Annotated in this window: 156 protein-coding genes; 71 read left to right on the top strand and 85 right to left on the bottom strand. The window is 38.6% G+C overall.

Features of this window, described 5'->3' with window-relative positions; all coding sequences use genetic code 11:
• Positions 1–126: 126 nt before the first annotated feature.
• The 3 genes from purU to C4F49_RS11550 form a co-directional block, all read right to left on the bottom strand.
• Entirely contained in the window at positions 127–969 is an 843-nt protein-coding gene (gene purU / locus C4F49_RS11540) for a formyltetrahydrofolate deformylase (RefSeq protein ID WP_196935989.1), read from the bottom strand.
• 5 nt (positions 970–974) lie between these two features.
• Entirely contained in the window at positions 975–2,828 is a 1,854-nt protein-coding gene (locus C4F49_RS11545) for a DNA topoisomerase IV subunit B (RefSeq protein WP_196935990.1), read from the bottom strand.
• A 115-nt stretch (positions 2,829–2,943) separates the two neighbouring features.
• Complete coding sequence (locus tag C4F49_RS11550; RefSeq protein ID WP_196935991.1) at positions 2,944–3,444, bottom strand: cupin domain-containing protein; 501 nt, start codon at positions 3,442–3,444, stop codon at positions 2,944–2,946.
• A gap of 153 nt (positions 3,445–3,597) precedes the next feature.
• On the opposite strand from C4F49_RS11550, the gene C4F49_RS11555 reads away from it, so the two are divergent.
• From C4F49_RS11555 to C4F49_RS11595, 9 genes are all read left to right on the top strand, one after another.
• Positions 3,598–5,817, top strand: coding sequence for a helix-turn-helix domain-containing protein (locus tag C4F49_RS11555; RefSeq protein ID WP_196935992.1), 2,220 nt, complete (start codon positions 3,598–3,600; stop codon positions 5,815–5,817).
• 468 nt (positions 5,818–6,285) lie between these two features.
• Positions 6,286–7,458, top strand: a complete 1,173-nt coding sequence (atpB, locus tag C4F49_RS11560) for a F0F1 ATP synthase subunit A (RefSeq protein WP_196935993.1) — start codon at positions 6,286–6,288, stop codon at positions 7,456–7,458.
• Between the two features lie 35 nt (positions 7,459–7,493).
• Positions 7,494–7,697 (top strand): ATP synthase F0 subunit C, encoded by a 204-nt coding sequence (gene atpE / locus C4F49_RS11565; protein WP_196935994.1) that lies wholly within the window; start codon positions 7,494–7,496, stop codon positions 7,695–7,697.
• A 115-nt stretch (positions 7,698–7,812) separates the two neighbouring features.
• On the top strand, positions 7,813–8,307 hold the full coding sequence (locus tag C4F49_RS11570) for a F0F1 ATP synthase subunit B (protein ID WP_196935995.1): 495 nt from the start codon (positions 7,813–7,815) through the stop codon (positions 8,305–8,307).
• A 24-nt stretch (positions 8,308–8,331) separates the two neighbouring features.
• Positions 8,332–8,877 carry a F0F1 ATP synthase subunit delta gene (locus tag C4F49_RS11575; protein WP_196935996.1) on the top strand — a complete coding sequence of 182 codons (546 nt, stop codon included), beginning with the start codon at positions 8,332–8,334 and terminating at the stop codon, positions 8,875–8,877.
• Between the two features lie 46 nt (positions 8,878–8,923).
• On the top strand, positions 8,924–10,498 hold the full coding sequence (atpA, locus tag C4F49_RS11580) for a F0F1 ATP synthase subunit alpha (protein WP_196935997.1): 1,575 nt from the start codon (positions 8,924–8,926) through the stop codon (positions 10,496–10,498).
• 208 nt (positions 10,499–10,706) lie between these two features.
• Complete coding sequence (atpG, locus tag C4F49_RS11585) at positions 10,707–11,591, top strand: ATP synthase F1 subunit gamma (protein WP_196935998.1); 885 nt, start codon at positions 10,707–10,709, stop codon at positions 11,589–11,591.
• 153 nt (positions 11,592–11,744) lie between these two features.
• Positions 11,745–12,422 carry a sterol desaturase family protein gene (locus tag C4F49_RS11590; protein WP_231388287.1) on the top strand — a complete coding sequence of 226 codons (678 nt, stop codon included), beginning with the start codon at positions 11,745–11,747 and terminating at the stop codon, positions 12,420–12,422.
• A gap of 229 nt (positions 12,423–12,651) precedes the next feature.
• Complete coding sequence (locus C4F49_RS11595; RefSeq protein WP_196935999.1) at positions 12,652–12,879, top strand: DUF1456 family protein; 228 nt, start codon at positions 12,652–12,654, stop codon at positions 12,877–12,879.
• Positions 12,880–13,276: 397 nt separating this feature from the next.
• On the opposite strand, the gene C4F49_RS11600 is transcribed toward C4F49_RS11595, so the two are convergent.
• Positions 13,277–14,323, bottom strand: coding sequence for a 3-oxoacyl-ACP synthase III family protein (locus tag C4F49_RS11600; RefSeq protein WP_196936000.1), 1,047 nt, complete (start codon positions 14,321–14,323; stop codon positions 13,277–13,279).
• Positions 14,324–14,401: 78 nt separating this feature from the next.
• On the opposite strand from C4F49_RS11600, the gene C4F49_RS11605 reads away from it, so the two are divergent.
• From C4F49_RS11605 to C4F49_RS11615, 3 genes are all read left to right on the top strand, one after another.
• Entirely contained in the window at positions 14,402–14,683 is a 282-nt protein-coding gene (locus tag C4F49_RS11605) for an ATP-dependent Clp protease adaptor ClpS (RefSeq protein WP_196936001.1), read from the top strand.
• A gap of 80 nt (positions 14,684–14,763) precedes the next feature.
• Positions 14,764–17,253: a TonB-dependent receptor gene (locus C4F49_RS11610; protein ID WP_196936002.1), complete on the top strand. Its 2,490-nt coding sequence runs from the start codon at positions 14,764–14,766 to the stop codon at positions 17,251–17,253.
• Between the two features lie 99 nt (positions 17,254–17,352).
• Entirely contained in the window at positions 17,353–18,174 is an 822-nt protein-coding gene (locus C4F49_RS11615) for a 3-keto-disaccharide hydrolase (protein ID WP_196936003.1), read from the top strand.
• Between the two features lie 68 nt (positions 18,175–18,242).
• Here C4F49_RS11615 and C4F49_RS11620 read toward each other — a convergent pair whose 3' ends face one another.
• Together C4F49_RS11620 and C4F49_RS11625 are read right to left on the bottom strand one after the other, a co-directional pair.
• Positions 18,243–19,622, bottom strand: a complete 1,380-nt coding sequence (locus tag C4F49_RS11620) for a RagB/SusD family nutrient uptake outer membrane protein (protein ID WP_196936004.1) — start codon at positions 19,620–19,622, stop codon at positions 18,243–18,245.
• Positions 19,623–19,640: 18 nt separating this feature from the next.
• On the bottom strand, positions 19,641–23,126 hold the full coding sequence (locus tag C4F49_RS11625; protein ID WP_196936005.1) for a SusC/RagA family TonB-linked outer membrane protein: 3,486 nt from the start codon (positions 23,124–23,126) through the stop codon (positions 19,641–19,643).
• Between the two features lie 557 nt (positions 23,127–23,683).
• On the opposite strand from C4F49_RS11625, the gene C4F49_RS11630 reads away from it, so the two are divergent.
• Positions 23,684–23,971: a hypothetical protein gene (locus C4F49_RS11630; protein ID WP_196936006.1), complete on the top strand. Its 288-nt coding sequence runs from the start codon at positions 23,684–23,686 to the stop codon at positions 23,969–23,971.
• Position 23,972: 1 nt separating this feature from the next.
• A complete protein-coding gene (locus C4F49_RS11635) occupies positions 23,973–26,711 on the top strand; it encodes a DEAD/DEAH box helicase family protein (protein ID WP_196936007.1) in 2,739 nt (912 codons plus the stop codon).
• 1 nt (position 26,712) lies between these two features.
• Here the strand turns inward: C4F49_RS11635 and C4F49_RS11640 are convergent, their stop codons facing one another.
• Complete coding sequence (locus C4F49_RS11640) at positions 26,713–31,098, bottom strand: translocation/assembly module TamB domain-containing protein (protein ID WP_472908833.1); 4,386 nt, start codon at positions 31,096–31,098, stop codon at positions 26,713–26,715.
• Positions 31,099–31,116: 18 nt separating this feature from the next.
• Here C4F49_RS11640 and tsaD point away from each other — a divergent pair, with 18 nt between their 5' ends.
• Complete coding sequence (tsaD, locus tag C4F49_RS11645) at positions 31,117–32,118, top strand: tRNA (adenosine(37)-N6)-threonylcarbamoyltransferase complex transferase subunit TsaD (RefSeq protein WP_196936009.1); 1,002 nt, start codon at positions 31,117–31,119, stop codon at positions 32,116–32,118.
• A gap of 136 nt (positions 32,119–32,254) precedes the next feature.
• Here the strand turns inward: tsaD and C4F49_RS11650 are convergent, their stop codons facing one another.
• Genes C4F49_RS11650 through C4F49_RS11665 form a run of 3 tightly spaced genes read right to left on the bottom strand, consistent with a single transcriptional unit; the run spans position 32,255 to position 34,862 of the window.
• The gene (locus C4F49_RS11650) at positions 32,255–32,734 is read right to left on the bottom strand and encodes a hypothetical protein (protein WP_196936010.1); all 480 of its coding nucleotides are present in this window, start codon (positions 32,732–32,734) and stop codon (positions 32,255–32,257) included.
• Position 32,735: 1 nt separating this feature from the next.
• Positions 32,736–34,217 (bottom strand): ABC transporter permease, encoded by a 1,482-nt coding sequence (locus C4F49_RS17965; protein ID WP_231388288.1) that lies wholly within the window; start codon positions 34,215–34,217, stop codon positions 32,736–32,738.
• Between the two features lie 12 nt (positions 34,218–34,229).
• Entirely contained in the window at positions 34,230–34,862 is a 633-nt protein-coding gene (locus C4F49_RS11665) for an ABC transporter ATP-binding protein (RefSeq protein WP_196936011.1), read from the bottom strand.
• 207 nt (positions 34,863–35,069) lie between these two features.
• Between C4F49_RS11665 and C4F49_RS11670 the strand changes: the two genes are divergently transcribed.
• Together C4F49_RS11670 and C4F49_RS11675 are read left to right on the top strand one after the other, a co-directional pair.
• Complete coding sequence (locus tag C4F49_RS11670; RefSeq protein WP_196936012.1) at positions 35,070–37,808, top strand: TonB-dependent receptor; 2,739 nt, start codon at positions 35,070–35,072, stop codon at positions 37,806–37,808.
• A 51-nt stretch (positions 37,809–37,859) separates the two neighbouring features.
• Positions 37,860–39,047 (top strand): hypothetical protein, encoded by a 1,188-nt coding sequence (locus C4F49_RS11675; RefSeq protein WP_196936013.1) that lies wholly within the window; start codon positions 37,860–37,862, stop codon positions 39,045–39,047.
• Between the two features lie 225 nt (positions 39,048–39,272).
• Here C4F49_RS11675 and C4F49_RS11680 read toward each other — a convergent pair whose 3' ends face one another.
• The 6 genes from C4F49_RS11680 to C4F49_RS11695 form a co-directional block, all read right to left on the bottom strand.
• A complete protein-coding gene (locus tag C4F49_RS11680) occupies positions 39,273–40,760 on the bottom strand; it encodes a RagB/SusD family nutrient uptake outer membrane protein (RefSeq protein WP_231388289.1) in 1,488 nt (495 codons plus the stop codon).
• A 16-nt stretch (positions 40,761–40,776) separates the two neighbouring features.
• Entirely contained in the window at positions 40,777–41,415 is a 639-nt protein-coding gene (locus C4F49_RS17970; protein ID WP_231388290.1) for a SusC/RagA family TonB-linked outer membrane protein, read from the bottom strand.
• A complete protein-coding gene (locus C4F49_RS17975; RefSeq protein WP_231388291.1) occupies positions 41,364–41,510 on the bottom strand; it encodes a hypothetical protein in 147 nt (48 codons plus the stop codon). Before C4F49_RS17975 ends, C4F49_RS17970 begins: the two co-directional genes overlap by 52 nt.
• A gap of 91 nt (positions 41,511–41,601) precedes the next feature.
• Positions 41,602–43,974 carry a SusC/RagA family TonB-linked outer membrane protein gene (locus tag C4F49_RS11685; protein WP_231388292.1) on the bottom strand — a complete coding sequence of 791 codons (2,373 nt, stop codon included), beginning with the start codon at positions 43,972–43,974 and terminating at the stop codon, positions 41,602–41,604.
• Positions 43,975–44,014: 40 nt separating this feature from the next.
• On the bottom strand, positions 44,015–45,061 hold the full coding sequence (locus C4F49_RS11690) for a dipeptide epimerase (protein ID WP_196936015.1): 1,047 nt from the start codon (positions 45,059–45,061) through the stop codon (positions 44,015–44,017).
• A 9-nt stretch (positions 45,062–45,070) separates the two neighbouring features.
• A complete protein-coding gene (locus tag C4F49_RS11695; RefSeq protein WP_196936016.1) occupies positions 45,071–46,291 on the bottom strand; it encodes a C40 family peptidase in 1,221 nt (406 codons plus the stop codon).
• A 127-nt stretch (positions 46,292–46,418) separates the two neighbouring features.
• Between C4F49_RS11695 and C4F49_RS11700 the strand changes: the two genes are divergently transcribed.
• Together C4F49_RS11700 and msrA are read left to right on the top strand one after the other, a co-directional pair.
• Entirely contained in the window at positions 46,419–47,450 is a 1,032-nt protein-coding gene (locus C4F49_RS11700; RefSeq protein WP_196936017.1) for a glycosylasparaginase, read from the top strand.
• Between the two features lie 60 nt (positions 47,451–47,510).
• Positions 47,511–48,026, top strand: a complete 516-nt coding sequence (gene msrA, locus C4F49_RS11705; RefSeq protein ID WP_196936018.1) for a peptide-methionine (S)-S-oxide reductase MsrA — start codon at positions 47,511–47,513, stop codon at positions 48,024–48,026.
• 245 nt (positions 48,027–48,271) lie between these two features.
• Here msrA and bla read toward each other — a convergent pair whose 3' ends face one another.
• Together bla and C4F49_RS11715 are read right to left on the bottom strand one after the other, a co-directional pair.
• Positions 48,272–49,150 (bottom strand): class A beta-lactamase, subclass A2, encoded by an 879-nt coding sequence (gene bla / locus C4F49_RS11710; RefSeq protein ID WP_196936019.1) that lies wholly within the window; start codon positions 49,148–49,150, stop codon positions 48,272–48,274.
• Between the two features lie 13 nt (positions 49,151–49,163).
• The gene (locus C4F49_RS11715) at positions 49,164–51,905 is read right to left on the bottom strand and encodes a DNA gyrase/topoisomerase IV subunit A (RefSeq protein WP_196936020.1); all 2,742 of its coding nucleotides are present in this window, start codon (positions 51,903–51,905) and stop codon (positions 49,164–49,166) included.
• Positions 51,906–52,107: 202 nt separating this feature from the next.
• On the opposite strand from C4F49_RS11715, the gene C4F49_RS11720 reads away from it, so the two are divergent.
• The 3 genes from C4F49_RS11720 to C4F49_RS11730 all read left to right on the top strand — a co-directional run bounded on the left by C4F49_RS11720 (position 52,108) and on the right by C4F49_RS11730 (position 54,036).
• Positions 52,108–52,533, top strand: a complete 426-nt coding sequence (locus C4F49_RS11720) for a hypothetical protein (protein WP_196936021.1) — start codon at positions 52,108–52,110, stop codon at positions 52,531–52,533.
• A 230-nt stretch (positions 52,534–52,763) separates the two neighbouring features.
• Positions 52,764–53,576: an alpha/beta hydrolase gene (locus tag C4F49_RS11725; protein WP_196936022.1), complete on the top strand. Its 813-nt coding sequence runs from the start codon at positions 52,764–52,766 to the stop codon at positions 53,574–53,576.
• A gap of 79 nt (positions 53,577–53,655) precedes the next feature.
• On the top strand, positions 53,656–54,036 hold the full coding sequence (locus C4F49_RS11730) for a hypothetical protein (protein WP_196936023.1): 381 nt from the start codon (positions 53,656–53,658) through the stop codon (positions 54,034–54,036).
• Positions 54,037–54,129: 93 nt separating this feature from the next.
• On the opposite strand, the gene C4F49_RS11735 is transcribed toward C4F49_RS11730, so the two are convergent.
• From C4F49_RS11735 to C4F49_RS11750, 4 genes are all read right to left on the bottom strand, one after another.
• Entirely contained in the window at positions 54,130–55,377 is a 1,248-nt protein-coding gene (locus C4F49_RS11735; protein WP_196936024.1) for a nucleoside permease, read from the bottom strand.
• A 21-nt stretch (positions 55,378–55,398) separates the two neighbouring features.
• Positions 55,399–56,028 (bottom strand): bifunctional nuclease family protein, encoded by a 630-nt coding sequence (locus C4F49_RS11740; RefSeq protein ID WP_196936025.1) that lies wholly within the window; start codon positions 56,026–56,028, stop codon positions 55,399–55,401.
• Positions 56,029–56,143: 115 nt separating this feature from the next.
• Positions 56,144–57,118: an electron transfer flavoprotein subunit alpha/FixB family protein gene (locus tag C4F49_RS11745; RefSeq protein ID WP_196936026.1), complete on the bottom strand. Its 975-nt coding sequence runs from the start codon at positions 57,116–57,118 to the stop codon at positions 56,144–56,146.
• A gap of 18 nt (positions 57,119–57,136) precedes the next feature.
• Complete coding sequence (locus tag C4F49_RS11750; protein WP_196936027.1) at positions 57,137–57,874, bottom strand: electron transfer flavoprotein subunit beta/FixA family protein; 738 nt, start codon at positions 57,872–57,874, stop codon at positions 57,137–57,139.
• 309 nt (positions 57,875–58,183) lie between these two features.
• On the opposite strand from C4F49_RS11750, the gene C4F49_RS11755 reads away from it, so the two are divergent.
• Together C4F49_RS11755 and C4F49_RS11760 are read left to right on the top strand one after the other, a co-directional pair.
• Complete coding sequence (locus tag C4F49_RS11755; RefSeq protein ID WP_231388293.1) at positions 58,184–58,516, top strand: tetratricopeptide repeat protein; 333 nt, start codon at positions 58,184–58,186, stop codon at positions 58,514–58,516.
• A 68-nt stretch (positions 58,517–58,584) separates the two neighbouring features.
• Positions 58,585–58,992 (top strand): copper resistance protein NlpE, encoded by a 408-nt coding sequence (locus tag C4F49_RS11760; RefSeq protein WP_196936028.1) that lies wholly within the window; start codon positions 58,585–58,587, stop codon positions 58,990–58,992.
• 45 nt (positions 58,993–59,037) lie between these two features.
• On the opposite strand, the gene C4F49_RS11765 is transcribed toward C4F49_RS11760, so the two are convergent.
• The 9 genes from C4F49_RS11765 to tnpA all read right to left on the bottom strand — a co-directional run bounded on the left by C4F49_RS11765 (position 59,038) and on the right by tnpA (position 66,831).
• Positions 59,038–60,168 carry a cysteine desulfurase family protein gene (locus C4F49_RS11765; protein WP_196936029.1) on the bottom strand — a complete coding sequence of 377 codons (1,131 nt, stop codon included), beginning with the start codon at positions 60,166–60,168 and terminating at the stop codon, positions 59,038–59,040.
• Positions 60,169–60,200: 32 nt separating this feature from the next.
• Positions 60,201–61,814 carry an apolipoprotein N-acyltransferase gene (gene lnt / locus C4F49_RS11770; RefSeq protein WP_196936030.1) on the bottom strand — a complete coding sequence of 538 codons (1,614 nt, stop codon included), beginning with the start codon at positions 61,812–61,814 and terminating at the stop codon, positions 60,201–60,203.
• A 5-nt stretch (positions 61,815–61,819) separates the two neighbouring features.
• Positions 61,820–62,605, bottom strand: a complete 786-nt coding sequence (locus C4F49_RS11775; protein ID WP_196936031.1) for a PH domain-containing protein — start codon at positions 62,603–62,605, stop codon at positions 61,820–61,822.
• Positions 62,606–62,679: 74 nt separating this feature from the next.
• Entirely contained in the window at positions 62,680–62,982 is a 303-nt protein-coding gene (locus tag C4F49_RS11780; protein ID WP_196936032.1) for a helix-turn-helix domain-containing protein, read from the bottom strand.
• Positions 62,966–63,328, bottom strand: a complete 363-nt coding sequence (locus C4F49_RS11785) for a type II toxin-antitoxin system RelE/ParE family toxin (RefSeq protein ID WP_196936033.1) — start codon at positions 63,326–63,328, stop codon at positions 62,966–62,968. Before C4F49_RS11785 ends, C4F49_RS11780 begins: the two co-directional genes overlap by 17 nt.
• A 55-nt stretch (positions 63,329–63,383) precedes the next feature.
• Complete coding sequence (rsmI, locus tag C4F49_RS11790; protein ID WP_196936034.1) at positions 63,384–64,049, bottom strand: 16S rRNA (cytidine(1402)-2'-O)-methyltransferase; 666 nt, start codon at positions 64,047–64,049, stop codon at positions 63,384–63,386.
• A 24-nt stretch (positions 64,050–64,073) separates the two neighbouring features.
• On the bottom strand, positions 64,074–64,514 hold the full coding sequence (locus tag C4F49_RS11795; RefSeq protein WP_196936035.1) for an acyl-CoA thioesterase: 441 nt from the start codon (positions 64,512–64,514) through the stop codon (positions 64,074–64,076).
• A 1-nt stretch (position 64,515) separates the two neighbouring features.
• A complete protein-coding gene (locus C4F49_RS11800; protein ID WP_196936036.1) occupies positions 64,516–65,502 on the bottom strand; it encodes an aldo/keto reductase in 987 nt (328 codons plus the stop codon).
• A gap of 861 nt (positions 65,503–66,363) precedes the next feature.
• Entirely contained in the window at positions 66,364–66,831 is a 468-nt protein-coding gene (tnpA, locus tag C4F49_RS11805; protein WP_196936037.1) for an IS200/IS605 family transposase, read from the bottom strand.
• 1,795 nt (positions 66,832–68,626) lie between these two features.
• Here tnpA and C4F49_RS11810 point away from each other — a divergent pair.
• From C4F49_RS11810 to C4F49_RS11825, 4 genes are all read left to right on the top strand, one after another.
• Positions 68,627–68,938: a hypothetical protein gene (locus C4F49_RS11810; protein WP_196936038.1), complete on the top strand. Its 312-nt coding sequence runs from the start codon at positions 68,627–68,629 to the stop codon at positions 68,936–68,938.
• A 57-nt stretch (positions 68,939–68,995) separates the two neighbouring features.
• Complete coding sequence (locus C4F49_RS11815; RefSeq protein ID WP_196936039.1) at positions 68,996–70,519, top strand: DUF4394 domain-containing protein; 1,524 nt, start codon at positions 68,996–68,998, stop codon at positions 70,517–70,519.
• A 532-nt stretch (positions 70,520–71,051) separates the two neighbouring features.
• Positions 71,052–73,847: a TonB-dependent receptor gene (locus tag C4F49_RS11820; protein WP_196936040.1), complete on the top strand. Its 2,796-nt coding sequence runs from the start codon at positions 71,052–71,054 to the stop codon at positions 73,845–73,847.
• A 9-nt stretch (positions 73,848–73,856) separates the two neighbouring features.
• Positions 73,857–74,930, top strand: a complete 1,074-nt coding sequence (locus tag C4F49_RS11825) for a phytase (protein WP_196936041.1) — start codon at positions 73,857–73,859, stop codon at positions 74,928–74,930.
• A gap of 110 nt (positions 74,931–75,040) precedes the next feature.
• On the opposite strand, the gene C4F49_RS11830 is transcribed toward C4F49_RS11825, so the two are convergent.
• Positions 75,041–75,883 (bottom strand): hypothetical protein, encoded by an 843-nt coding sequence (locus C4F49_RS11830; protein WP_196936042.1) that lies wholly within the window; start codon positions 75,881–75,883, stop codon positions 75,041–75,043.
• 56 nt (positions 75,884–75,939) lie between these two features.
• Between C4F49_RS11830 and C4F49_RS11835 the strand changes: the two genes are divergently transcribed.
• Complete coding sequence (locus tag C4F49_RS11835; RefSeq protein ID WP_231388294.1) at positions 75,940–76,851, top strand: energy transducer TonB; 912 nt, start codon at positions 75,940–75,942, stop codon at positions 76,849–76,851.
• Between the two features lie 617 nt (positions 76,852–77,468).
• On the opposite strand, the gene C4F49_RS11840 is transcribed toward C4F49_RS11835, so the two are convergent.
• The 8 genes from C4F49_RS11840 to C4F49_RS11875 form a co-directional block, all read right to left on the bottom strand.
• Entirely contained in the window at positions 77,469–78,074 is a 606-nt protein-coding gene (locus C4F49_RS11840) for a hypothetical protein (protein ID WP_196936043.1), read from the bottom strand.
• A 61-nt stretch (positions 78,075–78,135) separates the two neighbouring features.
• Positions 78,136–80,139, bottom strand: a complete 2,004-nt coding sequence (locus tag C4F49_RS11845; RefSeq protein WP_196936044.1) for a heavy metal translocating P-type ATPase — start codon at positions 80,137–80,139, stop codon at positions 78,136–78,138.
• Between the two features lie 25 nt (positions 80,140–80,164).
• On the bottom strand, positions 80,165–80,728 hold the full coding sequence (locus tag C4F49_RS11850) for a helix-turn-helix domain-containing protein (protein ID WP_196936045.1): 564 nt from the start codon (positions 80,726–80,728) through the stop codon (positions 80,165–80,167).
• 54 nt (positions 80,729–80,782) lie between these two features.
• Complete coding sequence (locus C4F49_RS11855) at positions 80,783–81,460, bottom strand: ATP-binding cassette domain-containing protein (RefSeq protein WP_196936046.1); 678 nt, start codon at positions 81,458–81,460, stop codon at positions 80,783–80,785.
• Positions 81,457–82,371: a Sec62 family protein translocation protein gene (locus tag C4F49_RS11860; protein WP_196936047.1), complete on the bottom strand. Its 915-nt coding sequence runs from the start codon at positions 82,369–82,371 to the stop codon at positions 81,457–81,459. The genes C4F49_RS11855 and C4F49_RS11860 overlap by 4 nt, the downstream gene beginning before the upstream one ends.
• A gap of 47 nt (positions 82,372–82,418) precedes the next feature.
• The gene (locus C4F49_RS11865) at positions 82,419–83,678 is read right to left on the bottom strand and encodes an AI-2E family transporter (protein WP_196936048.1); all 1,260 of its coding nucleotides are present in this window, start codon (positions 83,676–83,678) and stop codon (positions 82,419–82,421) included.
• A 27-nt stretch (positions 83,679–83,705) separates the two neighbouring features.
• On the bottom strand, positions 83,706–84,881 hold the full coding sequence (locus tag C4F49_RS11870) for an MFS transporter (protein WP_196936049.1): 1,176 nt from the start codon (positions 84,879–84,881) through the stop codon (positions 83,706–83,708).
• Between the two features lie 67 nt (positions 84,882–84,948).
• Positions 84,949–85,704, bottom strand: a complete 756-nt coding sequence (locus C4F49_RS11875; protein WP_196936050.1) for a TrmH family RNA methyltransferase — start codon at positions 85,702–85,704, stop codon at positions 84,949–84,951.
• A 51-nt stretch (positions 85,705–85,755) separates the two neighbouring features.
• Here C4F49_RS11875 and tamL point away from each other — a divergent pair, with 51 nt between their 5' ends.
• Positions 85,756–88,059 (top strand): translocation and assembly module lipoprotein TamL, encoded by a 2,304-nt coding sequence (gene tamL / locus C4F49_RS11880; protein ID WP_231388295.1) that lies wholly within the window; start codon positions 85,756–85,758, stop codon positions 88,057–88,059.
• Here the strand turns inward: tamL and C4F49_RS11885 are convergent.
• The gene (locus C4F49_RS11885; protein WP_196936052.1) at positions 88,056–88,583 is read right to left on the bottom strand and encodes a hypothetical protein; all 528 of its coding nucleotides are present in this window, start codon (positions 88,581–88,583) and stop codon (positions 88,056–88,058) included. The genes tamL and C4F49_RS11885 overlap by 4 nt on opposite strands.
• Positions 88,584–88,690: 107 nt before the next feature.
• On the opposite strand from C4F49_RS11885, the gene serS reads away from it, so the two are divergent.
• The gene (gene serS / locus C4F49_RS11890) at positions 88,691–89,962 is read left to right on the top strand and encodes a serine--tRNA ligase (RefSeq protein ID WP_196936053.1); all 1,272 of its coding nucleotides are present in this window, start codon (positions 88,691–88,693) and stop codon (positions 89,960–89,962) included.
• 161 nt (positions 89,963–90,123) lie between these two features.
• On the opposite strand, the gene C4F49_RS11895 is transcribed toward serS, so the two are convergent.
• The 3 genes from C4F49_RS11895 to C4F49_RS11905 all read right to left on the bottom strand — a co-directional run bounded on the left by C4F49_RS11895 (position 90,124) and on the right by C4F49_RS11905 (position 93,624).
• The gene (locus tag C4F49_RS11895) at positions 90,124–90,828 is read right to left on the bottom strand and encodes a class I SAM-dependent methyltransferase (protein ID WP_196936054.1); all 705 of its coding nucleotides are present in this window, start codon (positions 90,826–90,828) and stop codon (positions 90,124–90,126) included.
• On the bottom strand, positions 90,829–91,998 hold the full coding sequence (gene pncB, locus C4F49_RS11900) for a nicotinate phosphoribosyltransferase (protein ID WP_196936055.1): 1,170 nt from the start codon (positions 91,996–91,998) through the stop codon (positions 90,829–90,831).
• Between the two features lie 123 nt (positions 91,999–92,121).
• Positions 92,122–93,624 (bottom strand): DUF6600 domain-containing protein, encoded by a 1,503-nt coding sequence (locus C4F49_RS11905; protein WP_196936056.1) that lies wholly within the window; start codon positions 93,622–93,624, stop codon positions 92,122–92,124.
• 234 nt (positions 93,625–93,858) lie between these two features.
• Between C4F49_RS11905 and C4F49_RS11910 the strand changes: the two genes are divergently transcribed.
• The 6 genes from C4F49_RS11910 (at position 93,859) to C4F49_RS11935 (ending at position 97,942) form a co-directional block, all read left to right on the top strand.
• A complete protein-coding gene (locus tag C4F49_RS11910) occupies positions 93,859–94,617 on the top strand; it encodes an MlaE family ABC transporter permease (RefSeq protein WP_196936057.1) in 759 nt (252 codons plus the stop codon).
• A 1-nt stretch (position 94,618) separates the two neighbouring features.
• The gene (locus tag C4F49_RS11915) at positions 94,619–95,392 is read left to right on the top strand and encodes an ABC transporter ATP-binding protein (protein ID WP_196936058.1); all 774 of its coding nucleotides are present in this window, start codon (positions 94,619–94,621) and stop codon (positions 95,390–95,392) included.
• Between the two features lie 8 nt (positions 95,393–95,400).
• The gene (locus tag C4F49_RS11920; protein WP_196936059.1) at positions 95,401–96,402 is read left to right on the top strand and encodes an MlaD family protein; all 1,002 of its coding nucleotides are present in this window, start codon (positions 95,401–95,403) and stop codon (positions 96,400–96,402) included.
• A gap of 52 nt (positions 96,403–96,454) precedes the next feature.
• The gene (locus tag C4F49_RS11925) at positions 96,455–97,150 is read left to right on the top strand and encodes an RluA family pseudouridine synthase (RefSeq protein WP_196936060.1); all 696 of its coding nucleotides are present in this window, start codon (positions 96,455–96,457) and stop codon (positions 97,148–97,150) included.
• 91 nt (positions 97,151–97,241) lie between these two features.
• Positions 97,242–97,505, top strand: coding sequence for a hypothetical protein (locus C4F49_RS11930; protein ID WP_196936061.1), 264 nt, complete (start codon positions 97,242–97,244; stop codon positions 97,503–97,505).
• Positions 97,506–97,528: 23 nt separating this feature from the next.
• The gene (locus C4F49_RS11935) at positions 97,529–97,942 is read left to right on the top strand and encodes a DUF983 domain-containing protein (RefSeq protein ID WP_196936062.1); all 414 of its coding nucleotides are present in this window, start codon (positions 97,529–97,531) and stop codon (positions 97,940–97,942) included.
• On the opposite strand, the gene C4F49_RS11940 is transcribed toward C4F49_RS11935, so the two are convergent.
• Entirely contained in the window at positions 97,932–98,225 is a 294-nt protein-coding gene (locus C4F49_RS11940) for a DUF4286 family protein (RefSeq protein ID WP_196936063.1), read from the bottom strand. The two genes, C4F49_RS11935 and C4F49_RS11940, sit on opposite strands and share 11 nt — an antisense overlap.
• A 115-nt stretch (positions 98,226–98,340) precedes the next feature.
• Between C4F49_RS11940 and C4F49_RS11945 the strand changes: the two genes are divergently transcribed.
• The 9 genes from C4F49_RS11945 (at position 98,341) to C4F49_RS11985 (ending at position 107,279) form a co-directional block, all read left to right on the top strand.
• Positions 98,341–100,257 (top strand): S9 family peptidase, encoded by a 1,917-nt coding sequence (locus tag C4F49_RS11945; RefSeq protein WP_231388296.1) that lies wholly within the window; start codon positions 98,341–98,343, stop codon positions 100,255–100,257.
• A gap of 7 nt (positions 100,258–100,264) precedes the next feature.
• A complete protein-coding gene (locus C4F49_RS11950) occupies positions 100,265–101,923 on the top strand; it encodes a sensor histidine kinase (protein WP_196936064.1) in 1,659 nt (552 codons plus the stop codon).
• A 13-nt stretch (positions 101,924–101,936) separates the two neighbouring features.
• Positions 101,937–102,650, top strand: coding sequence for a response regulator (locus tag C4F49_RS11955; RefSeq protein ID WP_196936065.1), 714 nt, complete (start codon positions 101,937–101,939; stop codon positions 102,648–102,650).
• A 122-nt stretch (positions 102,651–102,772) separates the two neighbouring features.
• On the top strand, positions 102,773–103,246 hold the full coding sequence (greA, locus tag C4F49_RS11960; protein ID WP_196936066.1) for a transcription elongation factor GreA: 474 nt from the start codon (positions 102,773–102,775) through the stop codon (positions 103,244–103,246).
• 231 nt (positions 103,247–103,477) lie between these two features.
• Positions 103,478–103,888, top strand: coding sequence for an HIT family protein (locus tag C4F49_RS11965; protein ID WP_196936067.1), 411 nt, complete (start codon positions 103,478–103,480; stop codon positions 103,886–103,888).
• A gap of 129 nt (positions 103,889–104,017) precedes the next feature.
• A complete protein-coding gene (locus tag C4F49_RS11970) occupies positions 104,018–104,674 on the top strand; it encodes a DedA family protein (RefSeq protein ID WP_196936068.1) in 657 nt (218 codons plus the stop codon).
• A gap of 6 nt (positions 104,675–104,680) precedes the next feature.
• Positions 104,681–105,229 carry an inorganic diphosphatase gene (locus C4F49_RS11975; protein ID WP_196936069.1) on the top strand — a complete coding sequence of 183 codons (549 nt, stop codon included), beginning with the start codon at positions 104,681–104,683 and terminating at the stop codon, positions 105,227–105,229.
• A 3-nt stretch (positions 105,230–105,232) separates the two neighbouring features.
• The gene (locus C4F49_RS11980; RefSeq protein WP_196936070.1) at positions 105,233–106,549 is read left to right on the top strand and encodes a hemolysin family protein; all 1,317 of its coding nucleotides are present in this window, start codon (positions 105,233–105,235) and stop codon (positions 106,547–106,549) included.
• A 16-nt stretch (positions 106,550–106,565) separates the two neighbouring features.
• Positions 106,566–107,279, top strand: coding sequence for a 16S rRNA (uracil(1498)-N(3))-methyltransferase (locus C4F49_RS11985; RefSeq protein WP_196936071.1), 714 nt, complete (start codon positions 106,566–106,568; stop codon positions 107,277–107,279).
• A 234-nt stretch (positions 107,280–107,513) separates the two neighbouring features.
• Here C4F49_RS11985 and C4F49_RS11990 read toward each other — a convergent pair whose 3' ends face one another.
• The 5 genes from C4F49_RS11990 to C4F49_RS12010 form a co-directional block, all read right to left on the bottom strand.
• Positions 107,514–107,963 (bottom strand): hypothetical protein, encoded by a 450-nt coding sequence (locus C4F49_RS11990; RefSeq protein ID WP_196936072.1) that lies wholly within the window; start codon positions 107,961–107,963, stop codon positions 107,514–107,516.
• Positions 107,964–108,008: 45 nt separating this feature from the next.
• On the bottom strand, positions 108,009–109,466 hold the full coding sequence (locus C4F49_RS11995) for a bifunctional 2-methylcitrate dehydratase/aconitate hydratase (RefSeq protein ID WP_196936073.1): 1,458 nt from the start codon (positions 109,464–109,466) through the stop codon (positions 108,009–108,011).
• Positions 109,467–109,628: 162 nt separating this feature from the next.
• Complete coding sequence (gene prpC / locus C4F49_RS12000) at positions 109,629–110,780, bottom strand: bifunctional 2-methylcitrate synthase/citrate synthase (RefSeq protein WP_196936074.1); 1,152 nt, start codon at positions 110,778–110,780, stop codon at positions 109,629–109,631.
• A gap of 1 nt (position 110,781) precedes the next feature.
• Positions 110,782–111,660 (bottom strand): methylisocitrate lyase, encoded by an 879-nt coding sequence (prpB, locus tag C4F49_RS12005; protein WP_196936075.1) that lies wholly within the window; start codon positions 111,658–111,660, stop codon positions 110,782–110,784.
• A gap of 195 nt (positions 111,661–111,855) precedes the next feature.
• Positions 111,856–112,674, bottom strand: coding sequence for a glycoside hydrolase family 16 protein (locus C4F49_RS12010; RefSeq protein ID WP_196936076.1), 819 nt, complete (start codon positions 112,672–112,674; stop codon positions 111,856–111,858).
• 274 nt (positions 112,675–112,948) lie between these two features.
• Between C4F49_RS12010 and C4F49_RS12015 the strand changes: the two genes are divergently transcribed.
• Both C4F49_RS12015 and C4F49_RS12020 read left to right on the top strand, forming a co-directional pair.
• Positions 112,949–113,830 (top strand): glycerophosphodiester phosphodiesterase family protein, encoded by an 882-nt coding sequence (locus tag C4F49_RS12015; RefSeq protein WP_196936077.1) that lies wholly within the window; start codon positions 112,949–112,951, stop codon positions 113,828–113,830.
• Between the two features lie 134 nt (positions 113,831–113,964).
• Entirely contained in the window at positions 113,965–116,601 is a 2,637-nt protein-coding gene (locus C4F49_RS12020) for a DUF3857 domain-containing protein (RefSeq protein ID WP_196936078.1), read from the top strand.
• Positions 116,602–116,664: 63 nt separating this feature from the next.
• Here C4F49_RS12020 and rimK read toward each other — a convergent pair whose 3' ends face one another.
• From rimK to C4F49_RS12040, 4 genes are all read right to left on the bottom strand, one after another.
• A complete protein-coding gene (rimK, locus tag C4F49_RS12025; RefSeq protein ID WP_231388297.1) occupies positions 116,665–117,600 on the bottom strand; it encodes a 30S ribosomal protein S6--L-glutamate ligase in 936 nt (311 codons plus the stop codon).
• Positions 117,601–117,645: 45 nt separating this feature from the next.
• Complete coding sequence (locus C4F49_RS12030) at positions 117,646–118,077, bottom strand: ATP-dependent zinc protease family protein (RefSeq protein ID WP_196936079.1); 432 nt, start codon at positions 118,075–118,077, stop codon at positions 117,646–117,648.
• Between the two features lie 9 nt (positions 118,078–118,086).
• Positions 118,087–119,265 carry an AIR synthase related protein gene (locus C4F49_RS12035; protein ID WP_196936080.1) on the bottom strand — a complete coding sequence of 393 codons (1,179 nt, stop codon included), beginning with the start codon at positions 119,263–119,265 and terminating at the stop codon, positions 118,087–118,089.
• A gap of 233 nt (positions 119,266–119,498) precedes the next feature.
• Complete coding sequence (locus tag C4F49_RS12040) at positions 119,499–119,780, bottom strand: hypothetical protein (protein WP_196936081.1); 282 nt, start codon at positions 119,778–119,780, stop codon at positions 119,499–119,501.
• Between the two features lie 308 nt (positions 119,781–120,088).
• On the opposite strand from C4F49_RS12040, the gene C4F49_RS12045 reads away from it, so the two are divergent.
• A complete protein-coding gene (locus tag C4F49_RS12045; protein ID WP_196936082.1) occupies positions 120,089–120,292 on the top strand; it encodes a hypothetical protein in 204 nt (67 codons plus the stop codon).
• A gap of 21 nt (positions 120,293–120,313) precedes the next feature.
• Complete coding sequence (locus C4F49_RS12050) at positions 120,314–120,727, top strand: hypothetical protein (RefSeq protein ID WP_196936083.1); 414 nt, start codon at positions 120,314–120,316, stop codon at positions 120,725–120,727.
• A 192-nt stretch (positions 120,728–120,919) separates the two neighbouring features.
• Here the strand turns inward: C4F49_RS12050 and C4F49_RS12055 are convergent, their stop codons facing one another.
• Both C4F49_RS12055 and purH read right to left on the bottom strand, forming a co-directional pair.
• Positions 120,920–121,393: a DNA-deoxyinosine glycosylase gene (locus C4F49_RS12055; RefSeq protein ID WP_196936084.1), complete on the bottom strand. Its 474-nt coding sequence runs from the start codon at positions 121,391–121,393 to the stop codon at positions 120,920–120,922.
• A 95-nt stretch (positions 121,394–121,488) separates the two neighbouring features.
• On the bottom strand, positions 121,489–123,015 hold the full coding sequence (purH, locus tag C4F49_RS12060; protein WP_196936085.1) for a bifunctional phosphoribosylaminoimidazolecarboxamide formyltransferase/IMP cyclohydrolase: 1,527 nt from the start codon (positions 123,013–123,015) through the stop codon (positions 121,489–121,491).
• A 178-nt stretch (positions 123,016–123,193) separates the two neighbouring features.
• Here purH and C4F49_RS12065 point away from each other — a divergent pair, with 178 nt between their 5' ends.
• Positions 123,194–124,351: an esterase gene (locus C4F49_RS12065; RefSeq protein WP_196936086.1), complete on the top strand. Its 1,158-nt coding sequence runs from the start codon at positions 123,194–123,196 to the stop codon at positions 124,349–124,351.
• A gap of 20 nt (positions 124,352–124,371) precedes the next feature.
• On the opposite strand, the gene purN is transcribed toward C4F49_RS12065, so the two are convergent.
• Positions 124,372–124,947: a phosphoribosylglycinamide formyltransferase gene (purN, locus tag C4F49_RS12070; RefSeq protein WP_196936087.1), complete on the bottom strand. Its 576-nt coding sequence runs from the start codon at positions 124,945–124,947 to the stop codon at positions 124,372–124,374.
• 140 nt (positions 124,948–125,087) lie between these two features.
• Between purN and C4F49_RS12075 the strand changes: the two genes are divergently transcribed.
• Entirely contained in the window at positions 125,088–125,588 is a 501-nt protein-coding gene (locus C4F49_RS12075) for a peroxiredoxin family protein (RefSeq protein WP_231388298.1), read from the top strand.
• 1 nt (position 125,589) lies between these two features.
• Here the strand turns inward: C4F49_RS12075 and C4F49_RS12080 are convergent, their stop codons facing one another.
• Genes C4F49_RS12080 through C4F49_RS12095 form a run of 4 tightly spaced genes read right to left on the bottom strand, consistent with a single transcriptional unit; the run spans position 125,590 to position 129,728 of the window.
• A complete protein-coding gene (locus tag C4F49_RS12080; protein WP_196936088.1) occupies positions 125,590–127,023 on the bottom strand; it encodes a serine hydrolase domain-containing protein in 1,434 nt (477 codons plus the stop codon).
• 23 nt (positions 127,024–127,046) lie between these two features.
• Positions 127,047–127,787 (bottom strand): LytR/AlgR family response regulator transcription factor, encoded by a 741-nt coding sequence (locus C4F49_RS12085; protein WP_196936089.1) that lies wholly within the window; start codon positions 127,785–127,787, stop codon positions 127,047–127,049.
• Positions 127,765–128,826, bottom strand: coding sequence for a sensor histidine kinase (locus C4F49_RS12090; protein WP_196936090.1), 1,062 nt, complete (start codon positions 128,824–128,826; stop codon positions 127,765–127,767). The genes C4F49_RS12085 and C4F49_RS12090 overlap by 23 nt, the downstream gene beginning before the upstream one ends.
• 8 nt (positions 128,827–128,834) lie before the next feature.
• A complete protein-coding gene (locus C4F49_RS12095) occupies positions 128,835–129,728 on the bottom strand; it encodes a LiaF transmembrane domain-containing protein (RefSeq protein ID WP_196936091.1) in 894 nt (297 codons plus the stop codon).
• A gap of 228 nt (positions 129,729–129,956) precedes the next feature.
• On the opposite strand from C4F49_RS12095, the gene C4F49_RS12100 reads away from it, so the two are divergent.
• The 9 genes from C4F49_RS12100 to C4F49_RS12140 all read left to right on the top strand — a co-directional run bounded on the left by C4F49_RS12100 (position 129,957) and on the right by C4F49_RS12140 (position 139,418).
• Positions 129,957–130,295 carry a DUF3276 family protein gene (locus tag C4F49_RS12100; RefSeq protein ID WP_196936092.1) on the top strand — a complete coding sequence of 113 codons (339 nt, stop codon included), beginning with the start codon at positions 129,957–129,959 and terminating at the stop codon, positions 130,293–130,295.
• Between the two features lie 114 nt (positions 130,296–130,409).
• Positions 130,410–132,536, top strand: coding sequence for a S9 family peptidase (locus C4F49_RS12105; RefSeq protein ID WP_196936093.1), 2,127 nt, complete (start codon positions 130,410–130,412; stop codon positions 132,534–132,536).
• A gap of 121 nt (positions 132,537–132,657) precedes the next feature.
• Complete coding sequence (locus C4F49_RS12110; protein ID WP_196936094.1) at positions 132,658–133,449, top strand: beta-carotene 15,15'-monooxygenase; 792 nt, start codon at positions 132,658–132,660, stop codon at positions 133,447–133,449.
• A gap of 8 nt (positions 133,450–133,457) precedes the next feature.
• Positions 133,458–134,636 (top strand): 1-deoxy-D-xylulose-5-phosphate reductoisomerase, encoded by a 1,179-nt coding sequence (locus tag C4F49_RS12115; protein WP_196936095.1) that lies wholly within the window; start codon positions 133,458–133,460, stop codon positions 134,634–134,636.
• Entirely contained in the window at positions 134,637–135,968 is a 1,332-nt protein-coding gene (gene rseP / locus C4F49_RS12120; RefSeq protein WP_196936096.1) for an RIP metalloprotease RseP, read from the top strand.
• 8 nt (positions 135,969–135,976) lie between these two features.
• Positions 135,977–136,180, top strand: a complete 204-nt coding sequence (locus tag C4F49_RS12125; RefSeq protein ID WP_196936097.1) for a YwbE family protein — start codon at positions 135,977–135,979, stop codon at positions 136,178–136,180.
• A gap of 192 nt (positions 136,181–136,372) precedes the next feature.
• Positions 136,373–137,473, top strand: a complete 1,101-nt coding sequence (gene carA / locus C4F49_RS12130; protein ID WP_196936098.1) for a glutamine-hydrolyzing carbamoyl-phosphate synthase small subunit — start codon at positions 136,373–136,375, stop codon at positions 137,471–137,473.
• Between the two features lie 207 nt (positions 137,474–137,680).
• On the top strand, positions 137,681–138,982 hold the full coding sequence (gene eno, locus C4F49_RS12135) for a phosphopyruvate hydratase (protein WP_196936099.1): 1,302 nt from the start codon (positions 137,681–137,683) through the stop codon (positions 138,980–138,982).
• Between the two features lie 133 nt (positions 138,983–139,115).
• Positions 139,116–139,418, top strand: coding sequence for an FtsB family cell division protein (locus C4F49_RS12140; RefSeq protein ID WP_196936100.1), 303 nt, complete (start codon positions 139,116–139,118; stop codon positions 139,416–139,418).
• Between the two features lie 65 nt (positions 139,419–139,483).
• Here C4F49_RS12140 and C4F49_RS12145 read toward each other — a convergent pair whose 3' ends face one another.
• The 5 genes from C4F49_RS12145 to C4F49_RS12165 are packed head-to-tail and all read right to left on the bottom strand — an operon-like array spanning position 139,484 to position 144,194.
• Positions 139,484–140,848, bottom strand: a complete 1,365-nt coding sequence (locus tag C4F49_RS12145) for a pyridoxal-phosphate dependent enzyme (protein WP_196936101.1) — start codon at positions 140,846–140,848, stop codon at positions 139,484–139,486.
• Positions 140,849–140,886: 38 nt separating this feature from the next.
• The gene (locus C4F49_RS12150) at positions 140,887–141,702 is read right to left on the bottom strand and encodes an AMP nucleosidase (protein ID WP_196936102.1); all 816 of its coding nucleotides are present in this window, start codon (positions 141,700–141,702) and stop codon (positions 140,887–140,889) included.
• A 49-nt stretch (positions 141,703–141,751) separates the two neighbouring features.
• On the bottom strand, positions 141,752–143,002 hold the full coding sequence (gene clpX, locus C4F49_RS12155; protein ID WP_196936103.1) for an ATP-dependent Clp protease ATP-binding subunit ClpX: 1,251 nt from the start codon (positions 143,000–143,002) through the stop codon (positions 141,752–141,754).
• Positions 143,003–143,005: 3 nt separating this feature from the next.
• Complete coding sequence (gene clpP / locus C4F49_RS12160; RefSeq protein ID WP_196936104.1) at positions 143,006–143,704, bottom strand: ATP-dependent Clp endopeptidase proteolytic subunit ClpP; 699 nt, start codon at positions 143,702–143,704, stop codon at positions 143,006–143,008.
• 31 nt (positions 143,705–143,735) lie between these two features.
• Positions 143,736–144,194, bottom strand: coding sequence for a type I restriction enzyme HsdR N-terminal domain-containing protein (locus tag C4F49_RS12165; protein WP_196936105.1), 459 nt, complete (start codon positions 144,192–144,194; stop codon positions 143,736–143,738).
• A 72-nt stretch (positions 144,195–144,266) separates the two neighbouring features.
• Here C4F49_RS12165 and holA point away from each other — a divergent pair, with 72 nt between their 5' ends.
• The gene (gene holA, locus C4F49_RS12170) at positions 144,267–145,277 is read left to right on the top strand and encodes a DNA polymerase III subunit delta (RefSeq protein WP_196936106.1); all 1,011 of its coding nucleotides are present in this window, start codon (positions 144,267–144,269) and stop codon (positions 145,275–145,277) included.
• A 330-nt stretch (positions 145,278–145,607) separates the two neighbouring features.
• Entirely contained in the window at positions 145,608–146,240 is a 633-nt protein-coding gene (locus tag C4F49_RS12175) for an HdeD family acid-resistance protein (RefSeq protein WP_196936107.1), read from the top strand.
• A gap of 11 nt (positions 146,241–146,251) precedes the next feature.
• Here the strand turns inward: C4F49_RS12175 and C4F49_RS12180 are convergent, their stop codons facing one another.
• From C4F49_RS12180 to C4F49_RS12235, 12 genes are all read right to left on the bottom strand, one after another.
• Positions 146,252–146,710: a GNAT family N-acetyltransferase gene (locus C4F49_RS12180; protein ID WP_196936108.1), complete on the bottom strand. Its 459-nt coding sequence runs from the start codon at positions 146,708–146,710 to the stop codon at positions 146,252–146,254.
• A 75-nt stretch (positions 146,711–146,785) separates the two neighbouring features.
• Entirely contained in the window at positions 146,786–149,956 is a 3,171-nt protein-coding gene (locus tag C4F49_RS12185; RefSeq protein WP_196936109.1) for an efflux RND transporter permease subunit, read from the bottom strand.
• Between the two features lie 30 nt (positions 149,957–149,986).
• Positions 149,987–151,096, bottom strand: a complete 1,110-nt coding sequence (locus C4F49_RS12190) for an efflux RND transporter periplasmic adaptor subunit (RefSeq protein ID WP_196936110.1) — start codon at positions 151,094–151,096, stop codon at positions 149,987–149,989.
• Positions 151,097–151,114: 18 nt separating this feature from the next.
• The gene (locus tag C4F49_RS12195) at positions 151,115–152,446 is read right to left on the bottom strand and encodes a TolC family protein (RefSeq protein WP_196936111.1); all 1,332 of its coding nucleotides are present in this window, start codon (positions 152,444–152,446) and stop codon (positions 151,115–151,117) included.
• A gap of 10 nt (positions 152,447–152,456) precedes the next feature.
• Complete coding sequence (locus tag C4F49_RS12200) at positions 152,457–153,035, bottom strand: TetR/AcrR family transcriptional regulator (RefSeq protein WP_196936112.1); 579 nt, start codon at positions 153,033–153,035, stop codon at positions 152,457–152,459.
• A 260-nt stretch (positions 153,036–153,295) separates the two neighbouring features.
• Positions 153,296–153,724 (bottom strand): c-type cytochrome, encoded by a 429-nt coding sequence (locus C4F49_RS12205; RefSeq protein ID WP_196936113.1) that lies wholly within the window; start codon positions 153,722–153,724, stop codon positions 153,296–153,298.
• Positions 153,724–154,362, bottom strand: coding sequence for an SCO family protein (locus tag C4F49_RS12210; protein ID WP_196936114.1), 639 nt, complete (start codon positions 154,360–154,362; stop codon positions 153,724–153,726). Before C4F49_RS12210 ends, C4F49_RS12205 begins: the two co-directional genes overlap by 1 nt.
• Positions 154,359–154,784: a transposase gene (locus C4F49_RS12215; protein ID WP_196936115.1), complete on the bottom strand. Its 426-nt coding sequence runs from the start codon at positions 154,782–154,784 to the stop codon at positions 154,359–154,361. The genes C4F49_RS12210 and C4F49_RS12215 overlap by 4 nt, the downstream gene beginning before the upstream one ends.
• Before the next feature lie 32 nt (positions 154,785–154,816).
• The gene (locus tag C4F49_RS12220) at positions 154,817–155,305 is read right to left on the bottom strand and encodes a DUF4442 domain-containing protein (RefSeq protein ID WP_196936116.1); all 489 of its coding nucleotides are present in this window, start codon (positions 155,303–155,305) and stop codon (positions 154,817–154,819) included.
• A 331-nt stretch (positions 155,306–155,636) separates the two neighbouring features.
• Positions 155,637–156,266: a uridine kinase family protein gene (locus tag C4F49_RS12225; RefSeq protein WP_196936117.1), complete on the bottom strand. Its 630-nt coding sequence runs from the start codon at positions 156,264–156,266 to the stop codon at positions 155,637–155,639.
• Position 156,267: 1 nt separating this feature from the next.
• Positions 156,268–157,182 (bottom strand): DPBB and LysM peptidoglycan-binding domain-containing protein, encoded by a 915-nt coding sequence (locus C4F49_RS12230; protein WP_196936118.1) that lies wholly within the window; start codon positions 157,180–157,182, stop codon positions 156,268–156,270.
• A gap of 12 nt (positions 157,183–157,194) precedes the next feature.
• The gene (locus tag C4F49_RS12235) at positions 157,195–157,950 is read right to left on the bottom strand and encodes a hypothetical protein (protein ID WP_196936119.1); all 756 of its coding nucleotides are present in this window, start codon (positions 157,948–157,950) and stop codon (positions 157,195–157,197) included.
• Between the two features lie 37 nt (positions 157,951–157,987).
• Here C4F49_RS12235 and C4F49_RS12240 point away from each other — a divergent pair, with 37 nt between their 5' ends.
• Positions 157,988–159,337 (top strand): NfeD family protein, encoded by a 1,350-nt coding sequence (locus C4F49_RS12240; RefSeq protein WP_196936120.1) that lies wholly within the window; start codon positions 157,988–157,990, stop codon positions 159,335–159,337.
• Positions 159,338–159,555: 218 nt separating this feature from the next.
• Here C4F49_RS12240 and C4F49_RS12245 read toward each other — a convergent pair whose 3' ends face one another.
• Positions 159,556–161,130, bottom strand: coding sequence for an OmpP1/FadL family transporter (locus C4F49_RS12245; RefSeq protein ID WP_196936121.1), 1,575 nt, complete (start codon positions 161,128–161,130; stop codon positions 159,556–159,558).
• A 69-nt stretch (positions 161,131–161,199) separates the two neighbouring features.
• Entirely contained in the window at positions 161,200–162,411 is a 1,212-nt protein-coding gene (locus C4F49_RS12250) for a hypothetical protein (protein ID WP_231388299.1), read from the bottom strand.
• A gap of 178 nt (positions 162,412–162,589) precedes the next feature.
• Between C4F49_RS12250 and proS the strand changes: the two genes are divergently transcribed.
• The 4 genes from proS (at position 162,590) to C4F49_RS12270 (ending at position 166,380) form a co-directional block, all read left to right on the top strand.
• Complete coding sequence (gene proS / locus C4F49_RS12255; RefSeq protein ID WP_196936123.1) at positions 162,590–164,062, top strand: proline--tRNA ligase; 1,473 nt, start codon at positions 162,590–162,592, stop codon at positions 164,060–164,062.
• Between the two features lie 6 nt (positions 164,063–164,068).
• Positions 164,069–164,857 (top strand): Rossmann-fold NAD(P)-binding domain-containing protein, encoded by a 789-nt coding sequence (locus C4F49_RS12260; protein WP_196936124.1) that lies wholly within the window; start codon positions 164,069–164,071, stop codon positions 164,855–164,857.
• Between the two features lie 36 nt (positions 164,858–164,893).
• Positions 164,894–166,039: a cystathionine gamma-synthase gene (locus C4F49_RS12265; RefSeq protein WP_196936125.1), complete on the top strand. Its 1,146-nt coding sequence runs from the start codon at positions 164,894–164,896 to the stop codon at positions 166,037–166,039.
• A gap of 86 nt (positions 166,040–166,125) precedes the next feature.
• Positions 166,126–166,380, top strand: a complete 255-nt coding sequence (locus tag C4F49_RS12270; RefSeq protein WP_196936126.1) for a hypothetical protein — start codon at positions 166,126–166,128, stop codon at positions 166,378–166,380.
• Between the two features lie 299 nt (positions 166,381–166,679).
• Here C4F49_RS12270 and C4F49_RS12275 read toward each other — a convergent pair whose 3' ends face one another.
• Genes C4F49_RS12275 through C4F49_RS12285 form a run of 3 tightly spaced genes read right to left on the bottom strand, consistent with a single transcriptional unit; the run spans position 166,680 to position 169,440 of the window.
• Positions 166,680–167,096: a hypothetical protein gene (locus tag C4F49_RS12275; RefSeq protein WP_196936127.1), complete on the bottom strand. Its 417-nt coding sequence runs from the start codon at positions 167,094–167,096 to the stop codon at positions 166,680–166,682.
• A gap of 47 nt (positions 167,097–167,143) precedes the next feature.
• Entirely contained in the window at positions 167,144–168,802 is a 1,659-nt protein-coding gene (locus C4F49_RS12280) for a M28 family metallopeptidase (protein WP_196936128.1), read from the bottom strand.
• 11 nt (positions 168,803–168,813) lie between these two features.
• A complete protein-coding gene (locus tag C4F49_RS12285) occupies positions 168,814–169,440 on the bottom strand; it encodes a SprT-like domain-containing protein (protein WP_196936129.1) in 627 nt (208 codons plus the stop codon).
• A 107-nt stretch (positions 169,441–169,547) separates the two neighbouring features.
• Between C4F49_RS12285 and porD the strand changes: the two genes are divergently transcribed.
• Together porD and recN are read left to right on the top strand one after the other, a co-directional pair.
• A complete protein-coding gene (gene porD, locus C4F49_RS12290) occupies positions 169,548–170,447 on the top strand; it encodes a type IX secretion system protein PorD (RefSeq protein WP_231388300.1) in 900 nt (299 codons plus the stop codon).
• A 3-nt stretch (positions 170,448–170,450) separates the two neighbouring features.
• Positions 170,451–172,106 (top strand): DNA repair protein RecN, encoded by a 1,656-nt coding sequence (gene recN / locus C4F49_RS12295; protein WP_196936130.1) that lies wholly within the window; start codon positions 170,451–170,453, stop codon positions 172,104–172,106.
• Positions 172,107–172,150: 44 nt separating this feature from the next.
• Here the strand turns inward: recN and C4F49_RS12300 are convergent, their stop codons facing one another.
• A complete protein-coding gene (locus tag C4F49_RS12300) occupies positions 172,151–172,564 on the bottom strand; it encodes a hypothetical protein (protein ID WP_196936131.1) in 414 nt (137 codons plus the stop codon).
• A gap of 241 nt (positions 172,565–172,805) precedes the next feature.
• Complete coding sequence (locus C4F49_RS12305; RefSeq protein WP_196936132.1) at positions 172,806–175,361, bottom strand: ATP-dependent Clp protease ATP-binding subunit; 2,556 nt, start codon at positions 175,359–175,361, stop codon at positions 172,806–172,808.
• Positions 175,362–175,539: 178 nt separating this feature from the next.
• On the opposite strand from C4F49_RS12305, the gene ettA reads away from it, so the two are divergent.
• Positions 175,540–177,222, top strand: coding sequence for an energy-dependent translational throttle protein EttA (ettA, locus tag C4F49_RS12310; protein WP_196936133.1), 1,683 nt, complete (start codon positions 175,540–175,542; stop codon positions 177,220–177,222).
• Positions 177,223–177,873: the final 651 nt, after the last annotated feature.

Consider the following 177,873-nt stretch of genomic DNA (forward strand, 5'->3'; position numbering starts at 1 on the left):
CCTCTGTGGAACTTTGCGGTTAGCTTTAAAAAACGAAGACCGCAGAAGAAACATAAGGTTGTTAGTTATAAAAGAAAAAATTGTCTTTCAACAATGCTTCCCCCTTTGAGGGTTAGGGGATTTTATCTACTCAAAAATTACCGTCTTATTCCCATTCAGCATGACCCTGTCTTCGGTCAACAATTTTAATGCATGGCTTAAAACAGCTTTTTCAATTTCTTTTCCTGCGGTTACCATTTCGGTCAAATCATATCCATGATGAATAGATTTTGTGCGTTGCACAATAATTGGACCTTCGTCCAAATCATTCGTCACAAAATGTGCTGTCGCGCCAATGATTTTGACGCCTCGGTTTTGCGCTTGGCGATACGGATTCGCACCAATAAAAGCAGGGAGAAAGGAATGGTGGATATTTATCACTTTATCCTTAAATTTCCCAACAAACTCCGGCGAAAGAATACGCATGAATTTGGCAAGAATGATAAAGTCAGCATCATAATGCGTTAACAGGTCTGAAATTCCATGTTCAAAATCACTTTTCGATTTTTCTTCATGCGACACATAATGAAAAGGAATTTCAAATTTTTCCGTAAAAGTCCCTAGAGATTCATAATTGCCGATGACCGCCAAAACATCCGCATGCAGGGTATCAAAATAATTTCTAACCAGAATGTCAGCTAAACAATGATGTTCTTTGGTAACCAATAAAACTATTTTTTTGCGATTCGCGGGGTTGATTTTTACGCTTGCATTGTAGGGCAAAGTCTTCGTCAATTCCTGTTGCAGGATATCCGCATGTTCAGGAATTCCAGAACAGACTACACGCACGAAAAACTTGTTGTTCGCTTCGTCGACATATTCGCGCATGGTCACAATATTCAATTTTTGCTGTGCTAAAACATTCGAAATTCTCGCGACAAGGCCCACCTCATCTGCACATTGAATCAATACTAAAGTCTGTTGCTGCATGAATCTTAAACCGCTTCTTTTGCTAATTGTTCCTCTAAATCCACTTCGTAACGCAGGTTGTTGACGATATGTTTCTGTCGATCCGGTGTGTTTTTGCCCATATAATATTCCAAAAGTTGCGGTAATTTATTGTCTTTTGAGAGAATAACGGGGTCTAAGCGAATGTCTTTTCCAATAAACAATCCGAATTCTGAAGGCGAAATTTCGCCCAAACCTTTGAATCGTGTGATTTCAGGTTTAGCGCCTAATTTTGCAATTGCACGCTGTCTTTCTTCGTCGGAATAGCAATAAATTGTTTCTTTCTTATTTCGTACCCGAAATAATGGCGTTTGCAAAATGGATACGTGGCCAGATTTCACCAAATCAGGGAAATATTGCAGAAAAAATGTCAATAGGAGCAAACGAATGTGCATGCCATCGACATCGGCATCGGTCGCGACGACGATGTTGTTGTAACGCAAACCATCCAAGCCGTCTTCGATATTTAATGCATGTTGCAATAAATTGAATTCTTCGTTCTCATAAACCACTTTTTTAGACATGCCATACGAATTCAATGGCTTTCCTTTCAAACTAAAAACCGCCTGTGTTTGGACGTCTCGTGATTTGGTAATTGAACCGCTGGCAGAATCACCTTCGGTAATAAATAAGGTCGTTTCTAAGTTACGCTCGTTCTTGTCGCTAAAATGGATTTTGCAATCTCTTAATTTGCGGTTGTGGACAGATGCTTTTTTCGCACGTTCATTCGCTAATTTTTTGATTCCAGCGATGTCTTTACGTTCGCGTTCCGACTGCAGAATTCTTTTTTGCAAAGCATCCGCCGTTTCAGGGTTTTTATGCAAATAATCATCCAATGCTTTCTTTACAAAATCATTGATAAAGGTTCTGACGGTTGGTCCATCCGGACCAACGCTTTGAGAACCTAGTTTTGTTTTCGTTTGCGATTCAAAAACAGGTTCTTGCACTTTGATTGCGATTGCTCCGATAATCGACGAGCGCACATCTGAAGCATCAAAATCCTTTTTATAATATTCCCGAATGGTTTTTACCACCGCTTCGCGGAATGCTGCCTGATGCGTTCCTCCTTGGGTCGTATGCTGTCCATTCACGAATGAATAATATTCTTCCCCATATTGTTGGCCGTGCGTGATCGCCATTTCAATATCTTCACCACGGAGATGAATAATGGGATAGCGCATGGCTTCTGTATCAATATTACGTTCTAATAGGTCTTTTAGGCCATTTTCAGAAATAAATTTCTGGCCGTTGAAATTGACCGTTAATCCAGCATTCAAGAAAACATAATTCCAGATCATGTTTTCTACAAATTCCATCCGATATTTATAATGGCTAAAAATCGTATTGTCGGGGTAAAACGTAACGCTTGTTCCGTTTCGCTGCGTGGTTTCTTTCTGTTCGTCATTGACCAATTCGCCTTTGTTGAACAAAGCAATCCGAGTGACGCCCTGACGGTAAGATTGTACGGTAAATTGTTCGGAAAGTGCATTTACAGCTTTTGTACCCACACCATTTAAACCAACAGATTTCTGGAATGCTTTACTGTCGTACTTTCCGCCGGTATTGATTTTAGAAACAACATCTACAACCGACCCGATAGGGATCCCGCGTCCGTAATCCCGTACAGACACTTTATTTTCATTGACCGTAATGTCAATGGTTTTTCCAGCGCCCATAACGAATTCATCGATACAATTATCAACGACCTCTTTCAATAAAACATATATTCCATCGTCATAAGCCGAACCGTCGCCCAGTTTTCCAATGTACATGCCAGGTCTCAGACGGATATGTTCTTTCCAATCGAGGGATCGTATGCTGTCTTCGTTATATGTTGTCATAAAGTTCTTGTAATGCTAACAAAAATAGTAAAATGAAAGGGAATTCACATGAAAACCAGTGTAAAACTAAAAAGTCGACAGAATTGCCGACTTTTTAGTTTTTTGTGAACGATGATTATCTGCCGAAATCATCTTGTACACGTACAATATCATCTTCATCAGAAGGATTTGAACCATCAGTATGTTGCCAGATTTCAGCAACGACACCATAATTTGTCAATCCAACTAAACGGTGACGCTGTCCTTGGCTCAAACGAATGGTTTCGCCCTCTTTTAAAATCTTTAATTCATGTTCTTCGTCAGTTGGGCTTGTAACTACGCCAACTTCTCCTTGAATCACGCGCCAGATTTCCGCTCTGCGGTGATGGTACTGCCATGATAATCTTTTGTTCGGTCCAACAATTAAAATCTTAGGGCTTAATTTTCCGGAAATTTTTAGATCTTGAACATCCAATCCCTCGAAATATGCATTCGCAAATTCTTGAGCTTGATCTTCATTGATTACAAAAAAACCGCCCCAAGGTCTTGTCTGATCGATGTTGTCAATCCCAAAACCTTTTTCTTTTAATTTTACTTCAACTTGGCTGAAAAGCTCGCTTTTATCAATGTATGTCATGGTTAGAAAAATTGCATTTATTTGTGTGAAGATAAAATTTTTCCATAAATAAACCTAAAAATATTAAAATACTTTCTTTCGATTTCCGTTTCGCCCATCAGTTCAATCCTAATAATATCGTATCTTTGTATTTTTAATTTCAAACAAAAATACATGAGCAGTTTACCTATTGATTTACAAAATAAGGCCTTTATGCAGGCCGTATCGTTTGTAAATCAAACCAATCAGCATTTATTTCTAACAGGTAAAGCTGGTACTGGGAAAACTACATTCTTAAAATACATCCGCGAGAAATCCTATAAAAAAATGGCGATTGCCGCACCGACAGGTGTTGCGGCGATGAATGCGGGCGGAACGACTTTGCATGCCTTATTTTGGTTGCCTTTCGGTGTGTTTATCGAAAATTATGAATTGAAATGGAACGAGCAGGACAGCCATATCTACAACAAAAGCCGTCTGTTTTCGACCATTAAATTGACCAAACAACGCCGTGCATTATTGCAAGAACTGGAGTTGCTAGTCATCGACGAAGTGTCAATGGTGCGAGCCGATACCTTGGACGCAATCGACGTCATCCTAAAATCTGTTCGTCGCGATATGCGTCCGTTCGGTGGATTGCAAGTTTTATTTATCGGTGATCTTTATCAATTGCCTCCAGTCGTTCGTGAGCATGAATGGCAAATCCTGAAAGACGAATACAGCAGCATGTTTTTTTTCGATGCAAAAGTATTGAGAAACAATCCTCCAGTATTATTGGAATTAGCGAAAATATACCGCCAGAAAGATGTTGATTTTATCCATCTGCTGAATGCGATTCGCAATAACAACTGCAGCGTTGGAGATTTGGAATCTCTGAATAGTCATTACAATCCAGATTTTGATCCAAAAGAAGATGAACAGTTTATTACCTTAACTTCTCATAATCGTTTGGCTGACGAAATCAATCAAGAAAAACTCCAAAAACTACCTGGAAACTTACAGCAGTTGAAAGCTGTGGTCAAAGATGATTTTCAACGAGGGTCTTTCCCTGCGGACGAAAATCTAGCCTTAAAAATCGGCGCTCAGGTCATGTTTATCAAAAATGATGTCGGCGAGGACCGTAAATATTTCAATGGAAAGATAGGTGTAGTAAAAGAATTGCTTCTGGACAAGCACCAGATTGTTGTTTCGTTTCCGAATGGCTCGGAAGATGTCGTCGTCAAACGGGAGACTTGGGAAAACATCAAATATTCGTACGATAAAGGCGAAGATAAAATCGATTCTGAAGTGATGGGGACTTTCTCGCAATTTCCTTTGCGTTTGGCTTGGGCGATTACGATTCATAAAAGTCAGGGTCTGACATTTGAAAAAGCAATTATTGATGCCGGAACTTCCTTTGCTCCAGGACAGGTCTACGTCGCTTTAAGTAGAATGACCGGCTTAGAAGGCTTGGTTTTGAAATCCAGAATCCCTAGCCATTCCATTCGCACGGACTTTCAAGTTGTCGAATTTATGCAACGCACGCAGGATGAAGAACAATTAAATTCTTTACTGGAAGAAAGCCAGCGAAATTATTTAGCTCAGATTTTAATAAATAGTTTTAAATGGCATCAGTTAGTGCAAGAAGCAAGTGATTTAAAAGTCGCATTAGCCGATCGGAATATTGATCATAAGCAAGTGGCCATTGAATTTTTCGATCAATTATGTACTGATTTGGAAAATCAAGAATTGGTGGCGAATAAGTTTATTACCCAATTGCATAAAATGCTTCAAAATAAATCCGCCATTGATTACACATCGATTTGTGATCGCACAACTTCTGCAGTTTCTTGGTTTTTGCCAAAATTAGATCAGGAAATTATTGATAAAACAAGCAAGCATATACACGAATTTGAGCTTAAAAAGCGGACAAAAAAATACATAACCGAACTCAAATCGCTATTGTTGACTTTTAAAAGAAAGCAAGAGCAAATCAAGCATTGTGAAACAATTGCCAAAACATTGACCAAAAAAGATGACTTGGCCATTGCTGCTGAAAATTTATTGAAAGCCGAAAAGACAATCGATAAAACGTTGGTGGCATCCTCTGAGCTGGATAAAAAAGATACCAAAACAATGACATTGGAATTGTTTCATGACGGTTTGACCATTGAAGAAATAGCGAAAAAGCGGGATATGGTTGTCGGAACAATCTATGGGCACCTTATTCACTTTGTGGGAACGGAAGTTGAAGCTGCGGATTTAATTGATGCAGCGAAGCTGAATGAATTGACAAAAGTAATCCGTGAGAACCCAAATAAATCTTCATCCGAATTGAAAATGATATTAGGGCCGAAGTTTGATTATCCTGACATCAAGCTAGGTCAGCGTGTCGTGGAATTGGAAAATGCCTAAATTCCTATAATTTTCTTGTCTATATTATTGATTTACTTATCTTTGCATTCATTTGAAACTTCAGCATTCTATATCTAGATTTTTAATCTACTTTGCGATTTACAGCCTTGCATTAGCAGGCATCGCCTATTTATTGGCAAAATGGCTCGCTCCGGCGCAGCTATTAAGCCCAAATTTTTGGTTGATGTTTGTGTTTATCTTTTTTCTGACCGTTATTGCTTACGTTTTATCGGTTTTTGGCCTGAGCAAAAACCCAGAAGTGGGCACAATGACCATTCTCGGAGGCATGCTAATTAAGATGTTGTTCGCTTTGAGTTTGTTCATTTTTATACGTTTTAAATCGGATGAAAATCTGCTCGTTTTGGGCCTGAATTTTTTTTCTATATATTTATTGTTCACAGTCTTTGAAGTTATATCTTTGTTGCGTATCTTGCGCCACCAAATAAAAAGGTAAAAAACATAGCATACATGGAATTTAGCCACATTTTGACATCAGTAAGAATTAGAATAGTTGCCTTAATCGCTGTTTTATTCACTTGTTTTTCCGCTGTTGCCCAAAATTCGGAGCACAATCACCCTTCAAATGTGGAGGATATTGAGGCTTCATCTGACGCACATCACGCCGAAGAAAAGAAGGGATTTGACATCACAACATTTATTTTTCACCACATCGGCGACTCACACGAGTTTACTTTTTGGGGCGGTGATGCCGAAGGAAAATCAAATTGGGTGGGTATTTATCTTCCTGTTATTTTATTTACCGATAATGGTCTTGTTACATTCTCTTCAAGTGAATTTGAAAGAAATGATGCAGGAACAAAAATCGTTGAGAAAAAAGGTCAGAACTTTGTGAAGTACCATGGTAAAATTTATTATGCTACAGCAGATGCAAATGACCACGGTGCGTACATTGCTTATGATGAAGAACACCACGCTACCAATAAACGTCCTTTAGATTTTTCAATCACTAAAAACGTATTCAGTCTTTTATTAGGATTCGTTATCTTAATTGTTGTTTTCTTTTCTGTTGCAAAAGGATACAAGAAAAATGAAGGTAAAGCACCAAGAGGAATTCAATCTTTCTTTGAGCCGATCATCATTTTTGTAAGAGACGAAATTGCAATCCCTAACTTGGGTCACAAATACGAACGTTACATGCCTTACTTATTAACTGTATTCTTTTTTATATGGTTTATGAATATGTTGGGCTTGATTCCGTTTTTCCCAGGATCGGCAAACGTAACGGGTAATATTGCGATTACTGCGGTACTAGCGGTGATTACTTTATTGATTACGTTGTTTAGCGGAAATAAGTATTACTGGGGACACATTTTCAATCCTCCAGTGCCTTGGTGGTTAAAACCTTTGTTAATCCCTGTAGAGATTGTAGGTGTTTTTACAAAACCAATCGCATTAGCTATTCGTTTGTTTGCAAACATTACGGCAGGACACATTTTAATTTTATCATTATTATGTTTGCCATTTATTTTCAATGCGCATTCAGTTGCTGCTGGATCGGTAGTTTTTACCTTATTCATCAGTTTGATTGAATTATTGGTGGCATTTATACAAGCATTTATTTTTACGATACTTTCAGCGCTATTTATTGGAATGGCGGTCGAAGAGCATCACGATCATTAATTAAGAACAATTTTGTTAACTAAATATATATTAAAATGACAGGTACATTAGCTGCAATTGGCGCAGGTTTAGCTGCGATTGGTGCTGGAATTGGTATTGGTAAAATCGGTGGTTCTGCAATGGAATCTATCGCACGTCAACCAGAAGCTGCATCAAAAATTCAAACTGCTATGTTAATCGCTGCTGCTTTTATCGAGGCGGTTGCATTATTCGCAGTAGTTGTTTCTTTAATCGCGTAATTAAACGTAATTAAGAACAAAGAATTATAAAGAATCTATACTCGGGTTTGCCGTTTGTAGATTCTTTATTAACTATTTAGTTTCAAAGAACAAAGATTTTAAATTAATATAGAGTATGGATTTATTAATTCCTGAAATTGGCCTGGTATTTTGGCACACGGTAACCTTCTTGATTTTGTTGTTTTTATTGACAAAATTTGCTTGGAAACCTATTATGAAAGGCATCAAAGATCGTGAGACAACGATTGAAAATGCATTAGAAGCTGCGGAAAAAGCTAAATTAGAAATGCTTCGTTTAACGAACGAGAATGAGCAATTGTTAAAAGAAGCTCGTGCGGAACGTGACGAAATTTTAAAAGAAGCAAAGAAATTAAAAGATACTATCGTTTCTGATGCGAAAGTTGAAGCACAGGAAACTGGCAAGAAAATGATCGAGCAAGCTCGCAAAGAAATTGACGATCAAAAAATCAAAGCTTTAGTTGAAGTGAAAAATCAAGTTTCTGCATTATCTTTGGAAATTGCTCGCAAAGTATTAACGAAAGAGTTTGAAGATCAGAATGCACAAGAAGAGCTAGTTTCTGACTTGTTGAAGGATGTGAAGTTAAACTAATTGATTACGATTTAAAAAAGAACTATGTCTGTATTTACAGTTGCTTCCCGTTATGCAAAGTCATTAATTGATCTATCTATTGAAAGAGATAATCTTGATGTAGTCAAAACAGATGTGGAGCAATTTTTGGGCGTACTAAACGAGAATCCTGAATTGTGCGCGGTACTTAGAAATCCAATCATTAAATTGGATAAAAAGAGAAATATCTTAGCAGCTATTTTCAAGGATAAAATAGATCCTGCCATATCTTCTTTCTTTAATATCTTAATTAATAAAGGCAGAGCAGGCATTTTAGAAGATATCGCAAAAGAATTCTTGCGCGAATACAATGAGGTAAAAGGCATTGTGAAAGCTAGAGTTATTTCTGCATCCGCGTTAACGGAAGAGCATCTTGCTGAGTTGAAATCAATTATTTCAAAAGAAATCAATGCTGATGTGATCTTGACAAACGTTGTCGATCCTTCGATTATTGGTGGATTTGTGATCAATGTTGGTGACAAGCAGATTGATGCGAGTATTGCAGGAAAATTAAATAAATTAGAAAAGTATTTTACAAGTCAAGGCGTATAACCTTGATCGAAAATAGTAGATTCAAAAACCCCTTATAAAAATTACAATGATAGAGGTAAGACCAGATGAAGTTTCGGCAATTTTAAGAGAACAATTGTCAGGCTTTAAATCAGAAGCCGAACTAGAAGAAGTAGGTACTGTACTCCAAGTGGGTGACGGTATTGCTCGTATTTACGGCTTAACGAAAGTACAGTCCGGTGAGTTGGTTGAGTTTGAAAGCGGATTGCAAGGTATCGTATTGAACTTAGAAGAGGACAATGTGGGTGTGGTACTTTTAGGATCTTCTGACGAAATTAAAGAAGGTGACACAATCAAACGCACAAACAGAATTGCTTCTATTAAAGTAGGAGAAGGTATGTTGGGTCGTGTGGTTAACACATTAGGCCAACCAATCGATGGTAAAGGACCAATTGTTGGTGAGACGTACGAAATGCCTATTGAGCGTAAAGCGCCAGGAGTTATTTTCCGTCAGCCCGTAACTGAGCCTTTGCAAACAGGTATAAAAGCAATTGATGCGATGATTCCAGTAGGTCGTGGACAACGTGAGTTGGTAATCGGTGACCGTCAGACAGGTAAAACTGCGGTTTGTATCGATACGATTTTAAATCAAAAAGAATTTTATGATGCAGGCGAGCCTGTATTCTGTATTTATGTTGCGGTAGGTCAAAAGAACTCTACAGTAGCGAATATCGTTAAAACATTAGAAGATCGCGGTGCAATGGCTTATACTGTTGTTGTTGCGGCTTCTGCAGCTGATCCAGCGCCAATGCAGTTTTATGCACCAATGGCAGGAGCAGCAATCGGCGAGTTTTTCCGTGACACAGGTCGTCCGGCATTGATCGTTTATGATGATTTATCAAAACAAGCTGTAGCTTACCGTGAGGTGTCGTTATTATTACGTCGTCCTCCTGGTCGTGAGGCTTACCCTGGAGACGTTTTCTACTTGCACAGCCGTTTGTTAGAAAGAGCTGCGAAAATCAATTCATCTGATAAAATTGCGCAAGGAATGAATGATTTACCAGAATCAATCAAGCATTTGGTAAAAGGTGGCGGTTCGTTAACGGCATTGCCGATTATTGAAACTCAAGCTGGTGACGTTTCTGCTTATATTCCAACAAACGTAATTTCGATTACGGATGGTCAGATTTTTTTGGAGTCTAACTTATTCAACGCAGGTATCCGTCCAGCGATCAACGTTGGTATTTCGGTATCGCGTGTAGGAGGTAATGCACAGATCAAGTCGATGAAGAAAGTTGCTGGTACATTGAAATTGGATCAAGCTCAGTTCCGCGAGTTAGAGGCTTTCTCTAAATTCGGTTCTGACTTAGATGCAGCTACGAAAGCAGTTTTGGATAAAGGTATCCGTAACGTGGAAATCTTGAAACAAGGACAATATTCTCCAGTTTCTGTTGAAAAACAAGTTGCGATCATTTATGCAGGTACAAAAGGTTTGTTCCGTACAGTTCCTGTAAATAAAGTTCAAGCATTCGAAGACGAATATTTAACACAATTGGAGCAACGTCATCCGGAAGTTTTAGCAGCGCTTAAAGCTGGTAAATTCACTGATGAATTGACAGGCGTGTTAGAAACTGTAGCTAAAGAATTAGTAGGAAAATATTAGATTAGATTTGAGAGCATAGATATGAGACTATAGATATGAGAGCATAGATTCGAGATTAAGCGTAATGAAATCTCAAATCTTCAGTCTCATATCTCCAATCTCATGTCTCATATCTCATATCTTAAAACAGATTCAGAGAATAGATTATAAGATTGAATGACGTCAAGGTCTCAAATCTGACATCTCAAATCTCACATCTAACAAAAACATGGCAAATTTAAAAGAAGTAAGAAATAGAATAGTATCTGTAAGCTCTACGCAACAGATTACAAAAGCCATGAAAATGGTTTCTGCAGCAAAATTGAAGCGTGCTACAAATGCTATTGTACAATTACGTCCATATGCGAATAAATTAAGGGACATCCTAGCGCAGGTTTCTGCATCTGTTGAAGGAAGTGAATCGCCTTTTACAGAAGATCGTATCCCTACGAAAGTGTTGATTATTGTTGTCTCTTCAAATAGAGGATTGGCGGGCGCATTTAATGCTAATGCAATCAAAGCGACAAATAATTTAATTGCCAACAAATATGCTGATCAATTTGCACGTGGTGACGTTAGTTTGATCGCTATCGGTAAAAAAGGACAAGATTTCTTTGAACGCCGCAATTTCAATGTTATTGGAAATAATACCGAATTATTTGCTAACCTTAATTTTGAGAATGTTTCTAAAATTACAGAATATGTAATGGAGGAGTTTAAAGAAGGAAACATTGATCGTGTGGAAGTTGTTTACAACCAATTCAGAAATGCAGCGATTCAGATCTTAACCACAGAGCAGATTCTTCCATTATTACCAGAAGAGAAGCCTGAAGATGCAAAAGTTTCTGAAACTGACTACATCATCGAGCCTTCGAAAGAAAAGATCATTGAAGAATTGATTCCTAAAGCAATCAAAACGCAGTTATACAAAGCAGTTTTGGACTCACATGCTTCTGAGCATGGTGCTCGGATGACGGCGATGGATAAAGCAACTGAAAATGCTGGTGATTTATTGAAAGCATTGAAATTGTCTTACAACCAAGCGCGTCAAGCAGCGATTACAACCGAATTAACGGAAATCGTTTCGGGTGCAGCAGCGTTGTCCAACGGATAATTAAGAACATTAAGATAGTGAGGAGGCTTTTAAAGCCTCCTTTTTTTTGTTCAAAATATTAATTTTTGACATTTTTTTAACGGAAGCAACATTGTGGCATATTAAAAATCTAGTTAATTTTAAATCAAGTTTTAATATTTTATCACATATCGTATGGCAAAGAAATTATTCGTTTCGAATTCGGAAGAATCTTCGCGTATGTTTAAAAATGATTTTCTAGAATCATTGACAAAAATTCATTATGCAGTTCCATTGGTGTTCTGGATTCCTGTAATCATCTATTTTATTTGGAAAGCGTTAGTACCTGGCGAACTTTCTGGAGGCAAAGTATTTCTTTATTTTGTGTATGGTTTGGCATTCTGGACCTTGGCAGAATATGTATTGCATCGCTGGGTATTTCATTTTGAGCCGAAGTCAAAGTTTGGACAGCGTGTGCATTTTATCTTTCATGGAGTGCATCACGATTTTCCCAAAGACCGTTTGCGTTTAGTTATGCCTTTGTCGGCAAGCATTCCAATGGCGGCGATTATTTATTTTATCTTCTATTTGTTTTTTCAAGAGTATACGCTTGCTGCATTTTTTGCGGGATTTTTAGGAGGCTATCTGATTTATGATGAGTCGCATTACGCCATGCATCATGCAAATTTTAAATCCGGACTGTTCAAAAAAATAAAAGATCACCACATGTTGCATCATTATCAAGATCCAGAACATGGTTTTGGAGTCAGTTCTTACCTCTGGGATGTTATTTTCAATTCTGGTTTTGCGAAGAATAAGACAAGAAAGGACTCAAATAAGCTGAAGAATGTAGAAAATGGAGAAACGAATTAGTCTCTCCATTTTTTATTGCAATAACTTCGACGCAAAGCTGTACCGAATGTCGTCGGAAACAAGTTGCCTTCTTTAATTTTCCCACGCTTTGTATAATGCAATCTAGACTGAAGCTGGTTGGTGACTTATTCGAAAAAGCGCGATCAATATCGCCTTACTAAGCTCGATTTAAATATAGTCAAACAGACACCAAATTTTTTTTGCCTATTATTTTCAGTAAATTTACTGCATGAGCAACAATGATATCATGAAAAAACTCCGTGTCGCTATGAAATTTACTGACGAAGATATCGTTGGTGTGTTGGCGTTAGTGGATTTTAAAGTTTCGAAAACAGAACTTAGTGCGATATTTCGGAAAGAAGATCATCCTAATTTTAAACCATGTGGTGACCAATTGCTCCGCAATTTTCTTAATGGATTGATTATTTACAAGCGAGGACCAAGAAATAATAAATAAGGAGTACTATCTAATTATTTACATTATTGATTTAACGGGCTATCATTCGTTTCAATGATTTGAATTCTTGCCGTTTGATATCTTTCAAAGGGGGGGATGTCAACGTTTGAAAGATTGAGAATTGTAGCCCAAATAGCTAGACTGTAGCGGATTACAAATCCGCTTTTATCATTAATTCAGGATACCCCTTCGGAACATCCTGAATAGCATAAATTCTTGTTGCTAGATATCTTCCGAAATAAGATGTCAACGTTTGAATGATTGAGAATTGTATCCCCAATGGCTAGACTATAGCGGATTACAAATCCGCTTTTATCATTAATTCAGGATGCCCTTTCGGAACATCCTGAATAGCGTAGTACCTTATTCCTTACTCTTTATTCCTTAATCCCTACCGCTACCATCGAATCAATGCCGATCCCCAAGTAAATCCCGCACCAAATGCAGCCAGACAGACTAAGTCGCCGTCTTTGATTTTGCCTTGTTCCCAAGCTTCGCATAAAGCAATCGGAACAGAAGCAGCCGTCGTATTTCCGTATTTTTGAATGTTATTAAATACCTTGTCATCCGACAGGCCCAATGTTTTTTGGATAAACTGCGAGATTCGTAGGTTAGCCTGGTGTGGAATTAACATATCGATATCTTCGGTTTTTAAGTCATTTTTTGATAAAGCTTCACCGATCACTTCAGGAAATTTGACAACCGCTTTTTTAAATACAGCTTGTCCATCCATTACTGGAAATGCAGTTCCGTCTTCTAGCATTTCGGGAGTCATTAACATGCCACCTAACTCCTGATTAGGCCATGTCGGTGGATTTTCGGTCCATATTCCTCCAGACGCTCCGGGATAATACATCGCTAATTTTTCTGCATCAGCACCATCTGAATGCAAATGTGTGCTTAAGATGCCTTTTCCAGCTTCAGTGGTTGGCTGTAAGACAATAGCTCCAGCGCCATCACCGAAAATGACCGACACTGCTCTTCCACGTGTAGAAAAATCCAGCGCAAAAGAGTGTTTTTCCGAACCTACAACCAAAATATTCTTATACATGCCTGTTTTGATAAACTGATCGGCAACCGATAATGCGTAAACAAATCCAGAACATTGATTTCGGATATCCAACGCACCGATCTCCTTCATACCCATCTCTCTTTGTAACAATACGCCACAGCCCGGAAAATAATAATCTGGGGACAAAGTCGCGAACACAACAAAGTCTATTTCTTCAGCAGTAGTATTTGCACGCTCAATAGCAATTTTGGCAGCCTCTACGGCCATGGTGGTCGTAGTTTCGCCTATACGGTCGGCATAACGTCTTTCTTTAATTCCGGTACGCTCTTGAATCCATTCGTCACTTGTTTCCATAAAACGGGTTAAGTCATTGTTCGTGTAGACATTTTTTGGAACATAATATCCTAAACCCGCAATTTTAGATTGAAACATAATTTTTAGTTTTGATTAAAAAATATTGTATTTAAAGCAATATTACGCTTTTTTTGAAAAATAAACTATTTTTGTCTAATGAGTGTAGAGACGGAACAAGAAACCTTCACGTTAGAGGAAATATTGGCTTCAGTAAAAGAATCCAACAGGTTGATTTTGTGGAATGATGACATCAATACGTTTGACCATGTGATTTATTGCATGATGCATTATTTGCAATATTCTGAATCCGAAGCAGAACGCATCGCCTGGCGTGTTCACAACGAAGGGAAATGTGCGATTTTAGAAGGCTCTTACACCGAAATGGAAATCTATCGAAAAATCTTAAAAACCGAAGGCCTAACAGTTTCTGTCGAATAATTTAAGGTAATAATGCAGTTACGATACATCATATAAGCTTTAATTTATTCACTTTTGCATGTAATCATTTATATTTTCACATGCTAAACAGAAATTTTCTTAGCTTATTCCTATTCCTTCTTCCATTTTTTGCATTAGCTCAAAAGGCTCAAATCCGTGGGTTGGTCGTTGTTGATTCATCCAAACAACCTATTGCGGGGGCTACCGTGGCGTTGTTGACGCAAAACACGCAAGCGTACATTCGTGGACAACAAACAAATGAGAAAGGCGAGTTCGTATTTGACGAAGTAGACGCTTCGACTTATACCTTGAGAATTTCCTATACTGGATTAGAAAATTACCTGAAAGAAAATCTAGTGATTACTGCGGGAAATAATGTCAACTTGGGAACTCTGGAATTAACAGAAGCCAGTCAGACGATTTCTGAAGTTGTAGTTGAAGGGAGAATGCCTGATATGCAACTGGATATTGATAAGAAAGTTTTTGATGTAAGCCAAAGTTTGGTCAGCGTTGGAGGAACAGCTTCCGATGTTTTGGCGAATGTGCCTACGATCCAAGTGGATTCTGATGGTTCTGTATCCTTGAGAGGTTCGAGCAATGTGCGTATTTTGATTGATGGAAAAGAATCAGCAATGGCTGGATCGGACATCAATAGTTTTCTGCAATCCATGCCTGCCAATTCAATTTCTAAAGTAGAGGTAATCACAAATCCTTCTTCAAAATACGATGCTGAAGGACAATCCGGAATTATTAATATTGTACTTAAGAAAGATGCAAGAATCGGACTAAATGGTTCTGTGACTGCTTCTGCAGCGACTTACAATAACTACATGGCCGGCGTAAATCTAAACTACCGCGACAATAAATTCAATTATTTCGGAGGATATAATTTTAACCGTAGAAATAATGTCGGCAGCAGCCGAAATGATAATGTTGTCCTAATCGATGGACAAATTTCTGACGATAGTCAGCGTACAATAAGCAATTCGGAGAATACACGATTAAACCATAGCCATACGTTTAGATTTGGTGCAGATTTTTATGCAACTGAAAAAACGACCTTGAGTTTAGGGTCAAATATTAGTATCCGTAAAAACGATCGCCTTTCCGATATAGATTTTGACTATTTCAATATTCCTGAATTCGGAAGCAATTCATCGAGAACTTCTCAGCAATATGAAGACGATTTAGGATATGACATTACTTTTGATTTTAAAAGAGAATTAAAAAAAGAAGGTGAGGAATTAACAGCAAACGTAACTTTTGGGTCGGATACTGAAGATGGAACCAATGAGTTCTCACAAACTTACGCGAGCACCCGCAAAGATTTAAACCGAAACAATACCACCACAGAAAATGGTAAAAATTGGAATCTGCAATTGGATTATGTGTTGCCATTAGGAGAGAATCACAAGTTCGAAACTGGTTATCGCTCCATTATCCGCAATACCGAAGATACTCAGTTTTCTTTACTTCAAGATACCATCACAGGAGTTTTCAATCCTGATTACCGCGTGAGCAATGATTTTGATTTAAAAAGCAGCGTACATGCGGTGTATGCGAATTACCAAAGACAATTAAGCGATCGAATCGGTATGCAAATTGGATTGAGGGCTGAACAGGCTTACTTAAATTCTATCTACTATAGCAAGAATCCAGACGCAGCACCTGGAACAGCAGAAATTAGAGCAGAACAAGACTATTTCCGAATTTATCCAACTGCATTTTTGACCTACAGAGTTGGCGAAAAAACGGATAAAATTCAATTGAGTTATTCCCGCCGTGTGCAAAGACCGAGAGGATGGCAGGTTAATCCATTTTTAGATTTATCCGACGAAACGAATTACCGTCAAGGTAATCCAAATTTATTGCCTGAAGATATTCATTCCTTTGAGTTGAGTTTTGCTAAATTCTACGAGAAATGGAATTTCATTAGCTCTGCTTACTACCGCAAGGTTTTTGATATGGTTCAGCCTTTTCAATACGATATTGATTTAATTGAAGACATCATCGGAACACCAGTAGGAAACGAAACCTATATGAAATGGGAGAATGTAGGAAAGCAAGATGCGATGGGTTTTGAGTTAATCTCTAAAGTGAATTTATTTAAGTGGTGGGATGTTACTGCCAATGCAAATTTATTTTACAACAACACGCAACCATACGATCAGTTTCCTACGAACAGTGCGGAAAACTTTAGCTGGAACGGTAACTTAAGTACCAATATCAAATTTACAAAAACTACTTCTGCTCAAGTTAGAGGAGATTACCGCGCACCGCAAAATTCATTGCAAGGCAAAATGTATGCAATGAGCGGCTTGGATATCGCATTGCGCCAAGATGTATTGAAAGGTAAAGGAAGCATTATGTTTAATGTACGCGATGTATTCAATACACGTATGTTCAAATTTGAGAGCAATCTGCCAACTCGCTATACAATTTCTGAAAACCGCTGGATGCCTCGCATGTTCACGCTTTCATTTTCTTACCGATTTGGTATTCAAGATTTATCAAAAAATCGCAAAGAGAATAATGCGATGCCTGAAGATATGGGCGGCGAGCAATTCTAAATTGTCGCGGTTCGAATAAATGATTAATTTTTGATATTCAATTTTAAAATTGCTAATTTCACTAAATAGAAACTTAAACAACCTTAATAAACAGTTAACATGAAAAAACAATTTATAGGTGCTATAGTTGGATTTGCTGTGCTAAGCACAGTAGCTTGCAGCACGCAATCACCTAAAAACGCTTCAGCAGATGCTTCTGTACCCGCTTATGAGCTTTTGGATTTACCGAAAGTTAATTTGAAATCTTTTAGAAAAAATGCTGTAGGAGCTTATGTCATTTTTGATGGAACTTCTTTAGAAGGATGGCGTGGATACAACAAAGATCATATTCCTAGCAAATGGGCGATTGACAATGGTACATTGAAATTCTCTAAAAAACCTGCTGGCGTACAAAATGCAGAAGGTGGTGATTTGATTTTTGCTCACGATTTCAAAAATTTTGAGTTAGAATTCGAATGGAAGATTTCAGAAGTTGGAAATTCAGGTGTTTTCTTTTTAGCGAAAGAAGTGAAAGACCAGGCAATCTACGTTTCTAGTCCTGAGTATCAGTTGTTAGATAACGAAAGACATCCTGACGCAAAACAAGGTGTTGATGGAAACAGAAAATCTGGATCTTTATACGATATGATTCCTGCGAAGCCTCAAAATGCATTTCCGGCAGGAGAGTGGAACCGTGCGAAAATTGTTGTAAACAAAGGAAAAGTTACACATTATCAAAATGATGAGAAAGTTGTTGAATACACGTTGTGGACTCCAGAATGGACTCAACTATTGGACGCAAGTAAATTTAGCAAAGAAAAATGGCCTTTAGCTTATGAGTTATTGAACAACGTAGGTGGTAAGTCTAAATCTGGTGTGATTGGTTTCCAAGATCACGGTGATGATATCTGGTTAAGAAACGTTACTGTAAAGGTATTGTAATTCTCAATTCCAGCAAAAGCAAAAGCCCCAAATTCAATTAAGAATTTGGGGCTTTTTATTGTGATTAATTAGTAACCTGGATTCTGCTCTAAGCTTGGATTGATAGCAATCTGAGATGGAGGAATTGGGTATAGAAATTGATTTTCATTGCTCACCCAAGGCAACACTTCTAAAGCCAATCCTGTCCGGCAGAAATCAAACCATGTCTCTCCTTCAAACAAAAGTTCAAGCTCTTTTTCCAATTGAACTTTCTTTACAAAATCATTCACGCTCGTAAACGAACCAATTGCATCAGGCGTTAATCCCGCACGTTCTTGAACAGCTTTCAATGAATTGTAAGCTTCAGTGGATACGCTGTTGCTTACACGAGCTGCAGCTTCTGCATGGATTAAGTAGATTTCAGAAAGACGGATCAAAGGCAAGTTTTGGATTGCTGGATTGAAGTTTGGAAATTTGCCCATAATGATTCTATCTGTCGAATTGACCGTAGCCTGAACCAGTGTCGCATCTTTTCTCTTATCTTCATCTGCATACAATGTATTGATTCTGTTTTCTGGTTTTACATAGAACAATAAACTCGCATTGGCATTACTCACTGCCGCTAATGGATTTGTTGCTTGATTATCAAATTGTAATTCAAAAATAGATTCTGTTGTGTTTTCTGCTGACCATATTGACCCATAATCACCAACTAAAGAATAATCTGTAAGGGCTAAAATTTCTTCAGAATATTCCAAAGCTTTACTATAATCATTGGTAATCGATGCATGATAAAGATGTACTTTCGCCAGCAAAGCCTTAGCGGTATTTACGTGTGCGCGACCTTTTGTCGTAGGAACATCTGCATAGCTAGCGGGCAAAGTTTCTTCGGCTTCCGTTAAATCTTTGATGATTTGATCATAGATAACAGCAGGAGCTGCTTGATCGACAACAGGGTTTTCTGTTTCTTCAGTAGGCTCTAATTTTAATGGAACATTTCCGAAAGCACGGACCAAGTAAAAATAACTCAGCGCGCGTACGAATTTGGCTTCACCAACAAATTCGTTTCCTTTTTGCTCGGAAATCAAGCTTGCATCCATCTCTGGAACATGTTTGATAATGTTGTTCGCCGAATTGATGGTCGCATAGATTCCTTGCCACGAATTGGTAGTCCATGCATTGGCAGCTACTAGCGAATCAGTTGCGAATAATTCATACTCTGGGAAACTTCCGGTATGCGAAACGTGACCGGCAGAAAATTCAGGAATAATGACCATTGTCTGCCCATAGGTAAACGAACTTAATAACGTTCTGTACATACCGTTCACTGCCGCCGTAGCATTGGTCTCAGAATTAAAAAAATCATCTGCTCCAACCTGACTTAATGGATCGCGATCTAAAAATTTCTCACAAGAAAAACAAGTGAAGAGCAGCAATGATGCGAAAAATATATTTAGTTTTTTGTTCATTTTATTTCAATTTTTAGGTTAGAAAGAAAGATTGACTCCAGCTGTGAAAATTCGTGGCTGCGGATAACTTCCGTAATCATATCCGTAAATTAAACCTGTATTAGCTCCTCCATGACTCGAACTTACTTCTGGGTCATATCCTTTATATTTGGTGAATACAAACGCATTTTGTACCGTTGCATACACTCTTAGCTTGCTTACTTTAATATTTTGAGTGAATGCTTCTGGGAACGTGTATCCTAAGGTAATGTTACGAAGGCGGAAGAATGATCCATCTTGTACGAATCGATCTGAAATTGCGCCATTGTCAAAACTTCCTGGAGTTGGTCTAGGCATGCTAGTAATGTCTCCTGGTTGACGCCATCTATCCACCCAATCCACTAAACCGTTGTTGGACGGGCTGTAGCCTTCTAATCCTGTAGCAAGGTTGTAATTGAAAACATCATTTCCATAAGTGAATTGTCCCATAATGCTCAAATCGACATTTTTGTATTCAAACGTATTGGTAATTCCACCGAAGAAATCTGGATTCGGGTCACCGATAACTTGACGATCAGCCTGATCGGTAGGTGCAGTCGGGTTTCCATTCGCATCTTCAAAATCGATCAATCCAGTTTGAGGATTCACGCCGATCATTTTCCACCCGTAGAATGTTCCTAAAGGCAATCCAACTTCTGCAATGTTCAATTCGCCTACACCGCCAAGTATGCGTTGGTTATTTGGCAGAGCCAATACCTTGTTGCGGTTGAAAGTCATGTTCAAGGATGTTGACCATTTGAATTCGCCAACAAAATTTCTTGTGGTCAATTCAAATTCAAAACCTTTATTTTCAATATCTCCAGAATTGGTAAATTGATTCACAAAACCCGTTGAAGTTTCGATAGGAACTGCTAACAATAAATCAGATGTTTTCTTGTAATAGTAATCGGCTAAAATGGAGATTCTGTTGTTGAACAAACCCAAATCCAATCCGATATTAGACTGATTCGTTGTTTCCCATTTCAAATCTTTATTTCCTAAAGTCGCTGGAATAAAGCCTGGTTGTCCAATGTAATTTTGACCACTTGAATACAGTGTGCTTCTCGCATAGTTACCAATACTTTGATTTCCGGTGATACCCCAACTTGCACGGATTTTTAAGTCCGAAATAATAGAATTATCTGTCAGAAAATCTTCTTCCGAAACTCTCCATGCCGCCGCAAAAGATGGGAATGATGCCCAACGGTTATTTTCACCAAAGCGAGATGAACCATCAGTCCGATAATTCGCTGTTAATATGTATTTGCTTTTATAGTTGTAATTGATTCGAGCAAATGCGGAGGCAATTGCCCATTCTTCAGGAAATGAATTTGCTCCCGTAATGACACCACCTGCAGAAATGTACTCAATATCATTGGATGAAAAGTTAGATCGAGCAGCATCTACAAATTCCAAACGTGATCCTTGAACAGAAACGCCTCCTAATGCGTTAAAGTAGTGGTCGCCGAATGTATTGTCATAGGTTAATGTTGTTTCATTGATCCATAATTGGTCGCGTGTATTGCGTCGCAAACCAATACCGCCCGAACTTGCAAACGAACGGATGCCATTTGGAGGCATAAAAAATGTTTCATCGATAAAGCTCACATCCGCTCCAAAGCTTGTTTTCAATGCTAGTGTCGGAATGAATTTATATTCTGCACTCACATTTGCCAACGCTCTGAATGTTTCCGCATTGTTTGTTGGAAGTTCCAACATAGCCACAGGATTTTCCTTTGTCAAACTGACCATGTCATAAGAATAATTTCCTGAAGCATCGTACACAGGAATATTTGGCGCCATAAAAATCCCTCCTTTTGTAGGGCCTTCTTTGGAGTTTTCTTCCTGCACGCGATCATTTACTGCTCGTGTTAAATTGATTGAGGTATTAAATTTAAGTTTTTCACTGTGTTGGTGATCCAAGTTGATGCGTGCGCTAATCCGGTTGAAGTTCGAATTTAGCAAGACACCGCCTTGTTGCATATAACCGATGGATGTATAATATTGCGTTTTTTCACTTCCGCCACTTGCTGACAATTCGTAGCTGCGCGTCGGCGCGGTTCTGAAAATAGCATCTTGCCAATCCGTATTCACATTCGGATTGGAGAAAATTTGTTCAGGAACAACGCCTGCAGGATTGCTTTCTGACCAATACTTGTAATAATCTTGCATGTAACTTTGGTATTGTTCCGTATTCATCATATCATAATAACGCTCTTTGGGAACTTGAGAAAAACCTTCATACATGTTGAAATTGAACGAGCTTGTTCCAGCTTGTCCTTTTCGAGTGGCAATCAAGACAACTCCATTCGCTGCTCTCGATCCATAAATAGAAGAAGAGGCTGCATCTTTTAAGATTTCGACTGACTGGACATCTGCTGGATTGATCGAAGCCAAAACGTTAATTCCTTGTGTTCCTCCACCGAAATTAAAATTAGAACCACCCGTGAAATTTGTCGTGCTATTCACTGGAATTCCATCCACAACATACAATGGATCCGAACTTGCATTGATTGATGTCGTACCGCGCACCCGAATATTCAATCCACCACCTGGTGATCCAGATTTTTGAGTTACCTGAACACCACCTGCTTTTCCTTGAATCGCTTGCGTAATACTTGGAAGAACTTCATTTTCTATTTCGTCCGAGCCGATGCTCGATACCGAACTAGCTAAAGTCGCCCGGCTCATTGTTCCATATCCGACAGCCACAACATCCACTGAAGAAATTGTGTTTGTCGCCTGAACCATCGTTACGTTAATGCTTTTTCGTTCGCCGACCGATTCTTCAACATTGCTATAGCCAACAGAGCTGAAAACCAAAACTGCTGATGGGGATGCTTTGATAGCAAATTTACCTTGCTCATCCGTACTGATAACTTGGTTGGTTCCTTGAACAGTCACCGTAACCCCAGGAATCGGGCCCGTATCATCAACCACCAAACCCGTAATGCTTCCAGCATTCGCTGTGTCTATTTGACCAGTCACGACTCGCGTTGAATCTGTTCCAACTGTAGCCACTTGCGTGGAATCCGTAGTTGTCGCCGCATTGGTAGAATCTACTTGAGCAACTTCGACTTTCGGTGCTTCGCCGACTTTGAATAAGGTCAGATTAAATGTTGAAAGTCCAGCAAATGGAAATTCGCGAGTTTCGTAGCCTTCCAAAGAAAACACGATCGTCTGATCAGAAAGGCCGGCTATTGCGTAATAACCTGAAGAATCCGTTTTAAGTGTTTCCGTACTTCCTTTGATCTGAACGGTTACATTCTGCAATGCAACTTTTGTTGTATCCAAAACATGACCAACGACTTTAATGGTGTCTTGGTAAATATTTTTTGTAGCAAAAGTTGGTTTAAGTGTGTTGTGAACGGAGTGTGTCATCGTCTTCGAAAGAAGAGCTGAACTTTTAGATGCGGCATATGTGTAAGTAGAGACACAGAGGGAGAACAGCGCAATAAAAGTGAGTAAGAAATTGATTTTTTTCATCCTTATTTTTTGAGATTTTATTAATTAAATTATCATTGGATTTGTATTCGTCTTCTAATCGAAGTAAAAAAAATACTGTATCTTTTGGAAGTGATTTAAATATGCCATGTCGTTCTTCGTAAATAGTTTTAGCTAAGGAGCTACCTATTTAACATATAGTTTACCAATATGTTTTAAACGTTTAAAAACTTTGTAATATTATTAATACAATCAACTTATTTTCTGCAAGTTGCTTTAAAAAATATTTTTTTTATTTGATTCAATAACTTTTGGAGAAGCCGATTTTGTCTTTTTTATCAGCCTAAGGATATTTTAAGCCAATTTTTGAAGAAATGCATTTGCCTGCAAGTTTTTATGGTTTCGTTAAGTAAATTCCAGATTATTTATTTGCAATTTCAAAGAATGTTAGGTTTTTCGATGAAATAGTGTTTGATTTTTTTTGAAAATAAGTATATTTTATTCCTAAAATAGATTCAGCTCTTGCAGAAAGAAAAGACAGCAACGGTATGATTTCTAAATAAATTTTCCTACTTTTTACGCTATCAAATAAAAACGCAGTGACTTTACAAGACTTTAAAAATACGCTGGGGGACAGCGCTCCCAAACCAGAACTATCCATCCTGCTTCAATCCTTGTGGTTTGACGCGAATAACGATTGGCGTACCGCACATGACTTGGTGGATTCATTGGGAGGAAAAGATGCCGCTCATGTACATGCCTACCTTCATCGCGTTGAGGGAGATTTGTTCAATGCACGTTATTGGTATGGGCAAGCCCAAGAACCGGTTTGTACATCGGATCTGAGTGAAGAATGGGAGAGTTTGGTCAACAAGTTTATAAAATAAGTTGAAGCAATTTCCGGCAGAAGCCAAATTCATTTATCCTTGGCGCAGCTACCAAAAGCGTGTGCTAGATGAGTTGTCTACACACCTAAGCGATGAGCATTTACACGTTATAGCGCCTCCGGGTTCCGGCAAAACGGTGCTTGGTTTGGAAGTTATGCTTCGCATCAATAAGCCTACGCTTATTCTATCACCTACCTTAGCAATTCGGGATCAATGGATACAGAGGTTATGTCAGCTTTTTCTGCAAACGGATCATCCGCCAGAATGGATTTCCACGGATATTCGAAATCCAAAATTGCTAACGATTGTTACTTACCAAGGCCTTCATGCAGCCTGCAACAGCCAGCGGCATAAACTTGAAGTTGCTTACGATGATGAAACTGATGTAAAAATTAGATCGAAATCTAATTTTTTAAATCTGGATAACATTGCCAAAAAGCTCAAAGACCAAGGCGTTGAAACATTCATTGCGGACGAAGCACATCATTTGAAAAACGAATGGTGGAAGACATTGATTCATCTTAAAAATACATTAAAACCTCATGTAGTTGGGTTGACGGCCACGCCGCCATATGATGTCAGTGAAAAAGAATGGTTTCGCTACATGGAACTCAATGGCACGATCGATGCAGAAATTACCGTCCCAGAACTTATCTTGGAAGGTGATTTGTGCGCGCATCAGGATTTTGTTTATTTTTCCGAACCTACAGACGAAGAGGCTGTTTCGATAAAAAAATGGAGAGAAAAGGGTACGCGGCTTTTTAACGTGCTAAAGAATGATCCGCATTTAGTTGAAGCTTTTTGCTCGCACCCGCTTTGGGTAGATCCACAAGATCAGCTCGTGTGGATCAGCAACAACCTGTCGGTCTACTTAGCCAGTTTGGTTTTTCTAAAGGAGAATGGATTTGAAATAGAAGTTAAACATGTTGCTTTTGTAGGCGCTAAAGCTCAAAAGTCTGAGGATGATTTCCCGGCATTATCGATTGAGCTGTTTGAACAAGTTTTGCTATTCTATTTGTTCGATCCTAACTGCTATTTTCAGGATAAATATCCCGATAAGCATGAGGAATACCGCAATAAGCTACAGCACGCTGGAGTTTTGGATAAGAAAAAAGTAAGCTTTGATTTTTCCTCCTCGATCTCAAAAGTATTGGGCTTTAGTTTGGGGAAATTAGAGTCCATCCAGCAACTTGTTGCATTTGAAAACAAACAATTGGGTTCAGACTTGCGGATGGTTATTCTAAGTGATTATGTTCGAAAGGAATTTCTAGTCAAATCTTCTGAAAATGATTTGGAAATAAATAAAATGGGCGTTCTCCCCATTTTTGAAAAATTGAGGAGAGCACATGGAAGTTCCATTAAACTAGCTGTATTGACAGGCTCTATCGTGATAATTCCTTTGGATGCGTATCAACTATTTTTAGCTAGATTTCCAACGAATACGAACGAAAACACCTCTGTTCAGTCCCTTCTTTACGATTCCGGTTATGTGCTGGTTTCGCAGAGCGAACATTTATCGCATGGGTTAGTTCATGCAATTACTGATTTATTTCAAGAAGGATTGATCGAAGTACTGATTGGAACAAAATCACTGCTAGGAGAGGGCTGGGATGCACCTGCTATAAACAGTTTGATTCTGGCTAGTTTTGTCGGGTCTTACGTCTCTTCCAACCAAATGCGAGGCAGAGCAATTCGTTCATTGATCAGTAATTCAAAAAAGACGAGCTCGATTTGGCACCTGGCTTCTTTTGATGGAACCGATGCAATGGGCGGTGATGATGTGAGCTTGTTGCAGCGAAGGTTTAAAAGCTATGTTGGGATTTCAGAGCGACATCCTGGAAATATAGAGAATGGACTTTCGAGACTTAATTTGCCGTTAGAAAATTTGACTCACGAAGAAATTTTATTTCAGAACCAACAAACACTTGAAACTGCTTCGCAACGTGATTTGCTTATTGATAAGTGGAACGCTGCTATCCCTAACGGAATACAATTGGTCGAAGAATTGAAGGTTCCCTATTTTGAAAAAGGGAAATATGAACTAAAAAAATCTGCCCAACTGAGAAAAAGTGTGGAGTATACGCTGGTGACTTTGCTATCAAGCATTCTGTTTTTTCTAGAATCTTCCGCACAGGTAGTCAGCAATGCCTTGCGGTTTGTAAGTCCGAATCAGCATTCAGCAATTTACATGGGTTTATTTATCGTCGGCATGTCCTTTTTTGGATGGCGTTCTTTCAAAGCCATTCGATTGTACATTTCCTACCGTGATTTGACGAAGGATATTTTTGAAATTGCGAATGCATTATTGGCAACGGTTTGCAAAGTGAATATTTTTGCAACTCCAAAAAGCCAATTAAACGTATTGACCTATGCTAACAATGAAGGATCGGTCTATTGCCATTTGGAAGGAGGAACAACCTACGAGAAAAACCTGTTCATCCAACTGATTCAAGAGATTATCGATCCCATAGATAATCCTCGATACATCATCATCCGAAAGAGCTCTTTATTTTCTCTTGTCAAGCAATATGATTTTCATGCCGTTCCAGAACTGCTTGGACGCAAAAAAGCGTTGGCAGAAGAATTCGCTAAAAACTGGAATGATATGGTTGGAGATTGTTACCTGATTTACGGCAAGTCTGATGAAGGCGTCAAATTGGTTTTAAAGGCTAAAGTGAAAAGTTTATCCGCTCAATTTTCTGAGGAAATGGCGATTCAGCACGTCAATATTTGGCGATAAATTAGTTTGTTTTATTTTCCTTTTCTTTGCTATTCCACAACCAGAGTTTGCGCCAAAATTCGCCAAATGTATTAAATTCCTGACGATACACCAAACCAACTGCACTTATGTAATCATCATAAGGATTTAAAAAATTCCGCGTATTTAATCGATTATATGCCCTAAAACGCAAACTTCCATCCCGGCGGATATTGTAAGTCAGTTCAGCGTCGGTCGCTACACGATCGGAAAAAATGCTTAAATCGTTCAACTGCAAATTGCTTCGGTCAGTGATTCCTCCGGTGAAGATCAGTCGGTCGTTAAAGAAACGAAAGGAGGCCGAGGCATCGTTCAATGAGCGAATATTCAAGTCGAAGAAATTCATATTCAGCGACTGTGAAATAATGGAATTCAATTGGTTAAATGCGATTTCGGTTCCTGCAGATAAAAGCGTGTTGTTGACTTCACGTCCAATTTCGCTCGTTGAGCTAGGTGTGAAGCTTCGTCTCAAAATCAAGCTCAAAGCCTGTTGATTGACATTGTTTGCATCGCTCAAAAAACCTTGCAACTCATCAACAATGTAGGGGTCTTGAGGGAAATTCAATCCAAACGTTACATCGGGCTGCGATATCGTTCCTTTGATAATCATGTCGGCTTGCGCCAAAACACGTTGGTCATTTCCAGTTCTACCAGCAGCATTGTACAGCGGTGAAATGGAGGTTCGTTGCTGATACATGGCAATCATGTTGATAACAGCTTCGCTTGGATTTCCTGCCCAGCGGATGGTACCTCCTTGTTTGATGTCGAAATATTTATTGATAAAATCTTGCGCTGTGAAATGGAATTTTCCTGAATTGATGCTGTAATCCCCAAACATTTCAAAATCTCCCAAGCTGGAAATCTTTAGTGATATTTCACCAGTTCCATTCCCTTTCAAAGACCCGAGATTAGTAGCTAGATTGACTTCTGCTTCAGGCGTCAGTTCCAAATCCATATTCATCGTTAATCCTCGAAATGCAAATTTCTTTTCGTTCAGTTTACGCCGGCTTTCATTTGGATTGATGAAATAAATAAAATCATTGTCGGCAATGGTCATCGCAGAATTGAAAGGAATATTCAGCACCGTATGTTCATTCGATTTAGCATCGATGTCAATATTAATAGCTGAAGTCGGCCCTACAAAAGCAAATTGACCAGTCGCAAACGCGGTTCCGTAATATAAGTTATTGTCTTTAAAACTTGTATTCATAATCTGGAAATTGTTTGCCTGTAAGTTGACGTCAATGTAGGGGTCGGATAATTTCTGGAGATTCACAATTCCATTGGCTTGCGCTTCGCTTCTGTTGATGTCTCTGATTTTTAAATTGGTCAACAAAATCGAATTGTTGTCCAGCAAGGTATTTTGATTCTCAATGCTGTATCGAGTCCTCAAATAATTTATGATGAATGAAGCATTTGGAATGGAAGCAGAACCGCTAAATCTCGGATTATTGTAATTTCCGCGAATGGTTAGATCTGCATTTGCCTTTCCTTGGATTTCTGAAACTAAAGCTTTTAAAAATGGCTGAAACAAGACCAAATCAATCTCTTTTAATTTAGCTTTTAAATTAATGGCATCTTGCTTAGCGTTTAAGTTATACGTTCCCGAAACATTCAACCCTCGTTGCAAGTCGTCTAACAAGTCCAGTTTTAGCGTCGCAATATTCGTCTGCGGTTCAAAATCCGCTACTAGATTTAATTTGCCTACCGGAATTTGGTTATAAATAATCGTTGATGTTTGAAGGTTGGACGAGAAAAACGGGTTTTTGAAGACTGAATTGATGGTTAGATTACCATTCATTTCGCCTTGCAGATGGATGCCCAATGGATTGGTCAAGCCATTCAGTGCAGATAATCCAAATCGGTTAAAATCAATGCTGAGCTGGTCGTCATCATTCGACAGCACACCATTAATTTTGACTTGCTGATCTAAATGGCTCAACACTAAATTATTTAAATAAAATTTTCCTTTGGAAACACGCAATTCGGAATCTTCATTGAGTTGCCAGAATTCATGGTTGATTTTGATGGACGATTCCTTGAAATGAATGTATGCAGGCTTGTTGTGCGCAAAATGAATATCGCCATTTAATTTCAACTGATTGGAAAGGCTGTCTTCAGAAAGCTGAATTGCAAATTGTAGGCTGTCATTTGCCAAAATAGTGGAAATCTCGATGTTGTTGATGTAGGTGCTGTCGGTATATTTGATTTGATCCGCCAACACAGCTATCGATAAGGCCGTATCATCTGCATTTTCATCGATGCTTAGATTTTTGACGGAAATACCTTTGTAAGTTACAGAAGGACTGAAAGCAGAAAATTGCGCTTTGTACGATTGCGTCGAAAAATTTGCCTTTAGGGTAGCACCATCTTCTAAACTCAATGATGGATCAAAAAACGCAGAAATCGGTTTAAACGATTTTATGGAAAGATTTAAATTGAAATTTTGCTGATTGTAAGGCTTCAGTTCAAGGCCGATTGCAGGTGCGTAACGCATCGCCAGCGATTCAAAATAAGGTCTGATGGTATTCAAATCAATGTTTCCTAAAATTTCAATCGTGGCAACGTCCGAATTTAAACTCAACAAACGGCTATTCTCATTTCCTTCGGCTTTCAGGTCCACGAAATCGATATCAAATTCTCCTCGTGACGATTGCAGATGAATATTTTTAGCTGAAAAATTACCCTGTAAATCGTTCAAATTGGACCCTGTGATGTCTGTTTTGAAACTGGTGTTTTTCAGAATGATGCTGTCTTTTTGAAATAAATTTAAGGCATGCAGATTAGCGAAATTTAAGTCCGCATCTAGGTTGTAACGAGCTTCCGGAGCTGACCAGTCAATATCAGTCGCATAGGTTACGTTCAAATTTTGGTCCTGAATCGAACCATTTAATTCAAGCTGTTGCTCGATCAGACTGCCATTAAATTGTATGCTGTCGTAGCTGTAATTCTTGAAATTGGTTTGCGTCAATAAAGCATCAGCCGTGAGGTTCATTTTTTCAAGATCTAAATCTGTTCCGTCGAAATTTATTGCCAAACCCGTGGTCGAAAGGTCGGAAAGATTAATTAGTTTTCCGGCATCGAATGATTCAGACGAAACCGTCCCTTTGTACTTTAGTTGCTCGCCTATTTCCAAATTTGAACTTAAGCGAATATCTCCAAGATCCGATTCGAGAAATCCATCCAACACAAAATTGGAGTACAGACCCTTGAATGTTCCTACATAATTCACCTGTCCAAATTTTTGGATCTGCTCAGGCAATTTGAATGATTTTAAATTCCCTAACTCAGGAACGATTTTTTCTATTTCTTCAATCGTCGATTGTAAGGAACCGATAGAAACGTCAAACTGCGTTTTGTTAATATCGGGTAAGCCTTTGATCGTGAAATCTGCTAAAATTTTTGTTGATTTTAACATGCTCAATGAAACGTCTCTTGCCAGAATATTGGAAACAGTTCCAGATAAATTGGCGGAAATTACATCCGTCCTAAAACGAACAAGTTTCATGTCTGGCGCAAAAAATTCGATGTCTCGAGAATCTACGGTAGAATTTTCTAATGTAGAATTCATTTTGACTTTGTCAATGAAATCTTCGAAATCTTTAAAACTATGGTATTGCATGCGCACATAGCGACTTAGCTTAGAATAATTCGTTTGCAACAGCATGGCGTCCAATTCAATTTCTCGATTAGAAATGGAAGATTGAGCCGTAAGTTCCTTTAAATGAAATCCTGATTTTTCTTTAAAATGCAATTTTTCCGCAGAAAAATTAACCCCTGAGCTATCCATCTTGATATCATCCAGAACTCCAGAAAATTCGGTCAATTCGATGTCCGAGAAATTGATGCCACGAGTTTTATACTCAGATTGATGATTGACAAATTTAAAATGGTTGTTTTTGAATTCGATGCGGTCTAGATTGATTTCCAGTTTTTTCTTTTCGGGTTTTTCTTCCTTTTCGCTTGACGTGAAATAATCGATTAAAAATTTAAAATTTGAACTGTCTTTATAGAGTTGATAATCAATGAATGCATCCGTCAGCTTGAGTTCTTCTACGCTGATTTTATTGTTGAAAAACTGAGTAAATACCAAGTTAGCTTCTACATTTTCTGTGTAAAGAATGCGATTTCCATGTTTATCTTTTATGGAGAACTTGTTTAGTTCCAGAGAAGTGAATGGTTTGAAATATACATTCTCCAGGCTGATATCTGCGTCTAACTGCTGGCTTAAATAGGCGGAAACTTTTTTGGCTAAAAACGTCTGTACGGAGGCAAATTGAAGAGAAAATAACGCAATTGCGATTAGCAAAAGGATGCTAAGCAATGTAATGGACGCTATTTTTAGTATTTTTTTGATACTTTTGTTTATAACTTTTTAAATTCTGAAATGGCAATTATTCTTGGTATCGAATCCTCCTGTGACGAAACTTCTGCTTCTATATGCATAGATGGAGAGATTAAGTCGAATATTATTGCAGGTCAAGCTGTACATGCAAAATATGGTGGTGTCGTACCTGAATTAGCCTCGCGTGCACATCAGCAGAATATAATTCCTACGGTTGATCAAGCCATTCAAGCAGCAAAAATACACAAAAATGCGATAGATGCGGTGGCTTTTACGCGCGGACCGGGACTTCTTGGTGCATTATTGGTCGGAACATCGTTTGCGAAATCATTTGCTTTGGCTAGAAATATTCCATTAATCGAGGTCAATCACATGCAGGCACATATTTTGGCGCACTTTATCGATGACCCTAAACCCGCTTTTCCTTTTCTATGTTTGACAGTTTCTGGTGGACATACGCAAATCGTGTTGGTTAAGGATTATTTTGAAATGGAGCTTTTGGGAGAGACTTTGGATGATGCAGCAGGGGAGGCCTTCGATAAAACCGCGAAGATTTTGAATCTTCCATACCCCGGAGGGCCATTGATTGATAAATATGCTCAGTTGGGAGACCCAAATAAATTTAAGCTTCCCGAACCACAGATTGCTGATTTAAATTTTAGTTTTTCAGGACTGAAAACAGCGATTTTGTATTTAATTCAAGACGAAGTAAGGAAAAACCCTGATTTCTTGGAAGAAAACCTGAACGATGTTTGCGCATCTGTACAACAACGGATTGTGACGATTCTCTTGAATAAATTAAAAAAGGCCGCTCAGCAAACAGGCGTTTCAAACTTAGCTATCGCCGGTGGCGTTTCTGCGAATTCAGGATTACGCAGCGGTTTGCAAGCATTGGGAGAAAGACAGGGCTGGAATGTATTTATCCCAAAATTTGAATATTGTACGGATAATGCAGCGATGATTGCCATTGCCGGTTATCAGAAATACCTTGTCAACGATTTTGTGGGTCAAGACATTACACCTCTTGCAAGAATGCATGTGTAGTTACGGTCTCCCTAAGCCCCGAAGGGGAAAATAGCTTTCAATAAAAAATGGCTAGTCTGCAATCACGCATACTAGCCATCGTATAAACTCAGAAAGGCTTTTTACTTTTGAATTTTGAATTTTTACTTTGAAAACCCTAAATTATTTCCGCATCAATAATCTGAATCTCCGCATTCCCTTTTAAAGGCTCGGTATTGAATTTCATTTTGCCTTTCAGTTTGATGGGTTCTTCGGTGAACTTAATTGTCCCTTTTTTCATAAAGATCTCCACCATTGGCGGGATTCCATTTGTACCACAAAATTGACATTGCATTACAGGCAATACGGATAACATAAATGTGCTATGGTTTCTTCCGCTATTCAGCGGAACAATGTATCCAGGAAGTTCTACAGTTTTGTTTTCTAACGCTTTCAAAGGCGCTGGAAAAGTCGGCGTATAAATCTTTTTATTTCCTTGCGTAGTCACTTTATACATCAATTTATCAATTGCTTCCCAAGTGCTGTTCATCATCGGTGTGTGATCGGGAACATTCATTTCCGGGTATTGACCGATTTGCGCCTTGCTTACGCCGATTGTTGTGCAGCCAAAAAATAAAAATAAGATTATATATTTCATTTTATTTATCATTTAATATAGTTGAAATGTTCGTGTTGTATGCTTTAAACGCTGGAATTACGGATGCAATAAGTCCCACTAAGATAGCAAAAAGGATCAATATCCACTCTTTTGGCAGGATATTGAATACTTCAATAAAATCAGCGCTTTGGCTGGTTTGTTGCGTAATAAAATACAAAGCCAAATGCCCTAGAAGTAAACCCAAAATACCGCCGATCAACGTAATCACTAATCCTTCGACAATAACAAGTGTGAAAAGTTTATTTTTGCTTGCGCCCATCGAACGCATAATTGCCAAATCATATTTGCGTTGTTTTAGCGCGTTGTATAGACTGATGAAAATACTTAAGCCAGCGATAAACATGATTACGTAGGCTAAGATCTCTAATGAATCAATTCCGACACCAATCAATGAGAACAAGCGAGTTGTTTCAATTGCAGGAGAAGCGGCCTGCATATTTGTAGTCTGATTGACCAATTTTGGAATGACGCTGATCGCTGCAGGAGAACGATAACGCACCAAAAGAGCGGTGATTTCTAAGCCTTGATCTTTTACCATGTCTTGACCGATCGATTTGATAAAAACATCATTTCTGCCAGCTATGGCTTCTTCTCTCGAAACAACTTCTTCCTCATGAGCATGACCTTCATGATTTTCGTTTGTTGTTGCAAGCGTGTCTTTAGTTGCGCTCTCATGACTGTGGTCATGATCAGTATGCTCATCGTGATCATGAGATTCAGTTTCATGATTATGGACGCTGTCCGAATGGTTATGTCCATGATGTTCATCAGTCTGCTGAGAACCATGGTCGTGTTCATGGTCGTGTGCGTGGTCAGCATGTTCTTCATGATCATGTTCTTCATGATGAATCCCATGTACATCCCAAACACTTTCCAGATTGCAGAGGATTAAGTTGTCTACGATTGAATTAGATTTCTCTAAAATGCCAACAACCACAAAAGGGTGATCATCGTGAACATGTCCTTCGGCAGATAATCCATGAGCGCCGTGAATTTCATCGCCGATTTTTAGCTGATGTTTGCTAGCAGTTTCGCTACCAACGATCGCTTGGAAGCTTTTGTTCCAAATTTTTCCTTCACGAATCGTTAAACCATACAATTCTAAATAACTGCTATCTGTTCCGATAATGCGGTGTCCCTTATAATTATCTCCCAAGGAAATAGGAACAGCCAATTCGATCAAAGGGTTATTTGCAATCTCTAGGGCTTCTGTTAAAGGGATATTCCCAGTTGGATTGTCTACATGATATAAAGAAGACAGAATCAATTGCAACGGGCTTCCTTTTGCACCGATGACTAAATCAATATCCTTGCTGTTATTATCCAATTGCTTTTCGATGGAATCACTGCTCACATACAGCACCGTCAAAATCGCGATTCCGAAAGCAGTAAGCAGTATGCTTAAAAAGGTATTTCCTTTTTGTTGGGATAAGTTTTTCCAGACTAATTGTAAACTGTTCATTTTTTGCTGATTTTACAATTGATAGGTATGAGAGAAATGATCTTTGATTCGTTTATCATGCGTTGCAATGAGCAAGGTCGATTGGTATGAATTTGCAATAGCAAATAACAAATCCAATACCCGCTGGGTGTTGCTGTCATCCAATGCGGCTGTCGGTTCGTCTGCAATCAATAAAGCAGGTTTGTTGATAATCGCTCTAGCAATCGCAGCGCGCTGTAATTGGCCACGGCTGATTTCGTTTGGATAACTGTTGGCTTTCTCGTCCATTTCCAGCATCGCTAATAATTCATGAATGGCTGGCACATCAACTTTGTTATTTGCTAAACTTTGCGCCAATTTGATATTTTCCAGAATAGTGAAATTACGAAGCAAATGAGCTTCTTGAAAAATAAAGCCAATATGTTTTGCACGGTAGCTATCAAGTGCACTACCACTCAACTTGTACAAATCTTGTCCATTCAAGAAAACAGTTCCGGAACTCGGTTTAGAGAATCCGGCTAATAAATTTAATAAGGTTGTTTTTCCTTTTCCTGAATCTCCAAGCAACAGCGTATGCTGCAATTGCTCCATGTGAAGATTCTGAAATCGCATAGGTGTGCTGTTTGGATATTGGAATACTAGTTCGTGTGTGGATAATACGTCCATTTCGGAGTTGTTTCTAATAAAGTTGCAAAATAAAACATATTATTCTCTTAAACTAATGTATACATATGGATAAATTTTTTTTAACAAAAAAAATACATCAGGCCATCTGTTAACAATTCGGTAACACTATACTAATGCATTGATAATCCTTTGGTAACATTCACCTAATACTACCCTCATAATTTTGCAACATACATTTAACATAGTATGATTCAATTTTACAAATCATTTATTCTTTGTCTCGTGTTATTTACCGCGAGCATCAATTTAGTTTTTTCACAAAGTGTTATTATAAAAGGAAAAGTTTTAGATATAGATACCTATCAACCTATTGCTGGAGCAACAATCAAATTAGCCAATTCGGCTCTCGCAACGACGACTGATACCAATGGAGAATTTGACTTAAAAATCCAAGAAGTTGGAGAAGAATTCGGAATCGTTGCATCATATGTTGGCTATAAAGCAGAATCTACTTTAGTCAAAACTACCGGAGGCGGAACAAAGCAAGTAAGCATCCTATTAATCAACGAAAATTCGACAATCGATGAAGTAGTTGTTACAAGACGCAGAGTGCAAGCTAGCGAATTAGCTTTATTGGAAGAACGCCGATTAGCGACATTAACCGTAGAGAAAATCGGAGCACAGGAATTATCGAGAAAAGGCGTGGGCGATGTTGCTACCGCGGTAACCAAAATGTCTGGAATTTCAAAAGAAGACGGAAGCAGCCAAGTATTTGTAAGAGGATTGGGCGACCGATACAATTCTACTGCGTTAAATGGATTGCCGATTCCTTCAAACGATCCTGAAAAGAAAAACATTGATTTAGACTTATTTTCTACAGATATCGTCGAATATATTTCCGTAGATAAAGTCTATAATGCGTCGATGGCAGGAGATTTCGCTGGGGGTAATGTGGATATTTATTCAAAGAATTACAGCGGAGACGGATTATTTTCTGTTCAAATTGGGACGAGTATAAATACGAACTCAATCAACCAGTTTGATAACTTTTACTTAAATCAAGGGCATAATTTATTTGGGTTTTCTCCCTATCAAGTTCCTGCAAATGCATTGACCTCATATGATTTTCAGAACAGTTTAAATCCTAAAAAAGTTTCTCCTTTAGCGGGAAACTTAGGTCTGCAAGTGGGCAAATCCTATACATTTAACGATGACAGCCGATTAAATCTTTTTGCGACAGGTAATTTTTCTAGCGGGTATGAATACCAAGAAGGGATAAATAAGGAGATTGATGCGCAGGGAGATAATGTTAACGATTTGACCTATAGACGATCTACTTACAAAACGAATACAACAGGTTTGTTCAACGCAAATTATACATTAAAGCCTAATCAGACGATTGCTTACAATTTTATGTTTGTCAATAGTTCTTATCAAGCTAGGAATGTCTTTGAAGGAAAGAAACGTGATCAAGCGGATGACTACAATGGCTTACTTCAGCGTGGAACGTATGTCCAGAATAAGTTGTTCGTTAATCAGTTATTAGGAAATCACAAAATTAATGATCGAATTGATTTGAATTGGGGAGCTTCCTTTGACGTTGTTCAAAGCGATATGCCAGATCGGACTTGGTTCAACTTAAAATATGACCCAAATGTAGACGGGTATACAGTTATCGGAAACGCAAGTAACCACCGCTATTATCAAAGTTTGATAGAGGATGAAATTGCAGTCAATTTAGCAGCGAAATATAAAATTGGGGATGTTGATAAACCAAAAGGCTTATTTACTCTTGGATATAGTGGAAAATTCAAAAAAAGAAACTTTGAAGCTATCCAATTCAATTTTACAATTAACGGAAATAATTTTTCTACAGTTGTTGATCCAAATAACTTAGACGGTTTCTTCAATCAACCGAATTACGAATCTGATTTTTTCAACATTTCTGCATTTTCTCAAAATACGCCTCAAACATACAATGGCGATCAAAAAATACACTCCGTTTTTGGGAATTTAGAATATAATTTGTCAGAAAAATTAACTTCAGTATTGGGAATCCGCTACGATAAGCTTTCTCAGATGGTAAGCTGGAGAACTCAATTGGACGGAAACGGTGGGACGAATACGTTTAGCAGAAACGAATTTTTACCTAGTTTAAATTTAAAATATGCGGTCAACGAAAAGCAAAACTTACGCTTAGGAGCCAGTAAAACATATACATTACCACAATTTAAAGAACGCGCACCTTTCTTATTTGAGGATGATGATTTGATTGTGAAATACGGTAATCAATACTTGTACCCTTCGCAAGACTATAATTTGGATTTAAAATGGGAGTTCTTTCCAAAAGCATCTGAACTGGTTTCAGTTACATTGTTTGGGAAGTACATTGTCGATCCAATTAATGAAACTTTCGTCGCTTCCTCTTCCAATGATATTTCTTATGTAAACATCGGTGATCATGGAACTGTCTATGGAGTTGAGTTTGAACTAAAGAAGGACTTATTGAAGTTCAATAATGATAATGATGTCCTATCTGGAGGTTTAAACTTCGCCTACATGAGAACTAATCAAGAATTAGATTCAGAAAAGGTAGCGAGAGAAACGAATTTTACAATTAACCTAACAGATAATACTTCTAGTTTCACTGGCGCTTCTGATTTACTGATTAACGGCGATTTAAGTTATTCAAAAAACTGGGAGAGTGGTGCAAACGTAATGGCGACAGCTGTATACTCTTACTATTCTGATAAGATTTATGCGCTTGGATCGTATGGAAAAGGAAATTTGATTGACAAAGGTGTGGGTATGTTAGACATCGTGTTACGAAGCAAAATCACAAAAAAATTCGGCATCAATTTTACCGCGAAAAATATTTTAAATCCAGAATTCAAAAGAATTCAAGCAAACGAAAATGGAGATTTTCCAGTGTTGACCTACAAAAGAGGTGCATTTTTTAATCTTGGCTTGAACTATAATTTTTAAAACAAGAAGAAGACTTTATTTCAATCATCAAAATAATCTAATAAAAACAAAATGAAAAATTCAATTAAAAAAACTTTGGGAATGGCTGTGTTATCAATGGCTGTTTTGGCATCATCTTGTACGGATTCGGGTACAGATCCAATCATCGAAGAGCCTACATCTACGTTTGTTTTAAATCCTTCTGATTTAAAAGGTAACATCAATGACGGAGAAGTTGTTTTGGAACCAGGAACTTATAAATTAACGGGTAAACTTCAAGTAAATAACGGAGCTAAATTGCGCATCAAAGCGGGTGCTAAGATTGAAGCAACTGCAGTAGCAGGAGCGACGGGAGAATCAATTCGTTATATTGCTGTTTCACAAGGTGCACAGATTTTTGTAGAAGGAACGTCTACAAATCCTGTGATTATGACTGCTGATGTAAAAGCTCCTGAATCTTGGGGTGGTTTAGTAATTTGTGGAAAGGCTCCAATCAACAAAGGTACTACAGGAGTTGCAGAGGTGTCTGATCTTACTTATGGTGGAACAGTTGCTGATGATAACTCTGGTTCGATTAAATACTTGCGTATTGAGTATTCTGGTTACAGATATAGTTCTACAAAGGAATTTAACGGTTTGTCATTATTTGGTGTAGGTAATGGAACTACAATTGAATATGTTCAAGCTTATGAAGGTTCTGATGATGGATTTGAATGGTTTGGTGGAACTGTAAATGCTAAATATTTAGTAGTTAACAATGCTGCTTCTGCGGTAGGTGATGATATGTTTGACTGGACTGAAGGCTGGGTTGGAACTGGCGAATATTGGTACGGTGTTAAGAAAAATGCAGGAAATAGAGGTATTGAAGCGGATAACAATTCAGATAATCAAACAGCGGCTCCATACTCTAATCCAACAATTAGAAACATCACATTAATCGGTAATTTGGATACAGATCCAGAGCCTCAAGGGATTAAGCTTAGAGTTGGTACAAAAGGTATCTTAGATAACGTTGTATTAAGCAAATGGAAAGTTGGTATTGATGTTGAAAATGATGTTACATTAGTGAATGTTGCTGCTGGAAGTTTAAAAGTAACGAACGTAAGATTTGATCAAGTAACAACAAAAGCAACAGGTAAAACTTCTGCTGGTGTTACTACAGATTTAGCTGCTGTATACACGGAAAATGCTTCAGCAACAGGTGCAGGTAATGGAGCTGGTGTTCCAACTTGGACTGCTGGTTGGACTGTAGGTTTGTAATTTTAAAAAAAATATATACTGTGAAAGCCGCTCTGCAAAGAGCGGCTTTTTTTTTGTTTCAAATATTTCTGCAAAATCGTGATGGTTATGATTCTACTAATCAAATCTGATTTAAGTCTTGATAACAAACCCTGCCCGAAAATTTGCCGATAGGCACAAGTTAAGTTATCGTTTTGGGCGATATAAGAAAGCAGAGACTGATTTTTTCAGCCTCTGCTTAGCTTTTTAATATCCAGTATTTTGTTGATTTCCAATTTCAGGATTAGCATTTATTTCTGCTAAAGGAATTGGAAGGATTGTTTTAAAGAAGGTTCTATCGATTGTTTTTTCGCGATGGATTGTTGAAATATCTCCGAACTCATCATTGAATTCAATTGTTTTATTCCATCTGATCATATCAAAATAGCGATGTCCTTCAGTAAATAATTCTTTGCTTCTTTCATTCGCAATCATATCCAAGCTAACGGTAGCGGTTGTTGCAGGAGCTAAAGAAACTGCTCTTTTTCTGATGGCATTAAGATAGGTGACCGTTTTTGTTAAGTCAACGCTTGGTTGCCTGAACGCCGCTTCCGCTGCAATTAAATAGATTTCTGAAAGCCGGACTACTTTAATATTCACGGCTGTACTATTGGTCGTTTTTTTGTCTCCGGCCAAAGCTGTACTTCCGCTGTATTTATAGCTTGCTCCCAGACGAGTTGAAGAGGTTTCATCAGCGGCCATAACGCCCATGCGCACATCAACTGAAACTTCATTTAATCGAGCAAGATAGTAATCGCTTGCCGTGAAATTTCCTAAAAAACTTGAACTTCCATGCGCTCTGCGTCGATAATATGCACCTAAAGAAGTCGTGTTTAAATCACCCTCATTGGCATAAATGCCTAACTCAAAGATTGATTCTGTTCCAAATTCAGATGCCCAAGATGAAACCCAATTATCATTGCTGTACAGCGTGTATAGATTCGAATTGATTACTTCTTCAGCAGCTGATAGGGCACTTGGAAAATCTTCCATGTATAAGTAGACCCTAGCTTGGATGGCCTTATTGGCATAATAGTTTAGAAATCCTCTTGACGAAGTCAATGTGGCCGCGTTCGTTGGTTTAACGATTAACGTTTCTGCATCTTTTAAGTCTTTCAGAATTTGAGTGTAATTTTCCTCAACGGTATTGCGAAGCAAATTATCTTCAGCATTTAGCAAACTCAATGTAATGGGTACACCGTAAGAAGATTTGTTTTCATTATATGGCTCGCCATAAAGTCGAACTAAATCAAAATAAATTAAAGCTCTGGCGGTAAGCGCTTGCCCGACGAAATTGTCAAAGTTTTCTGTACTTCCGGCTGCCTTGATTTTTTCAATTGAAGCTAATAAATTATTGATATCGGCTAGACAGTGGTATCCCTGCGACCAAATAGAAGAATAGCTATTCGATGATTCGCTATGGTTAAACACGTAAAGATAATCATATCCTCTACCTTGAGCAATGATGGTGATATCGCCACCTTTCGTATCTCCGTATAATGGAAAATTTCGTCCATAATAATCTCCGCTGCTCATTTTTCTCATGATGCCTCGCATAATCACCTGTGCATCCGCAGCAGTCTGTATAGCAGTTTCCGCATCACCTGAATTCGTTGGTGGATAATCTAAAAAATCCTTGCATGATGTAAAACAAAATGCAATGAATATGCATGACGTATATAGTATATTTTTCATCATTTTATATTTTAAATTAAAAACTAAAGTCAATTCCGAACGTGTAGGTTTTAGCAATAGGAATTTCCCATCCTCTAGTGCTGTATTGATTTACTTCCGGGTCAGCTATTTTATATTTGCTGAAAGTCAATAAATTGCTTCCGTTAAAGAAAATGGAAGCGTTGCTAATCCTTATTCTGTTTAATATCTCGTTAGGAATTCGATACGTTAATGACACGTTTTTTAATCTCAAGAAACTTGCATCGTACAAATGCCTGCTGCTTATTTGATTCACATCTTCTAAATCACGTCCAGAAACGACAGGTAATGTGCCTGTTGGATTTGAAGGTGACCATGATTCATCAATGAAATATTGTGAATGAATTCTTTCCCAATAATAACCGTCATCCGCCACATCCTTGATTGCTGCATCGTATAGCTTTCCTCCAATTTTGTAGTTGAAATTTAAGGCTAGCGAAAAGCTTTTGTAATCTAGATTGGAATTAATACCACCATAAAAATTTGGAATCCCGTCGCCGATTATTTTGCGCTGCGCTTTGGTATAATCATATGTAGCCCCTCTGCCATTAAATTCAAAATCTCCTCCTGGACTATTGCTGTCATTTACATACCAGACGTTCCTACCATTTGTTTGGTCAGTTCCTGCCCATTCCAAACCGTAAAAAGCCAATGTTGATTCCCCTTCTCTGTAAATAAATCGCGTTCTAGCGTCGCCTCCTGTTGGGTCGTTCCAAATAATATCTTCGCCATCATTTAATGAGATGACTTTCGACCTTATGGTTGAACCATTGATGCTTAAAGTCCATTTTAAATTTTCATTTTTGATGATGTCAGAACCTAATTAAAGTTCAATGCCTTTGTTGTTTATCGATCCAACATTTTTAACTGAAGTGCTGAAACCTGTTATCATAGATTGAGGTACATTCTGGATTAAATCTTTGGATGTCCGGTTGTAAAACTCCACAGTACCGAATAATTTGTTGTCAAACAATCCAAATTCTAAAGCCAAGTTTGTTGTGTAATTCAACTCCCATTTTAAATTTGGATTAGGTGAATTGGATAATCCTCCGCCGGCTTGTTCCATGTATTTGTTGGAATAGGTAACCAAAGGTCGCCATGCGAAATTATCTGTTGGCAATGTTCCGTTCACACCGTAAGAAGCTCTAAGCCGCAATGCGTTTATTTCGGGAACTTGTTGTATAAACGATTCGTTGGCTAGATTCCAAGCTCCGGCCAATGACCAGAAATTGCCCCATCGCACGTCCGGCCCTAGTTTTGAAGAACCATCTCTTCTGAAAGATGCTGATGCGAAATATTTTTCATCGAAATTATATTCTGCTCTTGATAAAACTGACAGCATACTATTTCCCCAGCTGTAGGCAGTTGCATCTAATTTTCCAGCCGTAGCAACGGTATGAAGGCCTGAGCTAGGTAAATCTGTTCCCGAAGATCTCATGTAGTCGATGGTGTTTTTCTCAGCTTCGAAACCGGCTAAAAGGTTCAAATTATGCAAACCAAATGTTTTAGCAAAGTTTGCCGTTGTGGATGAAACATACCGCTCATAATTGGTCGACATCTCGTTGACCGAGCCATTCGTAGTTGCTCCCGTATAATGTTTGGCGCTGTAATAGAGATGGTCTCTTGTTTCTGTATTGTCGTATGAGAAAATCGTTTTCACGTTTAACTCTGGGAGGATATTGATTTTTAGTGAAGGAACCGCTTGTATTCTTCGCGTTTTCGAAGAGTTTTCCCATTCATTGTTGTAATAGACTTGGTTTTGTGCGAAACTTCCGTATCGGGCAGTCCACACCTCTCCAGTTTTGTAATCTGTTGGCCAATAGAGCGGCCAGAACAAATTGCGGCTTTGGTATAAATAACTTGTGCTCGTGTTTCGTGTATCGTTTAGTCCATTTAAGCCCGTTTGCGCTAAATTGACGTTTGCATTAAATTCGGCGATAGTTCCTATCCTTTGCGTAAAGTTAATTCGCCCATTGATACGGTCATAATCGTTTAAAACAGCCCTGCTTTTATCTTTGGTATACCCTATGGAGCTGAAATAATTTGAATTTTCTGTCGCGCCGCTAAGTGAAATGTCATTGTTGTTAAAAATTCCAGTCCTGAACAACACTTTATCCCAATCGTAGTATCTTCCATCCCGGTTTTCGACCCCATCAGTTTTTCCGGTAATCGTTACGTTTTCCCACATCGACGTGCCTGTCGTAGAAAATTCGTAGCCATGTATTCCAAAACCATAGGATGTGGTAGGTGCGCCGGTGCTCCAATTGAGTGAGTTCAATCTTCGCAAAGTATTTTGGTTGGCCAATTCTGGAGTTTGACCAGCTGCAATTCTAGAATCGTATAAAATGCTGTAGAGCATATTTACTTGTTCTTGAACAGATCCTTTTTCATAATTATCCGTTGCCCAGTCAGGACTGATTGCGAGAGAACTTTTGAAATTGATTTTTGGACTTCCTGATTTTCCCTTCTTCGTCGTGATGATAACGACTCCATTTGCCGCACGTGAACCGTACAAAGAAGATGCTGCGGCATCTTTTAATACCGTAATCGATTCGATGTCATTTGGGTTTAATGTACTCATTACATTGTTGCTATTTGCTAGATAGCCAGATAATTGAGATACATCCCCCGATACTACAGGGACTCCATCGATAACATACAAAGGTTCATTTGAAGCATTCATTGACCCAATTCCTCGAATCCTTATGGATGGAGTTGCTCCAGCTTGCCCCGAGGTAGTCGAAACCTGCAATCCAGGAATGCGGCCGGCCAAAGCCTTTTCAAAAGAGGTAATCGGTTGCTTCTCCAGGTCCTCTGCCTTTACCGTCGAAGCCGAACCAGTAAATGTACCTTTGGTCGAGGTACCATAGGCGACAACAATAACTTCATCAATAGATGCATCGTCCGCTAATAAAGTTACATTAATTGTTTTCCGCTGGCTAACAGCAATTTCTTGGGATTGATAGCCAATTGCGGAAATCAAAAGAGTCGCATTTTGATCAGCGTTTAATGTAAATAAGCCGCTCTGATTTGTTGTTCCGCCAGAATTTGACCCCTTTACTCGGATGGATATTCCCGGCAGGGCATTTCCATTCGAATCGGTGATTTTGCCGGCTATCGAAATTTGTTGCGCGTTGACGACTTGAAAAGTACTGCAAGCCATCACACATAAAGTTGTGATTAATTGATGTTTCATACTTTGGTGGTTAATAAAAAAAGTTTTGTATAAGGTTAATTTATAATTCTTGTATTCCTATTCCAGCTTTTTCAGAAAGAACGCATTCCCCATTTTTCACGGTCATTCCTGTATAAATATCATTTCCAATCAATAAAGCTCCATCCAAATCTGCCCAATCGACCAAAGGCGCCAATTGAGCTGCGGCAGAAATTGCACATGAGGTTTCGGTCATGCAACCCAGCATCACTTTCATGTCCAGCGAGCGCGCTAACTCAGCCATCTGTTTCGCCTCGCGCATACCTGTGCATTTCATCAGTTTAATATTAATTCCGGTATAAACTCCCCTCAGAGCTGGAACATCCTTCAATCGCTGACAAGCTTCGTCTGCGATTGTCGGAATCGGAGAATGTGCGGTCAGCCAAGCATTATCGTCAACTTGTTCTTTCGGCATCGGCTGTTCTAAGAAAACAACATTTTTTTCTGCCAGCCAGTGTGCCATCTCCAGCGCTTGTTCTTTATTTTTCCAACCTTGGTTGATGTCTGCACATAAAGGAACATCTGTTTCCGAACGGATGGTTTCAATAATCATTTTATCTGTATCCAATCCTAATTTGACTTTCAGGATTTTAAATTCGTTTGCTTCTTTTACCTTTTTGCGAATCATTTCTTCCGAATCGATACCAATCGTGAAGGAAGTAGGAGGGATGCCTTTCGGATTTAATCCCCAGATTTTGTAGAATGGCTGTTGCATGATTTTTCCTAATAAATCATGAAGAGCAATGTCAACGGCGGCTTTTGCTGCGGTATTTTTATCGGCTAAGCCGTCGATGTAGTGCAACAAGTCTGCTGTTTCAAAAGGAGAATTAAAATTCGATAAGTCGATTAGATTTAAGAAATTGATAACACTTTCTTGCGACTCTCCTAGATAGGGGGGCATGCTGGCTTCGCCATAGCCAGTGATTCCTTCAAATTCTAGCTTTGTTAAAATAACCGGCGTCGTTGTACGGCTGAAGGAGGCGACCGTAAAAACATGGCGCATTTCTAAGGTATAAGGGCGATAGCTTAATTTAAATTTTCCGAAACTTCTGGTTACCCAATTATTCATGTTCTGTTCTTAGTTTGTGTAGTAGTTGCTTTTAGCGATTTCTTGGATTTGCGAGTCACCAGAACCCAAATATCTTCTGGCTGCCACGACTGTTCTGGTCTGGAAATCGTCATAGTTTTTTGCGTCTCTGAGCATGCTGTTGATTCTGACCGTTCCTGCGGCGTGGATAAATTCTCCATTTCCAAGATAGAGCGCGACGTGGGTGACTCTTGGGTTTTCTCTTGTGCCTTTGCTCATCGCAAAGAATAAAAGGTCAGCAGGTTTGAGATTTTTCAATGCTTTTGCTGAATCAAAATCTCCATTCTCATCCAGAATATCAATTTTTTCTCCGGCTAATACTTGCTGTGAGGCATCTCTAGGAATAATGTAGCCGTTCATAAAATAGGATGTTTTGGTAAAACCGCTGCAATCCACTCCTTTGACCGAAGTTCCTCCCCACAAATAAGGAAGACCCATCATGGTTTTTGCACTTGCCAGAATGTTATCCGCAGTTGGGTTTCTCGAGGACAGCCATTCGTCAAAAGGTTCTACTTCAGAAGCTGGAATATAGGCCTTGCGGTTGTCTGGGTAAGAAACCTGCACATAATCGCCAGCTCTTTTGTCAAGAGCCAGGATATCGCCATACACTAAATCCGTAACTCGTAAGCTATTTACTGCCGCTTGGGAAAGCGACTTTCCAAACTCTTCGGTATAAATTACTTTTTCTCTTTTGTTCCATAATTCAAAATCTTGCTGATTCATCGGGCTGATAGATGAAGTCGGAACCCAAGCGATGTATCCTTCTGGAGTTCGGACACGAAAATCACCGCCAGATTTCTGTAAAATATCTACTCGAGTGCCCAATAAAACTTGCGTAGCCATTTCTGCTGAATGGCTTGGCTGTGTTCTCAAATTAGCGACCGACAAATTCACGACACCTATTTTTGTATCTCCGACGGTTTCATCCGGCAATTGAATAAATTCCACCTCGATTCCTTGTTGCTTAAACTCTTTTTGCAGGTATTCCGTGGCAATTGATTCTGTGGTTTGTATGCTATATTTTTTTTGGATAATATCTGCGTGTTTTAGCTCAATTAACTTCGTTCTTTTATCGGGAGCATAGATTTTTCTTGCACTTTCAATAGACTGAACAATCTTTCTGTATGTCGAGGAATCCTGTTGGGAATAACAGCTGTGGTTTATGGTCAAAAAAAGCACAACAACGGGCAGAATTTTTTTGTAAAGGGTCATTTTGATTAAATATTTATTCTAATTTAACATTAATGAGTCAAATTCGCAATTTATTTTACATGTTCTTAATACAAACGTGAAAAAAAACGCATATCAAGATTTCATGGTAATTTTGTATACTTGTTTTATGAATACGGATAACACAAATTCCAGGAGGAATTTTATTAAGCAAAGTATACTTGGAGCGACAGCGATTGGTTCTATTTCGGCGATGACCGCTTCCAAGCCGGCGGCTGTGAAGGGAAAGCCTATTGTAATTTCGACATGGGATTTCGGTATAGCTGCCAACAAAGAAGCTTGGAAAGTTTTAAGTGCGAATGGACGTGCGCTGGATGCGGTAGAGCAAGGCGTTAAAGTTGCAGAAGCCGATTTAAATAATCCGACGGTTGGCAAAGGCGGTTATCCTGACAGAGATGGATTTGTGACCTTGGACGCTTGTATTATGGACGAGTTTGGAAATTGTGGCTCTGTCGCTTTTCTGCAAAATATCGCACATCCGATTTCAGTAGCTAGAATGGTTATGGAAAAAACACCACATGTGATGCTGGTCGGTGATGGTGCTTTGCAATTTGCTTTGCAAAATGGTTTTTCGGAAGATAATTTATTGATTCCATCATCCGAAAAAGCATGGAAAGAATGGTTAAAGGAGAAGAATTATAAACCTGTCATGAATATTGAAAACAAATCGTTTTCTACAGAGCGCTTGCCGGGAAATCAATACAATCATGATACCATTGGCATGCTTGCCTTAGATGCTGCAGGAAATCTTTCTGGTGCGTGTACGACAAGCGGAATGGCGTTTAAAATGCACGGTCGCGTCGGGGATAGCCCGATTATTGGAGCCGGACTGTATGTGGATAACGAAATCGGCGGTGCGACTTCGACAGGAGTGGGAGAGGAAGTAATTCGCACGGTTGGAAGTTTTCTTGTGGTTGAATTAATGCGTCAGGGCTATTCGCCAGAAGCGGCTTGTAAAGAGGCTGTGAATAGGATTATCAAAAAGAAGCCGGAGACGGCAAAGGAAATTCAAGTCGGATTTTTGGCTCTGAATAAAAACGGCGAATACGGTTCATACGCATTGCAAAAGGGATTTAGTTATGCGCTTTGCAATTCTGAAAAACAAGATTTATTAGTAAAGGGAAAACATATTTACCAATAATTATTTAAAATATGACAATTACGAGTTAGTTTTGAAGTTTTATCTACTTAAATTTAAACTATGAAAGCAACATTTGGAGGTGGGTGCTTCTGGTGTACAGAAGTAATTTTTCAGCAAGTAGAAGGTGTAACTTCTGTTTTGCCGGGATACATGGGCGGAACAAGAGAAAATCCTACATACGAACAGGTTTGTTCGGGAGCTACCGGGCATGTAGAGGTGATTGATATTGAGTACGATGAAGAGAAAGTAAGTTTTCGAGAATTGCTTTCGATATTCTTCAAGACGCATAATCCAACAACTTTAAATCGACAGGGAGCTGACGTTGGAACGCAATATCGTTCTGTTATTTTTTACCATAATGAGGAACAGCGTTTGTTAGCCGATGAGTTTATTACAATGTTGGAAGAGGCTGAAATTTATGAAGAGAATATCGTAACGGCTGTGGAACCTGCCGATAAATTTTGGGAAGCTGAAGATTATCACGTCAACTATTTCAATCGAAATCCCCAAAATCAATATTGTGCAGCTGTTGTTGCTCCGAAACTGAATAAGTTTTTAAAGGATTATAAGAAATAAAAATATACTTGTAACTTTATTTAAACCTCATGAAATTTTCTTGAGGTTTTTTTGTTCTTTTACTTTCGGTTAGGTAGGATATAAGAATTCAAAAATGAAGAACTAGAAAACTTTCTTTCTCAATTTCATTTTGATTTTAATGCCACGAATACACGAAGGATTTTTACAACTATTTGTGTTTTTCGTGGTTTTTTAACACAGAAAGTCTTTCCACAATTTTTTAATTTTTACTTTTTAATTTTAACTTATTTTGTCAAAAAATAATCGAAAGCCGCTTTGCTGATTTCAGCAATGATTTTGTCATTCGTCTCTTCGTTTTCCAATGAATTATTCACAAAAATGCTGATTGCTAAGTGTTTTTTGTTCGGAAGCTCAATGATTCCCACATCGTTTAAAGCTCCAGCCAATCCATATGAAGTTACCGCAGAAGTTCCGGTTTTATGATAAACAACAGTGTTTTTTGGCAACAAACCTTTGATGCGGTTAAGTCCTGTGCTCGTTTCTTTCATGATTTTCCAAAGAAACGATTGGTAGTCATTTGCCAATAAAGGTTGCGTAAAAGATTTTTGAAGTAAATTATTCATGTCATTAGGGGATGAATAATTCAAATATTGAATGTTCCAATCTGAACCCATAGTTTCTTCGTCGGCTACAATTTTAAGATTTTCAATCCCTAAATTTTCAAAATATTGCTCCGCAACGTCAGGACCACCGATCCATCGCAACAAAATATCGCATGCGTTGTTGTCACTCCGCGAAACCATGACGCTCAGCAGCTCGTCCATTGTCACCGCACTATTTCCGTTAGGATATTTATCGCGTAAAGGGCTCCATGTATTTTCTAGCAAATCGGCTTTTGTCACCAATAATGTATGGTTTAAAGGGATATTTTCCTTCTGCATTTTGTCCAAAACAACCAATGCAATCGGATATTTAAAAACGCTTTGCATCGCGTAAAATTTGTCGCCATGGTGGTTGATTTTTTCGCCGCTTTCAAGATGGAAAATCGAAACCCCCACTTGCGCTTTTTTATCACGAAGTATGTTTTCTATGCTTGTTTCTAAGTTTTGAGAAAATGATTTTCCAAAGAATAAAACGAGGATAATGGCTACAATGTATTTCATGTTTTTTTAAATTTTAAAATAATCCCAATTGACCGTTGTCATCAATCTGAACATCATCAGGATTGGTGATTTCCAGTTTGATATCATCTTTTTTAGGCTCAGATTCAGTCTTTTTATCTTCAGCCTTTTCTTCTGCGATAGTTTTCGTTTCCTTTTCGTCTACCGGCGCTGGCTCTTGGATTTCTTCAACTGCCGGAACAGGATTTTTACTTGCCACAGAAGCTAAATCCTTGTCTTCTGAAATTAATTTAACCTTACTAACCGTGTGAAGGGAAAGGCGATTGCCTTGTGCTTTCATGCCTTTCACATCGATAAGCTCGTTTAAATTTTGGTCGACATTTTCTTTTGTTTGCGATTTGCCTTTCAGCAAATCAATGTTTACGATCGGCTCATCCGCATTCGTAATAACCAGCAATTTGGAACCTTCTTCCTCATTGATAAAATTCACGCGCTTTCCTATCGGCTGATCGTCAAACTTAAAACGTTTCACATAATATGTGCCTGATTTTCCGTCTTGATGGATTACGCTATAAATCTGCTCTGGATAATATTTTTCTAAACGAATCATTTTTTCATCAAAATGATTGTTTAAGTCAAAAGATGAAAGTTCGTAGGTTCCATCTTTCAATACGATTAATAACTTATCGTCTCCATCAAACTCTCCAAGAAATTTGCCACGCTCGTCAACGTTTAAGCGTTTCAGGATATCATCATACCATATTTTCCTGCCGGAAAGTGTAGACACGCCCGCGCTTTTAAATGTGACTTTTTTGATCGGATATTTTGTCACGATATTTCCTTGAGAACCTCGGCCTTTAATTGCGATTTCTGCAAAATCTTGGTCAAAAGCGAGCTTGCGGAGTTTCGCATGAGGTTTCAGCTGAATATTAACGATTTCCGCTTCGCCATTCGGATTCGCTGTAAAATAAATGACTTTAGATCCTTTGCCGCCTTTCGTCAAATCATATTCTTTGTCGCGGGTAATTCCCGTCACCGCGAATCGTTTGATGTAGGCAGTTCCAGAAGCACCATCTTTGTAAATGGCATTATATACAGTTCGCTCGTCACCTTTTTTGAATACCGCAACATGAATAATGTCTTTTCCAACAAACACCTTATCCTGAATCTTGACAACGGTAAATTTACCATCGCTTCTGAAAGCAATGATATCATCGATATCCGAACAATCTGAAACAAATTCATCTTTCTTGATTCCAGTTCCGATAAATCCGTCCACGCGGTTCACATATAATTTGGCATTTGCTAAAGCAACCTGGGTAGCTTCGACTTTGTCGAATAATCGCAATTCTGTCTTACGTTCGCGGCCTTTCGCATATTTTCCGCGTAAATATTCAAACCATTCGATCGTATATTCGGTTAGCTGACGAAGATTTTTCTTAACAACTTTAATCTCGTCTTCCAAGGCTTTCATTTGTTCATCCGCTTTCTTTACGTCGAATCGCGTGATGCTGCTCATTGGTTTGTCAATCAATCGTTTGTAATCTTCCGGCAAGATCGGACGATAAAACTGTTCGAAAAAAGGTTCGAACAAATGATTTAGGACTACAACAACAGTTTCAAAATCACCTGCATTTTCATAATCTTCATGTTTGTACATGCCTTCTTGAATGAAAATCTTAAGCAAAGAACTAAAGAAAATCTTCTCTTGCAATTCATGCAATCGAATTTCTAATTCTTGTTTAAGCAACGCTTTGGTGAATTTGGTGTTTTCGATCAGAATATCATTGACCGACATAAAGTACGGCTTGTTATTCTTGATGACACAGGTATTCGGTGAAATGGACGATTCACAAGCCGTGAATGCATATAAAGCGTCAATCGTCACATCCGGAGAAATTCCTGGCGCGAGATGCACCATAATCTCTACGTGTTCCGCGGTATTATCTTCTATTTTTTTGATTTTGATTTTGCCCTTGTCGTTTGCTGCGACGACAGAGTCGATTAAACCGCCAGTAGTTGTACCAAAAGGAATTTCGGTGATGGCTAAGGTTTTCTTATCGCGCTCTTCGATTTTTGCGCGAACGCGAATTTTTCCGCCTCGCTGTCCTTCATTATAATTCGACACATCGGCCATGCCGCCTGTCGGAAAATCAGGCAATAGGTTTGGACGTTCGCCTTTCAGAACCTGAATTGAACCCTCAATGAGTTCAATAAAATTATGGGGCATAATTTTAGTCGCTAGACCCACGGCAATTCCTTCAGCGCCTTGCGCAAGCAATAGGGGGAATTTAACGGGCAACGTAACAGGTTCTTTGTTCCGACCATCATAACTTAATTGCCATTCCGTTGTGTCCGCATTGAAAACAACATCTAAAGCGAATTTTGATAAACGCCCTTCGATGTAACGAGGAGCTGCCGCAGAATCACCAGTAATTGGGTCTCCCCAGTTTCCTTGGCAATCGATCAGCAAATCTTTCTGACCGATCTGAACCATGGCGTCGCCGATTGAAGCATCGCCATGCGGATGATATTTCATCGTATTACCAATGACATTCGCCGCTTTGTTGTAGCGTCCGTCATCCATTTCCTTCAGCGAATGAAGAATACGGCGTTGAACAGGCTTAAATCCATCATTGATATGGGGAACGGCGCGATCTAGAATTACGTAGGAAGCGTAATCCAGAAACCAGTTTTCGTACAATCCCGATAGTGGAATGGTATTGCTGGTTTGTTCGTTCTCTTGTGGTATTAAATTATTTTGGTTGTCGTCAGTGTAATTCGTTTCGTCGCTCATTTACTGCAAGGCTGTATTAATTTACCTAAAAAAGGGTTGATCGCTCAACCCTTGTAAATTTACAAAAAGCATTTTGAATTTGAGGAATGCAAGAGCTATGTTAAGCTAAAAGTCTTCTATAGAAATTTGACTGAATTTTATGTGCAATATATTCACATGTCAGTTATTTTTTTATAACTTTAAGTTAATTAATGTATTTACGATGAAAATTATTGTTGTTATTCTAGGTTTATTGTTTTCCCCTTCTTTTCAAGAAAGCGACGAAACATTAGTACGAAATTTCCTGATTAGTATTGAAAAAGGAAGTAATGAAGAAGTCGTCGACAAGTATTTGATTTTAACTGAAACCAGTGATTCACTGCAGATAGCAGATAGGAAAGAGTATTTAAATTTAGTCCTTGACGATCTAAGAGATACTTTGAAAATTAAACCAATTGAACATATAAAAATAACTCGAGTAACTGATTATTTCGATTATGATATTGATACTGATGAGTCAGGTTTTGATCATTTAATGATTGTTTCTTACAAGAACGAAAAATTATTGAGCGTACTCACTCACAATAATAAAATTAAGTCTTTCACGGGGATGCGAAAGGGTGAAACGGAAACCTTCTTTTTTTATTAAAATCTTAGTCGTTGAATTTTCGAAAATTAACTTTCAGTCAAGAAAGGTCATTTGAGTTCTGTAAGATTTTTGATATTCGACAATCAAAATCTTCTAAGAGGTAATTTGATATTTATTTGATCAACAGTTTTTTTTGCATAAAGCATGGGTTAAGATTTTTTTATTGATAGGTTAAGTCTTTAGTTTTTGTATCTTTAAAATTCAACGATTTGAACTTATTCCAACGATTTATGAAAGTTTTTAGACCCTTTATCTCTTGTTTGTTTTTCCTTGTTTCCTTCACGGCTGTAGCTCAGCAGATTACTTACAAGGAAGTTAAAGATATTCCTTACTATCCCAATTCATCCGATTCGTATATCAATGAAAAATGTAAACTGGATATTTATTACCCAGAGAATAAAAAATCAAAAGCTACAGTCATTTGGTTCCATGGGGGAGGCTTAACAGGAGGGGCGAAGGAACTTCCAGAATATCTGAAAAATAAGGAGCTCACCATTATTGGAGTTGGCTACCGTTTCTCGCCGAAAGTCAAAGTTGCGACCATTGTCGAAGATGCTGCGCAAGCGATTGCTTGGGCTTTCCAAAATATTGAGAACTACGCTGGTAGCAAAGACAAAATCATTTTAAGCGGGCATTCTGCTGGAGCTTATTTGGTCAATATGGTAGGTTTAAATCCAGCATATTTACAGAAGCACCAGATTTCGAACCAAGATGCTTTGGGGATTATTTCGTTAAGCAGTCAGGCAATTACGCATTTTACTGCCCGCAATGAAGTTGGGCTGAAAGAAACCCAACCGACGATAGATTCGTTAGCTCCGCTGTATTGGGTTACGAAAGATGCATCGCCAATCCTGCTGATTACTGGTGATCGGGAATTGGAAATGGTTGGGCGTTATGAAGAAAATGCGTATCTCGCACGCATGTTGAAATTAGTTGGCCATACAGATGTGACTTTGCTGGAATTGGACGGTTATGGACATAATATGACTTATCCTGCTTTTCCTTTATTGGTTAAGGAGATTGATAGGCTTTTGGCGAAATAAATGAGCTTTGGTTGCACTAACTTGACTTATTAACAAATTGCGCTATAAGAACCAGTAAATTTAACTTGAAAAGCAAGCAATGCTCAAATACGCAATCATCCTATTTCTTGTATTCAACGTAGCTCTTAAAGGTATTGGTCAGACTGTTTATACTACACCTTCTGGCAAGAAATACCATACCGCTACTTGCCATCATATAAAGAATGTCTCGCATAAAAGGACATTAGTAGATGCAGAAAAATTGGGGTTCACACCATGTTCCCAATGCAACCCTAAACAGCAAGAACAAGCAGGATTTGTATCGACGCCTAGCAGTGGCGGGCTCGGAATTAAACGAGGGGAAGCAAGGGGAATAAAGTCAATTGCTACCCAATGCAAAGCGATTGCAAAGTCAACAGGTAAGCGATGCAAGCACATGACCAAAAATGTGAATGGCTATTGTGCACAACACGAACAATAATGTCACTGTAAGACTTCCATAACGTTTGCAACGCATTTGACAAAAAAATCCCCCTAGATTTGCTAGAGGGATAGATAATTATTTGTTTTAAAATTATGTAATCTCGTCTGTACGCGTATGCTTATGCTTGAATAAGAATGAGAATAAGAACGCGATAATTAAGGAGTAGAAAGCAAAGCAAAGCCAAATTTCAGTCCACATCATGTTTCCATTTGGATCGGTTAAGAAATGTTCAATGGCATAACCAGAAGCATAACTTCCCAATATCGCACCAAAACCATTGGTCATCATCATAAACATTCCCTGAGCGGATGAGCGGATAGCAGGGGAGGTATTTGTTTCTACGAATAAAGAACCTGAAATATTAAAGAAGTCGAAAGCCATTCCGTAAATAATACACGACATAATAATCATCCATAATCCTCCTGCAGGATCGGAATAAGCCAATAATCCGAAGCGCAACACCCAAGCCAGCATGCTGATCAGCATCACTTGTTTAATGCCGAATTTCTTTAAAAAGAATGGGATGGCTAAGATAAATAAGGTCTCAGAAATCTGTGATATCGACATCACGATGGTTGAATTCTTAACGATCAATGAGTCTGCATATTCTGGGTACTCTCCAAAATGCGATAGAAAAGTGTCGCCATACATGTTCGTTAATTGCAGCGCAGCACCTAAAAACATGGAGAATACAAAGAAAAGCGCCATTTTGTAATCAGAAAAAAGCTTGAACGCTTTCAGTCCGATCGCTTCCGAGAAGCTTTTGCTCTTATCGCTGATCCGCATTGGCGGACTTGCGGGCAAGGTTAAAGCATAAGCGCCTAATGCAAATGCACCAATGGCCGCAATGTAAAATTGACCTTCCGTCGCTTTATTTCCGGATAGATTTGTAATCCACATCGCTGCAATAAAACCTACCGTTCCCCAAACACGTATCGGAGGATAATATTTTACGACATCTAAATTGTTTTTCTGCAAGACAGAATATGCAATGGCGTTGGATAGCGCAATGGTTGGCATATAGCAAAACATGGCGGCTAGCATAATCCAGAAAAACAGATTAGGATCCGTCACTTGGGTAAGATAAACTAATGCAACCCCATATAACAAATGAAGCAAGGCGTACAGACGCTCGGCATTAATCCATTTATCGGCAATAATTCCCGACAACGTCGGCATCACTAACGACGCCAATCCCATCGTCGAAAAAATAGCTCCAAATTCGGTAGCAGTACCAATTTTATTTTCAAACCAATAAACACCAATGGTAATGAGCCATGCACCCCAAACAAAAAATTGCAAGAAGCTCATGATGGTCAGACGTAGCTGTATAGACATAAAGTATGTTAGGTAATAATATTATAATTTGCGTCTTTCGATTTCATCGCGGATTTTGGCAGCGGCTTCATATTGCTCGTTTTCCAATGCCTTGTCCAATGTTTTTTCAAGTTGGTCGTTCGTAAGTGATGTATAAGCAGACGTTTCTTTTTGCTTTTCTACCGGTTTTTCTTTTTGCGGTTCGTCCTGAATATTTTTTAATTCAATATTCTCAATGTTTTCCAAGAAGGCAAAATCATTGCTCTCGATTACAATGCCTGCGGCATCCATAATAAAGTCATAGGTGTAAATCGGGCAACCAAATCGGATGCCTAAAGCAACGGCATCAGATGTTCTTGCGTCGATTTCTGTCGTTTTCTCCGTTGTTTTGCACAACAATTTCGCGAAGAAAATTCCGTCCACTAAATTGTAAATCAATACTTCTTCCAGACGAATGCTAAATTCATCAGCAAAAGATTTAAACAAATCGTGGGTGAGCGGGCGGCTAGTACTTACTTTTTCTATCTCAATAGCAATGGCTTGCGCTTCAAAACCACCGATGATAATTGGCAATCTTCTATTTCCATCCACTTCTCCTAGAACCAGGGCATAAGCGCCCGACTGTGTTTGGCTGTAGGATATTCCAACGATATTTAGCTTAATTTTCTTCATTCTTAACGACCTTAAGATAGTACAAATATGTAAATATTAAAGCCAAAAAAAAAGTGGCCTACCATTTTTTTAAAAATTAAGGCCACTTCTGGATTCACTGTTTAGTTTAATTCTTTTAACTATTCTTAAATTTCTTTAAAGCTTCTGTTAATTTTGGAACCACCTCAAATGCGTCACCTACGATTCCATAATCTGCCACTTTGAAGAACGGCGCTTCTGGGTCTTTGTTGATGACAACAATCGTTTTCGATGAACTTACACCCGCTAAATGCTGGATTGCGCCAGAAATACCGATTGCAATGTATAAGTTAGGGCTGACCACGATGCCGGTTTGGCCTACGTGTTCAGAATGTGGCCTCCAATCAGCATCGGATACGGGTTTTGAACAAGCTGTAGCAGCGCCCAAAACCTCCGCTAATTCCTCAATAATTCCCCAGTTTTCCGGACCCTTTAATCCGCGACCAGCAGAAACTACGATTTCAGCCTCCGGCAAAGAAATTTTATCAGTAGCACGAACAATCTCTTTGACAATCACCGAAAAATCATCCTGATTTAAACTAGGCGTAAACGATTCAATCGTTGCTGAACCGCCAGTTTCTTTAACCTCATACGAATTCGGATTCACAGCAATGACTTTCACCGCTGTGGTTAATTCTTCGGTGGCGAACGCTTTGCTCGAGAAAGCAGATTTTTTTAGCTTAAATGTATCGCCCGAAATTTCAGGTAACTCAATCGCGCCATCTGCTAAAGCTGCATTCAATTTTGTTGCGATGCGTGGTGCCAATCCTTTTCCGCTAAAGGAATTGGATAAGACAACAACTTTTGCTTGTTCTGATTTTGCAGCTTCCGCTAGGATAGAACCGTATGCTTTATTAACAAAGTTTTTTAACTGTTCGTTCTGAACATTCAACACTTTGGATGCTCCATAGTTGCCTAATTTGGACAAATTCTCATCAGCGACTTGACCGATTGAAATTGCAGTTAGCGAATCACCCGTCTGGTCGGCGATTGCTTTTGCATAAGAAACTACTTCGAAGGCTGATTTTTTGAAATCACCTTCAATATTTTCGACATATACTAGAATTGACATATTTCTTGCTGATTATAATTAAATAACTTTTGCCTTGCTGTGTAATAAATTGACCAATTCGTCTACATTGCCAGCATCGACTAATGTAACTGCTCCGCGCGGAGTCGGTGATTCGTAACCTGTGATTTTAGATAAAACTGTAACGTCTATCGGCTCGATTACATTCAATGGTTTTGTTCTCGCGCTCATAATCCCTCTCATGTTCGGAATCTTTGGCTCTGCCACACCTTCGGCAGTTCCTACAACAACTGGAAGTGAAGTGCTCACGACTTCTTTTCCGCCTTCTATTTCTCTTTCAATCGTCGCCTCGTTATTATTTATTGTTAATTTTTTAGCAATAGAAACCGAAGGAAGATTTAATAATTCTGCAACAATCGCAGTAACTTGAGTACCGTTGTAATCAATGGACTCTCGGCCTGTCAAAATCAAATCGACAGGATTTTCTTTCACGTAGTTTGCAATTTGATTGGCTACGAACCAAGCATCTCTCGGCGCAGCATTAATTCGTACGGCTTCATCAGCACCAACTGCCAAAGCTTTTCTTATAGTTGGTTCTGTACTTTGGTCGCCTACGTTAATCACCGTTACAGATGCGTTTCCGCCTTCAGCTAGTTCCACAGCTTTTGCCAATGCAATTTCGTCATATGGATTAATAATGTACTGAATTCCATTCGAATTGAATGCGGTGTTGTTATCTGTAAACGTTATTTTAGAAGTAGTGTCTGGGACATTACTTATACATACAAGTATTTTCATAATTATTAGCGTTTTAAACAAACCTACTATTTTTAAAATTTATTTCAAAAAAAATTACCTTAAACAAACCAATCAAGCCTATTGATTTATTTTTGCCGAATTTTTAATAAATAGTGTTGTCTGTTTTTGTTTTGATAAATAAACGTTATTAATGCGCTCTTGTTTTAAATTATTTTCAAATATCGTCGCTTGTGCAAATTGGTCAACACACTGTCATTTTCTATGCTAGCATAGTAAATTGGTTGTTTTGGAATATTTTCTTTCGTGGCTGATGGTTTAAACTTATTTTTGAAGCTAAATAGATTATTGATGAATAGGATTGAAGAAATACATAAGTTTTTAGAAGAAACACCCAATGACCCGTTTTTACATTACGCACTGACGATGGAATACGTTAAGCTTGAAGAATTGGATACAGCAAGAGATTTGTTTCAAAAACTAGTGGATGAATATGGAGATTATGTAGGCACGTATTATCATTTTGGAAAGTTGCTCGAGAAAGTAAATGAAAAGGATTATGCCTTAACTATTTATCAAAAAGGAATAGAAATAGCTCGCAGCAAGCGGAATTTTCATGCGCTGAATGAATTGCAAGGCGCTTACAATTTAGCCTCTGGATTGGATGAAGATGATGACTATTAATCGCTAATCCTGCACTGTAAGGTCAATCGTGGTATCTTTTTTGTATCCTTAGTGTATATCATTTTATAATGCGCATACAACTAATAGTCATATCCCTTCTTTTATTTACGTTCACTGGATGTTTAAATAACAAGTCTAATGTCAACCAAAAGGATGCATATGAGGATAATGCGTTTAAAACTGTAAATCTTATCGGCACTTATGAAGGAAGCCTTCCCTGTGCTGATTGCGATGCGATAACAACATTATTGACCTTAAACCAAGATAAAACATACATAATGACTTATGTTTATTCTGGGAAAAGTGCCGAAACGTTTGAGAAAAAGGGCAATTGGAAGGTGGATAAAGGAATCTTGATTTTGGATGGAGAAGATTATTTCTATAAAATTGGTAATAATTTCATTACACAACTAGATTTGTCGGGGAAAGAAATTTCTGGGCCATTAGCAGAAAAATACCAGCTAAAGAAACTATAGAAAAAAAGAGAAGTTGCCTTCTCTTTTTTTCGTTATATGCTATATCTATTTAGAACAAAGTTCTTTTAATTTCTGAACAACAAAATCAATCTCTTCTTTTGTATTGTTCTTGCTGAAGGAGAAACGAACCGATGGACGTTTTGGGTCAGCCCCGATACCCGATAACACATGTGAACCGATATCTGAACCCGAACTGCAAGCGCTTCCGCCTGAAGCCGAAATTCCATTGATATCTAGATTGAACAGCAGCATATCTGAAATATTTGTACAAGGAAGGGAAACGTTCAAAACGGTATATAACGATTTGCTAGCTTCTGTTACACCATTAAATCGAACATCAGGAATCTCATTTAGCAAAGATTCTTTCATATAGTCTTTTAAACTTTGAATGTAATTTTGGTGCTCTTCCATTTCTTCGTAAGAAATTTCTAAGGCTTTCGCCAGACCAACGATTCCGTACACATTTTCAGTTCCTCCGCGCATATTTCGTTCCTGAGCACCTCCATAAATCATCGGTTTGATTTTATTTTTGCCATTCACATATAAAAATCCGACACCTTTTGGCCCGTGAAATTTATGGCCTGCACCAGTGATGAAATCTATTTTTAGAGTGGATAAATCATGCGGATAATGTCCCATTGTTTGCACCGTGTCCGAATGAAATATGGCATTGTATTGTTGACAAAGTTCAGATACTTTCTGCAAATCCGTGATGTTCCCCAGCTCATTATTTGCATGCATAATGGAAACCAATGTTCTTGGGTTTTTAGCAAGTAATTCTTCCAAATGCACCAAATCAATATTTCCTTCGGCATCTACATTCAGAATATCCAAATGGATTTTCCCCAATTTTTCCATTTCCTCTAAAGTATGCAAAACAGCGTGATGCTCAATCGGAGAAGTGATGGCATGAGAAAGTTTAAAATCCTCAATCGAACGGACAATTGCCATGTTGTCGGCTTCTGTTCCTCCAGATGTGAAGAATATCTCTGAAGGCGACGCATGCAATAAATTAGCAATTGTTTTACGCGCTCGCTCGACGATAGATTTAACTTGTCTACCGTGACCGTGGATGGAGGAAGGGTTTCCGAAATTATTCTGTAAAGCGTCTACCATGACCTCGATGACACGTGGGTCAATAGGGGTAGTCGCTGCATTGTCTAAATATACTTGCATGGCTACAAAATTAAAGAAAGATTATGATAATATTATCTTCGAATTATTTTTTGTCGAATTATCAATCCTGCTGATAATAAAGAGATTATGGTAAAAATATAGACTATTAAATCACCCGATTTTGTATAAAATGTCAAATTTTCATTCAGATTGATTTCGTGGGCAAGTGCTGTTGGAACCCACCATTGTGTTTTCGCCACAACATCGCCTCGCTGATTAATAAAAGCTGAAATTCCGGTGTTTGCAGAACGGACGACCCATCTGCGATTTTCTATCGCTCTAAGTTTTGCATACTGCAAATGCTGGTCTTTTCCAGACGTGTTTCCCCACCAGCCGTCATTCGTGACAACAGCGATAAACTGCGCGCCTTTTTTGACATACTGCGCAACATAATCACCCCAAATGGATTCGTAGCAAATCACTGGCGCTACGCCGATTCCGCTTTGCGCATAAAATACTGAAGGTTCATCCTGACTTCCATAACCACCTGTCGTTCCGCCAAAGTGTTTGAATAAAGGTTTTAGGAAAGACAAGGCTTCGCCGAATGGCATCTGCTCCACACCTGGAACAAGTTTGGATTTATGGTAAAACTGCAGTTTCGTAGAGTTATCAATTAAAACCGCCGCATTAAAATTATCAACGAAGACATCCCCATAAGGTCTGGCTGTTTTCGTTTGTGGATTATCATAAATCTGTATGCTTTCTATTCCGGATAATACGCTGCCATTGCGAAAGCTATCCAAAAAATTAACGACCTTGTTGTATGAAGGATGGCTTCTGAAATCTTCTTCATTAATCCAGCTTGAGGAAGAAATTGCAGTTTCAGGCCATAAGAAGAATTCGGTATTTGGTTTCGCAACTGATTTCGACAATTGAATCAACAAATCCAATTGTTCTTCAGCTGGCATGGAAGTGAATTTTTCTGTCGGGTCAATATTGGGTTGCACCGTCACCACTTCCGATGGATTGATGTGTTCTTCATAGGTTGAATATTGAAGAATAGAAATAAATGCCGGAAGAACAACAGCCGATGCAAAAGCAATTGTCAATTTCGTATTGCTAATAGCCGACACTTTGTTTTTCTTCTGCCAATACAGTAAAAATCCTAACACGTTACAAGTCCAAATCCAAAGCGTTCCACCATACACACCTGTATACTCATACCATTGAACTAATTGATGCGTATTCGCAAATCCATTGCCTAACGTCATCCATGGAAAAGCTAAATCCCAAGATTGGTGCAAACATTCATACGCAACCCAAAAGGCAACTAAGCCAACAAAACTAAGTGCAATGCCTTGGCTTTTGCGAAGCTGATAATATAATCGAAATGCAGTAGCCATCAATAAAGGAGCTAGGGCATAAGGAATCAACGAAATCAACAAGGATGGAATTGTTGGAAGAAAAGCATTCATGGAATTAAAGACCCAATAAATGCTCGCGGTATTCCAAACCAATCCAGCTACGAACGTGACTAAAAATATTTTAGCACCTTTTTTATTATAATTTCCACGAATGATATTTTCGACGGAAACCAACAAAGGGACAAAAGCGATTAACAATAAAATCCCTGTAAAAGGCATCGGTGGCCATGCTAACCAAAGTAAAAAGGCACTTAAAAGTGCCAATAAATAATTTGTTCTCACTAATCCTATAATTGGTCTAATAAATCCGATTTCTTGTTTTCATATTCCGCCTGAGTAATGAGCTGTTTGTCATACAATGTTTTTAGCTTTTTCAGCTTCACGGTAATCTCATCGTCTTCCTCTTTAACAGGAGCAGGAGCTGGCGCAGGAGGAATTATTGCCGGCGCGGGCGGAGTTGAAGAATAGCTCGGTGTCGAAGCCTGGAAACTTTCTTCCGACTTGTTCGCTAAGCGTTCGTTCAAAGTTTCTGGTCTTTTTGTTTCTTCATCAAAAAAACTAACACGCTTGATTTGCTCAGGTTCAGTCGCTGGAACAACCGGAGTTGGGGTAGTAGGAGCAGGAGGAGTTGGAGTTGCCTGAAAAGCTGGCTTTTCGGGAGCTTTGATGCCTTCCTTCGCATTGGTTTCTTTTTTCTCCAATGACTCTTTAATCAATTGATATAATTTACGCGCCTGAACTTTAGGAATGTAGTCGATGGTCAAATTTTCCCCCGTAAATGGAATGACCGTAACTTTCGACCCAAAGATTTCTTCTTTAAATGCAATGTCTTTAATATCCGTCCAAGAAAAAATCTCAAAGTTCGTGGCTAAACCCAACTTGGTAAATTCGCACAAAAAGATGCGTTTATTGCTGACCGTGATGCTATCTGGAAGAATAGTCACAGCTGGTTTCTTTTGCAGAGCAATGTAATTGAGCGACTCGCCCGATGTTAGCATGTCAACAATCTTCGCGTAAATCTTTTCGACTACTTTGGAATCTTGTCCATCCTGAATAAATTTATCTATACTCATTTTATGTGTCTTAAAAATGTGTTTCTATTTGTAAATATAGTAATAGTTAACGATGATGTGGAAAAGGATAAAGATTATCCGAATGATAGATTCACACGTTTACCAAGTCCAAATTCGAATATTCTATATAAAGTGGAAAGTTGTATATCGCACTGACCATTTTCTATTCTTGAAATATAACTTTTTTTAGTTCCGATTTTTTCTGCTAATTCTTGTTGAGTCATGTTTGCTTCTTTACGCGCCTCTTTTAGTAGCTCACTTATTATAAAATATTGTGACTTTTCTTCAAACTCGTCTCGTTTTGCTTCGCCAATTTTTCCGTATTTGATGTCTAATAGCTCGTCAAAGTTTCTCGCATCTTTAATCTTGTCTTTCATATCCTGTATTTTTAGATTTGAAGTAGTCTTGTTTCAATTTTATGGCAATTTCAATTTCAGACTTAGGCGTTTTCTGGGTCTTTTTCTGAAATCCATTAAATAGAATAACTAAGTTTCCTTTATCAAAACAGCAAAATATTCTATAAATATTGCTCTCAAATTCAATTCTTATTTCATAAATTCCATCTGTGCCAGTTAAGTGCTTGAGGAATTTTTTTGGAACCACCTGAACCGTTCTGATTATTTTAAAAACATATTCTATTTTTTCCTGCACTTTACTAGACTGTTCTAGGTAAAAGTCTAGAAAAAAATGTTCATAGAATATGATTTTTCTTTCAGGATTCATTGCATAAAGTTAACTTAAAAGTTATCAAATTGCAAAAAACATAATCACTTATTTATCATTCCAAACCTGCTACGCAAAATACAAATTCGCCTTTTAACGTGTTAGATTCAAAATGTTGCTTTAATTCGACCAATGTTCCCCGCACATTTTCTTCGAAGAGCTTACTTAATTCTCTGGAAATCGAAGCTTGGCGGTCTTCACCAAAGTAAGTGATAAATTCCTCCAACGTTTTAAGAACGCGATGCGGTGACTCGTAGAATATCATTGTCCGCTTTTCTTCAGCCAATAGTTTCATTCGCGTTTGTCTTCCTTTTTTAACAGGAAGAAATCCTTCGAAACAAAATCGGTCATTCGGCAAGCCGGAATTTACCAATGCCGGAACAAATGCTGTAGCTCCGGGCAAACATTGCACTTCGTAACCCGCTTTTATTGCTTCGCGAACCAATAAAAAGCCAGGGTCAGAAATTGCAGGCGTGCCTGCATCTGAAATTAACGCAACTTGTTTTCCTTCGCCCAGAAATTTAATAATTTCTGTAACTGCTTTGTGTTCATTGTGCTGATGGTGAGCGAAAACTTTTTTGTCAATGCCAAAATGTTTTAACAATGGCGCACTAGTGCGTGTGTCTTCAGCCAAGATGACATCCGACTCCTTCAACACTCTTATCGCGCGAAAAGTCATGTCTTCTAAATTACCGATTGGCGTAGGGACTAAATAAAGCATGCACAAAGGTAGGAGAATTAACGATTATTCTGAAACCTCCTCATAATCTTCTGCCTTTGGGATTGCCTCCACATAAGCATGCCAGTTTTCTGGGATTGTAACCAACTTTCGTTTTTCAATATCCAGCCAAGCGCCATCGACAGTGACCACAGCAGATTTTACGCCATCTTCCTTGTAAATGATGTGACGGAATGAAAACCGAGAATTTGTGCGATTATACTTTGTTATTTCTACTGTGACGGTAATGAATTCGTCAAGTTTTATTTCTCTAAAGTAAATCAGCTCTTCTCGGAAGAGGATTGGGCCAATGTTATTCAAAGCAAACTCTTCTAGGGATAAACCTGTTTTCTTTAACATATTGCTTCGCGCCTGCGCGCAAAAATCAGCGTAAGCCGAATGCCTTAAATGTCTATTCGCATCAATTTGAGCCCAAAGTACTTGGCCTTCATAAAAAACATTTTCCATATTATAGTTCGGATTGTATCAATCTGTTAATCTGTTCGATTTGTTCTGTACTCAATTTTACATCAGATGCGTGTGCATTAGAAATCGCCTGTTCAGCATTTCTTGCGCCAGCCAATGCGATTGTAATTCCAGGATGGTCAATCGTCCATCGCAAAACCAATTGTGATAAGGTAATTCCATGCTCATCCGCAATCGGTTTTATTTTTTTCAAAAATGCATTTGTTCTTTCAATGCTTTCAGGTTTAAAATATTTATACGTAGCGCGATGGTCGCCTTCAGCGAATTGCTGACCATTTTTAATTTTACCTGTTAGCAGTCCGCGTTCCATCGGACTATAAGCCAAGACGCCAATATTATTTGCTTGACAAAATGGAATGTTTTCCAAATCATTATCTCGATTGACCATCGAAAAAGGAATTTGGTTCGAAATAATCGGACAAACTCTTTCTGCTTCAACCAACTGACCTGCGGTATAGTTACAAACGCCTGCGTATCGGATTTTACCGTCTTTAACTAATTGTGCAACAGCTTCAAAACTTTCCTCAATCGGCGTAGTCGTATCTGGCCAATGAATCTGATACAAATCGATGTAGTCTGTTTTCAATCGTTTCAATGATTGCTCGCATTCATAAATAATGGATTCTTTGGAAGCTAGACGATACAAAGTGATGTCTTTACCACTATTGTCTTTGCTTGGTCCCACCAATTCGCCTTGATTCACATCCCAGCGCATTCCAAATTTAGTTAAGATTTGTATTTTATCTCTCGAATGCCCTGCTATCGCTTCAGCAACAATTTCCTCACTAGTGCCTTGTCCATAAACTGGAGCAGTATCTATCGAACTTACTCCCAAATCCAAACTGGCTTGTATGGCTTGAATGGCCTCATTCCGGTCTGTGCTTCCCCACATCCAGCCCCCAGCGGCCCATGCTCCAAATGTAATTGCAGAAACCTTAAGTTCTGAATTACCTAAATATCGATATTCCATACCTTCTTGTTTTTTTATATAAATGTATTAAAAGTTATTTTCGGATTGGTAATAATTAAATCAAAATGTAAAATGGATAAGATTTTAGCTAATCTTATTATAGATGTATAATTTTTCAAAGGGTCGTCCCGCTGGGACTTTAATGACTATATTTCTAGTTTTTACCAAAAGTAAGTCCCTCTGGGACTTATTGCTTATAATTAATCTGTTGCGCTATTTTTGACATTTTTATCTAACAAATCATTAAGGAATTGCCTCTGATAGAAGTTCGTCTCGGACGTTTAGAGTTCGATTAACCTTCTGTTCTATTGTTGAAATTTTCCTCAACAAATCCCGTAGGGATTGCCTTTTGGTAAAAATTGGTAAAATCAACAGAAGTCCTGTAAGGACGACCCTATTTAAAATCATAAAATTCAAAAAGATAATCAGAATTGCATTGAATTTAATAGATGAACAATAATTCAAAATATCCGCCAGAATGCAATTTCTCCGATTGCATTATTATATGTATATCTTAATAATTTCTATTTGACAAAATTTTTAACAAAAGAACTTCTAAATTAAAATGGATAAAGGATACAAATTCTATAAAAATAAATTTATGTATAATTTTTCAGAGGGTCGTCCCTCTGGGACTTCAATGCCAATATTTTCAATTTTTACCAAAAGTTAGTCCCGCTGGGACTTATTGCTTACAATTAATCTGTTGTTCGGGATGCAGTTTGTTAGAATTTCGATGGGAACTTAATGCTTAAAACTAATCTTCCTATCTAATTTCGACATTTTTTCTAAAAAATCCCGTAGGGATTGCCTTTTGGTAGAAAATTGGTAAAATCAATAGAAGTCCAGTAGGGACGACCCTTATTTAAAATCATAAAATTCAAAAAGATAATCAGAATTGTAATCTATTTTATAGTTGAGCATCAATTCAAAATATTCGTCTTTAAATGAACGCTTGCGATGATGAGTTTCCTGATTTAGAATGTATTTAATGACCCTATCCCGTTGAGAGCGCGAATTAGAAAATGCACCATATCCTTCTTGCCATCGAAATCTTCCTTTTATAAATCGATTATCATTTATCCATTTAGAGGATGTTGATTTTAGATCGCGTACAATATCTGATATCCTTTTGGAACGAGGAAGTTCAAAAAACACATGAACATGGTCAAGCCATCCCCCAATTGCCATCACATAGATATCATCGTTCTTTAAAATCCCATACATATATTTAAATAATTGATCTCGGAAATGATCTAGAATAATATTCTCTCGACCCTTTACAGCAAAAACGCAGTGAATGTTTATTTGCGAATATGTGTTTGACATTGGTGTTATTTATCATTGAGATGCTTTCTTAAAATTAATAAAGATTTCATAAAATTGAAAGTTTATTCAAAATGCAATACCTCCGATTGCATTATTATATCATAAGTAGATTTTACTAATTTCTATTTGACAAAATTTTTAACAATTGTACTTTTAAATTAAAATGTAAAGGATACAAATTCTATAAAAATAAATTTATGTGTAATTTTTCAGAGGGTCGTCCCGCTGGGACTTTAATGCCTATATTTTTAGTTTTTACCAAAAGTTAGTCCCGCTGGGACTTATTGCCTACAATAAATCTGTTGTTCTATTTTTGACATTTTTTTCTAACAAATGATGTTCGGGATACCGTTTGTTAGAATTTCGATGGGAACATATTGTTTATAATTAATCTGTTGTTCTATTTTTGATATTTTTGTCTAACAAATCATGTTCGGGATGCCGTTTGTTAGAATTTTCGATGGGAACATATTGCTTATAATTAATCTTCTGTTCTATTTTTGATATTTTGTTCAAGTAAATCCTTTTGAAATTGTTGTTTGGTATAAATTCCTCTCTGAAACTTTATTGCTTATCATTTTCCTAAATCTTGCTCAACAAATCCCGTAGGGATTGCCTTTTGGTAAAAATTGGTAAAATCAACAGAAGTCCTGTAAGGACGACCCTATTTAAAATCATAAAATTCAAAAAGATAATCAGAATTGCATTGAATTTAAAAGATGAACAATAATTCAAAATATCCGCCAGAATGCAATTTCTCCGATTGCATTATTCTATCATAAGTAGATTTTACTAATTTCTATTTGACAAAATTTTTAACAATTGTACTTTTAAATTAAAATGTAAAGGATACAGATTCGATAATAATAAATTTATTTGTAATTTTTCAAAGGGTCGTCCCGCTGGGACTTTAATGCCTATATTTTTAGTTTTTAACAAAAGTTAGTCCCGCTGGGACTTATTGCTTACAATAAATCTGTTGCGCTATTTTTGACATTTTTATCTAACAAATCATGTTCGGGATACAGTTTGTTAGAATTTCGATTGGAACTTATTGCTTATAATTAATCTTCTGTTCTATTTTTGATATTTTGTTCAATAAATCCTTTTGAAATTGTTGTTTGGTATAAATTCCTCTCTGAAACTTTATTGCTTATAATTTTCCTGCATCTTGCTCAACAAATCCCGTAGGGATTGCCTTTTGGTAAAAATTGGTAAAATCGATAGAAGTCCCGTAGGGACGACCCTATTTAAAATCATAAAATTTAAAAAGATAATCAGAATTGCATTGAATTTGATAGATGAACAATAATTCAAAATATCCGCCAGAATGTAATTCTCCAACTGTATTATTATATCATATGTAGATCTTTCTAATTTCTATTTGACAAAATTTTTAACAAAAGAACTTCTAAATTAAAATGGATAAAGGATACAAATTCTATAAAAATAAATTTATGTATAATTTTTCAGAGGGTCGTCCCTATGGGACTTTAATGCCTATATTTTTAGTTTTTACCAAAAGTTCGTCCCGCTTGGACTAAATATGATATGGTGTTAATGTTTCTAACATTATGTTGTAGCCTTACGAATTTCCCTTAATAATCACTTAATGATATCATAATCAGTTTATTATTTCCTGCATCAAAAATTTATTGCCAACTCAAAAAACGGGTCAAATTGGGTTTGACTTTTTAACTAGCCTATTCTATTCAAATAAAATTCTTCGAGTGAAATCCAGGCGCAATCTTTTTACGTATATCATTTGAAAAGACCGAAAAATTTAGTTCAAAGCATGGCATTTTTTTACAGAAGGTTTTTACTCCTATTCGTTCTCCTCCTAGCGCTTGCAGGAAGGGTTTCAACCTACGCTATGCCTTTTCAGAAAATATCCCAAGAATTTTTCCATGTTGATATAGAACAGAATTCAGAATCTTCAGAGAATCCAAATCCATCGGAGGAAAAAAGCAAGATGTCTGATTTTTTATTTGCGGACTTATACAACTTTGGTTTTGTCGATGACAATGGCAATAAGAGCCATTTTTTATCCCCAAATTTCAATTTAATGCATTCCTATCTGCAAACTCCTGAACAGCCACCTAAATAAAAACGGCTTTCTATTCTTTAAAAAAACACCATTTCTTACATAATTAAAAATAAAACTATGATTAAATTTAAACACCTTATGATGGCGACGCTTTGCGCTATTGTAATCCCATTATTATTCTCGGCCTGCAAAAAAGACAAGGAAAATGACCTAGAAATGTTAACTCCGGGTCCTGATTTAAACTTTTACGCGCTTACTGCCGATAACAAGCTTTTATTGATTAACGCGAAAAATCCTTCCTCCGCCATGGAAACTGCATCCATTTTTGGCTTGCAAACTGGCGAGAATATCTTAGGAATTGATTTTCGCCCAGCGACAGGACAGCTCTACGGAGTCGGAAGCAGTAGCCGCATCTATGTGATTGACCCTAAATCCGGAGCAGCAAGGTCCATTTCGGCAGCAGCATTCACGCCTGAATTAAGTGGAACGTCTGTAGGATTTGATTTTAACCCAACGGTCGATCGGATCCGTTTGGTAAGCGATGCAGGTCAAAATTTGCGGTTAAACCCAGAAACCGGAACTGTTGCTGCTACAGACTTGAACATTAATGGCGTTACCAATGCCAAAGTAACTTCCGTTGCTTATACCCAAAATAAGGCTGGCGCTACAGCTACCGTTTTGTATGACATTGATGCAACGACTGACAAACTTTACAAACAAGACCCACCGAATGATGGTAAACTGGTTGAAGTTGGAAGTTTGGGCCACGATGTCGAAGAAGCTGGTGGTTTTGATATCAATCCGGATGGAACTGCTGCGCTTGCAGCTTTAAGCGTTGCAGGTAAGCAAGCTTTGTACGCCATAGATATCAACTCAGGTAAAGCGGCAAAAATCGGAAATTTGCCGGCAAATGTAACTGGCTTGGCTATTCCAACGGAACCCGTTGCTTATGCTGTTTCGACTACGAATGAATTATTGATCTTTAACCCGATGGCTGCTACGCCGATGATTAGCGTTAAAGCCATTTCAGGAATTCAAACTGGCGAAAGTATTTTAGGAATAGATTTCCGTCCGCTAAATGGACAACTTTATGCTTTAGGCAGCACAAGTCGTATTTATACAATTAATGCTTCTTCTGGTGTGGCTGCTGCTGTTGGAACTGCTCCGCTTGCGACATTGTTGAACGGTACACAATTTGGCTTCGATTTTAATCCAACGGTCGATCGCATTCGAATTGTTAGCAATTTGGGTCAAAACCTTAGAGTAAATCCAGCTGATGGAACGTTAACCGTTGATGGCAATATAACACTGGCGACTGCAAACGTAAGTGGCGCAGCTTACACCAATAATTTTGCTGGTGCAACCACTACAGTTTTATACGATATAGATTCAGCTGGCGATAGATTATATAAACAAGATCCACCAAATAACGGAACCTTAGTTGATGTTGGCGCATTAGGCATCAATGTAGAATCAAACAACGGGTTTGATATCGGTGGTACAAGTGGCTTAGCTTATGGCTTATTTACTGTAGGCGGAGTACAAAAAATATATAGTGTAAACTTAACAACTGGCGCTGCTACTGCTGGTCCAACTGTTGCTAATCCAGCAAGAGGTTTTGCCTTGGGATTGGGCTTTTAAGAAACACGCAAAAAAAAATTGAGGCTGTTTATTGGTAGATTTTCCATTAAACTTGTCGAATCGAGCTTGTCGAAACGCAATAGAATCAATTGATAAAAGCTTTCGACAGGCTTAGTATAACGATGATTTCTAGAGCTTTTCTTTCTATCGTAAAAGACCTCATAGCGTTTTTGTAGTCATCACCCAATTCAAGAGGCTGTATCAAAAGTAAAATTGAAGTTGGCTTTACAAAATAAAATTTGGCCATCAGATTAAGGTGACTGTTTACAAAGAAAAAACGGGCAATTTTCACATCGAAAATTGCCCGTTTTACTAACTTTAATCATTTGCTCAAAACTTAATTTGGCAAAAGATGTTCAAAATTGATTTATGATACAGCCTCATTGTTTATAAGCATTGGCTTTAGTCAATTCATCTGCTTTTATGCGCAAGGTGATAAATAAACCTTCCTTAACATTTAAATAACATTCCAGTAATCTTTAGCTAAAGTTCAGTTAATAGGTTTGCATAAATTATTAAGCAAATTCTAAAAATGAAACATTACCTGTTGATTCTACTATTGCTTATAAGCAGCAGCTTATTTGCACAGAACACCATTTTAAAAGGCAAAATTCTCGACGGTTCGGATAAATTTTCGCTTCCAGGGGCGACGTTGAAAATCGACGAAGGTAATCGCTATACGATTTCAGACGCAACTGGTAATTTCGAATTCTTAAATATTCCAGAAGGAACATATACGTTGCATGTGGATTATTTAGGTTATTCACACTATACACAAAAAGTAACGGTAAGCAGAAGCAACAACAGACCTGTTGAAATTATCTTATCTCCAGCGAGCAATGACCTAGAAGAAGTTCAGGTTATTGGCGATATCGCTAAAGGTCAGGCTAAAGCGTTGAACCAACAACGCAATAACAGCAACATCAGCAACATTATTTCTTCAGACCAAGTAGGCCGTTTTCCGGACCAGAATATTGGCGATGCATTAAAGCGCGTTCCCGGCATTACGATGCAGAATGACCAAGGTGAGGCGCGTAACATTATTATTCGAGGACTTTCTCCGGAATTGAATTCGGTTTCCCTAAACGGCGACCGCATTCCATCTGCCGAAGGCGACAACAGAAATGTACAGATGGATTTGATTCCTTCAGAAATGATTTCTTCTATCGAAGTCAATAAAACATTAACTCCAGATATGGATGCGGATGCGATTGGTGGTTCGGTTAATTTAGTAACACGGGCAACTCCGAACCAACAACGTATCTCAGCTACTTTGAGCGGTGGCTATGCGCCGATTCGTGGCAAAGGGCTTTACAACGGCGCCTTTATTTATGGAAATCGCTTTGCTGAAAACAAAATCGGTTTGGTGTTGAGCGGTACAATTCAATCACAAAACTTTGGTTCGGATAATATTGAAGCCGTTTGGAAACGAAATGATGATGGTTCAGCTTTTGTTGAAGAAATGGATATTCGCAAATACGACGTGCAACGTATACGTCGCAGTTTTTCATTATCTACGGATTATGAAATCAATTTAAGAAACCGCTTAGAATTCAACGCTATCTACAACTGGCGCGATGACCGCGAGAACAGATACCGTTTGCGCTACACGGATTTGGAATGGGATGATGCAGAAAACGGGTATGTTGGAAGTATCCGCAGACAAACGAAAGGCGGTATCGATAACAGCACAAATAACAATACGCGTCTGGAAAGACAAGAGGTCTACAATTTCTCACTAAAAGGGGAGCACCTATTGTCATCAAAATTTGATATGGATTGGGCAGCGAGCTATTCTAAAGCTTCCGAGAAACGTCCGAATGAGCGCTACATCGAGTATGAACAAGAAGATGTTGTTTTAGGCCAGAATTTGAGCAACACCCACCTTCCGCTTATTTTGGATAACTATACAAATTATGCTGACTTCGAATTGAGAGAGATTTCTGAGAACAATGATTATACTTCGGAAGACGAATTTGGTTTCAAATTAAATTTCCGCTTTCCATTATCTGTTATTGATGGGCAGAAAGGACGCTTCCGTTTTGGTACTCGTTTCAGAGCGAAGCAAAAGGAGCGCAATAACATGTGGTACGAATATTCTCCAGTAGGTGATTTTGGTAATTTGGCTTCAGTTCCTAACGTGACTTGGCCAAATAATTTCAGCCAAGGGTCGCAATACAACCCAGGAGCTTTTGTCGATAAGGCATATTTGGGTGGATTGGATTTGACAAACACATCACAATTTGAAAGCGAAGCAATTCCTTCAGAATACTTGACGCTTAATTACAAAGCGAAAGAATACATTACAGCAGGATATGTTCGCTGGGACCAAAACTTTTCAGAGAAAACTTCCATGATTTTGGGTGCGCGTGTGGAACATACTAAAATCGACTACACTGGAAATTACATCGAAGATGAAGATGATTTAGTTGGTGAGGTGAATAATAAAAATGATTACATCAATATCTTGCCTAGTATCAGTTTCAAACATGATGTAACTAAAAACTTTATCTTAAGAGCTGCGGTTACGACTTCATTAGCACGTCCAAATTATTATGCATTGGCTCCGTTTGTAAGCTCGATGCCTAGTGACCAAGCTTTGTCGGCTGGTAATCCAAACTTAAAAGCAACGTATGCAACAAATGTTGATTTTATGCTGGAAAATTATTTCCAAAATGTTGGTTTATTCTCCGCAGGAGTGTTCTATAAAAACCTGCAGAATTTTATTTACAAATACAGTGACATCAATTACAATGCGGAGAAGTTTGCGAATGACTTTCCAGACATCAACAATCCTATTCCGACAGGAGACGTTTGGGAATTCGACCAGTTCCGTAATGGGGACAAAGTAGATGTGTACGGATTGGAAGTTGCTTTCCAACGTCAGCTGGATTTCTTGCCAGGAAAATTCCTGAAAGGTTTTGGTATTTACACAAACTATACCTTCACTGCTTCTAAAGCGAAAGGAATTACGAATGATGATGGTGAAGAACGCGATGGTTTAGGTTTGCCTCGTACGGCTCCACACATGTTCAACGGGTCTATTTCTTGGGAGAACAACAAATTTTCGGCACGTATCTCTGGTAACTTTACTTCTGCATACTTGGATGAAATCGGAGCGGATGATTTTACAGACAGCTACTACGACAAACAATTTTTCTTGGACGCAAATGCCTCTTATAAAATCACGAAACAGTTGCGCATATTTGCTGAAGCAAATAATTTGACGAATCAACCGTTACGTTATTATCAAGGCGATGTGAATCGCATGATGCAACTGGAATATTACCAACCTCGTTATACATTAGGACTTAAATTTGATTTATAATACATAACCATGAATTACTCACTCACTAAAAATTCAGCATCCGTACTTGTCGCAGGCTTAATTGTTGCGCTAGGTTTGCAAGGATGCGATAGCAAATTGGCTCCGGTAGCCAAAGATGCACTGCCTCCAACCATCGTGACGGAAGCTTTGCCCAATGATACCGATGACCCTGCGATTTGGATTAATCCAAATGATTCAACAGAAGTATTGATTGTCGGAACAGACAAGCATGAAAAAACTGGTGGATTGTATGTCTTTAATTTAGAAGGAAAGATTGTCAACAAGGTAACACCTTTGGACCGCCCCAACAATGTGGATATTGCTTATGGCTTACTGATTGACGGCGTTAAGACGGATATTGCGGTAACGACCGAACGAGGAACCAATAAAATCAGGATTTACGCATTGCCATCCATGAAAGAAATTGATAATGGTGGCATTGAAGTATTTGTTGGCGAAACTGAACGTCAGCCAATGGGGATTTCCTTGTACACGCAAAAAGATAGTTTAGGAAATAAAATTTATGCAATCGTTGGCCGTAAGAATGGCCCGGTTGATGGCTATTTATTTCAATATGAATTGACAGGAAATCAAGGCGCTGTGGAAGCGAAATTGGTTCGTCAATTTGGAAAATACAGCCAAAAGAAAGAAATCGAAGCCATCGCTGTTGATAATGAATTGGGCTTTGTGTATTACTCTGACGAGAATGTCGGCATGCGCAAATATTATGCTGACCCAGCCAAAGGCAATGAAGAATTGGCTTTCTTTGGACAGAAAGATTTTAAATCGGATAATGAAGGGATTGCTATTTATAAATCAACGGATTCTACAGGGTATATTTTTGTTTCCAACCAACAAGATAACTCGGTGAATGTGTATCCTCGCGAAGGCGATGCAGAAAACCCGAACTCGTACACGTTAATTAAACGCATCCCGATTTCAACGATTGAATGTGATGGAATGGATGCGACTTCCGCTAACCTTGGTCCTAAATTTCCGAAGGGAATGTTAGTTGCGATGAGCAACGGTATGGTTTTCCATTATTATGATTTTAGAGAGCTGGAAGAGCTGATTAAAAAGTAACAAGCGGTAGGCGGTAGGCTTTAAGCTTTAGGCTGATAGAAAAAAGTAAAATGCGTGATGCCGATAAGGCTCACGCATTTTACTTTTTATGTGTTTGCGTTTAACCTGAATTAATTTGGAGCAGAATACCCGTAAGCTCTTTTAATCTCGTCAAACGTTCCGCCACTTTCACGTAGAAAAGTCAGGTTATAGCCTTCAGCACCGAATTCGGAAATCACTAATTCTATCCGGTCTCCGTTTGCCAATATGCTTTCGATTTGGAAATAATCCATGCCAAATTCTCCGCCATCATCTACGCTCCAGGTACTTATCTCATCGTATAATGCTGGGAATTCTTTAATCAATATTTTATCTGGAGAACTATAGACTAGAATCGCTAGGGCAGAATCTTGCTCCACTTCAAATTCAATTAGTTTAATCAAGGTATTATTTGGTAGAAAGGCAATGGTCTTTTGATTTTTAACTTTACGCTGATATTTTGCGGGCAAGTTCAATTCTTCTTTTTGAGTGTTTTTATTTTCTAAATCAAAAGGAATTATCGAGCGTTTTGATAAAAAGGATGGATTGACAAGCAAAGCAAAATCACTTTGGGAGCTATTTTTTTCCAATGAAAAATAATGTCCTGCGACATAATCAAAATTAGCTTCGGTTTGCCTTCCGTTATCGAGCACTTCATTTTGCTTTTGAAAATGAGCGTACTTCGCTTTTACTAACTGATTGGCAATGATTGCTTCGGTTAAATATGCTGGATGTTGAATCGAATCATCCGTGTCCAAAAGAATCACAGCGTTTTTGGCTTCATTTAAGAATCCAAATTCTAGAAGTTCTTCTCTAGAATTTGCAAGCGTATCTGGCTTAGTCAGTTCATTCTCCACAGATTTGTTTTTAGTTTGTTGCTGACAAGAAATCAGCAAAACCATTAGTCCGCCAAACAGATAATTCAACTTATTCATAGACCAAAAATACAATTTTGAATTTCTTTTTATGGATTTTGAATAAATAGTTCATCATGATAGAAAGCGCTAGTTTATACACCTTAAATATCATTATCATGAGTTCAAAATTGAATATTTTCGAGAAAGAATGGCTGGATGTCGTTTTTGAATCTAGAAACAAAGAGTATGGCGCATACGAATTGCGCAAAATGAGTTCGACGGCCACAAACAAAGCTATGGTCACTGTTTTTTTTGTTGTTTTGCTGTCCGTAGTTGGAAAATTCGCTTATGACCAGCGACCGAAAGAGGCTTTTCAAAGCACCATAGTTGATTTGACGCCCGTTACGCCTGAAAATTTGATTGAAAAAGAGGAGATAGAGGAAATCATTGAGCCTTTGCCTGTTGAGAAACAAGCACCACAGCAAATCGCTCAAGACCCACCGGCGATGGAATTAGTCCGTTTTCCGGATGTGGATATCGTAGATAAGAATAAGGTGACTGAAGAACTTGTTACGCAAGATGACCTGAAAGGGGATAAAACACCGGCTCGCATCACTTTAAAATCTGTAAAAGGCGGAGCGTACGTCGCTCAGGGAGAATTTGGTCCTACCAAAAAGCTGGGAGAAATTACCGGAACAGCAAATGGTGATATTAACGGGACAAAAGGAGACGAAATTTTCTCTAGCGTCGAAATTATGCCACAACCAGTAGGAGGTATGCCGGCTTTTATTCAGTGGGTTTCTAGAAACTATCAGTATCCGCAATCAGCTATCGATAACGGTGTGAAAGGTGTTGTTCAGGTTAGTTTTGTTGTCGAGAAGGACGGCACGTTGACAGATATCCAAGTGAAAAGTGATATCGGCTACGGAAGCGGAGAAGAGGCTGTCAAGTTGCTGAAAAAAGCCAAAAAGTGGAAGCATGGTATCCAAAACGGAGTTCCCGTTCGGGTTTCTTATACGATGCCGATTCGATTGAGTACGATATAAGGCATCTTGCTAGATAAGAGAATTAAATGCCTGCCGTAGCTACAAGCCAAATATTTTATATTGTTTTAAAATAAATTGTTGCGTACCTACGGCACGCTGATTTTACTGCACATTCTTCTCCTACAAACATTTTGGCTACAAATATTTTGGCTACCAATATTTTGCTCCTACGGAGCAATCTCATCTCTAATAGTTATTTCATGTGCCGTAGGCACAACCGCTTTATAGAGAAAATTCCAGCATAATTTGTTGTGCCGTAAGTACTACCCATTTCTGATAGGGTGCGTACCTACGGCACGCAATTATCAATGAAATTACAAGACTACAAAGCGGTAACTCCTACGGAGCAATAGCTATTTCATTTAGCCAATATGAAAATCTCTCTATGCTAGAATGTTAAATTCTGCACCCAAAACTTTGGAAAGTCAGTGACAGCAAAGAGCTGATTGCTCCGTAGAAAAAAGAAGTAAAGCGAAGATTATAGCCTCGTTAGAGGCTAAATGTTTGTAGAAATAATTAAGGGAATTAGATGCGTGCCGTAGGTACGCAACCAAATCATAAAGATTTTAAACGGTTTTAAAATAAATCTTTGCTTACTGCTTTTTGCTGAATTGAACTTATTCCTGCTGTAACCAATTAAATTTTTCGTCTTTCCAAAAGATAAATCCACCGCCACAAGATTCCGGAGCATGTACGAAAATCGCATTGTAGGTCAGATATACTTTCTCTTCTTCGGGAACATCTTCAAGACTTCGAAAATCATCTTCATAATTTGACCATAACACTTCGCCAGCTTTTACCTTCTCAAAGTCGCCAATCCAGCTATAATCGGATTCAAATTCACCATCTTCGCCAAGGATATGGACATTCTTTCCATTTTTAGAGAAGTCGATGAGACTTAATTTAACGGAATCTTGTCGCTGAATCAAAATCGCTACGTCTTGAATCCCATCTCCAAAAAAGTCTCCTTCCAAATAATAAGGCTTATGTTTGCTGTACACCTGGAAATCTCTTAATTCAGGAAACTCATGGACTAATGTTTTAAATTCATCAAGTTTTTGAATCGCTAGTTGATTCGAATCGACATCAGCAAGAATGGGTTCTTCTTGCTTCGCAATGGAATCAGCAAGAACAACAGATTTATTCGCGTCTACTTCTTTAGAGCTGGTCGTACAGCTCATTATTCCCAAACTCGCAATTAGTAGTATACCTATTTTAATCATTGATAAAGAATTTACAAAACCTAACCAACGTGGACAGATTTTTTAATTTATAATACAGACGCTAAAACTTCATGTTCTGAATTCGGATAGCGTTTAAGATGGCTAATAAAGCAACACCAACATCTGCAAAAACTGCTTCCCACATATTGGCAATTCCGCCAGCGCCCAAAATTAACACAATCACTTTAACTATAAAAGCCAAAGAAATATTTTGAATCACAATCTTTTTAGTCTCTTTTCCAATCCGAATCGCCATCGGTATTTTCAATGGATTGTCATCTTGAATCACCACATCCGCCACTTCAATCGTCGCATCCGAACCCAAACCACCCATCGCAATGCCGACATCGCTCAGCGCAACAACCGGTGCATCATTGACACCGTCACCAACAAATGCGACAGAGCCATTCTGCAATTTGATTTCTTTGACTTTGCTGACTTTATCTTCTGGCAACAAATCGCCATAGGCATTATCCAAGCTTAATTGCCGAGCGACTTCATTGACCACCGTTGATTTATCACCGCTCAACATCGTACATTTCACGCCCAATTGATGCAATTCTTCAATCGCAGAATTAGAGCTTTCTTTGATGCGGTCGGCAATGCTCATGTAACCCGCAAATTTTCCGTCATAAGCAATCGCAATGACCGTATTGACCAGCTTATTGATGTCAACAGAATAGGAAATTGCAAAAGAGTCCATTAGTTTAAAATTCCCAACTAACAGTTCTTTTCCATTGATTTGCGCTTTTAATCCATTGCCTGGAATTTCTTCTACCTGTTCTAAATGAATAGCGGAGTCCACTTCACCGACATAGTGATGTATAGCTGTCGCAATGGGATGCGTGCTTTTGCTTTCCAATGCATTGACATAGCTTAAGATTTCTTTCTGATTCACATCAGACTCAAATAGAACTTCTTGGACTTCAAAAACGCCTTCGGTCAACGTGCCGGTTTTGTCCATCACGACATTCTTAATCTTCGCCAAAATGTCTAGAAAATTACTTCCTTTGACTAGGATTCCATGTTTACTGCCGGCTCCGATTCCGCCAAAATAACCTAAAGGAATGCTAATCACCAACGCACAAGGACATGAAATTACTAAAAATACCAAAGCACGATATAGCCATTCGCTAAACAGGTAATCAGAAACAAAAAAGTAGGGAAGGAGGCAGATTAAGATAGCCAGCAAAACGACTATCGGTGTATAGACTTTTGCAAATTTGCGGATAAATAATTCCGTAGGCGCTTTTTGAGCGGTCGCTTCTTGCACCAATTCCAATATGCGCGAGAGCTTGCTGTCTTTGTAGGCAGTTGTCACAATGACGTCGGACACGGAATTCAGATTTATCATTCCCGCCAAAACTTTTTCGCCTTTGATTTTTGTGTCCGGCTTGCTTTCTCCCGTCAAAGCTGATGTATTAAAACTGCCTTTATCGGAAACTAATTCTCCATCCAAAGCCAGCTTTTCTCCAGGTTTTAATTGGATAACCTCGCCGATACCCACTTGTTCGGCTTTGACCGTTTGAGTCGCATTGTTTTTCAGTATCGTCACTTGGTCTGGACGCTGGTCAAGCAATGACTTGATGTTGCTCTTTGCGCGTTTTACTGCTAGGGTTTGGAACAGTTCGCCAATTGAATAAAACAGCATGACGGCGACTGCTTCGGGATATTCGCCGATGGCGAATGCACCAATCGTGGCGATGCCCATCAAGAAAAATTCAGAAAAAACTTCGCCTTTTCGGATGCTATGCCAAGCTTCTTTTAAAACCGGAAATCCTACCGGAATGTAAGCGATAATATAAAATCCAATTCGTAACCAACCTGTAAACCAATTTTGAGGAACCCAATTGTCGAGACTGATGGCTATCATCAATAATACAAATGACAGAATAGAAGGAACAAATAATTGAAATGTGCTTTTGCCCGAGACGTCATGCGTATGCTCATCATTCGAATGCGAATGGTCTGAAGAACAGCAAGAATCCGAAGATGTGCTTAGCTGTTGGATAGGTTTATCTCTCGTGTAGGTTTGATTTACAATTTCATTAGGTTCCTCTGCCATAATGCGCGATGATGTGAAAATCCAGCTAAATTTGGTCGATGGGTTTTCTTTTGTCTGATTTTATCTGTTTGAAATAACTTGGTGTCAGTCCGGTCACTTTTTTAAATTGATTGCTCAAATGCGCCACGCTCGAATAGCGCAACAAATTAGCAATTTCGCTTAACGTCAATTCATTATACACAATCAATTCTTTCACCCGTTCAATCTTCTGAGCAATAAAGAATTTCTCGATTGATTTGCCTTCAACTTCTGAAAATAAATTGGATAAATAGGAATAATCATGCTGTAGCTTGTCGCTCAGGTAATCCGAAATATTGATGTTTAAATCCAATTTATCTTCATAAATCAACGCAATCAACAGGGATTTTATCTGTTCGATGGTCACGCTTCGCTTATCATCCATCAACTCAAAACCAACGGCAGATAAACTTTCTCTCAAGCTTTCGCGCTGTGGCAAGGTGAGTTCATTGTCCATCTCAACTTCTCCCAAACGGATTGTTGTATAGGCAATTTTTTCCTTTTTTAGGATTTCTTCAACCACCAAAATACAGCGGTTGCATACCATGTTTTTAATATACACATTGGACATACATAAAGGTAGCTAAAATTCAGATAGCATGTGGATGCCTTATATCATCCGATTTTAATAATTCAAAAAGTCGAAATTATGAGAAAGAATATCTTCTTTTAGTTTGATTTCCAATCGGTCGAAGTCTTCTTTTCGAACAACTTCCAAGAAATTTCCTTTGCTTAACAGAATGATTTCGTCGCAGGTGTCTTTCAGCGTGGAAAAAATATGCGAAGCAATCAAAATGGTTTTTGATTTCGCTTTCAACTGCAAAATAAGGTCTGTTAGCACAATGTTGCTCTGCAAATCCAATCCATTAAAAGGTTCGTCCAAAATAAACCAATCGTTATTTTGCGCAAGCACAGCAGTCAAAGCCAATTTCTTTTTCATTCCGGTAGAATATTGGCTGGCAAATTCTTTTAACGGGAGCTGAAACAGATTGAATTTTTCGGCAGAATCGATTTTCCATTTTCGGGCTTCCGCAAGTAACAAAACGTATTCTTCTCCTGTGACTTTTGGCAAGAAAAAAGGTTCGGAAGCTAAATATCCTAAATAGTTTTTCAGCGGAGCTGGATGTTCTTCTATCGCGCCCGAATAATTCTCCAAACCCGCAATGCATCGGAACAAACTCGTTTTGCCAGCGCCATTTTCCCCAACAATTCCATACACTTTACCGTCTTCAAACTGAAAGTTTAAGCTATGCAAGACTTGCTTCGCACCAAATGAAAGAGAAAGGTTTTTTAATTCAATCATAGTATTGATTTCAGATTTTGACTTGCTTTATTGAAATAATAAGGAAATAAGAAAAAGGCCAACGGCAACAACACAATTCCGATACAGAATAAGAGGTATTCAGGAATTTGAATCGCTCGTGGAAAAACGGCGTATTTAACCGTGATAAAAAACGAGATGGCGATACAGCAAATCAGCAAAACGCATAGGCTGAAAATACCATAGCTCGGATAACGGATAATCAGCGCCAATAACATCGGAAAAACAATAGCGGATAATTGAATGCAGGCTCTTTTTAATTTAAACAATAAAAAGTCTTTTGGTTTCATGCTGTAATTCCAGACATAAAATTCCGATTCTGTCAAATCGTAATTTCGAATCTGAGAAAGGCCCGCTAAGGCCATGCACACTAAGCCAAGGTTAAAATTATCAAAAGACAAACCGATGCTGAAGAGGATATACAAAATAAGTAAGGTCGCCCAGTTATTCCTAAATCCGATAATAAATTCAAAAGGTTTCTTCTTAAAAGGAGTGGGAATGGCCTTTTGATTAAATGCCTTTATCTTCAGAAACAGCATCAAAACCGACAAGATTAGAAAACCCGTAGCAACCAAAAACTCAGCATGAATCACTAATAAAATCAGAAACGGACTAGCAAAAAGCAGGTTTTCAATCGCTCGGATTTTATAGTATTCCTTAGTGGGGAATGCGGTTTTTAAAAATTCATTTCGATTATGATTGCTTAAGAAACCCATTATCTGCAAACCAATCAGCGCAACAGCGTAAGGTGCATAAATTGGATAAACAGTAAACAAATAATTCAAGAGAATCAACAACCCAAGTAGGATTAGTCCTGCAAAAAACACAGGAACTCCAGTCTCCTGAATCTGTCGCGACCATAATTGAAATTGTAAGTTTAAATAATATTTCATCGGGTATGAAAGTAACAAATAAGGCGCAAAAAAATTGCGCCTTATTGTTATTTATTTTCTGAAGAATCATCTTGTTTTGGAGGTTGTTCTTGTTCCAAATCTTTGTGCGGATTTGCTTCTTCCACAATGATGACGACCTCTTTTTCCTTTTCTTCTTCTGTATCTTCTTTCTTCTTTGGTTTAGGTTTTGGAGGCCTAACAATTCCCCATTTCATCAACAATTCCTGCGTTGCGTTGCGTTTCAAGTGCTGTTTTTCAGGTTCTCCAATCAAGAATCCAAAAGCTTCCATGCTTGGAATAGAATCAAAAATTACTTTTATTGTCGCTGTTAATGGCAATGCCAAAATCAAACCGGACAAGCCGAATAGCATACCACCCAACAAAATGGAAATAATAGCCATCAATGGATTGATGCTCACTTTGCTTCCGACAATGTTTGGCGTAATAATATTTCCTTCCAAAAATTGAACCACTTGAAACCAGGCGACAACACCCAAAGCATACCATGCGCTATCTTTAACAGCGAGTGCAAATAAGGCCGGCAATATTGAACCAATGGCAATTCCTATATAAGGCAGAAGCATCAGCAACGAAGCTAATGTTCCAAAAAACCAAGCATAATCGATTCCCAAAGCCATTAAACCAGCAGTGTTTAAAACGGCAACGATACCCATTACGGTTACGAGTCCCAATAAATAACTTTGAACGACTTCGTAAATGCGATTTAATGTGCTATCAACTTTGGATTGTGGAGAGGATTTAAATGCCTTAAAGAAAAATTCTCTGAAGAAATCTCGGTAATACAATAGAAAGAAAGCAAATAAGGGAACTAATACAACTCCAGCTAATGTACTTCCGATCGAACCAAATGTGGTCGATACAACCGAACCTGCATTTTCCAAAGCCTTATTGCTCTGCTCGCGCATTTTGTCCATCATCTCCGTCCGCTCAATACCAAACTGCGTTTGCAGCCAAGTTTGTAGTCCTTCAAAAACAGAAAGTACTTTCTCCTTGATCGAAACCGCATCTTTGCCGATAATTATACTCTGATGAACGATAAACCACATAATTGCAGAAATAATTGCAATGGCAATCAACACACAAAGGATAGCAGAAAAAGCGCGTCCAAACCGTAACCTCTCAAAAAAACGAGCTAAAGGGTACAACATTATCGAAATTAAAATTGCGAATAATAATGGAACAAGTACGCTTTGTGTAGCATACATGAGCAACAGAATCAAGACTAAAGCTAACAGGCTAGAAGCTAGGTCGATAGCGTAAGGTTTTTTAATAGGTTTTATTTCCATCTATTGATTAAATTTAATGCTTAACAGTTATTTTGCTGTTTTGTTTTTGGCTTGCCAATAAAACATATATAGTAATGCCATGGCAATGATTATAGAACTTCCATACATAATCATTGGAATCCGAGTGATAACATCATGATAAATATAGCCAGAAAAAAGCGCTCCTAAACCAATTCCTGCTTCCAATGCAATATAAACGGTCGCAACAGCCTTGCCCCTGAATTGTGGCAAGCTCAAATCGATTGTCCAAGCGTTTAGCGCCGGCGATAAAATACCTGTCCCGATTCCATAAACCGATGCGCCAATCAACAATCCATTGACGCTCTCCTGATACCCGACAATAAAAATAGCAAATGCGGTAATCACGATGCCGACGGCAATGACTTTGATGCGCCCATATTTGTCGGATACTTTTCCAGAGAAAAATCGAATCGCGATGGATGAAATGGTGTACGCTGTAAAAAACAATCCTTTGTTTTGAATGCCTAAATGTTCGCTCCAATCGGGAATCAACGTTAGGATAACCCCATAACCCACATAGGTCAAAAAGGTCACAATGGCTGAAGGAATCGCTCGGAAATCAATAATGTCGTAACGCGATATTTTCAGCATGCGTTTGTTGAATTTCTGTTTGGTCGGCAAGGTTTCTTTCATGTTGAGCACAATCACTATCGACAACAAAGCCAGAAACGATGAACTGTAAAACATAGTATTGATGTCCGCGAGTTGCACAATGGTACTTCCTAATGCTGGGCCTAAAGCTCCGCCAATGCTAAAACACAAACCATGCATGCCCAGGGCTTCTCCCCAACGCTCTCTCGGTATGATATCTGCGACATAGGCTGATGTTGCCGTTGGTTTAAATCCAGTTGAAAATCCATGAATCAATCGCAATAGAAAAAATCCGGATACGCTGGTTAGAATCGGATATAGCAAGCCACAGATGACACAGACCAGCGACCCGACCGCCATGACTGGCACGCGTCCCCAATTGTCTGTCAGTTTTCCGCTGAATGGCCTTGAAATTCCTGCCGTAAGCGTGAATAAGGCAATGATTAATCCTTTGTGTTCGGCTCCGCCTAATGAAGTTAAGTAGTTCGGGAGCTCGGGAATCATCATATTAAAACTCGACGAGAATAATAGTGAACTTAAGCAGAGCAATGCGAATTGCAATGTATATATGGAGGGTTTTTTCTCTGACATGATTATACCGGCCAAAGGTAAACTAATTTAAAGACTATTTAAATTTTGCGTTGATAAAGCCGTTTTACTATTTTTTACTGAGCTGTTGTCTAGCGATTTCCGAACAAAAAACGGTCGTGGCGACTGCAACATTTAGCGATTCTGCATTTCCCATTCGGGGAATGGTCACTGCCTCGTCGAGCAAAGCCTGAATCGACTCGCTGATTCCGTTTCCTTCGTTTCCTAGGATAATCAATCCTGAATTGCCGAAATCTGTTTCGTAAATATTTTTGCCATTCAACAAAGCGCCAAACTTTTTGCCTTGATACTGTTGAAGAAAGATATCGATTTCGGTATACTGAATCTGAACGCGAGCCAGACTGCCCATCGTCGCCTGAACGACTTTTGGGTTATAGGCATCTACCGTGTCGGATGAGCAAATGATTGTATGGATGCCAAACCATTCGGCCGTGCGGATTATCGTTCCCAAGTTTCCCGGGTCTTGAATGTTGTCTAAGACAATAACATGTTCATGGGTGCTTTCATTTAGAACTTGCAGGTTTTCTTCTGGAATTTTGACCAGCGCAAGCACGCCTTGAGGATTGGTCAATTGGGTGATTTTTGCAAATTCTGCCGAACTGATTTGTTCGGATTTTATATTTTGGGGTATTTTACCCAATTTTGCCGAAGCGTCTTCGGTCATGTAAAGTTGCTGGATGAGATAGGTAGAATCTAAAAATTCCTGAACCGACTTAATGCCTTCGACAATGAACAAATTATGTTCTTTACGAAATTTTTTGTTTTTTAATGAATTTATAAGACTAATTTGTGCTTTTGACAACATTTTTGAATGATTAATCGCCGTTTACTATTTTCTTTTGCCAAGATAACGCTTTTGTGTTTATTTTTCATTTCCTGCCGTTCGGCAAAATATGTAGACGACCAACAAGCTTTGGTTACCAAAATTGAACTCGACGGCATTTCTCCTGAATTGAAAGAAAGTGCTTCGGCTTATATTTCGAACGAAATTCGTCCGAATTCTCCCTTGAACTTAACGATTTACAACCTATTTAATACAAAAGACGGGGCTTACAAAACAACGAATCTACGAAGCGTGGGCGAAGCGCCAAGGTTACTTGATTCGGCTCTTGTGGATTTATCTGCGACGCAAATTCAAGCGTATTTAAAAACTAAAGGTTATTTTGAAGCTGAAGTCACTCCTCAAATTCAGGTTAGGCGCAAAAAGGCGCGCATTAATTTTGTCACGGATTTAAAAACACCTTATATCTTGAGGAATGTGTCGTACGACATTGAAGACCCTGCCGTTCGAAATATTTATGAGCAACAGGTTTTGCCTACGACGCAAGTTAAATCTTCTCAGAAATACGATGCTACGAATCTATACTTAGAGCGTGAAAATGTATACAATGCGTTGCGAAATAGAGGGTATTATCAGTATGTGCGTCAATTTATGACTGTCGCGGTCGATACAAATCAATTAGACCATCAAGCAGATTTAGCTTTGCAGATTCAAAATCGCGAAGATTCTTCTGCACATCGAGTGTACACAATCGATAGTGTGTACGTTAAAATTGTAAGTCCAAATGAAGAGCTAAAGAAACCATCGTCGGCGCAATTGGATAGTGCGAGGTCGATTGTTTATGAGGATGAAACACAGAAATTTCGTCTGCGCTCCATTTCAAGGTACATGTTTGTGCGTTCGGACGACTTATACAATCAGCGGGATGAAAATCTTTCGTATGACCGCTTGTATGAAATGAATACCTTTCGTTCAATTAAAATCTCCTACACGCCAGTCGACAGCAACAAATTAAATGTGCAGTATGAATTGACACCGAGGTCGGTCATGAGCAATCAGATTGAAGGAGAGTTTACCTTTTCGTCAGGCATGAGCGGTTTTAATATCGGCGATACCTATTCGCACCGCAATATTTTTGGCGGAGCCGAATTATTGGAAGTCAAGATGCGCTATGGGGTATTGTTCGACCCTCGTTTGCCGGGCAATCTTTCTCAAAAAATATTTAACAATGATTTTCAAGTTGGTGTGAATTTGGTCGTTCCTCGGTTGATGGTTCCTTTTGGAGTTCGGAGCGTAGGCCGATATGGTCTTCCACGGACGACGTTTTCGTCCAGCTTGCAGATTTTTGACCAAGATAATACCTATTCCAACCGCTACTTAATCAATTCCTTAAATTATTTCTGGTATCAATCCGAAAATATCACCCATAGTTATACACCCATTTTATTGGAGTATCGATTGGGAAGGCTGAATCCAACTTTTGCTCAGAATCTAATTGATGAGGGTTATTTGTTGTATGTGGAAAGCAACAATCGGGAATATTTCGGTTTGGGTTCACAATACGCTTATACCTTAAATGCGCCTAAATTATTAAAGAAGGAAGATTTTAATTATTTGCGCTTGGGGGTTGATGTGAGCGGGAATATTTTGGGCTTATTGAGCTCAACTTTTGATTTCAAAAAAAATGAAGCCGGCGAACGCTTGCTATTTAATGTACCTTATTTGCAATACATCAAAGGGGAAGTCGATTATCGTTGGTACAAACACTTCGGTGGCAACAAGCAATTGGTTTTGCGATTTAATACCGGTGTTGCGGTTCCTTATGGCAATAATTCGAGCCTCTTGATTTTTGAGAAAAGTTTTTTCGCTGGAGGGATGAATGGAATCCGTGCTTGGCAAGCCAGAACGTTGGGACCAGGTGGCTACAATAGGGAAGGCTTGTCCGAAAGCTTGCGCTTAAATTTGCGTAACCTCGACCAGTTGGGCGAAGTGAAGATTGAGGGAAATGCAGAATATCGTTTCCGTTTGTTAAATAACTTTCTGGGAGCAAAGCTGAATGGAGCAACTTTCGTGGACATGGGGAATATTTGGCGTTTGCGCCCGAATGAACTTAACCCTGATGGAGAATTTAAAGCTGACCGATTCTTGTCGCAAATTGCGATAGGTACGGGTTTTGGTTTGCGGATTGATATGGATTATTTTGTTATTCGCTTGGATGCGGGATTGAAAGTCAAAGACCCACAATTTACAGGTTCTGACCAATGGGTAATCCGTCATCTATTTAATTCGAAATCGTTTAGAGACGATTATTACCTGACGCACAAACCTGACCGTTACAATTTCTTTCAATATAATTTTGGAGTCGGCTTGCCTTTCTAAAAGAAATTCTTGAACCCGATAAACAAGCTTTCCAGCAATTGGGAAATATTCAATCCTTTTGAATAATGAAAGTATCCATACACAATCACTAAGACAACGATGGTGGTCAAGAAACGCTTGAACATATAAGCAATCAATAAAATAACTGCGGGAATCAGAATTAAAGCCAATGCCGAAATCTTGTAAGGGGTCAAACCTTTGTCGGTTTTTCGAACAAAATAGTAGCGCGCGATTTCCTTATCTTGATTTTTGTGTTTAAGCAAAACAAATGTCGACGACTCGACCGAATGGTTGTATACCGAAACCCCATCTTCAAACTGCAAATCTTGCTGGAATCCATTGATTATAAACCTGAAATTTCCATGGATGACGTTGTCAACTTTTTCGGTTGAATCAACTGCAATAATGGCGAGTTTTCCATTCTGCGACAGATTCTCTTTTACCAAAAAATCCTTAATCTGCTGATGCTGTGCACTAGTAAATAAAGGAATCATAAACAAGCAGAAGAAAATCAGTTTTTGCATCGTAATCTCAATAGTTAATGCAATGTTACTAAAATTTGAAGATTTCAGTAGCGATTCTTAATTATTTAGGATACTTAATTATCTTTGTCTTCTAAAAAAATACAAATATGTTGCAAGTTAGTTATATCCGAGAGCACAAGGATTATGTTTTGGAGCGTTTAGCGGTCAAGAATTTTACTGATGTTGCGTTAATTGATTCGATTATTGAGTTGGACGATGAGCGCAAAAGAATTCAGAATGAATCTGATGCTATTGCTTCTGAAGCAAATGCTTCGGCAAAAATGATTGGAGATTTGATGCGCCAAGGAAAGAAGGAAGAAGCAGAAGAAATCAAATCCAAATCATCGGTATATAAAGAGCAAGTGCGCGAATTGACCGATAGATTGAGCGAAGTAGAAAAAGAACTGCTTTCCAAAATCGTATTGGTTCCGAACCTACCGCATGTTTCAGTTCCTTTAGGAAAAACGCCAGATGACAATGAAGTGGTGTTGACACACGGTGAAATTCCGGTTTTCGATACGCAAGCGATTCCGCATTGGGAATTGCTGACCAAATACGATATTGTTGATTTGGAATTGGGGGTTAAAGTAACAGGAGCTGGTTTTCCGGTGTATAAAGGAAAAGGTGCACGTTTGCAAAGGGCATTAATCAATTTCTTTTTGGACCAAGCTGGAGAGCAGGGTTACCAAGAATTGGAAGTGCCGATTATGGTGAATGAGGATTCTGCGTTCGCTACTGGCCAGTTGCCTGACAAAGAAGGACAGATGTACTATGTGACGAATGATGATTTATATTTGATTCCAACGGCAGAAGTTCCGGTAACAAATCTATATCGCGATGTCATTGTGAAACAAGAGCAATTTCCGATTCAGCATTGTGCCTATACACCTTGTTTCCGTCGTGAAGCAGGTTCTTATGGAGCGCATGTCCGTGGATTAAATCGTCTTCACCAATTTGACAAAGTCGAATTGGTTCAGCTTGTACAGCCTGAAAAATCGTATGAAGTGATTGAAGAGATGAGTAGCTATATCCAAGGTCTGTTGCAAAAGCTAGAATTGCCATACCGTGTATTGCGTTTGTGCGGTGGCGATATGAGTTTTACTTCTGCGCTGACTTACGATATGGAAGTCTATAGCGCCGCGCAAGAGCGCTGGTTAGAGGTTTCTTCGGTTTCAAATTTTGAAACGTATCAATCCAATCGCTTGAAAGTCCGCTATAAAAACGACGAAGGCAAAATGACTTTGGCGCATACCTTAAATGGTTCTGCATTGGCATTGCCAAGAATCGTCGCTTCTATTTTGGAAAATAACCAAACAGCAAACGGAATTCGCATTCCAAAAGTTTTGGTTCCTTATACTGGATTTGAGGTAATAAATTAAAAATTAAAAAGTAAAAATTTAAAAGCCTGCTAACGTCTTAATGGACTGCCCCCAAAAAGTTATACACTTTCTGGGGGCTTTTTTTGTCAAATATCTCATATCTCATATCTCATATCTCAAATCTCATATCTAATGTCTGAAATCTCATATCTCACATCTAATCACCCCTTCCTCGGTTCCATTCTGACAAGATATTGATCATTATCATCATCGAACAAAATCTGAACGACCCAATTTTCTTCTTTTGCGATCTTGATCAATTCATTCTGATCAATATAAAGCCAATTGAAGGGTTTGCCCAGTGTGCCTTTGTATTCATATTGGAAATGTATTTCGCCAAAATAATGATGGGGGTAGGGGATGCGGTACTCTTCGTATAAATAGGAAATATTCGACGAGTCGAATATCAATTGCCCTTTATCGGACAGTAAAGTTTTAGAATGGTTAAGCAGTTTTCTGAATCCATCTAAGTTTTCAGCGATACCAATCCCATTCATTAAAAACAGCAAGGTATCGTATTGTTTGTTTTCCAGTTGATAAAAATCTTCTTCAATGACCTGTTTTACGCCTCTTTTCTTCATCACCTCACAGCTTGTCGCAGATATTTCTAAGGCATCCACATCAAAATTTTTGCTTTGCAAATACAGCGCATGGCTACCTACGCCCGCTCCCACATCCAGCACTTTGCCATCACAAAGGCTTAAAGCAATAAATTCCAGTTCTGGAAAATCCTCTTCATCCCGAAAGAAAACCTCCACAGGCATTTCTTCAATATCTCCGTAACTGCTATGCAACAACAAAGGTTCCTTCAACTCACCTAATTGATGGAAATCATACAATGCTTCTCCGTAAACGTCTCTTTCCATTTAATCAATCATTAAAAATCGCTTCGCCATTCGTATTTCTTCTTCTTCACCAGTGTGCTTATTCGGCTCGTCTGACAACTTGATTACTGGCGTCCATTGCCCTTCATCTGGAAATGCTTCCGTCATTTTCAATACAATATTCATTCGGCTCAAGCCGACATCATTGGTGAAATCTGTTCCTATACCGAATGAAAAACCAATTTTACCTCGGCAGAAATTCACAATCTTTTCCACTTTCTCATAATCCAATCCATCCGAAAAAATAATGGTTTTTGTCAATGGATTTATGCCTTTGCTTTCGTAATGAGCAATCGTCTTTTGCGCAAATTCGATAGCATCACCACTATCATGGCGTACGCCATCAAATAGCTTTGATAATTTTTTATCAAACTGCTGGAAGAAAACTTCTGTCGTATACGTGTCTGATAAAGCAATTCCTAAATCACCACGATACACATCAGACCAATGTTCGAGGCCCAAGAGGTTAGCCATCTTGTATCCATATTTTGCCGCATGGAACATAAACCACTCGTGGGCATGCGTTCCAATGGGTTTTGTTTCATATTTCATTGCAAAATGCACATTACTCGTTCCGATAAACGTATTAGATGGATGGTTTTTCAATGCCTGAATAACTAAATCATGCACTTTGTAGGAATGCCTTCTTCTGGTTCCGAAATCAGCAATCGTAATGGCTAGTTTATCATACTTATCCATTTTTTGATCGACGATATTCTTTACTTCACTGTCATCAACCCGTTTTTCTTCTAGCAATTCATAATGCAGTTCGCATATCAACGCCATAATCGGAACTTCCCACAAGATGGTTCTATACCAAAACCCTTCGATTTTGACCGAAAGTTCATCCCCATGCTGTTCGATAGAAACTTCTTTTGGATTATAGCGATAGCCTTGCAGAAAGTCAAAATAGGCGGGGTCTATGTATGGACAGGTCTCTTGGAAATAGGATTTTTCTTCGTCAGATAATTTCAATGTCGCCATTTCATTGACCGCAGTTCTTAATCTATCGGCAAAACCTTCTGGAAATTTATGTTTTCCGCGATTGATAAACTGATATCTCGCTTTAGCTTTTGGAAATAACTTAACCACGGCAAATTGCATCGTGAATTTGTAAAAGTCATTGTCTAGTATCGATACTAATTTTGCCATAGATTTATCTTATTAGCTACAATAGAGTGGCGAACTTGCATTTATTCGCCAGCAAAAATAACAAATAAAAAAAAGCGGGCTAAAAAATCAGCCCGCCAATTTGTTACAATTATAAGAAAAATTTTATCTGCTTCCTCTACCAGAACTTCTTTCAGAAGAACCGCTGCGCTGTGAAGAACCTTCACTTCCTCTAGCAGAACTAGAACCTCCAGAAGATCTGCTGCTCACGGATGAACCAGAGCTGCTGCGTTCTGTTGCTGGTGCACTTTGTCTTGCTGTACTAGAGCTTGACGAAGTACTGCGTTGCGCTGCAGGAGCACTTTGTCTAGTGTTTACTGTTCCAGAACCAGAGGATGCACTTCTGCTTGTCGGCTGTGTTGCTCGCGTATTACTCGATTGCGATGCAGCATTTGTCGAACGATTCTGTGCTCCGGATTGAACTTGAGAACTTCCTTGTCTCTCTGCGCTACGTGTAGCAGCAGGAGTTTGTCTAGTTCCAGTTGTTGTTCCTGTCGAACGATTCACTCTCGACGATTGTCCAGCTCTGTTGTTCGTAGACGAATTTGACTGACCAGATCCTGTCGAGCGAGTCGAACGAGATGAGTTGACAGCTTCATTGTTGCGAGTCGACGTTGAACCTTGAGATCTGCCTTCAGCTTGACTATTCGAACGTGTAGTTACACGTGAAGAGTTTGAACTGTTAGTTCCGCTTCTATCTGTGGTCGAGCGATTTGTACCTGTCGATACATTTCCACGACCTGTAGTTCCTGTCGAACGAGTTGTTGTTCCGCTGTTCGCTCTTGTATTGTCTCTGCCAACTGTTGCATTCGAACGGTTGCTCGTGTTTCTTGAACTAGTTGTGCTCGTATTTGAGCGCACGCTTCTGTTCGCGTTGTTGTTGTCTTCAGGACGGTAAATGGATACACTGCGGTTACTTACACGAGTTGCACCAGGGCGACCTGAATTTTCAATATTTCTTACTGATACCGAACGGCCAATTGAACGTTCAACATCGCGGCGGCTAGGGCCACCATAATATTTGTTGTTATTAACAATATACGTGTTGTTAATGATCGTCGTGCGGTTGTACACGTTGCGGCTACCGTATGACCAATGGTTATAGATATTGCGGTCATAAATCCTACGATTAGGTAAAAATAACCACATATTCATTGGAAGTGCTACAGAAATCGATACGCCCATTCTGTTGCGAGGTGCCATTGGAGCCCATCCATAATATCCGTTTCCAGAACGCCAATCTACCCAAGCTGGTCCCCATTCGTATCCCGGAATCCATCCCCAACCGTTTCTGTTGGAGTAAACCCAGTTTCCATAATGGAAGGGAGCCCATCCCCAGTTGTAATTCGATACCCAAGTATTGCCGTATTGGGTCATTGCCCAATAGCCATTGGTTCCGTAAGGACGGAAGTTGCGGTCTACATCCGGATACCAGATGTCACCGTAGTTCGGGTCAATGTCCCAATATCCATATGGAGATAACTCATCATAGAATAGATCTAATGAAACCTGGCCGTATCCCTGTGCAGAAGCTTTGTTCGCACTGAATAAATTCATCGTTCCGAAAAGGACGAAGAATAGAATGAGTGATTTGTAGACTTTTTTCATGACCGTATATTTTAAATTATTACTAAATTCTTTTCCTGTTTTTATTCTATGACTTTAAAATATGTACCATGGTTTAATTAATTATTTTTTCAATTTCTAAATCTTTATTGAAAATCATTTGTTAGTTAAAAAAATGCGAGTGCAATAAATTAAAGAATTGTGGAAACAAAAAGTTGTACATTTGTGCATTATTTTTTTTAATAAGGATTTAAAGTCCATAACTTCAACTTTTTGATGAGAAATAAGTTTGAAAATCTCTTAATAGAATTTGCTCGAATACATCGATTTAATGTTCGTTTTTTCAAGGAATTATTTACGCCGCCGTATGAAGTAAAAGAAATTATCAGACAATGTTATGAGATTGGATGGAAATCTTTTCCATTGATCAGCTTAACAGGTTTTATTGTCGGATTCGTTTTTACAAAACAGTCGAGACCTTCATTGGAAGAGTTTGGAGCGGCATCGATGCTTCCTGCATTAATTTCAATTGCGATTGTACGTGCGTTGGCGCCTTTGGTGACAGCATTGATTGCCTCAGGAAAAGTCGGCTCGCAAATCGGTGCGGAATTAAGTTCGATGAACGTAACGGAGCAGATTGATGCGATGGAAGTTTCCGGAACCAACCCTTACAAGTATCTTATTGTCAGTCGAGTAATTGCAACCACGTTTATGATTCCGGTTTTAACATTTTATGTGGCGGGAATCGGATTATTTGGTGGATATTTAAGTATTATTTCAAAAGATCAGCTAAGCATGCTTAGCTTTTTTACACAGGTATTCGAATCGATTAAATTTATTGATCTCTTTGCGATGGTCTTTCGATCCATAGTATTTGGATTTACGATTGGAATGGTCAGCTGCTATGTGGGTTATTTTTCGAGTAAAGGAACTGAAGGTGTTGGTAAAGCAGCCAATTCTGCGGTAGTTGCTTCGATGTTTATCGTGTTTATTGAGGAGTTATTAATTGTACAGATCATGGCTTTATTAAGTTAATATGAAAAAGCAAGTTTTTGATATCAATTATGATGATTGTGTTGTCGATGTCCAAAATGTCTATAAATCATTTGGAGAGCGCGATATTTTAAAAGGAGTTGATCTAAAATTATACAACGGGGAAAACCTAGTTGTACTTGGACGTTCGGGTACAGGTAAATCCGTGTTGATTAAACTGATTTCGGGTTTATTAAAACCAGATTCGGGCGAAATCGATGTGTTGGGCGAGCGCGTGAATGATTTAGATGACCGCGAATTGCAAAAGTTGCGTTTGCGCATTGGATTTTCATTTCAGAACAGTGCTTTGTACGATAGTATGACCGTTCGCGAAAATCTTGAATTTCCATTGGTGCGCAATAAGCGAAATCTATCCCGTGCGGAGATTGATAAAGCTGTGGAAAGCGTGCTTGAAGGGGTGGGATTGTCTTACGCCATCAATCAAATGCCTTCGGAATTATCTGGAGGACAAAGAAAGCGTATCGGTATTGCAAGAACATTGATTTTGCAACCAGACATCATGATGTATGATGAGCCGACTGCAGGTTTGGATCCCTTGACTTGTTTGGAAATCAATGAATTGATTAATCAGGTTCAGGAACAATATAAAACGTCATCGATTGTGATTACACACGATTTGGCTTGTGCTAAAATGGTAGGTGATCGAATTGTGATGTTATTGGATGGCAAGTTTGAAAGAGAAGGAAGTTTTGATAAAATATTTGATACAGAAGATGAGCGTGTCAGACCATTTTATGATTATAATTTTATTGTTTAATTAAGTTTATGAGTACACAAGATAATAAAAGATCGATTACAGTCGGGTTATTTGTTTTAATTGGATTGGTGATTTTAGTTGCCGGAATCTTAGTATTGGGCGGACAACAGGGGAAGTTTAGAAAGAATTTGGTCGTGACCACCTATTTTGAAGATGTCAAAGGATTAAAAGTTGGAAACAACGTTTGGTTCTCTGGTGTGAAAGTGGGAACAATTAAAGAAATTACATTTCAAAGTATTGAAAATGTGAAAGTTATTATGCATATCGATGAGCGTTCAAGCGAATATATCCGTAAAGATGTAATCGCGAAATTGGGAACGGACGGTTTAATCGGTAACGCCATCATTAGTTTAGTTGGCGGAACGCATGATGCACCTCCGATTATGGATGGAGATATTGTTGTTTCCGAAAAAGGAACAGATACCGAAGCATTAATGGCTACGTTGCAGAAGAACAACGAAAACTTAGTGGATATCACGAAGAACTTTGCGATTCTATCAAAAGATTTAGTTGACGGAAAAGGACTTGTGGGCGCTTTGTTGTCGGATTCTTCAATGACCATGTCAATCAAACAATCTTTAATCACCTTAAATACGGTAATGTCAGATGCGAACAAAGCTTCAGCTAATTTAGCTTTGTTGTCGAGCAAATTGAATAGCAATCAAGGATTAATCCATGATTTAACAACCGATACCGAAGTGTTCAATAGCTTGCGTAGCAGTGCTGCACAATTGCAAGGCGTTACACAAAGCGCATCGGCATTGATGGAAAATTTAAATGAAACGACTGCACGCTTGAACGATAAGAACAATGCCGTTGGTGCATTGACCAATGACCCAGAAGTAGCGGATGATATTCGCCAAGTCATTAACAACTTAAATTCAAGTACCCAAAAATTAGATCAAAACATGGAAGCTTTGAAACATAATTTCTTATTTAGAGGTTATTTCAAAAAGCAGGAAAAAAACGCCGCGAAAAACAACACGGTTGTTACTGATACCGCTCGTTAATTTCCTAAATCCTGTAAATTCTAATTCGGATAGGCTATCTTTGCCGCAAAGCATGGAGTTGATAACAGAGAAAGATATTATTTTTGAAGACAATCATTTAATCGCCGTCAATAAGCGAGGTGGTGATATTGTTCAGGTCGATACAACAGGTGATACCTCGCTAGAAGAAATGACGAAGGCGTTTTTGGTGACCAAATACCAAAAACCGAATGATGCATTTATCGGAGTTATCCATCGCCTTGACCGGCCAGTGAGCGGTCTGATTTTATTCGCTAAAACCAGCAAAGGGCTGGATCGGATGAATCGCCTTTTTCATGATCGAAAGATAGAGAAAACCTACTTAGCTTTAGTAAAAAACAAACCAAATCAGGCTCAGGGAAAATTATCAAACTGGCTTTTGAGAGATCGAAAGAAGATGATTACTAAAGCTTACGACCGCGAGGTCAAGGGCGGAAGTTATGCTGAGCTGGATTACAAATTGATCGGATCGCTCGATGGTTTTTATTTGCTTGAGGTAAAGCCTTTAACCGGTCGTACGCATCAAATCCGTGCGCAACTTTCCTATATGGGCTGTCCAATCGTCGGAGACAATAAGTATGGTTATCCGCGCGGAAGTTTAAGACGGACAATCTGTCTGCATTCTCGTTCTTTGGAGTTTGAACACCCGATTAAGAATGAAAATGTAATTATCAAAGCAGGTCTTCCGGATGATGGATTCTGGAACAAATTCAATGTTCTTCTGAAATAGGGCAGAATAGATTTTTTCGATGCTTTTATTATTCGTATTTTTGTAACACACTAAATAGCATGTCTTTTGCTATTTGAAAAATGGGTTAACTATGCATTCAGTTTTTAAGAAGTTTTTTCTTTTTATTGTTCTTTTTTCTTCGTTGTCTATGCTTTCCATTGAGAGCCAAGCGCAATGTGCAATGTGTTCGTTAAATGCCGAAAACAGTACGATTGAAGGCAATACACAAGGAAAAGGATTAAATGATGGCATTTTATTTTTGCTAGCAATGCCTTTTATTATTGGAGCAGGTGTGGGTCTTGTTTGGTATAAATATTATCGCAAACCATCTAAGCCAACTAATCCGCTGCTGTAATTATCTGAACTGAACAATTACTTATGGCTACTTCAAAATTTTACGCATTAACCCATTCTAAATGCCCGCGCTGTCACGTTGGCAAAATGTTTGAAGGTCCTGTTTATGGATTGAAAAAACAAAAAATGAATGAAACCTGCCCGCATTGCGGATTTAAATTCGAAATCGAGCCAGGATACTTTTATGCAGCGATGTACGTTAGTTACGTTTTTTCGGTAGCTCAAATTGTTACCTTAGGATTGGCAACAGCTTATTTTACCCAAAGCGAATCGCCTTTTCTCTACTTAGGCGTTTTATTTTTTACGATACTGGTATTCGCCCCCTTCAATTATCGGTTTGGACGATTGATTCTTTTGCATTACTTATCTCCGAAAGTAAAATATTCTCCCAAATATGAGGAGCAAATCAAAGAATCCGAAGATCAACCTACTTCTTAGGAAGGTATTTCATCACACTGTCGAATAAAAAAATCTTTTCTGCGAAATGTTGCTGAATGTAGGCCTGAAGCTCTGCTACATGATTGGCTTTGATGTCATCAATAGATTCTTCTGTTGGAACTTGGAATTGAATGCAGAATGTATTTCCTGGGTGTGGAGAATCGAGCATTTCTAATACATGATAAGGATAATTGCTCGCCGACAAAAGCTCATTTTCAATATAGGAAACGATTGAATTGTCTAGATTCTCTTCAAGAATAACAGAAATATTGTATAAAAACATGCCTCAAAATTACTTCTTTTATCCCTATTTTTCGGTTGTGATTTTGTAATTTTAATCTTCTGCCCCTGTAAAAATAAAGTTGCAGTGCTAATTTTATGTTAAATATTTTGAATATTTGAAATTGTATAAATATAATCTATCGATGTTGAGGGATTTCGGGTTTTTGTTGGTTGTCGCTTTTGTTTTTCTTATGGTTTCCTGTGATTCGGTTTCCAAGAAAAATGAAGTAATTCCTATTGAAGATTTTTTTGCAAAGTCGGATAAATCAAATTTTAAGATTTCTCCAAACGGGGATAAAATTGCTTATTTAGGCCTTCACGACCATTGTAAAAACATTTTTATATTAGATTTAATCAATAAAGACTCATCGAAACAACTGACTTACCAGTCGGATATGAACGTTCAGTATTATTTCTGGGCGGATGATCAGACGATTGTTTTCTCCAATACCCAAAATCAAGATGATAGCCTTAGGCTATACACGATTGATGTTGAAACCGAAAGAAGGCAAGCCCTTTTAAAAACTGCAAACTATAAATTACGCTGGTTATATCCGAATAAATCATTTAATGGAGGATTGTTAGCGACAACAAATGAACGCGATTCTTCGGTATTTGATCTTTATCGCGTGTATCTGGATGGACGACCAAAGGAAATGGTTGACAAAAACCCAGGAAATATCATCAATTGGTTTGCATCAGCAGATGGGCAAGTTCGATTGGCCTTGACCAGTGATAGTGTGCAAGAAACCCTTTTGTACAGGCCTTCTGAGGACCAAGTATTCAAGCAAGTGTATAAAAGCGGTTTTGAAACGTCCGTTATTCCGCTAGGATATTATAAAAATTCTACGACGCACATCTATGCATTATCGAACATTGGCCGCGATAAATTGTCGTTGGTTGAATTTAACACAAGCACAGGAGAAGAGATCAAAGAGATTTTCAAATCTCCGAATGTGGATGTGAATAAAGAAGGATATTCAGCGCTGCTGAATGAAATGATGTACGCTTCGAGTACGGTTGACCGTAAAAAGCTGCATTTTTTCAATGATTCTTATAAAAAAGCATACGATCAGATTAAGATAAAATTCCCAAATACAAGTATTGACTTTTTGGATGTGGATTCTTCGCTGAGTCATTTCGTGTTTAAGAATACGATTGATGTCCAGCCGAATGATGTATACTATTACAATTCCAAAACCAACGATATTCAGCTGTTAGCCGAATCGAATCAAAAATTCGAAGAAAATCAGTTGCAACCGATGGAATCCATCGTGTTCAACGCTAGGGATAATAAGGAAATCCATGGATACATCACCTATCCGCCAAATAAACGGAAGAATTGTCCAGTTGTGGTATTGGTTCATGACGGGCCTTCGAAGCGCGATTTTTGGGAATACAATACGGAAGTTCAATTTTTGGCAAATCGGGGATATGCTGTTTTTCAGGTGAATTACAGAGGCTCTACTGGATATGGAAAGGAATTTTGGTCAAGCGGATTTAAGCAATGGGGTGGCAAGATTCAGGAAGATATAACTGATGGAGTAACTTGGTTGATCCATGAAGGTATTGCAGACAAAGAACGCATTGCCATCATGGGAAGCGGTTTTGGCGGTTATTCGGCCTTGCATGCAGCCTGTTTTAATTCAACGCTGTATTCCTGCGCGATTTCTTCTTCGGGATTCACGAATCTATTTACCTATTTCAAAGAAATTCCTCCGTACTTAAAACCCTATGTGCAGATGTATTATCAGATTATAGGGAACCCAGAAACGGAATCTGAGCTTTTTAAATCCATTTCTCCACTATTCCATGCCGATCAGGTCACTATGCCTTTGTTGATTTTTCAAGGAGGACGGGACAAATACAGCTCCGCAACGGATGTCGACCAGTTTGTTCAGAAACTAAAGCAGAGTAAAGTAAATGTTCAATATATTTACAATGAAGAGGAAGGACGGCGATTTAAAAACGAAGAAAATTTAATAGCCTATTATCAAGAAATCGAACAGTTTCTTTCTGAAAACTTAAAATAGCTTCACTGTGGCAAAAGTAGATGTTAGATACAGAAAGAATTTCGGGCTTCTGATTGCTTTCTTAATTGTGGTCACTTTGCTTTACGTGGTCACTGTTTTGCTTGGCAGAAATTTGATGACCAATTTCGTTGAAGCTGAATTTAACAACCGAAAAGCCGAAGTCTTTGACGAAACCATTAAGCCCTTTAATGATTTCTTCTACTCAAAAATTCCTGAAGTTTCTTATTATCAAGGTTTTTTGGATGTAAACCAAGCTTCAGGCATCTCCAACACCATTCTGCGAAAGAACCCATTCATCGAGAAAATAGTTTTCTACGATATTCTATTTACCAATAATCGATTGCTGAGTCCAGGAATTAGTTTTAATAATCTTTTATTCCACCCCAAATCAACCTACACATTTAATCTGGATCCAGAGAATAAGCTAGTTAAAACCAAATTGAATGCAGAATTGACGAAACAATATGCCGATGACTTCAATAACATGGCGATTAAGGTCGTTAGTTTTTTAGACCGAGTGAATTACAGCAGTAGAATCAGCGATGCGGATTTGTATAAGGTTTATTATTCGGTCAATCCGGGCAAGATTACCTATTTGAATATTCCAAGAAAATCCGATTTGCTTTCTTATAAGAATTTAATGGAAGACCCGCATGCGCCGTTAGTCGAATACGAGCAAGATTGGTTTATTTTTCTTGTCGACCCTCAAAAACTGGCGGTGGTCAATCGCTTTACGAATCTTTATGAATCCATAGAAATTATACCAGTAGTCAATTCGAGTTTGAATGATGATGCGAATAGTATCATAACCGAATTTCCACTTCCGGGTGCACTATCTGACTACAAACTGTCCTTTAAAACTACAGTTTCACATTTGACCAAAGAAATTAACCGACGATTTATTCCTGTTGTATTTGGTGTGTCAGTTTTGTATATTGTATTGTTGATGATTGCCTATTTGATTAACAGAAATATATTGATAAACAGCAAGTTGTATAGGTTGCAGTATGATTTTATCAATAACCTGACGCATGAATTTAAGACTCCCGTGAGCGTAATTAAGATCGCAGGAAATAATATTCAGAGTGCCGACAGGTTGTCTGATGAGGAGCGTCAAATGTATGGCAGGATTTTAGACCAGGAAGCAGATAAGTTAAATAATTTGATGAACAAATTGTTGTCATTTTCACAGATTGAAAACAAGTCCATCAAATTTAAAGCGGAACGAATTGATCTAAACGATTTCTTTGATTCAATATTTAGCGCGATAAAACTTAAGTATCCTGACTTGCAATTGGATTACTCGGTGAATGTCGAAAAAGATTTGTACGCGGATCCTGTATTGTTGTCTTCTGTTTTTCAGAATTTAATCGACAATGCATACAAGTATTCGGAGCCTGACAAGAAATTTCTTAGTGTCAAGGCACAACAAAACAAAAAAAATATTGTTATTACTTTTGAAGATAAAGGAATTGGAATAAATAAGGTTGAATTTAACAAAATATTTAAGAAATTCTATAGAGTGAAAAACCAGTTTAATCAGCAGGGAAGTATAGGTCTAGGATTAGCTTTCTGTAAAGAGGTAACTGAATTTATGGGAGGAGAGATTAAAGTGGTCAGTAAACAACACGAAGGAACAACCTTTACTTTGATTTTCCCAGTGTAACTAAACATGCATTATGAATAAAAAAGATATAACTATAGCTGTTATTGAGGATGATGAAAATTTAAGATTTTTAATCAGTCACCGTTTGAAAACTGAAGAATATGAAGTCATTCAATCGGGCAACGGCTTAGAGGGCGAAAAATTAATATTAAAGAGAAAACCAGATATCGTTCTTTTAGACTGGATGTTGCCAGGAAAAGAAGGGATTGAGGTCTGTCAGTCTTTGCGCGACGCAGAGTTTGAGAATGTCATTATTATGATTACGGCTAAATCTCAGGACGTGGACAAAATCGACGCTTACAGTTTAGGCGTAACCGATTACATCACAAAACCGTTCAATATGGACGTGTTGGTGGCTATGATTGAAAATAAAGTACGCTATTTCATTCCGAAAGGAAATACCGATGTTTATAATTTTGGAGATACAGAACATCATCCATACATTCATTCGCTCGTCAGAGCAGGAAAGAAAATTGAGCTTACCATTTTGGAAAACCGGATTCTCTTGCATTTCTTGCAAAATAAAGGCAGAGATGTCACTCGGGAAGAGCTAATGGAAGTGGTTTGGGGATACAGTTCCAACGTCAATACGCGCACCTTGGATATGCATGTGGTCCGTTTGCGGAAGAAAATTGAGACCAATCCGGACAAGCCACATTTCTTGCAAACCGTTAGAGGTTTGGGCTACAAATTTATAGAAGACGAAGTAGTAAAAGAGAACGATTAATATTTGGAAATCTGATTGTTCTTAATTATCTTCGTGATAATCAGCAAGACCATATTGTCCTAATGGATAATGTGGTCTTGTCTTTTTTTTTATTTATAAACTAATAATGAGATTAAATTAATATGGCTAAAGTAACTTATTACACAGAGGAAGGCTTAGCGAAGCTAAAGGAGGAACTTCACCATCTGAAAACTGAGGGAAGAACTAACATTTCAAACGCTATTGCGGAAGCGAGAGACAAAGGAGATTTGTCGGAGAACGCAGAATATGATGCGGCCAAAGATGCTCAGGGACATCATGAAGCTAAGATTGCTAAACTTGAAGAAGTTTTGGCGACTGCTCGTTTGATTGACGAATCTAAGCTAGATACGTCCAAGGTTTTGGCTTTATCTATCGTAAAAATTAAAAATTTAAAAACGGGCGCAGCGATGACGTATCAATTGGTTTCAGAAACGGAAGCGGACCTTAAAGCAGGGAAGATTTCTGTTAACTCGCCGATTGCCCAGGGTTTGTTAGGCAAATCTGTAGGCGACGTTGCCGAGGTTGAAGTTCCGGCTGGAGTTATCCAATTAGAAATTTTAGATATCTCCCGCTAAAAAAATATAGGTTATGTGCGGGTTCAGCCATAACCGCACAATATACTTTTAGACACCCAATTCGTAAAGCGGATTGGGTGTTTTTTTACACGGCTTTTGTTCATTTCAAAAACTATTCTGTAGGTTCATTTGTAGTATGCTTATCAGAATAATAAATGCTGTCACTCAGATGACCGTCTAGTATAGCTGATTTTTTATATCTTTGTTTTTATACATAATTGAAAGTAGAATATGTCTACCATTTTTTCGAAAATTGTAGCTGGTGAAATTCCAGCTTATAAAGTAGCCGAAAGTATCGATTTTTTAGCTTTTTTGGATGTCAATCCGCTGGCTTTCGGTCATGTCTTAGTCATTCCAAAAAAAGAAACTGATTATATTTTTGATATTGCCGACGATGAATACATGGGACTATGGGTTTTTGCCAAAATAGTTGCCCAAGGAATCAAACAAGTAGTGCCCTGTAAAAAAATAGGAGTTGCTGTAGTAGGTTTAGAAGTCAATCACGCACATATTCATTTAATTCCAATCAACAATGTGAGCGACATGAGCTTTGAGCGGGCTAAACTCAAATTTTCTGATGAAGAAATGTCTAAAATAGCCGAAGAAATCAGAGAAGCTATAGCAAATGTTACCAACGCATAGTGACATTTATTTTTTAGTTAAATCTATGCACATCTCATTATAAAATTATTTAAATTAGCTATCATCAAAAAATGATATTAGCTGGTCTGAATGTTGGCGTTTCAATATTTAGGCGTAAAGAAACTATATATGCAAGACTTTTTGTTGTCCTTTCAACAATTACTAGACCCAGAATACCTTCTTAGCCATGGCGGATTCTATATCGTATGCTTGATTGTATTTGCCGAAACCGGCTTGTTTTTCGGATTTTTTCTTCCTGGTGATTATTTATTGTTTTTAGCCGGATTGTTCTGTGCTTTAGATAAAATCGATGTGGATATCGTCACTTTATTTTTTGGAATATTAATATCAGGGATTCTCGGCAACTTTGCCGGATATTGGTTTGGATATCGAGCCGGGCCCATGCTCTTCAAACGAAAGGATTCTGTTTTATTCAAACGGAAATACGTCGTTATGGCTGAAGAGTTTTATCAAAAATATGGAGGCACAGCATTAATAATTGGACGCTTTGTTCCAATAATTCGTACATTTGCGCCGATATTTGCAGGAGTTGTGCAACTTAACTTTAGAAAGTTTGTCATCTTCAATGTTGCCGGAGCCCTATTATGGGTTGGCTTGTTGGTCTTGACTGGCTACTATTTAGGCATTAAATTCCCTGCAATTATTAATTACGTAGAATATATCATTATCGGCTTGATCGTCATCGCGTTCTTACCTATAGTAATTGCGCTGCTGAAAAGATGGCTAAAAGATAAAAAAGCAAAAAAACAAACAAACGAACAGTAACATATAATGAGTACACAACACCCTTGGCATCAAGTTTCACCTGGAGAGGATTTGCCTAATTCTGTCAATGCAATTATTGAAATCCCTAAAGGATCAAAAGCAAAATATGAAATTGACAAAGACAGCGGATTAATCAAATTAGATCGCGTTTTATTTTCTTCAGTGATGTATCCTGCGAATTATGGATTTATTCCTCAAACGTATTGCGATGACAAAGATCCTTTGGATATCTTGGTTATCTGTTCGGTCGACGTGTATCCAATGAGCTTGATTGAAGCCAAAGTAATCGGTGTTATGCACATGATTGACAATGGCGAGCAAGATGATAAAATCATTGCGGTAGCAAAAAATGATATGTCTGTCAACTACATCAACGATCTTTCGGAATTGCCTCCGCATACTATGAAAGAGATTGTACGTTTTTTCAAAGATTACAAAGCTTTGGAAGAAAAAAATGTAACAATTGAAAATTTATATGGTAGATCTTACGCACAAAAGATTATCTTAGAGAGTGTAGAATTATACAACAAAGAAATTCGATCATCACATGCCTAATTAATGGGAACTGATATTTTTTGGACGGTTTTTTTAGTGCTAGCGAATGGCTTTTTCGTTTCGGCAGAGTATGCTATTGCGAAAATCCGTGCTTCTCAAATTGAATTGCATGCCAAGTCAGGAAGCAAAGCCGCTAAAATCGCCAAAAACATCACCGAAAATCTGGATGGATACCTAGCTGCAAGCCAGCTAGGTATTACGATTGCTTCTTTGGCACTCGGCTGGATTGGAGGTCCTATGATGGTGAATGGTGTGAAAGAATTATTCGAGTTGTTGAGTCTAGACGTTTCCATCTCATTTACGCATTATTTCGGAATTTTCTTAGCATTCACATTTATTGCGGTATTGCATATCGTTTTAGGCGAGTTAGTGCCCAAAGCTGTGGCGATTCAAAAGCCTGTTTCCACAACCATGCGAGTGGCTGTGCCTCTACAGTTTTTTTATTACCTGACCCGTCCGATTATTTGGATTTTAAATGGCTTAGCTAATTTTTTCCTTCGTTTGATGGGATTCAAAGCCGCTGGCATTGAAGCTGACCATTCTTCCGAAGAATTGCAGTATTTATTGGAACGAGGAAAGGAAAGCGGTGCATTGAACAATTCAGAACATGAATTGATCAAGAACGTCTTCGATTTTAATGAACGCATCGTGAAAAACATCATGGTGCCGAGAACAAAGATTGTAGCTGTAGAATTGGATGATTCGCCTGAGGAATTTATCAACATGGTCATGGAAGAAGGCTATTCCCGAATTCCGATTTATGATGATAACATTGACCAGATTGTAGGTGTTGTTCATACAAAAGATATTTTGCCTATTGTTGCCAAAGGCAATGAAGTTGTGCTTAAGAATATCATGCGTAAGCCATACTTCATTCCTGAAACAAAAAAAATCAATGATTTGATGGCTGAATTTCAGCAAAAGCGCATTCAAATTGCATTTGTGCTAGATGAATTTGGTGGAACGGCTGGTATGGTTACGCTAGAGGATATTGTCGAAGAATTGGTTGGAGAAATCCAAGATGAATACGATGAAGAAACACCTTTGGTAGAACGCATCTCGGAGACAGAATATTTAGTTGATGCTGGCGCAAGTGTGCATGATGTCAACGAATTTCTTCCTTTGGAACTTCCTGAAAGCTCAGATTACGATACCATTGCAGGCTTAGTCAGTCATGTATTTGATAAGATACCTGATGTTGGGGAACAGAAAATCGAATTGGGTTACAATTTTATTATTCTGAAGAAAACCCAGCAGAACATCGAATTTGTCAAATTGGAGTTGGTCGAAACGGCTGATGACGAAGAAGACGATGATTAATCTTTAATTCCATTTCGTGCATTTATTTTACACGCCCCTTTTAAAACCTGAAAATAAAGAATTCTTTCTCGACGAAAATGAAAGCAAACATGCTATCCGTGTGTTGCGTCTATCGAAAGGAAGTGCGGTTGTTTTAATAGATGGAGTAGGAGGTTTGTACCAAGCTGAAATATTGGATGCAAATCCAAAACGCACTATTTTAACGATTACCCAAGTACAGAGCGAATACCAAAAGAGTTCATACGCGCTGCATATCGCCATGGCGCCTACCAAAAATATGGATCGCGTCGAGTGGTTTTTGGAAAAGGCGACAGAAATAGGTCTTCAGGAATTCACGCCGATTATTTCTTCTCGTTCAGAACGCAAAGATGTGAAGATTGAACGTCTCGAAAAAGTTGCGGTCTCCGCGATGAAGCAATCGTTGAAAGCCTATTTGCCTAAAATAAATCCTGCAGTAACGTTCAAGCAATTTTTTCAGCAAGATTTGTCAACCTATCAGACTAAAGCAATTGCGCACTGCGAAGATGGCGAGAAAGTCTATTTAGCGGAAGCCAGCCAACCGAAACAACAGTGTCTTATTCTGATTGGTCCAGAAGGTGATTTTTCGTCAGAAGAAATCGATTTGGCTTTACAAAATGGCTTTACCGCATTAAGCTTAGGCAACTCGCGCTTAAGAACTGAAACTGCGGCTCTAATGGCCTGCGCAGAAGTATCTTTGCTAAATAGATAATTCCCCCTAACCCCCGAAGGGGGAATAATAGCACCGCCGTTCGATATCTTCCGCAGCGCGATGTCGAACTTAGAATAAATCGGGATTTGTAATCCCGAACAAATTGAGCGGATTACAAATCCGCTTTTATCAGAGATTCAGGATGCCCCTTTGGAACATCCTGAATAGCACAAACAAAAATGGCCAGTCTGCATTTACGCCTACCAGCCACTTTATAAGACCCAGAAAGGTTTTTTACTTTTTACTTTGAAAACCTCTGTTCGATATCTTCCGCAGGGCGATGTCGAACTCATAAATAAACTGGGATTTGCAATCCCGAACCCAGCACAAAGATTTTAAGAGTAGAACGGATTGCAAATCCGCTTTTATCAGAGATTCAGGATGCTCCTTCGGAACATCCTGAATAGCGCAAACAAAAATGGCCAGTCTGCATTTAAGCATACCAGCCACTTTATAAGACCCAGAACGGTTTTTTACTTTTGAATTTTTACTTTTTACTTTGAAAACCGCTGTTCGATATCTTCCGCAGGGCGATGTCGAACTCGTAAATAAATCGGGATTTGTAATCCCGAACACTTGAGCGGATTGCAAATCCGCTTTTATCAGAGATTCAGGATGCTCCTTCGGAACATCCTGAATAGCGCAAACAAAAATGGCCAGTTTGCATTTACGCCAACCAGCCACTTTATAAAACCCAGAAAGGTTTTTTTACTTTTTACTTTTTACTTTTTACTTTGAAACCTCCATCAAATCCACTACCTCATTAACATTCAAATCAATTAAAGCATCATAATCCAAAGTATTTTCTAGGATTTCTTTTTGCTGTTCTTCCGAAAAGATACGCGCAAGATTTGTTTTATATTTTGCGATTAATTTTGGAATACCCTCATCACGGCGGCGGCGATGGCCAATTGGATATTCTACAACAACTTCTTGCAATACCGTTCCGTCCGTTAACTCAACAGTCAATGCATTGGCAATCGAGCGCTTTTCTGGATCATGGTAATCTACCGTAAATTGTGGGTCTTCCACGCAGACAATCTTATCGCGCAACGCATCGATGCGCGGGTCTTGAGCGATGGAGTCTTCGTAATCTAAGGCAGTCAATCGACCGAAAATCAACGGAACCGCTACCATGTATTGAATACAATGATCGCGATCGGCAGGATTATGCAGGGGGCCTTTTTTGTCGATGATGCGGATCGCCGCTTCATGCGTGCGAATGGTAATTTTGGCAATATCGTCAGAAGATTTTCCTACTTGCTGTAGCAATTCGTGCAAAGTCATTGCGGCTTCTACCGCAGTTTGCGAATGGAATTCAGCGGGGAATGATATTTTAAACAATACATTTTCCATCACATACGAACCATACGCTCGTTGGAATTCAAATTTCTTGCCTTTAAACGACACGTCGTAGAATCCCCAAACCGGTGCAGTTAAGACGGATGGATAACCCATTTCACCTTTTTGAGCGATTAGCGCAAGACGCACTGCTCTAGAAGTCGCATCACCCGCTGCCCAAGATTTGCGGCTGCCTGTATTTGGTGAATGGCGATAGGTTCGCAACGCTTGTCCGTCGACAAAAGCCAGCGAAACCGCATTGATCAATTCATCTCGGGTAAGTCCCAATAATTTCCCAACTACGGCTGTAGAAGCAACTTTTACAAGGATAACATGGTCGAGCCCAACTTTGTTAAAGGAATTCTCCAATGCTAAGACACCTTGGATTTCATGTGCCAAAACCATTGCTTCCAGAACAGTTCTCATTTTTAAAGGCTGTTTGCCTTCGGCAATAAAGGTTCGGCTTAACCAATCTGCTGTGGCTAAGATGCCACCGAGATTATCTGAAGGATGTCCCCATTCTGCAGCCAACCAAGTGTCGTTAAAATCCAGCCAGCGAATCATTGCGCCAATGTTAAACGCACCTTGAACCGGATCCAACTGGTAATTAGTTCCCGGAACTTTTGTTCCATTTGGAACAGTCGTTCCCGGCACGATCGGTCCCAGCAATTTAGTGCATGCAGGATAAGTTAAAGCCTCAAAACCACAACCTAGCGTGTCTAGGAAACAGTAGTGAGCAGTTTTCCATGCCAAGTCATTTTCAATTTTATAATTTAATGCATAATCCACGATATCAGTCAATACCTGATCGGGCTGTGTTCTTTCGTTTGAAATTGTTGTACTCATTTAGTAAGTATATAGATATTAGTATATAGTATTTAGATGTTAGTATATAGATATTAGTATATAGTAGTTAGATAGTAGCAGTGTGAAGATTCCGTCATTTGATACAATTATTAGTCAATTGATAGGTCTATATACTAAATACTATCTACTAAATACTACAAACTACCTCATATCTACTTCAACAAAAGCCCTATTTTCTGGGCCGGTATAATTTGCGCTTGGGCGGATGATTTTGCCGTCTTGTCGTTGTTCGATAACGTGTGCACCCCAGCCTGTAACTCTGGATAGGACAAACAGCGGTGTGAACATGGATGTCGGAATGCCCATTAAATGGTAGGAGACTGCCGAAAACCAATCCAGATTTGGGAACATTTTCTTTTCTTCCCACATAATGGTTTCGATGCGTTCCGCAATGGAGAAGAGCGTCATATCACCGGCTTCTTCGGAAAGATCTTTGGCAATTTGCTTGATTACCTGATTCCGAGGATCGGAAATGGTATACACGGGATGGCCAAAACCAATAATTACTTCTTTATTCGCCAAACGTTTGCGGATATCGGCCTCCGCCTCATCAGCATTCGCGTAGCGGCTCTGAATTTCGAAAGCTACTTCATTCGCTCCGCCATGTTTCGGTCCGCGTAAGGCTCCGATTGCGCCTGTAATGCTCGAATAAATATCCGAACCTGTACCAGCAATCACGCGCGCAGTGAAGGTGGAAGCGTTAAATTCATGCTCTGCGTACAAGTTAAGGGAAATTTGCATCGCTCTAACCCAAGATGCAGCAGGTGCTTTGCCATGCAATAGATGCAGAAAATGCCCACCTAGGGTTTCTTCGTCAGTTTCCACAGCAATTACTTGTCCGTTGTTGCTGAAATGATGCCAGAACAACAATCCAGAGGTCATGCTGCTCATCAAGCGATCGATGATGTTACGTGCTTCAGCGACGGGATGGCTTTCCTTCTCAGGAAAAATTGTTCCGAAAACAGAAACATAGGTACGTAATACGTCCATTGGATGCGAAGCAATCGGCAACAACGATAAGGTGTCCTGAAGAATATTAGGCAATCCCCGTTGGGCTTTTAGCTTTTCGACATAAGCCGTTAACTGCGCCTGCTTAGGAAGGCTGCCATAAATTAATAGATAAGCCACTTCTTCGAAAGAAGCTTGATTGGCCAATTCTAAAATGTCGTATCCTCTATAATGAAGATCATTTCCGCTTTTTCCAACACTGCATAATGCGGTATTTCCGGCAGGAACGCCCGACAGCGCGACACTTTTCTTGGGTTTGAACCCATTTTCTTGCTGTTCTGTCATCTTATTTTTTATTAAATAATTGATCTAATTTATTTTCATACGCATAGTAATCGATGCTTTTGTATAACTCTTCGCGCGTCTGCATGCTCTGGATAACCTCGGATTGGGATCCGTCCATGCGGATATGCTGGTAGACATTCAATGCGGCTTTGTTCGCTGCGCGGAATGCCGACAGGGGATACAAGACCATGGAAACATCGACGCTTCTTAATTCTTCCGTTGTATACAATGGCGTCTGTCCGAATTCAGTGATGTTCGCCAGGATAGGCAATTGCGTAGCATCCGAAAATTTTTGATAATCTTCCAAGTTCCTGACCGCTTCGGCAAATATAAAATCCGCTCCAGCATCGCGGTAAGCTGTGGCTCTTTCCAAGGCTTTGTCCAAACCCTCGGAAGCCAAGGCATCCGTGCGAGCACCGATTACAAACTGTTCGTCTGTACGCGCATCGACAGCTGCCTTAATGCGGTCGACCATTTCTTCCGTGGATACCAATTCTTTTCCCGGACGATGTCCACAGCGCTTGGCACCGACCTGATCTTCGATATGTATGGCGCCAGCTCCCGCTTTAATCACGGAACGGATCGTGCGCGCGACATTGAAGGCTGATGGGCCAAAACCGGTATCGATATCGACAAGAAGTGGAAGGGAACACACATTTGTGATGCGTTCGATGTCTATCAAAACATCTTCTAAGGTCGTAATTCCGAGATCTGGAATTCCTAATGATCCGGCAGCAACGCCGCCTCCAGAGAGATAAATGGCTTTGAATCCCGATTGTTCGGCCAACAGCGCATGGTTCGCATTGATGGTGCCAACGATTTGTAATGGTTTTTCGGATTGAATAGCTTCTCGAAACCGAAGACCTGCAGATGATGTCATACTTAATTTTTTAGCTCTGTTTGGAAATTATTTTCCAATGTTTATAATCCTATCAGTGGATATGGCTTGGAAGTGTGTTGCCGATATCCAGTTTTCTAAATTAGTAAAAAATATTATGTCAGCATAAAAAACGATCTACATTTTTTATGAATGTCAATGAATCCTGTACAGAAAGATTTTGGAAGTTCTTCTCAGCTATTTCTTTGGAAGATAGGGATAGTAGCGGATGTAATCGACTAGCAATTCCGCTGGCAGGCTACCTTCATCGATGCCTTTGGACCCGCCCCAATTGCCACCGATGGCGAGGTTAATGATAAAATAAAATTCTTGATCAAATGGCCATTCTTCTGAGCCTGTATGTGGATTTTGATAGGTGAAGAATAATTCATCATCGATGTAACCATTGATGTATTCAGGCGTCCAATCCACGCGATAGGTATGGAAAGCGCTTGTTGCGGTAGGGATTAATTTGCTTGCTGTTTTATGATTTCCTTTCATGCCATTAAATGCTTGCATATGCATGGTCGTATGCATGACATTTGGGTCAAATCCGACATGTTCCATGATGTCGATTTCGCCAGATTTTGGCCAGCCACCATACACGGATTTGCTGGGCATCATCCAGACTGCAGGCCAAGTGCCGCGCTGCGTAGGAACTTTCGCACGTACTTCCATACGTCCATACAGAAAATCACCTTTGCCTTTTGAATGGATTTTGGTAGAATGAAAGGCCGCTTTGCCTTGCTGTTCTTTTGTTGCGGTTATTTTTAGGAAGCCATTCTCGATCGAAACGTTCTTTTGATCCTGCACATAATATTGCTTTTCGTTGTTTCCCCAGCCATTTTCACCCATGCCGATATCAAATTGCCATTTGCTGCTATCTGGCATGCCGTCAGAATTAAATTCATCTGACCAAGCTGGCTTGTTGGAAAAGGGTTCTCCAGAAAGCTGCTTCGCGGAGCGACAGCTCAATAAAAACAAAACGCTTAGTAATAAGTAGGCAGTAGATTTCATAACGAAAAGTTTTAGTGCTGTATCGGCTTATTGTTAAGCTAGTAAGTTACAAAAAAAAATGGGGAAGGAAGCAAACTCCAACTTCATCTATAATTGCTGTGCTGATGAAGGAAACAGACTAAGCGAAATGGGGAAATTAGTTAGCCGTTGTCATAGTTAGGCTTAGGCCGAAGTCAATCGTAGTATTCATTAACAAAAGCTTAATTCGGATTTCCCGTTGGATTCATTTATTTTTGGTTGTCGGGACATTTAACATACATCACCTAAACAGCGCATGAAAAAGCAATTTTCTCTAATCGGTCTATTTTATTTCTTCTTCCAACTCGCTTGTTTTGGACAGCATCAATCCTTGCCAACTTATCTGAATTTTCAAACGGTAGAAGAGATGTATGCCTATTTTACATTCGCCCCTGGCAAAAAAATAGTATCTGGGCATCGGGGAACAACAGAAAATGGTTTGCCGGAAAATTCAATCCCAGGTTTTGAAGCTGTCTTAGCGGAAACGCCAGCGATATTCGAAATTGACCCACGGCTCACCAAAGACGGCGTGGCTGTGCTCATACATGATGCGACATTGGATCGCACCACTACGGGAACCGGGAAAGTGGCCGATTATACATGGGAAGAATTAAAGAAACTTTATTTGAAAGATGCGCAAGGAAATGTGACTAGTTATCGCATCAATACGCTGGACGAAGTGATTGCATGGGCAAAAGGCAAAACCATTCTAAACTTGGATAAGAAAGATTTGCCGATGGAGATGACGGCCGAAATTATTCGAAAGCACAATGCCTATACTTGGGTTTGGGCGACGGTGCATACGACAGAGCAAGCTAAATTTTATCTGTCTAAAAATCCAAAGCACTATTTATCGATACATATCAAAGATCAAGTAGCTTTAGAAAAGTTTAAGGAGGCTGGATTGCCTTATGACCGAATGATAGCATACATAGGTCCCGAAATCAAAGCAGCGAACAAAGAAATGTATGCCTTTTTAAACGAAAAAGGAGTGATGTGCATGATCTCATCTGCGCCAACTTATGATAAGCTGTCGACGAAGGAAGAGCGCGCTGAAAAGTACCGGGCTGTATTTTCGGATGGCGCATCCATCTTGGAATCTGATTTTCCGATTGAAGTCGCGAAATCCATTCGCTAGGCGAATAGAAATTAGCGTTCGTGAACTCATCGATTAGATATTTTAATAATAAGTTAAATAAATCATAGTTTTCTCTTATCGGTATTCTTTTAATCAGTTTATATAATTATTTTTGATTGATTATTATTAACCAAATGAAGAGTAAACATTCTGTTGCCCTAATTTTTTTCTTTGTCTACCTGCTTATTGCGCCAATATGCATTGCGCAACCTAAGATCTATACATCCGCGAAACCTGATTGGTTAAGGGAAATCACCAAAAGCCCTGTCGTACCTGATTTTGATGAAATCAGTCTGGGTTATTATTTCGAAAAATTTGATTATCAGATCAATCTGAAAGAACAAACTCGTTATGTTCAGAATATCAAAGTCCTGATTGACAACAGCGGCGCTGAAAATGCCGGGCAGATCAACATTGATTTTGATCCACAATACCAAAAGCTCTATATCCACGAAGTCAAGATTATTCGGGGCAATGAGACCATCGACCAATTGAATTTGGCAAACTTCAAAGTCATTGCTTCAGAAACAGAACGATCGCGCTTTCTCTACAATGGAACCTATTCGGCCTATCTTATTCTGGATGATTTGCGAAAAGATGATAAAATAATCTTGTCCTATTCGTTGAAAGGCTTTAATCCTGTTTTTGCGGGCAAATTTTTTGATTCGTTTTATTTGCAATACTACGAGCCAGTCGGGCTGATGCATGTGAGCTATGTCGTTCCTCAATCGCAGACCCTTAATATCCGCTCGCATGCTGGCGCTGCAGATCCAATAAAACAAGTGAAAAATGGCTATTCCTACTACTCTTGGGAAGAAACGAACCTGCCGGGATATGATTACGAAGAATATGAGCCTGCTTGGTACGAGACGCATCAATGGATCGAATGTTCGGAATACAAGGATTGGAAAGAAGTTGGCCTGTGGGCCAAATCGGTGAATGAAATTCCTTCGATCGAAGCAAATTCGCCCCTGCGGAAATATGCTGACGAGATCTGGAGCGAATCCAATAAAAACGTAACGCGCTATGCTAAGTTAGCAACGGATTTTGTGCAGAATGATATTCGATACATGGGCGTGGAGCTGGGAGAATATTCCCATCGGGCGAATAATCCAAATAAAGTGTTTAATCAGCGTTATGGCGACTGCAAGGATAAATCGGTATTGCTCGTTACCTTATTAAGAGATAAAGACATCGACGCTTCCTTAGTCTTAGCGCACACTACAAAAGGCCACGATCTCGACAATCGATTGCCATCGGCAGGTGCATTCAATCACATGGTCGTACAGCTTACGATCAATGGGCACAGACAATTCATCGATCCGACCATTAGCAATCAATCCGGAGAGTTTAAATCGCGCTTTTTCCCTTACTATGAAAAAATGCTGGTGCTGAACAGTCCAGATGTTTTGGTCGATGCACCGCTAAATTCGGATGGGTTTGCGAACATTGTGGAAACATTTGCTTTGCAAAAAGACGGTTCGGCAACCTTGGAAGTCTACACGCTTTATACTGGTTTTAGGGCGGATAATCTGCGTTCTTACTTCGCGAGCAATGCCAAAAAGCAGATTCAAAAAGATTACTTAGACTATTATAGCGAAAGCTATAAATCCATTGTCGAGGAAAAACCTTTGCGATTTGTCGACAATCGAGGAGACAATAGCATCGAAGTCTATGAATACTATACCATTGAGGATTTTGTCAACGTCGAAGATGGTACGAATAAAAAATACCTTGCTTTTTACGCGAGTTCGATTTCAGAAAAGTTTCCCGAAATAAAACCCGATCGGAAAGCGCCTATTGCCATGGGATATCCAAGCAAGATGAGCTATTCGGTTATTCTGGCAAATCCTGATCGAATATCCATCGACCTGGATCCTGAGTTTCATAATTTCCATAGCGATGCCTATTCTTTCGTCAAGAATATTAATTTCGATTTAGATACCATGCGTATTCATTACGATATTGAAATTCGAGAGCCTTTTGTCAAGCAAGACGATTTGAAAGAATATTATTCGAACTTTAAAGACCGAGATAAATTCTTGTACACGTCCTTTTACCTGAATGAAAATGGTTCGATTGGAGGCAATCAATTTGCTACTGGATCTGCAAATGCTTGGGCTGTTTTGTATGCTATTGCAGTAGTCATCGGAATGGTCTTTTTCTATATCCGCTACAACAAAACAAAGCCTTCATCCATTATCCCCTTGACAGATGGACCTGCTTACGCAAGTTTAAGGGGATGGTTGATTGTTTTGGCAATTGCTATCGCTATTTCTATTATTCGGTTAGTCGTTGAGCTATTTACGACAGGTTTCTTTTCAAATAGCTTATGGGATGCTTATCTGTATCTGGAGAATGTTTCAAAAGCTTCGTATTGGGCGGTGTTAATCTTTGAACTTACAGGCAATGTCATCCTTATCGCGAGCTTTGTCTATTGCATGTACTTGCTATTGAACAGAAGAGATCTGTTTCCAGCGACTTTTCTTTATCTAACGATTCTTCTTTTTCTATTTCTTGTGCTAGATATTGCTTTCGTGAGGATATTTTTGCCGATTTTACCTTTCGACCCCACTGCCATTGGCGGATTCGCCTTTCCAATCATCTGGGGGTTATATGTTTATAACTCGGAAAGAGTAAAAGATACTTTTGTCGTACCGTATTATCCTGTGGAAGAAAATAAGGGACTTGAAGCGAATGCGGCTGAAGAATCTCCTAACTATTCCGATAGCGACCAAGCGGGCGAATCTAGTGGAATAGAAAAGGAGTAGCTGTATGTGGAACTAAGAAAACTAAAGGATAATTTTTAAGGGAACGTCGATGAATTCCTTTAATTACAATTTGCTTTCTTTTTTTACTTTGCGTTTGACAGTAGTTGGTTTAAGCAATTGTTTCGCTTCGTATTGACGTTCTAGGTACATGATGATTTCGCTGGCGATATCCTTTCCTGTAGCGACTTCAATGCCTGCTAAACCCGGAGATGAGTTCACTTCCAAAATCAATGGTCCGCGTGCCGATGGCAATAAATCTACACCCGCTACCGTTAATCCCATTGCTTTCGCGGCAGAGATAGCGGTCTCACGTTGCTGACGTGTTAATCGGACAATTTCAGCTGTTCCTCCGCGATGTAAGTTCGAACGGAATTCGCCTTCTTTCGCTGTACGTTTCATTGCACCAACGACTTTACCATCCACAACAAATGCACGGATATCTGTTCCTTTGGCTTCCTTGATGTATTCTTGAATTAGGATATTATTTCCTAAACCATAAAAAGCTTCGATTACGGATGATGCGGCTTTTTTTGTCTCCGCCAACACGACACCTATACCTTGCGTGCCTTCTAGTAATTTAATAACTAGGGGAGCGCCGCCAACCATGCGGATCAAATCATCCACATCCGATGCAGAACGTGCGAAACCAGTAATCGGCAAGCCTAAGCCCGCTCCAGAAAGAATTTGCATGCAGCGCAGTTTGTCGCGCGAGCGTGTGATGGCCGGACTTGGATTTGCTGAAATCACATCCATTACTTCGAACTGGCGAACGATTGCCGATCCATAAAACGTCACCGAAGAACCGATACGAGGAATGATGGCATCAATGTCTGCAATATCTTGCCCTTTGTAATGAATGCTGGGTTTGCCTTGCTGGATACCCACATAGCATTTCCCATGATCGATAACTACACATTCATGACCACGCTTTATTGCTGATTCGACCAATCTTTTGGTCGAATAAAGATTTTTATTTGTTGAAAGTACTGCGATTTTCAAAACGAAACTTTTTTAATGTGTAAACAATGGGAATACAGAATAGTTTTAGATGCTGTTCTTTGCTAAAGACTTTTTGGAGACATCCACCAAAAATTTTCCCGTAATAAAATTCCTGCCCAATAACATGGGGTAGGACATGGAAGAACGGTCGCGAAACGAGAGCTTGATGTCGTATAAGCAATCGAATAATCGAATTTTTGTTAAAAATATATAGCGGGTTTCGGCATGTCCGAACGAACTTTTAACGATGCGCTCGCGATGAACCGGAAACGTTACTTTAATGGTTTCCTCAGCTTCAGGATCAGGGCGGATATGGCTACTGATGTGCAAGTGTCCGTCTTGATTAAAAATCTCGTAATCCTCACAATGCAATACGGAAGTTTCGGCACCTGTATCGGTTTTTGCTTCGATATTGTACAATCCCAACTCAGGCAAGTCGACAATTTCTGTTCTTCCGATAATGCGCTTGTCTTTCATTATGCGATTTTAGTTGTAGGTATATTCTCCGTAAGCTGATTGAATAGTGACTTGTTTTGTTTCGCTGGCTTCCACTCGGCCAACGATTTGTGCCGGAACTCCAAAAGATTCAGAAATTGCAATAATAGCTGGCGCAATGCTTTCGTCTACATACAGTTCCATGCGATGTCCCATGTTGAACACTTTATACATTTCTTCCCAAGGTGTTTGGGATTCTTGCTGAATCAGTTCAAATAGGGGAGGAATAGGAAAAAGATTGTCTTTAATCACATGCACTTTATCTACAAAATGCAAAACTTTCGTTTGTGCACCACCTGAACAGTGAACCATCCCATCAATTTGCGAACGGTATTTGTCCAAAATGGTTTTGATAATAGGCGCATAGGTGCGAGTTGGCGATAGAACCAACTTTCCGGCCGTCAATTCACCATGTCCTTCAATGGAAATTTTATCATCCAGTTTTTTCGTTCCCGAAAAAACAAGGTCATAAGGAACAGCAGGATCATAACTCTCTGGGAATTTTTCAGCAACAGTTTTTGAAAAAACATCATGGCGAGCCGAAGTCAATCCATTCGAACCCATACCGCCATTGTATTCTTTCTCATACGTAGCTTGCCCATAAGAAGCCAAACCAACGACTACATTGCCTGCTTTGATGCGGTGATTTGAAATCACATCTTCGCGCTTCATGCGGCAAGTCACCGTGCTATCGACAATAATCGTGCGCACAAGATCGCCCACATCAGCCGTTTCACCTCCGGTGGAATAAATACCAATGCCCAGATCGCGCAATTCTTTTAGAATATCTTCGGTACCGTTAATGATTTCAGCCAAAACTTCGCCCGGAATCAAGTTTTTATTGCGCCCAATTGTTGACGACAATAAGATTTGGTCAATCGCGCCAACGCACAGTAAATCATCCAGGTTCATAATAATCGCATCTTGCGCAATGCCACGCCAAACGGATAAATCACCTGTTTCTTTCCAGTACGAATAGGCCAAAGACGATTTTGTCCCTGCTCCATCTGCATGCATAATGTTGCAATAACTTTCGTCTCCTCCTAAGATATCGGGAATGATTTTGCAGAATGCTTGTGGAAATATCCCTTTGTCGATATTCTTAATGGCATTATGCACATCTTCTTTCCCAGCCGATACGCCTCGTTGATTGTATTTTAAATCTGACATTGTGATGCAAAAATAGGGTTATTAAAGGTAAAATAAAAAGTTAAAATCAAAAAGAGGATAATGGCTAGGGTTTTGATAAAGAAAGGAGCTTTAGGGCTATTGATTAACCATTCTGGCGTTTTTACATTAGCTGAGCTTGAACGTTAGCTTTTGAATTTAAGATGTAAAAATGAGGGTTAGTTAGACAGGTTTAATTTTTAAATTTGAATTCAGGATATAGGTAAGCCGATTAATTATCTTTCCTTCTTTAAAAAAGCCATCGACAAATTATAAATTCCCGTCGACGACTGATCAATCGTCGCCAACAAATCATAAAAAGTCGTCAACGAATGAACAATCGTCGTCAACAAATCATAAAAAGTCGTCAACAAATCATAAGAAGTCGTCAACAAATCATAAGAAGTCGTCAACAAATCATAAAAAGTCGACGACAAATCATAAAAAGTCGACGACAAATCATAAAAAGTCGTCAACAAATCATGAAAAGTCGACGACGAATGATAAAAAGTCGGCAAAGAATCATGAAAAGTCGACGACGAATTATAAAAAGTTTTTGCCTTTAAATCCCTCTTTTTCTGACAATTTATCTGCTTTAATATCTGTTAATATATTAATTTTCAGTTATTTACGACTTTGGTTAAAGTTTTAGCTATCTGAATAGACTTCCAATGATAAAACTTTAATTGTCATTGATTTGTCATAAGTTATTTTTTATTTTTTTAATTAAATAATTTCTTTTTTAAATTTGATATAACAAAATCCACACACCCCTATGGATTTGTTGTCTACAGTTTGAATATGAAAAATTTTAAATAATTAAATTATGAACAAATGCAAACCTCTTCAAGATTACAAAGAATTATCCTTTGTAAAATTTGGTGCTTTCGCTACGCGAATTGCTACCAATATGCGTAAGCATGATATCTTTAAGGATGGACTGCCTACGATTGATTTGTTGGATGAGCAATTATTGGTCTTTATGCCCATGTCAGATGTGCAGCGATTGGATAGCTTGCAATCTACCTAGCGCGATAATTTAAAAACGGAAATGGTAGTTAATTTGGATGATCTTAATAGCCTAACTGACTATGTAGCCAAAGGACGCAAAGAAATTATTCTTTTGGCAGGCTTTAATCCGTCCAAAGAAGAAAATTCATCATTGCCTCCTGTCCAAGAAATTACCGGCCTTACCGTCAATTATACCACAGCGTTAGGTATATTTAAAATTGGCGTGAAGAGGCAGGAACAAGCTTATGAATATATTTTTAAATGGGTATTCGAAAACCCTGTTGATTTAGTAGAAGTAGTTTGGAATGAATACACTTCTCATAAAGCAAATTTCGAAGTGAATGTCGGGCGTACTTCGGGTACGATATGGTTTATGGTAGAACTTAGAGATAAAGAAGGTGATGTAGCTCAGACGCCTATTTACTCTAAAGTGATTGCAAAATTAGGATTGTAGACAGCTTTCATAAGTAACAAAGTGAACCAAGGTAATCGCCGAAAGGCAAAGATTGCCTTGGTATTTTTTTTAGTTTCATTTTGTAATCCGTATTCTCTCGCCAATTTTAAGCAACCATTATTGCAACTTGATTGTTAAGTATACGTACTAGTGAGTATCAGGTTGTTTTTAGTTAATTTTCTAAAAGCTTTTCTATTTAATCACCTTCCAGCTTTCGCATAGTTTGCTAAAGGAGTAGGTTGCATTAGCGGGGCTTGTGCTTGGGAGCGATTGATAGTTCACATGAGGTAGGCGAGTGAAATATTTGTCGTGTAGCTTTTCTGCTTTTTGGCCATTAAAGAATACCTGTTTAATATCTTTGTCGACAATCAATTTTTCGAGCTCATTCGGAACTTCTTGCAAGATAGCATGGTCCATACTTCCTTTTCGCGTAGCGGAAGCACAGACATCCCAAACGGCAAGCTGATGGTCAAGGATCAATTTCTTCCGAACCAAATAATTGTTGGATAGCGGTTCTTCGAAAATTGTGAATAGCACTTTCCAAAATCGATTTTGAGGGTGCGCGTAATATTGATTCAATAGTATCGATTGATCTCCAGGCAGGCTGCCTAAGATTAATGTATGCGCATTTTCGGATACGATAGGGTCAAATGACTTTTTTAGCATGGTTTACTGTAAGAGATTTTAAGCTGTATTTCCCTAACAGATAGCAAAAGAAAAGCCAAGATTTCTCTTGGCTTCCACTCTATATTGCTATTTTCTTAATGTTTGAAATGGCGCACACCAGTCGTTACCATCGCAATGCCTTTTTCGTTAGCCATATCGATAGACAATTGATCTTTGATCGATCCGCCTGGTTGCAACACAGCAACGATACCTGCTTCAGATGCAATTTCAACGCAATCTGGAAAAGGGAAAAATGCGTCGGACGCCATGGAACTGCCTTTTAAGTCAAATCCAAATTCATTTGCTTTTTGGATCGCTTGTTTCAATGCATCCACGCGGGAAGTTTGACCCACACCCGAAGTGATCAAGGTGCCATTCTTAGCAAAAACGATTGTGTTTGATTTTGTGTGTTTCACAATTTTATTCGCAAAGTACAAGTCTTCTAGTTGTTCTGCCGTAGGAGCTACTGTGGTTACAGCAGTCATTTCTGCAGGGCCTTCGACTGTGCTGTCCTTATCTTGTAGGATGACCCCATTCAATAAAGTCTTGAAATGTTCGGTAGGCAAGCTTACTTCTTTGCGCACTAAAATAATGCGATTTTTCTTAGCCGTTAACACCGCAATTGCTTCCTCAGAATACGAAGGAGCGATCAAGACTTCGAAAAATAAGTTGTTGATTTCGGTAGCTGTCGCAGCATCTACTTCTCTGTTGGTGATTAAAACACCGCCAAAAGCCGAAACAGGATCACATGCTAAAGCCGCTTCCCAAGCTTCTTTGACTGTAGCTCTCGACGCTACGCCGCAAGCATTGGTATGTTTTAAGATCGCAAATGTTGGCTCTTCGAATTCATCAATGATCGCAACCGCTGCATCCACATCTACTAAATTATTATACGATAATTCTTTACCATTTAACTTCGTGAACATCGCTTCTAAGTCGCCAAAGAAGACTCCTTTTTGATGCGGGTTTTCTCCGTAACGCAAAGTTTGCGCTTGCTGAACTGACTGCTTAAATACCGGCAAGCTTTGGTCTTGGTTAAAGTAATTAAAGATCGCTGTATCGTAATGTGAAGAGGTATTGAATGCTTTCTTCGCAAATTCCTTACGTTGCTCCAAAGAAGTTGTTCCTTCTTGATTCGCTAACATTTCTTCCAAGACAGCGTAATCATTTTTCGAAGAAAGAATAACGACGTCATTGAAGTTTTTGGCCGCTGCGCGAATTAAAGAAATACCACCGATATCAATTTTCTCGATAATATCTTCTTCAGATGCGCCAGAAGCAACAGTTTCTTCAAAAGGATATAAATCCACAATCACTAAATCAATTTCTGGGATTTCATATTGCGCTAATTGTTGTTGATCGCTTTCCAAAGGTCTGCGCGCTAATATTCCGCCAAAAACTTTCGGGTGCAAGGTTTTCACGCGTCCACCTAAGATAGAAGGGTAGCTGGTTAAATCTTCGACTGGAACGACATCGATGTTCAGGTCACGGATAAAAGCTTCTGTACCTCCGGTAGAATAGAAAGTAACACCATACTTGTTGAGTAATTGAATGAGAGGCGCTAAGTTATCTTTGTAATAAACAGAAACTAGAGCATTTTTAATCTTAACAGGGTGATTCATTGTGTGTTTTTTGGAATGGCAAAGATAGCCAATATAAGGGGTTTTGAAAATTTTTTTATGAGTAAATAATTGCGCAGCAAGCTTAAACGAAACACTGCAAAAATTTATTCGCACAAAGACGGGTCAATCTTTTTGTCAATAATTTTGGCTTAGCCAAAATATATCCCTAAATTGAGTAATGCAATATAAACCAAACAGGCTAATCGGAATTTTTCTTCTATTCGTTCTTTCTTACGCGACTGCGCAAGAAAACATTGGACAACGCGAGAAGGTAAAAATTACATCACCCCTAATCGATCAACAAGATCAGGTTACGTTCAATCTGTTCGCGCCAGAGGCGAAGGAAGTTTTTGTTCAAGGAAATTGGAATGATAAAAAGCAAGAAATGAAAAAAGTGGATGGTGTTTGGACATTGACGACTGAAGCGTTGCAATCGGATCTGTACTTATATTCTTTTATTGTGGATCAGGTGAAAATTCAAGATCCCTTGAATATTTATCAGATGCGCGATGTCAACACCAATTTCAGTTATTTTATTACGGGCGGCAATCAATCCAAAGCTTACACCATTAATGATGTGGCGCACGGAACGGTCAGCAAGCGCTGGTACGCTTCGCCGACATTGGGGACCACCCGAAGAATGACGGTCTATACGCCTCCTAATTATGAAGAAGGAAAGCAGAAATACCCAGTGTTGTATCTTTTGCATGGAATGGGAGGGGACGAAGAAGCTTGGGAAACTTTAGGCAGAGCGACGCAGATTCTCGATAATTTAATTGCCGAAGGCAAAGTCAAGCCAATGATCGTTGTCATGCCGAATGGACATACCAGCAACCAAGCCGCCCCAGGAGAATCCGCAAAAGGATTGTATCCGGTTGAATTTATGTTGCCAGATGTCGGCACAAGCGATATGGAACGTTCGTTTATCGATATTATTCAGTTTGTTGAATCCAATTACCGCGTGAAGAAAGAAAAAGCCTCTCGTGCCATTGCCGGATTGTCTATGGGCGGTTCGCATACCTTGTTTATTTCTTCTTACCTAAATAATTATTTCGATTATGTAGGCTTGTTTTCAGCAGCTTTTCGATTGAGAGCAAATAACGAATCACCGGTGTATACGGAGTTTGAATCGAATTTAGAAAGACAGAAGAAAAACGGCTATAAATTGTATTGGATAGGAATGGGGAAGACGGATTTTCTGTATAAGATCGGGGAAGACTACCGCAAGAAGTTGGATGCGATCCAAATGCCTTACACGTATCGGGAATCAGAAGGAGGGCATACTTGGTCCAATTGGCGTTTGTACCTGACGGAATTTTTACCTCAGCTGTTCTAAAACAAAAAGAAGTACAATGTTTAGTTGTACTTCTTCAATAAGTTTTCGATTACTTTAGGGAAATGCAAATGTTCAAGTTGCTGTCCTTTGAACTTAATGATTTCCAGCGTATCGCCTTTTTCTATCCTAAAACGTGATTGATGGATCACTTCGCCTTCGTCGAATTTTTCATTGACGAAATGGATGGTGATTCCATGTTCTTCCTCATTCGCGGCAATAACAGCTTGATGAACACGGTCGCCGTACATGCCTTTGCCACCATATTTTGGCAATAAAGAAGGATGGATATTGATTATTTTATTAGGGAATGCCTGTAAAAGATTTTCCGGAACGAGCAGTAAAAATCCCGCCAAAACGACTAGGTCGATCTCCGATCTTTTTAAGAGCTGGACGATTTCATCGGTTTGATAAAATTCGTGGCGGTCAAATACATGAGTAGGAATTTCGAAATTGTCTGCACGCTGTAAGACGTACGACTCTGGATTGTTACTTAAAACTAAGCTAACTTCGGAGTCGTCAGAATATTTAAAATGCTCCATTATTTTTTGTGCATTTGAACCTGAACCCGAAGCAAAAATAGCGATGCGTTTCTTCACTAGATTTTTAATTTATTGATTTGATGCTGCTGAATAGACCAAATATAGATTATTTTTTTGTAAAAATAGAGTGATATTAACCAACAATTAATAGCTTCGGCCAAATTGTTCGTAATTTGTTGATTCTAAAATATTCTTCTATGCTAAAAATCATGCAGTTTGCTTTTGTTCTCATGTTTCCATTCCTCAGCCTGTCCGTCCATGCTCAACAAGCTCCGGATACGATTCCTTCTTTTCAAAGGTTTGTCAGCTATGAGACAGATTCCATCGTTGTCAATTCGGATAACCTTCCAGATTCGGGCTATATAGTCTTCAATTTTTATGATGCGGGTTGTGGGCATTGTCAGGAACTTGGAGAAAGCATTGCAAAAAACTTTTCGTCCTATGCCGAAAACAGCACGTTTTACTTTATTTCGATGAATGCCAAAGAGTATGTTGATGGATTTATCAATACGTATACGCCCTCGTTGAAAAACCAGAAAAATGTGATTTTCTTGCATGATCGAGGCACGGAATTTTTTGAACGATTTGATCCATCGCATTATCCGTCAACCTATATTTACGACGCCAAAACAAGGAAATTAATCCATTATTTCGCTGGAGAGACAAATGCGAAGAAGTTTATTCCGTATCTGAAATAAGTTATTTTGTAGTCAATGCTTTATGTAGGATTTCTGTCCCTATTTTGCTGACATTGATTGCAGAATTCGATAAAATAACAACTGCAGTTTTGCTGTCAGGTGCTAAAGCGATAAATGAAGAACTGCCAGCAGTCCCACCCGTATGCTGAAAAGACAAAATCCCGTCCAGCAAGCTCATGTGCCAAGCTAAACCAATATCCGTGTTCGGAGGAATGAAAAAAGTAAATTGCCTAGTCAAGGCCATTGCTTTTTCAAGATCCGTTTCTGGCATCACAAACTGAGCTTGTGCATAAATCAATAAATCCGCCAACGTAGATTTTAATGCGCCGGCAGCAGCCATAGAGGTGAACGACCATTGTGGAACTTCTTGTCCATCTGCTGCATATACTTTAATCAGCGTCTGCGTTTTAGGATTGATTTTATCGACGGTATTCAGCATGGCTAATGGTGTGGTGATCACGTCAGCCAACGATTTTTGAAAAGGCTTTTTAGTAATTGTTGCAATTAGTTCACCCAAAAGGCCAAAACCTAAATTGCTGTATTCATATTCAACGGCTGGTTCTCTAGTCGCTTTGTAATTTTTAAGAAATGCATACAAAGCTTTTTGGTCATAATGTGCATAAGGATCAGCTTCATTGAATTTCGGGTCTGTATTCCAGTTCGAAGGCAAACGAGGCAAGCCTGACGTATGATTTGCTAATGTTTTGAACGTGATTTTTTGAATATCCGGATTGGAAGCAACAGAATCGGGCAAGAATTTAGCGATTGAATCATCCAAAGAAATAATTTGACGATCGACTAAATCTGCCAAAAGCGTTGCCGTGAATGTTTTTGTGATCGATCCTATTTCGTAGAGCGTAGTTTCAGTAGGCAACGTTGCATTTCCTGCTTCAGTTTCTCCATAGAAAAAATGATTGCTTTGGTTATTGTGGATAATTCCGATTGCTAAGCTCTGCGCATTTTTTTGCTTCGCAAAACTATTCGCTATCGAATCCACATAAAAATCCAAAGGCTTGTCTTTGGTCGCTTTGCTGATTACGGTCTGTTTTTGTTCTTCGGGTTTCGCTTTGGCCTCATAAGGTTTGATAAACAGCGTGGTGTAATGCAACGAACTGTCGACGGCCAAGATCAAATTGAAGCTTTGTTCAGCAATATCTACTTTGTATTGTGCCGCACCATTTTTAAATTCGGTCAAAGTTCCTTGGCTGATTCTTCCCAAGGTTTGCAATTGTGTAAAGATGGAGGTCAGCTGCGGTTTGGAAATCTGTTTTTGGAAATCTGTTGACGCCAAATTGTAAATGGAATCATACAATTGCGTATTATAGAAAAATTCAAATTTATTATAAACAGCTTTATTTTCCAATTCTGCTTGCGATTGCGCATGTGCGTTGCCAATCAGAACAAAACTAACGACGGCCAAAAGATACTTTAACATGCAACAAAAATACAGATTCCTATTTACAAACCAATAGTTTGACGCAAACGCGTGTATCCAGATTTACTGATATTGACTTTGTCGCCAGTCAGTAGGGTAGCGATGTACGAATCTTTCTCCATCGGCTCGATTTTCGCAAGCTGGTCGACTTTGATAATAAAGGAGCGATGGACGCGGATAAACTGTTTTGGATCCAGCTGTTTCTCAAACGAGCTCATTGTTTTATTCTTTAGGAACAGCCCGTCTTTGGTGTGGATTTTCACATAATCATCGTATGCTTCCAAATAAATAATCTGTTGAACGGGAATGATCTTGATCTGAGAGCCGTTTTTGACAACGACACGTTCCAAAGATTCTTCTTCAAGTGTTTCTTGCAATTGCTTTGTCGGACTTTTAACAGGACTATTCGATTCAAAAGTATTCTTGAACTTCTCGAAAGCTTGATTGAACCGGTCGATATTGATTGGCTTTAACAAATAATCCACGGCATTTTTTTCAAATGCTTTAATAGCAAATTCATCAAATGCAGTTGTAAAAATAACTTGCGGGCGATCATCTAACAGTTCAAGCATTTCAAAACCATTTAATTTTGGCATCTGAACATCTAAAAAGATCAAATCCGGCTTATGTTGCTGAATGGCTTTTACGCCTTCAAAGCCATCATTGCATTCAGCTAGAATAACAACGTCATTGCGTTCGTTCAAATATTCAATCAGTATAGATCGCGCCAATGGCTCATCATCAATTAGAATAATCTTTATCATATTGTGGAATTCTTAAAGTTGCAGTAAAAATAGAATCTTTTGCTTTAGCTTGTAGCAAATTACTTTGCCCGTAGAGAAGAAATAATCTTCGCTGAATGCTTGAAATACCAAATCCAGTGCCTTTTTTATTTTCAAACTGATCGATTTCGAAAGGATTCTCGATCTGTATATGCAACAGGTTTTGGATTGAATAGATGCGAAGGTTGATTGCTACATCGCCAGTAATGTTGTACAATCCATATTTGATCGCGTTCTCTAGCAAAGGCTGTACAATCATCGAGGGCACATAGCTGGTCAAACAGCTTTCGTCGATGTCAAAATTTGTTTGAAGCCGATGCCCAAATCGTACTTTTTCAATTTCGAGGTATAATTTTAAATGATTGAGCTCGTCGCTCAATGGAATAAATTGCTTGTCGTCTTTGCGCATCGTGCCGCGCAAAAAGTCAGAAAGCTGAAAAGTCATTTTTCGAGCTTCGCTCGGTTTGCTGCCGATCAATGCGATAATGGAATTTAAGCTATTGAACAAAAAATGCGGCTGCAATTGCTGGCGCATATTGTAGAGCTCGGCATCGCGCAGCATGCGTTCCGAAGCTTCTTTTCTTTTTTTATTGTCTTGATATTCTTCCTGGATATTCCAGAAGATGGTAATAATCATGATGCAGGCAAGCAAAAGAAAATTGATAATGATGCGAAAGGGAAGGCCTTTGTAAACATATAATATCTCGCTTGCATCAAAAAATCCGAATAGGATAAAGATGCTGATCACGACGCTCATCAATGTCAATACAATTCCTAGCGTAATTAATTTCCAGTACTGATTGTTTTTTGGCAAATAATAATGCAGCGTGCTGTAGATTAAATAACAGCAGCCAGTGATACAAAGTGCACTGATTCCAGCATCGTAAAGCGCAATTTCTTTTGGGATGGATGTCCATCGCAAAAGAAAATAGATAACGCTAAAGTAGAAAGCGCAAATAACCCAGGATGAAATATGGGTAAATTGTTTTTTCGATTTTATGGATTTTGAGGTAGATGCCATCTATGCGATTAACTATTTCTTATGGTTACACTTCCAAAAATCGATGTTCCCGTGATGTACAATTTTTTGTTGTTTTCCATTGTGATTTCAAACGGAATACGTCTGTCGTCCAAATCTCCGATAATCGATGAAACATTTGCTGACGCAATCCAGTTTGTAGGGATAATGATTTTTGTGCTTCCGAACAATTGGAAGATATCCAACACAACTGGTTGGTTAATGTCTGCCTGCAACAAGTTGATTTGGCTGCTTCCAAAAATATTTGTCACTGTTCCGCCAAGGAAATTTTTAGTTAAGATCACTTTCTTCGTGTCCGCAAAAATGGTGTTCAGCTGAATATGGTTGTCATATTGAAAACTATATTGTCCTTGTTTCTTATTGTATGCATTCGAAAATTTGGGTTGAGCCTCTTCCTGTGAAGAGGCACTTGTTCCTTCAGTAGTTGATTTTTGCGAAAAAGTAAAATCTTCGTCCACGCGCTTGTCCCAATCAAATGTATCGTCCTTGTCGTCCTGATCATCTTGCGGAGGCATTGGAGGTGTATATGGCAATGCACGGTTTCTTTTGATCAGGTAAATTCCCAAAAGAATGATGGCTGCCGGGATAATGAATTTTCCTACAGGGAGATTCAGCATATCTTTGATTAAGAAAATACTACCGACCGCAATTAAAATTACCGATGACTTCTTTTCAAAGCGTGAGTTAACTCCGATCACCAAACCGATGACGATCAGGATCATTTCCCATCCGAATAACCATCCTGGGAAAAAATTGCCCCAATTCATGGTTTTGAATAAAAGCGCTAAACCCAATAAAACGATTACGGTTCCAACAATGTTGGTCGTGTTGTTGTTTTTGTGAGGAGGCGTTGTCTCGTTCCAGTTTTTAGTATTCTTTTTCATTGTTTCATTTGTTTGATGCTCAAATGTACATAGACAATGCATCTGAATTTGCCACAAAATAGGTGTTTTACTTCAAATTTTCGGTCAAACAAACGTTTTTGTCGGTGAAAATTCCTGAGCATTTGAAAAAGATTAAAAAATTTATCAATAATATTTGGGCTATTGTAATTAATTATTATATATTTATTGCTGAAAATAGAAGATTAAACTTAAATACGAACAAATCTAATGGGAGATTTTGATAACAAAGAACGTGAAGAGGTATTTTCAAAAAAGGTGAGAGCAGGGAAACGTACCTATTTTTTTGATGTAAAAGCAACTCGTTCTAATGACTACTACGTAACCATTACAGAAAGCAAAAAACGCTTTGAAGATGGCCAATTTATCAAACATAAAATTTTCTTATACAAAGAAGACTTTGAAAAATTTGCTGAAGGTTTAACAGATGTTGTAGAATACATCAAATCGAATCAAGAAGTTATCGAAAAAAGATACGAACCTAATTTAGAGGATGCATCTTTTGATAATAATGGAGAGCTAATTCAAAAAGATAATTTTTCATTTTAAATTATCGTTTTCTAAAATATACCGGAGCCACTTTACAAAGTGGCTTTTTCATGTTTGTATTGCATGAATTAATCTTAAATCAGTATTTTCGTGTCTGTAAACTCATATCAATCCATGAATAAATTAACTATATTTCTATCTTTTTCGTGTGCGCTGTTTATTTCTAGTCCCAGCATTGCGCAGCAGAAAAAGTTAAATTTCGAACAATCTTGGGGAAGAGAAGCTTCTATCACTAACCCGATCAATCAATACCGTGGCTGGGCCGATAATGAACATTACATTGTCTATGATGTCGCTCAGCGCAAAAACATCCAAGTTTCTGTCAAATCTGGCGCGTCAACAGATTATTCGGCTCCGCCGAAATCGGATGTCGAAGTTTTTGTAAGAGACAATGATGTGTTTATACAATACGGACAGCAAGCGGCAAAGCAGCTGACGAGCTCTCCCGAAATCGAAGAACAAAACCCGACATTATCGCCAGATGGAAATTTTGTCGCTTTTACCCGCAAAGGTGATTTGTATAGCATTCCAGCTGTTGGCGGTCAGGAAATCCGCTACACGACGGATGGAACTGATGTCATCTACAATGGTTATTCTTCATGGGTTTATTACGAAGAAATTTTAGGCCGTGCAACTAACTACAAAGCGTTTTGGTGGTCACCTGATAGCAAGAATATTGCTTTTATGCGTTTTGATGACACGAAGGTGCCGATGTTTCCAATCTATGTTTCTAAAGGACAGGATGGCTATTTGGAACAAACCCGTTATCCAAAAGCCGGCGAGCAAAACCCAGGCGTGCGAGTCGGTTTTGTGAAAACAGAAGGTTCTCCAGTCACTTGGGCTGATTTCAACGAACAAGATGACCAATACTTTGGACAACCCTACTGGAGTTTTAATAGCCAGTCCATAATGGTACAATGGATGAACAGAGATCAGACGAATTTGAAATTCTATGCGGTAAATCCAGTCAACGGTTCGAAATCTGAAATTTATGATGAAAAGCAAAACAGCTGGATCAGTTTGGATCAAGATGAGCGCATTACTTATTTGGCAGACAACAAACATTATATTTTAAAATCCGACAAAACAGGCTGGGCACATTATTACCTATATACATTAGATGGTAAATTGGTAAACGCAATGACGGACGGCGCTTGGCAAGTTTCAGGACTGCAATACATCGATGAGAAAGATAAGGTCTTGTATTTTACGGCGAGAAAAGACAATTCGGCAACGGTTGATTTATACCGCGTGAATTTTAATGGCAAGAACCTAAAAAGATTGACTTTCGGGGATTATACGCATACCGTTTCTGTTTCTCCTAACGGAAAGTATTTTATTACAAACTATTCAAACGTTTCTACGCCAAATCGCGTCGCGCTTTTAGATAACAATGGAAAATTGATTAAAGATCTTGTTGACAGCAAATCAGCAGATTTTGATAAATATGCAGTTGGTAAAACCGAATATTTCACTATTCCTTCGGAAGATGGAAAATACAGTTTGCCTGTCATCATCACTTATCCTATTGATTTTGACGAGTCAAAAGTTTATCCTGTCGTAATGAGCATTTACGGTGGCCCGGATGCGGGTTCAGTTCGCAACACGTGGAAAGGAACTAGAAATCAATATTGGGCATCCGAAGGTGTTATTCAGATTGAATGCGATCACCGTGCGTCAGGCCATTTTGGAAAAGAAGGCGTTGCTTTGATGCACCGCAATTTAGGTCATTGGGAAATGATTGATTACAACACGATCGCCAAATGGTTCAAAGCAAAACCTTGGGTTGCTAAAGATAAATTGTTGATTACTGGACATAGCTATGGCGGATACATGACATGCCTTGCGCTGACCAAAGGATCTGAATATTTTGATTTTGGAATTGCAGGTGCGCCTGTGACGAGCTGGGAATTGTATGACACGCATTATACGGAGCGTTTTATGGATACACCTCAAGATAATCCAGAAGGATATAAAAATGGATCAATTCTTTCCTATGTCAATAATTACAAGGGAGTATTGAGAATTATGCATGGCGATTTGGATGATAACGTACATATGCAAAATACCATTCAGTTGGTCGATGCATTGACTGATCGCGATGTGCCATTTGAACTGATGATCTATCCAGGAAGCCGTCATGGATTTAATCGTTTTAAATCAGCTTATGATTTTAAAGAACGTGTACGGTTTTACTATCAATATTTATTGGAAAAACCTGTTCCTCAGGATTTTAATTAAAATTTTGCTTACCCATCCGTTTCTAGCCGAATTGGATGGGTAATTTTTATTTACTATATTGTATAAATCTTTGAACTATAGCAAAAAATATTTCATATTTGCATAAATTTCGACGATTATAATGATACAGTTTTTAAAGCAATGTACTTTTTCAGTTAATGATGTTTTCCAGAAAGCATTCAGCATATTGACTAGTCATTATTTTTCGGTTTTAGGGCTTTTCTTGCTGCTATTTATTACCTCTAATTTTTCGACAACCTTAGCTTTTTATATTCAGGATTACAGTTTTTTCTTAAGCTGTCTGATGTTTATTGCCTTTGTGGTGCTCTATTTTGGAATTCAATTAACCTTGTTTAAATACATTTTACGGATAATTGATTCTGATAATAAAGTGAAAATATCATCGATCATTCCCACATTTTTGGAAATTTCGAATTATTTTGGAGGGATGTTGTTAGGTGCCGTTCTTTCGCCTCTGCTGATTATCCTGGCTTTGGCATTGATTTGTTTTCCACTAATCTATTTGGATAGTGATTTGGTATATAAACTGCCGAATATTGTGTTGTCGATTGGACTTGTTTTAATCGTTCCGTTTTTGTTGCGCATTGCATTTTTTCCTTTCTTTATTTTAGATCGGAATGTAAGTTCTTACCGTTCGTTAAGGCTTAGTTTTGCATTGACACGTGGCAACATGACTAAAATTTTATTGATTTTGGCTGTATTCGGACTTATGCATTTATTGCAAACCTATTTAACTTATAAATCATATTATTTTATGTCGATAGGGCTTAGTGTGTTGAATTCGTTTTTCGTACAGCCCTTAGTCAGTGTGGTCATGGCTGTTGCATACAAAGACATGATGGCCGATTACAAAGGGGGAGATAATCCTTCTGTTTTAGAAAATATCATATAAACGTTATTTTGAATAAAAAAAATATTGCCATTTTAGGTTCGACGGGAAGTATAGGAACGCAAGCTTTAGATGTTGTTCGTGCGTTTCCAGAATCTTTTGAAGTGGCGGTGCTTGCCTGTAGAGGAAATGCAGATTTACTGATTCAGCAAGCCATAGAATTTAAGCCTAAACAAGTGGTGATTCTTCAAGAGGAATCATACGCTGTGGTAAAAGAATCTCTTAAGAATCAAGCTATAGAAGTGTTATCTGGCGAACAAGCACTTTGTGAAGTCGTCACGCTGGATGAAATTGACGTGGTACTCAATGCGATTGTTGGTGCTGCTGGGTTAAAACCTACGGTGAAAGCCATTGAACACGGAAAGGACATTGCGCTAGCAAATAAAGAAACATTGGTTGTTGCAGGGCAATTGATTATGGATCTTGCGAAAAAACACAATGTCAAAATTCTACCAGTCGATTCGGAACATTCAGCTATATTTCAGTGCTTAACAGGAGAAGAAGAAAATCCTATCGAAAAGATTTATCTGACAGCTTCAGGAGGGCCATTTCGTGGAAAGGATGCAGAATTTTTAAAAGGCATCAGCAAAGAACAGGCGCTAAAGCATCCGAATTGGGCCATGGGAGCAAAGATCACAATTGATTCGGCATCACTGATGAACAAGGGTTTGGAAGTGATCGAAGCAAAATGGCTGTTTGATTTGGAAGTTGAGCAAATTGATGTCATCGTTCATCCTCAGTCTATCGTCCATTCTTTGGTTCAGTTCCAAGATGGATCGATCAAAGCACAATTGGGTCTTCCAGACATGAAATTGCCTATCCAATATGCGTTGACTTATCCAAAGCGTTTTAAAAATCAGTTTGAGCGATTCGATTTTATGAATTACCCAAACCTAACGTTTGAAAAACCAGATTTGGGGACGTTCAGAAATTTAGAATTAGCATATACGGCTTTAAAGAATGGAGGAAATCAGCCTTGTATTCTAAATGCAGCCAATGAAATTGCAGTCGCCGCATTTTTAAACGACGAGATTTCCTTTTTGGGAATGAGCGAACTGATTGAGGAGACAATCTGTCATGTAGCCTACAAGAATAATCCGACTTTGACGGATTGTTTTGAATCTGATGCAGAAAGTAGAAGAGTGGCACAAGATTTAACACATAAAATACATAAAAGGAAATTATATTAAATGGGAGTTTTGATCATGATAGGACAAGTTTTATTAGGCTTGTCTCTTTTAATAGTTTTACACGAATTAGGACACTTCTTAGCGGCACGCGCGTTTGGAATTAAAGTCGAGAAATTTTACTTGTTCTTTGATGCTTGGGGCGTGAAACTATTTAGTTTCAATTATAAAGGCTGTGAATATGGAATTGGTTGGTTGCCATTAGGCGGTTATGTAAAAATCGCTGGGATGATCGATGAGTCCATGGATACCGAACAATTGAAGAATGAACCTCAAGATTGGGATTATCGATCCAAACCTGCTTGGCAACGTCTGATTGTTATGCTTGGAGGTGTTATCGTAAATATTATTGTAGGGATTTTTATCTTTTGGATGCTGACATTCAAAATGGGAGAGACCGATCTTGACAATACCAAATTGGTGAACGGTGTCGTTCCAGGAATTATTGGTAAAGAAGTTGGAATTCAGACCGGTGACCGGATCGTTGCCATCAATGGCAAACCAGCGGTTAATTTTTTCCAAGATATCGCCGCAAATTCTGAAGTGTTGATGGGTGATGCGGTTTTATCTATCGATCGCAAAGGTGAAAAAGTAGATATTAAAATGCCGGCTGATGTGTTGAATAAAGTAGCTGATCATAAAGCTTCCGAGTTTGTACAGCCGAGATCGAAAATGACTGCTGTTAACATGGTACAAGAAGACTCAGAAGCAGAGAAAATGGGAATGTTGGTTGGTGACTCGATTGTGAGCGTGAATGGACATCCGATTGTGTTTTTTGACGAATTCAAATCGGCCGTCGATACATTGGCCAATAAAGCTGTTGTTATCAATGTCATCCGTGATGGAAGCCCTAAAACATTAACTGGTAAAGTTTCAGCCGAAAAGACAGTTGGATTTAGCCATAAGGCTGATCTTACCTTGCCGATTGTACGTAAGGAATATACATTAGCCCAGTCTTTCCCTATTGGTGCCGCTAAAGCATTTACAGTCATTACGGACAACATCAAAGGTTTTGGTAAAATATTCAAAGGTGAAGTGAGAGCAGACAAAGCATTGGCTGGTCCAGTTGGAATTGCTACGATGTTCGGTACAGAAGTGGATTGGGTTCGGTTTTGGTCGTTAGTAGGAATGTTATCGATGGCACTAGCCTTTATGAACTTATTGCCGATTCCAGCGTTGGATGGTGGACATGTTATTTTCTTAACGATTGAGATTATCCAAGGAAAGCCTTTAAGCGACAATTTCTTAGAAAAAGCCCAAATGGTTGGCTTCTTTATCTTGATTGGCTTGATGATTTTCGTTTTTGGAAGTGATATTATGAAACTGGTTAATTAAGCAGGTAGATGAAAGACGGAAAAACTAGGGCAGATGTGAAGCCTGGAATACTGGTGAATATCGTGCTAAAAAAAGATCAACGTTCTGGAATATTGACGGAAGGTATTGTAAAAGATTTACTTACATCGGCTTCGTTTCATCATCGAGGAATTAAAGTACGTTTGACTGATGGGCAGATCGGACGCGTACAGGAAATTTTGGAAGAAGATTAATTGAAAAAATGTTTTAATGCTTTTATAATTATTGCTAACTTTGTCTTTTGTGAAAACAATAGAAATTCCCATCGTTAGAACACCTCAAAATTTCAATTTTTTTATTGATCAATATAAAGAGAATTTAGCCCATTTTGGGCTTTTTTTGTATAGCAAAATAAATACACACACAGAAAAATATAAGTAAGCACAATGACCAACTATAGCAAATTACCAGCAGTATTAGTTTTGGAAGATGGTACCGTTTACCATGGCAAAGCTGCCGGTAAAATTGGAACTACAACCGGAGAGATTTGTTTTAATACTGGAACTACCGGTTATCAAGAGATTTTTACAGATCCTTCTTATTTCGGACAAATCATGGTAACCACCAATGCGCATATAGGTAATTATGGCATTGATCAGGACGACGAAGAATCTAATAAAATTCAGATTGCTGGTTTAGTTTGTAAAAACTACAACATCAATTACAGCCGCAAAATGGCAGATACTTCGATTCAGAATTACTTTGAACAAGGAAATCTGATTGGTATTTCTGATATCGATACGCGTTCTTTAGTTCGTCACATTCGTGACAAAGGAGCGATGAATGCAATTATCTCTTCAGAAAATTTAGATGTAGAAGAATTAAAAGCACAATTGGCTCAAGTACCTTCAATGGACGGCTTGGAATTGTCTTCTTCAGTAACGACGACTGAACCTTATTTCTATGGTGACGAAGGCGCTCCTACGAGAATTGCGGTTTTGGATTTAGGAATTAAGAAAAACATCTTGCGCAATTTTGATTCACGTCAGGTGTATGCAAAAATCTTTCCAGCTAAATCAACTTTTGCTCAAATGGAAGAATGGAATCCAGATGGCTATTTTATTTCCAACGGCCCTGGCGATCCGGCAGCAATGGATTATGCGATTGACACGGTGAAACAAATCTTAGATGCAGAAAAACCGATGTTCGGAATTTGTTTAGGTCATCAAATTTTGGCGTTGGCGAATGGAATCCGCACGAGCAAAATGTTCAACGGACATCGCGGTATTAACCATCCTGTTAAGAATATTATCAAAAATCATTGCGAGATTACTTCTCAAAACCACGGTTTTGGTGTGATTAGAGAAGATATTGAAAGTTCTCCAGTTATCGAAGTAACGCATATCAACTTAAATGATAATTCGATTGAAGGTATTCGTGTGAAAGACAAGAAAGCATTTTCTGTTCAGTATCACCCTGAATCTTCACCTGGCCCTCATGATTCGCGCTATTTGTTCGATGACTTTGTAGCCATGATAAAAGAATAATTTAAAAGCCCGTTAATTCGGGTTTTTTTATGCCTTTCAATTTGATAAGGTTGATGACTTAATAATTCGGTAACGGTAAATTTATTAATTTAATGAAAATAATGGACATATTTTTTCCTATTTTTGAAATTAATAGAAAAAGAATTATATTAGTGTAATTTTTACACTAAGCTTAGAATTAAAATAGATATAAATCCTAATAAAGAAATGAGTTTAATTATTGATGTACATGCGCGCCAGATTTTGGATTCGCGCGGAAATCCTACGATTGAAGTAGATGTGACTACACAAAATGGTTTTGTTGGTCGTGCTGCTGTTCCTTCCGGTGCTTCTACTGGAGTTCATGAAGCTGTTGAATTACGTGACGGTGATAAGAAAAAATATTTGGGCAAAGGTGTTTTAAAAGCTGTAGAGCATGTAAACACAAAAATTGCAAAAGCTTTAGAAGGAATTGATGTTTTCGAACAAAATGCAATTGATCAGATTATGATCGATCTTGATGGTTCTGAAAACAAAGGTAAATTAGGTGCTAATGCTATTTTGGGTGTTTCTTTAGCTGTTGCTAAAGCGGCTGCTCAAGAAAGCCGTCAGCCTTTATACCGTTACATTGGCGGTGTAAACGCGAACACGCTTCCTATCCCGATGATGAACATCATCAACGGTGGATCTCACTCTGATGCTCCGATCGCTTTCCAAGAGTTTATGATTATGCCAATCGGCGCACCTTCGTTCTCAGAAGCTTTACGTTGGGGAACAGAAGTTTTTCATAGCTTAAAAAGCATTTTGCACGACAGAAATCTTTCTACAGCAGTAGGAGATGAAGGTGGTTTCGCTCCGACATTTGAAGGTACTGAAGATGCGATTGAAACAATTCTTTCGGCAATCAAAAAGGCAGGTTACAAACCAGGTAAAGAAATTTGTTTGGCTTTAGACTGTGCTGCTTCTGAGTTTTTCAAAAACGGAAAATACGATTACAAAAAATTCGAAGGCGATAAAGGCGCGGTATTGAATAGTGAAGAACAAGCGATGTATTTGGCTGAATTGACTAAAAAATACCCAATTATTTCAATCGAAGACGGAATGGGCGAAGACGATTGGAAAGGCTGGAAAGTCTTGACTGATCTAGTGGGTGACCACGTTCAGTTGGTAGGAGATGATTTGTTTGTTACAAACACAAAACGTCTTCAACAAGGTATTGATACGCACACAGCTAATTCAATTTTGGTAAAAGTAAACCAAATCGGTTCATTAACTGAAACAATCAATGCCGTTACTTTGGCTCAAACAAACGGCTATACGTCTGTAATGTCTCACCGTTCTGGAGAGACTGAAGATACAACGATTGCTGATTTGGCGGTAGCGTTGAACTGTGGACAGATTAAAACTGGTTCGGCTTCTCGTTCAGACAGGATCGCAAAATACAATCAATTGTTGCGTATCGAAGAAGAATTAGGTGCTAACGCTCGTTTTATTGGAAAGGATTTCAAATTCGCTCCAAAAAAGAAGTAAGAACTAATTAAAAAATAATTCAATTTGTGGACAGCAGTAAATTTATTTACTGCTGTTTTTTGTTACCTATAGCAGGTCTTAAAAATTATTGATACATTTAATCAATGTTTCGCTGTAATTAGTAATTTTGTGTATGGAAAAATTTATTTCGATAATACGTAATAAGTATTTATTGGCTGGAGTAGCATTTTTGATTTGGATGAGTTTTTTTGACCGGTACGATTTTGCAACGCAATTCAGTTACCAGCAACAAAAAAATAACCTGATCCAAGAAAAAGAATATTACGAAAAGGAAGTTACTTCGATTGAGCAATCGATTAAGGATGTTCAATTCAATCAGAACGAAATCCAACGCATCGCTCGCGAGAAATACAAAATGAAAAAAGACAAAGAAGATATCTACGTCATTACCGAAATCGAAGAACCTAAGAAGTAATTTTTTATTTTAATGTAGTGAATTTTCAGAAATCCACTACATCAATTTTCTAAGTTTAGAGGTTGCTAAACCTCAGAAATCGCATTTATGATATCATACTGAGTGATGATATTAATTTTACCATACTCATCTTCTACCAACACCGCTTGCGTATCTTTATTGATTAAAGAAGAAATTTTATCAATCGACGTGTTTAAATCGACAAAAGGAAATGGTTTGCTTGCAATTTCCTCTACGCTTGAAGACTTGAGCGAAGGATTCTCTAACAATGCCGACAAGATATCCGATTCGGTTACTTTCCCGATGACCATGCCTTGTTGCGTAACTGGAATTTGAGAAATATTTAATGTCTTCATCATATTAAATGTTTCCATCACCGATTGTTGCGTATCAGCTGTAACAATTCCTTGTTCGCCTCTTTTCTTCAGAATGGATTTTGCCGTAAGTTTCTCGTCTTTTAAGAATCCGCGCTCTCTCAGCCAGTCTTCGTTATACATTTTTCCCATGTAGCGAGAACCGTGGTCATGGAAAATAACGACCACAACATCACTTTCTTTCAGCGAATTGCCTAGTTGTAAAAGTCCTGCAATCGCCGCTCCAGCAGAATTTCCTGCAAAGATGCCTTCCTTACGTGCCAGCTCACGCGTCATCAAAGCAGCATCTTTATCAGTCACCTTTTCGAACAGATCAATCAAATCAAAATTGACGTTTTCTGGAAGAAAATCTTCCCCAATCCCTTCGGTAATGTAGGGGTAGATCTCATTTTTGTCGAATTCACCTGTTTCTTTGTATTTTTTAAATACTGAGCCATAGGTGTCAATTCCCCAGACTTTGATGTCTGGATTCTGCTCGCGCAAATATTTCGCTGTTCCAGAAATCGTTCCTCCAGTACCCACGCCGACTACTAAATGCGTGATTTTTCCTTCGGTCTGTTCCCAGATTTCAGGGCCAGTTTGCTCGTAATGTGCTTTCGAATTCGATGGGTTATCGTATTGATTTGCCTTCCATGCATTCGGAACTTCCTTTTGCAAACGCGAAGAAACCGAATAATAGGAGCGGGGATCTTCAGGATCAACATTGGTCGGACAGACGATAACTTCCGCACCAAATGCGCGCAAAGCATCAATCTTTTCTTTCGACTGCTTATCGGTCGTCGTAAAAATACAACGGTAACCTTTGACGACCGCCGCGATGGCTAATCCCATACCTGTATTTCCTGAAGTACCTTCGATAATGGTGCCTCCAGGTTTTAGCAATCCCGCTTTTTCAGCATCTTCAATCATCTGAATCGCCATGCGGTCCTTGATTGAATTTCCAGGGTTGGTTGTTTCTATTTTAGCTAAAATAGTACCTTTTAGCTGACCCGTTATTTTATTTAATCGAACTAAAGGCGTGTTTCCTATAGTTTCTAAAATGGAATTATACCACATGGACTTCGTTTAGTTTGTTTCGAATAAAGATACTGATTTTAAAATTGAAGATGTTTCACCGTCAAGCCATTATTCTTCAATTGTTTCAGCGAATCAATTCCTATCGCAATATGTGCTTCCACATATTTTGCAGTAACCGTAACATCCGATGCGGCAGTTTTTACACCTTCAGGAATCATTGGTTGATCAGAAACCAATAGCAAAGCCCCTGTCGGAATTTTATTTGCAAAGCCTACACTAAATATCGTTGCAGTTTCCATATCGACACACATTGCGCGAATCGATTTCAAGTACTTTTTAAAGTTCTTATCATGCTCCCAGACACGTCTGTTTGTTGTGTAGACCGTTCCAGTCCAATAATCTCTCGAATGGTCACGTATACTTGTCGAAATCGCTTTTTGCAAAGCAAATGCTGGCAAAGCTGGAACTTCTGGCGGAAAATAATCATTCGATGTTCCTTCACCACGGATTGCAGCGATCGGCAAAACCAAATCACCGATGTTGTTCTTTTTCTTCAATCCGCCTGCTTTTCCTAAAAACAAGACAGCTTTTGGATTGATTGCAGATAGCAAATCCATAATCGTCGCCGCCATTGGGCTTCCCATCCCGAAATTGATAATTGTAATACCGTCTGCTGTACATGTCTGCATCGGCTTGTCCAATCCTAAGATTGGAGCATTGTCATTTAATCCTGAAAATAGCTCAATGTATTTCGAAAAATTGGTCAATAAAATGTATTCTCCAAATTCTTCCAATGGTCTCCCTGTATAACGTGGCAACCAGTTATTGACAATGTCTTTTTTGCTTTTTAAGCCGGGTGTAATCGGGCTTTCCTCTATTTTTTTACTCTTCATATATTCTTGTTCTAATAGCAAAAATCCCTCGACTAGGCGAGGGATTTAATTATGCTGCTTTTAATTTTTTTATATCAGACTTTGCAAGTTTCTGTTTGGCATAATCGAGCGTGATGACGAGCTCCTTGTCCTTGCTGTTTGCTTTCGCAGTCGGCGTTTCGAACATCGCATCGAGCATGATGGCCTCACAAATACTTCGCAAGCCTCGGGCACCTAATTTAAATTCCCATGCTTTGTCAACAATAAATTCAAAAACTTCTTGATCGAAAGATAATGCAATCCCTTCATATTCAAAAAGTTTGACATACTGTTTGATTAATGCATTTTTTGGTTCTGTCAAGATACTCAATAAAGTTTCTTTATCCAAAGGATTCAAATAAGTTAATACGGGCAACCTTCCGATTAATTCTGGTATTAAACCAAAATTCTTTAAATCTTGAGGTGTGATGTATTTGTATAGATTGTTTAAATCAATATCTTCTTCATCGTCCTTCATGCGGTATCCGACAGTCTGTGTTCTTAAACGGTTGGCAATCTTTTTCTGGATACCATCAAATGCGCCACCGCAAATAAACAAAATGTTGCTGGTGTTGACAGAAATCATTTTTTGGTCCGGATGTTTGCGGCCACCTTGAGGGGGTACGTTGACATTCGTTCCTTCTAAAATTTTCAATAAAGCTTGTTGCACACCTTCACCTGACACATCGCGAGTAATCGATGGGTTGTCGCTTTTGCGAGCAATCTTGTCAATCTCGTCAATGTAAATAATGCCACGTTCCGCTGCCGCAACATCGTAATCAGCCGCTTGTAAAAGGCGAGTCAAGATACTTTCCACGTCTTCTCCCACATAACCGGCTTCTGTCAAAACAGTCGCATCGACGATGCTGAATGGGACGTTTAATATCTTGGCAACAGTTTTCGCTAACAACGTTTTTCCTGTTCCCGTCTCGCCGACAATGATCAGATTGGATTTTTCAATTTCAATCTCATCCTTATCAACTTTCTGGTTCAATCGCTTGTAGTGATTGTATACCGCGACAGAAATTACCTTTTTTGCATCATCTTGTCCAATTACATATTGGTCAAGATGTTGTTTGATTTCGACTGGGCGAATTAATTCCAGAGTCGTCTGTAACGTTTTGTTCTTCCGCTGCTTTAATTCTTCCGCAAGGATTTCACCTGCTTGCGAAACGCAACGGTCACAAATGTGCGCGCCATCGCCCGCAATAAGCATTTGTGCATCGCTTTTGCTAATTCCGCAAAAAGAACAGCGAATATCCTTGTTGTTGGTTTTGCTCATCGACTATTTTGTTTCTTTTTTAGGTAATAATACCTCATCAATCATTCCAAATTCTTTAGCTTCATCCGCACGCATCCAATAATCACGGTCTGAAGATTTCTCTACCCATTCGTAAGTCTGCCCAGAATGCTCCGCAATAATCGTGTACAATTCGCTTTTCAATTTCAACATTTCACGAAGGTTGATTTCCATATCGGAAGCAACTCCTTGCGCACCGCCCGAAGGTTGGTGAATCATCACTCTGGAGTGACGCAATGCTGCGCGTTTTCCTTTTGCGCCAGCAACTAACAAGACAGCGCCCATTGAAGCGGCGATTCCTGTACAGATAGTCGCTACGTCAGGGCTGATGTATTGCATCGTGTCGTAAATTCCTAAACCTGCATATACACTTCCTCCTGGAGAATTGATGTAAATCTGAATATCACGTTGTGCATCGGTCGACTGCAAGAATAATAATTGCGCCTGAACGATGTTTGCAACTTGGTCATTGATTCCGTCACCTAAGAAAATAATGCGGTCCATCATCAAACGAGAGAACACATCCATTTGAGCAACATTCAATGAACGTTCTTCAATAATATATGGAGTTAAATTTGTCGGGATGCTTTGTTGTGCACGTGAAATATAACCATCCACATGTTGACTTCCAATGCGGTGATGTTTAATAGCGTATTTTCTAAATTCGTTTTTATCTATATTCATGATTTAAAAATTTTAAATGTAAACTAAATCTTTATGAAAATTTGTACTCGGGCAAATCTTCTAAAAATATAAAATTATTTGTTTCAAAGTTTATCTTACAATAATAATGCTGCAATCCATTACTGACTAAAAGTAAGGGAATTTTGTGAATACTGTTGTAATTGGCAATTTGATGAAACGTTTTTTCGGTAATTTTGACAGACGGCGCTTTAAATTCTGCCAAAATAATTTTTTCACCTAAATTATTATACAGGATCAAATCGCTTCTTTTCTGCAGCGTGTTGAGCTTTAATCCGCCTTCGATTTTCATCAATGATTTTGGATATTTTTTCTCAACAAACAAAAAATTTATCCAGTGTTGGCGAACCCATTCTTCTGGGGTAAGCAAAATTTTCTTTTTCCTCAATTCGTCAAATATGTACACCTGACCATCTTCTTTGTAGAGCTTAGCAGGATAGTTGGGGAGTTTAAGAGGAATTGGCTCAAACATGTTCAAAATTAATAAAAATTAATGGCTTATCCATGGGGCTGAAGCAGGATGAAAATTGTAATTTCGTATTCTATGGATTTAAATACTTTATTGGCAGATATTAAAAAGAAAAAGGGCTTAAAACCTGTGTATTTGTTGCACGGCGAAGAACCTTACTTTATTGATTTAATCAGCGATGCGGTTGAAAATACCTTGTTGGATGAAGCTCAAAAAGGATTTGACCAAAGTATATTGTATGGAAAAGAAACTGATTTTTCTACGATTGTAAATGCCGCAAAGCGCTATCCAATGATGAGCGATTATCAGGTCATCATCGTTAAAGAAGCCCAAAATTTGAAATGGAAGGATGACGAGCTGTTTTTGCATTATTTAGAAAATCCAACGCCATCTACCATTTTAGTCGTTTGCCATAAATATGGAAAATTCGATAAGCGTAAGAAATCATACAAGGCAGCTGATAAAGCAGGTGTGGTCTTTGAATCATCGAAGCTATATGAAGATAAAATCGGCGCATGGATTACTGGGCAGTTTAATTTTTTAGGAAGGAAAATACATCCTCAGGCATCAGCGATGATGGCCGAATATTTAGGAACTGATTTGTCGAAGGTAGCGAATGAGATTGAAAAATTGGTTTTGAATGTTCCTAAAGAAATTGAAATAGGTGCTGCCGATATTGAGAAGAACATTGGTATAAGTAAGGATTTCAATGTGTTTGAACTGAATACCGCCTTGTCGAAAAGGCAAGCGTTTAAAGCGTACCAAATTGTTGATTATTTCGATGCGAACCCTAAAGCAAATCCGCTAGTAGTGGTTTTCGGAACTTTGGCGGGATATTTTACAAAAGTGTTGAAATACCATTATCTACCTGATAAATCGCCAGCTGTAGCCGCAAAAGAATTGGGCGTTCATCCATTTTTTATTAAAGAATATGAGCTTGCTGCGCGAAATTACAATAGAAAGAAAACCATGAATACCATCCATCTATTGAAAGTTTATGACTTAAAATCAAAAGGGATGCATGTTGGCCCTAACACTGTGCCTGGAGATTTATTAAAAGAGTTGATCTTTAAAATATTGAACTGATTGAGCTAATCAGTTCAATACAATAAAAAAACCTTAGTATTTTTCTGTTGATTTATTCGTTTAGCATCATTATCTGCTTGCTGTTTTTGAATGGATTAAACCTTTTTGTTACGAAGTAAATTTGAGCATCGCCAAATAACCAAGTTTTTAACTAAACTAAAAGTAGAATTAATTTAGTTTAGTTTTAATTGTAGTGTTTTGTAATTAAATTCTATGTATTATTAATTTATTATTGTATTTATTCATTATTAAAAAGCTGTAAATTTTAAGATTATACTATTTTTTATAAAAAAGTTTTAATAATTTTAATCATACAAAAACTATTAAATTATGTCAAACTACATTAAAACTGTACAGAGTACCATTAAATACTGGTACGTACCGGCGATTATTGGGGTACTTTTAATTGCTTTAGGGATTTACTCGATGACTACACCTCTAGAAACTTACGTTGCGTTGGCAATATTCTTTAGTGTAGTCTTTTTCATTTCTGGGATTTTGCAGATTGTTTTTGCGATTTCCAATAAGGATCAGATTGATGGCTGGGGTTGGCAATTGGCAGCGGGGATTTTGTACACCATTGTCGGTTTTTATTTAATGATTTATCCTCAAATTACCATGGCGACGCTACCGTTCGTGGTAGGATTCTACGTGATGTTTCATTCGATTTATCAAATCGCATTTTCGATTGATTTGAATAAATTGAAAGTGAAAAATTGGTGGGCCGTTTTGATATGGGGTATTTTAGGCTTGATTTTATCTTTCCTATTGTTAATTAATCCAATGGTTTCTGGGCTATCATTAGTCTATGCGATTAGTTTGGCGATAGTTATTGCTGGAATTGCAAGCATTACGGTTGCATTCTCATTGAATAGCGTTCGCAAGAAATTTAAAAGTATTCCAGAAGATTTAAGACAACGCACCAGTTCTCTAAATCAGGAATACGATCAACATTTAAAATAATAATGTTTTTCTTATAGTTGGGTTGTTGGTTTAGGTTTGTATGTCATTTCATATAAATCAAATCCATCAGCCCAATAATTTTTAACAATGCGCTGCACAACAAAATCATGCTTCTCATAGAATTGAAAGGCCGTTTGTGATGTCCTAACAGTAATCAAATCTATAGCTGGATTATCGCGTAGAATCGAGAGCCGGTGATTTAGTAACTTGGATCCAAATCCTTTTCCCTGCGCATCAGCATCAACAAAATCCCAGCTTAACTTTCCTCTTTTTGGTTCGTAATTAATTCCCGAAGCGGCTTTAATTTCCCCATGATATTCCAAGACAAAATAGTCCTCTATTTCATTTTCTAAATAGTAGATTAAATCATCGATTTCGCTTACCGCGAAATACGCAGGAACATTGGATTTCATGCAATGGATTACGGATTCTTTGTCCTTTGTTTGATATGCACGGATGATAGCAGTCATATGAAAATATTCTAAAAAATAAACCCTGCAAACATTCATTTGCAGGGTTTAAAAATAATGAATTAGTTGCGCTACTTAATGCGCACTCAAACTTTTCTTTTTCTCTTCGTCAAATCCTGCTTCTAGTTCAGCCAATTTCTTTTTACCATATGCAACGCGTGTAATTACGACGAACAAAACAGGTACGATAAAAATCGCTAATAAGGTTGCAGCAGTCATTCCGCCGAAAACTGTCCAGCCAATTGTTTGGCGTGATGCAGCACCCGCTCCTGTAGAAAGCATAAGTGGAATAATTCCTAATATAAAGGCAAGGGATGTCATGATAATCGGTCTCAATCTCAATTTTACGGCATCTAATGTTGCTTCATACAGATTCATTCCGATATCTACGCGTTCCTTCGCAAATTCAACAATCAAAATCGCATTTTTTGCGGCCAAACCGATAATCGTGACCAAACCAATCTGCGCGAAAATATTATTGTCCAATCTTGGAATCAGAATCAATGTCAAAATCGCACCGAATACGCCTAGCGGAACGGATAATAAAATAGAAAATGGAACTGACCAACTCTCGTACAAAGAGGCTAGGAGTAGGAATACGAATAATATACACAATCCGAAAATCATGATCGTCTGGCTTCCCGACTCTTTTTCCTGAAGAGAAAGTCCTGAAAAAGCGTATGAATAGCCTTCTGGTAAAACTTCTGCTGCGACTTCTTCCAATGCATTTAACGCATCACCAGAACTATATCCCGGTGCGGCATCTCCACTTACTTCAATCGAACGGAAGATATTAAAGTGATTGACAAATGATGGAGCCTTAATCAATTCATAAGAAACAAGTGGTGCCAAAGGAACTGCATTTCCTGCAGCATTCGTTACATACAGCTTGTCAATATCTTCAATTTGCATCCGATACATTGTGTCAGCTTGGGAAACGACACGGTAATTACGGCCGTATTTCGTAAAGTCGTTGATATACGTACTTCCTAAATATGCTGAAATCGTACTGTAAATATTGGACACCGGAACACCCATACGTTTCGCCTGTTCTCGATCCACCTTCAGTTTATAGTTTGGCGAGTTGGTGTTGAATAGGGTATAGGAACGGCCTACTTCAGGACGCTCATTTACTGCCGCTATGTATTTCTGCGTAACGGCCGCAAATTCTTGGATATCCACTGATGTCTGATCTTGAATTTGCAACGAGAATCCTCCGGAAGAACCCAATCCAGGAATTGCTGGAGGCGTAACGGCTAAGACAACCGCTTTGTTGTAATTGCTGAAATCACGCATAATTCCGTTGACGATATCTCGATTTGATCGGGTACGTTCGCCCCAAGGAATCAAGGAAACAAACATGGAACCTCCGTTTGGTTTTGGAGCACGGTTCAAGATGTTATTTCCAGAAATCTGAGTAATGTATTTAATTTCAGGATAGGTGCTTTGGAGCGAATCGGCAATTTCTTTCAGAACCTCATCCGTTCTCGCGCTTGATGATCCTTCCGGCAGGTTGATACCGACAGTAAACACGCCATTATCTTCTGCAGGAATAAATCCGGTTGGTTTTGAAGTAAACATCCAGCCCGTTCCAATGAAAATACAGAGTAAAATCACCAACACCAAAGGAGCTGCTTTAATGGATTTTTGTACACCTTTCGAATAACCTTGAGTTACTTTATCGAACCATACATTGAATTTATAAAAAAGCTTATTCAATCCTTTAGAATCCTTATTGACTTCCGAAGGCCGAAGCATAATCGAACATAAAGCCGGTGTCAATGAAAGGGCAATAAAGGCAGACAGCATCACCGAAACTGCAATCGTTATCGCAAATTGCTGATACAACAAACCAACCATTCCGGGAATAAACCCTACCGGAACAAATACAGCGGCCAAAATTAAGGCAATTGCAATTACCGGCGCTGTAATATCCTTCATCGCTTTAATGGTTGCTTCTTTCGCACTCAACTTCTCATGATCAATGTAATGCTGGACGGCCTCGACGACGACGATCGCATCATCGACCACAATCCCGATGGCGAGTACAAAGGCCAACATCGTCAGGTTATTGATTGAAAACCCGAATAAATTAAAGAAGATAAACGTTCCGATAATCGAAACTGGAATTGCAAGCAAAGGGATTAAAGTTGCTCTCCATGACTGCAAGAAGAAAAATACAACCAGCGTTACTAAAATTAAAGCTTCAACTAAGGTGTGAATTACGGCATTGATGGATGCATGGACAACCGAAACTGTCTCATAACTCACGACATAATCCACATCGTAAGGAAATGATTTTTTCAATTCTTCCAACGACGCATAAATTCCATCGGCCGTTTCTACCGCATTTCCGCCAGGTGTTTGATAAATCATCATCCCGGAAGAAGTTTGTCCATTTACTTTGGTAAATGTTGTGTAGTTGAATTGACCTAATTCTACACGAGCAACGTCTTTTAACAGTACATTCGAGCCGTCCGTATTCGTTTTGACAATAATGTCTTCGAAATCCTGAACTTCCGACAGGTCACTGTCCGTAATAATCGGGTATTCAAAAACCTGCGTAGATTCTTGAGGACGTCCACCGACACTACCACCCGGCATTCTTGAATTTTGTTCTTGAATAGCTGTACTGATTACAGCAGGTGTTAGATTTAAATTTGCTAATTTATTAGCATCAAGCCAAATACGCATGGAGAAAGGTTGGCCAAAAGCCATAACATCACCCACACCTTTGACACGCATAATCTCATCTTTCAAATAGAGATTGGTGTAATTTGCTAAAAAATTATTGTTACGCGTTCCATTAGGCGAAATCAGCGAAACCATCATCAAAACGTCCGAGTTGGCTTTCCGAGTAACAACTCCTAAACGCTTAACCGCTTCTGGTAATACGGGTTCAGCAATTCCAACTCTGTTCTGAACGTCTAAGGTTGCAATATCGATATCTGTACCAACTTCAAACGTGACCGTGATTCGAGACGAACCATCTGATGTACTCGTAGACTGCAAATAAAGCATGCCCGGAGTACCATTAATCTGACTTTCAATCGGTGTCGTTACCGTTTGCTCAACGGTCTGTGCATCTGCTCCAGTATAGGTCGCGCTCACAGAAACTGTCGGTGGTGCAATATTTGGATACTGACTGATCGGTAAAGTGTATATGGAAATCCCTCCGATGATACATATCAAAATCGATATGACCATGGCCGTTACGGGTCGCTTGATAAAAACTTCTGAAATCATTTATTGTGATTTAAATTGAGCGTTAAATTTTTAGTTCTTTTTTGTGCTTACTTTTCCGCCTTCAACGATGCTATTTGCACCATCAACGATAACCACATCTCCAGCATTTAATCCAGAGGTAATAACCACTTTGTCTTCGAATTTACTTCCTAATTTCACTTCTTTGAACACAGCCGTACTGCTATCGCTGATAGTGAAGACGTTGTAAACACCTAACTGTTCAACAACAGCTTTGTAAGGAACAATTAATTCTTCAGCATCTGAAAGCGTCGAAATATTTAATAACAGATTCATCCCCACGCGAAGTTTTTGTTGGTTGTTATTGAATGTTGCCCTAACTTTAAGCGTTCCCGTATTGCGGTCAACAGCGCGATCCATGGTTGAAATAAATCCAGGTTCGTCATACGATGTTCCGTTTGGCAAAGTGACTTTGATTGCGTTTGTTGCTTTGTTTTTTTGAAGATCGACAATTCTGTCAATTTCTTTTTCATTGATCTGGAACTCGACTGCAATTGGATTTGTCGAAGAAATCGTATTCAACAAAGTTGTCCCTGCCGAAACCAAAGCGCCATTACGAACCATCGAAATACCGACAGTTCCAGCAAACGGTGCTGTAATGACCGAACGGTTTAAGTTGGTTGTGGCAGTGCTCAATGCTGCGCGAGCACCTTGAACCTGCGCTTGCTGATTGTTTAAATCTGTTTCCGCATAATCCACTGTTTGCTTCGCAATAGCATCTTTCGCTTGCAACGTTTTATAACGCTCCACATCTTTCTTCACGCGCTCATAGTTCGATTCTGCGATATTTAAATTGGCTTTTGCCTGATCTACCTCTGCGACGTAGCGCGTTCTGTCGATTTCATATAAACGCTGTCCTTTACTGACGGATGCACCATCACTGACATAAATGTTGGTGATGTATCCCGAAACTTCTGCTCTAAGTTCGGTTTCGTTCAGAGCAACAACCGTTGCCGGGAAATTTCGGATGGCAGTCACAATTTCAGATCCAACGACCGAAGTCGTTACAGGAACAATCTTTTCTTGGGGACCAGCCTGATTAGTATTATTTTTATTACCACATGCATGCAGAAAGAATGCAAATACAGTAAGTGAAGCGGCGAAAGATATAGTGGATTTCATGTTATAAAAATAATTTGATTATTGAATAGGTATAATTCCCAAAGCTTTTTGAACATCTATTTTACTAGATAATACAGCAAACAAGGCGTTTAAATAATTGAGTTGACTGGTTCTTAAATCTGTTTCCGCAGTCATTAGATCCAAATAGGTTTTAATGCCGGAATCATATTGTAGTTTTAATGTATTGTAGACTTCTTCGGATAGGAGCACATTGTCTTTGGAATTTTTCCATTCGATGATGTTCGCTTTATAACTTGCCATCGCTGCCGAATATTCCGTATTGATAACGTTATTAAGTTCCTTCATGTCCCAATCCAATTGCGTTTCCATTAACTCGGATCTGCGAACTTCCTGAATGCGTTTCATTCCTTGGAAAATTGGCATCGTTAACGAAAGGCCAACGCTTGAGCTTGGTAAATTATTTGTATACAATTGAGTAAAGCTGTTGTTGACGTAGTTGAAATTATAATTGCCATAAGCACTCAGCGTAGGTAAAAAAGTCCATTTGTGGTATTGTGTATTTAATTGCTGAATAGACTGTAGTGTTTCCAATTGTTTAAATTCAATTCTCGTTTTTGGGTCGATGGTCGTCACGGTATCCATAAAAATTTTCGATTCCATGTCTTCATCGTTGTACGACAAATCCAATGGGTATTTATTGGAGATACCAAGCAATTGTTTCAAATAGTCGTATTTGTATTTTCTGATTTCAACGGTCTGTTTAAGTTCTGCTTTGCTGTTATTAAGCGAAATTTGTGCACGTTTAAAATCCGTCTTATCGACCATACCGACCTCATACTGTACATGCGAATCATTGTACTGTTTCTGCAAGCGAATGATGTTCTCTTCGATAATAACAATTTGTTTTTCTGTAGTCAATATATCGTAGTAAGCTTTGCTCACATCGACTACCGTATTGATTTTTGAGGTTTCAGTCGTTTGTTTGTATTGCTCGCGGATAAATTTTGAAGCTCTTGATGCCTGTAGCAATGAAGGATCGAAAATGGTTTGGTTCGCTTGAAACAACAAGGAACTTGAATTTTCTTGTCCCATTTGAATGGCATTTCCCCCGACAATCGACGTCGGAACGATTAGGAAATGATTTAAACTCCCCGTTCCGTTGACCTGAGGATACCATCCTGAAATAGCAGAGGCGATTTCGCGCTCTCCGATTTCCTCGCCGATATATGCTTTCTTTATGCTGATCGTGTTCTTTAATGCAAAATCTAATAATTCTTCCAAATTTGCATTTGGTGATAAATTAATGGTAGAATCTTGCGATAACCCCTTGGTTACCCAAGAAGCCGTGAAGAGCATGGCTAGTCCTAAAACTTTAAAGGTTAATCTCATTCTTAGTGTGTTATTTTTTTACGCCGGTCCAGATAATGTCAATAATCTCTGTTAAATACTGCTCCTTATATTCCACTTTTCCATAAAGCACTTTCTTCGCGAAAGAGACAAGTCCACCAATGCATGCAGAACTTAGAATGTGGACATTCTTGTCTTTTAATTGGCCGGAATGAATTCCTTCCATTAAAAAATCATAAATTTTATTGTCGTGGCACAAGTATTTTGATTTCTCATCGTAAGAATGGTCGTTATATGGCGAAGAATAAAACTGCTCCATAAAACTGAACATATCGACATTTTTGAGATAAAAATCAGTGAATCGTTGAAAAATTATAAAGAAATGGCTTTTATAAGAGTCATTTTTATCAATTGTTTCGAAAATATAATTGTAAAGCTCGTTTTTGCAGTGGTAATAAATCTCTTGGATAAGGTTGTCCTTAGAAGGGAAATAATGGTAAATGGTACCAATGGAAACGTTCGATTTTTTAGCAATCATACTCATGGCTGTGCCATGAAACCCGTTCTCGTGAATAAGTGTTAATGTGGCGGAAAAAATTCCTTCTCGTTTATCTATCAATTGAACGTTCATTCTAGTAGCAAATGTATCAATTAATCCGATGCCCTTTTGTCAAAAAGTTGTTATACGAGAAAATTTTTTAATCGGAATATGCTAGTTTATTGGCTCAAAAATCAAGAAAAATGAATTTTATTACAAATAATTAAAAATAATTAAAAAATTATTTGCAAAGTGTAGGAAATACACTTATCTTTGTGGTATCATAATTTAGGTTTATAATTGGTTAGTAAAGGTTTTCATTCTCCCCGTTTGAAAACCTTTTTTTATGCCTATTATTGACAGTTTTCAAGCTGTTTATTCACGTCATCTACACTCACTTTTGTTTCACTGTTTCCAAATTCCGTCGTGATGTAGGTAATCAGGTAAGCAATATCTATTGGAGTTAAGGTAGGATTTTCAGGCATTTTGCTGTTGTAAGCTATTCCATGAACATGAATCGTGGTATCGATGCCATATTTTATGTAGCAAGCCAGTTTATCTTGATGTTCTTTATAAAATAGCGTATCGTCCAGCGGAGGATAGAGTTTGCCAAGGCCTTTGCCATCTGCTCCATGACAGTTTTGGCAATGTGTCGCAAACAGCTTTCGTCCGTTAGCAACGTATTGCGCTTTCTCAACACTTTCTTTTGATTGGCAATTGCTAAATGCAATTACCAATCCCAATATTGCGAATAGGCTAGTCGATAATTTGAAACTTGGCATTACTCATATTCCTTAAGCAAGGTCTCCACATCGTTGAAAAGCAATTGAACCTGCTCGTCGTCTGTACCGTCGTACGCTGCGCGGATTCGTTTGTCATGGTCTACCAAGACTAAATATCCCTGATGGTCATAACCTCCCGGAACATTTTTGTCTTCTTTGGCGTAGACAAAATAATTGTCCGCCATTTTATAAATCGATGCTTTGTCGCCGGTTACAAATTGCCATTGTTCTGAATCAACACCTAATTTGTTTGCATAACTTTTTAAAACCGATGGGCTATCGTATTTAAAGTCTATGCTGTGCGACAGAAATGCGATGCGAGGATCGCCTTTATATTTTTCATAAAACTTCAACAGATTGCGTTGCATCGTTGGACAGATGGTCGGACAATGCGTGAAAAAGAAATTACTGATATAAATTTTGTTTTCAAACACTTTATTAGTGATGATCACGCTATCCTGATTCAGAAATTCATAATTTGGAATCGTATGATAAATCGTATCGACTATAGTTTTGCCATCGACAACTTTTTCTTCCGCTTCGCGGTTACCGTAAATGGGTAATTTTTTCTTTTCTGTTTGGCAAGCCAATAAAGAAAGCCCGACCAGAAAAGAAAAAATAAAATGGATTCTTATCATTTTCTGAATGGGCTAAGTTTTGTTTCAGATTCTTTTGAAACATCATCAAACTGTTTTTTCATGGCCGTAACGTTATCAACTTCTGCTTGTTGATAAGCCACATCCGTGCTATCCAAGCTGTAATCTTTCATCCAGATCATCATGTTATCCGTCGCAGCTTCTAAATTAACTTTTAATGAAGTCAATTCCGTTCTTGTAGTTGTTGTATCCAATTCTGGATTAGCGACTTTTATTGCGTTCAGATTTAACAAAATTGAATCGATTTCAATAGTTGCTTTATCAAACGAAGAAATTTGAGGCATGATTTCATCGTGGATGGCGATGGCTTGGTCTGCCAATTTCTTGTCTTCTGCTTCTTTTTTATTCTGGCAAGAAACCAAAACTCCTGCTAAAAGTACGGGCACTAAATATATTTTTTTCATGTTCAATTGAATATAAATGTTATAAATTATGATTATCCTTTTTTTGTTCGGTCAATAATGTAATTCAAATCTCGAATGTAAACTTCGTTCGTTGCTTGGGCACACAAAACTCCCTTAAGGTCATAAACATCTGTCTGAAATGTTTTGATCACTTTTCCACGGGTCTTAATGATCTCCAAAGCTTCATCTATTTCTTCGGGAATCAAGCGTATGGAAATTTTTAATTTGTTAGTCCCAGGTTTTAAGAAAGAGATTTGAGACGATTTTAGCCATGCTACGGTTTTTGACAAACCCTTGGCTTGGAAAATCTGATCCAATAAAATGGAATGCAAAGGGTCCAACGATGAAAAGATGGTGCCGCCAAAAATAGTTTTATTGGCATTGATGTTCAGAAAACTTTTAGAAATGGTTACATCGATTCCCATAAAATCCGGATGAATTTTATTTACCCAGATTCGTTGAAAGAAAAAGGGGGGATATGTCCTCAAAATCCATTTGAGTTGCTTGGGCGTAAATTTCATGGTACAAAAATAAGACTTATCCTTTTCAGGTCTAAGAAATTTCTAGTATTGACAAAAAATTAAGTGATTGAAATGATTTTTGCGGAAAATTCTGCTTCTAAATGATGCGAAGCATCAAATAGTCCGATTAACGGTCTGGACATTTTTTGCAACGTTTGCCCTTCTTAAATTTCTTGCAACATTTTTTAAAGTCGCAGTTACTGAACTCAGAATAGGGGTTTAAGCCTTTTGTTTGTTCAAAAGGGCTAACAGAAACGCTGTTGTTAATGATGTGTAATTCGTAAAGCATTGCTGCCACAAATATAGAAATAAAATTTTATTTAAATTGATTCTAAATTACATTCACTCGCAAATCATTTGCTATGCTATCGGTAATGCTATGCAATACGACCGGATCGTCGGTGTTATTGCGTATAACTAAATCACAGCTCTCGCGAAACGGCAATAAATATTCATTATAAGAAGGCACAACATGGTTCACCCATTTATACATCACATCATCTTCATCATAACCTCGTTCGATTAAATCACGCTTTAAACGTCTTTTTAATGCAATCGATTCGTCTGCATCCATAAAGATTTTGTAATCCAGAAGTTCATTGATTTCCGAGTAATGAAAAATGAACAACCCTTCAACCACCAAAATTCTAGCTGGTTTTATTTCCAACAGTTTAGGCGTAAGTTCAGGATTATTGAAGGTGTATTCTTGCTTATAAATAGTGTTGCCGTCAAATAGGCTTTTTATGTCCTTGAAAAAAGAATCCCTATCGATTGATGTTGGAATATCAAAATTGTACAAGCGATTTTCTTCCTGAGTTTTGGTATTGGCAGGAATGTAATAATCATCTTGAGAAATTAAGGTAATTTCTTCTTCGGAAAAATGATTCAAAAAGTTTTTTAGAAAAAATGTCTTTCCAGAACCGCTGCTGCCAGCGATTCCTATAACATATGGTTTCTGCATGCTACTCAAAATTTAATGGGACTCCGTAAGTAATTTCAACCAAAAAACGCCTGTCATGCACGCCAATATAGGACGCAGCCGACTTAGACAACACAACGATGGCATCTTGTGTATCGACGTTATCAGAAAATTTACCTACAACTTTTGCATAAGTTACATTATTCGTAATGGGGTTTGTGATTTTAAGGATTGTGCCTATTGGTGCGGATTTGTGCAAAGCCAAATTGCTTTTTCCATCTGATTCCAGATTATCCATCCAGATACCAACGCCTTTTTCTTTCTTCTCGCGAATACCGTATTTATTTGCTTCAAACGCGCTTAAATCTACCGTTGGTTGCTCGATTGGAACGGGTAGGGGAATAATTTCGATTGGTTCTGGTTCTGGCTCAGGAATATTTCCGTTTGGAATTTTTAAAAGCATGCCATCTCGCAGGCTGTCAGAAGTTAAATTATTTGCTCGTTTTAAGTCAGGAACATTAGTTCCGAATTTTTTCGCAATGGAATACAAAGTTTCACTTTTGCTTACTTTATATTCTGTAAAAATGTCTTGAGGCCTGATTTCCTGAGCTGGTTTTGACGCTTGGTTTGGGTTGATCAATATAGGTGCTGTGGATGTAGCTTTTCTGCCTGTCGGAACTTTAACGGTGTCGCCAAGTTTCAAGTTCTTTTTGTTATTGGCATCCATAACTGTTTTAACCGGAACATTATATTGTCTGCCTAATTGATAGTAAGTGTCATTTCGAACAACTTTATGGATGATGTAAACTTCTCCATTAATAATTTCTGTTCCAACGGAATCCGGAACAAGCGTAAGTGTCGTTGATTTCGCTTGTAATTCAGTTGAAAATAACATTCCAAAAAATAAGAACGCTATTACTTGCTGTGGAATAGATAATTTCAATACGCTAAAATTCATAATAATTTGCAATTATACTAAATACGAAACAATTTCTTGTTTATTATATGACATTAGAAAGATTTGGTTGCCTACCTGAAAATAAGGTTGGGGGATTTGTTTTTCTAAATCTTCAAGTATGACCTCCGAAACTAAAATTTGGTTTAAATCACTAATGCATAATTTTAAATTGTATCCTTTGTGCTGCTTCTGGTGAAAGCACCATAGGTATAAGTCATCAAGTTTACTCATCCAAAGACTTCCGTCATAATCGATTTTATCTAAAACAGCAGGTTTTTGAAATTCGATGGCATAAGGATAAGCGATGTTGTTTGTGGGTCTCGTTAGCTGCGGAACTGCTGCTTGTTGGATTTTCTGGCCGCTTTCCAGTTGGATATATTCGTCCATGCCAGAGGCAAAAAGGCGGTGTTTGACTTTCAGCACCGAAGTATAAACATCCAATAAACTATATTCGTAGGATCTTAAGATTTCTTGTTTTGTAACAAAATCTAAAATCAGCAGGCCTTCTTTTGTTGGCGTGTTTTCCCCGATTTTCTTAAAAATAAGGTATGTGGATTGTATAGAATCCAAAGTCCAGTCTTTTTCCAGCAAGGGATAATCGAGTAGGATGGGATTGCCGTTGAATGCTATGACAGAAATAAACACATCCGTAGAATCTGGTTCACGGGTTTCTACCGCTATGTATTTTTGTTGATTATCGACCTCTATCTTCCAAATAATCGCTGGAAATTTTCTTTGAAAAGCTTTATTAATCGTATATTTAGTCATTCTCAAAACTACGTTTTGGCAGATTATCTATTAAAATATGAACAAAATTACGAAATCAATTTGGCCCTTTCTCCTCTTTTTTCTTGTTATAACATTTAATGGCTATGCGCAGAAAATTTATAAGGTGGAATTGCAAGACGAGATTGGCCCAAATGCTTGGCGTACAATTAAGAAAGCATATGAAGGCGCGGTAGAGGCAAAGGCCGATTATTTTCTAATCGATTTGAATACATTTGGCGGTGCTGTAAATTTTGCAGATTCCATCCGTTCGCAGTTGTTGGATTCCAAAATTCAGACGATTGTATATGTCAATAACAATGCGGCGTCTGCTGGAGCATTGATTGCATTAGCATCAGACAAAATTTACATGCACAACGGTGGGAGTATAGGCGCGGCAAGTGTGGTCAATGGTTCTGGAGAGATCATGCCAGAGAAATACCAGTCGTATATGCGAGGATTGATGCGCGCTACGGCGGAAGCCAAAGGGCGTGATCCTAAAATAGCTGAAGCTTTTGTAGATCCAGAAATCTCTTTGCCAACTTATAAGGAAGATGGAAAGCTATTGACTTTTACTGCAACAGAAGCCGTCAATGCTGGAGTCGCTGTCGCTGCGGTTGCCAATGAAAATGCAATTTATACAAATTTAAAGATTGAAAATCCGACAGTTGTTCAGCACGAAATCACGTTTATCGATTCGCTCATTGCCTTGTTAATCAATCCGATTGTGAGCGGACTATTGATTTTGGGGATTATTGGTGGCATCTATATGGAGTTGCAGACACCGGGAATTGGTTTCGCTTTAGTCGTCGCGCTGGTTTGTGGAGCCCTGTTTTTCGCGCCGTTGTACCTTCAGGGTTTGGCCGATAATTGGGAAATTGCGCTGTTTGTGATAGGCGTTATTTTGCTCGCCCTCGAAATTTTCGTGATTCCCGGATTCGGCCTGCCCGGAATTTTAGGAATTATTTTTATGTTATGTGGTTTGGCATTCTCAATGGTGTCAAATGATTATTTGGATTTTAAATTTACTCAACCTGGTTTATTAATGAACTCGTTTTTAATTGTTGTAGGCGCTATGGTGCTTACTGTTGTCTTAATGGTCTTATTTGGCAAGGATCTATTGAAATCCTCAGCCTTCAAAAAACTTGTTCTTCAAGATGAACAAACCGCCGAAACCGGGTATACATCATCTGTTCCAAAATTGAATCTGATCAATCGAAATGGGATTGCGAAAACTGTGCTTCGTCCTGCCGGAAAGATTGAAATTGACGATGTTTGGTACGATGCCGTGGCCTTAGACGGCTTCATTGACGTAGGTGAAGAAATCTATGTCGAGAAACACGAAAACTACAACCTGTTCGTCAGAAGAGTAGCAGAAAAGAAAGCTTAACGTCTTGACCCGCTTTAGGCGTTAGGCTTTAAGCGATAAGCCGACTTTCCTTAGATAAGATCGATTGTTTCACATGTACTTTAACTAACGTAAACACCCTCACATAACCGCTATACTTTTTTACTTTTGAATTTTTACTTTTGAATTTTTTACGTTTTACTTCAAAAAAAATCGGGCGGAATAAAATTCCGCCCGATTTTTTTTGGACTGTAGTTACCTTAGAATTTTGCCCCTAAAGTCAATACTGCATTAGTACGATTTACGGTAATATCTGCTACCGGACTTGCCGTTCCCCAGAATTCTTGATCGTAAACATAAGGACTTTCGCTATATTTCAATATCGAATGCTGAACCGCTAAATCTAAATAAAGTGAACTATTTAATTTAACGCCAAGTCCCAAACTACCATTGTAATTCGAGTTATCCGCATTTTTATAAGGGGTGCCAAAATAATTAACACCCGCACGTCCGCTCAAAAAGGAATTAATAAGGACTTCGCCACCCAATCGCGCATTAATAGCCGCTTTGTAGGTTTCTTTAATGCCATTATTAGTATCGTCGATATACCTAGTATATGCATTATCCATATACATTCCGTCAATTTCGCGGTAACGAGTAGAACTGTAATCAACAAATTCAGCATCAGCTGTAATTAATCCTCTGCTGAAAAATTTCGTTGCTCCTAAACTAAATTTGAACGGTGTTCTGACATTATAGTCAGTCGGGTCAATTGGATCTATTACTAATCTGTTATAACCAAATCTTGTGTCTGTATTCTCGTCATCATAGAAACTAGTTTCTTTATACGTATACAGATGATCGCTTATCGTCATCCAGGTCGGAGTCTGAATAGTGACACCAATATTCCAGTCTTCTTTTGGTTTATAGATAAAACCTAATTTAAAATCAAATCCAGAACCTCTGCTAGAATATCCATAATTGTCAACTAAATCATAACTCGCATCTAAGTACTGGTTTGCGTCATTTGTTGGGTCCAAGAATACAGAATTTGGATTATTTGCAGCTACCGCGGCAGCATCTTTTGTCCATCCATATTCGCCAAAATGCTTGCTAGCATCATAGCGCAATGAAGTAAATCCAAAGCTAACACCTACGTAGAATTTGTTGCTGTAATTACCGCCGAATGATAAATTCGTTCTTGAATTATAACCTGTTTCTACCAATTCGTTTTGCTGATACTTTGCATCACCCTCTCTAGTGATTGGGAAAAAACCTTTGCTAGCATCTCCATAAGGCTCTACCAAATACGTGTCTTGAAAATCTTCTTGCCAAGTCGCATCTTGATACATCAAGTCTGTGTAAGACTGAACGATGGTACTGTTCGAATTTGTACCTCCATAAAACAGGTGATTCGTAAAGTTATTGGTTTTATTATAGGAAACACCCACGTTAAAATTCAACCAGCCTTTGTCTAAATTACCGCCATTTCTGTAAGTAGGCATGTGCAAAACAATACCTGCATTATCCACACCGAAATTATTTTTCGATTGTGAATTTGTTTCTCCAAAGTAAGAACCTTTATTTTTAGTGTTTAGATAACTTCCAGTCACAGAAAAATCTGATTGACCAAAGAAACCCAATCCTGCGGGGTTGCCAGAGATGGAACTGATATCACCACCCAAAGCTGTCTGAGCACCTCCAAGTCCTTTGAATCGTGCTGTTCCATTATTGAATTCCTGAGAAATAATCAGCGCGTCTTTAACAGATTGAGCTTGAGTTAAAATTGTTCCTACGGATAATAATGTTGTTAGTAAAGTAACTTTTTTTATCATAAGTTTATAGTAATTGCAAAAAAATAGCCAATAGATATTTTTATTGGCTATTCTATATGTTCTAACGAATTATCTTCTACCTCCTGATCGAGATGAACCACCGCCACCTCCAGAGCCGCCACGTGAAGAACCACCGCCACCACCGCTTGACATCGATCCACCTGAGCTTCCTCTGCTCATTGAGCTACTGCTTGGTTGAGGAGTAGAACGTGTAGGCGCGCTGCTGCGTGACGATCCAACATTTGAAGATGATGGAGCTGAACGCGTAGTGTTTCCTTGCGTAGAGCGTGAAGAAGTTGATACTCCTTGAGTTGAACGAGTTCTGCTAGAAGAGTTAATCGTTCCACGTTGAGTACTTGATCCAGTTCCTACTGAAGTTCTGCTGCCTGATCTGCTAGATGAACCCACTGAAGTTCTGCTTCCGTTCACCGAAGAACCCACTGCAGTTCTAGTTCCCACTGAAGTTCTAGTACCGCTTCTGTCCGAAGAACCAACCGAAGTTCTCGTTCCGCTTCTTGATGTTGTTCCTACAGCTGTTCTTGAACCGCTTCTTGATGAAACTGCAGAACGTCCGCCAGTGCTTGTGATACGTCCGCTAGCGTCTCTTGTAATTGCCGAACGGTTAGAACTTGAACCTGATCTGCTCGATGCAGAACGTACATTGTAGTTATCTCTTGAACGCATCGTGCTGCTTCGGTTAGATGCTACACGGCCTGGTCTGTAGCCTCCATTGTAGTAACCTCCGCCATAACCGTATCCGTAATAAGGGTGACCCCATCCATTATAGAATGAATTGAAGCCCCAGTAATTGTATGGGTTGTAATAACCGAATCCGTATGGGTAACCGAATCCCATGCCGAATCCCATTCCCCAGCCGCCGCCCCAGCCCCAGCTAGACCAACCGAATCCCATGCCTGCGTATCCGAACCAAGGGTCGAACCATGGATCATAATACATCATGCCTGGACTTGCGTAGTAAAAGCGATTGATGCGGTCAGCATATTCTAAATCGTCATATTCATCTTCGTAATATGCTTCATCCGAATATTCATCCGCATAGTATTCGCTAATACCTGTATCTAATAATTGGTCTTCATCAGCGTCAACCACTGCTTGCTCATCTGAGTAATAATAATCAGGACTTTGGTAAGCTACGCTCGCCGTATTCCGATTATTATATACATCATCTCTATAAGTCACTTGACGACTTGTAGAACAAGAACTTAGTATCAGCGATGCCGCTAACAAAAATCCTCCATATATAACATTGTTCTTTTTCATAATATTCACAGCCTTAAAAATTCGATTATACAGTCTTATTTTCTATCTTAGACGCACAATTTATCTCAGGGTTTAATCCGCCTACTCAAAAATACGAATAAATATTTTAGACCGTAGAAAAATGGGATTAACAAGAGAAAAAATTGATGAATTGTTACATTAATTGAAGTAGTATATAATGAGTAAAGGAATAACAAGCCGTGCGGAGGATTACTCGCAGTGGTACAATGATTTGGTGATCAAGGCAGATTTGGCAGAATATTCTGCAGTAAGAGGTTGCATGGTGATCAAACCGTATGGATATGCAATATGGGAACGCATGCAAGCCATCTTGGATAAGCGTTTTAAAGAGACGGGTCATAGCAATGCGTATTTTCCTTTATTTATTCCCAAATCATTCTTCTCAAAAGAAGCTTCTCACGTAGAAGGTTTCGCAACAGAATGTGCAGTAGTGACTCATTACCGATTGAAAAATGACGGAAATGGAAATATTGTAGTTGACGAAGATGCAAAGCTGGAGGAAGAATTGATTGTTCGCCCGACTTCGGAAACCATTATCTGGAATACATACAGAGGGTGGATTGAATCCTATCGCGACCTTCCGATTTTGGTAAATCAATGGGCGAATGTCGTTCGTTGGGAAATGCGTACACGCTTATTTTTGCGCACGGCTGAATTTTTATGGCAAGAAGGCCATACAGCACACGCGACTCAACAAGAAGCAATCGAAGAAACTGAACGCATGTTGGATGTGTATGCTGATTTTGCTGAAAATACAATGGCGGTTCCGGTTATCCGTGGTCGCAAAACAGAAAACGAGCGCTTTGCAGGTGCTTTGGATACGTATTGTATAGAAGCGCTGATGCAAGACGGTAAAGCATTGCAGGCTGGAACTTCTCATTTCTTGGGACAAAATTTTGCGAAAGCTTTTGATGTGAAGTTTACATCGAAAGAAGGTAAACTAGAACATGTCTGGGCGACTTCTTGGGGAGTATCTACTCGCTTAATGGGTGCTTTGATTATGGCTCACTCGGATGACCAAGGTTTGGTATTGCCTCCAAAATTAGCCCCAATTCAGGTAGTGATTGTTCCTATTTATAAGACTGATGAAGAAAAGGCAAATTTGGATGCTTTTGTCGATAGCTTAACAAAAGAGTTTAAAACGAAAGATATTTCCTTTAAATACGATGACCGCGATACACAGCGTCCTGGTTTTAAATTTGCAGAATGGGAATTGAAAGGTGTTCCATTGCGCGTAGCTATTGGCGCTCGCGATATGCAAAACGGAACGGTGGAGCTGGCTCGTCGCGATATCCAGACGAAAGAAACTGTTTCGCAAGACGGATTGGCTGACCACATCGAAGCGTTATTGAATGAAATTCAAGATTCTATTCATCAAAAGGCATTAAATTACAGAGATAGCCACATTACGGAAGTGAATTCTTATGAAGAATTCAAAGAAGTATTGGAAAATAAAGGAGGCTTTATTTCTTGTCACTGGGACGGAACCGTAGAAACTGAAAAACGTGTCAAAGAAGAAACGAAAGCGACCATTCGTTGTATTCCTTTGGATGTGAAGGAAGAAGAAGGCGTGTGTATCTTTACAGGAAAACCTTCGAACAAACGAGTTTTATTTGCTAAAGCTTATTAAAATACAATGAAGCACATTTTAATCTTAGGCTGTGGTTGGGTTGGCGAGTTCGCCGCAAAAGCTTGGCATAAACAGGGATATAAAATTTGGGCTTCGACAACAACTTTGGAAAAACATCATCGTCTTTCAGACGAAGGTGTTTTTTCTTTTATGCTCGATTTTGATTCGGATGAAAATCCGCCTGCTGGTTTTCCGGAATATTTCGATGCCATTCTGGTCAGTGTTCCAGCTTCGAAAAAGAATTCGGTAGATGATATTCGCAATCGGTTTTATCATGTCAAAAATTTCGTAACTCCCCTTAAATATTCCAAACTGATTTATTTGTCATCCATTGGGATTTATCCCAATCAGACGAAAACTGTTTCAGAATTTACCTACAACGAATCGCAATTAGACCCGAAGCTTTTAGTAGCGGAACAAATAATTTTGACCTTGTCAAATTCTTATCTATTTCGATTGGGTGGATTATTCGGTTTGAATCGGATATTTGCAAAATATTTCGAAAATAAAGTATGCACCTCTGGGGATGAGATTGCTAATTTCATTCACCTTGAGGATGTGTTTGGCCTGCTTCATCTGGCATTTGAAATCCCGATGCGTGAGCGCATATACAATGCTGTTGCGCCCGAACATCCATTGAAAAAGGAGGTCATTCTTGCCTCGGCAAAAAAATACAATTTTGAACTTCCTTCAGCATTTGAAAATATCAGCTCGTTCAAGAAAAATGTATCTGGAACTTTACTTCAAAATGATTTGAATTATACTTTTAAATACCCTTCTCCGTTAGATTTTTGATAGCTTTACATTTTATCGAAAAAAATAGACAGAAACATGAGTTATAAATTTGCTACGAAAGCAATCCATGCTGGACAACAAGCAGACCCAACAACGGGAGCCGTAATGACTCCAATTTATCAAACTTCTACTTACCAGCAAAGTTCTCCAGGCGAGCACAAAGGTTACGAATATTCAAGAGGAACAAATCCAACGCGCAAAGCTTTGGAAGATTGTTTGGCCGCTTTAGAAAACGGTCAATATGGTTTAGCATTTTCTAGCGGCATGGCTGCTACGGATTGTGTCTTGCGTTTATTGAAGCCGGGCGATGAAGTGTTGACTGGCGATGATTTGTATGGTGGTTCGTATCGTATTTTCACGAAGGTGTATGAGCAATATGGCATTACATTTAAATTTGTCAACACCTCTGATTTAGCAGAAGTTGAAGCGGGAATAAATGAACGCACCAAATTAATCTGGATAGAAACTCCAACAAATCCAACTTTGAAAATCGCTGATTTGGAAGAAATCGGTAAGATTGCGAAGCAACATCAAGTGCTTTATGCTGTAGACAATACATTCGCTTCTCCATATTTGCAAAATCCATTGGACTTAGGTGCTGATTTAGTGATGCATTCGGCAACGAAATACATCAATGGACATTCGGACGTCGTGATGGGCGCGTTGATTGTGAATGATGAAGAATTGTACAAAAAACTTTGGTTTTTCTACAATGCAGTAGGAGGGACTCCAGGACCACAAGATGCATTTCTTGCTTTAAGAGGAATTAAAACCTTGCATTTGCGCATGAAAGCGCATTCGGAAAACGGACGTATTGTAGCTGAATATTTAAAAAACCATCCAAAAATCGAAAAAATTTATTGGCCAGGTTTTGAAGACCATCCGGGTCATGAAATCGCGAAAAAGCAGATGCGTGATTTCGGCGGAATGATTTCAGTTGTTTTGAAGGATGCGGATTTAAAAGAAACGTTTAGAATTTCTTCTCAGTTCAAGGTATTTACTTTGGCGGAATCTTTGGGAGGTGTTGAATCGCTGATTAACCATCCGGCAACGATGACGCACGGTTCTATTCCAAAAGAGACTAGAGAGAAAGTAGGTGTGGTCGACAATTTAATCCGTATTTCTGTAGGTATTGAAGATGCGGAAGATTTAATCGCTGATTTGGAACAAGCTTTAAGATAGTTTGAGTGGAAATTCGAACTTAAATCGGGTTCAATTTTTCACAATTCATATCTTTTTTTTACTTTTACATTTTAATTTAAATAAACATGGAAAATACAGTGGCGCAAAGACAGCCTAAAAAAACAGATAATAACGCCAATAAAACGGAATATTATGTGACATTATCGATTGCAATCGTAATTGGTTTAGTAGGAGTTTTTATTCGTTTTGTACCTGATGTTGTTCCTTCTTTGAGCCAATCAACGTCGTTGTTCTCTTGGATTGCCAACATTGCTATTTTAATTGCTTCATTTATTGCATTTAAAACTGTGTTTGCTATTTTAGGTTTCGGAAAGAAATAAGGATAGAACTTTCTAAGTTTTATTTTTTACACACATACCAAAAGGCTAGATTATCGTAAAAGATAGTTTAGCCTTTTTTTTATGAGCTAGATTTTCTCAGTCACTGCCTCAATTTTTTTTGCAACGACCGCGTTAGGGATAGAAGTGGAAAGCCCACAGCGACGTGCAACGGCGCGAGGACTTGGAACGGATAGCCCGACCTTTTAGGGGAACGCCCAAGAAAACTTATTGATTTTCTGGATGCCAAAAAAAATGCCGGAATGAACATCCCGGCATATCTATTTAATTTGTTTTTTTGCTTAGTTGAATAGCGACCAAGTGCTCCAAGGAATTCTTGATAAAATCAAAATCAATCCCAAAACGTAAAAAATCAAAACCGTTTGGTTTGCTTTTTTCGCGTCAGCTAATTTTTTTGCTTTCGAATAACCAACTGTGATTAATACAATCGCAAGAATATTGATTAATGGATGCTCCAAAAAGTATAACCGTGCAACGCTGTTGCTCATGTTTCCAGCGTCTAAGCTTTGAAACCCAAGTGGCGATGTGAAATACAAGACCAAACCAATAACCAATTGAAGGTGTGCAGAAATTAATCCAATCAACGCAATTTTACGGTTGTAAGGTTTGTTGCCTAGATAATTAACAAGGGTAATGACAATAGCAATGATTAATGCCAAAAGCAAGATAACCGCTAAAGTTGAGTGTAAATGTTTCATTCCTACTAACATAAAGTTTTTATATTTTTTCTAATTCTACAAAGGTACTATTTTGAAAGGCGTTTGTCGCCTAAATCTTTAAATTCTGATTTCTGTTTGAAATTCGGGAAAGTTTTCTCCATGCTCAACGTATAGCCCACATCGAAAAACAGTCGGACATCTTGCATAATTCCTTCAAAATCCCAATGCTCGTCCAATTCGTCCATAACGGTATGGTAACGTCCAGCCAATGCTTCTTTGCGTACTTCAAGTGCTGTTGTATCTGTAGAAATGTAATTTCCACCGCTTCCCATATATAGTCCTGGAATTCCTTTTTTGACAAAATTGAAATGGTCAGAACGGTAGAAACCACCGGATGAAGGATTTTTATCGCCTACAACCGTGCGGTTGAATTTTGCAGCAGATTTTGCCGCATAATCTTCTAACTCGGTTTGTCCAATTCCCACAACGGAAACGGCATCCATAGCGCCAACCGGATTGAACGAATCCATGTTCAGATTCGCAACGGTTTTGTTTAATGGATAGATTGGGTTTTCTGCGTAATACGCAGAACCTAATAATCCTTCTTCTTCAGCAGTAACCGCGAGAAAAACGATTGTACGCTCCGGTTTTACTTTTGCAACCTGAAATGCCTTTGCAATTTCAAACAACGCCGCAACCCCAGTCGCATTATCGATTGCGCCATTGAAAATCGAATCGCCATCCGTCGATTCGCCAATTCCTAAATGGTCCCAATGCGCAGTATAGATAATCACTTCATCAGGTCGTTTCGAACCTTCAATTTTTCCGATCACATTGTTGGATTTGGACTTTCTAAAAGTTGTAGCCAACTTAACCGATGTAGAAACCTTTAAATCGACAGGTTTAAAACCTGGCTTCTTCGCGTCTTCCATTACTTTCGGATCGATACCAGCCAATTTAAATAAGTCTAATGCAGTTTGATTAGTTATCCAGCCTTGAAAATCTACTTGCTGCGCCCCTTCTTTTCCGATCAATTCCAATTGAGGGCCAGACCAGCCTGACCGGACAACATTCCATCCATAACTTGCGGCAGCAGTTTCGTGGATCAACAAAATTCCCGTAGCGCCTTGTTTCGCCGCTTCTTCAAATTTGTATTTCCAGCGGCCGTAGTACGTCATGGTATCGGCTTTGAATAAAGTTTTGTCGTAGCGTCCAGGGTCGGAAACCATCACCACGACAGTTTTGCCTTTTACATCCAAACCTTCATAATCGTTCCAATTGTATTCTGTCGCAACAATACCAAAGCCAGCAAAAACCAAATCCGTGCTACTGACATCGATCTTATCTTGCAATTTGGATGTTCCGATCACGTAATCATTCAGGTATGAACTTTTTAATTCTCCATTTGCACCTTTAAAAACCAATGTTTTTTCGACAGGTTCTGAATCGATTTCGACCATCGGAACTTCTTGGAAATAGGAATCTCCATTCCCTGGCTTTAAACCAATATTTTTGAATTCTTTTTCAATAAACTCTACCGTTAAGGTGTCGCCTTTGGTAAAAGGTTTTCTTCCTAAGAACTCATCTGACGATAATGTAGTGATGTAATCTTTATAAGTCTCAGCATTAATGGAAGCCATTGCTGCAGAATCTAATTTGCCGCTGTCGAATTCCGTGGCTTTATCGGATTGGCAAGATGCTATCGCGACAGCGACCAACGGAAAAATAAATTTTATTTTATTCATGTTTAGGTGTGTTAACTCGTTTCTATTGTATCTTTTAATTCATAAACTTCTGCAATCGGATGAAAGAGATAGATTTTATTTGTTTTGAGCTCAACGCAGCGGTAGCGTTTTCTGACTTTTTCTTTTTTCTGAAATACCCGTCCGTTTTTCATTGAAAATAAATCTTCTTCGGCCAAAGTTTCTACAGTCACCATATTGCTGACTTTGTCATAATCGCGCAAAGCACGGTATAGATTTAAATCCGTACAGCTAGAGGCGGCAGGATTGTCCATGTATTTGACAATTGCGAGCAAGATGGAGTTTGGAAAGATGTTTAACTTCAAGAAAGGCTTCATCAGCGATTTGAAATTGTTTTTCCATTCGGATCCATGAGGCTTAACCTTATTTTTATATTGCTGAAAAGTTTTTAGGTGCGCAAATTCATGAATGGTCGTAACTAAAAACGCATAATGATTTAAATCATGATTGATTGAAATTTTATGCGGATTCTGTTTGAAAGGAGCCTGGTAATCGCCAAATTTCGTTGACCGGCTTTTTGCCACTTTGAACTGACAGCCTGTGTCGTTGATCCACGCTGAAATAATAGGTGCAGCCCCTTCCGGAATGTATTTGCTTAATTGTTTAGTAAAATCAGGCATTAGAACAAACTTATTATTTTTAGATGAGATTTGCTAATCGTTGCATGTTTTCTTCTGCTTTCACACTGATAAATCAGTATCTTTGGTTTATCAAAAATACGAAAAGCGTGAGAAAATTTCTTTTCATTTTATATCTATTTTTTTTATTGCATGCGCAAGCTTTTAGTCAAGAATTAAATGCCCGCGTAGAGCTTAATGCGCCGCAGATTCAAAATGTCAACAAGCGCGTAGTCGATTTGTTGCAGAAAGTTATTCAGGACTTTTTAAATAACCAATCTTGGACAAACGTTACAATCACGCCTCAGGAACGGATTGATTGCAATTTCATCATTACGATTTATGAATATGATGGATCAAAGGAATTTAAGGCCGATGCGCAGGTGATGTCTTCAAGACCGGTTTATGGAACAAATTACAATTCGCCGATTTTAGTATTTAGGGATAAGACATTTAATTTTTCGTATGTGGAGGGTGAACAGCTGGATTTTAGCGATACGCAAAACCTGAATAACTTAACCGCTTTGCTTGGCTTCTATGCTAATGTAATTGTTGGAATGGACATGGATACATTTAAATTGAACGGAGGAACGGCTGCTTTTTCGAATGCCCGAAACATTGTGAATTATTCGCAAAGCGCAACGCAAGTGGGTTGGAAGGCGATGGAGTCTATGGATAACCGCTATTGGTTAATCACCAATCTTTTGGATAGAAAATTTAATGCATACCGGGAATTCGCTTATCAATACCATATCAATGGCTTGGATCAAATGGCTTCGAACGATTTGCAGGCGCGCCAGAACATGAGCAAGTTGATTCCTAAATTGAAAGAAGTCGATCGATTCGGTGCTGGCAATATTTTGACTCCGGCGTTTTATGCGGCGAAAGCCAATGAATTCGTCGGTGTGTTCAGCCGTTTGCCGGGAAATGAAAGCGTAGTGCTTTATAATTTGTTGGCTGAATTGGATCCGAGCAATATCAGTAAATACGAAGCCTTAAAGAGAAGTTAATTTATGTTGTCACGATTAGTTATAAAAAATTATGCCCTGATTGATTCGTTGGATATTTCTTTCGCCAAGGGATTAAACATCATCACCGGAGAAACTGGTGCTGGGAAATCCATTATTATGGGTGCTTTAGGGTTGATTTTGGGAAATAGGGTAGAAGGGAAGCCTTTTTATTCGGAAGGGAGGAAATGCATTATCGAAGGTTTTTTTGGTATTCAATCTTATTCTTTAGCACCCTTCTTCGAAGAAAATGATTTGGATTACGAAGAAGAAACGATTATTCGACGCGAAATCAGTGCTGACGGAAAATCAAGAGCATTTGTGAATGATACGCCTGTTACGCTTCAAGTTTTAAAATCCCTAGGAGAAAAACTGATAGACATTCATTCGCAGCATGCAACATTGCAAATCAATACAGAAGAGTTTCAATTATTTGTTTTGGACAGCTTGGCGAATAACCAAAGCAACCTGATAACGTTTAGAAATTCGCTGCTTAGCTATAAAAAATCAGTCAATCGATTGGCTGAAACCAAAGAGGAAATCAATAAAGCTGCCGCTGAGCTGGATTACAATCGCTTCATCTTTGACGAGCTGGAAAAATTTAACCTGAAAGCAGATGAGCAAGCTCAACTGGAGTTGGAACAAACTCAATTGGAAAATGCGGAGGAAATTAAAAAAGCATTGTTAGCTTCGACATATGCTCTAGAAGATAGCGAAATAAATGTTTTGTTTCAGTTAAAAGATGCAATAAGCAACTTAAATCAAATTAGCAATTATCTTCCTGCGATAGGTGATTTAACGAACCGTCTTCAGAGTGCGACCATAGAAATTAAGGACATTGTAGAAGAATTGAGCACAATCGAGCAAGATGTTGTTTTGGATGAATCGCGCTTAGCTGAAGTCAATGAACGGTTAAGCGAATTGTATTCGCTTCAGAAAAAACACCGATTGGAATCGGTGGAGCAGCTAGTCGAACTGAGGGATTCTGTCGAACAGAAAATTTTGGCGGTAAGCAATCAAGAAGAACACGTTGCTGAATTGGAAAGGGAGATGAATGCTCGATATGAATTGACCAGAGAAATTGCTGAAGTTATTTCTGCGAATCGGAAGAAAATTGCAGTTCAAATGCAAGAAGAGGTCGAACAGCGATTGGCACAGGTTGGAATGACACAAGCTAAATTGTCCATCGAGCTGACCAAACTAGCTAAATTTAATCAAAACGGTATTGACCAGGTGCAGTATTTGTTTTCAGCGAATAAAGGACAGGCTTTAAATCCAATCCATAAAGTAGCTTCAGGTGGAGAGCTTTCACGTGTGATGCTGGCGATAAAATCTTTGGTTGTTAAAAGTTCTGCTTTACCTACGATTATATTTGATGAAATCGATACAGGTGTTTCAGGAGAAGTGGCGTTGAAAGTAGGCGATTTAATGGAGCAATTGGCCGAAGATATGCAGGTCATTGCGATCACGCACCTACCTCAGATTGCTTCCAAAGGCACAAGTCATTTTAAAGTGTTTAAAAGGGAGAAAGGGAATATCACAGAAACCAATATTAGCTTGATGAATAGCGAAGAGCGTATTCAAGAAATTGCAGAAATGCTAAGCGGGGCTAATCCAGGAGAAACTGCGGTTGAGCATGCTAAGAAATTGTTGATAAACTAAAAAGGCTTCGAAAAATTCGAAGCCTTTCATTTTTTTATATAAAATTAGTTGCCTATGGCAGCATCTGTTAATACAATTTTAACTTTAAGAGCAGCAGGAGGAGTAATTTGTGGAGTTGTTCCAACTTCATCTGCAAAGATTGTAACGCTTCCAACCGAATAGTTCGCTCTAAAATTGTAATTGGAAATTGTAGCAGGTATATTTTGATACACACCAGAATTCAAATACGTGATAGAAACATTCACGTGTCCGTCTTCGAAATACACATCATCTAAATCACCAATTGGAATTGTATACGAATATGTATCACCTGACAAACTCCAGTTGTTCGGATTGATATCATATACATAACTTACCCCCGGTAAGAAGTTTTCATTTGTAATATATTCTTTTGTACAAGAATTGAAACTCAAAAGTGAAGCACCACCAATGGCTAAGGCTAATAAAAATTTTTTCATGAGATTATAGTTTTGCGTTAATGTTAATTATTTTTTAATACTTTATTACTCTTAAGACAATAGATAGGCTTAAAAGTTTAGTTGAAGCAAAAATTTTGCCACAAACGGTTTAAATAAGTTATTTTATTTCTAGCCGTGAGCTGGAGTCACATTTGTCAAGCGCACTGAAGCGGATTGCTTTAAACGAAAAGAGCACCTATTGCAATAATAGGTGCTCTCTGATGATTTTATATAAAGGATATTAATCTTTCTTTTTATCTTCCGACACATCGGTTTCTACAGAGGTATCTTCCGCTTTTTTAGATACTGCCGATACCACAATTTCTTGCTTCTCTTCATCAAAATCTACAGATAGAGTTGTTTCAGATTTCACATCGCTTTTCAATAATTCCTCAGCGATCGGATCTTCCAAATATTTCTGTATCGCACGTTTTAATGGACGAGCACCGAAATTAGTATCGTAACCTTTTTCAGCTATGTAATTTTTAGCTTTCTCAGTTAATTCGATTGTATGTCCTAAACTCTCAATTCTGTTGAATAAAGATTTCAATTCGATATCAATAATTTTGAAAATATTCTCTTTCGTTAACGAGTTGAATACAATCACATCATCAATACGGTTCAAGAATTCTGGAGCAAAAGCACGTTTCAACGCCGTTTCGATAACACCTCTTGAATGTTTATCGGCTTGATTTTCTTTGGCTGCAGTTGAGAATCCAACTCCTTGTCCAAATTCTTTCAATTGGCGTGCTCCGATATTTGAAGTCATAATGATGATCGTATTTCTAAAATCAACACGACGACCCAAACTATCCGTTAATTGTCCTTCATCTAAAACTTGCAACAATAAGTTGAAGACATCTGGATGCGCTTTTTCAATCTCATCTAACAGGATAACCGCATAAGGTTTGCGTCTGACTTTCTCAGTCAATTGTCCGCCTTCTTCATATCCCACATATCCCGGAGGCGCTCCAACCAAACGAGAAACCGCAAATTTTTCCATGTACTCACTCATGTCAATCTGAATCAAGGATTCTTCTGAATTGAACATAAAACGAGCTAATTCTTTCGCCAATTCTGTTTTACCAACTCCCGTAGGACCTAGAAAAACAAAAGAACCGATTGGTTTTTTAGGGTCCTTTAATCCTGCGCGTGTACGTTGGATAGCTTTAACCAATTTTTGAACTGCATCATCTTGTCCGATAATTCTTCCTTTCATAGAATCACCCATGTTCAATAATTTTTGGCTGTCGGTTTGGCTGACACGTTGAACCGGAATTCCCGTCATCATGGAAACAACTTCAGCAACATTGTCTTCCGTTACTAAATAACGTTTTGTTTTTGTTTCTGCTTCCCAAACTGTTTTTTCGCGCTCTAATTCTTCAATTAGTTTTTTCTCCGTATCACGTAATTTCGCAGCTTCCTCATATTTTTGAGAACGAACAACTTTGTTTTTCTCTATTTTGACATTTTCGATTTTCTCTTCAATATCAATTATAGTTTGAGGTACGTGAATGTTATTCAAGTGTACGCGAGAACCTGCTTCATCCAATGCGTCAATCGCTTTGTCTGGTAAGAACCGGTCAGTGATATAGCGCGTGGTTAAAGCCACACAAGCTTCGATTGCATCGTCGGTATAATTTACGTTGTGATGCTCTTCGTATTTGTCTTTGATTCGGTTAAGGATTTCAATGGTCTCATCATGACTTGCTGGCTCAACCTGAACTTTCTGAAAACGACGATCTAAAGCACCATCTTTTTCAATGTACTGACGATACTCGTCTAATGTAGTCGCTCCGATACATTGGATTTCTCCTCTTGCCAAAGCGGGCTTAAACATATTCGAAGCGTCTAAAGAACCTGAAGCTCCTCCAGCACCAACAATGGTATGGATTTCATCTATGAATAAAATCACATCAGGTGATTTTTCCAATTCATTCATGACAGCTTTCATGCGTTCTTCGAATTGTCCGCGATACTTCGTTCCTGCAACCAAAGATGCTAAATCCAAAGTCACGACACGTTTGTTGAATAATACGCGCGAAACTTTGCGTTGCACAATGCGCAATGCCAATCCTTCAGCGATAGCGGATTTACCAACTCCCGGCTCGCCTATTAAAATAGGGTTGTTTTTCTTCCGGCGTGATAAAATCTGCGAAACGCGTTCAATTTCTTTTTCACGTCCAACAATTGGATCCAATTTACCATCTTCAGCCGCTTTTGTTAAATCGCGTCCAAAATTATCCAATACCGGAGTTTTAGATTTAATATCTGAAACCTTTTTCGGTGCAGTAAATTGTTGGTCATCTTCTGCATAATCGTCATCACCTGTTGATGAACCTGCAGCTTCGTCCGTTATTGACGTTTTGTTTTGTTCGACTTCGTTTTTAAATAAATCGTAAGACACACTATATTGTTGTAGAATCTGCGAGGCGATGTTTTCTTCATCTCGTAAGATTGCTAATAACAAATGCTCAGTTCCAATAATATCGCTTTTGAAAATTTTAGCCTCTAAATAGGTTATTTTTAAAACTTTTTCAGCTTGTTTTGTCAATGGCATGTTGCCTATAGGTGCTCTCGAAATGGATGAGCCTTTTACAGCATCTTCTACAGATTGACGTATAGCTCCTGTATCCACCCCAATATTTCTTAAAATTTTTATTGCTACTCCGTCTCCTTCTCTTATTAACCCCAATAAAAGATGTTCCGTACCTATATAGTCGTGGCGAAGACGTAAAGCTTCTTCCCGGCTATACGATATGACATCTTTTACGCGTGGTGAAAATTTTGCTTCCATTTAGTTACCTTTCTATTTTTAATGTGGATGATATAAATGTATAAAAATATATTTTTACAATCATTTATTATTTATAATAATTATCAACAACTAAGCCATGTCCTTAAAAGTACTAAAATGTCAGTTGTTCATATCATTTTATCTATCTTTGTGATAGAAAAATTACATATTTAACATAATGTCTGAAGAAAAAATTATCTTTTCCATGGCGGGTGTGAATAAGATTTACCCACCACAAAAACAGGTTCTTAAAAACATATACCTATCCTTCTTTTATGGAGCAAAAATCGGAGTCATTGGTTTAAATGGTTCCGGAAAATCATCTTTATTGAAAATCATTGGTGGTTTAGATAAATCGTATCAGGGTGAAGTCGTTTTTTCACCAGGTTATTCTGTTGGTTATTTGGCACAGGAGCCGATTTTAGACCCTGAAAAAACAGTTAAGGAAATTGTTGAAGAGGGTGTAGCTGAAACAACAGCTATATTAAAGGAGTACGAAGAAATCAATGAAAAATTTGGACTTCCAGAGGTGTATGAGGATGCGGATGAGATGGACAAATTGCTGGCTAGACAAGGCGAATTGCAGGATAAAATTGATGCGACCAATGCTTGGGAATTGGATGCTAAGTTAGAACGAGCAATGGACGCTTTACGCTGCCCAGAGCCGGACGCGCTAATTGCCAATTTGTCAGGGGGAGAGCGCCGCCGTGTGGCAATGTGTCGTTTGCTTTTGCAAGAGCCGGATGTTTTATTGCTGGATGAACCGACTAACCACTTGGACGCTGAATCTATCGACTGGTTAGAACAACATTTGCAACAGTATAAAGGTACCGTGATTGCGGTTACCCACGATCGTTATTTCTTAGATAACGTAGCTGGGTGGATTTTGGAATTGGATAGAGGAGAAGGAATTCCTTGGAAAGGAAATTATTCTTCTTGGTTAGACCAGAAATCAAAACGTTTAGCTCAGGAAGAGAAACAGGAAACAAAACGTCAAAAAACATTAGAGCGCGAGTTGGAATGGGTGAAGATGGCGCCAAAAGCGCGTCATGCAAAATCCAAAGCTCGTTTGCATAATTATGATAAACTGGCTTCGGAGGAAACGAAAGAGCGCGAAGAAAAATTGGAGTTATTTATTCCGCCAGGACCTCGATTGGGAAATGTCGTGATTGAAGCGAATAGTATTTCTAAAAGTTACGGCGATCGTATTTTGTTTGAAAACTTGAGTTTTTCCTTACCGCCTGCCGGAATAGTTGGGATTATCGGACCAAATGGTGCGGGTAAAACGACTTTGTTCCGTTTGATCACGGGACAAGAACAGCCAGACACAGGAGATTTTAAAGTAGGCGAGACCGTAGTTCTGGGGTATGTCGATCAGAATCACGATGATTTAGATGCGGAGAAATCTGTTTGGGAGAATATAACTGAAGGAAACGACAATATTTTGCTAGGCAATAAACCGATCAATTCTAGAGCTTACGTTTCTAAATTCAATTTTAATGGAGCCGATCAGCAAAAGAAAGTTGGGATTTTATCAGGTGGAGAAAGAAATCGCGTGCATTTGGCCATTACATTAAAGAAGAGTTCGAACGTCTTGTTATTGGATGAGCCGACCAATGATATTGATGTGAATACATTGCGGGCTTTAGAAGAGGGTTTAGAAAACTTTGGGGGCTGTGCAGTGGTTATTTCCCACGACCGTTGGTTTCTGGATCGTATATGTACACATATCTTGGCTTTTGAAGGTGATTCGCAAGTCTACTTTTTTGAAGGTAATTATTCGGAGTACGAAGAAAACCGGAAAAAAAGGCTGGGTGATGTCGCTCCTAAGCGAATTAAGTACAAGAAACTGGTGAAATAAAATATTTTTAAATAGCTTCTATATACTAGATAAGGATAGGGTTTGCAGAGCAAACTCTATTTTTTTTGCTTTTAATCTCATCAAAAGACTAATTGTAATAAATCTTAGAATTAAAAAGCAAGGTTTTTTACTTATCCAAAAACGACTATTTTTTTCTTCTAAATAAGGTTTTGTTTGCTGATATTATTCATAGATAAATTTATTGTTCACACAATGAATAGTTTAGCGTTAATATTAAATTAATATTTGCTTCGTATCTATTTAATTTTCTACTTTTGCACCACTCCGCAAGGGAGGGACAGCATTGAAAAGCAAGGAAATCGGGAGAAATAGCCAGAAGCTAGCGATAGCGGAAAGCAAGCCCAAAACGTTCCAAACAAAATAAAACAAAAAAAGTTTTGGAGGTTCGGAAAAGATTTCTACCTTTGCAGTCCCAACGGAAACGAAGGGGACAAGATCTGAAGGGATCTTGGGAATAAAAACGAAAAGATCAAGCTGGCAGCAGCGAGGTTATATAAGCAGAAGCGCGAAGCGGATGCGATAGAAGTTCTTTAAGAAAATGATCATGTAAACGCAGCGAGTAGCTTGAGAGAGCGAAAGTTCGCAAGGAAGATTTTTTCTTCCAAAAAACAAACTTAAGCTAAGCAAATC

This window comes from Sphingobacterium hungaricum (genome assembly GCF_015210005.1).
In the GTDB taxonomy this organism is placed as follows: domain Bacteria; phylum Bacteroidota; class Bacteroidia; order Sphingobacteriales; family Sphingobacteriaceae; genus Sphingobacterium; species Sphingobacterium hungaricum.

Excerpts from the sequence above, each read along its gene's own strand:
- purU (WP_196935989.1), bottom strand. The coding sequence starts at position 969 with ATGCAGCAACAGACTTTAGTATTGATTCAATGTGCAGATGAGGTGGGC.
- C4F49_RS11545 (WP_196935990.1), bottom strand. The coding sequence starts at position 2,828 with ATGACAACATATAACGAAGACAGCATACGATCCCTCGATTGGAAAGAA.
- C4F49_RS11550 (WP_196935991.1), bottom strand. The coding sequence starts at position 3,444 with ATGACATACATTGATAAAAGCGAGCTTTTCAGCCAAGTTGAAGTAAAA.
- C4F49_RS11555 (WP_196935992.1), top strand. The coding sequence starts at position 3,598 with ATGAGCAGTTTACCTATTGATTTACAAAATAAGGCCTTTATGCAGGCC.
- atpB (WP_196935993.1), top strand. The coding sequence starts at position 6,286 with ATGGAATTTAGCCACATTTTGACATCAGTAAGAATTAGAATAGTTGCC.
- atpE (WP_196935994.1), top strand. The coding sequence starts at position 7,494 with ATGACAGGTACATTAGCTGCAATTGGCGCAGGTTTAGCTGCGATTGGT.
- C4F49_RS11570 (WP_196935995.1), top strand. The coding sequence starts at position 7,813 with ATGGATTTATTAATTCCTGAAATTGGCCTGGTATTTTGGCACACGGTA.
- C4F49_RS11575 (WP_196935996.1), top strand. The coding sequence starts at position 8,332 with ATGTCTGTATTTACAGTTGCTTCCCGTTATGCAAAGTCATTAATTGAT.
- atpA (WP_196935997.1), top strand. The coding sequence starts at position 8,924 with ATGATAGAGGTAAGACCAGATGAAGTTTCGGCAATTTTAAGAGAACAA.
- atpG (WP_196935998.1), top strand. The coding sequence starts at position 10,707 with ATGGCAAATTTAAAAGAAGTAAGAAATAGAATAGTATCTGTAAGCTCT.
- C4F49_RS11590 (WP_231388287.1), top strand. The coding sequence starts at position 11,745 with ATGGCAAAGAAATTATTCGTTTCGAATTCGGAAGAATCTTCGCGTATG.
- C4F49_RS11595 (WP_196935999.1), top strand. The coding sequence starts at position 12,652 with ATGAGCAACAATGATATCATGAAAAAACTCCGTGTCGCTATGAAATTT.
- C4F49_RS11600 (WP_196936000.1), bottom strand. The coding sequence starts at position 14,323 with ATGTTTCAATCTAAAATTGCGGGTTTAGGATATTATGTTCCAAAAAAT.
- C4F49_RS11605 (WP_196936001.1), top strand. The coding sequence starts at position 14,402 with ATGAGTGTAGAGACGGAACAAGAAACCTTCACGTTAGAGGAAATATTG.
- C4F49_RS11610 (WP_196936002.1), top strand. The coding sequence starts at position 14,764 with ATGCTAAACAGAAATTTTCTTAGCTTATTCCTATTCCTTCTTCCATTT.
- C4F49_RS11615 (WP_196936003.1), top strand. The coding sequence starts at position 17,353 with ATGAAAAAACAATTTATAGGTGCTATAGTTGGATTTGCTGTGCTAAGC.
- C4F49_RS11620 (WP_196936004.1), bottom strand. The coding sequence starts at position 19,622 with ATGAACAAAAAACTAAATATATTTTTCGCATCATTGCTGCTCTTCACT.
- C4F49_RS11625 (WP_196936005.1), bottom strand. The coding sequence starts at position 23,126 with ATGAAAAAAATCAATTTCTTACTCACTTTTATTGCGCTGTTCTCCCTC.
- tsaD (WP_196936009.1), top strand. The coding sequence starts at position 31,117 with ATGGCAATTATTCTTGGTATCGAATCCTCCTGTGACGAAACTTCTGCT.
- C4F49_RS11650 (WP_196936010.1), bottom strand. The coding sequence starts at position 32,734 with ATGAAATATATAATCTTATTTTTATTTTTTGGCTGCACAACAATCGGC.
- C4F49_RS17965 (WP_231388288.1), bottom strand. The coding sequence starts at position 34,217 with ATGAACAGTTTACAATTAGTCTGGAAAAACTTATCCCAACAAAAAGGA.
- C4F49_RS11665 (WP_196936011.1), bottom strand. The coding sequence starts at position 34,862 with ATGGACGTATTATCCACACACGAACTAGTATTCCAATATCCAAACAGC.
- C4F49_RS11670 (WP_196936012.1), top strand. The coding sequence starts at position 35,070 with ATGATTCAATTTTACAAATCATTTATTCTTTGTCTCGTGTTATTTACC.
- C4F49_RS11675 (WP_196936013.1), top strand. The coding sequence starts at position 37,860 with ATGAAAAATTCAATTAAAAAAACTTTGGGAATGGCTGTGTTATCAATG.
- C4F49_RS11680 (WP_231388289.1), bottom strand. The coding sequence starts at position 40,760 with ATGAAAAATATACTATATACGTCATGCATATTCATTGCATTTTGTTTT.
- C4F49_RS17975 (WP_231388291.1), bottom strand. The coding sequence starts at position 41,510 with ATGGCGAAGATATTATTTGGAACGACCCAACAGGAGGCGACGCTAGAA.
- C4F49_RS11685 (WP_231388292.1), bottom strand. The coding sequence starts at position 43,974 with ATGAAACATCAATTAATCACAACTTTATGTGTGATGGCTTGCAGTACT.
- C4F49_RS11690 (WP_196936015.1), bottom strand. The coding sequence starts at position 45,061 with ATGAATAATTGGGTAACCAGAAGTTTCGGAAAATTTAAATTAAGCTAT.
- C4F49_RS11695 (WP_196936016.1), bottom strand. The coding sequence starts at position 46,291 with ATGACCCTTTACAAAAAAATTCTGCCCGTTGTTGTGCTTTTTTTGACC.
- C4F49_RS11700 (WP_196936017.1), top strand. The coding sequence starts at position 46,419 with ATGAATACGGATAACACAAATTCCAGGAGGAATTTTATTAAGCAAAGT.
- msrA (WP_196936018.1), top strand. The coding sequence starts at position 47,511 with ATGAAAGCAACATTTGGAGGTGGGTGCTTCTGGTGTACAGAAGTAATT.
- bla (WP_196936019.1), bottom strand. The coding sequence starts at position 49,150 with ATGAAATACATTGTAGCCATTATCCTCGTTTTATTCTTTGGAAAATCA.
- C4F49_RS11715 (WP_196936020.1), bottom strand. The coding sequence starts at position 51,905 with ATGAGCGACGAAACGAATTACACTGACGACAACCAAAATAATTTAATA.
- C4F49_RS11720 (WP_196936021.1), top strand. The coding sequence starts at position 52,108 with ATGAAAATTATTGTTGTTATTCTAGGTTTATTGTTTTCCCCTTCTTTT.
- C4F49_RS11725 (WP_196936022.1), top strand. The coding sequence starts at position 52,764 with ATGAAAGTTTTTAGACCCTTTATCTCTTGTTTGTTTTTCCTTGTTTCC.
- C4F49_RS11730 (WP_196936023.1), top strand. The coding sequence starts at position 53,656 with ATGCTCAAATACGCAATCATCCTATTTCTTGTATTCAACGTAGCTCTT.
- C4F49_RS11735 (WP_196936024.1), bottom strand. The coding sequence starts at position 55,377 with ATGTCTATACAGCTACGTCTGACCATCATGAGCTTCTTGCAATTTTTT.
- C4F49_RS11740 (WP_196936025.1), bottom strand. The coding sequence starts at position 56,028 with ATGAAGAAAATTAAGCTAAATATCGTTGGAATATCCTACAGCCAAACA.
- C4F49_RS11745 (WP_196936026.1), bottom strand. The coding sequence starts at position 57,118 with ATGTCAATTCTAGTATATGTCGAAAATATTGAAGGTGATTTCAAAAAA.
- C4F49_RS11750 (WP_196936027.1), bottom strand. The coding sequence starts at position 57,874 with ATGAAAATACTTGTATGTATAAGTAATGTCCCAGACACTACTTCTAAA.
- C4F49_RS11755 (WP_231388293.1), top strand. The coding sequence starts at position 58,184 with ATGAATAGGATTGAAGAAATACATAAGTTTTTAGAAGAAACACCCAAT.
- C4F49_RS11760 (WP_196936028.1), top strand. The coding sequence starts at position 58,585 with ATGCGCATACAACTAATAGTCATATCCCTTCTTTTATTTACGTTCACT.
- C4F49_RS11765 (WP_196936029.1), bottom strand. The coding sequence starts at position 60,168 with ATGCAAGTATATTTAGACAATGCAGCGACTACCCCTATTGACCCACGT.
- C4F49_RS11775 (WP_196936031.1), bottom strand. The coding sequence starts at position 62,605 with ATGAGTATAGATAAATTTATTCAGGATGGACAAGATTCCAAAGTAGTC.
- C4F49_RS11780 (WP_196936032.1), bottom strand. The coding sequence starts at position 62,982 with ATGAAAGACAAGATTAAAGATGCGAGAAACTTTGACGAGCTATTAGAC.
- C4F49_RS11785 (WP_196936033.1), bottom strand. The coding sequence starts at position 63,328 with ATGAATCCTGAAAGAAAAATCATATTCTATGAACATTTTTTTCTAGAC.
- rsmI (WP_196936034.1), bottom strand. The coding sequence starts at position 64,049 with ATGCTTTATTTAGTCCCTACGCCAATCGGTAATTTAGAAGACATGACT.
- C4F49_RS11795 (WP_196936035.1), bottom strand. The coding sequence starts at position 64,514 with ATGGAAAATGTTTTTTATGAAGGCCAAGTACTTTGGGCTCAAATTGAT.
- C4F49_RS11800 (WP_196936036.1), bottom strand. The coding sequence starts at position 65,502 with ATGGAATATCGATATTTAGGTAATTCAGAACTTAAGGTTTCTGCAATT.
- tnpA (WP_196936037.1), bottom strand. The coding sequence starts at position 66,831 with ATGTCAAACACATATTCGCAAATAAACATTCACTGCGTTTTTGCTGTA.
- C4F49_RS11810 (WP_196936038.1), top strand. The coding sequence starts at position 68,627 with ATGGCATTTTTTTACAGAAGGTTTTTACTCCTATTCGTTCTCCTCCTA.
- C4F49_RS11815 (WP_196936039.1), top strand. The coding sequence starts at position 68,996 with ATGATTAAATTTAAACACCTTATGATGGCGACGCTTTGCGCTATTGTA.
- C4F49_RS11820 (WP_196936040.1), top strand. The coding sequence starts at position 71,052 with ATGAAACATTACCTGTTGATTCTACTATTGCTTATAAGCAGCAGCTTA.
- C4F49_RS11825 (WP_196936041.1), top strand. The coding sequence starts at position 73,857 with ATGAATTACTCACTCACTAAAAATTCAGCATCCGTACTTGTCGCAGGC.
- C4F49_RS11830 (WP_196936042.1), bottom strand. The coding sequence starts at position 75,883 with ATGAATAAGTTGAATTATCTGTTTGGCGGACTAATGGTTTTGCTGATT.
- C4F49_RS11835 (WP_231388294.1), top strand. The coding sequence starts at position 75,940 with ATGATAGAAAGCGCTAGTTTATACACCTTAAATATCATTATCATGAGT.
- C4F49_RS11840 (WP_196936043.1), bottom strand. The coding sequence starts at position 78,074 with ATGATTAAAATAGGTATACTACTAATTGCGAGTTTGGGAATAATGAGC.
- C4F49_RS11845 (WP_196936044.1), bottom strand. The coding sequence starts at position 80,139 with ATGGCAGAGGAACCTAATGAAATTGTAAATCAAACCTACACGAGAGAT.
- C4F49_RS11850 (WP_196936045.1), bottom strand. The coding sequence starts at position 80,728 with ATGTCCAATGTGTATATTAAAAACATGGTATGCAACCGCTGTATTTTG.
- C4F49_RS11855 (WP_196936046.1), bottom strand. The coding sequence starts at position 81,460 with ATGATTGAATTAAAAAACCTTTCTCTTTCATTTGGTGCGAAGCAAGTC.
- C4F49_RS11860 (WP_196936047.1), bottom strand. The coding sequence starts at position 82,371 with ATGAAATATTATTTAAACTTACAATTTCAATTATGGTCGCGACAGATT.
- C4F49_RS11865 (WP_196936048.1), bottom strand. The coding sequence starts at position 83,678 with ATGGAAATAAAACCTATTAAAAAACCTTACGCTATCGACCTAGCTTCT.
- C4F49_RS11870 (WP_196936049.1), bottom strand. The coding sequence starts at position 84,881 with ATGTCAGAGAAAAAACCCTCCATATATACATTGCAATTCGCATTGCTC.
- C4F49_RS11875 (WP_196936050.1), bottom strand. The coding sequence starts at position 85,704 with ATGTTGTCAAAAGCACAAATTAGTCTTATAAATTCATTAAAAAACAAA.
- C4F49_RS11885 (WP_196936052.1), bottom strand. The coding sequence starts at position 88,583 with ATGCAAAAACTGATTTTCTTCTGCTTGTTTATGATTCCTTTATTTACT.
- serS (WP_196936053.1), top strand. The coding sequence starts at position 88,691 with ATGTTGCAAGTTAGTTATATCCGAGAGCACAAGGATTATGTTTTGGAG.
- C4F49_RS11895 (WP_196936054.1), bottom strand. The coding sequence starts at position 90,828 with ATGGAAAGAGACGTTTACGGAGAAGCATTGTATGATTTCCATCAATTA.
- pncB (WP_196936055.1), bottom strand. The coding sequence starts at position 91,998 with ATGGCAAAATTAGTATCGATACTAGACAATGACTTTTACAAATTCACG.
- C4F49_RS11905 (WP_196936056.1), bottom strand. The coding sequence starts at position 93,624 with ATGAAAAAAGTCTACAAATCACTCATTCTATTCTTCGTCCTTTTCGGA.
- C4F49_RS11910 (WP_196936057.1), top strand. The coding sequence starts at position 93,859 with ATGAGAAATAAGTTTGAAAATCTCTTAATAGAATTTGCTCGAATACAT.
- C4F49_RS11915 (WP_196936058.1), top strand. The coding sequence starts at position 94,619 with ATGAAAAAGCAAGTTTTTGATATCAATTATGATGATTGTGTTGTCGAT.
- C4F49_RS11920 (WP_196936059.1), top strand. The coding sequence starts at position 95,401 with ATGAGTACACAAGATAATAAAAGATCGATTACAGTCGGGTTATTTGTT.
- C4F49_RS11925 (WP_196936060.1), top strand. The coding sequence starts at position 96,455 with ATGGAGTTGATAACAGAGAAAGATATTATTTTTGAAGACAATCATTTA.
- C4F49_RS11930 (WP_196936061.1), top strand. The coding sequence starts at position 97,242 with ATGCATTCAGTTTTTAAGAAGTTTTTTCTTTTTATTGTTCTTTTTTCT.
- C4F49_RS11935 (WP_196936062.1), top strand. The coding sequence starts at position 97,529 with ATGGCTACTTCAAAATTTTACGCATTAACCCATTCTAAATGCCCGCGC.
- C4F49_RS11940 (WP_196936063.1), bottom strand. The coding sequence starts at position 98,225 with ATGTTTTTATACAATATTTCTGTTATTCTTGAAGAGAATCTAGACAAT.
- C4F49_RS11955 (WP_196936065.1), top strand. The coding sequence starts at position 101,937 with ATGAATAAAAAAGATATAACTATAGCTGTTATTGAGGATGATGAAAAT.
- greA (WP_196936066.1), top strand. The coding sequence starts at position 102,773 with ATGGCTAAAGTAACTTATTACACAGAGGAAGGCTTAGCGAAGCTAAAG.
- C4F49_RS11965 (WP_196936067.1), top strand. The coding sequence starts at position 103,478 with ATGTCTACCATTTTTTCGAAAATTGTAGCTGGTGAAATTCCAGCTTAT.
- C4F49_RS11970 (WP_196936068.1), top strand. The coding sequence starts at position 104,018 with ATGCAAGACTTTTTGTTGTCCTTTCAACAATTACTAGACCCAGAATAC.
- C4F49_RS11975 (WP_196936069.1), top strand. The coding sequence starts at position 104,681 with ATGAGTACACAACACCCTTGGCATCAAGTTTCACCTGGAGAGGATTTG.
- C4F49_RS11980 (WP_196936070.1), top strand. The coding sequence starts at position 105,233 with ATGGGAACTGATATTTTTTGGACGGTTTTTTTAGTGCTAGCGAATGGC.
- C4F49_RS11995 (WP_196936073.1), bottom strand. The coding sequence starts at position 109,466 with ATGAGTACAACAATTTCAAACGAAAGAACACAGCCCGATCAGGTATTG.
- prpC (WP_196936074.1), bottom strand. The coding sequence starts at position 110,780 with ATGACAGAACAGCAAGAAAATGGGTTCAAACCCAAGAAAAGTGTCGCG.
- prpB (WP_196936075.1), bottom strand. The coding sequence starts at position 111,660 with ATGACATCATCTGCAGGTCTTCGGTTTCGAGAAGCTATTCAATCCGAA.
- C4F49_RS12010 (WP_196936076.1), bottom strand. The coding sequence starts at position 112,674 with ATGAAATCTACTGCCTACTTATTACTAAGCGTTTTGTTTTTATTGAGC.
- C4F49_RS12015 (WP_196936077.1), top strand. The coding sequence starts at position 112,949 with ATGAAAAAGCAATTTTCTCTAATCGGTCTATTTTATTTCTTCTTCCAA.
- C4F49_RS12020 (WP_196936078.1), top strand. The coding sequence starts at position 113,965 with ATGAAGAGTAAACATTCTGTTGCCCTAATTTTTTTCTTTGTCTACCTG.
- C4F49_RS12030 (WP_196936079.1), bottom strand. The coding sequence starts at position 118,077 with ATGAAAGACAAGCGCATTATCGGAAGAACAGAAATTGTCGACTTGCCT.
- C4F49_RS12035 (WP_196936080.1), bottom strand. The coding sequence starts at position 119,265 with ATGTCAGATTTAAAATACAATCAACGAGGCGTATCGGCTGGGAAAGAA.
- C4F49_RS12045 (WP_196936082.1), top strand. The coding sequence starts at position 120,089 with ATGAACAAATGCAAACCTCTTCAAGATTACAAAGAATTATCCTTTGTA.
- C4F49_RS12050 (WP_196936083.1), top strand. The coding sequence starts at position 120,314 with ATGGTAGTTAATTTGGATGATCTTAATAGCCTAACTGACTATGTAGCC.
- C4F49_RS12055 (WP_196936084.1), bottom strand. The coding sequence starts at position 121,393 with ATGCTAAAAAAGTCATTTGACCCTATCGTATCCGAAAATGCGCATACA.
- purH (WP_196936085.1), bottom strand. The coding sequence starts at position 123,015 with ATGAATCACCCTGTTAAGATTAAAAATGCTCTAGTTTCTGTTTATTAC.
- C4F49_RS12065 (WP_196936086.1), top strand. The coding sequence starts at position 123,194 with ATGCAATATAAACCAAACAGGCTAATCGGAATTTTTCTTCTATTCGTT.
- C4F49_RS12075 (WP_231388298.1), top strand. The coding sequence starts at position 125,088 with ATGCTAAAAATCATGCAGTTTGCTTTTGTTCTCATGTTTCCATTCCTC.
- C4F49_RS12080 (WP_196936088.1), bottom strand. The coding sequence starts at position 127,023 with ATGTTAAAGTATCTTTTGGCCGTCGTTAGTTTTGTTCTGATTGGCAAC.
- C4F49_RS12085 (WP_196936089.1), bottom strand. The coding sequence starts at position 127,787 with ATGATAAAGATTATTCTAATTGATGATGAGCCATTGGCGCGATCTATA.
- C4F49_RS12090 (WP_196936090.1), bottom strand. The coding sequence starts at position 128,826 with ATGGCATCTACCTCAAAATCCATAAAATCGAAAAAACAATTTACCCAT.
- C4F49_RS12095 (WP_196936091.1), bottom strand. The coding sequence starts at position 129,728 with ATGAAAAAGAATACTAAAAACTGGAACGAGACAACGCCTCCTCACAAA.
- C4F49_RS12100 (WP_196936092.1), top strand. The coding sequence starts at position 129,957 with ATGGGAGATTTTGATAACAAAGAACGTGAAGAGGTATTTTCAAAAAAG.
- C4F49_RS12105 (WP_196936093.1), top strand. The coding sequence starts at position 130,410 with ATGAATAAATTAACTATATTTCTATCTTTTTCGTGTGCGCTGTTTATT.
- C4F49_RS12110 (WP_196936094.1), top strand. The coding sequence starts at position 132,658 with ATGATACAGTTTTTAAAGCAATGTACTTTTTCAGTTAATGATGTTTTC.
- rseP (WP_196936096.1), top strand. The coding sequence starts at position 134,637 with ATGGGAGTTTTGATCATGATAGGACAAGTTTTATTAGGCTTGTCTCTT.
- C4F49_RS12125 (WP_196936097.1), top strand. The coding sequence starts at position 135,977 with ATGAAAGACGGAAAAACTAGGGCAGATGTGAAGCCTGGAATACTGGTG.
- carA (WP_196936098.1), top strand. The coding sequence starts at position 136,373 with ATGACCAACTATAGCAAATTACCAGCAGTATTAGTTTTGGAAGATGGT.
- eno (WP_196936099.1), top strand. The coding sequence starts at position 137,681 with ATGAGTTTAATTATTGATGTACATGCGCGCCAGATTTTGGATTCGCGC.
- C4F49_RS12140 (WP_196936100.1), top strand. The coding sequence starts at position 139,116 with ATGGAAAAATTTATTTCGATAATACGTAATAAGTATTTATTGGCTGGA.
- C4F49_RS12145 (WP_196936101.1), bottom strand. The coding sequence starts at position 140,848 with ATGTGGTATAATTCCATTTTAGAAACTATAGGAAACACGCCTTTAGTT.
- C4F49_RS12150 (WP_196936102.1), bottom strand. The coding sequence starts at position 141,702 with ATGAAGAGTAAAAAAATAGAGGAAAGCCCGATTACACCCGGCTTAAAA.
- clpX (WP_196936103.1), bottom strand. The coding sequence starts at position 143,002 with ATGAGCAAAACCAACAACAAGGATATTCGCTGTTCTTTTTGCGGAATT.
- clpP (WP_196936104.1), bottom strand. The coding sequence starts at position 143,704 with ATGAATATAGATAAAAACGAATTTAGAAAATACGCTATTAAACATCAC.
- C4F49_RS12165 (WP_196936105.1), bottom strand. The coding sequence starts at position 144,194 with ATGTTTGAGCCAATTCCTCTTAAACTCCCCAACTATCCTGCTAAGCTC.
- holA (WP_196936106.1), top strand. The coding sequence starts at position 144,267 with ATGGATTTAAATACTTTATTGGCAGATATTAAAAAGAAAAAGGGCTTA.
- C4F49_RS12175 (WP_196936107.1), top strand. The coding sequence starts at position 145,608 with ATGTCAAACTACATTAAAACTGTACAGAGTACCATTAAATACTGGTAC.
- C4F49_RS12180 (WP_196936108.1), bottom strand. The coding sequence starts at position 146,710 with ATGACTGCTATCATCCGTGCATATCAAACAAAGGACAAAGAATCCGTA.
- C4F49_RS12185 (WP_196936109.1), bottom strand. The coding sequence starts at position 149,956 with ATGATTTCAGAAGTTTTTATCAAGCGACCCGTAACGGCCATGGTCATA.
- C4F49_RS12190 (WP_196936110.1), bottom strand. The coding sequence starts at position 151,096 with ATGAAATCCACTATATCTTTCGCCGCTTCACTTACTGTATTTGCATTC.
- C4F49_RS12195 (WP_196936111.1), bottom strand. The coding sequence starts at position 152,446 with ATGAGATTAACCTTTAAAGTTTTAGGACTAGCCATGCTCTTCACGGCT.
- C4F49_RS12200 (WP_196936112.1), bottom strand. The coding sequence starts at position 153,035 with ATGAACGTTCAATTGATAGATAAACGAGAAGGAATTTTTTCCGCCACA.
- C4F49_RS12205 (WP_196936113.1), bottom strand. The coding sequence starts at position 153,724 with ATGCCAAGTTTCAAATTATCGACTAGCCTATTCGCAATATTGGGATTG.
- C4F49_RS12210 (WP_196936114.1), bottom strand. The coding sequence starts at position 154,362 with ATGATAAGAATCCATTTTATTTTTTCTTTTCTGGTCGGGCTTTCTTTA.
- C4F49_RS12215 (WP_196936115.1), bottom strand. The coding sequence starts at position 154,784 with ATGAAAAAAATATATTTAGTGCCCGTACTTTTAGCAGGAGTTTTGGTT.
- C4F49_RS12220 (WP_196936116.1), bottom strand. The coding sequence starts at position 155,305 with ATGAAATTTACGCCCAAGCAACTCAAATGGATTTTGAGGACATATCCC.
- C4F49_RS12225 (WP_196936117.1), bottom strand. The coding sequence starts at position 156,266 with ATGCAGAAACCATATGTTATAGGAATCGCTGGCAGCAGCGGTTCTGGA.
- C4F49_RS12230 (WP_196936118.1), bottom strand. The coding sequence starts at position 157,182 with ATGAATTTTAGCGTATTGAAATTATCTATTCCACAGCAAGTAATAGCG.
- C4F49_RS12235 (WP_196936119.1), bottom strand. The coding sequence starts at position 157,950 with ATGACTAAATATACGATTAATAAAGCTTTTCAAAGAAAATTTCCAGCG.
- C4F49_RS12240 (WP_196936120.1), top strand. The coding sequence starts at position 157,988 with ATGAACAAAATTACGAAATCAATTTGGCCCTTTCTCCTCTTTTTTCTT.
- C4F49_RS12245 (WP_196936121.1), bottom strand. The coding sequence starts at position 161,130 with ATGATAAAAAAAGTTACTTTACTAACAACATTATTATCCGTAGGAACA.
- C4F49_RS12250 (WP_231388299.1), bottom strand. The coding sequence starts at position 162,411 with ATGAAAAAGAACAATGTTATATATGGAGGATTTTTGTTAGCGGCATCG.
- proS (WP_196936123.1), top strand. The coding sequence starts at position 162,590 with ATGAGTAAAGGAATAACAAGCCGTGCGGAGGATTACTCGCAGTGGTAC.
- C4F49_RS12260 (WP_196936124.1), top strand. The coding sequence starts at position 164,069 with ATGAAGCACATTTTAATCTTAGGCTGTGGTTGGGTTGGCGAGTTCGCC.
- C4F49_RS12265 (WP_196936125.1), top strand. The coding sequence starts at position 164,894 with ATGAGTTATAAATTTGCTACGAAAGCAATCCATGCTGGACAACAAGCA.
- C4F49_RS12270 (WP_196936126.1), top strand. The coding sequence starts at position 166,126 with ATGGAAAATACAGTGGCGCAAAGACAGCCTAAAAAAACAGATAATAAC.
- C4F49_RS12275 (WP_196936127.1), bottom strand. The coding sequence starts at position 167,096 with ATGAAACATTTACACTCAACTTTAGCGGTTATCTTGCTTTTGGCATTA.
- C4F49_RS12280 (WP_196936128.1), bottom strand. The coding sequence starts at position 168,802 with ATGAATAAAATAAAATTTATTTTTCCGTTGGTCGCTGTCGCGATAGCA.
- C4F49_RS12285 (WP_196936129.1), bottom strand. The coding sequence starts at position 169,440 with ATGCCTGATTTTACTAAACAATTAAGCAAATACATTCCGGAAGGGGCT.
- recN (WP_196936130.1), top strand. The coding sequence starts at position 170,451 with ATGTTGTCACGATTAGTTATAAAAAATTATGCCCTGATTGATTCGTTG.
- C4F49_RS12300 (WP_196936131.1), bottom strand. The coding sequence starts at position 172,564 with ATGAAAAAATTTTTATTAGCCTTAGCCATTGGTGGTGCTTCACTTTTG.
- C4F49_RS12305 (WP_196936132.1), bottom strand. The coding sequence starts at position 175,361 with ATGGAAGCAAAATTTTCACCACGCGTAAAAGATGTCATATCGTATAGC.
- ettA (WP_196936133.1), top strand. The coding sequence starts at position 175,540 with ATGTCTGAAGAAAAAATTATCTTTTCCATGGCGGGTGTGAATAAGATT.